Source organism: Gammaproteobacteria bacterium, assembly GCA_016716465.1.
Classification (GTDB): domain Bacteria; phylum Pseudomonadota; class Gammaproteobacteria; order SZUA-140; family SZUA-140; genus JADJWH01.
The window spans coordinates 170,146-399,259 of record JADJWH010000004.1 but is presented as its reverse complement, the minus strand read 5'-3'; the positions used below and the strand labels follow the sequence as shown (position 1 = coordinate 399,259).

Sequence of the window (229,114 nt, the reverse complement as noted above, 5' to 3'; positions counted from 1 at the left end):
CCGCCTCGGACAGCGTCGTCACCACGGCCTTGATGGAATCACGCACGAACACGGTCGGATCGTATACCACGTCCCACTTGACGTCCGCCGGGAAGCGCGTCGCGAGCTCGGCCATGCGCGCGCGCACGTTATTCGACAGCTCGATCGTGTTCGATCCGGGGGCCTGGAAGATCACCACCGCGACCGCCTGCCCGTTGTTGAGCAGCGAGCGCAGGGCGTAATCGGCGGCGCCAAGCTCAATCCGCGCGACGTCGCGCAGGCGGGTGAGTTCGCCGCCGGCGCCGGTCTTGACGACGATGTCGCCGAACTCCTCCTCGGTGACGAGACGGCCCTGGGCATTGATGGAGAGGGTGAAGTCGCTGGTCTGTGGCTGCGGCGGGGCGCCGATCTGGCCGGCCGATACCTGCACGTTCTGTTCGCGGATGGCGTTCACGACGTCCCCGGCGGTGAGACCGCGCGCCGAGACCTTGTCGGGGTCCAGCCAGACGCGCATGGAATAATCGCCACCGCCGAAGATCATCGCCATACCGACACCGGGGATGCGCGCGAGTTCGTCCTTGACGTGCAGGGTGGCGTAGTTGCGCAGGTAGAGGGCGTCGTAGGTCTGATCGGGCGAGAGCAGATGCACGACCATGGTCAGGTTGGGCGACTGCTTGTCGGTGGTGACGCCGAGACGGCGTACGTCCTCGGGCAGGCGCGCGCTGGCCTGGCTGACGCGGTTCTGCACCTGCACCTGGGCGAGGTCGACGTCGGTCCCGGGTTTGAAGGTGACGGTCAGGTACATGACGCCGTCGGAGCCGGCCACCGACTTCATGTACATCATGTTCTCGACGCCGTTGACCGCTTCCTCCAGCGGGGTGGCGACGGTTTCGGCGATCACCTTGGGATTGGCGCCCGGATAGACCGCGCGCACCTGCACGGTCGGCGGCACCACATCCGGGTATTCGGTGACCGGCAGCAGCGGCAGCGCGATCAGGCCGGCGGTCAGGATCAGGATCGAAATGACCGCGGCGAAGATCGGGCGGTCGACGAAGAATCGCGAAAAGTCTCTCACGGGGCTGTTCTCACGGGATCAGGGGGTCACTGTCCGCCCGGCGCGCCCGGACCGGACGGTGCCGGCGGCGGGTCACCCATGCGGATGGTCTGCGCCTGGACCGGCATGCCGGGGAAGAAGATCTTCTGCACGCCGTGCACGATGACCTGATCCTCCGGGCCGAGTCCGTCGGTCACGATGCGCAGTCCCTCCGCGCTGCGTCCGATCTTGATATCGCGGCGCAGCGCGCGGTTTTCCGGGCCGAGCACATAGACGTACTTGCGGTCCTGATCGGTCAGGATGGCCTTGTCGTCCACCAGCACGGCGGGGAATTCGCCGCTGCCGAGCAGCTTCACGCGCGCGAACAGGCCCGGCGTGAAGATGCGCTCCTTGTTGTCGAGCACGGCGCGCGCGCGGATGGTGCCGGTGGCCGGGTTGAGCTGGTTGTCGACGAAATCGACATAGCCCTGGTGCGGAAAGTCATCTTCATTGCTGAGGCCGACCATCACCGGGGTGCGTTTGTCGCGCGAGCTCGGGCGTTCGCCGCGGCGCGCCATCGCGCCATAACGGAGGTAGGTCTGTTCGTCGCCCTCGAACACCGCATACACCGGGTCCAGCGAGACCACCGTGGTGAGCGTGCTCGGGCTGGGATCGGACTGCACCAGATTACCCACCGTGACCAGCGCCTCGCCGGCGCGGCCGTTGATCGGCGAACGCACCTCGGTGAAGTCGAGGTTCAGGCGCGCGGTCTCGACCGCGGCGGCGGCGGCCTGCACGGCGGCATTGGCCTGCTGTTCGGCGGCCAGGCGCTGGTCGTGTGCCTCCTGCGAGATGACCTTGGTCTCGAGCAGCCGCTGTGCGCGCCCAGCCTCCGATTTGGCGAGCGCCGCCTGCGCGCGCGCCTGCGCCAGTTCCGCCTCGGTACGGTCGAGCGCCGCGCGATAGGGTCGCGGGTCGATGACGAACAGCACATCGCCCTTCTTCACCTCGCCGCCTTCCTTGAAGCGCACGCTTTCGATGAAGCCGCTGACGCGCGGGCGGATCTCCACCGTGTCGGTGGCCTCGATGCGGCCGGTGAACTCGTCCCATTGCGCGACCTTGCGCACCTCCACCGGGGCGATGCTCACCGCGGCCGGCGGCGGGCCGCCCGCATGCTCTTGCGCGGGCTGATCCCGTCCGCAGGCGGTGAGCAATACGGCGAGGGTGACGAGTGCGAGTGATGACCGCAATTCCTTGGACAGCGGGGAGGTGCTCATGAGCGGCTCCGGAAAATACTGTTCATGACCCGATCATTTCTGACCGTGATCGAACAAGGGATGGATATTCGCCTGATCGCGAAGCGACAGTATATCAGCCATGTTTCCCGTGCGCGCCAGTCGATCATGCCTGGATGCGCGCGGGAGATGACCTTGGAGAATGTGATGTCATTTATCGGTGCGGAGCCATCGTCATCGATGAAGTCGGGTCGCCGGATATTCACGCTACCGGACATGAATATCCGCAGAAATTGTCCTGTTTGGAATCGGACTAACTCTGGCCGGCGCGATATTCGTTTCATTCAGGTCGACCGGAGGATGACATGCACGGGGGTTGGTCGGTGGTTCGATATCCGGATGACTGCCTGCCCGTCAAGCAGGTGGCCCATGTCGATCCGTTTCGGCGTGGGCCGCATGAGCAGGCGCGCGACTGGGAACACCGTGTGGCGTAATCCTGTGTCACTGCCGTTGATGTGCTTTGAAACGATAGCGGTGAGTTTGTTGAATCCGCAGGGATTTGCGGATATCAGCGATTGCCGGTGATCGCCAGATCCGCCGGGATTGTCAACCCTCGTGCGCAGCGGATGGCATGCAATTTGCTAACATCAACAGCGATGAAAATTACGAGGCTCCTGCCATGTGGCGATCCTCTATGGGCTTGCGTGCCCGCCTTCTGTTACTTGTCCTTGCAGCGCTGATCCCGGCCTTCGGGCTGATCGGGCATGGCGCGATCGTTCAGCGCGGGCACGCGGTAGCGGAGGCAGGCAAGGATGCGATGAGTCTCGTGCGTCTGGCGGCGCGCGAACAAAGGCAATTGATAGCCTCCACGCACCAGTTGCTGATGAGTCTGGCGCAGTTGCCTGCGATCAGGGCCCGCGGCACCGCTGCCTGTGACCAGGTGCTGGTCGATCTGCTGAAGCCCTATCCCTATTATGCGAATTTCGGCGCGGCTTCCATCGACGGCCATGTGTATTGCAGCGCTGTCCCACTGCCACATCCGGTCAATGTCGGTGATCGCGGGTATTTTCAACGCGCGCTGAATACCGGGGGATTCGGCGTCGGAGACTATCAGGTCGGGCGCATAACGGGTATTCCCACGATCAACTTCGGTTATCCGGTCAGGGACGACGATGGCGATATCCGGGCGGTGGTCTATGCCGCGCTCGATCTTTCCTGGCTCAACCGGCTCGCCGGAGACATCAAGCTGCCCGCCGGTTCCACCGTCACCGTGGTGGACAGCCAGGGAACGATCCTGGCGCGTTACCCCGATGCGGGGAACTGGGTCGGAAAGGCCATGAGAGAGGCGCCGTTGATCCAGGCGATACTCGGTCGCCAGGCGGAAGGGAGCGTGGAGATCGGCGGGCTCGATGGCGAAACCCGGCTCTACGCCTTCGCTCCGCTGCACGACGACATCGGCGGCAAGGTATATGTCAGCGCCGGCATTCCCAAGGCGGTCGCGTTTGCCGCCGTGAATCAGGTGGTTGCCCGCAGCCTGACATTGCTGCTGCTGGTTACCCTGCTCACCCTTGCGGCCGCGTGGGTAGGGAGCGATATCTTCGTGTTGCGGCGGGTCAAGGCGCTTTGCATCGCGGCGCAACGTTTGGGCAAGGGCGATCTGGGCGCTCGCACGGGTCTGCCGCATAGCGAGGAAGAACTGGGCCGACTCGCCCGCAACATCGATGATATGGCCTCGGAACTGCAGAAGGTCCATCGGGCATTGCGGACCTTGAGCGCCGGAAACCGCGCGCTCGTCCGGGCGACCGACGAACAGATGCTGCTCGACCAGATGTGCAGGACCATCGTCGAGGCCGGTGGATATCCCCTTTGCCTGGGTGGGATACGCCGAGGCGGACAAGCCCGGGTCGCTGCGACCGGTGGCGCAGGCGGGCCATGGCGGCTGTGCGGAGGGCCTGGTCGAGATCGTCGGCTCCATGATGTGGACCGCAACGGGGGAGGACTGCGGCACGCTGGCCAGAGTGATCCGGCTCGATACGCAATCCGTAGCGCGCTGGCGCTCTACCGCTGCCGCTTCCGGATCCGGGGTGGCCCAGCACTGGCAGCCGTGCCATGCCAGTATCGCGGTGTTTCCCTTGCAGATCGACGGCCAGGTCATCGGAGTGCTGTCGATATGCTCATGGGAGAGTGATGCCTTCGACGCGGAAGAAATGAAGCTGCTGGAAGAGGCCGCCGGTGATCTGGCGTTCGGGATCCGTGGCCTGCGTATCCGGGCGGCGCACGTGGAGGCGAGCGACACCATCCGGCGCATGATGAGTTATGACAGCCTGACCGGTCTGCCCAACCACCTCCAGTTCGAGGAGTGGCTGCAGCGTTCGATGAACGAGGCCGTAGCCAGTGGACATTCGTTGGCCCTGCAACTGCTTGACCTCGATCGATTCCAGGAGATCAATGATGCGCTGGGTTTCCGACAGGGGGACCAGCTGCTCAAGGAAGTCAGTGCGCGTGTGCGCGCGGCCGTGGGAGAGAATGGGCTCGTGGCGCGTCTGCGCGGGGACGAGTTCGCGATCCTGCTGCTGGAAGGGGACGTCGGGCAGATTACCGCGATCACGCGCCGCGTATTGTCCGCCTTCGAATCACCATTCATGCTGAGCGGGATCGCGCTGGAAGTGAGCGCGGTGATCGGCATAGCGCTGTATCCCCAGCATGGGACGGAAGTGAACGGACTGATGCGGAAGATGGATGTCGCCATGCGTCAGGCGAAGACCTCGGGCGAGCGCTTCGCCTTCTATGCGGCGGAGCGGGACGAGGACACGGCCAGGCGTATGGTTCTGGCCCAGCAATTGAGGCGTGCGATCAAGGGCGATGAGCTGGTTCTGTACTACCAGCCCAAGATAGACCTGCGCACGGGCCGCGTCTGCGGAATGGAAGCCCTGGTCCGCTGGGTACATCCGGAGCAGGGCCTGATCCCGCCCGATGAATTCATATCGCTCGCCGAGCACACCGGCCTGATCAAGCCGCTGACGGACTGGGTGCTGAAGTCGGCGCTGCGTCAGTCGTCGGTCTGGCGCAAGGCCGGGTTGAGCCTGCCCGTCGCGGTGAACCTGTCCGCACGCAACCTGCGTGAACGGGATCTGCCGGACAAGCTGAGCCAGCTCCTGCGCGACTGTGGCGCCGGTCCCTCCTCACTGGAGCTCGAGATCACGGAGAGCGCCATCATGGATGATCCGGACAGCGCCTTGAAGGTGCTCACGAGACTGCATGAGTTTGGTATCGCGCTGTTCATCGATGATTTCGGCACGGGGTATTCCTCGCTCAGCTATCTCCAGCGCATGCCGGTGGATGCGATCAAGATCGACAAATCCTTCGTCAGGGACATGACGATGAACGCGAACTCGGCGGCGATCGTGCGTTCCACCATAACGCTGGCGCACGATCTCGGGCTCAAGGTCGTCGCCGAAGGGGTTGAAAGTCGCGAGGCGTACGACTTTCTCATGGCCCTGGGCTGTGGCGTCGCCCAGGGATATCAGATCGGAAGACCCATGCCGGTCCGGGAGTTCGAGACGTGGTTGTCCCAATCGCCATGGTCATCCTCCAGGGGTCGGGGCAGGGGATGACGCACCGGCCGTGGCTACGGACATCCTGATGTCCGTCCGTTGCTGTCGGGGTGCGAGGTACGAGAAGCCATGCGTTTGATCTTTATGTTGTCATCGTTCCTCTCCAGGGTGTTAAATTAATGTTCGCTCATGGGTGTCGCGCCGCCGCGTGTCATTGACCCGGGCATTTTCTTCGCCGGTGATCGTTTGCGCGGGGTCTGGCGGGCGCGCACGGCATGATCCCTGGTACGGATAGGGTCGACCGGTATGACAGACGCGGACGTTCAGGAGATGCGAAACCGGCGATCCGGGGCGCCAGACGATCCGGCGGCCAGGCTCCAGCGCGCGTTTGCCGAAGTCCGGGTCCTGCTGTTTCCGCGCTGGGATCGTGCCTATCGCTGGCGCATTGTATTGAGCGACTGTCGAGATGACTGCACCGTAAGCGGCGACGGCCGGCGCATAGCCGTCCGGCCGGAGATCGCCATCCGCGGGGGTGAAGCGCTGCAGTTCCACATTGCGCACGCGATTGCCGGCGCGATTGCGGGCGGTCGGCAAGGGAAGCGGTTCAGCGCGCGTTTATCCAAAGCCGCAACGGATGCGCGCTTACGCGGGATGGAGGCGCTGGCCGCATTGCTGGAGCGCGAAGCCGGCGGCGGCGGGATTGCGCATCGACTTGCCGATGACGACGTGCGCCTGGTGGTCGAGGAGCTCCTGATGGAAATTCCTGCGTCAAGTCGCACGGGCGCCGAGCGGATTCTGACGGCGGGCCTGGGTCTGGATCCGGGCGAGCTGGAGGGGCGTTATCGTCGTCTGCGCCGGATGGCGGTGCGCCGTGGCGCGAAAAGAAAGGATTAATATGCCCAGCGTATCGCCTGAGAATCGGTGAAGGCAGGATCTCCCAGCCGGGCGGAGGGCATGGAGGACCATGTTCCGAATCCGTAAGATCTACGACGATACCTCGCCTTCCAATCAGTCGGCCATCGAACAGGTGCGCGGCATCTTGCGCCGACAATTCCCGCGCGTCAGCGCCGGGGAGCTGGACAATCTCGCGCTGCGTCTGCGCGATCCGCTGAAGTACCGCTTCCGTACCATCCTGTTCGTGGCGGAGGACGCCGAGTTGCGCGTCAAGGGTTTCGCGCTGCTGCTGCACTTCCCGGATCTCGCCTTCTGTCTCCTGGAGTATATCTCCGCCGCGCCCGGCCGCACCGGGGGCGGGATCGGCGGGGTTCTGTACGAACAGGTCAGGGAGGAGGCGGCCTCGCTGAACGTCATCGGACTGTTCTTTGAGTGCCACCCCGATGAGGCGGACCTGTGCCGTGATGCCAGGGTCCTGAAACAGAATATCGCCCGTATGCGCTTCTATGAGCGGTTTGGCGCGCGGCCGATCATCGGTACCGCCTATGAACAGCAGCTCAAACCCGAGCACGACAACTCGCCGTACCTCATGTTCGATGATATTGGGCGAGGACACGCCCTGAAGCGCGATGAGACGCGCCGGATCGTGGCCGCCATCCTGGCGCGGAAATACGGGGATGAGAGCCCGCCCGAGGAGATCGCGCGAATCGTGCGATCCATTCGCGATGATCCGGTGCGGCTGCGTGAGCTGCGCTATGGTAAACGGGCCGCGCCGGCGATGGTCGCGGCCCCGCCCGCCGGAGACTTGCCCATAGTGCTCATCGTCAATCGCGGGCACGACATCCATCATGTGCGCGACCGCGGGTACGTCGAGGCCCCGGTGCGTGTCGCGGCCATCCTCAAGGAGCTGGAAAAAACGCGCATCTTCTCATCCAGGCTGGCAAGGAAACACGGCGAGCGCCACATCCGCGCGGTGCATGCGGATGACTACGTGGATTATCTGCGTCGCGCCTGCGCTTCGTTGCCGCCCGGACGATCCATCTATCCCGCGGTGTTTCCGATCCGGAACATATCGCGCCAGCCCCGGGATCTGCCGATGCGCGCCGGCTATTACTGCATCGACACCTTCACGCCACTCAATCAGAACGCCTATCTTGCCGCCCGGGGCGCCGTGGATTGCGCCATGACCGGGGCCGGCGCGCTGGTGGACGGGCACCGCATCGCCTACGCACTGGTGCGTCCGCCGGGCCATCACGCCGAGCGGCGGGCCTTCGGCGGCTTCTGTTACTTCAATTCCGCGGCGGTGGCCGCGCATTATCTCAGCCGGTTTGATCGCGTGGCGGTGCTGGACATCGATTTCCATCACGGCAACGGCACCCAGGACATCTTCTATCGGCGCGCCGACGTGCTGACCGTTTCGATCCACGGACACCCCAACTATGCCTACCCCTATTTCAGCGGATTCGAGGATGAGGACGGCGAAGGTGAAGGAAAGGGATTCAATGTCAACTATCCGCTTTCCGAGCGTAGCGATGTCGACCGCTATCGGAAGACATTGGGACACGCGCTGAAGCGGATCGCGAAGTTTGCCCCGGGCTTTCTGGTGCTGTCGCTCGGACTGGATACCGCCAAGGGTGATCCCACGGGCAGCTGGGAACTGAAAGCGGGGGACTTTCATCAAAACGGTCGCATGATCGGCGCGCTGAAGACGCCCACCCTGATCGTTCAGGAGGGCGGTTACCTGACCCGAACCCTGGGGGTGAACGCGCGCAACTTCCTCCAGGGCATTTGGGAGGGCGCCGGCGGTAAGATGCTTCCTTGAGAGGGTTTACGGGGAGATCAGCGCTCCGCGCCCTGTCCACCATGCTCGTTGTCGCTCGACCGGCGTCTCAGGCGCACGTCAAGCGGGGCTATCTTCTCGATACTCAAGGTCGCGGCCGCGATCTCGACGCGGTCCGCGTGGCGTGCCATATCGTCGAGGATTCGCGTGAACAACAAGTCCTTTGTCGATCTGCGGAGCTTGTAATCAACGACGTAACGCAGCGTTAACTCGATGCAGTTGATGGTCGGGTTCATGGTGACCCTCGGCTCTACGCTGGCCTGTTCGATCAGATATCGCCTCGTGACGGGGATCCAGGCCTGCTCGGCGGCGATGGTGTAGTCGCCGATGATATCGTGCGCCGCCTCGGCCAGAATTTTCCTGGCGAGGTGGTAATCGCTTCCGTACTTGAGCGGGACCATGATCTCATCCCAGAGGAACGGAAATTCCCCTGAATAGTTGAATACCGGCTCCTTGAACACGAAACTGTTGGCAACACGGACGATGCGGCCGTTGTAAAGGTCGGCGTTGACCCATTCGCCGCATTCCATCAGCGTGGTGCGCAGAATGCCGATGTCGATGACATCGCCCTTGATGCCGCCGAGCTGTATGCGATCGCCTGGCCGGTAAAAGCCGCCGAACGCGACCGCCATCCAGCCCGCCACGCTGGCGATCACCTCCTGTAGCGCGAACGCGATCCCCGCGCCAGCCACACCGAGTATCACGGCGAACTGCCCGATATGCACACTGAAAATGCTGGCGGCGAACACCGCGAAGATAAGGTAGCCGGAAAAGTTTATGACCTTGCGCAGCCGGTACCGTATCTCTGAATCCGCATGGCTGCGCGCCAGGGACCGATTGAGGAAATGCAGAACCATGATGATGGTCGCCCCGACGACGCAGAGCATGAACAGCTTGCTGACGAGAGGATTCTGCCACCAGGCGACCATCTGTTCTTGCATTGACTAGCCTCTCATCGTGTGACGTGCGGTTATACGGACAACAGTCAGGGCGAGGAATTTCCCCGCTGCCCATACGCGTCGGCCAGGGAAATCGGGGGCATTTCTCCCGCCAGCGCCGGCAGGAGAGCCGGGCGCTTGATGCCATGTTTGCGAAGCTCATTGATGCCGCGCAGGTAGACGTCGCTCTGAAACTCCTTTTCATAGCGCAGTTCCAGTACATAGGCCTTGACCTGCAGCCTGACGGCAAGACGTTCCGCGATCGCAACTTCGGACAGGACGATGGCCACCGGTTTCTTGAGGTAGACGTAGCGGCTCGTGACCACGACCTCGTGCAGGATATCGCGCGCGAGCTTGACGTCTGCGTCCAGGGCGATGTGGAAGTCCATGACCACCATCATATCCAGGGCGCCTGCGTTGGCGGAGGCCACGACATCGGTCATGAAGCGATTGTTGGGGATGGTGATCTCGTTGTCGTCCAGGGTGACCAGGCGCACGGCGCGCAGGCCGATGCTGCGGATCTCACCGTAGACCTCGCCGAATGTGACGCGATCGCCGACCTGGAACGGACGGTCGAACAGCAGAATGAATCCCGCGATGACGGAGCCGACGACATCCTTGAGCGACAGGCCCAGGGCGACCGCGGCGCTGCCGGTCGCGGCGAGCATCATTTCGCGCGGCGGCTGCAACACGGCATAAAAGAGAAACAGGCCTCCGAAGATGTAGATCAGGAAGTTGAGGCTGGTGCCGATCTGGGAGACGAGCAGCCGGCGCGATGGCAGGTGGCGGTACAGGGTCTGGGTGACATAAGTGATGCCCTTAACCAGCAGAACAAGACAGGCGATGCCGAATAAAAGCATCAGGATGCGGTCCGGCCGGAACAGCTGGGCGGTTTGTTCGATCAGGGTCAGATTGGCGTCATTCATAGAGATAATTCCTCGCGATCAGGAATTGCGTGATGGTGAACTGCGCGGTAGGGGCGACACGATAGCGCTCTTTGTCGTCCATGATCAGGCGCCCCTGCTCGACGCCATCGCGCAGCGTGTTCCGCACCAGGATCTCGGGCAGGTTCGTGACACCGACGGCCTCCTCGAAGGACAGGTTCTCGTGCCTGACCACCGCGCTGTAGACGAAGAGGCCGTTTTCACCCACACCTTCCATGGTCTTGGAATTGCGGTGGCTCGGTACGCTGACGTTCAACCGCCCGTCGCGGGACGGGGTCAGGGCGGAGAGCCACAATACCAGTGCCGCCCGGGGGTTCCCCTTGGCCAGCCCCCAGAGCAGGCGGAAGAATTGCGCCTCGACGTGGGTGGTGTTGTCGTCGTCTTCCGGACCCTGCGTGGCGCGGATGATGGCGTCGTAGGAGAGTTCGCGGTGCTGCTGGCGGTGTCGCCTCAGAATCAGGTTGCGCAGATCGTCTTCCGTCATCAGGGGCATTTCGCGCGTCTTGAGGAAGCCCGGCTCAAGATCGAATGCACCCGTCAGGTAGTTCCATGAGGAGTGATTGAAGACGGCGCACCAGAAATGTGTCCCCGCGGTCGCCCCGATGATGTTCAGCAGCTCCTTGTATCCTTCGAAGCCGCCAGGGCGTCCCAGGAAAACATTCTGGGCGTCATCCAGCAGCATCAGGGTCCGCGCCGCGGGCTCCTGCCGCCCGGAAACGTTCTCCTTCGAGAGCGTATCGCGCAGGAATTCACGTACCTCGCTCGCGGTGCACAGCTTGGGGGGGATGACCAGGGTGGTTACGTTCCAGTCCGGGAGGTCGCCACGGGTGATGAGTTCCAGCAGACAGGATTTGCCGCTGCCCTTGTGTCCGTAAATGACCACGGCATTGTTCCCGCCCCGGGCCGCCCAGTCGCGCGCCATCGCGCGGAGTTCGTCGGCAATGCCCGCGCTCGGTTCGATGAGCAGCGTTTTGTCCAAAGGCACACGGAGATCGAACAGGGCAAGATAATCCGCCGGCAGCCCGGCATCTTGAGGCGGTTGTGGTGTTTCGCCGCGTTGTTTATTGACGGCGCTTTCGACCTTGCGCCGGAACAGCTCGGCGGACAGTTGCTTGGTGATATCGAACCGTTCCAGCCAGCCGTGAACGCGCCGCAGGGCAAGGGTGCCGGAAATAACGACCAGGCTCGGAAGGCATGCCAGCCAGGACCATGGACCCACGCACAGCCGGCCCATGGGTTCCGCAATGTGCTCCGGCAACACCTGGGTGAGCCCGTCCCGGATTTCCGTTCGCCATTGGCGCGCCGAATAGGCCAGGACGAAGATCCCGATGTAGACCATGATCGCGTGGACGGCGCGATATACCAGTGCCTCGCCGACGACGTTTTCCGTGGCGTGCAATATGATAAAGGCCACCAGAAAAAAGAGCCCGATCTGACGCACACTGTGATGAATGCGCGAGCGCTGAGTGATGTCGCTGGGCATTCGCAGAGCAATGAGTCCGGTATTTATCAGGCCATATGCCAACTGGACCAGCAGGCGATACCAGACATAGTATTCGAGATACAATAGCAGCTCGAAGAATTCCGGCACATCCGTATGGGCGAGTAGGGCGCCCGCGAGACGGAGCGCGACCAGCATCAGGATCCAGGGCAGGTAGGCATTGATGCGACGCAGACCGATCGCGAGGAGCGTGGCGTATCCCCTTGATGATCCGCTGCCGATCTGGCGTTGCACCAGTCTCTGGCGCGCACGGCTGACCAGCTCGGTGCTGCGCCGCAGGCCTCGATAGAGCAGGAACGGCAGCGCGATCAGCAGCAGGAACAGGGCGATCTGCTGCAGGATATCGGCGATACCCGAGAAGCCGGAAGCGAGTTTGAAGCGAAAGCTCACCAGCTTTCCATAGGCGATAGCGATCCAGCGATAGGGGACTACGCGCAGTTCGCGCAGTACATCCTCGAAATATTGACCCGACCAGTTCAACAGGGAATCGTTTCCGGCGGCCAGATTCGCCTGCAGGAGTTGCGAGCGCAGCTGGCCAGCCTTGAGCAGGAGTGCATAGGCATTCTCGCGACCTTCTTTCTGGCGTGTTTCCCGCATGTCGATGAGTTCCTGACGCAGGCGTTCCACGGTCTGGTAGCTGATCCGGTAGGACTCGGCCGCAGGTTCGTTACCCAGACGCTTGAGCAGAGTTGCGGGATATTCGGGGAGAGCCGGCAGAGCTGCATAGCGCTGCTGGTCGGTGATGCGCGCGAAGATTCCGTCCGCTATCTGCCGCCAGATCGCCGCGACCTCGACATAGGCCTGGTCAAGCAGATCCGGCGACTCCTCGATCGAGTACTGCCCCGCGAGCGTGGTGAGGCGGGCGGCGAGTGAGTGAGATTCCTTTGTGCGCGCGGCGAGATCCGTGGTCAGTTCCACTTTCAGGCTGGCGAGTTCCTCGCGCGCACGTTCGAGCACCGTACGCCGCGCCGCGAGCTCCCGTAAATCGGCCGTCGGGGCTGTTTTCGCGACTTCCGCCGCGGCTTCCAGGGAGCTGGACGCCTTTTCTCTCTGGGACTCCGCCGCGACACGTTCCCGCTCCAGCTGATCGATTGTCTGCTGCTGTTTCGCCGCCGCCGCCTGAATGTTCACCAGGGGCTGGCGCCGTTCCAGCGGAAGCGACAGGAAATCCAGACGCTGATCGTTGACCCGGCGCTCTGCCTCGCGCAATTGCCGTACGTCTTCATCCACGCCCGGTTTCCCCGCGGCGCAGTCGAGCAGGGCGCGGGTCATGGGGCTGAATCCGGAGGCGGGGGCCTCTCTGTATCCTTCCAGCTCGATAACCCGGCGCTGAACGGCCGCTTCATCCTGGAGGTCGATGGTAAACAGGGCGGAAGGCGGTGAATCGCTCAGGCGCTCACCGGTGATGAAGGCATCCAGGCGCCTGCTTGTATCAAGCAACTGCGCCAGACGGGCCGACAACTGTTCTTCGAGAACATCATCGGCGGGGCAGACGACGGCAGCATCGGAGGCCTGATCGGCGGCGAATACAGGTCCCGGCAAGGCGGCCATGAGGAACATGGCCGCTGTGGTGAGACGGGAGAGGAATCCTGTATTCGAATACATTCGAAGTCGGGATCTATTCATTCGGACTGTATGACAAGTCATGATTATGCTGGAAATCACGGCGGCTTAATAATGTTTTTCATGACATCCAGGCCAAATCCGGGTACATGGCGCCCATCTGTTGCACGGGGCCGGCGGTGTTATCGGGATCTCCCAAGGGAGAATCTTGGATGGGAGGGTGCAAGGATAGTCATACGGCGCAATCGCGTGGTTTGCGATCCAGCGCCCTGTAGGCGATGGCCTCACCCAGATGCACGTGACCGATTTTATCCGAACCATCGAGGTCGGCGATGGTGCGCGCGACCTTCAGAATGCGATGGTAGGCGCGTGCCGACAGTCCGAGGCGGGTAGCTGCCTTTTCGAGCAGGGTCACCCCCTGTTCGTCGAGCGCGCAGCACTTCCCGATGTCCGTTGGCCCGAGCTGATGAGCAGGTATCCCGTCGCGCACGATCTGACGTTCGCGTGCATGCACGACGCGTTCTCGCACCTGAGCACTGGTCGGGGATAAATCAGTACCCGCTTGTATCAACGCAGAGTGTGGCAATTTCGGCACCTCAATGTGCATATCTATGCGATCGATCAGCGGACCGGAGACCCGCGCACGATAACGCTGAATTTGTTCCGCGGTGCAGCGACAGCGGCCCGAGGCATCGCCCAGATATCCGCACGGGCAGGGATTCATCGCCGCGACGAGCTGGAAGCGCGCCGGGAATTCACACTGGCGCGCCGCGCGCGAGATCATGATGCGCCCCGATTCCAGCGGTTCGCGCAGTACCTCGAGCACACGGCGGTCGAACTCGGGCAGCTCGTCCAGGAACAGCACGCCATTGTGCGCCAGCGAGATCTCTCCGGGCCGCGGCGAACTGCCGCCACCGACCAGCGCGATCCCGGAGGCAGTATGGTGCGGGGCGCGGAACGGCCGTTCCCGCCAGCGCCGGAGATCGAAGCCGCTGCCGCTGATGGAGGCGACGGCGGCGGTTTCCAGGGCCTCCTGATCCGTCATCGGCGGCAGGATGCCGGGCAGGCGGCTTGCGAGCAGGGTCTTGCCGGTGCCGGGCGGACCGATCAGCAGCAGGCTGTGGCCGCCCGCGGCCGCGATCTCGAGCGCGCGCTTGGCATGCGCTTGTCCGCGGACATCGGCGAGGTCTTCCATGACCTTGCGTGCCGGTATCGCCGGAATGTCCATCGACGGCAGTTCACGCGCGCTGTTAAGATGGGCGCAGACCTCCAGCAGGTGATTCGCGGCATACAGAGTCGCCGCCCCGGCCAGGGCGCCCTCCGCGGCATTCGCCGCCGGCACGATCAGGGCACGTCCCGCATTCGTCGCGGCGAGCGCGGCCGGCAGTACGCCGCGCACCCCACGCAATTCGCCGGTCAGGGCCAGTTCGCCGATGAACTCGTGGCGGTCGCACGCGGCGGGCGGCAACTGGCCCGAGGCGACGAGGATACCGAGCGCGATGGCGAGGTCGTAGCGGCCGCCTTCCTTGGGGAGGTCGGCCGGCGCCAGGTTGATCGTGATGCGACGGGCCGGGAATTCGAAATTGGCCTGGAGCAGGGCGGCACGCACACGCTCCTTGCTTTCCTTCACCGCGGCCTCGGGCAGGCCGACGATGGCAAGCGCGGGCAGCCCGTTGGCGAGGTGGACCTCAACGGTGACCGGCGGCGCGTCAATGCCGGTCTGGGCGCGGGTGTGGATAATGGCCAGCGACACCGAATCTCATCCTTGAAATCCTGTGGTCGGAAGACCCGGGGCAGACCCGGACCATTGCAGTTGCCGCGGGGCTCAGCCTGCCTTGTCCCGCAATCTCCTTTCGAGTTCTTCGACACGCAGCGCCAGCCCGTCGAGCATTTCCCGGGTACGCGCCAGCAGGTTTTCCTGGACCTCCAGCTCCTCGCGCGTGACCAGATCCAGTCGCGTGAAGGCGCTGTTCAGCACCGCGCGGAAATTCCGATCGAGATCCTGCTTGAGGACCCGCGCGCCCTCCGGTACGGCACTGCTCAGGCGCTGGCTGAGGTCTTCGATGAACTTCGGGTCCAGCATCGCGGCTCCCTGATGGTCTGGTGCGTGAATCTGGATTGTACGTGAATCGGGCAGGACGATTAAGCCTGAGTCAATGCACAAATATAGAGCATTCATCGATCCGAGGCGTATCAATATAGTGCATCCTGGGTGGGCGTGGCAGCGGGAAATTGGGGTCAATATATTGATAAATAATGTTTTTTATTCGGTGGCATGGTTGCTGCAATTTACTCTGTGTCCGTGAATCATCCCTGGGATTTCCATCCCGCGGCAGCAATCCTTATGTACCCATTAAAGAGGGAAATGTCATGAAGCTAGTCAGCGCGATAATCAAGCCGTTCAAGCTCGACGATGTTCGCGAAGCCCTGTCCGACATCGGCGTACAAGGCATCACCGTGACCGAGGTCAAGGGTTTCGGGCGCCAGAAGGGGCATACCGAGCTCTATCGAGGCGCCGAGTACGTGGTCGATTTTCTCCCCAAGGTGAAGATCGAGGTGGCCGTCGACGACAGTCTGTATGAACAAGTGATAGAGGCGATTACCAAATCGGCCCAGACCGGCAAGATCGGCGACGGCAAGATCTTTGTCTTTAACCTTGAGCAAGCGGTGCGCATCCGTACGGGCGAAACCGGCTCCGACGCACTGTGACACACTGGGAGGAATCGAAATGAAACAATATAAGAATCTAGTCCGCGGCCTGATGATGCTGTTGTTGCTGGCCGTCGCCTTCGGCGCGTGGGCCCAGGACGAGGAGATGTCTCCGGAAGCCTCCATGGAAACCATGGAGATGATCGAGACCCCCGCCGAGGAGGCCCCGCCGGCCGATGAAGGCCCGACCCTGAACTCCGGCGACACGGCGTGGATGCTGACCTCCACGGCGCTGGTGCTGTTCATGACCATTCCCGGTCTGGCCCTGTTCTACGCCGGCATGGTGCGCTCCAAGAACGTGCTGTCGGTCATGATGCAGTGCTTCGCCATCACCTGCCTGATCAGTGTGTTGTGGATGATGTTCGGTTACAGCATGGCCTTCGATACTACCGGCATGGAGAAGGGCGTAACCAACTTCAGCTCGTTCGTCGGCGGACTGAGCAAGGCCTTCCTGGCCGGCATGGAGAAGGACAGCCTGACAGCCGCCTTCCCCGAGAGCGTGTTCATGACCTTCCAGATGACCTTCGCCATCATCACCCCGGCGCTGATCGTCGGTGCCTTCGCGGAGCGCATGAAGTTCTCGGCCATGCTGTGGTTCATGGGCATCTGGTCACTGGTGGTGTATGCCCCCATCGCGCACATGGTGTGGAGCGGTGACGGCGGTTACTTCTGGGACATGGGGGTGCTGGACTTCGCGGGCGGCACCGTGGTGCACATCAACGCCGGTATCGCGGGTCTGGTCGCGGCACTGGTGCTGGGCAAGCGCAAGGGCTGGCCGACCACGCCGATGGCCCCGAACAATATGGTCCTCACCGTGATCGGTGCCTCCATGCTGTGGGTGGGCTGGTTCGGTTTCAACGCCGGTTCCGCGGTGGCGGCCGACGGCCGTGCGGGCATGGCGATGGCGGTGACCCAGATCGCGACGGCGGCGGCGGCGCTGGCCTGGATGTTCAGCGAGTGGCTGTCACACGGCAAGCCGAGCGTGCTCGGTATCGTGTCCGGCGCGGTCGCGGGCCTGGTGGCCATCACCCCGGCGTCCGGCTTCGTCGGTCCGGTGGGATCGCTCATCATCGGCATCGCGGCGGGCATCATCTGCTTCCTGGCCTCGACCAAGCTGAAGCGCGCGCTCAAGTACGACGACTCGCTCGACGTATTCGGCGTGCATGCGGTGGGCGGCATCGTGGGTGCGCTGCTGACCGGTTTCTTCGCCGTGGAGGCCATCGGCGGCGTACCGGGCAGCTTCAGCCAGTTCATGATCCAGGTGAAGGGTGTGGTGATCACCGTCATCTACTGCGCGGTCGCCACGTTCATCATCCTGAAGGTCCTGGATGTCATCATGGGCCTGCGTGTGAACGAGGAGCAGGAAACGGAAGGTCTGGATCTGTCGCTGCACGACGAGCGCGGATACAACCTCTGACAGCCGGGAACAGCGGCTGTGTTCGGAAGGGCGCCTCTGGCGCCCTTCTTTTTTGTGGAGTGTGGTGGTTCCGGAATGTGTCTAGAGCTTGCTGTGAGATCCGTCACAAAACGGCGGTTCCTGGGTGTGCTTGCAGCCGCACAGGGCCACCGGCGCGCGGGAGGTAACGGTGAACTGCACCGGCGAGAACGCCGTCCCCTTGTGGGATCCGTCGCAAAAGGGCTGGTTCGCCGATCTGCCGCAGGCGCACCAGTAGTAGGTTCCGGGCGCGAGGCTTTTCACATAGGGGAATTTTTGCGCGATTACGGGTTCATCGGACATCGGGCCCTCCTCAGCGGGGCTAATAGTGATTAAAATCCCGTTGATTATACCTTTCCCGGCGCCGGGCGGGCACGGCCCGCGGGGTAAGGAAAGGTGGCGGACGGCCGATATCCTCGGCATACCTCTCCAACCTTGCATGGGACCTCCAATGAAGAACTTCCTGGCCGTGACCGCGGTGCTGCTTGGGGCCGCTTCCTTCGCCTGTGTTGCCGCGGAGACCGTCTACAAATGGACGGACGAATCCGGCGTGATACATTTCAGCGACCGTCCGGTGCCGAATGCGGCGGCGGAGGAGATGCGGGTGACACCATCCAGCCCGTCCCTGGTCGGGGATGACGAGGAGGAGGCTGGCGCGGAAGATGACGCCGCGGCGACGGATCCCGCGGCATCCAAGGAGGAACAGCAGGCGGCGATGGAGGAGCAGCGGCGCAAGATTCGCGAGCAGAACTGCCAGATCGCGCGTCAGACCCTGCAGCACAACGAGAGCATCGAGCGCATGTACCGGGTGGACACCAACGGGGAACGCGTGTTCCTCTCGGACGAGGAGCGCGAGATGGTGCTCGGCAAGTCGCGCGAGGATGTGGAAAAGTGGTGTGACTGAGGTGCCCGCGGCCGTGCAGCCGACGCGCTACTGCTCGATCTCGCTGCGGAAAAACTCGGGTTGTGCCAGGCAGGCCTGGTGCATCGCCAGGTTGTAGTAGCGCGTCGCGAACGACTTGTCCACGATGTCCTGGTCCCGGATGTTCCTGAGCGAGGCGGCCTTGCCCGCCAGCGTCGCGCTCCACCAGCCCGAAGGGTAGACGCACTGGGGGAAGTTCAGGGTGAGCAGGTCGCCGAAGCCGGCGCTGCGCATCGCCCGCCGCATCGCGCTGATCAGTTTCATATGCAGCAGCGGCGATTCGCTCTGCTGGACGATGATTCCGCCCGGACGCAGGGCGCGGAAGCAGTCGCGATAGAACGGTTCGGAGAACAGGCCCGCCGCCGGTCCGATCGGATCGGTGCTGTCGACGATGATGACGTCATAGCTTTCCGGTTCGGATTCGGTCACCCACTTGATGCCGTCGCCGAAAACCAGGCGCGCGCGCGGATCGTCATTGGCGCTGCAGAGCTCGGGAAAGAAGCGCTCGGACAGCCGCGTCACGCGTTCGTCGATCTCCACCTGCACCGCGGACTTGACCGATTCATGCTTGAGCACCTCTCTCAGGGTGCCGCAGTCGCCCCCGCCGATGATCAGCACGCTTTTCGGATTCACGTGGGTATAGAGCACGGGATGGGAGAGCATCTCGTGGTACAGGAAGTTGTCGCGCTGGGAGAGCATGATATAGCCGTCGATCGTCATCAGACGGCCGAAATCCGTGGTCTCGTAGATCTCGATGCGCTGGTATTCGGTCTGCTCGTCGTGGAGCTTGCCGGTGATGCGGAGCGAGAAGGCGATGCCGGTGTTTTCGCCCACTTCGGTAAACCAGTTCTGATCCAGGCTCATGGCGCCGTCCCGTTGCTGTGTCCAGGGTTTCAAAAAGCGTAATGGGGGCCTATTATAAACAGGGTTTCGGCCTGATGAACAGGCGCGATTGAGGTGGGCGACAACGGCGGGGTTTCCCGCGAGTGGCGGCGTAACGATGAAAGACACGGATTGGGATCTGCAGCAGGCGCGGCTCGCCTACAACATCCCGCACTGGAGCAATGGCTACTTCGATATCGACGAACGCGGGCACCTGCTCGCCCGGCCGGGCCGCGATCGCGCCGGCGCCGGGATCGATCTCCATGAACTGACCGGCCGCATCCGTGAGCTGGGCCTGTCGACGCCCGTGCTGGTGCGTTTCACCGACATCCTGCACGACCGTATCGATGTCTTGTGCGGCGCCTTTTCCGCGGCGATGCGGCAGGACGGCTATGGCGGCGACTATACCCCGGTGTATCCGATCAAGGTGAACCAGCAGCACAGCGTGGTGGAAGAGATCCTCCGCCACGGCAATGGCCGCGTCGGCCTGGAGGCGGGCAGCAAGCCCGAACTCATGGCCGTGCTCGGGATGTCCGACGCGGCCAATCGGCTGGTGGTGTGCAACGGCTACAAGGACCGGGAATACATCCGGCTAGCGTTGATCGGCCGCCTGCTCGGCAACCGTGTCTACATCGTGGTGGAGAAGCTCTCCGAGCTGGAGCTGGTGATCGAGGAATCGCGCGCGCTCGGCATCGAGCCGCTGATCGGCATGCGCGTGCGGCTGGCCTCGATCGGCAAGGGCAAGTGGCAGAACACGGGCGGCGAGAAATCGAAGTTCGGCCTGCCCGCGCCGCACGTCCTGCACATGGTGCGACGCCTGGACGAGGCCGGGCTGCTGTCGGCCCTGCGCATGCTGCATTTCCACCTCGGCTCCCAGATCGCCAATATCCTCGACATCCAGCGCGGCATGCGCGAAGCTGCCCGTTATTACGCCGAGCTGCGCGCGATGGGCGCGCCGCTGGACTGCATGGACGTCGGCGGCGGGCTCGGGGTCGATTACGAGGGCACGCGCTCGCGCAGCGCCTGTTCGATGAACTACAGCGTGGAGGAATACGCCCACAACGTGGTGCACACGCTGTGGGAGATCTGCGCCGAGCACGGCCTGCCGCATCCCGCCATCATCACGGAATCCGGTCGCGGCATGACCGCGCATCATGCCGTTCTGATCACCAATGTGATCGATGTGGAGCGGGTGCCCAAGGACGAGATCCCCGCCGCCGACGCGGACGCCGACGAGGCACCGGTCCTGAAGAACCTCCGGGCCGCGTACGACGAGGCGGCGCTGAGGCCGCCGGTCGAGGTGTACCATGATGCCGTCCACTGGCTGGGTACGGCGCAGGACATGTACATCCACGGCCTGCTGACGCTGGCGCAGCGCGCGCGCGCGGAGCAGATCTACTATGCGACCTGCCGCCGCATCCATCCCTTGCTGCAGGGCGCCTCGCGCGCCCATCGCGAGGTGCTCGACGAGCTGAACGAGAAGCTGGCGGACAAGTTCTTCTGCAATTTCTCGGTGTTCCAGTCCATCCCGGACGTGTGGGCGATCGACCAGATCTTCCCGGTCATACCGCTGCACCGCCTCGACGAGCGGCCCGACTGTCGTGCGGTGATCCTGGACATCACCTGCGATTCGGACGGCCGGGTCGATTACTACGTGGACCGGGAGGGCGTAGAGACCACGCTGCCGCTGCACGCGCCGCGCCCGGAGGAACCGTATCTGCTGGGGATCTTCATGATCGGCGCCTACCAGGAGATCCTGGGCGACATGCACAACCTGTTCGGCGATACCAACGCGATCAACGTGGAGCTCGATGGGCGCGGCGGCTACCGCCTCAGCCAGCCGCAGCCGGGCGACACGGTCGACGCGGTGCTGCGCTACGTGCGCTTCAGCCCGGAGGCGCTGCTCGAGCGCCTGCGCCGCGCGGTGGCGGAAAGCCGGCTCGGCAAGCGACAGCAGGCCTTGTGCCACGAGACCTTGCAGGACGGCATTACGGGTTACACGTACCTGGAAGATTGAATAGCCGGAGGCGATGACCCAGTCCCTGGTTTTAACCCTCACGCCCCAATCCCAGCAGCATGTACTCGACATCGTTGCGCTGCAGGGCCGTGCGGGCCTGTTCCAGATCCTTCAGGTTCTTGTAGGGACCGACCCGGACGCGGTACCAGGTATTGTCGTCGCTGATGATGACGGTCTGGATCGAGGCCTGCACGCCGATCAGCGCCAGCCGCGCCTTGAGGTTGTCGGCCTCGCCATAGCTGCGGAACGAGCCTACCTGGAGGACGTACGGTCCGTTCGACTCCGGTTTGCGGCTGTTGCCGCCGCGCGCGGCGTCGAGTGTGTCCTTGCCGATCTTCACCTCCATCTCGGGAAGCAGCGTGTAGAAGTCGAAGCGGGCCTTTTCCCTGGCCTCCTTGTCGTCCGTCGCCGCCGTTTTCGGCGGCGCGGTCTTGGGCGCCGGCGCGGCGGGTTTCTGCGCCGCCTGTTCGGCTTTGTCCGCCACGTTCCGCGTGGCCGTGAGATAGACCGCGTAGCTGGCGAGAATGCCGGCGATCAGGCCGCCGAGCAGCCACGACCAGCGGGGCGACGATTTGGAACGGGCGCTGCGCCGGCGTCTGCGGGCGGCGGGTTTGTAGTCGCGCGGCATGCTACATGTGGTCCGGTGCGCCGACCCCGAGCAGTCGCAGGCCGTTGCTCAATACCTGACGCGCCGCCTTGATCAGCGCAAGGCGCGCGTTGCGCAGCTCGCCGTCCTCGACGAGGAACTGGTGCGCATTGTAGTAGGTGTGGAAGTCGTTCGCGAGCTCGCGCAGGTAGTAGGCGAGCTGATGCGGTTCGTGCGCGAGCGCGGCGTTCTCGATCGTCTCGGGATACTGGCTGAGCCGGCCGATCAGACGCTGTTCGTGCTCCTCGCCGAGGCGGTGGAGGCCGTTCAGTCCGAGCGCGGCGTCCTCGCTCAGCCCGGTTTCCGCCAGCTGGCGCAGCACGCTGCAGATGCGCGCATGGGCGTACTGGATGTAGTAGACGGGGTTGTCGCTCGATTCCGACTTGGCGAGGTCGAGATCGAAATCCATGTGCTGCTCGCACTTGCGCAGCACATAGAAGAAGCGCGCCGCGTCGTTGCCGACTTCCGCGCGCAACTCGCGCAGGGTGACGAACTGGCCGCTGCGGGTCGACATCTGCACGCGGGTTTCGCCGCGATAGAGGATGGCGAACTGGACCAGCAGCACGTCAAGGCGCGCGGCGTCGTATCCGAGGGCGCTGAGCGCCGCCTTCACCCGCGGTACGTAGCCGTGGTGGTCGGCGCCCCAGATGTTGATGATGCGCTCGAAGCCGCGCTCGAACTTGCCGGCATGGTAGGCGATGTCGTGGGCGAAATAGGTGGCCTGGCCGTTCTCGCGCACGAGCACGCGATCCTTTTCGTCGCCGTAGGCGGTGGAGCGGAACCACCAGGCACCGTCCTGCTGATAGAGATGGCCGCCGGCGCGCAGGCGGCCGATCACGCGATCGACCTCGCCGTTCTCGATCAGGGAGCGCTCGGAGAACCACTCCGCATAGACCACGCCGAATTCCTGCAGGTCATTGCGGATGTCGCCCAGGATGGAATGCAGCCCGGCGTCGAACACGAGCCGGTAACGGACGGCGCCGAGGATCTCCTTCGCGCGCGCGATGAGCCCGTCGATGTGGGCCTCCTTGTCGCCGCTGCCGTCGGCGGCGAGGTCGGGCGGCAGGTTCGCCATCACCACCGCGGCGGAGGCGTGCAGTTCGTCGCGATGGTGGCCGTGCAGGGCCTTGGCGATATCGTGCACGTACTCTCCGCGGTAGCCGTTGCTCGGGAAGGGCAGGCGTTCACCGCTCAACTCCAGGTAACGCAGCCAGACGCTCGCCGCGAGGATGTCCATCTGCCGTCCGGCGTCGTTGATGTAGTACTCGCGGTGCACCCTGAAGCCGGCGGCGGCGAGCAGATCGGCCACGGCCGCGCCGTAGGCGGCGCCGCGGCCGTGGCCGACGTGCAGCGGTCCGGTCGGGTTGGCCGAGACGAACTCCACCTGGACTGAGCGCCCCTGGCCGATGGTGCTGTGTCCGAAGGCGTCGCCGGCCTCGAGTATCCGCGCGATGACGCCGCGGAAGGCGTCCCCGGCCAGGAAAAAGTTGATGAATCCGGGGCCGGCGACCTCGACGCGCTCGACCTGGTCCGACGCGGGCACGGCGGCGGCGATCTGTTCGGCGAGCCGGCGCGGGTTCGCGCGCAGCCGCTTGGCCAGGGTCAGCGCGATGTTGCAGGCGAAGTCGCCGTGCTGCTTGTCGCGGGCGCGCTCGAGCTGGATATCGATCGGAGCATCGCTGGCGATGGTTCCCTCGTTCTGCAGGGCGAGCACGGCCCGGGTGAGTAGTTCACGCAGATGGTCTTTCATGGCATCGGATCGGGTTCACTGGAGGATCGGTGGGGTGCCGGCGTCGCTGCGTCCGTTATCCCGGTGCGGCAATTCTTGCATATTGTCTAATATTCGTCGATCGGATCTACGTCCAGCGCCCAGCGTACCTTGCCGGCTTGCGGCAGCTTCTGCAGCCGCTCCACCGCCGCGGCCAGCGCGCGGTGCAGCGGCGCGCGGCGCGCGGAGTGAAACAGCAATTGCGTGCGGTGACGGCCGGCGCGCCGTTCCATCGGCGGCGGTGCCGGACCGAGGATTTCCACTCCGGCGGGGACGGCTTGCGCCAGGTCCGCGCGCAGGGCCGCGAGAAAATCCGCGGCGGTGCGCGGATGAACCGATTCCGCCCGCAGCAGCGCCAGGCAACCATAGGGGGGCAGGTCGGCCTGGCGGCGTTCCTCCAGCAGGCCATGGGCGAAGCCGCGGTAGTCGTGCCGCAACAGGGCGGCGAACTGGGGGTGATCGGGATGATGGGTCTGGATCAGTACCTCGCCGGGTTTGTCGGCGCGTCCGGCCCGGCCCGCGACCTGGACGATGAGCTGTCCCATGCGCTCACCGGCGCGGAAATCGGCGCCGAACAGGCCCTGGTCGGCGTCGAGGATGCCGACCAGGGTGACATGCGGCAGATGATGCCCCTTGGTCAGCATCTGCGTCCCGAGCAGGATCTGGCGGCGGCCTTCCTGCACGCGGCGGAAGAGGGCGTCGAGGCTGCCCTTGCGGCGTGTGCTGTCGCGGTCGATGCGCACGATCTCGGCTGCGGGGAAGCGTTCGGCCAGCACTTCCTCCGCACGTTCCGTTCCCTGGCCGAGCGGCCGCAGATCCGGGCTCCCGCAGGCGGGACATCCGGCGGGAACGGGACGTTCGGCGCCGCAGTGATGGCAACGCAGCAGATGCCGCGCCCGGTGATAAATCAGATGCGCGTCGCAGCGCGAACAGTCGGCGACCCAGCCGCAGTCGTGGCATAACAGCGTCGGGGCGTAGCCACGCCGGTTCAGGAACAGCAGCACCTGGTGATCGCTTCCCAAATGGCGTTCGATCGCGCGGGCGAGCACGGGGGAGATGCCGTGATCCGCCGCCTGGTCGCGCAGGCTGACCAGGTGCATTGCGGGCGGTGTTGCCGCGCCCGCGCGTGTCGCCAGGATCAGATGCTGATAACGATTCTCCCGGCAGTTATGCAGGCTTTCCAGGGCGGGGGTCGCGGATCCGAGCACCACCGGGATCTTGAGATACTGCGCGCGCACGACGGCGAGGTCGCGCGCGTGGTAACGAAAACCGTCCTGCTGTTTGTACGACGCGTCGTGTTCCTCATCGACGATGATGATGCCGGGGCGCGCGAGCGGGACGAACACCGCGGAGCGTGTGCCGATGACGATCGGCGCGCGTCCTTCCGTCGCCGCGCGCCAGGCGGCGAGACGCTCGCCGTCGGACAGGCCGGAATGCAGCACCGCGAGTGGGATGCCGAAGCGGCGCCGCACGCGTTCCACCATCTGCGGCGTGAGGCCGATCTCCGGCACCAGCAGCAGCGCCTGGCGATCCGCGCGCAGCGCGCCCTCGATGGCGTGAAAATAGACCTCGGTCTTTCCGCTGCCGGTAACACCGTCGAGCAGAAAGGGCTGGAAGCGGCCGTGCGCGTCCTCGATCGCCGCCGCGGCGGCACGCTGGGAACCATTCAATGCGGGGCCGGTTTCGAGCGTCGCAGGCATGGACGCCGCCGGTGCGGTGTCTTCCACGGCAAGCTCGACGGATTCCACCCAGCCCTTCACGCACAGCGCGCGCAGGGCGTCGCGCGTGCCATGCTCGGTGAGCAGTTCCTGCGCGGAGATACCCTGCGGCGCCATGGCCAGTATTTGCATCAGCATCGCCTGCCGCGGCGCGCGGCGCAGCGATTCCGGTGCGTGGGCGCGACCCGCCGCGGTCAGACGCCAGTGCCGCCGGGTTCGCGCGGCAACGCCATCACCGCGACGCAAGGGAGCGGGCAGCGCGCCGAGCAGCACCTCGCCAGCCGGGTAGTGATAATAGTCCGCCGCCCACAGCAGCAGGCGGAACACGTCCGGGGAAAATATCGGCTGCGCATCGATGAGCGCATGCGCATGTTTCAGCCGCTTCGCATCGATACGGCTCGTCGCGGCGGTCGCCGTGATGATGCCGACCCGTGTGCCGCGGCCGAACGGCACCTGCACGCGCATTCCCGCCACGGCCGCGTCCGGCGCGACACCCTGCGGTGGCAGGTAGTCGAATCCCTGGTACAGCGGGGAATGCACCGCGATTTGCCAGAAGCGGGCCTCGGCGGTCATCGCGGGAGTTTCGAGGAGGTCTGAGCGGGCGAAAGAGGGCGATTTTGCGGGCCCGGACCCTCGCCGTGTGAGGTGGAGAGTGATGTATAAATCCTAACTCGTTGTCGAGCCGGATAATCAGGGGGTTGTCCACAAAACCTGTGGATAACTCTGTGGACGGAGTGGTGCATCATCATCTTAATGGCCACCGCCATTAGCATTTTTTTCGGATGGCGCGAAAATGGTCTGAGAAAATTCCATTTAAAAACATTAGCTTGACTATCCGCCTCCGCCGGGTGTGAAAAACCGCCCGCCGCGGGGGTGGCTTGTCGGCGACCCGCTCCGGATTGTGCATAAAGATGGTGCACGGCGCGCGAAAAAAGCAAGGGGGCGGGCGAAAAAATCGGATCACCGCCCTCAGAAGGGCTTCAGCGTCGCCAGCAGGACGATCACGATCAGGAAGAGTACCGGCACCTCGTTCAACCAGCGGTAGAACACGTGGCCGTGGCGGTTGCGGTCATGCTTGAAGTCGACGAGCAGCTTTCCACAATAGACATGGTAGGCGATCAGTCCCAGGATCAGCGCGAGCTTGATGTGCAGCCATGCCATGGAAGAGTACATTTCCCACGCGTAGGTGAACACCATCCACAGTCCGAACACCACCGTGAGCACCGCGCCCGGTGTCATGATGCCGTAGAAGAGCTTGCGCTCCATGATCTTGAAGCGCTCCCGTCCGGGGGTGTCCTCGCACTGGGCGTGATAGACGTACAGGCGCGGCAGATAGAACAGGCCGGCGAACCAGGTCACCATGAAGATGAGGTGCAGGGCCTTGAGCCACGGCATGGTCGTGTTCCGGTTCGCTCGTAGTGATGGACCGGCCCACTATACTGGTGCACGACGTGCGTTGACAATGTCCCGTCGCGCGCGTTTGCTTGACTTGCTCAGAGGGGTCAATTAGATTTAGGCCCACGTGGAGAGGGACGCATCCTTGGCTCCCGCAGAGATAACAACAAGTAGATGCGTTACTTCTAATTTGCGGCTGCCGGCCGCATTTTTTTTGGCGGTATGTCCGCCGCGAATTATTCCGAACGCAGCGCCTCGGGCGGCGCACTCTGCAGGCCGTTGTGCAGCACGCGCGCATTGATGCCGTAATTCTTCAGCACGAACACCGCTGCCGAGCTGCGGCTGCCGGTCTGGCAATAGCAGACGTACGTGAGCGAGCGGTCGAGGTCGCGCGCCTCCTTGTGCAGCGCGCGCATCGGGATGTTGCGTGCCTGTGGCAGGTGGGAGTGCGCGTATTCACTCGGCAGGCGGACGTCGATCCAGGCGGCGCTTCCGGCCGCGACTTCCGCGGCGGCGCGCGCATAGTCGACGGACTGCAGGGTGGGTTGCCGCAGCAGCGTGTTGAAATCCTCCTTGGAGAGCCGCAGCAGGATGCCATCGCTCCTCATCGAGACAGTGGCATTGCGCGGATTATCCGAGATCAGCGCCGCTTCGCCGAAGGAGGCGCCCGAGTCGAGTTCCGCCATCTCGATGCTGTCTTCGTCATTGTCGGGGTTGCGCATGACCAGCGCGATGCCCTGGTCGATCATGTAGAAATAATCGCCGCTGTCGCCCTGGCGGATGATCACGTCACCCGCGTGCACGATGATGGGTTCAAGCCGATGCAGCAGTAACTCGATGTTGGAAGGCGGGAGCCGGCGGAAGGTCGGTGACTTGATCATGGTCTTGAGCCAGTCCGCCTTGTTGATGGTGATGATGCCGTCCTCGCTCATCACGACGTCTTCCTCCGGGGCGGAGATCTGGCCCCAGGTCAGCAGGGTGTCGAGCAGTTCCTTGTCGATGCGCAAGATCTCGGCGCGCGTGACGGCGACCGCGGTCATGCGTCCCGGGCGATCGTTGGCGAGGGGATGGCGCGCCTCATCGCTGCCCGCGCTGATCGGATGCGTCCCGCCGGAATCGAGCGGGCGCAGTTCCACGCTGCCAGCGAGCAGATAGACCGCCTGGGTATCGGTGTCACCGGCCGCGAACAGGGTCTGTCCGGGCTCAAGGCATTCCAGGCGGGCGGTATCCAGCAATTCGCGCAACTGGTCGGCGGAAAGCGATGAAATCGGCTCCAGCCGCCTGATGCGCTCGATGTCCGTGATCTTTCGCACCGCGCTCATGATGTCGTTTCGTTCCACTCCGTTACGCGCTGGTCTCGAGGCGCGTCGTGATCCGGGCATTGCCCCGCGGACTCGCAGGGCCATTCTGGCCGGGTGCTGCAGCCGCCGCAGGGACCGTGGTAGACTGCGCTCTTGGTCCCCGGGCTTGGCATTATCATCGGCATTTATCCGGAATTCTTAACAAAGTCAGGGCTCAAGGCCCCCAGACATGTCGGCACGCCTACGCGAAATTCCCTATAACTACACCTCATTTTCGGACCAGGAGATCGTTGCGCGCTTCCTGGGGAGCGAGATGTGGGAGGTGATCAACAGTCTGCGCGCCTCCCGCCGCACGGGGCATTCCGCCCGCATGCTGTTCGAGGTGCTCGGCGACATGTGGGTGGTGACCCGCAATCCGTATATCCAGGACGACCTGCTGGAGAATCCCGGGCGGCGCGAGTCGCTGGTCCAGGCGCTGTATCACCGCCTGGACCAGGTCGACCAGCGCATCGAGGGGAACGATCTCGCCGCATCCTTGTGCACCTCCGCACGCGCCGCGGTGAACCGCTTCGCCGACGGTCTGTCGCGACAGCGCGAGCGGCGTAAAAAGGCGCTCAGGCGGCTGAGCCGGGTCACACGCCGCGACAACATCGATTTCAGCGGCTATGCCCGCATCGCCCATGTCACCGACGCCACCGACTGGCGCGTCGAGTTCCCCTTCGTCGTGATCAGTCCCGATACCGAGGCGGAGGTACAGGGCGTGGTCGAAGCCTGCATCGAGCTCGGCCTGACCCTGATCCCGCGCGGCGGTGGCACCGGCTATACCGGCAGCGCCGTGCCCCTGTATGAAGACACCGCGGTCATCAACACCGAGAAGCTCGAGGGACTGGGCGAGGTCGAATTCCGGACCCTGCCGGGGGTTTCCGCCCAGGTGCCGACGGTGCGCGCGGAGGCCGGCGTCGTCACCAAACGCGTGATGGAGCGGGCGGACGCCTGCGGGCTGGTATTCGCCGTGGATCCCACCTCGCAGGACGCCTCCACGATCGGCGGCAACATCGCCATGAACGCGGGCGGCAAGAAGGCGGTGCTGTGGGGGACGGCGGTCGACAACCTGGTGTCGTGGCGCATGGTGACCCCCGACGCGCGCTGGCTCGAGGTCGAGCGCATCAGCCACAATCTCGGCAAGATCCACGATCAGGAGACGGTGGAGTTCCGCCTGCGGCGTTTCGAGGCCGACGGCAAGACGCCGTACGGCGAGCCCGAGACCCTGCGCATGCCGGGCCGGCTGTTCCGCAAGCAGGGCCTGGGCAAGGACGTGACGAACAAGTTCCTGGGCGGTCTGCCGGGCGTGCAGAAGGAAGGCTGCGACGGCCTGATCACCTCGGCCGTATTCATCCTGCACCGCATGCCGAAGCACCTGCGCACCCTGTGTCTGGAGTTCTTCGGCAGCGACATCGGACCGGCGGTGCGCGCCATCGTCGATATCAAGGCCCACGTCGAGCGCATGCCGGGCGTGCTGTTGTCCGGCATCGAGCACCTCGACGAGCGCTATCTGCGCGCGGTCAAGTACAGCACCAAGGCGCCGCGGCGCGAGCTGCCCAAGATGATCCTGCTGATCGATCTCGCCGGCGACGAGGAACGCGCCGTCGCCGAGGCCGCCTCGGGCATCGTGCGGCTCGCCAATCAGCGCGACGGCGAGGGTTTCATCGCCGTCAGTCCCGAGGCGCGCCGGCGGTTCTGGGAGGACCGCGCGCGTACCGCCGCCATCGCCGCGCATACCAACGCCTTCAAGATCAACGAGGACGTGGTGATCCCGCTCGACCGCCTCGCCGAGTACACCGCCGGGGTGGAGCGCATCAACATCGAGCAGTCGGTCGGCAACAAGCTGCGTATCGTGCAGGCGCTCGCGCGCTTTCTCGCGGAGGATTTTCCCGCCCTACGCCTGGGCGAGGAGGCGGAACGCAGCCGCGAGGACGACGCCATCGTGGCCTCCAAGCGTGACGCCGCCCGCGCGCTGCTGGAACAGGTCGAGCGGCGCTGGTCCCAGCTGCTCGAGCGCCTCGACGCGGACGTCTCCGCCCACGCCGGGTTGCTCGACGAGGCGGCGCGCGCGGCCGCCCGCCCGGGCGATCGTGTCCTCGATCTCCTGCTGCGGCGCGATCTGCGCATTTCCTTCCGCTCCGAGGTCGAACGGCCGCTCAAGGAGATTTTCGGCGGGCGCGGGTTCGAGCCGGTGCACAAGCGCATCGATGAGATCCATGCGACGATCCGCTCGGGCCGTTTGTTCGTCGCCCTGCACATGCACGCCGGCGACGGCAATATACACACCAACATTCCGGTCAATTCCAACGATTACGCGATGCTGCAGGAGGCCGACCGCATCGTGGACCGGGTCATGGCGCTGGCTGGCGCGCTCGGCGGCGTGATCTCCGGTGAGCACGGGATCGGCATCACCAAGCTGCGCTATCTGGAGCCGGCCACGCTGGCGGAATTCGTCGATTACAAGCGGCGCGTCGATCCGCACGAGCATTTCAACCGCGGCAAACTGATGCCCGGGGCCGGTTTGGCCAACGCCTACACGCCGTCGTTGCGCCTGGTGCAGCAGGAGGCCCTGATCCTGGAGGACAGTGAGCTCGGCGCCCTCAACGATGACATCCGTCATTGCCTGCGCTGTGGCAAGTGCAAGCCGGTCTGCACGACGCATGTCCCGCGCGCGAACCTGCTCTATTCGCCGCGCAACAAGATCCTCGCCACCGGCCTGATCATCGAGGCCTTCCTCTATGAGGAGCAGACCCGGCGCGGTATATCGATCCGCCATTTCGACGAGATGAGCGACGTCGCGGACCACTGCACGGTCTGTCATCGCTGTCTGTCCCCCTGCCCGGTCGATATCGACTTCGGGGATGTCACCATCCGCATGCGCAACATCCTGCGCGAGCGCGCCGGCCGGCGCTCCAACTTCGGCACGCGATTGTCCATGGCCTTCCTGAATGTGACCGACCCGGCCACCGTCAAGCTGATGCGCAAGGGCATGATCGAGTGGGGTTACCGCGCCCAGCGGCTGGCGCACAGGCTGATGAAGACGTTCACGCCGCCGGGCCCGCCGGCGCGGCCGGCGGCGACCACCGGCGCGGTGAAGATCCCGGCCCAGATCGTCCATTTCGTCAAGAAACCGCTGCCGGGCGGCCTGCCCGCGAAGACCACGCGCGCGCTGCTCGGTCTGGAGGACGACAAGGTCATCCCCATCGTACGCGACCCGGCGCGGGTGAACGAGCAGTCCGATGCGGTGTTCTATTTCCCCGGTTGCGGTTCGGAGCGCCTGTTCAGCCAGATCGGGCTCGCGACGCTGGCCATGCTGTACGAGGTCGGGGCGCAGACGCTGTTGCCGCCGGGCTATCTGTGCTGCGGCTATCCCCAGCTTTCGAGCGGCGACGAGGCGCGCGGGCGCCGCATCACCACCGACAACCGGGTATTGTTCCACCGCATCGCCAATACGCTGAATTACCTCGACATCAAGACGGTGATCGTCTCCTGCGGGACCTGCATGGACCAGCTGCTCAAGTACGAGTTCGAGAAGATCTTTCCGGGGTGCCGTCTGCTCGACATCCACGAATACCTGATGGAGAAAGGCGTGCGACTGGAGGGGGTCAAGGGCGTGCAATACCTCTATCACGACCCCTGCCACAGCCCGATGAAGAGCTATGATCCGCTGCAGGTGACCGCTCGCCTGCTGGGTCAGCCCGCGGCCTTGTCGGATCGTTGCTGCGGTGAGGCGGGATCCTTCGCCGTCGCGCGCCCGGACATCGCCACCCAGGTGCGTTTCCGCAAGCAGGAGGAACTGCACAAAGGTATCGCCGCGTTGACCGGGGAAGACCGCGTCGCCGCCGGCGAGGTCAAGTTGCTGACTTCCTGCCCGGCCTGCCAGCAGGGACTGGCGCGTTATGCCGAGGATACCGGGCTCGATACCGATTACATCGTGGTGGAACTGGCCCGGCATCTGCTCGGTGAGGGTTGGCAGCAGGCCTTCATCGAAAAGGCGCGCAGCGGCGGTATCGAGCGCGTACTGCTCTAGTTCCCGATCCGGCTATTTCCCGCGCCACAGCCAGAACAGCAGGCTCAGCAGCAGACTGACGATGATCGAGGTCGTGAGCGGAAAGTAGAAGCGGAAGTTTTCGCGTTCGACGGCAAGATCGCCTGGCAGGCGGCCAAGACCGCTCTTCTGCAGCCACGGCCATGCCACGCCGAGCACGACCAGCACGATGCCCAGGGTGATCAGAAGACGCGCCATGCCGCGTCCCCGGGAGCGCCGCCGTTCAGTTGAGCGTGCGTACGCCGGCCGGAGTGCCGAGCAGCAGCACGTCGGCCGGCCGGCGCGCGAACAGCCCGTTGGTGACCACCCCGGTGAGGTTGTTGAGCTCGCCCTCGAGCTTGCCGGCGTCCAGGATCTGCAGGCCGTGCACGTCGAGGATGACGTTGCCATTGTCGGTGACGAATTTGTCGCGCAGCACCGGGCGACCACCCAGCTTGACGATTTCCCGTGCGACATAGCTGCGCGCCATCGGTATCACCTCGATCGGCAACGGAAATTTGCCCAGCACGTCGACCAGTTTGGAGTCGTCCGCCACGCACACAAACTTGCGGCTGGCGGCCGCAACGATCTTCTCGCGCGTCAGCGCGCCACCGCCGCCCTTGATGAGCTGGAGGTACTGGTTGCTCTCGTCGGCGCCGTCGACGTAGACCGGCAGGTCCCCGACCGAGTTCAGATCGAAGACCGGGATGCCATGTCCCTTGAGCCGCGTGGCCGATGCCTCGGAACTCGCCACCGTGCCCTCGATCCTGTGCTTGATGCGGGCGAGCGCGTCGATGAAGAAGTTCGCGGTGGACCCGGTTCCGACGCCGACCACGGCGCCCGCCTCGACGTAGTCGAGGGCGGCCTCGGCGGCCTGTTTCTTCTGTTCATCGCGCGTCATGACAGTTGCTCCCTGTGGGTGTGTTTTCCAGATCATACCGGTACGCACCGGCGATGTCATGGGCGGTGCGCGGCGTGGAGCTAGGCAGGAAGAGCCTTAATTGATACTTTATGCCGATGCCGAAAGACTACCTCACCCGGATTTTGAAGGCGCGGGTCTATGACGTTGCCCGCGAAACTCCCCTCGACCCGATGCCGTCGCTGTCCAAGCGGACGAACAATTCCGTGCTGCTGAAGCGCGAGGATCTGCAGCCGGTGTTCTCGTTCAAGTTGCGCGGCGCCTATAACAAGCTCAGCAAGCTCGCCGCTGGCGGACACGCCGGCGGGGTGATCGCCGCATCGGCGGGCAATCACGCGCAGGGCGTCGCCCTGGCCGCGAACCGCCTCGGCATGAAGGCCCTGATCGTGATGCCCGCCACGACACCCGGCATCAAGGTCGATGCCGTACGCGCGTTCGGCGCACGCATCGTGCTGCACGGTGACACCTATGACGAGGCCTGCGCCCACGCCTACGATCTCGCCGCCGCCCAGGGTCTGACCTTCATCCACCCCTATGATGATGTGGACGTGATCGCCGGACAGGGCACCGTCGCGCTGGAGATCCTGCGGCATGATCCCGAACGTATTCACGCCATCTTCGTTCCCGTCGGCGGCGGCGGCCTGATCGCTGGCGTCGCCGCCTGCGTGAAGACGCTCTATCCGCGCATCAGGGTGATCGGCGTGGAACCGGAGGACGCGCCGTCGATGCATCATGCGCTCGCGCAGGGGCGTCGCGTGCGGCTGCCCCAGGTGGGCATCTTCGCGGACGGGGTGGCGGTGCGCCAGGTCGGCAAGGAACCCTTCCGCATCGCCCGCAAATGCGTCGACGAGATTCTCCTGGTATCCACAGACGAGATCTGCGCGGCGATCAAGGACATCTTCGACGACACCCGTTCCATCGCCGAGCCAGCCGGGGCGCTGGCCGTCGCCGGATTGAAAAAATACGTTGAGCGTGAAGCACTAAGCAGTCAGTGCCTGGTCGCGATCGACAGCGGCGCCAACATCAATTTCGACCGTCTGCGGCATGTGTCCGAGCGTGCCGATGTGGGTGAGCGGCGCGAGGCGCTGCTCGCGGTGACGATTCCGGAGCAGCCGGGAAGCTTCCTGAATTTCTGTCGCGTGATCGGACGGCGCAACATCACCGAATTCAACTACCGCTACGCCGACGCCGGACAGGCCCATGTGTTCGCCGGCATCGAGGTGGCGCGCGGAGGCGAAGGTCGGGAGACGATCATCCGTTTGCTGCGCGATCGGGGCTATCCGGTAACGGACATGACTGACAACGAGATGGCCAAGCTCCACGTCCGCTACATGGTCGGCGGGCGCGCTCAGGGTTTGCGGGATGAGGTGCTTTACCGGTTCGAGTTCCCGGAGCGGCCGGGCGCCCTGCTGGAGTTCCTGAGCTGTATCGGTCGGCGCTGGAACATCAGCCTGTTCCATTATCGTAATCACGGCGCCGCCTACGGGCGCGTGCTGGTCGGCGTGCAGGTGCCGGCGCGCGACAAGTCCGAGTTGCAATCGTTCCTGGATAACCTCGGATATGAGTACTGGGAGGAGAGCGCCAACCCGGTGTACAAGCTGTTTCTGCAGGGGTACTGAACGGCGCGGGACGGATCGGAAAACACAAATCGAAATAAGCAAAAAGGCCCGTAAAAACGGGCCTTTTTGCCTTCTCAGGTGGCACGGGCCCCGTACTCGTGAGCCCGTGCCTGACCTGGTGTTACTTACTTCTTCTTGGCGGCCGCCTTTCTCTTCTTGGGGGCCGCTTTCTTCTTGGCCGCTGCCTTCTTCTTCGGGGCGGCCTTCTTCTTGGTCATTGATTTCTTCTTCGCTACTGCCTTCTTCTTCGTTACCGTTTTCTTCTTGGCTGCTGCTTTCTTAGTGGCCATTGACAATCCTCCAAGTGTTAAACGCAAGTGTAGTATAAACATCTTTGCACATAATGCTAGTGTCTTGTGCAAAATTTTGCTTTCGACTGTGTGTATCGACGATCGTGAATTATTCTTGAGCCCGCGCCGAATATTTTTTTCAGCGCCGCGCGGGCGCCACCGCATGCGATCGTTCGATGATGACCATCGCTGCATGAAACGCGGCGTCGAAGTCTACATGTCGCGCGCCGTGCATCGATGTGCGGCGGAACTCAAAACGTTTGATCGTCAGTCAAAAACGCCCTCTCCATCGTACCGCGGGAGCTTCTGCCGACGAATGCGGCGCACCCGCAGATATCCGTCGCGGTGATTATTCGAGAGCAAGGATCGCGGACCATTCCGCCGCCGTCACCGGCATGACCGAGAGGCGGTTGCCGCGCGCCAGCAGCCGCATCCCCGCCAGTGCCGGGCACGCCTTCAGTTTCTGCAGGCTGATGACATGTTTGAAGCTGCGTTGCAGGCGGACATCCACCATGTACCAGCGTGGTTTGTCGGGCGTTGACGCCGGATCGTGATGAGGATGGCCGGGATCGAGTGCGGTGAAGTCGGGATAGCCTGCGCGCACGATCTCGACGATGCCAGCGATGCCGGGAACGGCGCAGCTGGAATGGTAAAAGAAGGCAAGATCGCCACACCGCATGCCGTCCCGCAGGTAGTTGCGCGCCTGGAAGTTGCGCACGCCATCCCAATGCTCGGTGCGTCCGGGCCGCCGCGCCAGGTCGGCGATGGAGAATACGTCGGGTTCGGATTTGAGCAGCCAGTAGCTCATCGCGCAGAATCCAGTCCGGGGGGGGGATTCCGGAATATATGCGGGCGCGCGTCACTGAAGCAGCCGTCGAGGGCGACATCCCAGGCGGCGGCCGGCAAGTGTTCCACCCGCTGGAATTCGAAGGCGAGTCCGTAGAGTCGCGGCCGCCGCCAGTGATGGCGGCGGCGGAGGAACGCGAGACTGCGGTCGTAATAGCCGCCGCCCATGCCGAGACGGTGCCCGCGGTGATCGAAGGCGACCAGCGGCGCCAGGATCAGGTCCAGCGCGCCGGCACGCGCCCACGCGCGCGCCGCATGGACCGGCTCCGGGATGCCGTAACGGTTCATCCGGAGCGCGTCGCCGGCGTGATAGGGCACGAACCAGAGCCGGTTCGAGCCCAGGGCGTCCAGCACCGGCAGATAGCAAAGCTTGCCCATGGACCAGGCGCGCTGCAGCAGCGGACCCGGATCCATTTCGCCATCATTGGGCAGATAGAATGCGATGCGCCTGCTGTTGCGGAAGACGGGGCTGGCGGCGGCGACGCGCATCATGCGTCGCGCGGCGCTGCGGCGTTCAGCCGCGCTCAGACGGCGGCGTCTGTCGCGAAGGTCTCTGCGGGTACGTGCTCGCTCGGACACGATGGCGCTGAAACGGTGGGGCGGGCCGGCGGAAGGCGGCGGAAACGTGAGAAGCGGGTATCCTCCGCATCCGCCGTTGCGAACTTTCGCCCTTGAACCAACGGTTCAGGTGGGAACATCGGCGACATCACAGGCTTTCCGCCGCTGGCGGACATGCTCAAAGATATCGGCACTCAGTCCCCCGGGCTAGTGAATAGGCTCAAGAGTAGTACAGGTTCGCTAACGAACGTCGCAGGGGATACCCGCGTCCCATGATCCGCCACTCCGGACTAAAATTCAATCTGCCGGTTCTTGTCGAGGACGTGCTCGATGCGGTTCTGCAGGGCGAGCAGCCTGGGCGCCACCTGGCGGTCGTAATCGGCGAGGCTGGCGCGGTTTTGCAGCAGTTCATGCACGATGTTGAGACTGGCGACGACGGAGATACGGTCGATGCCGACCACCTTGCCGGACTCGCGCACCTCGCGCATCCTGGTGTTGAGATACTGGGCCGAGCGCAGCAGCGATTCCCGCTCCTCCTCGGGGCAGGCGATGCGGAATTCCTTGTCGAGGATGTTGATGGTGACCGCCACGGGATCGGCTTTCACAGCTCGACCTCCAATGTCTTGAGGCGGGCGATCATCGCCTCGAGCTTGGCGCGCGACAATTCATTCCTGTCGGTCAGCCGTGTCTGCGTCGCCTGCAACTGGGCCTGGGCGGCCTTGAGTCTGCCGTTCTCCTCCCGCAGGCGCTCGCACAGCTTGATCAGCTCTTCGATGCGCAACGTCAGCAGGTCGAGATCGAGTGTCTGCGGGGAATTTATCTGCTTCGAGGTCATACCGGGCACTATAGAGCGGAGACCGTTCACGGTCAATGGCCGCCCCGGGCCGGTGTGGGCCAGGGCATCGCCTGAGTGGAAGTTTTTCTTTATCATTGGCTCGGTGCGTCCCTGGCATGTCGTTGAGCTCGGCGGCGATTCTGTTCGGATTTCAAAATCATGCAGGCGAGTATGGCGGGGTATCATTGATGGAGTGGTCACTGGTCAATTCCGCGTTGCGGCGCCTGGGCATTGCCACCGACGCCGCCGAAAGCCACGGTACGCTCTGCGGCCTGTTGTGCGCGCGCGGCCCTGCTGCCGAGAGCGCATGGCTCGATCTGGTGCGCGCGGAGCAGACGGCCGGCGCGGAAGGTCATGCCGATGCGTCCGCATGGGAGGAGTTGTCCCGCCTGTACCGTGCGACCCTCGGTCAGCTGCGTGAGGAGGGATTCGCCTTCACCTTGCTCCTCCCCGAGGACACTCAACCCCTGCAAATGCGTGCCGAGGCGATGACGGAATGGTGCCAGGGATTTCTGTACGGTCTCGCGGCAGGCGGGGTGGAGGATACCGAGGTCCTGCCCGAGGAATTACGGGAGATCACCGAGGATATCGTCGAGATATCCCGTGCCTCCGCCGACAGCGATGAAGGGGAACCCGGCGAGGCGGCGTATGCCGAATTGATAGAATACCTGCGCGTCGGCGTCATTCTGGTATTCGAGACGCTCGAGGCGGAGCGCGCCGGCGCCGATTCCGACAGGGTGATCCACTAGCCGCCATGAACAGGCCGAAGAACGCAGACATGAAGGAATACTCCCGCCGCCGCCGCCGGCTCATGCAGATGATGGGGCGCGACAGCATCGCCATCCTGCCTACCGCCTCCGTGGCCATGCGCAACCGCGATGTCGAATATCCCTTCCGCCCGGAGAGCGATTTCTATTATCTGACCGGCTTCGTGGAGCCGGTGTCCGTCGCGGTGCTGGTGCCGGGACGCAGCGGGGGTGAGTTCATCCTGTTCTGCCGCGAGCGTGACCCCAAGACGGAACTGTGGACCGGCCCCCGCCAGGGCCCGCAGGGCGCGCGCGCGCATTTCGGCGCCGACGAGGCCCATCCCATCGATGCGATCGACGATGTTCTGCCCGATCTGCTCGAGAACCGGGCCAAGGTGTACTACACGATGGGGAGCAGCCAGGATTTCGACCAGCGCATCACCGATTGGCTGAAGACCATCCGGCGCAAGTCGCGTGCCGGCGTGCACCCGCCGGACGAGATTGTATCGCTGGAGCATCTCCTGCACGAGATGCGCCTGTTCAAGAGCCGCAGTGAGGTCGCGGCCATGCGGCGGGCGGCCGAGATCTCGGCTGCGGCGCATTGCCGCGCCATGCGGACGTGCCGGCCCGGCTTGCTGGAATATCAGCTCGAGGCGGAACTGTCCCACGAATTCATCCACCGGGGTGCGCGCAGCCACGCCTATCCGCCCATCATCGGCGGTGGTGGCAATGCCTGCATCCTCCACTATATCGACAACGACGCGGTACTCGCCGATGGCGATCTCGTACTGATCGACGCCGGCGCCGAATATCAGGGTTATGCGGCCGACATCACGCGCACCTTTCCGGTCAACGGCCGCTTCAGTCCGGCGCAGCGCGCCGTCTACGAAGTGGTGCTCGCGGCGCAATACGCGGCTATCGCCAAGGTGCGTCCGGGCAATCACTGGAATGATCCGCACGACGCCGCCGTGCGCGTCCTGACCCAGGGCCTGGTCCGGCTCGGCCTGCTGAAAGGCGATGTCCGCACGCTGATTAGGACGCGCGCCTATCAGCGCTTCTTCATGCACCGGACCGGTCACTGGCTCGGCATGGACGTCCACGACGTGGGCGATTACAAGATCGGTGACAGCTGGCGACTGCTCGAGCCCGGCATGGTTTTGACCGTGGAACCGGGCCTGTACATCCCCGCCGGCAGCAAGGGCGTGGCGAAGAAGTGGTGGGACATCGGCGTGCGTATCGAGGACGACGTGCTGGTGACGCGCACCGGCAACGAGGTGCTCACCCACGGGGTGCCCAAGACGGTGGACGCGATCGAGGCCCTGATGGCGGCCTGAACGGCATGGTTGCCATATCCGAACCGACAGCAAGCGATTTCGACGTCCTGATCGTGGGCGGCGGGATGGTCGGCGCGAGCCTGGCCTGCGCGCTTGCGCAATGTCCGCTGCGCATCGGCGTGGTCGAGTCGTTTTCCTTCGGCGCCGCCGCGCAGCCCAGTTACGACGATCGTTCCATCGCGCTCGCCTACGGCACGCGGCGCATCTTCGAGGGCATGGGCTTGTGGCGTGAGATCGCCGCGGCGGCGGCCCCGATCGAGCACATCCACGTCTCCGACCGTGGCCATTTCGGCGCCACCCGCCTGCGCGCGGAGGCCTACGGATTCGAGGCGCTCGGCTATGTGGTCGAGAGCCGCGCGCTGGGGCGGGTTTTCGCCGCTGCTCTGGACGCGCTGCCCCGGGTCGAGCTGATCAGTCCGGCGCGGGTCGCGGCGATCGAGTCGCGCTCCGGCCACATGCGCGTGCATATCGAGCAGGAGGCCGGGCCGAGAGCGGTGACGACGCGCCTGATCGTCGGAGCAGACGGCGCCGACTCCAGCGTCCGGCGCTGGAGCGGTATCGACGTGCAGCGCACGGAATACGGGCAGAGCGCGATCATCGCCAATCTGACACCGGAATATCCGCATCGCCATGTCGCCTACGAGCGCTTCACCGACAGCGGACCGCTTGCCCTCCTGCCTATGAGGGACGAGCGCTGCGCACTGGTCTGGACCGTGCGCACGGAGCAGTGCGCGGCCCTGCTGGCGCTCGATGACGGGGAATTCCTCGCGCGCCTGCAACTACGCTTCGGCACGCGCCTCGGGCGTCTGTGCCGCATCGGCGCGCGTGCCTCTTACCCGCTTGCGCTGGTGCGCGCCTGCCGCTATACCGCGCCGCGCCTCGCGCTCATCGGCAATGCGGCGCATACCCTGCATCCGATCGCGGGACAGGGATTCAACCTCGGCCTGCGCGATGTCGCCGCGCTGGCCGAGGTAATCTGTGACGCGGCGGCGGCAGGACGGGACATAGGCGCCCCGGACGCGCTGGCGCGCTATGAGGAATGGCGCCTGGGTGATCAGCGGCAGGCATTGCGGGCGACGGATGGTCTGGTGCGGTTATTCTCCAACGATCTGATGCCCCTGGTGCTGGCGCGCACGGCCGGTATGCTGCTGGTGGATCTGCTGCCGCCGGCGAAGCGGATACTGATGCGGCGCGCCATGGGCCTCGCCGGCCGCCAGCCGCGCCTCGCGCGCGGGCTGCCGCTGTGACGGGGGCCGCGATGGAGCAAGACTGCGACGTCGCGATCATCGGGGCCGGCATGGTCGGCGCGACGCTGGCCTGTTGTCTGGCCGAGAGCGGTCGGCGCGTCGCCCTGGTGGAGGCCGCGCCGCCGCCGCGGGATTGGCCCGCCGGATCGGTGGATGTGCGGGTCTCGGCCTTGACCGCGGCCTCACGCCAGATCTTTCTGCGCCTGGGTGTCTGGCCGACCATGGCCGGACTCGGCGTCAGCCCGTTCTCCCGCATGCAGGTGTGGGACGCGGGCGGTAGCGGCTCCATCCGCTTCGATGCCGCCGATATCGGCGAGCCACAGCTTGGGCACATCGTCGAAAACCGCATCATGCAGCGCGCCCTGCTGGCGCGGGCGCGCGAAATCGGCGGCATTGCCTTGCATTGTCCCGCCTCCCTCGCGTCACTGACGCCGAATCCGGCGTCGATCAGGATCGGTCTGTCGGACGGCACCGCCCTGGATGCACGGCTGGTGGTGGGCGCCGATGGCGCGACCTCGCGCGTGCGGCAGCTCGCCGGCATCGACACGCGCGGCTGGGGCTACGACCAGCAGGCGCTGGTTGCTACCGTCACCACCGGGCGCTCGCATGAGGAGACGGCATGGCAGCGCTTTCTGCCCCACGGGCCGCTCGCCTTTCTGCCCTTGCGCGACGGCCGCAGTTCGATCGTATGGTCGACGGATCCGGCGCGGGCGGAGGGGCTGCTGCGGCTGCCCGATACGGAGTTCATGGAGCAACTTGCCGAAGCCTTTGATTGGCGCCTCGGGGCGGTTACCGCGGTGGAGGGGCGAGCCGCCTTTCCGCTGCGTCTTCAGCACGCCGTCAGTTATATCGCCCCGCGCGTGGCGCTGATCGGCGATGCGGCCCACGTCATTCATCCCCTGGCCGGGCAGGGCGTCAATCTCGGCCTGCTCGACGCGGCCGCGCTCGCCGAGACGGTGCACGATGCGGCGGCGGCCGGCGGAGATATCGGCGCGCCGCGCGTGCTGCGACGCTACGAGCGCTGGCGCAAGGGAGACAATCTGCAGATGATGCTGGCGATGGACGGCTTCAAGCGCCTGTTCGGTTCAGGCATGCCGCCGCTGCGCCTCGCGCGCAACCTGGGGCTTGACCTCGCCGATGCCGCGACGCCGCTCAAGAACGCGATCATCCGTCGCGCCATGGGGCTGCGCGGCGATCTGCCGCGACTCGCACGGCAGGCGTACATCTAACCCATCGGGGACAATTAATCAGATGGGGACAGATTTCAAATCTGTCCCCCTTCCTTATCCACCCGCTGCCCTTAAGGGAACGGATTTAAATCCGTTCCCGACTCAACCGAATCCGTCCCCTCGTCCACTGAGCCGCCGATCCAGCTCCGCCAGCCGTTCCGGTGTGCCGATGTCCATCCAGCTGCCCGCGTAGAGTTCACCGCTCACCTCGCCGCTCGCGGCGGCGGTACGCAGCAGCGGCGCGAGCGGAAATGCGCCTGGGGCGCAGCCATTGAAGAGCTCCCGCCGGTAGACACCGATGCCACTGAAGGTGTGGCGCGGCCCGGCGTCGTCGTTGCCGACGCGGCCGTCGGCGAGGGTGAAGTCCCCTGCCGGGTGATGCCCGGGGTTGGGTACGAGCACCAGATGCGCCAGCGTCCATGGCGCGCGCGGCAGGCCTGCGAACGCATAATCGGTCCACACGTCGGCGTTCACCACGATGAACGGTTCCGCGCCGAGCAGGGGCAGCGCGCGCAGGATTCCGCCACCGGTTTCCAGCCCGCGCTCGCCTTCGGGCGAGTAGACGATACGGACGCCGTAGTGCCCGCCGTCACCCAGGCGGGCTTCGATCTGCGCGCCGAGATGGGCGTGATTGATGACGATATCGGTGACACCGGCCCGTGCCAGGGCAAGCAGATGGTACTCGATCAGGCTGCGACCGCCCGCCTCGAGCAGCGGTTTCGGCACCGCGTCGGTGAGCGGGCGCATGCGCTCGCCGCGCCCGGCTGCCAGGATCATCGCCTTCATGACGGCAACCTTCTGTGGCGAGGCATCACGTCAGGAGAAATCTTCCGCCTTCTGCTCGCGCCCGAACAGGGACTTTACGGCCGCGCGCGGATCCTTGCCTTCATGCAGCACGCGGTGCACTTCGGTGGCGATGGGCATATCGATGCCGTGCGCGCGCGCGAGCGTGGCGACCTCGCGCGCCGTTTGCACGCCCTCGATGACCTGCCCGATCTCGGCGCTGGCCTGCGCGAAACCCTGTCCACGTCCGAGCGCCAGGCCGAGGCGGCGGTTGCGCGACTGGTCGTCGGTGCAGGTCAGCACCAGGTCGCCGAGTCCGGCCAGGCCCATGAAGGTCTCCCGGCGTCCGCCGAGCGCGACGCCGAGCCGCATGATCTCGGTGAGGCCGCGCGTCACCAGTGCGGCGCGGGTGTTGGCGCCGAAGCCGAGCCCGTCGGCGATGCCGGCCGCGATCGCCAGCACGTTCTTGACCGCGCCGCCGATCTCGACGCCGACGATGTCGGTGGAGGTATAGACGCGGAAGTAGTCGTTATGAAGACGGCGGGTGAGCGCAGCGGCGAAGTCGGCGTCGTTCGTCGCCACGGTGACGGCCGTGGGCAGTCCGCGCGCGACCTCGGCGGCGAAGGTCGGGCCCGAGATCACCGCCAGCGGCGGCCGCGCGGGGCATTCGTCCTCGATCAGTTCATGCAAGGGACGGCCGCGGCCGGGCTCGAGACCCTTGGTCCCCCAGGCGATGCGGACATCGCCCGGCCGGTGCTGAATGACGGAACGAACCACGGCGCGGAATGCCGCGCTGGGGGCGGCGATGAGGACATCGCGGACGCGCGCCAGCGCGGGCGCGATGTCGGACGCGATTTCGAGCCGATCAGGAAAGGCGATGCCGGGAAGATACCGGACATTCTGGCGTCGGCGCGCGAGTTCCGCCATCTGCGCCGGCTCGTTGCCCCACAGCAGGACGCGACTGCCGTTGCCGGCCAGCAGGATGGCGAGCGCGGTGCCCCACGATCCGGCACCGATCACCAGGATAGGGGCGTCGTCTGCGCTCATGTCGGCGAACCGGGCCGCTGCCCTCAGTGCCCGGTCTGGGGCGCCGCCTTCTGCTGCTCCTTCATGGCCTTCATGTGCTGGGCATAGAGCAGTTCGAAATTCACGGGGGCGAGCAGTAGCTGGGGAAATCCGCCCTTGACGACCAGGCTGGCGACGGCCTCGCGGACGAAGGGGAACAGCAGGTTCGGACAGTAACTGCCGAGCAATTCGCGCAACTCTTCCTCCGGCATTCCCTTGATGAAGAACTGTCCGGCCTGGTGCACCTCGGCCAGATAGGCGACCTTGCCGTCGAGCTTGGCGGTGACCGTGATCGACAAGATGGTCTCGTAGACGTCCTGGCCGATCGCCCCGCTGCGGTTACTCAGACTGACGTCTACCTCGGGGGCCCATTTCTTCTCGTCATGAAAGATCTGGGGCGAATTCGGCGTCTCGAAGGAGATGTCCTTGGAGTAGATCTTTTTGATGGCGAACTGTCTGGGGTTTTCATCCGACATGAAGGGGTCCTCGGTAATGATTCCACGATATTCCAAGCCCGGCGCCGACGGTTTTCGAGCCCGGCTACCTTAGCATGTTGGCCGGCGCCGTTCTATTCTCAGGCCTTGTTCACGGGGAGGCCCGCGCTCTCCCAGGCCAGTATTCCGCCGGAGAGTTTGGTGACGGAGGCGAAGTCGTTTCGGCGCAGCAGCGCGCTGGCGCGCGCGGCGCGCGGGCCGGTGCGGCAGTACACGACGACCGGCCGTCCGCGCCAGGCAGCGAGCTCACCGAGGCGTTCTTCCAGCGCGCTCAGCGGGATGTTGACCGCGTTGAGGATATGTCCGCCGGAGTATTCGCCGGGTTCACGCACATCGAGCACGGCCGCGTCCTGGTGATTAATCATCTCGACGGCCTCGGCCGGCTTGATTTCCTTGAATCCGAGCAGGCGGTCCTTGGCGACGCTCGCCGCGAGCAGGGCCAGGATGAACACGAGCGAGAGAAACAACAGCCAGTGATTGAGGATGAACGCGCCAATCTGATCCATCGGGGAAATGATCCGTTATCGGGTGCGTCCCGGCCGGGACGGGGTGGCGGATAGCTTAGTCGATCTGGTTCGGCGCGGCCACCCGCCGCCCCGCCGGGGGCGTTTCCTTGCGCCCACGGTTGTATAATAATCCGCGTTTGTTTCAGGCAGATGGTTGTCTTTGCCACGTCCGCCTATATATAGTCGTGTAGATGAAAGATTAAACTCGGTCTAAACTGGAGCCATGAACGCAGATACGAAACGCCCCAGACCGCTGGCCCTGATCATCCTCGACGGCTGGGGATACAGTGAGAACCCGCGCGACAACGCCATCCTCGCGGCGCGCAAACCCAACTGGGATCACCTGTGGCGGGATTATCCGCACGGACTGATCCAGGGCTCCGGCAACTACGTGGGCCTGCCCGCGGATCAGATGGGTAATTCGGAGGTCGGCCACCTGAACATGGGCGCCGGCCGGGTGGTCTACCAGGAAATCACCCGCATCGACCGCGCGATCGCCAGCGGCGAGTTCCAGGCCAACCCGGTGATACGCGGCGCGCTCGCGAAGGCGGCGGAGTCCGGTCGCGCGGTTCACATTTTCGGATTGCTGTCTCCCGGCGGCGTCCACAGCCACCAGGAGCATATTCACGCGATGATCCGCGCGGCGGTCAGCCGGGTCGGGGAGCGGGTCTATCTGCACGCCTTTCTGGACGGGCGCGATACACCGCCCAAGAGCGCAGCGGCCTATCTCGAGGGCGTCGAACAGGTATTCCGGGACGCGGGCGCGGGGTGCGTGGCCTCCATCGTCGGGCGCTATTACGCCATGGACCGCGACCAGCGCTGGGAACGCACGCGGCTGGCCTACGACCTGATCGCCGCCGGACGCGCCGACTACCGCGCCGGATCGGCGCGCGAGGCACTGGACATGGCCTATGCGCGCGGCGAGACCGACGAGTTCGTCAAGCCGACGCTGGTGGCGGCGGCTGACCGGACGCCGGTGCGGGTCGAGGACGGCGATGTCATTCTGTTCATGAACTTCCGCGCCGACCGCGCGCGCCAGTTGACGCGGGCCTTTACCGATCCCGCCTTTGACGCCTTCGAGCGCACCGCGCGGCCGCGTCTGGGCGAGTTCGTCTGTCTCACCGAATACAGCAAGGATTTCACCGTCCCGGTCGCCTTCCCATCCTCGACGATCCGAAACGGCTTCGGTGAATACATCGCCGCGCGCGGGTTGCGGCAGCTGCGTATCGCGGAGACGGAGAAATATGCCCACGTCACCTTCTTCTTCAACGGCGGCGAGGAACGCGAGTTCGCCGGCGAGGAACGCATCATGGTGCCGTCGCCCAAGGTGGCCACCTACGACCTCAAGCCCGAGATGAGCGCCGTCGAAGTCACCGACAAGCTGGTGGCGGCGATCGACAGCCAGCGCTTCGACGTCATCATCTGCAACTACGCCAACGCCGACATGGTCGGCCATTCGGGCAAGCTCGCCGCCGCGGTGCGGGCGATCGAGACTATCGACGCGTGCCTGGGGCGCGTCTACGACGCCCTCCGCCGGGTCGGTGGCGAGATGATCGTGACCGCGGATCACGGCAATGCCGAGCAGATGAGCGACGACAGCACCGGACAGGCGCACACCGCGCATACCTCCAACCCGGTGCCGTTCGTCTACGTCGGCCGGCCGGCGCGCATCGCGCACGAAGGCGCGCTGTCCGACATCGCGCCCACCATGCTCTACCTGATGGGTCTCGACCCGCCCCCTGAGATGAGCGGCCGCTCCATGGTGGAACTCGCCGCGCCTTGAGATTATAGTGCCGGGGTGATGCCCACGCCTTCATCCGCCGCGACATCCCCCGCCGGCACCTTCCACTCCGCTTCCTTGCGCCGGCGACCGCTGGCATACACGCTGCTGATGCTGGCGCTGTTCTGGTGCTGCGGCGGTCCGCCCGCATCCGCCGCGTCCGGTTCCGCCGGTGGCGCCGCGTCGGGCGCGGAAGAGAAGGAGAAGGCCGCCAAGCTGGAAGCGTTGCGCCGGACGATCAAGGACCTGCGCACCTCGCTCGACCAGGCGCGCGGCAAGCAGTCCGAGCTGCGCGGGCAGCTGCGTGATTCCGAGGTATCCATCGGCAGCCTGAGCCAGTCGCTCAAGAAGCTGAAGAAGGAACTGGAGCAGAAGGGCGCGGAGCTGCGCGGCCTGCGCGCCCGGCGTGACGAGGCGAACGCCGCGCTCGACCATCAGCGCCGGATCCTGGCGCAGCAGATCCTCGCCGGTTACGCGATGGGCCGGGAGGGGCACCTGAAGATCATCCTCAGCCAGCAGGAACCCTCCTCGGTCGGCCGCATGCTGACCTATTACGACTATCTGAACCGCGCGCGCGCCGCCCGCATCGAGGAGATCGATCATCGGCTGGCCGAGATCGGCGTCCTCGAGCACGCCATCGCCCAGCAGGCGGAGACGCTGGAGCAGCTGCACGGCGAACAGACACGGCAGTTGCAGGCCCTGCGCGACTCGCGCACCTCGCGCCGGCAGGTCCTGGTCAAGCTGGACGGCGAGATCAAGACCAAGCAGCAGAAGCTGGAGACCTTGCTGCAGGACGAGCGCAACCTGTCGGAGTTGCTCATCAAGCTGCGCCGGGCACTGGCGGAGATACCGGCGGAACGCCCTGCCGGACCGGGCGACTCGGCGCCCTTCGCCACGCACAAGGGCAAGCTGTCCTGGCCGGCGCGCGGCAAGATCACCGCCCGCTACGGCTCCGCGCGCCAGGTGGGCTCGCTGACCTGGCGCGGCGTCATGATCGGCGCCGAGGAAGGCGTCGAGGTCAAGGCGATCTATCGCGGGCGGGTGGCATTCGCCGACTGGCTGCGCGGCTTCGGGCTCCTCATCATCGTCGATCACGGCGACGGTTACATGAGCCTGTATGGACACAATCAGAGCCTCGCCAAGAACGTCGGCGAGTGGGTCGAGCGCGGGGAGACGATCGCGACGGTGGGCAACAGTGGCGGCCAGGATTCGGCCGGGCTGTATTTCGAGATCCGCCACAACGGAGTGCCGGACAATCCGCTGCGCTGGTGCCGTGCCGATACGCGCTGATGACGGTATTATTTCCGGTCTGTGGCGATGATTTTCTGCTAAAGTATGCCTCGGGTTCGAATTGCCGTCGGTGCGGCCGATACCGTGATCATGGAGGTGGGTAATGAAAATTGAAGCGCGTTACGTGTTGATCCTGGCTACCGGATTGATACTGGGCGTCTCGCTCACCATCGGTCACGGCGTGTTCGCGGAGCGCGAGGCGGCGCCCGCGCCGCTCCCGCTCAAGGAATTGCGCACCTTCACTGACGTGTTCGCCAACATCAAGAACAACTATGTCGAGCCCGTGGACGACAAGGAACTGATCGACAATGCGGTGCGCGGCATGCTGGCCGGGCTGGACCCGCATTCCGCCTATCTCGATGCGGAATCCTACGAGGAGCTGCAGGTCGGGACCACCGGCGAGTTCGGCGGCCTGGGCATCGAGGTCGGCATGGAGAACGGCTTCGTCAAGGTCATCGCGCCGATCGACGACACCCCCGCCCAGCGCGCCGGCGTCGAGGCGGGCGATCTGATCATCCGTCTCGACGACACCCCCGTGAAGGGTATGAGCCTCAAGGAAGCGGTCGACATGATGCGCGGCAAGCCTGGCACGTCGATCACGCTGACGATCGTACGCGAAGGGCACGACAAGCCGATCAAGGCCGTCATCACGCGCGACGTCATCAAGGTGAAGAGCGTCAAGAGCCGCATGCTGCAGCCCGGTTTCGGCTATGTGCGCATCACCCAGTTCCAGGCGGCCACCGGCGAGAACCTGGTCGAGGCGGTTAATGCCCTTAAGAAGGAAGGTGGCGGTCAGCTCAAGGGTCTCGTGCTCGATCTGCGCAATAATCCCGGGGGCGTGCTCAATGCCGCCGTGGATGTTTCCGACGCCTTCCTGGACAAGGGGCTGGTGGTCTATACCGAAGGACGTAGCGAGGATTCGCGCGTGGAGTTTCCGGCCGCCCCGGGCGACCTGCTCAACGGCGCGCCGATGGTGGTATTGGTCAATGTGGGTTCCGCCTCGGCCAGCGAGATCGTCGCCGGTGCGCTGCAGGATCACAAGCGCGCACTCATCATGGGCAGCAAGACCTTCGGCAAGGGCTCGGTCCAGACCGTGCTGCCGATGAACGACGGCAGCGCCCTGAAGCTGACCACCGCGCGCTATTACACGCCGTCCGGCCGTTCGATCCAGGCCGAGGGCATCGTGCCGGATATCCCGCTGGAGAACGTCAGGCTGGCGGCGGTCGAGGAGCCCGACTTCGCGGCCATCAAGGAGGCCGACCTCAGCCGCCATTTGGTCAACGGGGAAGGTTCCAGACCGGGCGGCGCCGCGCCCGGGGCGCCGGAGATGCCGGCTACAGGCGCCGCCGGAGACGAAACGAAGGCGAGTCTGGCCAGCGAGGATTATCAGCTCTACGAGGCGCTCAACCTGCTCAAGGGGCTGACCATCCTGAAGGGCGCGCAGTAAGGCCGTCCGCCGATGGGCGACTGCATGATCGAGGTTTGTTGAAACCCGCCGCTCTCATCGCCGGTATCTTCCTGCTGCCGCTCGCCTGCCTGCTGGGCGGTGTCGCGGCGGGGGAGGATCTCCCCCGTTATCCACCCGCGGTGAGCATCATCATCGATGATCTTGGCAATCGTCTGGGTGCCGGCGCCCGCGTCGTGACGCTGCCGGGCGCGGTAACCTGCGCCTTTCTTCCCAATACGCCCCATGCCCGTCACCTCGCCACCTTGGCGCACGAGGCGGGCAAGGAGGTCATGCTGCACCTGCCGATGCAGGCGGTCGGCACCCCGCTGAACGACGACGGCGGCCTGCTGGCGACCATGACCCGGCGCGAATTCCTCCACACCGTGCGCCGTGACCTGCTTGCCGTGCCCTATGTCAGCGGCGTCAACAATCACATGGGCAGCCTGCTGACCCAGTCGCGCGGCCATATGGGATGGCTGATGGAGGAACTGCGCCAGTACAGCGGCCTGTATTTCGTCGACAGCTTCACGTCAGTCCTCAGCGTCGCGTACCGGGTGGCGGGCGAGAACCGGGTGCCGACGGTGCGGCGCGACATCTTTCTCGACGCGGTGTTGGACGATGACGCCATTGCCCGTGAGTTCGACGGCCTGATCGAAACGGCCCGGAGGCAGGGCACCGCCGTCGCGATCGGGCACCCGCATCCGCAGACGCTGGCATTTCTCGAGGCGAATCTCGGACGCCTGCGCGAGGCCGGCATCGAGCTCCTGCCCGTCTCCCAGTTGATCCGCTATCGGCGCCTGCTGGACGACGAGCGCCGCACCGTGGTCGCATCGAAGACCTGGTCGCCCGCCGCCGATGCCGAGTATCCGGCACGGCTGATCAGCAACGCCAATTAGGTCATAAGGGAAGGGGACGGACTTAAGTCCGTCCCCGGTACCGTTCGGATACCCAAGCGGGGGCTTCTCATGACGAGCGTACTGGTTCCCTTGGCGCAGGGCTGCGAGGAACTCGAGGCGGTGACGGTGATCGACCTGTTACGCCGGGCCGGCATCGAGGTCATCACGGCGGGGCTTGAGGATGGCCCGGTGCGCGCCAGCCGCGGCACCCGGTTACTTCCCGATACGACGCTGGACGCCGCGCTGCGGCGCGATTACGACATGATCGTGCTGCCCGGCGGCCTACCCGGCGCCGACCACCTGCGCGCTGATGCACGCATCATTGCCCTGCTGCAGCGCATGGCCGCCGCGGGGAAATATACCGCCGCCATCTGCGCCGCGCCCAAGGTGCTCGCGGCCGCGGGCCTGCTCGACGGCCGCCGCGCCACCGCCTACCCGGGCACGCTGGACGGACTTGCCGTCCCGCGCCTGCAGCCGGTGGCCGAGCCGGTGGTGTGTGACGACCGCGTCATCACCTCGCGCGGACCGGGCACGGCGATGGATTTCGCCCTGTGCCTGATCGAAACCCTGGCCGGGCACGAGACGCGTGATCGGGTGGAGGCGGGGCTGGTTCGGGAGCCCCGGGACTCAGGGCCGAGTACCCGCTAATACTTCGCGAAAGGGGACACGCGAGCAGGGGACAGAGTTGAATTCTGTCCCCTTACAGGCGGCTCAATCCCGACCTGACCGCAGCCAGACCCACAGCAGAATGGCGGCGCCAAGCGCGCCGCTCAGCAACCCGGCCATGCGATGCGCGCCGCTGTCTCCACCGAGCAGTACTGCGGCGCAGATCAGCAGTCCGCTGCCGGTGACCGCCGCCACGGTGCGCCGGTTGGCGCGCCGGACCGCGCCGCGCAGTTCATCGAGCTGGGGTGAATGCCATTCCAGTCGCAGTTTCTCGTCGTGCGCCCGCTGCAGGGTATCGAACGCCAGATCGGGCAGCTGCGCGAGCTTGTCCAGCCAGTGGGGAAAGCGGGTCTTCACGGCGTTTATCAGGGCGAACACGCCGACATGCTCGCTCATCCAGCGCTCCAGAAACGGCTTCGCCGTGTGCCACAGATCCAGATCGGGATACAGCTGACGGCCCAGCCCTTCGATATTGAGCAAGGTCTTCTGAAGCAACACCAGTTGCGGTTGAATCACCATGTTGAAACGCCGCGCGGTCTGGAACAGGTGCAGCAGCAGGCGCCCGAAGGAGATGTCCTTCAGCGGACGTTCGAAGATCGGTTCGCATACCGTGCGGATCGCGGCCTCGAATTCGTCGATGCGGGTGCCGGCTGGCACCCAGCCGGATTCCACGTGCAATTCCGCCACGCGGCGGTAGTCGCGATTGAAGAAAGCGAGGAAGTTTTCCGCCAGGTAACGCTGGTCCTCCGGGCTCAGCGCGCCCATGATCCCGAAGTCCACCGCGATGTAGCGCCCCTCGGGTGAGACGAAGATGTTGCCCGGGTGCATGTCGGCGTGAAAGAAATTGTGGCGGAACACCTGGGTGAAGAAGATCTCGACGCCGCGCTCGGACAGCGCCTTGAGATCGATACCCGCGCGCCGCAGGGCGGCGATGTCGCTGATCGGGATGCCGGAGATGCGCTCCATCACCATCACGTTCGCGCGGGTCTGCGGCCAGTACACCTCAGGCACGTACAGCAGGGGTGATTCCGCGAAGTTGCGCCGCAGTTGCGAGGCGTTGGCCGCCTCGCGCATCAGGTCGAGCTCGTCCAGGATGGTCTTCTCGTATTCGGCCACCACTTCCCGTGGGCGCAGGCGCCGTCCTTCCGGCCAGTAACGCTCGGCAAGTTCCGCCAGCGTGTGCAGCAGCCCGACGTCGCGCCGGATGACGGTGCGGATCCCGGGACGCACCACCTTGACGATCACGGTGCGGCCATCCGGCAGCTCCGCCGCGTGCACCTGCGCGATCGAGGCGGAGGCGAGCGGCGTCTCGTCGAAGGCGGCGAACACCGCGTCGAGCGGCTGGCCGTAGGCGTGCTCGACGATCGCGCGCGCGATCGTGCCGGGAAACGGCGCGACGTCGTCCTGCAGGCGGGCGAACTCGTCGGCGATGTCGTCGGGAAGCAGGTCGCGCCGGGTCGACAGGATCTGGCCGAATTTGACGAACAGCGGCCCGAGTTCCTCCAGCGCCAGGCGCAGGCGCACGGCGCGCGGGGCGCGCGCACGCCGGAACCAGTTCCACGGCAGCAGATAGAGTGCGAAGCGGACGGGCCGGAACAGATGGGTCGCGAACACGATCTCGTCCAGACCGTGTTTGATCAGGATGCGGTTGATGTGCAGCAGGCGCAGGATCTGACCCGGGCGGATCCGCATCATGGCGCCGCGTCCGAAGGGTTCGGTCGCCGGCTCATGGAGTGCCTCCGTTTCCATCCCGGTCCAGGCGGCGCTGCAGGCGCGCGATGCGCTGTTCCAGCCGGTCGGCGTCGGTGCGCAGGACATCCACCGCGGCGATGAATTCCTCCACCTCGCGGCGCTGCGGCGTCAGCCGGGCCTCTTCGTGCAGGTACTCCCCGAGGTTGTCCGCCATGCCGGCGCCGGCCTCGCGCGACCAGCGGCCGAGTCCGCGCGCGAGATTGCCGATCTGGTGCGCGGCGACGTCGCCGACCAGGCGGGAAAGCTGCTCCTCCCAGTCGATGTCGATACCGTCGAGGATGCCTTTCATGCGCCGTCCCAGCTCGGTATCGCCCTCGATGCGCAGATCGTCTCCGAACAGCTCCCGCCGCCCGCCGCGGTCCAGCGCACCGCGCAACAGGCCGAGCGGGGTGCCGGAAAAGACGGCGTCCGGCGCCCGTTCGAGTTCGGCGGCGAGATCGATGCCGCCCGCGCCGGGCAGCATGTAGAAGCGAAGGTCGAACGGCTGCAGACGCAGCTCGACCGCCTTGCCGGACAGGCCGGCGAGGCGGTCGAGCGTGGCCGGGTCGAGTTGCAGCGCGCGGTTGAGCGTCGACTGAAGCGCGCCGAGCGCCGTGGTCGTGAAGAGTGTCCGCAGGCTCACGGGGCGGTCTCGCGCCGCTTCAGAGTTTGTAACCGCGATGCAGGGCGACGATGCCGGCGGAGAGGTTGAGGTAATCGCAGCGCGCGAAACCGGCATTCTCCATCATCGTCTTGAGCTCGCCCTGCGGCGGATGCATGCGGATCGACTCGGCCAGATAACGGTAGCTGGCCTCGTCCCGCGCCACCAGCCGGCCGATCAGGGGGAGCACCTTGAACGAATACTGGTCATAGAGCTGCGCCACCGGCGCCAGCGTCGGTCGCGAGAACTCCAGCACCAGCAGGCGTCCGCCCGGCCTCAGCACGCGGTGGATCGAGGCCAGCGCGGCTACCTTGTCGGTGACATTGCGCAGGCCGAAGCCGATCGTGACCAGATCGAAGCTGTTGTCCGCGAAGGGCAGGCATTCGGCATTGGCCTGCACATATTCGATGTTGCCGGCCACGCCGTGGTCGAGCAGGCGGTCGCGTCCGGTACCGAGCATCGCCGCGTTGATGTCGGCGGAGACCACCATGCCGTCGGCGCCTGCGCGCGCGGCGAGCCGCCGGGACAGGTCGCCGGTGCCGGCGGCGAGATCAAGCACGCGCTGGCCGGACCGCACGCCGGCCAGATCGATCGTGAACCGTTTCCACAGCCGGTGCACGCCGAGGGACATCAGGTCGTTCATCAGGTCGTAGCGACCGGCGACGGAATCGAATACGCCGCGCACGCGGGCGACCTTCTCCGCCGCCGGGATCTGTTCAAAACCGAAGTGGGTGTGACCCGACTTGTCGACTGGAGGCTTCATGGCGGGTTCTCGCGCCGGCTCTCAGGGCTGGCGCACGTGTCCGGCATGCGCCAGCCGTTGCAGGTAGTCGTCCCACAATGCGTCCCGTTGCGCGCCGAGACGGTAGAGCAGATCCCAGGAGTAGAGTCCGCTGTCGTGACCGTCGTCGAACACCAGCTTGATCGCGTAGGTGCCGACCGGTTCGATGGCCTTGATGTTCACGTGTTCCTTGCCGACTTGCAGCACCTCCTGACCGGGCCCGTGACCGCGCACCTCGGCGGAGGGGGAATACACGCGCAACAGCTCGCAGGGCAGCTCGAATCGGGCGCCGTCGTCGAAGGCGACCTCGAGCACGCGCGATTTCTGGTGCAGGCGGATCTCGCTCGGTCTGGGCAGCTGGGTCATGTCGTTCGGCCGTGGTCCGTTTCCCTACAGGATGTAGCGGCTCAGGTCCTCGTTCTCCACCAGCTCGCCGAGGTGCCGATCGACATATTTCGCGTCGATGAGGATCTGCTGGCCGGGGTGGTCGGAGGCCTCGTAGGACAGCGTCTCCATCACCCGTTCCATGACGGTGTGCAGGCGGCGCGCGCCGATGTTTTCGGAGCGCTCGTTGACCTGCCAGGCGATCTCGGCGAGGCGCCGGATCCCGTCCGGAGCGAATTCGACGGCGACGTTCTCGGTCGCGAGCAGTGCCCGGTATTGATCGGTCAGGGAGGCGTCGGGCTCGGTCAGGATGCGCACGAAGTCCTCCGCCGTCAGGGCGTCGAGCTCGACGCGGATCGGCAGCCGGCCCTGCAGCTCCGGGATCAGGTCGGAGGGCTTGCTGAGGTGGAAGGCGCCCGAGGCGATAAACAGGATGTGGTCGCTCTTCACCATGCCGTGCTTGGTGTTGACGGTACAGCCCTCGACCAGCGGGAGCAGGTCGCGCTGCACGCCCTCGCGCGACACGTCCGGTCCCTGGGTGTCGGAGCGGCGCGTGATCTTGTCGATTTCGTCGAGGAACACGATGCCGTTCTGTTCCACGGCCTCCAGCGCGCGCGTCTTGATCTCTTCCTCGTTGATGAGTTTCGCGCTCTCCTCGTCGGTGAGCAGCTTGAAGGCCTCGCGGATCGGCAGGCGGCGCTTCCGGGTGCGCTGGCCGGCGAGATTCTGGAACAGCCCCTGCAGCTGGCTGCTCATCTCCTCCATGCCGGGCGGTGCCATGATTTCCACCCCGACGGAGGCCATGCTCAGCTCGACGTCGATTTCCTTGTCGTCGAGTTCGCCCTCGCGCAGCTTCTTGCGGAACTTCTGCCGCGTGGCGCTCTCGGTGCTCTCGGCCTCGCCGCCGCGCGCCGGCGGCAGCAGGATATCGAGGATGCGGTCTTCCGCCAGATCCTCGGCGCGGTGCCGTACACGCTTCATCTCCAGTTCGCGCGTCATCTTGATGGCGACATCGACCAGGTCGCGGACGATCGATTCGACGTCGCGCCCGACGTAGCCGACCTCGGTGAACTTGCTCGCCTCAACCTTGATGAACGGCGCATTGACCAGGCGCGCGACGCGGCGCGCGATCTCGGTCTTGCCGACCCCGGTCGGGCCGATCATCAGGATGTTCTTCGGCGTGATCTCATTGCGCAGCTCGCCGGCCACCTGCATGCGCCGCCAGCGGTTGCGCAGGGCGATGGCGACGGCGCGCTTGGCGGCGCCCTGGCCGATGATGTACTTGTCCAGTTCCTGGACGATTTCGCGCGGGGTCATCTCTGACATAGGCGTATTACCGGCGGACATCAGCCCGCGGCCAGTTCTTCGATGGTGACATTGGTATTCGTGTACACGCAGATCCCGGCGGCGATGGCGAGCGATTTTTCCACGATGGCGCGCGCGTCCAGCGCGGAGTTTTCCAGCAGCGCGCGCGCGGCGGCCAGGGCGTAGAAGCCGCCCGAGCCGATCGCCATCAGGCTGTGCTCCGGCTCGATGACGTCGCCGTTGCCGGAGATGATCAGCGAGTCCTTTGCATCCGCCACCGCCAGCAGGGCCTCCAGCCGGCGCAGCATGCGGTCGGTGCGCCAGTCCTTGGCCAGTTCCACCGCGGCACGGGCGAGGTTGCCCGAATGCTTCTCCAGCTTGCCCTCGAAGCGCTCGAACAGGGTGAAGGCGTCCGCCGTGCCGCCCGCGAATCCGGCCAGCACGCGCCCGTTGTACAGGCCGCGCACCTTGCGCGCGTTCCCCTTCATGATGGTGGCGCCGAGCGAGACCTGGCCGTCGCCGCCGATCACCACCCGGCCGTTGCGGCGCACCGAGAGGATGGTGGTGCCGTGGTATTGTTCCAAGATCCGTCCCCTGTGCTTGAATGGCGGTGGAACCGGCAATTGTACACCAAGGCGGCGGAGGCCAGAAAATACCCGCCGGCGGGCGGTCTCCGGTGTCGATCCGATATACTGAGTCTCACGGGCGTGTCGCCCGTTCCCATGTGCCGGAGGAATTCCATGTTCAAGCGTCCCGTCGTCATCGTCGCCGTCCTCGCGGCCGTGATCGCCGCCGTCATGGCGTATGACCGCCACAACCGGACCGGGCAAACGGCCGCGCCCGACTCCGGGGTCCTCGTGCGGCCGTATTCGCCGGTGCTCGGCCCCGCCGAGGCGCCGGTTACCATCGTCGAGTTCTTCGATCCCGCCTGCGAGGCCTGCCGGAGCTTCTACCCTGTCCTGAAGCAGATCCTCGCGATGTTTCCGGGAGACGTGCGCCTGGTCATGCGATATACCCCTTTCCATCAGGGTTCGGACGAGGCGGTGCGGATCCTCGAGGCGGCGCGGATGCAGGCGCTGTTCGAGCCGGTACTGGAGGCGCTGCTGGCGCGGCAGCCGGAATGGGCGATTCATGGCGCGCCCGACCTGGCCCTGGCCTGGGACATCGCCGGCGCGGCCGGTCTCGATCTCGTGCGCGCCCGCGCCGATGCGGCCATTCCGGCGATTGACGTCGTTCTGACGGAGGACCTCGCGGATACCCAGTCCGCCGGCGTCACCCAGACCCCGACCTTCTTCGTCAACGGCAAGCCGCTGTCGTCATTCGGGGCGCGGCAACTGCTGGATCTGGTGGAGAGTGAGGTGCGTGATCTGGGCGGGGGCCGATAGCGCATGGGTCCGGCGATCGGTGCCGAGCGATCCGCGCGCGCGAACCGCCTCAATCACAAGGGCTGCAGTTCCTCGATGATTTCTCCGATCACGCCGTCCCAATCTCCCGGTCGCTGCTGCCTGAACAGGCGCAGTGACGGATACCACGGGCTGTCCCTGCACTCCGTCATCCAGCGCCAGTCGGGACGGGTGGACAGCAGGACCCACGCGGTCTTGCCCAGGGCACCGGCGAGGTGGGCGACGGAGGTGTCCACGCTGATCACCAGGTCCAGTGCGGAGAGCAGGGCCGCGGTGTCCGAAAAGTCTCTGAGTTCATCCTGGTGCGAGCGGACTTGGGCGAATTCTGCCAGCGCGGCGAGATCGTCCGGCCGGACCTCGCGTTGCAGCGAGTGGAATTCGAAGTCCAGCCGCAGCAGCGGTTCCAGACGGCGCAGCGCGATGCTGCGATCGCGGTCATTCCGGTGTCCGGCATACCCGGACCACACCAGTCCGATCCGCGTGCGCGATCGGGCGCCGAGCCGCGCGCGGGCTTCCTCCACCTTGCGTGGATCGGCGGCGAGATAGGGTATCTCCGCCGGGACGGTCTCGACGCGGGTCCTGAAGGCCAGTGGCAGGCTCATCAGCGGACACTGCAGATCGAAGTCCGGCAGCGTTTCGCCCTTGATGATCCGCTTGGCCCGGGCCTGCAGCGTGGCCGCCAGCGCGGCGAGGGGCGCGGGGATCTCCAGCAGGACCGTGGCGCCCAGGGCCTCCATCCGCGGGACATAGCGCATGAACTGGATCGCATCACCCAGGCCCTGTTCCGCGTACAGCAGCACGGTCTTGCCGGCGATCGACTGTTCGCCCGTCCACTCGGGCCGCGTGAACTCCCGTCTCCACTCCGCGAACTGATTCGTTTTCCGCCGCCACTCATAGAGCGGCCAGCCGCCCGCGTAATCGCCCAGCAGCAGTTTCTGTATGCCGAGGTTCATGTGGGCCTCGGCGAAGTCCGGCTTGAGGCGGATCGCCTGTTCGTAACTGGCGATCGCGTCGGCCGGCCGGTTCAGGTCGCGCAGGACGTTGCCCCGGTTATTGTGGGCCTCGGCGGAGTCGGGTTTCAGCGCGAGCGCGCGAGCGAGGTTTTCCAGCGCCTCCGGGTGACGGTTGAGGTCGCGCAGGACGAGTGCGCGGTTGTTGTACGCCTCGGCGAGATCGGGCATGAGCGCGAGCGCACGGTCATACGCCGCCAGCGCCTCCTGCAGGCGGCCGAGGGCGCGCAGCGCGCCGCCGCGGTCGAGGTACGCCTCGACGAGACCGGGTTTCAGGGCGAGCGCGCGATCAAGGCTTTCCAGTGCCTCCGCGTGCCGGTTGAAGTCACGCAGGACGCGGCCGCGGTAACTGTGCGCCTCGGCGAAGTCCGCTTTCAAGGCGATGGCGCGGTCGAGACTCTCGAGCGCCTCGCGCGGGCGGCTGAGGTCACGCAGGACGATACCGCGGTTGGCGTGCGCCTCGGCGATGCCGGGCATGAGAGCGACCGCCCGGTCGAAGATCGCGAGGGCCTCCTGCGCGCGCCCGAGTGCGCGCAGGGTGACGCCGCGGTTGAGGTGGGCCAGGGCGAAGTCGGGTTTGCGCCGGATCGCCTCGTCGAAGCTCGCCAAGGCCTCCTGATGGCGCCCCAGGTCCTGCAGGGTATTCCCGCGATTATTGTGCGCCTCGGCGAAGTCCGGTTTGAGGGCGATCGCGCGCTCGAAGTCCGCCAAGGCCTCGCGATTGCGCCCCGACTTCCGGTGGAGCTGGCCGCGATTGAACAGCGCGACGGCAAAGCCGGGATCGAGTGCGATGGCGCGGTCGTAACAGCCCAGGGCGTCGTTCGGACGCGCCAGCGCCTCGAGCACGATGCCGCGGTTGTACTGGGCGAGCGCGTTACGCGGATCTTTTTCGCAGGCAAGCGCCAGAAATCCCAGGGCGTCATCCTTGTCGCCCGCCTGAAAGCGGAGGATGCCCAGGTGATGGAGGGCGTCGAAGCTGCCTGGCGCCAGCATCAGCGCCCGTCGCAATACCTGTTCCGCCTCGGGCAGCCGGCGCTGCTGACTGAGCACGAGCGCCTGGTGGATAAGGGCGGGGACGGAGGCACTTGCCTGTCCCTTGTCCGGCGTCGCCTCGTTCATGGCGATGTCTCAGGCACGTCCGCGCCGGCGCGCGCGCGGATGCGCCGCATCGTAGACCTCGGCGAGGTGCTGGAAGTCGAGATGGGTGTAGATCTGGGTGGTGGAGATGTCGGCATGTCCGAGCAGCTCCTGTACGGCGCGCAGGTCGCCGCTGGATTCGAGCAGATGGCTGGCGAACGAATGGCGCAGCATGTGGGGATGGAGCGCGCCCTCCAGTCCCTGGCGCCGTCCCCAGAAGCGGATGCGGGACTGTACCGCGCGCGCAGTCGTGCGCCGTCCGGCCAGCCCGATGAACAGCGCCCGCGGGTCTGGACCGGGGATGGTCAGGCGCTGATCGATCCAGGCCCTGAGCGCCGCGCACGCCTGGCGTCCGACCGGTACCACCCGGGTCTTGTTGCCTTTGCCGGTGACGCGCACGGTGCCGTCGTTCAGGTCGAGATCGGTGAGGTCCAGGGCGACCAGTTCGGACAGGCGCAGGCCTGAGGAGTAGAACAATTCCATGATGGCGCGATCGCGCAGCGCCAGCGGCCCGTCCGCGGGCAGTTCGAGCAGGCGACTCATCTGATCGACATCGAGGGCGTTCGGCAGGCGGCGCGGCGATTTCGGGGCGCGGATACCGGTCGCCGGGTTATGTCCCAATTCCTGTTGTCCGAGCAGATATTCGAAGAAGCTGCGCAGGGCGGACAACAGGCGCTGCAGGCTGCGGCCGTCGAGACCGCGCCGGTGCTGTGCCGCGACCAGGGCGCGGATGTGATGCGCAGTCAGCTGGTTCCAGTGCGCGATGCGCTCCGCGGCGCAGAATGTCTCGAGAACGGCGAGGTCGCGCCGGTAGGCGGACAGGGTATGCGGGGAGAGCCGGCGTTCGACGCGCAGGCTCTCCAGGAAGCGCGTGATCCAGCCGGAGCGCTCCATGACTCAGGCAGGCGCCGCGTCGCGCAGGCAGGCGGCGAGTTTGCGCCCGATCAGTTCGTTCATGTAGTTGAGGTACGTGGTGCCCATTTCCGGCGTGAAACGCTCAGCGTTGCGGCTGCCGATGGCGAGCAGGCCAACCACGGGCTCGCCGGCGCCTCCGGCGAGCGGCAGCAGCGCCGCCGAGCCGATTTCGCCCGCGGTCGTGGGGAAGAGTTGCACCAGCTGTTCGTTCGGCAGGTGCCCGCACGCCGGCCGGCCGGCGGTGAGGATCGGCTGCAGCGATGACGCCAGACGGTCCGGCTCGATTGCCTCGACGTTCAGGAAGCCGAGCGCATCGGCATCGAAGCGGGCCAGGCCGGAGGCCGGGAACAGGCGCAGTGTCGCCGCGTCGGCGTGAAAGTCCTGTCGCAGGCCTGTCTCGAGCAGGGCGAGGGCCTCGTCCAGCGTCGTGCAGTCCATCAGTTTTACGGTAAGTTGTTGCAGACGCGCGATGAGTTCGTCGTTGTAACGTGCGATCTGAACCAGTTCCTGTAGCTGGGCGCGGTAGCGCTGAGTCTCCTCGCGCAGCAGCGCGACCTGACGCTCCACCAGCGAGATGGCGCCGCCGGTGGGGTGGGGCAGGGTGAGCGCGCGGATCAGGTCGTCGCGTCCCTGGAAGAAATCGGGATGGCGGCGCAGATAGTCCTCGACGCTCTGTGCTGTCAGTATCGGCAGGTCGCCCGCGGCGCCGGTCTGCGATGTGTTCATAAGGCGATGTTTCCCTCGAATACCAGTGTGGCGGGTCCGGTCATGGCGACGCTGGCGTCGCCGCCTTCCCACTCGACGAACAGCTTGCCGCCCGGCAGTTCCACCGCGACACGCGGGTCGAGCAGGCCGCGCAGACGGCCGGCGACCACGGCGGCGCAGGCGCCGCTGCCGCAGGCGAGCGTCTCACCGGCGCCGCGCTCGAAGACGCGCAGGCGGATATGTGTGCGATCCTCGATCTCCATGAAGCCGACGTTTACGCCCTCCGGAAAGCGCCGGTCGTGTTCCAGCCGGGGGCCGAGCCGCTCCACCGGGGCGCGGGTGACATCGTCGACCCGCAGGACGGCGTGCGGATTACCCATGGAAACCGCGTTGATCTCCACCGGCTCGCCGTCGATGTCGAGGATATAGTCCGGTCCGGGCTGATCGGTGACAAAGGGCACGACGGCGGGATCGAGGCGCGGAGTCCCCATGTCCACCGTGACCAGGTTGCCGTCCAGCAGCTGCGTACGCAACAGTCCGCTGCGCGTTTCCAGCACCAGCCGGTCTTTCTCTGTCAGGCCGTGTTCACGCACGAAGCGGGCGAAACAGCGCGCGCCGTTGCCGCACTGTCCGGCCTCGCTGCCGTCGGCATTGAATATCCTGTAACGGAAGTCGGCGCGCGCATCGCCCGCGGGTTCGACCAGCAGCAGCTGATCGCAACCGATGCCGACGTGGCGGTCGGCGAGATAGCGGATCTGTTCGGGGCTGAGCGAAACGGGCTGGCTGACGGCGTCGATGATGACGAAGTCATTGCCCAGACCGTGCATCTTGCTGAACAGCAGGCTGGTGTTGGTGGTCGGCACGATACAGGCGGCGTTCTCAGGGAATGTGCCCGCAGTATAGCAAGCTTGTCCGGGTGTGTGCAGCGCCAGCCCGTGCATCGGACGACTGCGACGGAGGCGCGGTTACGAGCCCCATTCCGATGAGTTTTGTGCCGGATTCCACTGAAAACGATCCAGCGCTATATCACCGGACGACTTGAAAGCGACGCCTTCCTGCGCGAGCAGGCCGCGCTGGATCTGCTCGAAATACGATTCTGCGCGCCGGCTGATCCTTCCGCTGGCGTTGACGACGCGGTGCCACGGGACATCGCTCCCGGCCGGCAGGGCATGGAGCGCGTAGCCGACCTGCCGAGCCTGACGCGGGATACCGGCGAGCCGGGCGATCTGCCCGTACGTCGCAACGCGCCCGCAGGGGATCCGTCTGACCGCCGCGTAGATCCGTTCATAGGTATTGCCCTGCGGGCGGTGATAAGTCGTCATCGCTTACCGGCATCCTCGCGCGCCTGGCTCCGGACAGCCGACGTTGCCGGGGGGAGACCGGATCTAGTCCCCGCCGGGAATTCCAAGAGAATCCCAGATTTCGTCGACGCGCCGTTTGGTTCCGGCGTCCATGGAGATGGGTGTGCCCCATTGCCGTTCGGTTTCTCCCTTCCACTTGTTCGTCGCGTCGAAGCCGATCTTGGATCCGAGCCCGGAGACCGGCGAGGCGAAGTCGAGGTAGTCGATCGGGGTGTTCTCGATGATGACGGTGTCGCGCGCCGGATCCATGCGCGTGGTCATGGCCCACACTACGTCCTTCCAGTCGCGCACGTTCACATCGTCGTCGGTGACGATGACGAACTTGGTGTACATGAACTGGCGCAGGAACGACCACACGCCGAACATCACGCGCTTGGCGTGGCCGGGATACTGCTTGCGCAGGCTGACGCAGGCGACGCGGTAGGAGCAGCCCTCGGGCGGCAGGTAGAAGTCGGCGATCTCGGGAAACTGCTTCTGCAGGATCGGCACGAACACTTCGTTCAGCGCGACGCCGAGCACCGCCGGTTCGTCGGGCGGGCGGCCGGTGTAGGTGCTGTGATAGATGGGATCGTCGCGGTGGGTGATGCGGTCGATGGTGAACACCGGGAAGCGCTCGACCTCGTTGTAATAGCCGGTATGGTCGCCGAACGGGCCTTCGGGCGCCTCGTCTCCGGGATGAATGTTCCCCTCGAGCACGAACTCTGCGCTGGCCGGCACCGAGAGGTCGCTGCCGATGCACTTCACGACTTCGGTGCGGCCGCCGCGCAGCAGACCCGCGAAGGCGTATTCGGACAGCGTGTCGGGCACCGGTGTCACGGCGCCCAGGATGGTGGCGGGATCTGCGCCCAGCGCGACGGCGACCGGGAACGGCTCGCCCGGATGCGCCGCCTGCCAGTCGCGGTAATCGAGCGCGCCGCCGCGATGCGCGAGCCAGCGCATGATGACGCGGTTGCGCCCGAGCACCTGCTGGCGGTAGATGCCGAGGTTCTGCCGCGGCTTGTGGGGTCCGCGCGTGACCACCAGCGCCCAGGTGATCAGCGGCGCGACGTCGCCTGGCCAGCAGGTCTGGATCGGCAGGCGGGCGAGGTCGACCGCGTCGCCCTCGATGACGTTGCGCTGGCACGGTGCGTCGCCGACCGTCTTCGGGCTCATGTTGAGCACCTGCTTCAGCACCGGCCACTTGTCCCAGGCGTCGCGCAGGCCGGCCGGGGGTTCAGGTTCCTTCAGGTAGGCGAGCAGTTTACCGGTCTCGCGCAGGGCCGCGACCGAGTCCGCCCCCATGCCGAGCGCGACGCGTTCGGGGGTGCCGAACAGATTGGCGAGCACGGGAATGGTGTGGCCCCTGGGGCGTTCGAACAGCAGCGCCGGACCGCCTTTGCGCAGCGTGCGGTCGCAGATCTCGGTCATTTCGAGATGCGGGTCGACCTCGGTCCGTACGCGGACCAGGTCACCTTTCTGTTCCAGCGCGGCGATGAAGTCGCGCAGATCGCGGTATTTCATGCAAGGACTCGCCTGTGATGGTTGTGCCGGCGTATCGGGCCGGAGGGCAGCGCAAGCCGCTTCATTATACGTTCTCGCATGCGAGCGTGCGCCTTACCGCTCGAATTCGGCGATTACCGGCGCGTGATCCGAGGGGCGCTCCCAGGCGCGCGGTATCGCGTCGACGCGGCAGTCGAGGCAGCGTTCGCACAGGCGCGGGCTGGCGAGGATGTGATCGATGCGCAGCCCGAGGTTGCGCCGGAAGGCCGCCATGCGGTAATCCCACCAGCTGTACACCGTTGCATCGGGATGCTTCAGGCGCAGGGTATCGCACAGTCCGGTCGCGAGCATACGACCGAAGGCCGCGCGCTCCGGGAGGCTGAACAGTACCTGGCCTTCCCAGATCGCGGGATCGTGCACGTCGAGCGCTGCGGGCGCGATATTGAAATCGCCCAGCACGACCAGTTCGGGATGGCGCGCGAGTTCTCCGCGGATGAAGTCCGTCACCGCGGCGAGCCAGTCCAGCTTGTAGCGATACTTGTCGGACTCGACACTCTCCCCGTTGGGCACGTAGAGGTTGATCACGCGGACCCCGTCGCAACTGAGGGCGAGGATGCGCCGCTGCGGATCGTCCAGCCCGGGGATGTCCTGCAGGACATCGTCTACCGCTTGCCGTGTGAGGATGGCCACGCCGTTGTAGGTCTTCTGTCCGGAGTATGCCGCCTGATAGCCGGCGGCGAGGATCTCCTCGCGCGGAAACTGCTCGTCCTGCAGTTTGGTCTCCTGCAGGGCCAGGATGTCCGGCTGTGCCGCCGTGAGCCAGTCGAGCACCTGCGGTAAACGCACGCGCAGTGAATTGACGTTCCAGGAGGCGATCTTCATCAGACAGGTCTTCGTTCGAGCGGCGGCTCGTGTTTCCGCAGCCTAGCGCGGGCGAAGGGCAAATACAAATGCGTCGCCAGGGTATCAGGGGGGATCCGGGCAGGGCGCCGTGCAGATGGAGGATGACGACGGCCCGGATGCCGGTATCATATTCGGGGCCGGCGCCGTATCTACGGGGACGGAGGGGAACGCATTTCGGGTCAGTGGGCAAAGACACAGATGGGCGAGCACATGACGGTGGATAATCCGGACTTGATCCTGCCCGGCGAGGTGAATACCTTGTCCGAGCTGTTCCTTGAGCGCGTGCGGCGCAATCCGCAGTCCCCGGCCTACCGCTATTTCGACGCGGGCAGCGGGGACTGGCGGGAGCTTTCCTGGGCCCGGATGGCGGCGGAAGTGGAGCGCTGGCGTGCCGCTTTGCACGAGGAGGGCCTGGCTCCCGGCGAGCGCATCGCCGTCATGTTGCCGAACGGCATCGAATGGGTATGCGTGGACCAGGCGGCACTGAGCCTCGGGCTCGTGGTGGTGCCTCTGTTCGTGAACGACCGCCCGGACAACGTCGCCTATATCCTGCGTGAAACCGCGGCGCGGCTGCTGTTGCTTGATGAACCGGGGCTGTGGGAGGCGATACGCCCGCTACTTGCCGGGTCTGCTTCCTTGAGTCGGGTGATCGTGCGCGGGGATGCCGCGGCGGAAGATGCCCGTGTGAAGGCGCTGCGGGACTGGCTGGATGCGGCGGCCGTCGGCGCCCCCGCGCCGGCGGGCGGGGGCGGAGGCCGGGAGGATCTGGCCGCGATCGTGTTCACCTCCGGTACCGCGGGCCGTTCCAAGGGTGTGATGCTGACGCACGGCAATATCTTGTGGAATGCCCATGCCAGTTATAGCAGCAATCCGGTGAGTGCCGCCGACACCTTCCTGTCCTTCCTGCCGCTGTCGCACACCTTGGAGCGCACCGTGGGGTATTACCTGCCCATGATGGCGAACGCCTGCGTGGCCTTCGCGCGTTCGGTCACGCAGCTCGGTGAGGACCTGGCCACGGTGCGCCCCACGGCGCTGATCTCCGTTCCACGGATCTATGAGCGTGTCTACAGCCGGATTCAGACGCAGATGGACGGGCGCTCCGGGCTGGCGCGCTGGTTGTTCCGTCTGGCGGTCGATACTGGATGGGCGCGCTTCCAATATCTGCACGGGCAGGCGGGCTGGCGCCCCGCGCTATTGCTGTGGCCGCTGCTGCGGCGCCTCGTCGCCGGCAAGGTGCTTGCCCGTCTCGGTGGCCGGATCCGCATCGCGGTGTGCGGCGGCGCGCCGCTCCCGGCCGAGGTGGCGCGCACCTTCATCGGGCTGGGCCTGCCGCTGATCCAGGGCTATGGTTTGACCGAGGCGAGTCCGGTGTTGAGCGGAAACCGCCTGAGTGACAACGAGCCGGCGAGCGTGGGGCATCCCCTGCGCGATGTCGAGATCAGGGTCACCGCACAGGGGGAATTGCTTGCGCGCAGCCCTGGAGTCATGCGGGGCTACCTGAACGATCCCGTGGCGACTGTGGCCGCGGTCGATGCCGAGGGCTGGCTGCATACTGGCGACAAGGCGAAGATCGAGAACGGATATATCTACATCACGGGGCGGCTCAAGGACATCATCGTTCTGTCCAATGGCGAGAAGGTCTCGCCGGTGGACATGGAACTGGCGCTGACCGCCGATCCCTTGTTTGAACAGGTACTGGTCGTGGGCGAGGGCCGGCCGTATCTGACCGCGCTGCTGATACTGAATCAAGAGCGCTGGTCGGCACTGGCGCAGCAACTGGGTGTGCCACAGGACGATCCGCGCGTACTGCAGTCGCCGATCGTGGTCCGCGAGGCGGGGCGGCGGATCGAAGGACTGACGCGGGACTTTCCGGGGTACGCGCGCATACGGCGCTTCAGCCTGAGCCTCGAGTCATGGACGGTGGAGAACGGGTTGCAGACACCGACGCTCAAGCTGCGCCGCCAGCGCATCGCGGAACAGGCCGGCACCGTGATCGACCGCCTCTACGCGGGACATTGAAATGACTGAGGACGCGGTTTCGGATTGTTTTCCGGAGGGACGCCAGCCTACGGTGCGCGTGCTGGCCATGCCGACCGACACCAATGCGGCGGGTGACATCTTCGGCGGCTGGATCATGTCCCAGGTCGACATCGCCGGGAGCATCGCCGCCTATCGCCGCGCCAGCGGCCGCGTGGTGACGGTGGCCGTCAATTCCTTCCAGTTCCACAAGCCGGTCTTCGTCGGCGATCTGATCAGCTGTTACGCGGAGGTGGCGCGCGTGGGCCGTACCTCGCTGACGGTACGCGTCGAGGTGTATGCGGAACGCGGCCGCGGAATCGAGGAGGCCATCAAGGTCACCGAGGCGACATTGACCTACGTCGCCATCGATTCGGATCGGAAACCGCGCCCCGTCGACCGGGGCGCGGGCGATGTTAATTGACCGCCGCGGCGTGATCCGGTCCGGCCGTCCCGGTCTTGCGCAGATTGACGAGCACCCCGACGCCGCGTGATTTCACGGACAGGATCTCGTGCCCGTCCTTGCGCAGGCTTTCCGCGGCCTGTTGCGCCAGCTTCTCGCTGCCGAACAGGAACCCGGCCGTGGTCCCCGCCGGGATACGGCGCAGCTCGTTGCGCGCCTTGACGTAGTGCAGGGGGCAGCCGAAGGCCGTCAGATCGATGCCCTCAGAGTTTTTTTTTCCGCCGTGGCGACCACGACGGCCGGCATGGAGGCGCTCAGGTCGAGCTGACGGTCGATGTCCTGGCAGACCGCGGCGGATGCGGCGGTCCATTGATCCATCTCCTGATTCAACGCCTTGTAGGCGGCCTCGTCGAAATCTTCCTTCAGTGCGTCCAGTCGTGTCGCGAAATCGAGCAGGTGATGGCCGAGGTCCGCCTTGGCCGGCAGGGAGACCGACAGCTGGCGGCCGATCTCACCGAGTTCCGCGCCGGCGGGTTGCCCTGCCAGGAACAACAGCGACTGCCCGACCAGACGGCCGATGGCCTGAGCACACTCGATCGACTCCTCGTATTTGCGCTGCAAGAAGAAGCCGTTGCGATAGTTGCGTTCGTTCGCCGCCTCGGCGAAATTCGCCGCGACCGTTTCCTGGGCCGCGCCGGCGCATTCACCGCCACCGAACTGCTCGACCTTGAACGCGCCCTCGTCGCCATGGTCACGCAGCACGGTGGCGATCTCCTCCGGCGCCACGGTGCTGATATCGTTAAGCAAACCGGCGAAGTAGTTTCCCTCTTGCCGATGCGACCAGGCAAAGAAGGATTCACCGTTGCCGCGCTCCTTTGCATAGGTCTGCTGTACGCGCTCAATCGCCTGCTGGATACGCGCGGACGGGATCGACGGCCCCTTGATCGCGAGGCCACCACCGTGGCGGCCGTCACCGCCCAGATACATCTGGTAGTGCGGGACGAGCTTGCCATGGACGCGCCGGCCCTCGCCGTAGATGCCGATATCGCCGGTTTCCGGCTGGGCGCAACCATTGTGGCATCCGCTGGCGCGGATGCGCAGATCATGCTCGCCGCCGCTGATCTTGGCGCCGATCTTCTTCGAGGCGGTGATGCCGAGGCGGCAGGTCGAGGTGCCAGGGCAGGCCACGACGTCATCGCCCGTTATGGGTTCGGCCAGACCCAATGCTGCGAGGCCCTCACGCAGTACTGTGACCTGTCCGTCCGGTACGCCGACCAGAATCAGGTTCTGATCCTGGGTGGTACGGACATCGGACAGGTTCAGCTTGTTCATGAGCGCGGCGATGCCGTGCATCTGCGGTCCGGTCAGATCGCCGATTGGTACCCCGATCGGAAAGATGTTCAGCCCGGCTTGTTTCTGCGGCAGGACCTTGCGCGGCGCGCCGGGGCTGGTGCATCCCTCGACCGCCTCGCCGTCCCGCCAATTGCCCCTGAGGTGGGGTTTGCCGGCGAGCGCGACGCGGGTGCGCGCCAGCTCTTCCCGGTACTTCTCGATAAAGCCTTCCGGACCGAAGCGGTCAACCAGGAACTTGATGCGGGATTTGGCGCGCTGCTTGCGATTGGAATAACGGTTGTGCAGCGAGATCACCGCTTCCATGCACGGGATCAGGTCCGCCTCGGGAATGAATTCTTCCACTGTGACCGCATGGCGCGGTTTGTGGCCTAGGCCGCCGCCCGCCAGAAGCTTGAAACCGAAGCGGCCATCCTGTTTCACTGCGATGACGGCGAGGTCATGCAGCATGCCCTGGGCGCAGTCGGCCTCGCAGCCGGAGAAGCTGATCTTGAACTTGCGCGGCAGGTGCTGCGTGAGCGGGTGACGGAGGAAATAACGCATGGCGTCATCCTGAAACTCCGCGATATCCACCCGCTCGCGCGGGCATACGCTCGCGAGCGGGCAGCAGGTGACATTGCGTACGGTGTTGTTGCAGGCCTCGCGCGTGGTCAGGCCGGACTGGGCCAGGTCGCGCAGGGCACGCGGTGACCGCTCCAGCGGTACATAGTGGATCTGAATATCCTGGCGCGTGGTGATGTGCGCAACGCTGTGCTCCGAACAGGTCTCGAGCACGTCCGCAATCCGATCCAGCTGCGCCGGCGTCATACGCCCGCCGGGGATCTTGACGCGGACCATGTTGACGCCTTCCTGGCGTTGTCCGTACACCCCTTGCTGCAGTCGCATCGACTGGAATCGCTCGGCGTCGATCTCGTTGTTCAGAAAGGCGTGCACACTTTCTTCGAAACGATCGAGCTCTTCATGGTTGACCAATGTCTGCGACGTACTCATGCCTACTTCTCCTGCGCTGTAGCGTTACATTACCGTGTTTAACCAGGCCGTCCCGATCCCTCAGGCGGCGAACATGAATTTCGCCCCGATCAGGATCAGCATGCTTGCGAGCAGCGGCCGAATCACGTGTTCGGGGACTACTGATGCCAGACGGCTGCCCAGATAGATGCCCGGCAGGGAGCCGATCAGCAGGATGGACAGCATCGCGAAATCTACGGTTCCCATGTGCATATGCCCCAGCCCAGCCACCAGAGTCAGCGGCACGGCATGGGCGATGTCCGTTCCCACGATGGCGCGCGTCGGCAGGCTGGGATAAAGAAACAGCAGCATCGCGGCGCCCAGCGCCCCAGCACCGATCGAGGATATCGGCACCAGTATCCCCAGCACGACCCCGGCGCCGACCGTCGCGGCAGGCCGCAAGGATCTCCAGTTCGGGAGCCATCTCTGGATCCTGCGCCCCAGTCCCTGTACGCCCGTCTTGAACAACAGGGAAAGCGCGGTCAGGATCAGGGCCACGCCCAGTCCGACGTGTATGATCAGATTGAGCTCTGTTGTCGAGGGCGTAAACCGCTCCATATAGTACACCACCAGCATCGAGGTGGGCAGACTCCCCGCGAGCATCAACCCCGTGATATTCCAGCGGATATTTTTTGCGCGCCGGTGATGCCATACCCCGGTTGCCTTGGTGATGGAGGCAAACAGGAGGTCCGTGCCTACGGCCGTTACCGGCGCGATCCCGAAAACGAATATGAGCAGCGGCGTCATCAATGAGCCGCCCCCTACGCCGGTCAGTCCGACCAAGGTGCCGACTCCAAATCCGGTCAGGATGAAGGCCAGTGTGTCCATCGTGCCACCCGTCTGTTCCGGTCAGGCGCCAGACTCAAGCGCTTTATCTTAATAAACTCAGGTAGTTGCACGATAACCCAGGTTCAGCTTCAGAACGACATGATGAGGCGGCAAGGTTGATCGAGCGAAAAAACTATAACACTCAATCTATATTCAAAAAAATAATGATGTATTATATTTATATAACAAATTTGTATATATGGTGCCGGCATGAATATTCAGCAATTGCGTTATCTGCGCGAGGTGGCACGTTGTGGCCTGAATATTTCCGCCGCCGCGAATGCCCTGCATACCGCCCAGCCCGGGATCAGCAATCAGATCCGTCAGCTGGAGCAGGAGTTGAACGTCCAGATCTTTGAGCGTAACGGGAAGCGTCTGGTGGGCATAACGCAACCCGGACGCGCAGTGCTGGCGATGGCGGAGCGGGTACTGCGCGATCTCGAGCACATCAAGCAAGTCGGGTATGAATACACCAGTGACGCGACCGGCAGCCTCTCGATCGCGACCACCCATACCCAGGCGCGCTACGCCCTGCCGCGGGTGATCAAGATCTTTACCGAGCGTTACCCCGATGTGCGGCTGCATCTGCATCAGGGCAATCCGACTCAGATTGCCCAGCTGGCGGCCTCGGGCGTTGCCGATATCGCCGTCGCTACCGAGGCAATGGACCAGTTCGAGGATCTGGTGGTGATGCCGTGTTATGAATGGCACCATTGCGTGATCGCGCCACCGGGGTTGCCCATCCTGCGCGATACGCCTCTGACGCTGGAGAAGATCGCCGAATACCCGATCGTAACCTACGATTTTTCCTTCGCCGGGCGCGCCAAGATCAACGAGGCGTTCGAGCGCGCCGGCCTGCGGCCGAATGTGGTATTTTCGGCGATCGATTCCGACGTCATCAAGACCTATGTCGAGATCGGGCTGGGCATCGGGCTGATGGCGCAGATGGCATTCGATCCGGAGCGTGATATCCATCTGCGCATGCTTGAGGCGAGCCACCTGTTCGAGCCGTGTATCACGCGCCTTGGGGTCAGGCGCGGCAGCCACCTGCGAGGCTATATGTACGCGTTCATCGAGTTGTTCGCGCCGCAGCTTGATCGAAGCGCCGTGGACAGGGCGATGGCAGGTCAGCCGGCGCGTTCGCGCAAGACCGCTCAGCCCTGAGCGGCGCGGCGTGGCTGTTCCGTCTGTTCTTCGTAGGGTTCGCTATGGCCGCAGTCTTTCTGCGGGCACACGAGTTCAGCGCCGTTCTTCTTGGTGGTCTTGATCGTCAGGATGGGCCAGGCGCAATTCGGGCATGGAGTCGCGACTGGCTCGTTCCACACCGCGTAATCGCAGGCCGGGTAGCGGGAGCAGGAATAGAACGTCTTGCCGCGCCGTGAGCGGCGCTGCAGCATGTTGCCCTGGTGGCACTTGGGGCAACTGACCTGGGTATCGGATGGCTTGATCAGCGGTTCGATGTATTTGCACTTGGGATAATTGCTGCATCCGATGAACTTGCCGTAGGGGCCATTGCGCACGATCAGGGCGCCACTGCATGTGGGGCAGGTGCGTCCCTCGACCAGTTCCGGTCCGCTGTTCTCCTCGTTGTCGCCGAGGTTGCGCGTATAGTCGCAGTCGGGGAAGCCCGTGCAGCCGATGAAGCGGCCGCGTTTGCCGAGGCGGATGGAGAGCGGTTTGCCGCACTTGGGGCACTGTTCGTCGAGTGCTTCCTGGGTGACGTCCTTGCGCTGTACGGATTTCTCCTTGTCGTCGACCAGGTGCTTGAACGGTTGCCAGAAGGAGCGCATCAGCGGGATCCATTCCTCTTCCCCGCGCGACACGGCGTCCAGTTCGTCCTCGAGCTTGGCGGTAAACTCGTAATCGACGTAGCGCGAGAAATGATCGGTCAGGAACTTGTTGACGATCCGGCCGACATCGGTGGGTTGGAAGCGTTTCTTGTCTAGCACCACATATTCGCGCTGCTGCAGCGTCGCAATAATCGCCGCGTAGGTGGACGGCCGTCCTATGCCATATTCCTCCAGCGCCTTGATCAGGCTGGCCTCGGTATAGCGCGGCGGCGGTTCGGTGAAGTGCTGATCGGTATGGATGGCCTCGAGTTTAACCGTCTCGCCCATGGACAGGTCGGGCAAGAAATTCTGTTCCTCGCCGTCCTTTCCGTCGTCGGTGTCTTCCTGGTAAACGCTCATGAAGCCGGGGTCGACAATAGTCGAACCGGTGGCCCGGAATACGTTGCCCTTGCCGGCCTCGAGATCCACCCCGACGGTATTGATGGTCGCGTGGATCATCTGGCAGGCAACAGTGCGTTGCCAGATGAGCCGGTAGAGCTTGTACTGGTCAGCGCTCAAATGCTCCTTGATCGAATCCGGGTCGGTGTAGACCGAGGTCGGGCGGATGGCTTCATGGGCCTCCTGCGCGTTCTTGGCCTTGGTTTTGTAGACCTGCAGCTGGTTAGGCAGCTTGTCCTGGCCGAAGCGTTCGGCGATGAGCCGGCGTATCTCTTCCACCGCTTCGTTGGCCAGATTGACCGAATCAGTACGCATGTAACTGATCAGGCCTGTGGCGCCCTGGCCGGTGTCGATACCTTCGTAGAGCTGCTGCGCGGTGCGCATGGTGCGTTGAGCTGTGAAGCCGAGCTTGCGTGCCGCTTCCTGCTGCAGGGTAGAGGTTATGAACGGGGCGGCGGCATTGCGCTTGCGCTGTTTCCTCTCGACCTGGATGACCGTCAGCTGTCCATTGGCGGATTTTTGCAGCGTGGCCTCGGTTTCCCTCGCATCCTTTTCTTCGGTGATGCTGAATTGATTGAGCTTCTTGCCGCGGTAATGGGTGAGCTTCGCACGGAAGCGTTCCTTGCCCTTGGAATTCTCGGCCTCGATGGTCCAGTATTCACGCGGTTTGAAGCTTTCGATCTCCAGTTCGCGCTCGACGATCATGCGCAGGGCGGGGCTCTGCACGCGTCCGGCGGAGAGTCCGCGCCGGATCTTTTTCCATAGCAGGGGCGAAAGGTTGAAGCCGACCAGATAGTCCAGCGCGCGGCGCGCCTGTTGCGCGTTGACGAGGTTCATGGAGATGTCGCGCGGATGGCGGATCGCCTCCTGTACCGCGTTTTTGGTAATTTCATGAAAGACGATGCGGTGCACCGGTTTGTCGCGCAGCGCCGCATCCTGGCGCAGGATCTCATACAGATGCCAGGAGATCGCCTCGCCTTCGCGATCCGGGTCGGTGGCGAGATACAGCGTTTCCGCACCTTTCAGGTTTTTGCGGATGACATCGATGTGTTTCTGGTTTTTTTCGATGAGCTGGTACTTCATCGAAAAATCGTGTTCGGGATCGACCGCGCCTTCCTTGGGGAGCAGATCGCGCACGTGGCCGTACGAGGCGAAGACATTGAAGTCCTTGCCCAGATACTTTTTCAGCGTCTTCGCCTTGGCTGGCGATTCCACGATGACGAGATGCTTGCTCATCGACGCGTTCGAATCCTCGATTGTCCGTGATGCACCAGTAGCTGTTGAGCCGTCAATCCGCAGTATTTCACAGCGGAAACATCGCGTGCTGACCGTTGCGGCGAGAAAAACGCGCCTATATTAGAGGCGTGATCCACCGACTGTCAAAGCTGTTTCGGTCACCGCTTGAAAATCTTAAACCCCTGACGGAGTCGGGCATTGCGTTCCCGAACGTCCCGGATTCAGCTCATGAATTAGGACTGCGTGGATCGTCCAATGGTTCAGGCCGGCGCCGCTCCCGGGGCACGCGGAGACGGATTGTGCCTTGATTGGATTGGTGAATTGGTGAGCGCGAGGCCCGCTCCCGCAACGCCGGTAGGAAAATTGGTCGGGTCAGTGCATACGCGTGGAGTCAGTGCATGCAATCGCTGTTGCGGTCGAAGATCAGGGTCTCGAGCCAGAGATGTGCCTGTTCCTTTCCCGGCTGATTGGCCAGCACCATCATCACGATCCATTTGAAGCGTTCGAGGTTGAATTCGTCGAGCTCGAGCGCCATGGCGCGCTCGATAATGGTCTCGCGCGCTGTCGCGTCAATGATCTGGTGCGTCTCCAGGGCATGGAGGAAACCGCGGCAATCCCGGTCCAGTTTCGCCATTTCAGCGCTGGCATAGACGCGCAACGATCCATCGGCCGCGACGGCGTCGTGACTGTCGGCAACATCATGTGACTGTGAGAGATTTTCCAGCCAGAGGAACGCCTTGTTGATTTCCGTCTGGGCGAAACCGGCACTGCGCAGCATACCCTTGAGGGCGGATTCATCCTGTTCGACGGAGCGATCCTCATCGAGGCAATGCTCGAACAGATACATGAGGACATCGAACGTGTTTTCTTTCATATCATTTCCTTTCACTTCGTCGCAGATAAGCCCCTCCGGGCGCTGTATGGACATGACCGGTCATTTCCAGCTCCAGCAAGATTGGGCACAGCTGCTCGCTGGGGAGATGGGTGCGCGCGATAAGGGTATCAATCGCCGTCGGGGCATAATCTATTTGACTGAGAACGGCAGCCATTGTTTCATCCAGGCGCGAATTCGTCATTGCATCCGGTCCCGTGTCATCCTGAGGCAAGGGCCGTTCCGCCACGGTCGCGGAATGCAGCTCCTCCAGAATATCATGAATGCTCTCGACCAGCTTGGCCCCCTGCCGGATGAGCGCGTGGCAGCCGCGCGCGCAGGGGTTGTGGATCGAGCCGGGGATTGCGAATACCTCGCGTCCCTGTTCCAGCGCGGCCCGGGCGGTGATCAGAGATCCGCTGTGAAGCGCGGCCTCGACGACCAGGGTTCCGCGGCTGAGTCCGCTGATGATGCGATTTCTGCGCGGAAACGATTCCGGCAGCGGCGGACTGCCAAGCGGAAATTCCGAAACCACGGCGCCGGTGCGTTGAATCTCGGCGGCAAGTTTTTCATGGCGTGCCGGATATACCCGGTCCAGGCCGGTTCCGGCCACGGCAATAGTGATCCCCTCTGCCGCCAGTGCGCCACGGTGGGCGGCGGCATCGATGCCGGCGGCCAGCCCGCTGGTCACGGCAAAACCGTGACGGACGAGATCGACGGAGAAGTCATGCGCGAGCTCGAGTCCCGCCGGGGTCGGATTGCGGCTGCCCACCACGGCGATCTGGGGGTTTGACAGGCAGGAGGTGTCCCCCAGCACGTGAAGGATCGGGGGCGGGGTGTGAATCTCCCGCAGCCATGGCGGATACTCCGGCGAGTGCAGGGTCAGCGCATGATGTCCGGGCAGGGTGAGCCAGCGCAGGTCCCTTTCCACGTCGGGCCAGGCCGGGTTTTCGAGATAGCGGACCGTCTCGGGCGCGATTCGTCCGGTGGCGGCGAGTTCGCGCGGTGGTGTCTGAAAGATCGCGCGCGGCGAGGGAAAGTGGCGCAGCAGCTCGTGAAAACGCGCCGGGCCGACGCCCGGCGCGCGCAGCAAGGCGAGCCAGTAGGCAATCTCATCCATGTCGGCGGCGCCGGAGCGCCGGTGTCCATCCTTGTGCCCCGACGATCCTCGTCAGGGATTTTCTACGGTATCCAGTATACGCAGATCGCGCGTCGCCTCCATGACGAGCGCATAGCTGATATTATCGAACAGGCGCACGATCATCAATGTGCCGGCGCGTTCATTAGGCAGTTTCACGATGCGGTCCGCGCGCTTGACGTCGCCGACAGTATCCCGCACCTCGTCGCCGGTCCGGTAGACCGCCAGCACATGTCCCCGCTCCAGGCCGTCAGCCTTGCCGCGGTTGATGACCACGGTCTGCAGACGTCCAATGCGGGAGACACCGTCGAGCACTGATATGATCTGGCCTTCCACGCGGTCCTGCGGCGCGCGCGGGGTAAAGTGCTGATCCGGTTCCTCCTCCAGCGGCGGGAGCAGGCGATCGCCCTTCAGTACCTCACGATTAGCTTTGCGTATCACGAGGGTGCTGGGGTCGCCGGTCGCGGTGAGATCCGCATCCCCGACGTCGATCGCCTCGATGCCGAGGACGTGCTTGGGATTCTCCGGGTCACGGTAGACCTTGCCCTTGCGCACAATATTATAGGAGTGCTGATCGGTATCGGGATCCAGGCCGCGCACATAGACCTTGTCGCCGGATCCGCTGATCACATGGTCATCCGCCGTGGCAACGATATACGGACTCGCTTCCAGTTCCCCGTCACTGACGATGCGGGGGTGCAGCAGGAACTGTTTGATTGCATCGACCGGAATGGTGGGGATGGCGGTCTCGAGCGAGGAATAGCGCGCGCCCGGCGACAGCTTTACAGTCGGAAGCCCGGCATGCTCGTCGCCGCGCTGAACGGTAAGCACCGGTTTTCCATCGATATATTTCAGGCGTATGATGTCGCCCGGGTAAATCAGATGAGGATTCTGTATGGCGGGATTGATCTGCCAGATCTCGGGCCAAAGCCAGGGGTCCTGCAGGAAGCGTGAGGAAATGTCCCACAGGGTATCACCTTTGACGACCACGTATTCATCCGGATGATCGGGGGCCAGCTTCAGGGCATCAGCCGGCAGATTTGCGCTGAAGACCAGCGCAATCGGAAGTATCAATCGCAAAAACAGGCGTTTGTTTGACATCTGACTTGCCTTGTTAAATCATCACAGGTTGTGGAACAGCGGGCATATTACACCAAGTACCGTAGTTATCGGCGCGCGTGGGCGGATATTAAGACACCGGTCGCAGGAAACTATGGATTTCTCAGCGGTTCCGGGTGATATCACATGGCAATACTTCACATTTTGCATTATCCAGACCCCCGTCTGCGGGTTCAGGCCGAGCCGGTCACGCAGGTGGACGACGCGATTCGCCAGCTGGTCGACGATATGCTGGAGACCATGTACGACGCCCCCGGGATCGGCCTTGCCGCACCGCAGGTCAATGTAAGCAAGCGTTTGATCGTCATAGATATCAGTGAGGCGCGCGATGCGCCCGTGTGCCTGATCAATCCGGTCATTCTGGAACGCGAAGGGAACGAGGTCATGGAAGAGGGGTGTCTGTCGGTCCCCGGCATCTACGATACGGTGGAACGAGCGGCCGCCATCCGGGTCCAGACCCTCGGACGGGACGGACAGTCGTACGAGATGAGGGCGGATGGTCTGCTCGCCGTATGCATCCAGCATGAAATGGATCATCTGGAGGGCAAGCTGTTCGTGGATTATCTCACCGAGATGAAACGGCAGCGGATCAAGAAGAAACTGGAAAAATATCGGCGCCGCACCCTGTAGGCGCGGCGCCCGTTCACTTTACTCCCTCTTGCAGCCCTCATGAAGCACGGCATGAACATCGTCTTCGCCGGCACACCCGAGTTCGCGACCGTACCGCTGGCGGCGCTGCTGGATGCGGGCTTCGCCGTCTCCGCGGTGTTGACGCAGCCGGACCGTCCCGCCGGACGCGGCCGCAAGCCGCAGCCCAGTCCGGTCAAGCTGTTGGCGAACCGGCGCGGTCTGACCGTCCTTCAGCCGGAATCCCTGCGGGAGGCGGGGATACAACAGACCCTGCGTGCGCTGGCGCCCGACCTGATGGTCGTCGTGGCCTACGGCCTGATCCTGCCGGCGGCCGTGCTCGAAATCCCGCGCCACGGTTGCATCAACATCCATGCCTCGCTGCTTCCGCGCTGGCGCGGGGCCGCCCCGATCCAGCGCGCGCTGCTCGCGGGTGATGCCGGGACGGGTGTCACCATCATCCAAATGGACCGCGGCCTCGATACCGGGGTGATGCTGCAACGGGATGAGTGCCCCATCCGGCCGGAGGATACGGCGGGGAGCCTGCACGACAGGCTGGCGGTGCTTGGCGCGCGGGCGCTGATCGACGTGATCGGCCGCATCGCGGATGGAGGCCTCGCGGGTGTGCCGCAGGATGAGACCCTGGCCTGCTACGCCGCCAAGATCGACAAGACGGAGGCGGCGCTGGACTGGTCGCGACCGGCCGTGGAACTGGAGCGGCGGGTGCGCGCATTCAATCCCTGGCCGGTGGCCTATACCGTTTTACCGCCACATGGGCGGTTGCGTGTCTGGGGCGCCCATGCACTCACCGGAAAATCGACCGCGGGTGACGGTCCCGGCGTCCTGGTCCGCGCCGGCCGGGAAGGGCTCGACGTCGCGACGGGCGCGGGCATACTGCGCCTGACCGAGATCCAGCTCGCGGGCGGTCGCCCGATGCCGGCGGGTGATTTCATCAATGCCCATGCCGTCCCGGTCGGTACCGTTCTCGGTGGTGCGGACCGGGCGGACTGATGCGCGCCGCGATCCGGAAGCATGCCGGTGCGGCGGCAAGGCGGGCGTGAAGGATGGATGCCAGAAGCGCGGCGATCGCGGCGCTGGTGGAGGTATTCGCCGCCGGCCGTTCCCTCGGCGTCAGTCTGCCCCCGGCGCTGCTGGAGGTGGCGGATCCGCGTGATCGCGCCCTGGCGCAGGATCTCTGCTACGGGGTGTTGCGCTGGTGGCCGCGGCTCGAGGCCGTGGCTGCCGTGCTGGTGCGCAGGCCGCTGAAGGGGCGCGATACCGATCTGCACTGCGTCATCCTCGCCGCCTTGTATCAACTGATCCATACACGAATCCCCCCGCATGCGGCGGTGGACGAGGCGGTGAGCCTGGTGGTCGGCCTGGGTAAGCCGTGGGCGCGCGGCCTGGTCAACGCGGTGCTGCGCCGCTTTCAGCGCGAGCGGCAGGCGATACTCGCGCAGGTGGATCGCGACGAGGCGACCGCGCTGGCGCATCCGCGCTGGCTGTTCGATCGCATCCGTGCGGCATGGCCTGACGACTGGCGGCGCATAGCCCAGAGTAACAACGAGCGCCCGCCCATGTGTCTGCGCGTCAATCGGCTCCGTGGCGGGCGGGACGATTATCTGCATGAGCTCGCGGCCGCGGGCATCGCCGCCGCCGTTCATCCCCATGGCACGGAGGCGCTGGTGATCGAGCGGCCGGTCGATGTGGAACGCCTGCCCGGTTTTTCCACGGGCCGGGTCTCGGTGCAGGATGCCGCCGCACAGCTGGCGGCGGGACTCCTTGCGGCCCGGCCCGGGGAGCGTATCCTCGATGCCTGCGCAGCGCCGGGCGGCAAGACGGCCCACATCCTCGAACGGCAACCCGAACTCGAGGCCCTGGTCGCGCTGGACCGGGACGCGGCGCGCCTGCAGCGGGTGCGGGAAAACCTCGCGCGGCTCGATCTGGCCGCGACGCTGGTGAATGGCGACGCCGGTGCGCCCGAGGACTGGTGGGACCGGCATCCGTTCGACCGCATCCTGCTCGATGCCCCCTGCTCGGGGTCAGGCGTGATCCGCCGGCACCCGGACATCAAGCGCCTGCGCCGGGACACGGACATCGCGCCCCTGGTCGCGCAGCAGGAACGCCTGCTCGAGGCGGCGTGGACCATGCTGAAGGCGGGCGGTGTGCTCTTGTATTCGACTTGTTCTATCATTCCCGAGGAAAATGACGGACAGATTGCCCGTTTTCTGGCACGGCATTCCGATGCGGTCGCGCGGCGGCTGGAGGCGCGATGGGGGAGGGCGGTATCCGCGGGGAGACAGATCCTTCCCGGCGAGGACGGTATGGACGGTTTTTATTATGCGTGTATGGACAAGCTTCCCCATGCCTGACATTGCTGCGGCTTCATGAACATTTCTCGTCACTGGGGCGCGATCGTACTGTTGTCGCTGTGCATGGGCCTGGCGGCGGCGGATGACGCGACCACGGAGGACCTCGCGGTCGAGGACGCCGCGCCCGGTGTGATCGTGCGCGAGGCGCATACCGAGCTCAAGGACGACGTCTATTATCTCCAGGCGAATATCGAGTACCGCTTCAGCCAGCCGGCGCTGGAGGCGATGCAAAAGGGTGTGCCGCTTACCGTGGTGATGCGGATAGAAATCCTTCAGGAGCGCAACTACCTGTGGAGCCAGAAGGTCGCCGCCCTGGAGCAGCGCTATCAGCTCAGCTTCCATGCCCTCAGCCAGCAATACATGCTGCGCAATCTCAACAGCGGCTCCCAGTACATCTTCCCTTCCCTGGATGCCGCACGTACGGTGCTCGGCACCATCGTCGATCTGCCGGTCATCGACGGCAATCTGCTCGAAGACGGCGCGCGCTACACCGGACGCCTGATGGCGGAGCTCGACGTCGATCAGTTGCCGACACCGCTGCGGCTGCTCGCGCTGGTGTCGAAGGACTGGCAGCTGAACAGCGAGTGGTACTCATGGCCGCTCTGAGGCTGCGCCAGCTCAGTTCGGGAGTGGTGCCGATCCTGGCGCTGTTCGCCCTGCTGCTGGTGTCGCTGTATCTGATGAGCGCCGCGACGCAGAATTCCGAGGAGTTCGGCCGCCTCTACTTCAGTCTTCTGCTCATCAACATCCTCGGCCTGGTGACGCTGGTCGTCCTGATCGGGGCGAATCTGGCGCGACTGATCCGACAGTACCGCAAGGGGGCGGCAGGATCGCGGCTCACGGTGCGGCTGGTGGTGATGTTCGTGATCCTCGCCCTCGTTCCCGTCTCCCTGGTCTATTATTTCTCGCTCGGGTTCATCGAGCGCGGCATCGACAGCTGGTTCGACGTACAGATCGAGAAGGCCTTCGACGACGCGCTCGAGCTCAGCCGTCTCTCGCTCGACGAGCGGAAACGCGAATATCTGCGTCGCACCAAGCAGATCGAGGCCGACCTCACCCTGGTGCCGGACGAACAGATGCCGCTCGTGCTGAACGATCTGCGCACGCAGAACGACATCTACGAGCTGACCGTCATGACGGCGACAGGCAGTGTGATCGGATTCAGCAGCCTCAATCCGCTCGCGATCATGCCGAATCTCCCTTCCGACGCGGTGCTGCGCCAGGCCCGGCGCGGCGACACCTACATCAGCATCGATCCCGTCGGCGACGACAAGCTCTATGTGCGCATCCTGATCGAGCTTCCCGGCATGCGGCCGGTGCTGGACAAGCGTCTGCTGCAGGCGATGTATCCCGTCTCCGGCCGCGTCAACGAGCTTACCGCCAGCGTCGAGGACGCCTCCTCGCGCTACAAGCAACTTGCCTACCTGCGCAAGCCGCTCAAGTACAGTTTCATGCTGACACTGTCGCTGGTGCTGCTGTTGAGCCTGTTGTCGGCGGTCTGGGCGGCATTCTTCTCGGCGCGCCGCCTGGTGGCGCCGGTGCGGGTGCTCGCGATCGGCACGCGCGCGGTCGCCGCCGGCGACTATGACCGCCAGCTGCCGCAGCATTCGAGCGACGAGCTCGGATTCCTGGTCAGGTCCTTCAACGACATGACGCGCCGGCTGGCGCAGGCGCGCGATGAGGCGCGCCAGAGCCAGCAGCAGGCCGAGAGCGAGCGCGCCTATCTGCGCGCGGTGCTGGGGCGCCTCTCCTCCGGCGTGCTGACGCTGGACAAGCAGCGCATCATCCGCACGGCCAATGCGGCCGCCGGACATATCCTCGGCGTCGACCCCAAGGATTGCATCGCCAGTCCGCTGGTCGCCCTGGCGCGGGATCACGAGCATCTGAAGCCGTTCATCGATACGATCCGCCCGCATCTGGCCGCCGGCGAATCGGATTGGCGCAAGGAAGTGATCCTGTACGGTCCATCCGGAAAACAGGTATTGATGTGCGGCGGGGCGTCCCTGCCTGACCATGGCCACCGCTGGACCGGAAATGTGCTGGTGGTCGAGGATGTGACCGCCCTGGTGCAGGCGCAGCGTGACGCCGCCTGGGGCGAGGTGGCGCGCCGGCTCGCGCACGAGATCAAGAATCCGCTTACCCCGATCCGGTTGTCCGCGGAGCGCCTGCGCAGAAAATACCTGAAAGACATGAGTCCGCAGGACGCGGAGGTGCTCGACCGCTCCACGCATACCATCGTGCAGCAGGTCGAAGTGATGCAGGAACTGGTCAAGGCCTTCTCTGATTATGCGCGCAGCCCGCAGCTCAAGCTGCGGCCGCTCGATCTCAACACCATCATCGGCGAGGTGCTGGACCTGTACCGCGGCGATGCCGGGGGGGCGCGTTTCGAGGCGGAGCTCGATCCCGGTCTGCCGTTGCTGCGCCTCGATTCGGGCAGGATACGCCAGCTGCTGCACAATCTGATCAAGAACTCGATCGAGGCGGCGGAGAACGGACGCGAATGTCACGTCATCGTACGTACCGCCGTCGTTACGGACGGCGGCGTCGAAAGCGTCGAACTGCGCGTGCAGGACAACGGCCCGGGTTTGCCCGCCGAGATGATCGGCCGCTACTTCGAGCCGTATTTCACCACCAAGCACAAGGGCAGCGGCCTGGGGCTCGCGGTGGTGAAGAAGATCGTGGAGGAGCATGGCGGTATGGTCTGGGCGGAAAACGCCCGCGAAGGCGGCGCGCTCATCATCGTCCGGTTTCCCATGGACATGGCGCCTGCGGGAGACGCCGGCACGATGACTCAGGAAAGGACGGGCGGCGCGCCAGCGCCGTTTGTGCCCGGGGTGCGCGAACACAAGGCATAGCAAGGCAGAGCGAATCATGAACACCCATGTGCTGGTAATTGACGATGAACGGGATATCCGCGAGCTGGTGCGGGAGATCCTGGAGGACGAAGGTTACGAGGTGAGCGTGGCCGAGGACGCGGCGCAGGCGCGCCAGGCCCGGCGCCAGCGCCGCCCCGATCTCATCCTGATGGACGTCTGGCTGCCGGACACCGACGGCCTGACCCTGCTGCGCGAATGGTCGCAGCAAGGCGGCGTGGATTCGCCGGTCATCATGATCTCGGGGCACGGTACGGTGGAGACGGCGGTCGAGGCGACCAAGCTCGGCGCCTATGATTTCGTCGAAAAACCGCTTTCCCTGTCGAAGCTCCTGCTGGTGGTGCAGCGCGCGCTGGAAGCCGACCGTCTGCAGCGGGAGAACCTTGGGCTGCGCGAGCACGCCCTGGCTCTGATCGAGCCGATCGGCGGCAGCGCCGCGCTGAGGGAGTTGCGCACGCAGGTCCAGCGTATCGCCAGGCACAACGCCTGGGTGCTGATCAGCGGCGAGCCCGGCAGCGGCAAGGAGCTGTTCGCGCGATTCCTGCATCATTGCAGCGCGCGCGCCAGGGGCCCGTTTGTCGAGGCCGGCATCGCCGCGATCGCGGGAGACAACGCCGCGGTCGAATTGTTCGGCGCGGAGCAGGGCGCGGGCATCCGCTACGGATTCTTCGAGAAGGCGAACGGCGGCACCCTGCTGCTGGGCGAGATCGGCGAGATGAATCTTGCCGTGCAGGCCAAGCTCATCGGGGCGCTCGAGGACAAGCACTTCATCCGTGTCGGCGGCAAGGATCCGGTGCCTTTCGATGTGCGCGTGATCGCCGCGACCCATCGTGATCTGGAGGCCGACATCAAGGCGGGCAGTTTCAGGGAGGACCTCTATTACCAGCTCAACGTGGTCCCACTGCGGATACCGCCGTTGCGTGAGCACAGCGAGGATGTTCCGGCGCTGCTCGACTATTACGCCGATGTCTTCGTCAGGCAGGACAATCTGCCGCCGCATCGCTTCACCGAGGCGGCGCGCAAGCGCCTCTGCGGACACCACTGGCCAGGCAATGTGCGCGAACTGAAGAATCTGGTGCAGCGCCTGCTGATCCTGGCCACCGGGGAGGAGATCACGCTGGGAGACGTGGAGACGGCCCTGGGTGTGCGCACGCGCCATACGGCGGAGATCCCGGTCGCGTTCGATTCAGAATTGCGCACCGCGCGCCTGGAGTTCGAGCGGGCCTATTTCGAGTATCAGATCGGCGTCGTGGGCGGCAACATGGCCGAGGTGGCGCAGCGCGCCGGCATCGAGCGGACTCATCTGTACCGCAAGCTGCGCATGCTCGGAATCAAGGCGAAGCAGGATTAGAATCACGCGGGCACGATTAATTCACGGATCCGGATACGGGAAGTGATCACGACATGAAGATAATCATACTGGGGGCGGGGCAGGTCGGTGGGTCCGTGGCGGAGAATCTGGCGCGCGAGGCCAATGACATCACGGTGGTCGACCACGACGCCAAGCGTCTGCAGGAGCTGCAGGACCGGCTCGATCTGCGCACCGTCCTCGGCCAGGCGTCCCATCCCGAGGTGCTGCGCCGCGCCGGGGCGGAGGACGCCGACATGATCATCGCGGTCACCAGCAGCGACGAGACCAACATGGTCGCCTGTCAGGTCGCCTATACCCTGTTCCACACCCCGACCAAGATCGCGCGCGTGCGCGCGCGCGACTACCTCGCCTATTCGCAGCTGTTCACCCAGGAAGCGCTGCCGATCGACATGCTGATCAGCCCCGAACAGGTGGTGATCGACCAGGTACAGCGCCTGATCGAATACCCGGGCGCGCTGCAGGTGCTCGATTTCGCCGGCGGGCGCGTGCGCCTGGTCGCGGTCAAGGCCTACTATGGCGGGCCGCTGGTGGGACATGAGCTGCGCGAGCTGCGCGAGCACATGCCCGGCATCAAGACCCGCGTCGCCGCGATCTTCCGCCGCGGCGCCCCGATCACCCCCCAGGGCGATACCGTGATCGAGGTCGACGACGAGGTATTCTTCATCGCCGCGACCGAGGACATCCGGGCGGTGATGGGCGAGCTGCGCAAGCTCGACAAGCCGGTCAGGCGCGTCATCCTGGTCGGCGGCGGCAACATCGGCAAGGGCCTGGCGAGCGCGCTGGAGAACCGCTACCAGGTCAAGCTCATCGAGCACGATACGGCGCGGGTGCAGGAAGTGTCCGGCGAGCTCGAGCGTACCCTGGTTCTGCAGGGCGATGCCGCCGACGAGGATCTGCTCGTCGAGGAAAATATCGAGAATACCGATGTGTTCTGCTCCGTCACCAATGACGACGAGGCGAATATCCTGTCCTCCATGCTCGCCAAGCGACTCGGTGCGCGCAAGGTGATATCCCTGATCAACCGCTCGGCATACGTCGACCTGGTGGAGAGCGGCAATATCGACATCGCCATCTCACCCCATCTCGCGACCATCGGCGGTCTGCTCGCCCATGTGCGCCGCGGCGACGTCGTGGTCGTGCATTCGCTGCGCCGCGGGGCGGCCGAGGCGATCGAGGCGGTGGCGCACGGCGACACCAAGTCGTCCAGCGTAGTGGGCCGGGCCGTGGAGGACATCAAACTGCCACCCGGCACGACCATCGGGGCCATCGTGCGTGGTGACGAGGTGCTGATGGCGCACCACGATACGGTGATCGAGGCGGACGACCACGTCATTCTGTTCCTCGTGGACAAGAAGCGGGTCGCCGAGGTGGAGCGCCTGTTCCAGGTCGGCGTCACCTTCTTCTAGGTCTCTCAGTATGACCCATTCAACCGTTTCGTTGCGTACGCGACCACCGCGTGCGCGGATGCCCCGCCGATGCAGCTGCGCATCATCCAGCGCATAGTCGGGTTGTTGCTGACGCTGTTCGGCGCGAGCATGCTGCCGCCGCTATTGCTGGCGTGGCGCGACGCCGATGGCACCCTGGCCGGTTTCGCGCTTTCCTGCGCCGTGACAGTGGTTTGCGGCCTGATTCTGTGGCTGCCGGTACGCGGCGTGCGTCTTGATCTGCGCCTGCGTGACGGCTTCCTGGTAGTGGTATCGTCCTGGATGCTGCTCGCGCTGTTTGGTGCGTTGCCTTTTCTGTTCAGTCCCGGGTTGTCCTTCGGAGACGCCGTATTTGAATCGCTCTCCGGATTGACGACCACGGGCGCGACGGTGCTCAGCGGGCTGGACGGGTTGCCGGATTCGGTCCTGTATTACCGCCAGCAGCTGCAATGGCTGGGCGGCATGGGCATCATCGTGCTGGCAGTGGCGATATTGCCGATGCTCGGCATCGGCGGCATGCAGTTGTTCCGCGCCGAGACTCCCGGGCCGATGAAGGATAACCGGCTTACTCCGCGCGTCACCGAGACGGTGAAGGCCCTGGGATACATCTACCTCACCCTGACCCTGCTCTGCGCGGGCGCCTACTGGATTGCCGGGATGAGCCTGTTCGATGCGGTGGGGCACAGCTTTTCCACCGTCTCGCTCGGTGGGTTCTCCACCCACGATGCCAGCATCGGTTATTTCGACAATCCCCTGATCGAGAACGTGGCGATCGTGTTCATGATCATTTCGGGGGCGAATTTCGCGCTCCACTTCATCGCCTGGCGCGGCGCCGGCGTGCAGCCCTATGTGCATGACCCCGAGTTCCGCACGTATCTGTACGTGCTCGCCATCATGACAGCGGTCGCGACCGTGCTGCTGTACGTCAGCGGGACTATGTCCGGATTCGGCGAATCCCTCCAGCGCGGCCTCTTTCAGGCGGTTTCCATCGCGACCACGGCCGGCTTCACCACCTCCGAATATCACCAATGGCCCTCGTTCCTGCCCTTTCTGCTGCTGATGAGCAGTTTCATCGGCGGCTGCGCGGGATCCGCCGGTGGTGGCCTGAAGGTGATCCGCGTCCTGCTGCTGATGCGCCAGGGCACGCGCGAGATCAAGCGCCTGGTGCATCCCAATGCCTATTATCTGGTCAAGATCGGGAACAAGGCCCTGTCGAGCGAGGTCATAGACTCGATCTGGGGATATTTTTCACTGTATGTCGTATGTTTCTGCATTATGACGCTGTTGCTGGCGGCCACCGGCGTGGAGCTTGTCACCGCGTTCTCCGCCGTCGCGGCCTGCATCAACAATATGGGCGCCGGACTGGGGAACGTCGGCAACGATTTCTCCGGCCTGAATGCGGCCTCGAAGTGGGTGCTGTGCGCGGCGATGCTGCTCGGCCGCCTTGAAATGTTCACCCTGCTGGTGCTGTTCATGCCCGGCTTCTGGCGTAAATGATCCGGTCGCGGCCGCGGCGCGAATTCCTTGGGAGAGACGTGATGAACGACAGCCGTAAGAAGTGGGACGCAGTCTACAGCCAGAAGACGGGTTTTCCCGGCGCACCGACCCGGGTGCTGGCCGAAAACGTTCACCTGCTGCCGCACGGAGGGGACGCGCTCGAGATCGCCTGCGGTCTGGCCGGCAACGCCGTGCTGCTCGCGGAACGCGGTTTCAGCACCCGCGCATGGGATATCTCGCCGGTGGCGATCGAGCAGGTGAACCGCTACGCCCGCGAGCGCGGATTGCCGCTCGGCGGCGAGGCGCGCGATATCATGGAGCGGCCGCCGGAACCGGGCAGCTGTGATCTCATCGTCATCGCCCATTTCCTGGAGCGTGCCCTGGTGCCGCATCTCGTCGCCGCCCTGCGCAGCGGCGGCCTGCTGTTCTATCAGACGTTCACGCGCACGCGGGTGACGGATGCCGGCCCCGGCAATCCGGAGTTCCGTCTCGCGGACAACGAGCTGCTGGCGCTGTTCGCGCCGCTCAGGCTGCTCGTGTATCGCGAGGAGGGACGTGTCGGTGCGCTGGATCAGGGCCTGCGCGACGAGGCCATGATCGTCGCGCAGAAATCATGAGGTGCGGCGTGGATAGAAGCGCGCCGCTCCGGGGGGACGCGTCTTGAAGCGTTTGTAGCCCCACTGGTATTGCTGCGGGATACGCCGCACGCAGTCCTCGATGGCGGCGTTGACGGCCCCGGTGATCCCTTCGACCGAGGCGTCGCCCGACGGCAGCGCCAGGGGCTGGAAATGCAGGCGATAGCCCGAGCCGTGTGCGAGGCGCTCCGCGTAGGAGATGAAGACGGGGGCGCCGGTCTGCTGCGTCAGCCGGGCCAGCAGCGTCATGGTGTAGGCGGGGATGCCGAAGAACGGGCTGAAAATACCGTTGCCGTAGCGCGGTTCCTGATCCGGCAGGATGGCCAGCAGTTCGCCGCGGCGCGAGGCCTTGAGCAGCGCGCGCACGCCCGCCGTATCGGACGGGACGAGACGGGCGCCGAAGCGCTCGCGCGCCGCCGTCATCAGTGCGTCGAGGCTGCCCAGGCGGGGAGGACGATACAGGCTGGTCATGGGGTGGCGCATCGAGCAGTAGAGCCCGACCATCTCCCAGGCCCCCAGGTGAGGGATGGCGAGTATCGCCCCGCGGCCGGCGGCCAGCGCCTGTTCCAGCAGGTTCTCGCCTTCCGCGCCCAGGACCAGCTGCCGGATGCGTTCGCGATCCCAGTGCCACAGCGGACCGGTTTCCATTGCGGTCCTGACCGTCTCCATCAGGCATTGTTCCGTCAGACGGCGCCGGGCGGGGGCGTCGAGCTGCGGATAGCAGCGCGCGAGGTTGATGCGCGCGACATGGCGGGTATCGTTGGGGACGCGCGCCAGCAACCGGCCTGCGCCGGCGCCCAGCGCGTGGACGACACGCAGGGGCAGATATGCGCACAGGCGCAGGGAAAGTTTTATCAGGCGCGTCCGCATCGACTGCTTTCGTTCATGAGAATGCTAGAATAGCGCATGGTCCGCGCCGGGCGGGTCAGGATCTTGCTTCTTGCCATGGACTGCATCGGAGCGGGCATTCCCCCGGGCGCCGCCGCACCGGTACGAATCACGCATCACATGTAAGGAATACCCACGTCAACCAGCGAGTCTAAATCAGGACATCGACTTTGTCATGAGAGAAAAATTCATAGATCGGATACGCAGGCGCGTGCTGCTCTGCGACGGCGGCACCGGGACCCTGATCCAGGCGGAGCAATGGGACGTCGAACGCGATTTCCTCGGCCTGGAGAACTGTTCCGAGATCCTGTGCAAGACGCGGCCGGATTTCGTGCGCAAGCTCCATCGAACCTATTTCGAGGCCGGCGCCGACTGCGTCGAGACCAACACCTTCGGCGCCAACAAGATCGTGTTCGCCGAGTTCGACCTCGTCGAGCAGACCTATGAGCTGAACCGGCTGGCGGCGGCGCTGGCGCGCGAAGTGGCCGACGGCTTCAGCACCCCGGAGTGGCCGCGCTACGTGATCGGTTCGATGGGTCCGGGCACCAAGCTGCCCAGCCTCGGTCACATTGATTACGACACCCTGGAGGATTCCTATTATGAGCAGGCCCGCGGCCTGCTCGATGGCGGCATCGATGTCTTCCTGCTGGAGACCCATCAGGATCTGCTGACCATGAAAGCCGGCATCAACGCCTGCAAGCGCGCGCGCGCGGAGAAGGGCCGCGCCGACGTGCCGATCTTCGCGCAGGTCACCATCGAGACCACCGGCACCATGCTGGTCGGCTCCGACATCGGCTGCGCGGTCACCGCGCTGGCGGCCATGGATGTCGACGCCATCGGCCTCAACTGCGCCACCGGCCCCGCCGAGATGGCCGAGCATGTGCAGTATCTCGGCGAGAACTGGCCCGGCATGATCTCGATCATGCCGAACGCCGGTTTGCCGATGCTGGTGGAGGGGAAGACCGAGTATCCGCTGTCGCCGGAGGAACTGGCCGGCTGGCAGCAGCGCTTCGTCGACGAGGACGGCGTCAATCTGATCGGCGGCTGCTGCGGCACCACGCCGGCGCATATCTCGCGTCTGCGCGCGATGCTTGACGCGCGCACCGACGCCGCGCCGCGCGCGCGCGGGATCACCCTCACGCCCGCGGTCAGCTCGCTCTACACCAGCGTCCCGCTGCGGCAGGAGAATGCGGTATTCGCCGTCGGCGAGCGTTCCAACGCCAACGGCTCGAAGAAGTTCCGCGACCTGCTCGGCGCCGAGGACTGGGATGCCCTGGTCGGCATCGGCCGCGAGCAGGTGAAGGAAGGTTCGCACGCCCTCGACGTCTGCGTCGCCTACGTCGGCCGGCCCGAGGCCTCCGACATGACCGAGGTGATCACGCGCTACCGCGGCCAGATCACCGTGCCGCTGGTGATCGATTCGACCGAGACGCCGGTGCTGGAGACCGCGCTGAAACTGCTCGGCGGCAAGAGCATCATCAACTCGATCAATTTCGAGGACGGCGAGGAGAAGGCCGAGAAGGTCCTCGGCTACGCGAAGAAATTCGGCACCGGCGTGGTCGCCCTCACCATCGACGAGGAAGGCATGGCCAAGGAGGTCGACCGCAAGCTCGTCATTGCGCGCCGCCTGTACGAGTTCGCCGTCGGCCGCCATGGCCTGCCGCCGTCCGACCTGATGTTCGACCCGCTCACCTTCACCATCTGCACCGGCGTGGAAGAGGACCGCAACCACGGCAGGAACACACTCGATGCGATCGAACTCATCGCGCGCGAATTCCCCGAGTGCCAGATCCTGCTCGGGCTGTCCAATATCTCGTTCGGCCTGAACGCCGCGGCGCGCCATGTGCTGAACTCGGTGTTCCTGCACCATGCGCAGCAGCGCGGCATGACGGCGGCGATCATCCATGTCTCCAAGATCATGCCGCTGCACAAGATCGACGAGGCGCACCGCGAGGCAGCGGAAGATCTCATCTTCAACCGGAGCCGCGACGGCCGCGATCCGCTCATCCATTTCGTCGATCTGTTCAAGGACGTCAGGGAATCGGCCGCCGTCAAGACCAGGCCGGAGACGATCGAGGAGGCGCTCAAGCAGCGCATCATCGATGGCGACAAGAAGGGCCTGGAGGACGACCTGCGCGAGGCGCTTAAGATGTACAGCCCGCTCGACATCATCAACGAGCTGTTGCTCGATGGAATGAAGGTGGTCGGCGAGCTGTTCGGAACTGGCCAGATGCAGTTGCCCTTTGTGCTGCAATCGGCCGAGACCATGAAGGCCGCGGTGGCATTTCTCGAACCGCTGATGGAGCGGGTCGACGGCCAGCAGAAGGGCACGCTGGTGCTCGCCACGGTCAAGGGAGACGTGCACGATATCGGCAAGAACCTGGTCGATATCATCCTGACCAACAACGGCTACCGGGTGATCAATCTCGGCATCAAGCAGCCGCTGACCAGTATCCTGGAGGCCGCGCAGGAGCACCGCGCCGACGCGGTCGGCATGTCCGGCCTGCTGGTGAAGTCGACGGTGATCATGAAGGAGAATCTCGAGGAGATGAAACGGCAGGGCGTGAATATTCCGGTACTGCTCGGCGGCGCCGCGCTGACGCGCCGCTATGTCGAGTCAGACTGCCGCGCCGCCTACACGGTGCCTGACAATGTGCATTACGCCAAGGACGCCTTCGGCGGCCTCAAGCTGATGAACGGCATCATGGAAGCCAAGAACGGCGCACGCTGAGCGGCACGCGCCGGTTCAGGATTGAATCGAGGAGTCCCCGCCGATGGGCGACCGTGAAAGCTGGGCCGAGGAGAAGCGTTCCGCCGGGCTGTATCGCATCATGGCGGAAGTCGAGGGCGATCCTGCCAAGTCCGCGCTGTTCAATTCCCTGGCCCATGCCGCCGAGGCGCAGGCGGGACTGTGGGAGGACAAGCTGCGCTCCGCGGGCGCGGCGGTGCCGCCGCGCCCGCGCCCGACCTGGCGGACCCGCGTCATCGCCTGGTTGATCCGCCGCATCGGCCCGCGCGCGATACGGCCGGCGCTGGCCGCGATGAAGATCCGCGGTCTGTCCGTCTACACCCACCCGTCTCCCAGCCCAGGGCACGCAATGCCCGCCTCGGTCGAGGAGATCGGCTATCGTCATTCCAGCCTCGGTCGCGGCGGCAATCTGCGTGCCGCCGTATTCGGCGTCAATGACGGCCTCGTGTCCAATACTTGCCTTCTGCTGGGGGTGGTCGGCGCGGCCCAGGACGGCGGCGTGGTGCTGCTTACGGGTGCGGCGGGCCTGCTGGCCGGCGCCGCCTCGATGGCGGCCGGCGAATACATCTCGGTGCGCTCGCAGCGCGAGCTGTATGAGTACCAGATCGGCCTCGAGCGCGACGAACTGGCGGAATATCCAGAGGAGGAGGCGGAGGAACTCGCGCTGATCTACAACGCGCGTGGACTCGATCTGGCGCAGGCGCGCGAGTTTGCCACTGATCTGCTCAAGGATCACGAGAAGGCGCTCGACGCGCTCGCGCGTGAGGAGCTCGGCCTCGATCCCGGAACGCTCGGCTCGCCGCTCGGCGCGGCGGCCTCCTCCTTTGTTTCCTTCGCCGCCGGGGCGCTGATCCCGTTGATTCCGTTCCTGTTCGGGGCCGGTGGCCGGCCTGTCGCGGTCATGATCGCCTTGAGTCTCACCGCCCTGTTCAGCGTGGGCGCGCTGCTCAGCCTGTTCACCGGCAAGGGCGCGTTGTGGAGTGGATTGCGCATGATGCTCATCGGCGGGGGCGCCGGGCTGGCGACCTATCTGATCGGTCACTGGATCGGCGCCGCGCTGGTCTAGGCGCTGTCAGCAGAGGGGGGGGAGATGATCGGGCAGTATCCCGCAATCAAGCCATATGTCACGCACAGCCTGCAGGTCGATGCGCTGCATACACTCCATGTCGAGGAGTGCGGCAACCCCGACGGCCTGCCGGTGGTATTCGTGCATGGAGGTCCTGGCGCCGGCTGCGAGCCGTGGCACCGCCGCTTCTTCGATCCCGAGGTCTATCGCATCGTGCTGTTCGACCAGCGCGGCTGCGGACGTTCGACACCGCACGCCGAACTGCGCGACAACACCACACCGAATCTGGTGGCGGACATGGAACGCATCCGCGTGCACCTCGGCATCGAGCGCTGGGCCGTGTTCGGCGGTTCATGGGGTTCCACCCTCGGACTGGTCTACGCCGAGACCCACCCCGGGCGCGTGCTCGGCCTGATCCTGCGCGGCATCTTCCTGTGCCGGCCCGAAGAGATCCGCTGGTTCTACCAGGAGGGCGCGAGCTGGCTGTTCCCGGATTACTGGGAGGAGTATCTGCGTCCGATCCCGGAGGACGAACATGGTGATCTGGTCGGAGCCTATTACCGCCGGCTGACCGGCGAGGATGAGATCGCGCGCATGGCCGCCGCCAAGGCGTGGTCGCGCTGGGAGGGCAAGACCTCCAATCTGCTGCCGCGCAAGGAGGTGGTGGACCACTTCTCCGAGCCCTATACCGCGCTCAGCCTCGCCCGCATCGAGTGCCATTACTTCATGAATGACACCTTTCTCGAACCGGACCAGATCCTGCGCGACGCGCCGCGACTCGCGGATATCCCCGGCGTCATCGTGCATGGCCGCTACGACGCGGTATGTCCCCTGAAGAACGCCTGGGACCTGCACCAGGCCTGGCCGCGCGCGGAGTTGCGGGTCATCCCCGATGCCGGCCATTCCGCGCTCGAGCCCGGCATCGTCGACGCGCTGGTGCGTGCGACCGTCGATTTGTCCAAGCGGCTGACGTGATCGCGCTGCTGCAGCGCGTCACCTCGGCGCGCGTTCAGGTCGATGGGCGCACCGCGGGTGAGATCGGCCGCGGCGTGCTGGTGTTTCTCGCCGTCGAGCGCGGTGACACCGAGGCGCAGGCGGAGCGCCTGCTCGAGCGCGTGCTGAACTACCGCATTTTCCCCGACGCTACCGGGCGCATGAACCGCAGCGTGCTCGAGTCCGGCGGCGAAGCACTGCTGGTGTCTCAGTTCACGCTCGCGGCGGACACCCGTTCCGGTCCGCGGCCCAGCTTCACCCCGGCGGCGGAGCCCGCGGAGGCGCGGCGCCTGTTCGACCACGCCCTCGCGCGGGCGCGGACCTATCCTCTGCGCATCGCGGCGGGCGAGTTCGGCGCCGACATGCAGGTCGCCCTGGTCAACGACGGTCCGGTCACCTTCTCCCTGCGCGTCGCGCCAGATAACTGACGGTGGGGACAGATTTATTTTCCCTGTTTCAAAAAATAAATCTGTCCCCAATAAACAGCGAATCCATAAACAGGCAACACTAAAACTCAATCTGTCCCCAGGGAGGCTCCATGGCTGTCTATGCCATTGGCGATGTGCAGGGCTGCCAGCGCGAATTGACGACGCTGCTCTCGCTGCTCGATTTCAATCCGGATGCGGACCGTCTGTGGTTCGTGGGTGATCTGGTCAATCGCGGCCCCGCCTCACTCGAGGCGCTGCGTTTCGTGATGAGCCTGGGTACGAGCGCCGTCACGGTGCTCGGCAATCACGATCTGCACCTGCTCGCGATCGCGGCCGGTGTACGCGATGCCGGTCCGGGTGATACCTTCGAGGAAATACTGGCCGCGCCCGATCGCGACGCGCTGCTCGACTGGCTGCGGCAGCGTCCGCTGCTGCATCACGACGCCGCGCTCGGTTACACGATGATCCATGCAGGGCTGCCGCCGCAGTGGGACCTCGCGCAGGCCGCGGCGTGCGCGGCCGAGGTCGAGGCCGTGCTGCGCGCGCCGGATCACAGCGCGTTTCTGCGCGCCATGTACGGCAGCAAACCGGATCACTGGTCCGAGGAACTGCGCGGCATCGATCGCCTGCGTTTCATCCTGAACTGCCTGACGCGTCTGCGCCTCTGCGATGCGGAGGGGCGGATCCATCTGAAGGAAAAGGGTTCGCCGTTCGGACGCACCGACGATCTGAAGCCATGGTTCGATATACCCGATCGGGCCAGCGCAGGGCTCCGGCTGGTGTTCGGTCACTGGTCGGCGCTCGGGCGGTATCATGCCCGTAATGTCTTCGCCCTCGATTCCGGCTGCGTCTGGGGCGGCGCGCTGACCGCGCTGCGCCTCGACGGCGAGCCGCGCTGGTACAGTCTGCCCTGTGACGGGTACTGCCGGCCGGGGGAGGAATAGTTCGGGGGAGTTCGACATCTTTGTAGCGCGGATGGAGGCTCGCAGTGCCGCGATCCGGGAGACACGGTACCTTACCTCGATCCCCGGATTCCGCTACGCTCCATCCGGGCTACAATCGATGTATCGGGTGGGCACGTTTTCCGTGCCCACCCTGCAGGATTGGCCCGCATGTTGCGTTACGATTGATTACTCGCCCAGCCAGTCGCGCGGGCGCAGGAAATCGCTGTACAGCCGCGCCTCCTCGGTGCCGGGCTCCGGGCGCCAGTTGTAGCGCCACTTCACCAGCGGCGGCAATGACATCAGGATCGATTCGGTGCGCCCGCCCGACTGCAGGCCGAACAGCGTGCCGCGGTCGTAGATCAGGTTGAACTCCACATAGCGCCCGCGCCGGTAGAGCTGGAAGTCGCGTTCGCGCTCGCCGAAGGGCGTCGCCTTGCGGCGCGTGACGATCGGGCGGTAGGCCGCGAGGTAGTGGTCGCCGACGCTCTGCATATAGCCGAAGCAGCGCGCGAAACCCCATTCGTTCAGGTCGTCGAAGAACAGTCCACCGATGCCGCGCGGCTCGCCGCGGTGCTTCAGGAAGAAATATTCGTCGCACCATTGCTTGTAGCGCGGATAGACGTCCGCGCCGAAGGGAACGCAGGCGGCGCGCGCGATGTGGTGCCAGTGCACGGCATCCTCTTCGAAACCATAATAAGGAGTCAGGTCGAAGCCGCCGCCGAACCACCAGATCGGTGCCGCGCCCGCCTTCTCGGCGATGAAGAAGCGCACGTTAGCGTGCGAGGTCGGGACATAGGGATTGCGCGGATGGATGACCAGCGACACACCGAGCGCCTCGAAACGGCGCCCGGCGAGTTCGGGCCGGTGTGCCGTGGCGGAGGCCGGCATGCCAGGCCCCATGACGTGCGAGAAGTTCACCCCCGCCTGCTCGAATACCGCACCGTTCGCCAGCACCCGGCTGCGCCCGCCGCCGCCCTCCGGGCGTTCCCACGCCTCTTCGGCGAAGCGCACGGATCCGTCCTCGGTCTCGAGCTCGGAGCAGATGCGTGCCTGCAGGCCGAGCAAGTAGTTTTTTACGGCGGCGATGTCGGGCTGGTTCATAAGATACCGTCAGGTTCGTGAATATTATGTCCGGATTCTAGCGCAGATCACTGAGGGGACAGATTTGAAATCTGTCCCCCGGCTAGATCTTAACCTGGCCGGACGACGTGTCCAGTGAGCGCATCCCGGATCTCGCTCGGCCGTTTCCGCGCGCCGACCTTTCCGTTCAGGACATAGTCGAGTTCGGCGCCGAGGCGGCGTTCGACCTGCAGGGCCGTACGCGCCGCCGGCCGGCGATGGCGATTGGCGCTGGTGGAGACCAGGGCATGGCCGACGGCACGGCACAACGCGGCGGCGATCGGGTGCGCGGTCACGCGCACGGCGATGGTCGGATGCGCGCCGCGCAGCCAGTACGGCACGCCCGGTGACACCGGCAGCAGCCAGGTGACGGGGCCGGGCCAGGTGGCGCGGACGCGTTGCATGACGGACGCGGGCACGGGGCCGACGTAGGGCGCGAGCTGGGAGAAGTCCGCCCCGATCAGGATCAGGCCCTGCGCGAGCGGCCGCTGCTTGATGTCGAGCAGGCGGAATACCGTCTCGCCGGCGAGCGGATCGCAGCCGAGGCCATACACCGCCTCGGTGGGATAGGCGACGATGCCGCCGCCGCGAATGCAGCGCACGGCCGCGCGCAGTTGCCAGTCTCCGCTCATCGGCGTGTCCGGTTCCGCGGGATTATTTCGCCTGCAGCTGTTCCTGCAGGGCCGCGTTCTTCGCGAGTATCGACCTGGCGTTGTCGGCGCGCTCCTGCCGCAGGCGCGCGGCGAGCGCGGTATCGGACAGGGCGATCATCTGCGCGGCGAGATAGGCGGCGTTCCGCGCGCCGGCCGAGCCGATGGCCACGCAGGCGACCGGGATGCCGCCCGGCATCTGCACGGTGGAGAGCAGGGAGTCCATGCCCTTCAGCGGGCCGGCGTCCAGCGGCACGCCGACCACCGGCTTGACCGTGATCGCCGATACGGCGCCGGCGAGGTGCGCGGCCAGGCCGGCGGCACAGATAAACACCGCGCAGCCGCGTTGGTCGGCCTCGCTGACGTAGTCATGCGTCTCCTTCGGCGTGCGGTGGGCCGAGGTGACGCGCACCTCGAACGGGATCTGCAGCTTCCTGAGGGTGTCCAGCGTATTCTGCATGACGGGCAGGTCGCTGTCGGAACCCATCAGAATGGCGACGAAGGTCTTGCTCATGGAATGGTCCTCGTTGAATGGTTTTCGGAACTGGTATCGGGGCCGGATCCTTTTCGCGCCGAAACTCGCGCGCAATCAAGGCCTGTTTGCGCGCAGGCGGCGCATCTCCTGAAATCCCCGGTCACCGCCCGTGCGGGACGCGTCTGTTCGAGTCTCAGCGCCCGCCAGCCTCCCGCGCGATGGCGCGGTGGCCGATGTCGGTGCGGTAATAGACGCCGCGCCAGTCGATCCCGCGCGCGAGCTCGTAGGCGCGGGCCTGTGCCGCCGCGACGGTCTCGCCCAGCGCGCAGGCGCACAGCACGCGGCCGCCGTTGGTGACGATGTCGTCGCCCTGCCGGCGCGTGCCGGCGTGGAATACCTTGGCGTCGGCGGAATCCCGCGTCGGCAGCCCGCGGATCGCGTCGCCCTTCGCATATGCGTCGGGATAACCGCCGGCCGCGAGCACCACGCCGAGCGCCGGACGGTCGTCCCACTCGGCGGGTTCGGAATCGAGCCGGCCCTCCACCGCGGCCAGGCACAGCGCGACCAGGTCGGATCTCAGTCGCAGCATGATCGGCTGTGTCTCGGGATCGCCGAAGCGGCAGTTGAATTCGAGCACCTTTGGCGTGCCCGCGGGATCGATCATCAGGCCCGCGTAGAGAAATCCGGTGTACACGATGCCGTCCTGCGCCATGCCGCGCACGGTGGGCAGGATCACTTCGTTCATGACGCGGTCATGGATCGCGGGGGTCACCACCGGCGCCGGCGAGTAGGCGCCCATGCCGCCGGTGTTGGGCCCGGTGTCGCCGTTGTCGCGCGCCTTGTGGTCCTGTGAAGTGGCCATCGGCAGCACATGTTTGCCGTCGCACATGACGATGAAACTCGCCTCCTCGCCGCGCAGGAATTCCTCGATGACCACGCGGTGACCCGCATCGCCGAAGGCATTGCCCTGCAGCATGTCGGTGACCGCCGCGATCGCCTCCGGCACGGTGGCGGCGATGATCACGCCCTTGCCGGCGGCCAGCCCGTCCGCCTTGATCACGATCGGCGCGCCGACGCGGCGGACGTAGTCCGTCGCCGCGTTGATGTCGGTGAACACGCCGTAGGCCGCGGTCGGGATATGGTGGCGGGCGAGAAAATCCTTGCTGAAGGCCTTGGAGCCCTCCAGCTGCGCCGCCGCCTTGCTCGGCCCGAAACAGCGCAGGCCGGCGGCGCGGAAGGCATCGACGATGCCGGCGACCAGCGGCTGTTCCGGGCCGACGATGGTCAGGCCGACTTCGTTCGCGCGCGCGAATTCCACCAGGCGCGGGATGTCGGTGGCCTCGATGGCGACGTTTTCGATGTCGGGTTCGAGCGCGGTGCCCGCGTTGCCGGGCGCGACGTAGACGGTGTCCGCGAGCGGCGACTGGGCGGCCTTCCAGGCCAGGGCGTGTTCCCGGCCGCCGCCGCCTACGATCAGGATGTTCATCGGGTGTCTCGGCCTGCTGGTCGTTTGTAATGATTTCAGGGCGTACAGGATACCGTATCCGGCGCGGACGGGTCATCCCGGGGACGGATTTAGCGATCCGTCCCCATCGGGCAGGGACAGATGTCCAATCTGCCCCCGCCGCACATCAAGCGCGTCCTGGTCGCCCCTTAATTCGTTGAGCCAGCTATGAAATCGGCGTATGATGGGACTGTATTTTCCATTCCCGCATCCACCTCACGGCAATGATGTCGCATGCCGAAATCGTTCAGGAAACCCGTCACCCCGCGTCCCTTCACCGGTAAGGCGGTGCAGGTCTTCGCTGCACTGATCGGTGTGCTGCTGGCCACCACGGGCGCCGCCGTCGATCTGCGCGACGAGGTTTGGGTCGCCAATGGACCGGTGTACACCAGCGTGGCGAGCGGCAATCTGAACACGTGGTTTTTCGGTGCCACGGCCGGGGCGGGTGTCGCCACCGACGGTCTGCCGCGCGTGAACGGTCCGGTGCACGTCGTGATCTCGGATGGCGCGGGCGGTTGTTACCTTGGCGGGGAGTTCAGTGCGGTGGGTGGGTTGCCGCGGGACAATCTCGCGCACATCGACGCGCTCGGGAATGTGACGGGATGGGCGCCGGCCACCAACGGCGCGGTGCGCGCGCTCGCCCTGAGAGGGGACGCCCTGTTCGTGGGGGGGGAGTTCACGGCCATCGCCGGCACGCCGCGTTCGCGCCTCGCCGCGGTCAATGCCGCCACCGGGGCGGTGGACTCGACGTGGGCGCCGGATCCGGATGCCCCGGTGCAGGCCTTGCTGATCGATGGCAGCACCCTGTATGTCGGCGGCGAATTCACTGTCATCGCCGCTGCCGGTCGCGGTCGCCTGGCGGCGCTTGATGTGTCCACTGCCGTCGCGAACGCGTGGAATCCGGCCGCCGACGCCCCCGTGCGCGCGCTGTTACTGGGCGCCGGCGCGCTCTACGTCGGCGGAGATTTCACACAGATCGGCGGCGCCGTCCGCCACCGGCTGGCCTCGTTCAACCTCCCCGGTACCCTGGTCAGTGACTGGAATCCGGATGCCGACGCTCCGGTACGCGCCCTGGCGGCCGGCGCCGGCCTGCTGTACGTCGGCGGCGATTTCACCCAGGTTGGCGGCGCAGCGCGCCAACGCATCGCGGGGGTCAACGCCACCACCGGCGCGGTGACGGCCTGGAATCCTGGCGCGGATTCCGCCGTGCGGGCCCTGGCGCTGAGCGGGACCAGCCTCTATGCCGGTGGCGACTTCGGCACTATCGGTGGCCTTGCCCGCAACCGCATCGCCAAACTTGATACCGCCGTGACCAGCGGCATCGTCGATCCCGCCTGGGACTCGGGAGCCGGTGACGCGGGCGCTGCAGGCGTGCGTGCCCTGGCGCTGAGCGGTGAACGATTGTACGCGGGCGGCGAATTCGATGTCCTGAACGGCGAGATCCGGCGCAATGTAATCCTGTATCTGGGCGGGGCCTTCGATTACGTGGGGCCGGCGACCGGCGCCGGGATCGCGCTGGATGCCGGCGGCGCCGGAGTCGCAGACACGGATTTCCCGCGCGTCAACGGACCCGTGCACGCGGTGGTGGCCGATGGCGGCGGCTGGTTCATCGGCGGCGAGTTCAGCCGGGTCGGTGATCAGGCGCGGGCCAACCTCGCGCGGATCGACGCGTCCGGGGCGGTGACCGCATGGGCGCCGGAGACAGACGGCGCGGTGCGCGCGCTCGCACTGGCCGGTGGTGTGTTGTATGTCGGTGGCGAGTTCACGCAGGTCGGCGCCGCCGGACGCAACCGCATCGCCGCGCTCGACGCGGCGGGCGGGACGGTAAGCGCCTGGAATCCGGCCGCCGATGCTGCGGTGTCAACGCTGCTGGTCGATGGCGCCGTCGTGTACGCGGGCGGCGAGTTCACGCAGATCGGCGGCGCGGCGCGTGACCGCATCGCGGCGCTCGACGCGGCGGGCGGGACGGCGACGGCATGGAACCCGTCCGCCGATGGCGCGGTGCGCGCGCTGGCGCTCGCCGGCGCGACGGTGTACGCGGGCGGCGAGTTCACGCAGATCGGCGGCGCGGCGCGCGACCGCATCGCGGCGCTCGACGCGGCGGGCGGGACGGCGACGGCATGGAACCCGTCCGCCGATGGCGCGGTGCGCGCGCTGGCGCTCGCCGGCGCGACGGTGTACGCGGGCGGCGAGTTCACGCAGATCGGCGGCGCGGCGCGCGACCGCATCGCGGCGCTCGACGCGGCGGGCGGGACGGCGACGGCGTGGAACCCGTCCGCGAACGGCGCGGTGCGTGTCCTGCAGCTGAACGGCACAAGGCTGTACGCGGGCGGCGAGTTCACCGCGATGGGCGGGCTCGGGCGCAACCGCCTGGCCGCGCTCGATACTGCCGTTACCGGCGCGATCACGGATCCCGTCTGGGACCCGGGCGCGGGCGGGATGGTCGAGGCGCTCGCCCTCAACGGCGGCACGCTGTACGCGGGCGGCGCATTCTCTTCGGTCAATGGCGTGACGCGACGCAATCTCGCCGCGCTCGATCTCGCCACCGGCGCGGCCACCGACTGGGATCCGGACGCGAATGACGCGGTGCGCGCGCTGTTGCTGGGCGCCGGCGGCGCGCTCTACGCGGGCGGCGAGTTCAGCGCGATCGCGGGTCAGTCGCGCAATCGTCTGGCGGCATTGAGCAGCGCCACCGGCGCCGCCACGGCATGGAATCCGGGCGCCGACGGCACGGTGTACGCACTCGCGCCTTCGGGCGGTGGCGGCACCCTATACGTCGGCGGGACGTTTGCCACCGTGGGCGGCCTCGCGCGCAATTGGCTGGGTGAGGTATCCCTCGGCAACGGCATCGCGACCTCCTGGAACCCGTCGCCCGCCGACGGCGCGGGTGTCTACGCGCTGACGGCCGAGGGTTTCACCTTGTATGTCGCGGGCGACTTCACGGAGATCGACGGCGAGGCACGCGAGCGCGTCGCCGCATTCGACATGAGCGTGCCGGAGATCCTCGACTGGTCACCGCAGATCGACGACGGCGCGGTGCGCGCCCTGACCTATATCGCGGACAGCGGTGTGTTGTACGCGGGGGGGGATTTTACCTCGGTCGGGGGCGCCTCCCAGGTCGGGGTGGTGGCACTGGATCCGGCGACCGATGCGCCGCGGGTGTGGAACCCGCAACTCGACGGCGCCGTGAGCGCCATGGCGCTCTCGTTCGATCGCACCTTGCTCTACGTGGGCGGCGATTTCACCACGGCCGCCGGCGTGGCGCGCGGCCGGCTCGCCGCGCTCGCCATCGCGGATGCGGCGGCGGACGCCGGTTGGATCGTCACCGCCGATGCGGCGGTGAGTACGCTCAGCATGGTCAATGATACGGCCGGGGACGAATTTACCCTGTACGCGGGCGGGACCTTCGCCACCATCGACGGCGGCGCGCGCCGGGGGCTGGCTGCGCTCGCGGCCCTGCCGCCGGAGCAGGCCGTGCCGGTGACCACGGCGACGCCCGCCAGCGGCTTGTACAACAGCGTGACGGCGGTGCCCATCACACTGGTCTGCGACGACGGCGATGGCTCCGGCTGCGCGACGATCTATTACACGCTGGACGGCTCGGAACCGACCACCGCGTCGACGGTCTATGCCGACCGGATTCCCCTGAACGCCGATCTGGTACTCAAATTCTTCGCAGTCGACAACGCCGGAAATGCCGGCGTGGTGCAGACCGAGACCTATAGCGTGGAACTCGCACCTCCGCTGACGCGGGCCAGCCCGACCACGGGGGTGTTCGATTCCAGCACTCTCGAGGTCACCCTGAGCTGCGACGACGGCGCCGGCACCGGCTGCGCCGCGACGTATTACACGCTCGATGGCAGCCAGCCAACCGTCACGTCCACGCTTTACACAAGCCCCATCACGATCAGCGACACGGTGGTGCTGAAGTTTTTTTCCGTCGACGTTGCCGGCAACGCCGAGGGCATCAAGCGCGAGGAGTATGCCATCAACCGCGGCAAGGTTGGCGCGTTCGACGCGTACGCGCTGCTGGCGCTGATGACCGGGCTGCTGCTGCAAGCCGCGCGCGGGAGAACGCATGGCGCCGCGCGCTGAGCCCGGGGGGTGGCGCCGTGCGGCCGCGCTGCTGGCGGCGGTCTTGTGCGCGTCGCAGGCCGGTCGTGCCTCGGACATCCCCGACACCGACTTCGTGCAGGTGAACGATACGGTCCTGGCCGGGGCGATCAGCAACGGCTTCTTCTATCTCGGCGGTGCATTCACCACCGTCAACGGTTCTTCGTTCCCGCGTCTCGCGAAGATCACCCTCGCGCAGAACCAGCCGGTCGCGACCTGGGCGCCGCAGATGGATGCGACGGTGCGCGCGCTGGCGGTTTCCACCAACGGCGCCAGCCTGTATATCGGCGGCGACTTCACCCTGATCGGCGCGGTGGCGCGCGGACGTCTCGCGGCCCTGAGCATCGCGAGCGGCGCCGTGATCCCGACCTGGAATGCGAACGGCGAAGGCGACGTGAACGGCAGCATCCGCGCGCTGGCGCTCGCGCCCGACGGCCGTACGCTGTACATCGGCGGGGATTTCACCACGGTCGGCGGCGTTGCGCGCAATCACATCGCGAGCGTGAACACCACCACCGGCGCGGTGCTGCCGTGGGATCCCGGCGCCGACGGCAGCGTGCGCGCGCTGGCCCTGTCGAGCGATGGCGCCACACTCTATGCCGGCGGCGATTTCACCGTTATCGGCGCGCAGCCGCGCCCGGGACTTGCCGCCCTGCAGACCGTGAATGCCAAGGCGGCGGGCTGGAATCCCGCTCCGGTGGACGGAACGGTTCACGCCCTCGCCCTCGCGGGGGCCACGCTGTACGCGGGCGGGGATTTCGGCCAGATCGGCGGCGCGGCGCGCAACAATCTCGCCGCGCTCGATACCGGCATCGACAGCGATATGGCCCTGGCCTGGAATCCGGATGTCGACGGCCCGGTGCACGCGCTCTCGCTGTCCAGTGACGGTGCGCGCCTCTATGCCGGCGGCGCGTTCGCCGCCGTCAATGGCGTGACTCCCCGCAACCGCATCGCCGGCTTCCGTGCCGATATCGATAGCGCGGACACCATTGCCTGGGATCCGGGGTTCGACAGCGCGATCACCTCGGTGGATTTTCTGATCGCCTCCGTGGACGGATCCGCCTTGTACGCGGGCGGCGACTTCACCCGCATCGGCGCGACGGATCTTGTCGGACTCGCCGCCTTCGGCATCGCAGCGCCGCTCACGACGGTCGACACGGAGGGCGGTGGCTATACCTCCCTGTCCCAGGTCACGCTCACCTGCGTCGACCGCGCGGGCGCGGGCTGCGCCGAGATCTACTACACCACCGACGGCAGCGACCCGGTGACGCCGGTCAGCTATACCGCGCCGGTGGATGTCGCGATCACCGGTGACACCACGCTCAGATATTTCTCCGTTGACGCGGACGGAAACCGCGAGGTGGAGAACACCACGGTCTATGCGATCGACACCAGCTCCCCGGTCACCGTCAATTCCCTGCCCGGCGCGCTCTACGGCAGCGCCGACATCGGGGAGGTCGAGCTGAGCTGCGCCGACGACAATATCGCGCTCGGGTGCACTACCTATTACACCCTCGACGGTACCGAGCCGACCACGGCATCCACGGCCTACACCGAAGCGATCTCTCTCGCCGGACTGTTTCCGCCGGCGGACATCGATCCGGACGAGGTGGACCCGCTGCTGCATCTCGCCGGCACGGTCACGCTGAAATATTTCTCGCGGGACGACGCCGGCAACCAAGAGGCGACGCAGACCGTGCTGTATCAGGTCGACCTCTCGGGTCCGGCCGTCGGCGTCTCGCATGCGGCGGGTAATTACGCCGGGCCCATCGCCGTGACGCTGAGCTGCAACGACGGCACCGGTTCGGGCTGCGTGGACATGTATTACACCCTCGACAACAGCACGCCATCCGACGGCAACATCACGGACGAGGACGGCAATGTCATCCCGCGGACCACACGTTACACAGACCCTATCCCGATCTCCACCGGCTCGGTCCTGCGGGTACTCGCGCTCGACGTTGCCGGCAACCAGACCAGCGGGATCGTCGGCATCTATTCCTTCACTTCGGATACGGGCACGGACCGCAACAGCGTGGGCGGTATGGACGCGGCCATGCTGTTGTTGCTGGCGCTGGCTTGGTGGAGGCGGATCAGCGGGGACGGATTGTTGAAGCAAGGGGACAGATTTTAAATCTGTCCCCTTCATCGGGCAGTATTTAGTGCCGGAAGTGCCGCACGCCGGTGAACACCATGGCGATGTCGTGCTCGTCGGCGGCGGCAATGACTTCCGCGTCGCGCATGGAACCGCCGGGCTGGATCACCGCCTTGATCCCGGCCTCCGCTGCGGCGTCGATGCCGTCGCGGAACGGGAAGAAGGCGTCCGACGCCATCACCGAGCCTGCCACCGCCAGCCCGGCGTCGTGCGCCTTGATCCCGGCGATGCGCGCTGAGTAGACGCGGCTCATCTGGCCGGCGCCGACGCCGATCGTACGCCGGTCCTTCGCGTAGACGATCGCGTTCGACTTGACGAACTTCGCCACCTTCCACGCGAACAGCAGGTCGGCGAGCTGCGCCTCGGTCGGCGCCAGCTTCGTCACCACCTTCAACTCGTCGCGGGTCACCACGCGGTCGTCGGCGGTCTGCATCAGCAGGCCGGAGCCGACGCGCTTGGTGTCGATGAAACCTTTCGATATTGGTGCCGCCGGGATGCGCAGTACGCGCACGTTGGCCTTCTTCTTCGCGTAGGCTAGCGCGCCATCCTCATACTCCGGCGCGATCAGCACCTCGACGAACTGGCGGTCGAGGATAGTCTGCGCGGTCGCCGCGTCCAGCTTCGTGTTGAACGCGATGATGCCGCCGAAGGCGCTGGTCGGGTCGGTGGCGTAGGCCAGTTCGTAGGCGTCGCCCGGCGCCGTGCCGACGGCGACGCCACAGGGGTTGGCATGTTTGACGATAACGCAGGCCGGCGCGTCGAACTGGCGCACGCACTCCCACGCCGCGTCCGCGTCGGCGATGTTGTTGTAGCTCAGCTCCTTGCCCTGCAACTGGGCGAATGTCGCCAGCGAGCCCGGCGCCGGGTACAGGTCGCGGTAGAACGCGGCCTGCTGGTGCGGGTTCTCGCCGTAACGCAGATCCATGACCTTGACGAAGTTGCCGTTGGCCTGGGCCGGGAACCGCGCGCGGCGCTGTGCGCCTGCATCGCCCGGCGCGTCGATCGACGACAGCACGTCGCTGATGCGCGCGTCGTACTGGGCGACGCGGTTGAACGCGGCGACGGCCAGGGAATAGCGGGTCCGCGCCGACAGCCGGCCGTCGTTGGCGGCGAGTTCGGCGAGCACGCCGGCGTATTGCGCCGGGTCGGTGGCGACCGCGACATAGGCGAAGTTCTTGGCCGCCGCGCGCAGCATCGCCGGGCCGCCGATATCGATGTTCTCGATGATGTCGTCGAACTTCGCGTCGGGCCGGCTCGCCACGCGCTCGAACGGGTACAGGTTCAGCACCAGCAGGTCGATCGGTGCGATGCCGTGCCGTGCCATCACAGCGTCGTCCACGCCGCGCCGGCCGAGCAGGCCGCCATGGACCTTCGGGTGCAGGGTCTTGATCCTCCCGTCCATCATCTCCGGGAAGCCGGTGTACTGCGAGACCTCGGTCACCGGGATGCCGTTGTCCGCCAGCAGGCGGGCGGTGCCGCCGGTGGAGAGGATCTCGACGCCGAATTCGCACAGGCCGCGCGCGAATTCCACCAGGCCATCCTTGTCCGAGACGCTGATCAGGGCGCGCCTGACGGTGTGCAATCCTGCGTTCATCGGCCGAGCCCGTATTTTGCGAGTTTCTTGCGCAGCGTGCTGCGATTGATGCCGAGGATCTGCGCGGCGAGGCTCTGGTTGCCGCGCGTGAACTGCATGACGGTGCGCAACAGCGGCTGCTCCACCTCGCACAGCACCATCTCGTACAGGTCCGTCGGCAGATGCCCGTCGAGATCCTTCAGGTAACGCGTCAAGGCGGTATCCACCGCGCTGGCGAGCGGCTGTTTGCGCCGCTCGTCGCTGCCGCCGAGGCCCACCCGCTGGGGTGCCGCGCTCATGCGGCGAGTCCGGCGGTGGCCGCGAGGCCGTCGAAGAATTCACGCGCGAGCGCGAGCTGCTCGGCGGCGGACTCTTCCCGGTTGACGCTCTGGCGGAACACCGCGCCGCCGACCTGGCCCTTGCTGTACCAGCCGATGTGTTTGCGCGCGATGCGCGTGCCCACGTGTTCGCCGTAGAAGGCGTAGAGCTGTTCCAGGTGATCGAGCATTACGTCGCGGATCCACGCGACCGGCGGTTCCGGCAGGTGTTCGCCGGTGCGCAGGTAGTGGTCGATGGCGCGGAAGATCCAGGGCCGGCCCTGTGCCGCGCGCCCGATCATGACGGCGTCGGCGCGCGTGTACTCCAGCACATGACGCGCCTGCTCCGGGGTGCGGATGTCGCCGTTGGCGATGACCGGTATATTGATCGCGGCCTTGATCGCGGCGATGGTGTCGTACTCGGCCTCGCCGCTGTAGCCGCAGGCGCGGGTGCGGCCGTGCACGGCCAGCGCACGGATGCCGGCGGCCTCGGCGATGCGCGCGACGGCGATGCCGTTGCGGTGCTGGCGGTCCCAGCCGGTACGGATCTTGAGGGTGACCGGAACGTCCACCGCGCCGATCACGGCGTCCAGGATGCGGCCCACCAGTTCTTCATCGCGCAGCAGCGCCGAGCCGGCCATGACGTTGCACACCTTCTTGGCCGGACAACCCATGTTGATATCGATGATCTGGGCGCCGTTGTCGACGTTGTGGCGCGCGGCCTCCGCCATCATGCGCGGATCGGCGCCGGCGATCTGCACCGAGCGCGGCTCGGCCTCGCCGGCGTGATTGGCGCGGCGGAGTGTCTTGGCGCTGCCCCACAGGAGCGAGTTGCACGACACCATCTCGGAGACTGCCATGCCCGCGCCCAGACGCTTGCACAACTGGCGGAAGGGCCGGTCGGTTACCCCGGCCATGGGCGCGAGGATCAGCTTATTGCTCAGCCTGTAGGGACCGATTTGCATAACTAATTAATACTTATTGGAAAACCGCGGAACCGCGGTACGCGCCCGGCAGCCGGTGAAAACAAGACCGACTATGATACTTGCTCGCCGGGCGGGGATAAAGACGCGCGTGAAAAAATTGTTTAGCGCAGCTGGAATTCGAAATTCACCGCGTCCGGGCCGGGATCCACGATGTCGAGCATCGTTTGTACCGGCTGTTGCGCCGGCATGCCCAGGGCGGGATCCACGGTCAGGGACAGGTACTCCCGCGGGGTGAAGCGGCGCCGGGCGAGGAGACGGTCGCGGAAATCATAGAAACTGAGCTGTATGACAGGGTATGCCTGCAACTCTTGCGCCTGGTTTTCCAGCGTCAGCATCACCCGCAGCGCGCCTGCGGCCTCCGGATGGCGGCGAATGTCGCGCGCCACGATGCGCACCCGCGCCGGGTCGCGCAGCAGCGGGATCTGGCAGCGCGCGTAACCGCACAGCGTTTCCAGCCAGGGCCGGAGGGTGTCATGACGGGCGAGATCCTCGCGCATGAAGTAGGCGTACTGGACGAGGAGCGCGGCGAGCAGCACGAGGATGCCCAGCGTCCATGACAGGGTCGCCAGCGGATGATGACCGACAGGTGTCGCGATCATCCCTGCGGGGTGCCGGGGGCCGAGCGCGGCCCGCTCTTCCGGGCTGATCTGCAGGCGGTACCCGGGCCGGGGCGTGGGCTCGGATGGCGCGCGCGTGGATGGAGAGGGTGCGGGCGCAGCGGGTGCGGGTGGCGCGGGCTCGGCGGGTGCCGGCTCGGGCGCGGCGGCGATCACCGGCGTCGCCGCGGGATGAAATTCGCGGCCACAGTATTCGCACAGCATGACGGCGCTGCCGTCGCCGACATCGACCGCGTTGTGGCAATGGGGACAGGTTGCGAGCATCGGCAGGCTTTCGCTTGGTTTCGAACTGAACCGGGATTATAAGGTAAGGCGTGGCGAAAGCCGAAGTCGGGTCCGCGCCGCTGAGCCATCGGGGAATCAGCGCCGGCGCGCCGCCAGGCGCACCCAGTCGCCGCGTCGCGCCGGGCTTTCGACGAGGAAGTCCTCCGCGCAGGCGGCGGCGACCTCGGCGGCCTGTTCGTGCAGGATGCCGGACAGCACGAGATGGCCCCCCGTGCGCAGCAGGCCGGCGAAGCGCGGGGCCAGCGTGATCAGTGGTCCGGCCAGGATATTCGCCACGAGGCAGTCGACCGGGGTGTCGGACAGGGCGGCGGGATCTCCCGCATCGATGATCCCGGCAACCTGGTTTTTGCGCGCGTTCTCCGTCGTCGCGTACAGCGCCTGCGGATCGAGGTCGACGGCCTGGACATGGCCAGCCCCGAGTTTCGCCGCCGCCACCGCGAGGATGCCGGAGCCGCAACCGTAATCGATCATCTCCCAGCCCGGCCTGACGTGCCGGTCCAGCCATTCCAGGCAGAGCGCGGTGGTTTCATGGGTGCCGGTCCCAAAGGCGAGGCCAGGATCCAGGGTGACGATCACCGCTCCCGGTCCGGCTTCCGCCGTCGTCTGTCCGCTCGGGCAGATCCACAGGCGTTCGCCGAAGCGCATCGGGCGGAAGCGTTCCATCCATACCCGCACCCAGTCGCGTTCCTGCAGGCGCTTTACGCGGCAGGGAGGCGGTTCCGGCAGGTCGAGCGTTCGCTGCAGTCCGGTCAGTAGGGCAGGGACATCGGTGTCCGGGGCGAACAGGCCGACGACCACGGTCCGGGGCCACAAGGTCGTGGCGCCGGGGGCGGGTTCGAAGACCGGGTCGTCGGCCTCGTCTTCAAACGATACCGCCAGCGCCCCGGCGTCGCTCAGATGATCGGCGAGGGATTCCGCGTTTGCGGCCGTCGCGGTCAGTTCGATCTGGATCCAGTCGCTGGCGGTCATATTCGTTGGCGGTTCGTGGCCGGGCACGGCGTCGGGCGGAACCCGCGCGGCCTCTCGTTCGTGTCAGATCGTAATGCCGTGCCGTACGGCGCAAAATCGCTGTCGCTTGCTTCGCCCGCGTGCTCAGGCTAAGGTAGGCACGAATCGAAGCCAATTATAAAGGTAAAAGCGGAAAGCGCGACCGGCCTCACGCAATGCGCGGCGCGGATCCGGCTATGCTGGGGAGCGCATCCGCAGGAGGAGATGGAGCCATGCCCAATTCGCTATCCCGTACCGCGCCGCTGCTTGCCGCGGCGATGCTGTCCGGCGCCGGCGCGGCCGTTGCCGCCGGTAACGACATCTCACTCAGTCCTTCCATGTCGCAAAGCAGCTTCAACACGCTGGTGGACGAACTCGGCATGGTGACGGCCTACGCGCCGTTTTCACCCGCCGAGACCCTCGGCGTGACCGGTTTCGAGCTGGGCGCCTCGCTCACGATGGCCAAGATCGACGACTCGGTGTGGAACGAGGCGCTGAGCGATGCCGACGCCCCGTCGATGTTGCCGGTGCCGCGCCTGATGCTGCGCAAGGGCCTGCCGCTGGGTATCGACATCGGCGCGAGTTATACCAGCATCCCGGACAGCAATGTCAGCATCGTCGGCGGCGAACTGCGCAAGTCCCTGGTCGATGGCACCACGGCGGTGCCGGCCGTGTCCGTGCTGGGCCATTTCAGCAACCTCAGCGGGGTGGACGACCTGGACCTTTCCACCTACGGCGTCGACCTCGGCATCAGCAAGGGCTTCGCCATGTTCACCCCCTATGGCGGCATCGGGCAAGTGTGGTATGAGGGTACCGAGCATGCGGGGCTTTCGCTCGCTACGCGCGACAGCTCGGAGACGCGCGGTTACCTCGGCATGCGCATCGGTTTCCTGCCCTTCATGAATCTGACCGCGCAGGCGGATTTCACCGCGGCGGTCAACAGCTACACCCTGCGGCTTAACCTGGGTTTCTAAACGCATAGGGACGGATTTCAAATCCGTCCCTATTCCTTTCCATACCTTGTCTCGTACCGCCGGTACCGTGCCGCCTGTTCAGGGGTGGCCGGTTCATGACGATGTTTTCTGCCCGCGCGTTTACCGCATGCCTACTTCTCCATGGAATACTGTTACACTATTGGCCTTTGAAACGCATACACTATGCGCGGCGCCGCGATGCGGTCTTGCGGGCCGCCGCCCGGACTGGCCCTCATGACCAAGATTATCCCGATCGTTCCGGCACACAAGATCACGCCCGAGAACAAGTGCGGCTTCTGCACCAATTCCAAGTGCTGCACCTATCTCACCCAGCAGATACCCACCCCGCGTTCCAAGCATGATTTCGATCACCTGCTGTGGCAGATCTCGCACCAGAACGTCCAGGTCTACAAGGACGAGGACGGCTGGTATCTGCTGGTCAACAACAAATGCCTGCAATTGCAGCCGGACGGCCGCTGCGGCATTTACGAGACGCGCCCGCAGGTCTGCCGCGAATATTCCAATGATTACTGCGAGTTCGATTCCTCCGCCGAGGAGGGTTTCGAGCTGTTCTTCGACGGTTATACCGCGCTGCTGAAATATTGCCGCAAACGCTTCAAGAACTGGGACAGCACCAAGCGGAGCTGATGCCCCGACGGCGCGGTCTCGGGCCGCGGCTTCACCGCGCCGCCCCGTCCCGCGGCGGCAGGATGTCGCGGAAGCCGCGCAGGGCGGGGAAATCTCCCGTGGGTTTCGGCCCGGCGCGTGAATCCGGGCTGCGCACGGCGAGCAGGTGGGCGATGCCGTGCGCGCGCGCCGAGGACAGCACCGCGAGATTGTCGTCAATCAGCAGGGTGCGCGCCGGATCGAAGGGCTCGATGCGCTGCAGATGGCGCCAGAACACGGGGTTTTCCTTGGGTATGCCGAGGGTATGCGCGCTGATTATCGCATCCAGACGGGTGCCGAGACGGGTGCGCCGCATCTTCAGTTCGAGGCTCTTGTGATGGGCATTGGTGACCAGCGCCGCGCGCCGGCCGCTCGCCCGGACCGCGTCGAGAAAATCCGTCACATGGGGATGGATCGCGATCAGGTGCGCCACCTCGAGCTTCAGCAGCGTGATGTCCATGTCGAGTTCACGGCTCCAGTAGTCCACGCAGTACCAGTCGATGGTGCCCTGCACGGACTCGAAGCGCGCATAGAGCTGTGTTCTCGCCTCATCCAGGCCGAGTCCGTGCTTCTCGGCGTAACGCCGCGGCAGGTGTTCCTGCCAGAAATGATTGTCGAAATAGAGGTCGAGCAGCGTGCCGTCCATGTCGAGCAGCACGGTGCGGATATTTCCCCAGTCGATCATCGGTTTTCCGGTCATGGCTGAGCAGGGATGTTTTGGCGTGGGGTTTCGGGCCGCGGGCGGTATAATCGGCAGTCTACCATGCGCGAGAAGCCCAGTATCATAAGCAGCGCGACCGTCGCCGCCACGCGGATATTCCGCATCGAGCAGCTCGAGCTGAGGTTTTCCAACGGGGTATGCGTCAGCTACGAGCGTCTGCAGAGCGGATCGGACGGGGCTGTACTCGTGATCCCGATGGTCGATAAGGATACCGTGCTGCTGATCCGGGAATACGCCGCCGGCATGCACCGTTACGAACTCGCGCTGCCCAAGGGTCGTATCGAGCCCGGCGAAGACCTGCTCGCGGCGGCCAACCGCGAGCTGATGGAGGAGGTCGGGCGTGGGGCGTATCACCTGCGGCATATCTCCTCGGTGACGATCGCACCGGGGTATATCGGTCACGTCACCCACCTGGTGCTGGCACAGGATCTCTATGAGCAGCGCATCCAGGGCGACGAACCGGAGGAGATCGAGGTGGTGCCGTGGCGACTCAGCCGGCTCAATGAGCTGCTCGGCCGCGAGGACTGCACCGAGGCGCGCAGCATCGCGGCCCTGTTCATGGCGCGGGAACTATTAATTGAGGAAGCAAAAGGTTGAGAACGATGACTACGAACAAGATGACGGCGGCAGAACTGCACAAGCTGATCGGTCCGGTGATGGAGATCGCGCGGACCGCGGGCGCGAAGATCGTCGAGATCTACAATCGCGAATTCAGTGTCGAGCACAAGGAGGACAAGTCCCCGCTCACCGAAGCGGACCTGGCCGCGCATCATGCCATCATCGAGGGCCTGTCCGCGCTTGCGCCGGCGTTGCCCATCCTGTCCGAGGAGTCGGCCGCGCTGCCTTTCGCGGAGCGCGCGACGTGGCGCCGTTACTGGCTGGTCGACCCGCTCGACGGGACGCGCGAGTTCGTCAAGCGCAATGGCGAATTCACCGTCAATATCGCGCTCATCGAGGATCATGTCCCGGTGCTGGGCGTGATCCTGGTGCCGGTGACCGGGCTGTGCTATTACGCGAGCCGCGGCGGCGGCGCCTTCCGGGTCGAGCCGGGCAGCAGCCCGATTGCGATCCGCGTACGACCGCTCGACACATCCCATATCATCGTCGCGGGCAGCCGCTCGCATGCCGGCGGCTCGCTGACCGCTTTCCTGGAGAACATCGGCAGTCATGAACTCATCAGCATGGGCAGTTCGCTGAAGTCGTGCCTGGTCGCGGAGGGGCGGGCCGATGTCTACCCGCGTCTGGGGCCGACCTCGGAATGGGATACGGCGGCCGCGCACTGCATCGTCGAAGAGGCCGGCGGCAGCGTTACCGATACCGTCATGCGGCCGCTGCGCTATAACACCAAGGAGTCGCTGCTGAATCCGGATTTTTTCGTATCGGGCAATCCCGCCTACGACTGGTCGCGTTACCTGCCATCAGCCGAGTGATCCCTGGTTGGGGTTCCCGGATGCCCGCCCGGGAGCGCACGGGCCGCATCGACCCGTGGCCTTAACCGGTGCTGCCGCTCCAGGAGCCGGAGCCTATATCAGAAGTGCAGAACGGGCAGCGCGTCGCCTTGATCGGGATGGCGCTGAAGCAGCGCGGGCAGTCCTTGGTAGTCGGCGCGGCGGCCGGAGGCGCCTCCTTTTCCCGACGCAGGCGGTTGATGCCCCGAATCAGCAGGAACACGGCGAAGGCCACGATCAGGAAGCTGATCACGGAGTTGATGAACAGGCCAACGTTCATGGTCACGGCACCTGCGGCCTTGGCGGCGGCGGGAGTGGCGTACGGCCCCGCGACCGAAGCGCCTTCCTTGAGGGTCAGGAACAGGCTGGAGAAGTCCACGCCGCCGATCAGCAGGCCGACAGGTGGCATGATCACGTCATCGACCAGGCTCTTGACGATGGTGCCGAAGGCGCCACCGATGATGATACCCACCGCCATATCGACGACATTGCCGCGCACGGCAAATTCCTTGAACTCCTTGAGCATGGTGAGGGCTCCTTTGCTGTTATGTTTTCGGCCGTGGGTTGTTAACGAACCCGAATTACAGGCGCAGTGTATCGCCAATTAAACGGGAGCGGAAGCCGAACGGGACGGTGACGACGTGACCGTTGCATCATTCGCGCCGAGGGTTTAGCGTGTGTTGATGTCCGGCGGTGGGCCTTGGAAGCCCGATGGAAACAGGGCTGCGAATGTCCTTCGATAATATGACCGGCATGCTGGAGGGCGGCTGTCTCTGCGGTGCCGTGCGCTACCGGATCGACGGGCCTGGCATCGACGCCGGCTATTGCCACTGCCGGATCTGCCAGCGTTCCGCGGGCGCACCCGTGCTGGCCTGGGCGACCGTGCCAGCACAGTCCTTCAACTATACGCGGGGCGTGCCGGCGATATACCGCTCATCAGAAAACGCACAGCGCGAGTTCTGCGCGCGGTGTGGTACGCAACTCGTGTTTCGTCGTGTTCCCCTGGCGCGTACCGTGGACGTGACGCTCGCCAGCCTGGACGACCCGGCGGCGATCGCCCCGGAGTACCACATCTGGCGCGGGAGCCGGATTCCCTGGTTCGAGACCGGCGACGAACTGCCGCGTTTCGAGGATGCCGGTCCCGATCCGGATTAGAGGTCGGGAGGCAGGCCCGGAAGAGTCCGCTTCAGAAACAATCGAAATAGTTGCAGCGATAATCGACACGATTGCCTTCGGCGTCGATGGGATACCAGCCCTTTCCCTCCATGCACTGATAATAGGCGCGGAGCCATTCATCCTGATCCCGCTGCGGGCCGCGTTCGGTCAGCCCCGTGACGGGCGCTGTGGCATTGGCGTACAGCTTGCAATCGCTGCGGTCCTGCAGGAACTCGGGCGAGCCCAGGGTCTTGAAGTCGTGATGGAAGCGGATCGGCTCGCCGGCGCAGGCCGCGAGCCCCAGGGCGAGGAACGCGGCGGTGATCCTGAGTCGCATCGACATGGTGCGGGAATTATAACCGGTGTGGCCGCGCCCGCGGGTCAGGCCGGCGCGAGCGGCGGTTCGTCCATCAGCGCGATCTGCTCGCGCAGTTCGAGGATGCGGTCCTGCCAGTAACGCTGGGTATTGAACCACGGAAACGCGGCGGGAAAGGCCGGGTCGTGCCAGCGCCGCGCGATCCAGGCGGAGTAGTGCAGCAGGCGCAGCGTGCGCAGCGCCTCCACCAGATGCAGTTCGCGCGGGTCGAACGCGTGGAAATCCTCGTAACCGGACAGCACGTCGCCGAGCTGGCGTTCCATCGCCGCACGGTCGCCGGAGAGCAGCATCCACAGGTCCTGCACCGCCGGGCCCATGCGGCTGTCGTCGAAGTCGACGAAGTGCGGGCCGTCATCGGTCCACAGCACGTTGCCGGCGTAACAGTCTCCGTGCAGCCGCAGGTGGCGCACCCGTCCGGCACGTTCATAGCAGCGCGCCGCGCCGGCCAGCGCGTGTTCGGCCACGCTGCACCAGGCCGCGCGGATGTCGTCCGGGATCAGGCCGGCGCCGAGCAGGTAGTCGCGCGACTCGGTGCCGAAGCTGGCGAGGTCGAGCGTCGGCCGCGCACGGTACGGCGCCAGTGCGCCGACGGCGTGAATGCGCGCGATGAAGCGGCCCATCCACTGCAGCGTGTCGCGACCGTCGAATTCCGGCGCGTGCCCGCCCTGGCGCGGGTACACCGCGAAGCGGAACCCGCCGAAGGCATGAAGGGTCTGGCCGTTCAGCTCGAGCGGGGCGATCACCGGGATCTCGCGACCGGCGAGTTCCCGCACGAAGGCGTGTTCCTCGACGATGGCGGCATCGGACCAGCGTGCCGGGCGGTAGAACTTCACGACCACCGGCGCGGCATCCTCGAGCCCGATCTGGTAGACGCGGTTTTCATAGCTGTTGAGCGCCAGCAGGCGGCCGTCGCCGCGCAGGCCGGCCGCCTCGATCGCGTCGAGCATTGCGTCCGGCGTGAGGCCGGCATAGGGCGTGGCGGTGTCGGTGGTCATGGGGAGATTGTAACCGCTTTCTGCGGGGACGGATTTCAAATCCGTCCCTGTTGATTTGTAAGGAGACGGAGCTGCCTGGATGGGGACAGATTTGAAATCTGTCCCCGATTACGTCAGCCGTGCGCAGCAGGCAGTTCGGCCGCCAGCGCCGCGAGCAGCGCGTCGATGTCGGCGCGCGAGTTGTAGCCCTGCAGCGCAATGCGCAGGAACTGGCGGCCGTTCCATTCGATGCAGGGGATCTCGACCCGGTGCCGATCGAACAATCGGCGGTTGAACGCCGCGAGGTCGTCGATGCGCGGCAGGGCGTTGACCGCCATCTGGACATACTGGCCGTCCGAATGATAGAGCGGGGGAAAACCGGTCAGCGCCGAGACGCGTTGCAGGGATTCGCTCAGCAGCGCATGGCAGCGGGCGCGCACCCGCGGCCAGTCGTGCTCATGCTGGAAGGCGATCGCCGCCGGGACCGCGAGATAGGCGGCGAGGTCATTGGTGCCCAGCCATTGCAGCGCGTCGACGAAGTCCGGGTTCTGCGCCAGCTTGCGGTTGTCGCCATAGCCCCAGCCGATCACCGGCGGTTCGATCATGGGCTGCAGCGCGCGCCGAGTGTAGAGAAAGGCCGCGCCTTTCGGGCTGCACAGCCATTTGTGGCAGTTGCCGACATAGAAGTCGGCGTCGAGCGCGCGCAGGTCGAGCGGGATCTGGCCCGGCGCGTGCGCCCCGTCGATCGCGGTCAGGATGCCGGCCGCGCGGGCGCGGGCGCACACGGTCTCGACCGGCAGGCGCAGCGCGGTGGAGGAGGTGATCTGGCTCAGCATGAGGACCCGGGTGCGCGGCGTGACGCCGCTCCAGATCGCATCGGCGATCTCCGTATCGGAGCCCGCCGGAAACGGAACCGGCTGGCGCACGTAGCGTGCCCCGCTTTTACGGCAGGCATGTAACCACGCATTGTCGATCGCGCCATACTCATGGTCGGTGGTCAGCACCTCGTCGCCTGGCGCGAGTCGCAGGGCGCGCGCGACCACGTTCATGCCGAAGGTGGCGTTGGGGATGTAGACGAGATCATCGGGATCGGCGTTGAGGTATTCTCCCAGGATGCCGCGCGCGTGATGCAGCAGTCCGGGCAGTTCGTTATTGATGAATTGCACCGGCTCGCGTTCGAGGCGCAGGCGCCAGGCCTGGCAGGCCTCGAACACCGGCCGCGGCGTGGCGCCGTAGGAGCCGTGATTCAGGAAGACGACGTCGGGATCGAGCAGGAACAGCGATTTGAGCGGGATCATGGGTCGGACGCGCCTCGGGGTTGCCGCTGCTCATGATAGCCGACCGGGCGCCCGGTTCGCATGCGGAACCGCGCCCAACGCAACCGCGCCGCGAGTCAGCGGCCGTCGCGTACCAGGCGCAGGGCCCAGGTCTGGTTCTTGTTGCCCATGTAGCTGCCGCCGTACTTGAAATGGACCAGCATGGCGTGGTTCGGGCTCGCGTGCGGCGTGGCGGACCAGAAACCGGTGATCGGGCTGGAAGGGAACGGCCCGCGGTCGAGCGCGGGATCGTAACAATGCGGTTCCACCAGTGAGGCCAGTTCGTCCAGCGTCGGGACGCGCCAGTCGGCATGGCCGGCATGGCCGCCGCGGCGGTTGAGCCCGGTCGCGAGATCGAAGGTTCCCGCCCAGGGCGAACTGAGCGGTGTGCCCGTGCAGTCGGTATTGTTCCACTGCTGTCCCAGGGCGCAGCGCATCCAGTGGAGCCCGGTCTTGCGGTCGACGATCGTTCCGGGCGCGCCGATTTCGAAGCGGCCGGCCGGGACGGGACGGCCGGCGTCGCAAATCTGGCTCAGTGTCAGGAGTTCCTGGCCGGAGACCGGCGCCGCGGCGAGCACGGCGCCCATGGCGAGGATCAGGCGCCGCGGTCTCCACGACTGAGTCACAGGATGATGCATGACCGGATTGTAGCGCGGCCGGTGCCGCGCGGCCTTACTTTCCGTGACCCGTCTGGGCCGCCACGCAGCCGGATTTGACGCCGAGCGCGAGCAGGATCTTTTCCATCAGGCACCAGCGCGTGATTCCGGACTGCAGCAGGTTGGCGCCGACGAAGGCGGTGAACCACAGCCAGGTCGGTCCCGCGGTGAGGCTGGCGCCGTTGTAGAGATGGGCAAGCAGCAGCGAGATCAAAATGAAGCTGCCGGCGATGACGCGGATGAGTCGTTCGGTATTCATGGTGTTGCCTCCTTCGATGTTGCATTACTACGGGGGACGGAGATGGATTTGAAATCCGTCCCCGATCAGTCGGTGGTCAGGGTGACAGGTTTGAAATCTGTCCCCCGTCCTGCGGAATCTGTCCGTCTTCCCGGGATTTGTTGCGCTGCCACAGGAAATACACCAGCGGGATGACGAACAGTGTCAGCAGGGTCGAGGCCAGCGTGCCGAAGGCCATCGCGACGCCGAGTCCGCCGAACACCGGGTCGCTCATCATGATCGCGGTGCCGGCGATGACGGCCAGCGCGGTCAGCAGGATCGGCCGCGCGCGCACCGCGCCCGCCTCGATGACCGCCTCCTTCAGCCCCCGGCCGAGCGCGCGCTTGTCGAGAATGAAATCGATCAGCAGCAGCGAATTGCGCACCACGATGCCGGCCAGCGCGATCATGCCGATCATCGAGGTGGCGGTGAACGGCTGGCCCATGATCAGATGTCCGGGGAAGATGCCGATCATGGTGAGCGGGATCGCGCCCATCACGATCAGCGGCAGGATGAAATTGCCGTAATAGCCGGCGAGCAGCAGGTAGATCAGCACCAGCGCGACGATGAAGGCGGCGCCGAGGTCGCGGAATACGTCCAGTGTCAGGCGCATCTCGCCGTCCCACATCATGCGGTAATCGAAGGTTGCCTCGGGCAGCGGGCGCGTGAAGCCGAGGCCGCCGGTCGTGAGCCGGATGCCCGGCAGGGGTTCCGATCCGTCGAGACGACCGTCGATGTTCAGCAGTGGATAGACCTGAGAGCCGGTGGCGGGCTCCGCGCTGACGTAGACGACCGGAAAGCCGTCCTTGGTCTGGATGGTCTTGTCGGCCACGACCTCCTCTATCCCGGTGAAGGCGGCCACCGGTACCTGGCCGCCCGCGCTGCTCGCGACGAACAGGCGGTCGAGGTCGCGCGGTGCGATGCGGAAGCGCTCCGGCATGCGGATGTGGATCGGCACCGGGTTGCGCTCGCTCGCGGCGTGGATGGTGCCGATGTCGAAGCCGGCGACGAAATCGCGCATCAGCGCGGCGATTGCCTCGGTGTCGACACCCGCCGCCGCGGCCTTTTCCTTGTCCACGGTGACGCGGTATTCGATCTGGTCCGCGCCGACCGAATCATCGATGTCGGTCAGATCCCAGGTGTCGGCGAAGGCCCCCCGCACCCGTGCGGCGATCCGGCGCGCGGTGTCGTAGTCCGGCCCGTAGATCTCACCGAGCAGCGTGGCGCGCACCGGCGGTCCCGGCGGATCCTCGACCAGTTTGATGTTGGCGGCCGGCCAGGCGGCATGCACCGGGGCGAGCCGCTCGCGCAGATCGAGCACGATCTGCTCGGACTTCTCCGGACGGTCGAGCGAGTCGACCAGATTGACGCGGATCTCGCCCAGGTGCGTGCCCTGCTTGACGGTCGCGCCGCGCAGCATGCCGTTGAAATCGACCGGGCCGGCGCGGCCGACGAAGGTTTCGTAGTCCGTCACCAGCGGGTGGGCGCGCAGCACGTTGCCGATGTCCCGGGCGACGGCGTCGGTGACCTCGAGCGGCGTGCCTTCAGGCATGTCCACGGTGATGTTGAAGGTGTTCTTGTTGCCCTTGGGCAGCATCTTGAGTTCGACCGTGCCGGGCGTGGGCGGGCCGCTGATCCCGGACGGTCGCACGAACTGCCAGGCCGGCTGCCAGGCGGCGGCACCGAACAACAGCGCAATGACGACCCAGAATCCGATGCGTGTCGTCCGGCGCTCGATCAGCGGCGTGGCGAGGCGGGTGTAGAGGCGGTGGAGAAGATCGTTCCCGTGCGCCTCATCCTCGCGCGCGGCGCCTTCGCCGGCGGCGCCGGCCTTGAGCCAGCGTTGCGCGATCCACGGCGTGAACAGATAGGCGATGATGAGCGAGGCCAACATGGCGACCGGCGTGTTGAAGGGTATCGGTCCCATGTACGGGCCCATCATGCCGGTGACGAAGGCCATCGGAATGAAGGCGAGGATGACGGCGAAGGTCGCGATGATGGTCGGCCGGCCGGTTTCGTTGGTGGCGCGGATGATGATCTCCGCCTTTTCAGCCAGCGATTGCGCGCCGCGCCGCAGATGGCGATGGATGTTCTCGACCACCACGATGGCGTCGTCGACCAGCAGGCCCAGGGCGAGGATCAACGCGAACAGGGTGATGCGGTTGATGGTCTGTCCGGCGATCAAGCCGACCGCCAGCACCACGAACAGGATGAGCGGGATGTTGAGGGTGACGATGGCCGCCTCGCGCCAGCCGAGGAACAGCAGCAGGATCAGTACCACGGAGGCGATCGCGATGCCGAGATGCTCGACCAGCAGATTGACCGCCGCGTCGGCGCGTTCGCCGGAATCGCGCGTCACCGTCACATCGACGTCGTCGGGGATGAAGTCGCCCTTCAGCGTTTCGAGCTCGGCCAGCGCGCGTGCGGCCACCGTGACCGCGTTGGTGCCGCGCTTCTTCGCCAGCGCGAGTGTTACCGCGACGCGCTCGGGTTCACCCGCCGAGACGGGCGAGCGGGCGGCGGCGGGCCCGAATCCGATGCGGTGCACCTGTTCGATGGCGCCGGGTCCGTCCGCGATGTCGGCGACGTCGCGCAGATAGACCGGCCGGCCATCGTGCAGGCCCACGACGATGGCGCCCACGTCCCGTGCGTTGCGCAGCGCGGCGGAAAGCCGGATCAGCTTGACCCGGTTGTCATCCACCGCCTGTCCGATCGGGATCTCGTAGTTGGCGGACCGCAGCGCGGCATGCAGCGCGTCGAGGGCGATGCCGTGCGCGGCCAGGCGTTCCGGATCGAGGTGCACGCTGATCTCGCGGTTGCGTCCCCCGATCACCTCCGCCACCGAGATCCCGGGCAGCGGTATCAGCACCTCCTTGACGCGGTCCGCGATCTGCTTGAGCTCGAGATCGCCGTGATGATCGCTGGACAAGGTGATGGCCAGGATCGGGACGTCGTCGACGTCGACCGGCTTGACCAGGGGCTGGCCGGCGCCGGGCGGGATGCGGTCGAGGTTGTGCATCAGGCGGTCGTACAGCCGCACCAGGCTCGCCTCCTTGTCGGCGCCGACCTCGAACTGCACCGTCACCATGCCGAGCGAATCCGTCGCCATGCCGTAGGTGTGGTCAATGCCGGCCATCTCGCGCATCACGGCTTCCAGCGGTTTGACCACCAGGTTGAGCACCTCTTCGGGGCTGGCGCCCTCCATCGTGACGAAAACGTTGGCGGTGGGCACGTCGATTTGCGGGTTTTCCTCGCGCGGGGTGATCAGCAGCGCGACCAGCCCAACGAGGAAGATCAGTACGCCGGCAATCGGCGTGAGGGTCGAGCCCATCGCCGCCCGACCGAGCCGGCCCGCGATATTAAGGCGGGTGCTCATTGCGGCGCGATATCCCGGCTTTGCGCGGCGGGGGCGGGCCTGTCCTCCACGCGGTCACCCGTGCGCACCGGCGTATCGGCGTCGATCACGATACGCTCCCCGCCGGCGAGACCGGAGATGATCTCGGTGCGGCCATCGATATGCCGCCCGGTGCGCACCATGCGGAAGCGCGCGATACCGTCACGGTCGACGATATACACGCCGGGAAGATCGGCGCGATCCACCAACGCCGCGTCCGGCACCAGCACGGTCCATTTGGTCCCGGTGGCGAATTCGCTGCGCGCGAACATGCCGCTGCGCGCCCCGTTCAGTTCGTGCAGGCTGGCCTTCACCAGATAGCTGTGAGTGGCCGGATCGCCCGAGGGCACCACCTGCGTCACCACGCCGGTGGTGCGCAGCCCGACCGCATCGACCGATACCGTGAGTTCATCGCCGGGCTGCACATGGCGCAGTTGGTCTTCGCGGATATAGGTCTCGAGCACGATGTTGCTGGGATTCTCCACGGTCAGGATCGCGGCGCCCGGGTTCGCGAGGTCGCCGGTGCGGCGGAGCCGCTCGACCACGACGCCGTCGACCGGCGAACGCACCTCGGCATACTGCATCTGGACCTTGACGCGATCGAGCGTGGCGAGCGCGGCGCGCAGTTCTTCCTCGGCCACCTGATTATCGAGCTCGGCCTTGGTGTAAGTGTTCGCCGCCACCAGCTTCTGTTCGAACAGGGTCTTGTAGCGCTCGAAGTCGGCGCGCGCCTCCGCGCTGCGCGCCCGCGCCTGGGAGACGCGCGCCTCGGCCTCCGCGCGTTGCGCCTCGATTTCGGTCGGGTCGATGGTGAGCAGCAACTGGCCCTGCTTGACCGGGCTGCCCTCGCGCACCTTGATGTCACGGATATAGCCCATCAGGCGCGAGGCGATCTCGACGCGGTCGTCGGCGACCAGGGTGCCGGTGGTGGTATAGGTCTCGCTGATCTGTTCCGGCGCGATGGTGAGCGTCTCGGCCGGGATCGCGGCGACCGGCGGCGGTACCGCGGCTTCGTGATCCGCCGTGCACGCCATCAGCAGGAGCGGGGGCAAGGAAAGTAATGCCAGGAAGGGAAGCGCTCTCACGGTATCGAGTCCTCCTTGGACGGGCGAGTTCGCGTGCCGCAATAGACATCCTTCAAGGCTTCAATGATGCGCATGAAGACGGGATCGGCAAGCCTGTAGTAGATGTGCTGGCTGCGCCGCTCGTAATTGACCAGCCCGAGCAGGCGCAGCTTGGCAAGATGCTGGGAAAGGTTGGACTGGGTGGCGCCGGTGCCTTCCTGGAGTTCCCGCACGTTTTTGTCGCCGTCGGCCAGCTGGCACAGCACCGAGAGCCGCACCGGATGGGCGATCACGCGCAGTCCCTCGACCGCGGATTCCAGTTGTCGGGCCGAGAAGTCTTCCGTATCAGGCATATCAGGATACTCGAATATTAGAATATTCGAATATTATAGGTGCGATATTCCGCGGCGCAAGCCCCCGGTCCCGGTTTCCGGGGAATTCAAATAGAAGTTGATTGAATTTGAATAAAAATTAATTCTGGTTGAGGCGGCTGATCTGAGCGGTATTCCGGGTGTCATAGGGCCGACGCGCGACGAAATGGACAGCGCTCCCCTTGCCTTGGGGTACGCCGTCGAGCACCACTTCGGTTTCGATCTGAGTGGATCGCAGGATCTCGAATCCGGAGAAATCGTGTTCCACTTCCGCGAGGGTGTACAGCAGGTCCGGGTCCGACGGGCCGCCGCTCCCGCATTCGACCTGGTCCCGATGGAAGGCCTCGAGCACGATCAGACCGCCGGGTTTCAGTGCGCGCCGCATCGATTCATGCAAGCGTTGCCTCTGTCCGGACGGAAGGTGGACGAAGATCAGGGTGACGAGATCGAAGGCGCCGTCCGGCCACTCCCACGCCAGGATATCCGTCCGCAACGTGCGCAGCGTGACCCCGGCGTCCTGCGCACGCCGGCGCGCCCGGTCAAGGGCGACCGTTGACAGGTCGATGGACAGTACGTCGAATCCCTGCCGCGCCAGCCACACGCCGTTACGCCCTTCGCCGTCGCCGATGGCGAGGGCCTTCATGCCGGCCGGGAGGCGGGGACGGAATTCGCGCAGCAGCGGGCTAGGGTCGTCGCCGAACAGGTTGCGGGAAGCGGCGTAGCGTTCGTCCCAGGTCGTCATGGACGGGAGAGGAGTGAGGCGTCAGGCGGGAAGAATATCCTGCATTTTTTCGCCTCGCTCCTCACGCTTCACGGTTTCGCCTGAAGCGCAGGAATCCGGCCAGCAGCGCAACGCCGAGCGCGGCCGTCGGGACGGGATATTCCACGCCGTAGACCAGCGGGGTCAGCGTCCAGCGCGTGATCGCGCGCAGCGCCTCGTGCCGCCCGATGACATCGGCGATCGGCGGCGAGACCCGGTAGTAGAACTCGACGAAGGCGTGCCCCGGCGCGGTGGCGAGCAGGACGTCGTCCCGGAACCGGCGCAGGCTCATGACGTGCGGATCGAGATAGCTGCCGTAGGCGGCGGTCGCGATGAAGCAGCCGGAACCCTTGTGCAGGCCGCCATTATTGCCGTCGTCTGCGGCGCTTACCGTGGTGGTCTCGGTATCCGTATTGTTCGACGTATCGGGATCCTGTACGTTCCCGCCGAGCACGGTGACCGTCGAGCTGAGGGTGCCTGCCGCCGCCGGACGCACGACCACCCTGGCGCTGGCGTTGGTGTCGCCGGCAATGGTGCCGAGGTTGCACTGTACGACGCCGCCCGATTCGCTGCAGCCGTTCGTCGCGCTAACGTAACTTACGCCGGCCGGCAGCACCTGGGTAATTGTGACATTCTCGGCCGTGGCCGTTCCGTTGTTGGTCGCGCGCGAGATGTAGGTGAGATTGTCACCTGCTACCGCTGTTCTGGGTGGCGCAGGATCGGTGCTCAGTACGACGGACAGATCTGTTGATACCACGCCGACGGGGAGGCCGATCGTGGTGCTTTCCGCGGCTGTGTTATTGCTGGTATCAACGTCGGTATCGCTGCCGGAGACGGCAACGCTGGCATTCAGGGTGCCGGTGGCCGTTGGCGTGACGAACAACGTGAGCGTCGACAGGGTATCCGAAGGCAGTGTCGCCAGAGTGCAATTGACGGTAACGCCCGAGGGCGTGCAGCTCCAGCCGTCGGGCGAGGCGGTGGAGTTATAGGTGTAGCTGGCCGGCAGCGTGACCACCAGGGTGACGGCGGTGGCATCCGAGGGGCCGCCATTATTGACGGTGATGATCAGGCCGAGGTCGGCGTTCTGCGCGACCGGGTCGGCCGAGTCGACGATGTCCACCGCGAGATCGGCGCGCGTGTCGACGTTGAGGGAGAACTCGTCCAGTCCCGGGGCGGTCAGGAAGCCGCCATCGAAATTGGCCACGGCGCGGTTGACGATGACGCCTTTGTCGGTCGGATTCACGGTGATGTCGATCGTGGCGACGGCGCCGCCGACGGGGAGATCGCCGAGGGTGCAGGTAAAGATTCGCCCGGCGGCGGAGCAGGTGCCGGTGGAGGCGGTCAGGGAGACCGGGTCGACGCCACTCGGGAGGGTATCGATGATGCGGACATTGCGCGCGGTCGCCGTGGTGTTGCCGATGGTCAGGGTATAGGTGAAGGGCTCGCCGGCTAGGACGGTGTCGCATGAGTTATTAGGAATGCACTCATTTAGATTACCGCCGCTGACTTCAGCGCCGCTGGCCCGGATGATGGTCCCGGTCGTCGCGGCCGTGGTGGCGATCGTGATGTCCGTAGGCTGGTAGACCGAGGTGCTCGCCTGTATGCCCGTGTTGTTGGCCGGGTTGGGATCGGTCTCCGCCGCGCTCGCCGCCGCGCTCGCGGTGATCGTCCCGAGGGTGTTCGGCGTGACCGTGACGGTGCGGACCACGCCAGCGCCGGCGGCCAGCGCGCCGATGTTGCAGGTCACGGTCGCGCCGCCCAGGGCGCATCCGGCCGAGGCGGACTGGAAGCCGGCCGAGGCGGGCAGGGTCAGCGTCAGGCTGGCGCCGGTGGCAGGATCGGGGCCATGGTTGGTGGCGCTGAGCGTATAGGTCAGGGTGGCTCCGACCGCGATCGGGTCCGGCGCGTCACTCAGCCTTACCGCGAGATCGGCGTTGGTGCCCGGCGTGACCTCGGTCGCACCGATGTCGCAGATCGCATTGCTGTCGCCGTTGCCGTCGGCCGGACGCGGGAAGCTGCGCTGGTCCTCCGTCGGGCAGTTCGCGTTGTTGCCGCTGTCGATGGCCGCGCTGCCGGCCTGCGGCAGATGGGTCGGCGTCGGTCCGCCGTTGAGCGCGGACAGAGCCGCCAAGTTCGCGGCAGTCGAGTTGAGATCGCCGCTGCCGGTCAGTGCGCAGGTGGCGTCGCTGGCGAGGTTGTAGCCGTTCGAGGTGAGGTTACTGGTAACGGCGCTATTACAGTTCGGGCCGACGGCCTGGCTGGCGATGACCGTCTGCGTGAGCGTGGCGCTGCCCTGGTTGAGTGAGGACAGTCCTGTGGTGTCTATCCAAATGCCGGCGCCGTCGCCGGCCTCGTTATCCGTGATAGTGCTGCTCTGGATCACCGTCGGCTTGCTGATGAACAGACCGCCGCCGAGCGTGGAGAAACTCGGATGCGTGGTGACATTGCCGCTCACCGTGCTGTTGACCAGCGTCAGCAGGCGCGCGGCATTGCCGTCGGTGTACACCCCGCCGCCCTGGAAGGCCGTATTGCCGCTGATGGTACTGCCAGTGATGGTCAGGGCGCCGAAGTTGTAGATGCCGCCGGCGTTCCAGTCGGCCGTGTTGCCGCTGACGGTGCTGTCGGTGATGCTGACGTTGCCGTTGTTGACGTAGACGCCGCCGCCGCTGCCGACCGTGTTACCGGTATTCCCTACCGCGCCGGTGGTGGCCGTGTTGCCGTCGATGAGGCTCTCGTTGATGGTGACGGCGCCGCCGACGATGGCGATGCCGCCGCCGTTGATGCTGCCCGCGCCGCTCAGCGCGGAATTGTCCGCGCTGTTGTTGCTGACGGTGACGCGGTCGAGGCTCAGGCTGACCGCCGCCTCCCCGCTGGAGAAATGATAGATGCCGCCGCCGGCGATGCCGGTAGGAAGGGCGCTGGTGTTGCCGGTGACGATGCTGTCGGCGAGGGTGAGGGTACCCAGGTTGTAGATGCCGCCGCCGCTGCCGGTGGTGGCGCCGTTCCGGATCGTCACCCCGGTGATCCGGACGGCGACGCCGCCGGCGATATCCACCACGCGGTCGATGCCGCCGCCATCGATGATCGCCGCCGCCGCGCCCGCGCCGCCGAGGTTCAGGGTGTCGGTGATGTCGAGGTCGCCGCTGGCCGCGGCATTCTCACCCGCGCCGGCGATGCTCAGGGTGTAGGTGCCGGCCGGGAGCACGATCGAATCGGTCCCGGGCCAGGCGTTGGCCTGCTGGATCGCGGCGCGCAGGGTGCAGGTGCTGGATGAGGTCTGGCAGATACCGTCCCCGGTGTCCGCATCGGCGAGGTCAGCGCTGCTGTCGACAATGTAGACGAAGGCGTGCGCCGGCAGCGCGAGCGCCGACAACAGGAGGCCTGCGCAGGTGTGAGCCAGTATCCCTATGTTTTTCCAGGATCGCATCGATTCTGCCCGCTGGGATGGCGCGACGGGTGGGCATGTCTGCGCCATGATTCTGATTTTAAAGGCGAGTATAGCACAAAGTTTCATCAGCCCAGCGTGACGTGGGCCCGTGCGGAGCGGGGTAAATGGAGCAGATCCCGGTCACTGAACCGGATTGTTCTGCGGCGCGGGGTCTTCATCCGTGAAGCGGCGTGGACGTGGGATATTTTTCAGTGAAAGCCGTGGCCAGGGACGGTGTGAACCGCCGACACGGGATCGCTACGCGGCGCGGGCAACACTCACTGAAAGTGGTGGCCAGGGACGGAATTGAACCGCCGACACGGGGGTGAGTCGGCGCGGGGTGACGGCGTCAGCCGTCAGCGCCGGCGAACGCCCGCGCATGGCGCGGGCCGGGAATCCCCGTCCCGGATCGCGGCGCAGCGCGGGCAACACCCACTGAAAGTGGTGGCCAGGGACGGAATTGAACCGCCGACACGGGGATTTTCAGTCCCCTGCTCTACCAACTGAGCTACCTGGCCATCGGGAAAATGCGCGGAGGATGATCTGTCTGACTCCGGACGGGCTTGTCATGGGTGTCCGGGGCAGGCGTATTAGACCCGGACGACGGGGATCGAGTCAAGCCGGTGGGCGCTCCCGTTGACGGAATGCCGTGGTATTCTGCGCGAAAACCCTTGTCGAGCCGCCCGTTTTCATGAAACCCGGATATCGCGTGACGCATTGCCGCGGCGCTGGCCGCCGGGGCGGGCTGCTGCTCGCGGCCATGCTGTGCGCGTCCTGTGGCGGGCCGCCGCCGCAGGACGCCGCCCCGGCCGGAGAGCCGGGCATGGTGTTCATTCCGGGCGGGCCGTTCGTCATGGGCAGCGACAGGATCGATGAAGAGGGCCTGCAGGCGCGTTACGGCTTCACCGTGCCGCTGTTCGTGAACGAACATCCGCGGCATCGCGTCGAGCTTCCCGGCTTTTATCTCGATGCGACCGAGGTCAGCAACGCCGACTACAAGGCCTTCGTGCTGCAGACCGCCCGCGCGGAGCCCGCGGAGTGGGTGCAGAATGCCTACAACGTCCCGGACCGCAAGCTCGAGACCGCGCACGTGGACAACCTGCGCTGGATCGCGCGCGACTATTTCGGAATCGAGCGCGATCTTTCCGGGATGGGCAAGGAGGAACTGCTCGCGCTGCTGCTGGGCATCCAGCGCGACCGCAACCGCCTGCCGGTGACGGCGGTGAGCTGGTTCGATGCCGATGCCTATTGCCGTTGGAGCGGCAAACGTCTGCCGCGCGAGGCGGAATGGGAAAAGGCCGCGCGCGGAGTGGACGGGAGCGAATACCCCTGGGGTGACGAATGGCGTCACGGCGCGGCCAACTCGGGCGACCAGGGCGAGGGCGACGAGATCCTCGCGCCGGTCGGCTCCTATCCACAGGATGTGTCTGTGTACGGCGTGCGCGACCTCGGCGGCAACGTCTCGGAGTGGACGGCGGACTGGTATCAGCCTTATCCGGGCGGGGACGCGCAGGACGCGGACTTCGGCGAGAAACACCGCGTGGTCCGCGGCGGCGGGGCGGGGCTGGGGCACTACGCGCTGAGTGTGTTCTTTCGATCCGCGCGCCGGGCGCATGCTGAGCCCGGCATGGTCAGCACCGACGTGGGTTTTCGCTGCGCTAAAGACCTGGCGGGGAACGCAGCGGGCTGAGGTGGCTCAGTGTTTGCCGCGTTGTTCCGGCGGCACGAACTCGGCGGGGAGCTCGGAACCCTCGCCGAAGAAGAACTTTTCCATCTCCTTTTCCAGGAACTGGCGCGCGCGCGGCTCGATCGGGGACAGGCGGTTTTCGTTGATCAGGATGGTCTGGTGCTTCAGCCACATCTGCCACGCCTCCTTCGAGACATTGGCGTAGATGCGCTTGCCGAGGTCGCCCGGATAGACCTGGTAGGCCAGACCCTCCGCTTCTTTGTGCAGTTTTACGCAGTTGACCATGCGCGCCATCACCGTTCTCCTGTGCTGTCCGCCAGCGCCGCGAGCAGGCGCCGGATCGGCGCCGCGAGTCCGCCCGCGTGCGAGCGGCCATTGTACCAGACGTATCCCTGTCCCTCCATGACGCCCGCGTCGTGACGCAGCACGCGCGCGCGCAGCGGGCGGATCGTGAGCGTGAAGTGGCTGAAGGCGTGCCGCAGACCGGGCAGCTCGGTCAGTGCGTCGATGCGGCAGCGCAGGGTGTCCGCGCACCAGCGGCGGATGGCTGTGTCGTCGCGCGCCGCAGGCGGCGCCTCGGGCAGGCTCCACAATCCGCCCCAGATCCCGGCAGGCGGGCGTCGCTCGAGCAGGACCTCGCCGGCGTCGTTCATCAGCACGAGCATCAGGCTCTCGCGTTCGGGTTTTTCCTGCCGCGGCCTTGATGCGGGATAGTCCTTCACGCATCCCGTGGAGAGCGCCCGGCATTCCGCCGCGAGCGGGCAGCGCGCGCAGTCCGGCGCGCCGCGTGTGCAGAGTGTGGCGCCGAGATCCATGATCGCTTGGGTGTAGGCGCCGACGCGGTCCCGTGGCGTGTGGCCCTCGGCCAACATCCACAGGCGTTTCTCCACCGCGGGCTGTCCGGGCCAGCCTTCGACGGCGTGATAGCGCGCGAGCACGCGCTTGACGTTGCCGTCGAGGATCGGGTGGCGTTGGCCGTGTGCGAGCGCGAGGATCGCGCCGGCGGTGGAGCGTCCGATACCGGGCAGGGACTGCATCCGTTCCAGGTCGGCGGGAAATTCGCCGCCGTACTCGGCGCAGACGATGCCGGCGGCGCGGTGCAGGTTGCGCGCGCGTGCGTAATAGCCGAGCCCTGACCACAGGTGCAGCACCTCATCGAGCGGCGCGGCGGAGAGCGCGCGGGTGTCGGCGAAGCGCTGCATGAAGCGCTCATAATAGGGAATCACCGTTGCGACCTGGGTCTGCTGCAGCATGATCTCCGAAACCCAGATCCGATAGGGCGTGGGGTTCTGCTGCCAGGGCAGGTTCTTGCGTCCGTGCGCGTCGAACCAGGCCAGCAACGCGGCGCCGAAATGGTCCGCGTCCGGCCGGTGTTGCGTCCCGGCCGCTACGCGGCTCACTGAAGCAGTTCCTTCAGCTTGTTCTTGAGCTTCTGCTCGGTGTCCTTCTTGATCTCCTGTTTCTTCTGTTCCAGCTTCTGCTCTACCTTGTCCTTGTTGGCATCGACCGCCTGCTGGACGGCGGCCTTCGCCTTCTGTTTCAGCGCCTCGCTGATGACCGCGCCGTCGAGCGCGACGGATGGGGCGGCGAAGGCGCCGCTGATCCGAATCGGGATCTCGATCCCCTTGAGATCGCCGGCCGACTCCCCGCCCTGTCCGATCTCGCTGCCAACCAGCTTGACGCGCAGGCGGTAGTCGAGTTTCCGTTCGAGGAGATTGGCCTCTCCCTTGCCGCCGACGCGCAGATAGGGTGAGTTGGCCTGCAGGTCGTCGTTGCGCGCGATCCCACCGGCGAAGCGCAGCGTAGCCCCGAGATCGCTGAAGTCGGTCTGGTCGGAGGACGGGGGCGGCGCGGGGCGGCCTTCGAATTTGGCCTTGGCCTCGCGGATCAGCTGCGCGGCATTGAAACCCTTGACGGCGCCGTCGCGCAGCTTGAAGCGGGCCGTGCCGTTCAGGCTGCCCAGGAGCGCGGCCTCGGTGTCGCCGCTGGCCGTGGCCTCGAGGGCGAAATCGGCGGTTCCGCTGAAGGTCTCGTTGTCGAGCAGGTCCTTCAGCAGGGGCTGGGCCTGGATCCCGGTCAGCGACTCGTTGAAGGAGAAGGCCGGCGTTGCGCCGCGCGCGTCGAGCCGGATGTTGCCGGCATAGTGGCCGCCGTACAGGCTCGCGCCCAGCGGCGCGAGCGCGATCAGTCCGTCCCTGGCGCGCACCGTCGCGCGCAGGTCCGCCAGCGAGAGTCCGCTCACGCGCAACTGACCGGCACGCAGGCGGCCGTCGATGTTGAGGGCGCGCAGGGTATCGAGCGGGAGTTGCGCGGCCGCGGGTGCCGCGGCGGCCGGCGTCGCGGCGACCGGTTCGTCACGCGGCGGCGGCAGGTAACGGTCGAGGTCGATGCCGTCGAGGGCGAGATCGAAGGCCAGCGCCGGTGCGGCGAAGTCGCGCACCGAGGCCGTGCCGGTCAGCGTGCTGTCGTCGAGCTGGAGCTTCAGCGCCGTCACCGCGGCGCGTTCGCCATCGGCCTCGAGATCGAGGCCCAGGGCCGCGCGCGTCAGCACGGACGCGTCGGCGGTCTCCGGCGCGTCGATGGCGAGGGACTTCAGTAGTTCGCGCGGGTTGAAGGCCTCGGCCTCGAGGTGTCCCGCGATGGCCGGCACTTCCTGCAGTCGGGTGGCGCGCAGCGTCCCGCGCAGGGTCACGCCCTGGGCGGCGAGGACGAAGTCCGGCAGCTCGGCGGTCTGTTTGCCGATGTCGGCGGCGACACGACCCTGATAGTCCAAAGCAATGCGTTTCCCCGGCAGATTGGCGCCACTCAGGGCGGCAGTCAGGCGCAGCTTGTCCATCTGGTAAATCTGGCCGGCGAGATCAGCCGCCGCATCCCCCTGCAACTTGAATTCCAGTTTATCGAGTGGCAGGTCCGCGCCGGTGAGCGTGGCCTCAAGTTGCAGATTCCCGGCGCGCAGGCGTTGTTGTTTCAGGTCGGCCACGACGCGGGCGGCGAGTTCGAGACGGGTGTCTATGGCGGGTTGGGCGCCATTTACGTTGGTGATGAGGCGCAGCTTGTCCAGTTGGTATATCTGAGTGACAAGATCTGCCTCAGCGTCTCCCTGCAGTTTGAGATCAAGTTTGCCGAGCGGCAGGTCCGCGCCCGCGAGCCTGGCGTCGAGACGCAGGTTCTGCGCGCGCACGCGCTGCTGCGCGAGGTCCGCGTCGAGCCGGAGGGCGAGCTCCAGCCGTCCGTCGACGGCTGGCCGCGTGCCATGCAGGTCGAAGGCGAGTTCGAGATCGACCGGCTTACCGGTCTCGATGCGATCGCTGGTGAGGCGCAGGCCGGTGATATCCGCTTGCGTGTCGGCGGCCTCATCGCGCCAGTGCAGTGCGCCGTCACGCACGTCCAGGCCGCCGATGCTGAGCGCGGCGGGCAGGGCCAGGGCGGCCTCGTCGCCGCTCACGGGCGGCGCAGGCGGTTCGTTCGCGCCGTTCTGCGCCGCACCCCGCGCTGCCAGGTCGTCCCAGTTGGTGCGGCCGTCGGCGGCGGTTTCCAGCGCCAGCTCGAATCCATGCAGCGTCACGGTGTCGATCTCGATGCGGCGCTGAAACAGCGGCAGCAGCCTGACCTTGACCTTCGCCGCCGTGAAGCGCGCGAAGGGACGCGCATCGAAGCCCGCGGCGTTTGCGAGCTCGACGCGGCCGAACTCGACGCCGATCCACGGGAACAGCGACAGTCGCATATCGTCGATGATTCTGAGCTCGCGGCCGGTCGCGTCGCGTGCGAGATCCGCGATCTTGTCCTTATAGTCGTTGGGGTTGAACAGCAGAGGTATCAATACCAGTGCCGCAATCAGCAGGGCGATCAGGATACCGAAGACGATGGCGATGCGTTTGATCATATTGGGATACACGGCGGTGTCGGAAGATTGAACGCTACGCACGGCAGACTATCACTAAGCGGGCGCGCGCTCCATATCGCGGCGAGGTTTGCCAGCGGGCTCCGCCGCTGTGTATTATAGTCTGGCCTTGCCCGCCGGACCGGCCGCGGGCGTCAGTCAAAGGGGCATGATGGCGGAAGAGCGCCCGATACTGATCGAGAATGACGCGGGCGTGACGCGCGCCGGAACCCTGCGGCTGGTTCAGTTCAGTCGCCGGGAGCGCTGGATCCGCGCGCTGAAGATGCTCGGACTGATGTGGCTACTGGCCGCGGTCACGCTGTTCATCCCGATCGCGCATTTCGTGCTGGTGCCCGGGTTTCTGCTCGCCGGGCCGGTGATGGCGGTGATGCGCTTCCGGGCCGGCGAGAGTATGGAGTCGGCGAGCGGTGAATGCCCGACCTGCGGCAAGGCCATGACGGTTCCGCTGGATCCGGCGGCCCGCCTGCCGCTGTGGACCTACTGCGCCCCCACCAACGACCCGATCCGGCTGCGTTACCCCTGATCCCCCAGGGTATGAATTTTCATTCGTGAGGTAATTCGCCCGTGCGAGGCATGTTTGCCGTCCTGATGCTCCTGATTATGATCATTGCCGGCGCGGCGACGCTGGTGCTGATGCTGTATTTGTTGGGTGTGATCGGTTAGCCTGAATTCGTGGCCACGGACCGGAGCGTGGCGGCGGACATGAGGGGGCCGTATGAACCATTACTGTGTGATCGTCGCGGACCGTTCGCGGGCGCGATTCTTCTGTCTCGACCCGGCCGCGGTGCCGGAGCTCGAAAGCGGTCCCAACCTTGTCGAGATCAGGGACCTGGTCAATCCGGAGGCCAGTCTGTCCGGCCGCGAGACCTGGAGCGAGACCAAGAGCGGGCGCAACATGGCGCGCGGCGGCGGTTCGGCCCATGGCTACGACGACCATCGCGACAGCCATGAAGAGGAATTCAGCCGCCGTTTCGCCGGGCGCATCGCCGAGGGCGCGCACGACCTGCTGCGGCAATACCGGCCGCGCTGCCTGGTGCTGGCGGCGTCCAGCCACATGCTCGGACTGTTGCGCGGTGCGCTCACACTGCCGGCGGGATCGAACGTAGAGCTGCGCGAGACGGGCAAGGATCTGACCCATATGCCGCCGCTGGAGATCCACCGCCATCTCACCGGCGCCGGCCTGCTGCCCGCGCGAGGCCGGGTCATGGCGACCTAAGGCCGCCGCGATACCTGCGGTGGAGCGGGTGATGGGAATCGAACCCACGTCTAAAGCTTGGGAAGCTTTCGTTCTACCATTGAACTACACCCGCGCGTCGCGAGCCGCCCATTCTGAAGGCTGGGTCCGATCCGGGTCAAGTGCGCGGCCATCTGTGCTATCTTAAGGGCCGGTCATCGGTCCTTCGGCAGTCAGCGAACTACAGGCCTACCCCATGGAGATCTATGTCAACGGCAAGCCGCGCGCGCTCGACCGCGCGCTGACCGTCGCCCAGCTGGTGGAAGAGCTGGGCGTGGCCGGCCACCGCATCGCGGTGGAGGTCAATCAGCACATCGTGCCGCGCAGCAGTCATGCGAGCCGGCGCCTGGAGCCGGGCGACCGGGTCGAGATCGTCCATGCCATCGGGGGTGGCTGAATCATGAACGGACCCATGGCTCCGGAAACCGCCGCGGCGGATGACGTCTTCCTGCTCGCCGGCAAGGCCTACCGCTCGCGCCTGCTGGTCGGCAGCGGCAAGTACCGCGACCTCGAGGAGACGCGGCGCGCGACGGAGGCGAGCGGCGCCGAGATCGTCACCGTGGCGATTCGCCGCACCAACATCGGCCAGACGCCGGGCGAGCCGAACCTGCTCGACGTGGTGCCGCCGGGCCGCTACACCATCCTGCCCAACACCGCGATGTGCTACACGGCGGACGACGCCGTGCGCACCTGCCGCCTCGCGCGCGAGCTGCTCGACGGCCACGACCTGGTCAAGCTCGAGGTGCTGGCCGACCAGAAGACGCTCTATCCCGATCTGGTCGAGACCTACAAGGCGGCCGAGGTCCTGGTGCGCGAGGGCTTCAAGGTCATGGTCTACACCAACGACGACCCGATCGCGGCCAAGCGCCTGGAGGAGATGGGCTGCGTCGCGGTGATGCCGCTCGCCGCGCCGATCGGGTCCGGCCTCGGCATCCGCAATCCCTACAACATCCTGACCATCGTCGAGAACGCGAAGGTGCCGATCCTGGTCGACGCCGGCGTCGGCACCGCGTCCGATGCGTCGATCGCGATGGAGCTTGGCTGTGACGGTGTGCTGATGAATACCGCCATCGCCGGCGCGCGCGACCCGGTGCTGATGGCCTCGGCGATGAAGAAGGCCATCGAGGCCGGCCGCGAAGCCTTCCGCGCCGGCCGCATCCCGCGCAAGCGCTTCGCCAGCGCCTCCTCCCCGATCGACGGGACGTTTTTTTAAAACCAGGGACAGATTTAATTTTTCCCCGTGGGTATGGAAAAGAACTCTTCCATCTCAGAAAAATAAAATCTGTCCCTGGTTTTAAAAAATTAAATCTGTCCCCATTTATTTATGCCGCCATCACCATCTAAAAACCGTCACACCGACGAACCGGCCGCGGGCCGCGTCCGCCGCCCCATCCGCAGCTTCGTCCGCCGCGAAGGCCGCATGACCGAATCGCAGCGGCGCGCCATCGAGGCATTCGGCCCGCGCTATCTGCTCGAGTTCCGGGAGGCGCCGTGCGAGCTTGACGCTGTGTTCGGCCGCGCCGCGCCGCGCACGCTGGAGATCGGCTTCGGGATGGGCGATTCGGTCCTCGACAGGGCGCGCCGCCATCCGGAACGCGATCACCTCGGCGTCGAGGTCCACCGCCCCGGCGTCGGCCGCCTGCTGCGCGCGCTGGCGGAGGAGGACATCCGCAACGTGCGCATCGTCTGCGCCGATGCGGTGCAGGTGCTGACGCACATGATCCCCGATGCCGCGCTGGATGCCGTGTTCCTGTTCTTTCCTGACCCGTGGCCGAAGAAGCGCCACCACAAGCGCCGCATCGTACAGCCGGCGTTCGTCGAACTGGTCGCGTGCCGGCTGAAGCCGGGCGGAGTTTTCCACCTCGCCACCGACTGGGAGGAGTACGCGCAGCACATGCTGGCGGTGCTGGAGCAGTCGCCGTCGTTCAGCAACAGCGCCGGCGCGGGCAACTACGCGCCGCGGCCGGAAGAGCGCGTGCTGACCAAGTTCGAACGCCGCGGCGAGCGGCTGGGACACGGGGTGTGGGATCTGGTGTTTATCAGGACTAAGAACTAAGTGCTAAGGACTGAGTGAAGTAAAACAGATGGCCCCTTGCCGTATACACGCCTAATAAGGAGCGCGGCATGAAAACACATCATCTTCGTTTTATGCGAACCGTACGACTCGGACTGGCTCTAATCGTAGTGGTGAGCATGAATGCAGAGGCAGGGCTGTTCGGCAGCGACAGCGTGAGTTGGAAGGAGGAAGTGCTGCTGCATGATGGAAGCAAGATTATTGTGACTCGATCACAGACCCGTGGTGGATCTCATGAAATTGGACAGCCACCGCCTGTGAAGGAACATACCATCTCATTTGTGTTGCCAGGAACAAGCAAGCCCATCACATGGATCAGTGAGTATAGCAAGGATATTGGGCGATCAAATTTTGATTTACTTGCCGTACATATTTTGAATGGGGCACCCTATATAGTCGCGTCCCCAAATTTATGCTTGTCATACAACAAATGGGGGCGTCCAAATCCACCTTATATTCTTTTCAAGTACGACGGCAAAGATTGGAAACGTATTTCGCTATCGGAATTCCCCATTGAATTCAAAACGATCAATGTGGCGGCTGATACCTTGGGGGATGAATCCAAGCTTGTAACGCTCGGGTTCGTATCAGCGGAAAAAATCGAGGAACTGAACAGTGAGTTCAAACAACCCGAATACCGATCCATTGTGCGGGAGCCGGTGAAAGGAGCGGGGATAACGAAGTGTGAGCAGATGATTCCCTACGGGAAAGGCGGGTGGCTTGGCCTGGATTGGTTTAAGGATCAGCCAACCTATGAAGCCTGTATGAAATTCTGTGAAAGGAAAGGGGTGCGTAAAGAAGACTGCCCGTGCGAAACACTATTTAAAGGAGAAAAATAGTCATGACGACGGATTCGAATCCGCATTGACGATGGGCGATGTAGATATTTCGAATCGCGATCCTATTAGTCAATTTCCTGTGCCATAGGGCTGGGTAGCAATCTTGCATCTAAAAACGTTGGGCTTCATTTCATTCAGCCCAACCTACAGGGATTCTGGTTACTCAGTCCTCAGTCCTGCTCCAAGAACGCCAGTATCCCATCCAGCCCGCTGTGATTCAGCACCACATCCGCCTCCGCCTGTACCGCCGGTTTGGCGCAGTAGGCGACACCTAAGCCCGCGAGGCGCAGCATCTTGAGGTCGTTGGCGCCGTCGCCGACGGCGATGGCCTGCGCCGGTCTTATCTTCAGTTCTTCGCACAGGCGCTGCAGGAATTCCGCCTTGGCCTCGGCGCCGACGATGGCGCCGTGCACCGCGCCGGTGATATGCCCGCCGTCGATCTCCAGCGTGTTCGCCAGCGTGTAGTCGAGGTCGAGGCGCGCGCGCAGGCGCTCGGTGAAGAAGGTGAAGCCGCCGGATACCAGCGCGAACTTCGCGCCGCGCGCGTGCAGGCCTTCGACCAGTGCCTCGGCGCCGGGGTTCAGTCGCAGGCGTTCGTGGTAGACGTGCTCCAGCGCGGCGGCGTCGAGCCCCTTCAGCAGGGCGACGCGGCGGCGCAGCGAGGTTTCGAAGTCGAGCTCGCCGCGCATGGCGGCGGCGGTGATGGCGGCGACCTGAGGCTTGACCCCGATGAAGTCGGCGATCTCGTCCACGCACTCTATATTTATGAGCGTGGAGTCCATGTCGCTCAGCAGCAGGCGCACCGCGGCGGGGTCGAAGCCCGGCGGCAAGGCATTGATGTCGATCGGGTGGCGTCGGCGCAGCTCCGCGAGGGCCTCAGGGGAGGGCGCGCTGTTCGTGATGACGCGCCAGTGGCCGGGGCGCGGCTCGACAGTGCCGCGCAGCTCGGCGGCGATCGCCCCGGCGCCGTCAGTGTCGAGGCCCCGGCCCTGCAGGATCAGTGTCGTCGTCATATCGAGGGGTTACTCATGGTTAGGCGGGCGAAGGGTGCGCCCCCGGCCAAAAGGCGCATGATACCCTGCCGCGCGCCATCGGGGCTATTCGTCCTCGCGCCGCGCCGTCACGTCCATGATGTCGCCTTCGGCGTCGATTCCGATGTCGAACAGCACCGGGCGGCAGCAGACCGCGCAGTCCTCGATGTAGCGCTGGCTGCCGGCGCTGCGGTCGACGACGATAGTGAAGGTCTCGCCGCAGTAGGGGCAGGCGACGTCGCGCGGTTCCAGGTATTCGCTCATCTTTTCATCCCTCGTCCGGCACGAACAGCGTCAGCAGCTCGTTCAGGTAACGGCGGCCGCGTTCGCTGGGGCGGATCGTGTACGCGTCGCGCTCGATCAGGCCGAGTTGTTCCGCGCGCGCGAGCGGACCTTCGACGATCGCGAGCGGCAGGCCGGCATGGGCCTGGAACAATTCGACCGGAAAGCCCTCGTTGAGGCGCAATGCGTTCATCATGAATTCGAGTCCGGTCTGGGCGGGGTCGAGCTCCTGCCGGGTACCCACACGCGCCGCACCCATCGCGGCGTCGAGATAGGCGCGCGGGTGTTTCACCTTGGCGCTGCGCCGGATCGTCTGCGTCGGCGCATGGGTCAGCTTGCCGTGGGCCCCGGCGCCGATGCCGAGGTAGTCGCCGAAGCGCCAATAGTTCAGATTGTGCCGGCAGCGCCGGCCCTCGCGTGCGTAAGCGGAGGTTTCGTACTGCACGTAGCCCTGCGCGGCGAGCTCGGCCTGGCATTGCCGCTGCATTTCCCACGCGGTGTCGTCGTCGGGCAGGGTCGGCGGCGAGTGGTAGAAGGCGGTATTCGGTTCCAGCGTCAGCTGATAGTGCGAGAGATGTGTCGGGCCGAGCGCCATCGCCTGGCGCACGTCGGCCAGCGCCTGCGCCGGGGACTGGCCGGGCAGGCCGTACATCAGGTCGAGGTTCCAGTTGTCGAAGCCGGCCGCGGCGATGCCCTCGGCGGCGCTGAGGATCTCCGTTCGGCCGTGGATGCGGCCGATGCGCGCGAGCAGGGCGTTATCGAAGCTCTGCGCGCCGAGCGAGAGGCGGTTGACGCCGGCGGCGCGGAACTCGCGCAGGCGGCCGGGATCGACGGTGCCGGGATTGGCCTCCAGCGTGATCTCGGCGTCGGACAGCAGCGACAGCCGCGCGCGGACATCGGACAGCAGACGGTCGATGGACGCCGGCGCGAACAGGCTGGGCGTGCCGCCGCCGATGAAGATGCTCTCGACGCGGCGGCCCCAGATGTCGGGCAGCTCCTGCTCGAGGTCGGCCATCAGCGCTGTGAGATAGGCCTGTTCCGGCAGTGCCGCCGCGCTCTCGTGCGAATTGAAATCGCAATAGGGGCATTTGCGCGCGCACCAGGGGATGTGCACGTACAGGGTGAGCGGCGGCGTGGCCTCGAAGCGGAACGACGCCGGCGCCGCGATGCGGGTCAGCGGCACGCGGGTGACGTTCATCGCGCCGGTGCCGCGTGCAGGGCCGCGAGCAGGCGTGCCATCGCCTGGCCGCGATGGCTCAGACGGTTCTTGATCTCCGGCGGCAGCTCGGCCGAGGCGCAGTCGTGGCTCGGCACGTAGAACACCGGGTCGTAGCCGAAACCGTTCGTGCCGCGCGGCTCGAACAGGACACGGCCCTCCCAGGTACCCTGGCAGATCAGCGGCGTTGGATCGAGCGCATGGCGCAAGTAGACGATCAGACACTGGAAGCGCGCACCGCGGCGCTCCACGGGCACCTCGGCGAGCGCGCGCAGCAGCCTGGCCACGTTGTCGCCGTCGCTCGCGCCCGGTCCGGCGTAGCGCGAGGAATAGATGCCGGGGGCGCCGTTCAGGGCGTCGACCTCCAGGCCCGAATCGTCGGCGAGCGCGGGCAGGCCGGAGAGCTGCGCCGCGTTGCGCGCCTTCAGGATCGCGTTCTCGACGAAGCTCAGGCCGGTCTCCTCGGCCTCGGGGATGCCGAGTTCGCCCTGCGCGACCACGCTGAGGCCGGTGCCGGCGAGCAGGGCGGAGAATTCGCCCAGCTTGCCGCGGTTGCTGCTGGCCAGTACGACACGCGACATGGGTTCGCTCCGCTGCGGACGCGCGCCCGGAGAGGGCTCAGTGCGCGAGCGCCTCCTGCTGCCTGTCGATCAGGCGGCCGATGCCCTTGCGCGCCAGTTCGATCATCGCCAGCATCTCGTCCATGCGGAAGGCATGGCCCTCGGCGGTGCCCTGGACCTCGACGAAGGCCTCCGCCTCGTTCATGACCACGTTCATGTCGGTCTCGGCCTCGGAGTCCTCGGCGTAATCGAGATCGAGCACCGGGATGCCGCGATAGATCCCGACCGATACCGAGGCGATGAAGCCGTGCAGCGGATTGTTCTTGATGAGCCCCTGCTTTTTCAGATGGGTGATGGCATCGGCCATGGCGACGTAGCCGCCGGTGATGGACGCGGTGCGGGTGCCGCCGTCGGCCTGGATGACGTCGCAGTCCAGCGTGATGGTGCGCTCGCCCAGCGCCTTGAGATCGACCGCGGCGCGCAGCGAGCGGCCGATCAGGCGCTGGATCTCCTGGGTGCGCCCACCCTGGCGCCCGCGCGCGGCCTCGCGCTGCATGCGTTGTCCGGTGGAGCGGGGCAGCATGCCGTATTCCGCCGTGATCCAGCCCTGCCCGGTGCCCTTGAGGAAGGGCGGGACCTTGGTGTCGATGCTGGCGGTGCACAGCACGCGGGTGTCGCCGAACTCCACCAGGACGGAACCCTCGGCATGCTTGGTGTAGGCGCGGGTCAGCTTGATGGGGCGCAGTTGGTCGGGGGCTCTGCCGCTCGGGCGCATGACGGATCCTTTCTCTTGGGTGTGGGCGGGAAAAACCCTATTATACCCGGAAGCCGGCGGGCCGCGACCCGCCGTGAACGACATCGTCACGCAGGGGAAGCACGCGCCCATGATCCGCAGTATGACCGCTTTTGCCCGCCAGGAACGCAAGACCCCGTGGGGTGTGCTGTGCTGGGAGCTGCGTTCGCTCAATCACCGCTACCTCGAGGTCAGCCTGCGTTTTCCGGAGGAATTCCGCGCGCTGGAGACCCGCGTGCGCGAGGCGATCGGCGCCCGGCTCCGCCGCGGCAAGATCGAGGGCACGCTGCGCTACCAGCCGGTGGCGGCGACGCACACCGAGTTCTCGCTCAACGAGGAGCTGCTGCGGCGCCTGCTCGAGGTCAACAGCCGCATCGAGGGCATGATGGAAAACCCGGCGCGCACACGCTCCATCGATCTGCTCAAGTGGCCCAATGTGCTGCAGGTGGAGGAGCATGATATCGGCCAGCTGCAGGCCGAGGCGGTGAGCCTGCTCGACACGACACTGGGCGAGATGGTCGAGACGCGCCAGCGCGAGGGCGGCATGATCAAGGGACTGATCCTCCAGCGCTGCCAGGAGATCCGGCAGCAGGTTGAGCTGGTGCGCGGACAATTGCCGGTGATCCTCGACGCGCAGCGCAAGAAGCTCAGGGGACGGCTGGAAGAGCTGGAGATCAAGTTCGACACGGCCCGGCTGGAGCAGGAACTGGTCTATCTCGCGCAGAAGATGGATGTGCAGGAGGAGCTCGACCGGCTGCTCGTTCACCTCGAGGAGGTGGAGCGGGTGCTGGATCAGGACGAGGCGATCGGCCGGCGCCTGGATTTCCTGATGCAGGAGTTCAACCGCGAGGCGAACACGCTGGGCTCGAAATCCGTCGATGCCGCGACCACGCGCGCGTCGGTCGAGATGAAGGTCGTCATCGAGCAGATGCGCGAGCAGATCCAGAACATCGAATAATATTTGCTATTGTTATTCAGAGACCTATCTGTTCTGTTGCTGAAAAGATCGTATGGCTGTAATCGCTTGATGGAATAAATGCAGGCAAATCATACCGGGTCCGGCATTCTGTGCGTGCTAGAATTTTACAAAAGCGCAAAAACAGGAGGGGATGTGAAGCTGGCCGGAGTTGGTTTGCAGGGCTTTTTTCTCTGCTTGCTGATGTTTAACCAGTTATCTTACGGCGCCCCGCCACAGCCACCGTTAACTCCGGAGCTTACCCTTAGTTATATTTCCGTAACTGCTTCCAATCCCGTAATAAATGTTGGCAGTACTCAGACGTTTAGTGCTTTAGGCGCTTATAGCGACGCTAGCTCAACTGTGCTTGATGTATACGCGACTGCGATTGCAGGGGGCGGCGGGCATAGCTGTGCCTTGCTAGCCAATGGGCGGGTGCGCTGGGATATAATTTCGATGGTCAGCTAGGCGACGGTACAGGGATAACTACCGGTATCCCGGTGGCGGTAGATGGGGTGAGCACTGCCACGGCGATTGCGGTTGGCGCCGACGGAATATCGCTAGGAGGCGGACACAGTTGTGCATTGTTGGCCAGCGGCCAAATTCAATGTTGGGGAGATAATAGCAGCGGTCAGTTGGGTGATGGTACAAACGTTGATTCCTTGGTGCCTGTGACGGTGAGCGGAATTTCAACCGCCACTGATATTGCCTTGGGATATGGTCACAGTTGCGCATTACTTGCTGATCAGACCGTACAATGCTGGGGATCGCATTATGCCGGTGTAGCCTTTCCTGGCCCCGGCCCTATCCCAAGTACCAGCACGCCGGTGTCAGCAGGTGTCGCTGCCGCCACGGCAATCGCATCCGGAAGAAATCACAGCCGCCTCCGATCAAACTCCGGTGGGAATTAAGCCTGGTCAACTCGGGGATGGTACGGACACAAACTCGGATATTCCTGTGTCCGTGAGCGGCATAAATACAGCTACTGCAATAGTGACGGGGACGCATCATAGTTGCACTTCACTGAGCGACGGTACGATGAAATGCTGGGGGGCGTACCCATTTGAAAGCGCGGTCAAATCTGTTGTGCCGGTAACGGTGGTTGGGGTCGACTCGCTGTCAGCAATCGCTGCCGGAAGTTTTCAGAACCTGGCACTTCTTCAGGACGGTACATTGAAATTCTGGGGAGATACCCCGGTCCCAGTTGTGGGGAGCTTCACTTCACCTGTGTTGGCAATCGATACGATGGATCACAATCTTGCGCTGCTTGCTGATGGCACTGTGCACTACTGGTACGACACCAATAACGTAAATAACAACGGGATTGTGAAGGGGATAGGGGTTGTCTGGAGTAGCAGTGATGAAGCGGTTGCGACTGTGGATCTGGATGGAACGGTTCATGGGTTGAACAATGGCGTTACGACCATTACAGCAACGGTGGGGAATATAAGCGGTAGTATTGGGCTCTCCGTCGGCAATGTGGTTATTCCGAGTTACACCATAGGTGGTGACGTTTCCGGCTTGGTCGGTACTTTGGTGTTGCAGAACAACGGTGGCGATGACCTTTCGGTTTCCGCAAACGGGGGGGTTGTTTTTGACGCAGCCCTTACCAATGGCAGTACGTACGCTGTCACGGTGCAGGCGCAACCGGCCGGCCAGACTTGCGTGGTCGATGGGGGGTCTGGATCAGTCAATGGAGCCAACGTTGTCAACGTGCACGTGGTCTGCGCCAATGATACCCATACGATCGGAGGCGTGATTTCCGGGTTGAGTGGTACGCTTGTGCTGCAAAATAACGGCGCAGACGACCTGCCTCTTTCGGCGAACGGCGATTTTATCTTCTCCACGCCTCTGTCTGCCGGGGCAGGCTACAGTATCGCTATCTCGCAACAGCCTGATGGGTATGTCTGCGCGGTATCAGATGGTGTTGGTGCCATGGGAACTGCTGACATTGTTGATGTAACTGTCACATGCCTGCTCGCAGCCACCAATGCTGATAATGATGAAGGTGGCGGAGGGGCGGTGGATTTTCTGCTATTGAGTGGGCTGATTCTGAGTTTAATGATTCGATCACGTCAATTCCGAGTACAAGCAGTGAGGAAATGCCATTGAACGGTACGTCAATCCCTCCGCGCGAAGGTTTCGTCCCCGGCACGCTGTTCATCGTGTCGGCGCCCTCGGGCGCGGGCAAGACCAGCCTGGTGCGGGCGCTGCTGGCCGATGACACCGGAGTCTCGGTGTCGGTCTCGTTCACCACGCGTCCGCCGCGGGCCGGTGAGCGCGAGGGCATCGACTATCATTTCGTGGAGCGCGAGCGCTTCCTCGCCATGATCGAGGCGGGCGAGTTTCTGGAACACGCCGAGGTGTTCGGCAATTACTACGGTACCGGACGGATGGAGGTGGCGTCCCGGCTCGCGCAGGGCTCCGATGTCATCCTGGAGATCGACTGGCAGGGCGCCCAGCAGGTGCGCCAGGCCTTTCCGGAGGCGGTCGGGATCTTCATCCTGCCGCCCTCGGGCGAGGTGCTGCGCGAACGCCTGAATGGCCGCGGGAAGGATGCCCCGGCCGTCATAGAGCGCCGCCTGCAGGCCGCGGTCGAGGAGATATCCCATTATTCCGAGTACGATTTCATCGTCATCAACGATCATTTCGAGGCGGCGCTGGCCGATCTGCGCGCCATCCTGCGCGCCGAGCGCCTGCGCCTCTCGCTGCAGGCGGAGCGTCACCAGGCCCTGCTGCAGGGGCTGCTGAAATAACCCTCCCCGCATCCCGCCGGCGTGTGCCGGATCTGAAAACCGGTATAATGGGCCCCATGGCGCGGCTGAATAGCGCGCGCGAACAATGACTTGACGAAATGGAGAATGACACCGCATGGCACGCATCACCGTAGAAGACTGTCTCGATCACATCCCCAACCGCTTCGATCTCGTGCTGGTCGCCAGCAAGCGCGCGCGCCAGCTCAGCAAGGGCAGGGAGCCGACGCTGCCCTGGGACAACGACAAGCCGACCGTGCTCGCGCTGCGCGAGATCGCCGAGGGCAACGTGGATTTCTCGATCCTGCACGAGGCCAGCGCGCGCGCGGAGCTGGATGAGGCCGTGACGGAGCAGGACGATTTCCGCCAGCGCCTGGAGCAGGAGCTCCAGCAGGAACTGCAGCAGGAGTTCCGCCAGGAGGTGCCGGCCCAGCGGGACGATCAGGACCTGGAAGACTGAACGGCATGACGGGATAGCCCTTGAAGCGGACCGAACAGGCAACGCGTATCGATTCCAGCCTGCCGCAGCATGTGGACCCCGATTTTTTGCTCGACGATCTGTGCGCCGTCCTGGCGGCGTATCTCAGCGCGGACCAGATCGATGAGGTGAGGCGGGCGCACCAGTTCAGCGCCCGCGCCCATCTCGGCCAGCAGCGCCTCTCGGGCGAGCCCTACATCAGCCATCCGCTCGCGGTGGCGCGCATCCTCGCCGAGATGCGCCTCAACACCGAGTGCATCGTCGCCGCGATCCTGCACGACGTGCTCGAGGACACGCCCGTCACCAAGGAGCAGATCGCCGTGGAGTTCGGCGCCGAGGTGGCGGAGCTGGTCGACGGCGTCAGCAAGCTGACCCAGATCGAATTCGAGACCCGCCGCGAGGCGCAGGCGGAGAACTTCCGCAAGATGCTCCTCGCCATGGTGCAGGACATCCGCGTCATCATCATCAAGCTCGCCGACCGCCTGCACAACATGCGCACGCTGACCGCGTGCTCGCCCGAGACCCGCCGCCGCATCGCGCACGAGACGCTGGAGATCTACGCGCCGATCGCCAACCGTCTGGGCATGAACACCATCCGCACCGAACTGCAGGAACTCGGCTTCGCCGAATACTACCCGGCGCGTCATCGCGTGCTGGCCGAGTCGGTGCGCAAGGCGCGCGGCAACCGGCGCGAGATCGTCGGCAAGATCAAGGACGCGATCGAGCAGCGCCTGGCCCAGGAAGGGCTGGCGGGCCGGGTGGTCGGACGCGAGAAACACCTCTACAGCATCTACGAGAAGATGCGCGTCAAGCGCCTGAGCTTCTCCGAGGTGTTCGACGTCTACGCCTTCCGCGTCATCGTCGACAGCGTCGACAGTTGTTACCGCGCGCTCGGCATGGTGCACAATCTGTACAAGCCGGTGCCGGGCCGCTTCAAGGACTACATCGCGATCCCGAAGGCGAACGGCTATCAGTCCCTGCACACCGTGCTGTTCGGTCCCTACGGCGTGCACATCGAGGTGCAGATCCGTTCCGAGGACATGGAGATGGTGTCCGAGGCCGGCGTCGCCGCGCACTGGCTGTACAAGCTGGGCGACGGCGGTCCGGCCAGCAGCGGGGCGCAGAAGCGCGCGCGCGAGTGGATGAGCGGACTGCTCGAGATCCAGAAGAACGCCGGCAACTCGCTCGAATTCCTCGAGAACGTCAAGATCGACCTGTTCCCGGACGAGGTCTACGTGTTCACGCCGCGCGGTAAGATCATGGCGTTGCCGCGCGGCGCGACCCCGGTGGATTTTGCCTACGCCGTGCATACCGACATCGGCAACACCTGCGTGGCCGCCAAGATCGACCGCCGCCTGGCGCCGCTGTCCACCACCCTGTCGAGCGGACAGACCGTCGAGATCATCACCTCGCCCGGCGGGGCGCGGCCCAATCCGGCCTGGCTCAATTTCGTGGTGACGGGCAAGGCGCGCGCCACGATCCGCAATTATCTCAAGAACCTCAAGCGCGAGGAGTCGATCGAGGTCGGCCGTCGCCTGCTGGATCAGGCCCTGCTGAAGGCCTATTCCAGTTCCATCGCCGATCTCGATCCCGACAAGGTGCGCATCCTGCTGGCGGAGTTCAAGTCGCCCGGGCTGGATCACCTGTTCGAGGAGATCGGTCTCGGCAACCGCCTGGCGCCGCTGGTGGTCAAGCGCCTGATGGAGGTGTTGACCGCGGAGAAGGCGCGCAGCCGCGTGCGGCCCGGCGGCATCAAGAACGTGATCACGCGCTACATGCCGGCCTGGCTGGGCGGGTCGCGCACGCCGACGCGGCCGCTGTCCATCAAGGGCACCGAAGGCATGGTGGTGACCTTCGCGAAATGCTGTTATCCGATCCCGGGCGATGCCATCCAGGGTTTCGCCTCGGCCGGTCGCGGCGTGGTGATCCATACCGAGTCGTGCAAGAACATCAAGGAATTCCGCAACCAGCCCGAGAAGTGGATCGACGTCCAGTGGGAGCCGGGCATCCAGGGCGAGTTCCCGGTCGAGATCCGCGTCGAGGCGCTCAACCGCCGCGGCGTGCTCGCCACCGTCGCGGCCGCGATCGCGGGGATGGACGTCAACATCAACAATGTCTCGATCGACGAGCACGACGGCAGTCACAGCAGCATCGCCTTCAACATCGGGGTGCAGAACCGCGTGCATCTGGCGCGCGTGATGCGCCGCATCCGCACGCTGGATGGCGTGGTCAAGATCTATCGCAAAAAGGCCTGAGACCGGCGCACCCGGCAGTTCAGATTAACGAGGAGGGGTAATGGCAGTACGAGAGGCGATCCATACCGACGACGCGCCGGGCGCAATCGGCACTTATTCACAGGCGGTCAGGGTGGGCGACACGGTCTATCTGTCGGGCCAGATCCCGCTCGATCCGGCCACCATGGAAATGGTCTCCGGCGGTTTCGAGGCGCAGGCGGTCAGGGTGTTCGAGAACCTGCAGGCGGTGGCGGTGGCGTCCGGCGGCAGCTTCGCCGACATCGTCAAGCTGAACGTCTACCTCGCGGATCTCGCCAATTTTCCCCAGGTCAATGCGGTGATGGGACGCTATTTCACGCCGCCCTATCCCGCGCGCGCCGCGGTGCAGGTGGCGGCGCTCCCGCGCGGGGCGGCGATCGAGATCGACGCCGTGATGCACCTGTAGGATTCATGCGCCCGTCCTGTCCACTCCGTCGCCGGTGACGGATGCGCGCCGTGGTCTCCCGCGCGAACGCACAGCAGGAAGGGCTATCCCTGTCCTCACCCGTCGGCCGCCTGAAGCGGGTCAGCCCCCATCTGGAGGATCTGCTCGCACGGCTGGAGATCCGCACCGTGCAGGACCTGCTGTTTCATCTCCCGATCCGTTACCAGGATCGCACCCGGGTGGCGCCGATCGGAACCCTGCAGGCGGGCGATGAGGCGGTGATCGAGGGCGAGGTGCTGTTGACCGAGATCCGTTACGGCCGCCGCCGCATGCTGTTGTCCCGGCTCGGCGATGGCACCGGCACCATCACGCTGCGCTTTTTCCATTTCAGCGCCCGCCAGCAGGAGGGGCTCGCGCGCGGGGTGCGCCTGCGCTGCTACGGCGAGGTCCGGGGCGGCCCCGGCAGTCTGGAGATGGCGCATCCGGAATACCGGCGCGCCGATGCCGCGTCCGAGCGCGCGGAGGAGCCGGGCCTGACGCCGGTCTATCCCGTCACGGCGGGTCTGCGCCAGTCCTCGCTGCGCGGGCTCGTTGCCCAGGCGCTGGAGTGTTCCGCCGCCGCGGCCGGAGAGCATGACCCCCTGAGGGAATTGCTGCCCGCCGAGGTGATTGCGCGGCATGGATTCGGTGAGTTGCGCGCGGCCCTGTTCTATCTGCACCGGCCGCCGCCCGCGGCCGATCTGCAGGCCCTGCTCGACGGTTCGCATCCGCTGCGCAGGCGGCTCGCCTTCGAGGAACTGCTGGCGCACCAGCTCAGCCTGCGCATGCTGCGCGCCGGCATGCAGCATCATCGGGCGCCTGTCTGCGCTGTCCCGGGCGAATTGCGCGCGCGCTTTCTCGCGGCCCTGCCCTTCGTGCCGACCGCGGCCCAGCGCCGCGTGATCGCAGAGATCGAGGCGGATCTGCGGCGGTCGCAGCCGATGCAACGCCTGGTGCAGGGCGATGTCGGCTCCGGCAAGACGGTGGTCGCCGCCGCCGCCGTGCTGCAGGCCGTCGAAGCGGGCTGCCAGGCGGCCGTCATGGCGCCGACCGAGCTGCTGGCCGAACAGCATTACCGCAATATCGCCGCCTGGCTGCGGCCGCTCGGCATCGAGGTGATCCACCTCGCCGGCAAGTCTCGCGCCGGTGCGCGCGCCCAGGCGCTGGAGGCGATCCGTTCCGGGCGGGCGGCGGTGGCGGTCGGGACCCATGCCCTGTTTCAGCAGGACGTGGTCTTCGCCGCGCTCGGGCTGGTGGTGGTGGACGAGCAGCACCGCTTCGGGGTGCATCAACGGCTGGCGCTGCGCGAGAAGGGGCGCGATGGCGGACGCTACCCCCACCAGCTGATCATGACGGCGACGCCGATCCCGCGCACCCTGATGATGACCGCCTACGCCGATCTCGACTGTTCTATCATCGACGAGCTGCCGCCGGGCCGGCAGCCGGTGACGACGGTGATCGTGCCGGATGCGCGCCGCGCCGAGGTGATCGAGCGCGTGCGCGAGGTGTGCCGGCGCGGCCAGCAGGCCTACTGGGTCTGCACGCTGATTGAGGAATCGGAGGCGCTGCAGTGCCAGGCCGCGCAAGAGGCGTCGGAGCTGCTGCGCGAGGCGCTGCCGGACCTCGCCGTCGGACTGCTGCACGGGCGCATGAAGCCGGCGGAGAAGGAGGCGGTGATGGCGGCGTTCAAGGACGGCGCCATCCAGCTGCTGGTCGCGACCACCGTCATCGAGGTCGGCGTGGACGTGCCCAACGCGGGCCTGATGATCATCGAGAACGCCGAGCGGCTCGGCCTGGCCCAGTTGCACCAGTTGCGCGGGCGCGTCGGCCGCGGCAGCGAAAAAAGCGCCTGTGTGCTGATGTATCATAGCCCCTTGTCGGAGCGCGGCCGCCTGCGCCTCGCCGCGCTGCGCGATACCGGCGACGGCTTCGAGATCGCGCGGCGCGATCTGGAGCTGCGCGGACCGGGCGAGATCCTCGGTGTGCGCCAGGCGGGGATCGCGCAGCTGCGCACGGCCGATGTGGTGCGCGACCAGGAACTGATCCCCGCCGCGGGGCAGTGCGCCGCGCTGCTGCTGGAGCATTACCCGGAGCGGGTAAGTCCGCTGATCCGGCGCTGGCTGGGCGACCGGCCGCGCTACGGCGCGGTATGATCCCGGCCGCAGGGACAGGTGACCTTGAGGGATAGAGCAGACGGTGGCATACAAGGGATTCAACTGCCGCGGCGGGCCGTGCTGGCGCCCGCTCGACGTCCGTCTGCGCCGCCGGGTGCCGGTGGAACAGCTGCACTGGCTGGTCGACGCCACATCGCTGACCCGGCGCCTGCGCCAGCTCTGTCCGCGCGGTTTCAGGGTGCATCTGCTCGCGCAGCGCTGGCAGCGGCCCTTGCGCAACGAGCGGCGCGCGCTCGGCCTGCCGGATCATGAATTCGCCCTGGTGCGCGAGGTGCTCCTGGCCTGCGGCGACACCCCCTGGGTGTTCGCGCGCACGGTCATACCCGCCGGCACGCTGCGCGGCGATCTGCGGCGCTTCGCCCGGCTGGGCGATCGCCCGCTGGGCGAACTGCTGTTTTCCACCCGCGGCATGCGCCGCGGGGCGATCGAGGTCGCCGAGATCCGCCCGGGGCAGCCGCTGTACCGCGAACTGGCCGGCGGTCGCGACGCGGCCGTGATCTGGGGCCGGCGTTCCGTCTTTACGCTGGGCGGTCGTCCGCTGCTGGTGGGCGAGATCTTCCTGCCGGCGCTCACGGGCGCGCGCGGATGAGCGCGCCGCTCACGCCGGGCGCGCGCCTGTCCGCCTACGTCCGCCTGATGCGGCTGGACCGGCCGATCGGCAGCCTGCTGCTGCTGTGGCCGACGCTGTGGGCGCTGTGGATCGCGGGCGCAGGGCGGCCGGATGTCGGGGTAGTGCTCGTGTTCGTCCTCGGCGTTGTGTTGATGCGCTCGGCCGGGTGCACGATCAACGACTTCGCCGACCGCGACTTCGATCCGCACGTGGCGCGCACCCGCGAGCGTCCGCTGGCGCGCGGGCAGGTGGCGCCGAGCGAGGCGGTGGCGCTGTTCGTCGTACTCTCCCTCGCCGCCTTCGCGCTGGTGCTGACCATGAACCGGCTCACCGTACTGCTATCCCTGGTCGGCGCGGCACTCGCGGCGAGCTATCCGTTCATGAAACGCTACACCGACCTGCCGCAGGTCTATCTCGGCCTCGCCTTCGGCTGGGCGGTGCCGATGGCCTTCGCGGCGCAGACCGGCGCCGTGCCGGGCATCGGCTGGCTGCTGTATCTCGCCACCCTGTTGTGGACCGTGGCCTACGATACCGAATACGCCATGGTCGACCGGGCGGACGATCTGCGCATCGGGGTGCGCTCGACGGCCATCCTGTTCGGTTCCGCCGACCGCTTCGCGGTCGGCGCGCTGCACGCGGCCGCGCTGCTGGTGCTGGCCGTGATCGGCGCATACCTGCGGCTGGGACCGGCGTATTACGCCGGCCTCCTCGCGGCGGCGGCACTCGCCGTGTATCAGCAGTATCTGATCCGCGCGCGCGAACCCGCGCACTGCTTCCGTGCCTTCCTCAACAACAACTGGTTCGGCGCGGCGGTATTCGCCGGACTGGCCGCGCACTACCTCGGCTGAGCCTCGCGGGCGGCGGCGCGATTGCCATCGCCGGGACAATCGGGTCAAATATGGGCATTTTCCAGCTCCGCGCGCCGGCCCGGGCGGCGCGCGATGAGGGACAGGGAGACACGATGATGCAGCACGACCGGGTGACCGGCGGCCTGGGCAGCGGCGAGGCGCCGGCGCGCCTGTATGAACTGAACGAGACCGAGGTGCGCCAGATCCGGCAGCTGGGCGCCGCGGTGATCACGACCGAGGCGGCCGCGGTGCAGGCGCTGGTGGAGCGCATCGGCGACGGTTTCGTCACGGCCTGCCGCTACCTGCTGGCGTGCACGGGCCGCATCGTCGTGCTCGGCATGGGCAAGTCCGGCCACATCGGCGGCAAGATCGCGGCGACGCTGGCCAGCACCGGCAGTCCCGCGTTCTTCGTCCATCCCGGCGAGGCCAGCCACGGCGACCTCGGCATGATCACGCCGCGCGACGTGGTGCTCGCCATCTCCAACTCGGGCGAGACCGAGGAACTGCTGACCATCCTGCCGCTGATCAAGCGGCTCGGCGTGCCCCTGATCGCGCTGACCGGGCGCGCCGAATCGACGCTGGCGCGCGCCGCCGACGTCAATCTCGACGTCAGCGTCGCGCAGGAGGCCTGTCCGCTCGGGCTCGCGCCGACCTCGAGCACCACGGCGACGCTGGTCATGGGCGACGCGCTCGCGGTCTCCCTGCTCGAGGTGCGCGGGTTCACCGCGGAAGACTTCGCGCGCTCGCACCCCGGCGGCCGGCTGGGCCGGCGCCTGCTGCTGCTGATCCGCGACATCATGCACACGGGGGAGGCCATACCCGTCGTGGACGAGGGCGTGCTGCTGAGCCAGGCGCTGGTCGAGATGACGCGCAAGGGGCTCGGCATGACGGCCGTGGCCGGCGCGGACGGCCGGCTGGCGGGCATCTTCACCGACGGCGACCTGCGCCGCGTGCTCGACCGGCGGCTGGACGTGCATGTCACGCCGATCGCCGCCGTGATGACGCGCAACTGCAAGACCGCCGCCGCCGGCATGCTGGCGGCCGAGGCGCTGGAAATGATGGAGAAACACCGCATCAGCGCCCTGCTGGTGGTGGACGGCGAACGGCGCCTGCTCGGCGCGCTCAATATGCACGACCTGCTGCGCGCGGGCGTGGTCTAGGGATTTCGCATGGGTGAACTGCAGCAGCTCAGACAGGATGTGAAAGACAAGGCCAGAAGTATCCGCCTCGTCATCTTCGACGTCGACGGCGTGCTGACCGACGGCGGCCTGGTCATCGATACCGAAGGGCGCGAACACAAGGTGTTCCATTCGCGCGACGGCCACGGCATGAAGATGCTGCAGCAGTCCGGCGTCGAGATCGGCATCATCTCCGGGCGTGATACCCCCGCGGTCACGCACCGCATGGCCGGACTCGGCATCCGCCATGTCTATCAGGGGCAGCAGGACAAGCTGCCCGCCTTCCGCGAGCTGATCGGGCGCCTCGGGCTGGTGCCGGCGCAGGTGGCCTACGTCGGCGACGACGTGGTCGACCTCCCGCTGCTGCGCCGCGTCGGCCTGGCCGTCGCGGTGCAGGATGCCCACGAGCTGGTGCGGCGCCACGCGCACTGGGTGACGGCGTGCGGCGGCGGCCGCGGTGCGGCACGCGACGTGTGCGAGCTGATCATGGATGCCCAAGGTACCCTGGCGCCGCGCATGGAAGACTATCTGGCGCTCGACTGAGCCCGGTACGGAAGCATGCGCCTGTCCGTCGATATACGTCTGCTGACGGTCGCGCTGCTGGCCGCGGCGGCGGCCGCGAGCTGGTGGTGGTCGCGGCAGCAGGAGGGGCCGGAGCGCGTGCCGGAGGCGGCACAGGCCGATCGGGCGGATTATTATCTCATCGGGTTCGAGCTTGCCGAGATGGATGCGGCGGGCGCGGTGGTGCACCGGCTCGACGCCGATGATCTGTATCATTATCCGGACAGCGCAACATCGACGCTGACGCGTCCGCGCCTGATCGTGTATGAAGACGGCCGGGCGGCCTGGGACATCGCCGCGCTGCGCGGCACCGCCTCGGAACGGGAGCGCCTGATCAATCTGCAGGGCGACGTCCGCGTGAACTACAGCGGGGTCGGTCCGGGGGAGGACGTGCGGATGTATACGAATGAGCTGGACGTGTGGCCGGACAGCAAGCTGGCGGAGACGCGTGCGGCGGTGCGCATCGAGGAGCGTTCGGGGGTCACGCGCGGGGTGGGCCTGAGCGCCGATCTCGAGCGGCGGCGCACCGTGCTGCATGCCGATGTACGGGGTGATTATGCGCCCTAGCCTGCCCGCGCTCCTGCTGGCCGGCGCCGCGTTGCTGGGACCGGGGCCTTGTCTCGCACTGTCGAGCGATCGCGAACAGCCCATCCATATCGAGGCCGACCGCTTCGAGGCCGACGACGTCAAGCATGTCGGCACCTACCGTGGCAACGTGCGTTACAGCCAGGGCACCACGCGGCTCGAGGCGGACACGGTCGTGATCCATTACGACGCGGAACGGAACTTCACCCGCCTGCAGGCGGAAGGACAGCCGGCGCGGTTCAGCCAGCGGCTCGACGGCAAGTCCGAAGACATGCGCGGTGAGGCGCTGCGCATCGAGTACACCGTCGAGCCGGAGCGCCTGGTGCTGCGGCAGCAGGCCCATGTGTGGAACGGGGGCGACGAGTTCGCGGGCGAGCTCATCACCTACGATATCGCCGTGGACCGCATCGTCGCGCGGCGGGGCGAGGCGGAAGAGGGGCGCGTGCAGGTGGTGATCCAGCCGCGTCAGACCGCGCCTGCCGAGGCGGAGTCCCGCCCGCAGGCGGGGACGGATGGGCGCTGAAGCATCGCTCATGGATGTGCTCGGCATCAGCGATATCTCCAAGCGTTATCGCGCGCGCGCGGTCGTCAACGGCGTGTCGATGGACATCAGCAGCGGCGAAGTGGTCGGCCTGCTGGGCCCCAACGGCGCGGGCAAGACCACCTGTTTCTACATGATCGTCGGGCTAATCCCGTGCGACCGGGGGGCGATCCGCCTCAACGACCGAGATATCACCGCCTTTCCGATGCACGCGCGCGCGCGCCTGGGTATCGGCTACCTGCCACAGGAGCCGTCGGTGTTTCGCAAGCTCAGCGTGGCGGACAATGTGCGTGCGATCCTGCAGACGCGGCGCGATCTCGACCGCGCCGGGCAGGAACGGCGGGTGGATGAACTGCTCGACGAACTGCATATCGGCCATCTGCGCGACGCCATCGGCATGAGCCTGTCGGGGGGGGAGCGCCGGCGCGTGGAAATTGCGCGCACGCTGGCCATGGAGCCGCGTTTCGTGCTGCTGGATGAGCCCTTCGCCGGGGTCGATCCCATATCCGTACTGGATATTCAGCGCATAATCAAATACCTGAGCAACAAGGGGATCGGGATCCTGATTACCGATCACAATGTCAGGGAGACCCTGGGAATCTGCCAGCGCGCCTATATCATGAATGAGGGCGAGATCCTGATCGCGGGCCGGCCGGACGAGATCCTGCTGAGCGAGCGCGTGCGCGAGGTCTACCTCGGTCACGATTTCCGTCTTTAGGCGATAATCTACAGGTTGATCATGGACGTAAGTGGGGTACACTGTATTCCCTTTTGGGATCTACGTTAAAATTCGCGTTCTCACGGCAGCAGGAAGTATCCGCGGTTAATGAAGCAGACCCTCCAAATCCGTCTCGGCCAGTCGCTGACCATGACCCCGCAGCTGCAGCAGGCGATCCGCCTGCTGCAGCTTTCGACCCTCGATCTGCGTGAGGAGATTCAGCAGGCGCTGGATTCGAATCCGATGCTGGAGGCGGTGGAGGACGGCGCTTCCGACGACGGCGAGCCGATGGCGGCGGAAGGGACGGAGTTCGCGTCCGCGCCGACCGTTTCCAGCCCTGCATCGGCGGCCGAGCCCGAGGAGGTGCACGACTCCGCCATGGATCTGCGCGACGCGGTGGCCGGACTCGACATGGCCGCCGGCGATGACCTGCCGGTGGACAGCGTATGGGAGGATGTCTACGACAGCGCCGTCGTTCCGCGTGGCCAGGGCGCCGAGCTGGAAGGCGGCGACTTCGAATTTCAGTCCGGAGCGTCGGAAACACTGCGCGAACACCTGCTGTGGCAGATGAGCATGACGCCGTTCAGCCAGCGTGACCAGGCCATCGCCATCGCCATTATCGACGCGGTGAACGACCGTGGTTATCTGGCCGTGCCACTGGATGAGATCCACGAGGGACTCAACGCGGAACTGGGCGACGTGGATCTGGACGAGGTGCAGGCGGTGCTGCATCAGGTGCAGAATTTCGACCCCGTCGGGGTTGCCGCGCGCGACCTGCGCGAATGCATGCTGATCCAGCTGCAGCATCTGGACGGCGGCGTGCCGCTGCTGGACAAGGCGCGGGAACTGGTCGCCGATCAGCTCGACCTGCTCGCGAACCGCGAGTACGCCCAGCTCGCGCGCCGCCTCAAGTGCACGCAGCAGGAGTTGCAGCAGATCGTCGCCCTGGTGCAGTCGCTCAACCCCCGTCCGGGCAACCTGATCACGGACCGGAAGGTGGAGTACATCATCCCTGACGTGATCGTCACCAGGGACAAGAACAGCTGGAAGGTCGAGCTCAATCCGGAAGCGATGCCCCGGGTGCGCATCAATGCCAGCTATGCGAGCCTGGTCAAGCGGGCGGACAACAGCAACGACAATACGTACATGCGCAACCAGCTGCAGGAGGCGCGCTGGTTCGTCAAGAGCCTGCAGAGCCGGAACGAGACGCTGCTCAAGGTGGCGAGCTGCATCGTCGAACGCCAGCGCGGATTCCTCGAGCACGGCGAGGAGGCGATGAAGGCGCTGGTGCTGCACGACATCGCGGAGGCGGTCGAGATGCACGAGTCCACCATCTCGCGCGTCACCACCCAGAAATACATGTACACCCCGCGCGGCATCTTCGAGTTGAAATATTTCTTCTCGAGCCACGTCAGCACCGCCAGCGGCGGGGAATGCTCCGCCACCGCGATCCGCGCCCTGATCAAGAAGCTGGTCGCCGCCGAAGACGGCGGCAAACCGCTCAGCGACAGCAAGATCGCCCAGTTGCTCAAACAGCAGGGCATCAATGTCGCGCGCCGTACCATCGCCAAGTATCGTGAGGCTCTCGCGATCCCTTCGTCGAGCGAGCGGAAGCGCCTGATATGAAACCCGATCCCCTTTCCCGCGTACAATCCCGGTTGCCGGAGTCGTCATGAATCGAGTCGGAGAGCTGTTAACCCCCTCCAGGGTCGCGTGCCGCAACATCGTGGGCAGCAAGAAGCGCGCCTTCGAGATGCTCAGTGAACTGGTGTCGAAGGGCGAGCCCCGGCTGAACCAGTCCGAGGTGTTCGCCAGCCTGATCGAGCGCGAACGGCTGGGCTGCACCGGGCTCGGGCATGGCGTCGCCATCCCGCACGGGCGCCTGAAGGGGCTCAATCACGCCGTGTGCGCCTTCATGAAGCTGAATCGCGGGGTCGATTACGATGCCGCGGACGAGAAGGCGGTGGACATGATCTGCGCCCTGCTGGTCCCGGAGCAGTCCACGCAGGAGCACCTCGATATCCTGGCGACCCTGGCCGAGATGTTCAGCGATCCCGCGTTTTGCGCGCAGGTCCATGCCGCGAAGAGCGATGAGGAGGTGTATCGGCTGCTGGTGTCGTGGCAGCCGGCGGAGAATGAACGGGCGGCCGGCCCGGCGACATAGCCTGCCCGTATGGGAAAAGCGCTCACAGTCTCCACCCTGTACGACGAATATCGGGCGAGGCTGGGATTGACCTGGGCCGCGGGGCACGGCGGAGCCGCCCGTGAGCTGCGCGGAATGCAGGACGCCGCCGCGCTCGACCGTCCCTTCGATTCCGGCGCCGGCCATCTCAACCTGATCCACCCCAACCGCATCCAGGTGCTGGGCCCCGCCGAGGCGGGTTATCTGGAACAATTGCAAGGCGATACCCGCGCCGAGCACCTGCGGCGGATATTCGCCGCGGCGCCAGCCTGCGTGATCGTTTCGGACGGCCTGCCGATCGCGGACGATCTCCGCGCGCAGGCGGACGCGGGCGCCGTGGCGCTGTTTTCCGCGCCGCTGCCGGATTACAAGATCATCAGCCACCTGCAGTACTATCTGTCGAACGCCCTGGCCGATCGCCTGATCCTGCACGGGGTATTCATGGAAGTGCTCGGCATCGGGGTGCTGCTCACCGGCAAGAGCGGTGTCGGCAAGAGCGAACTCGCGCTCGAACTGATCAGCCGCAACCACCGCCTGATCGCGGACGATGCCCCCGAGTTCAGGCGCACCGCGCCGGACATACTCAACGGCTCCTGTCCGGCCGGGTTGAGCGGCTTTCTCGAGGTGCGCGGGCTGGGCGTGCTCGATATCCGCGCCATGTTCGGCGACAGCGTGATCAAGCCCGACAAGAACCTGCGCCTGATCATTCACCTGCAGCAGATGAGCGGGGACGAACTGGCGGCCATCGACCGCCTGCAGGGCAGCCGCCAGCGCCGCACCATTCTCGACGTCGAGGTGCCGCAGATCACGCTGCCGGTGGCGCCGGGGCATAACCTCGCCGTGCTGGTGGAGGGGGCGGTGCGCAACCACATCCTGCTGCTGAAAGGGTACAATGCGGCGCAGACATTCAGCGAACGTCAACAGCGCATGATCCTGGGGGAGGGTGCATGAGGTTGTTGGTCATCAGTGGCCTGTCCGGCTCCGGCAAGAGCATCGCGCTGCAGGCGCTGGAAGATCTTGACTACTATTGCGTGGACAACCTGCCGCTCAGCCTGCTGCCGCAGTTCGTCGACCAGATCGTGGCCACGGCGGAGAAGCGCAACATCGAGAACGTGGCGGTCGGCATCGACGCGCGCAACCTGTCGCGCGACCTCGGCCGCTTCGGCGACATTCTCGACGAGATCCGCAAGCCCGGCCTCGATTGCAGCGTGATCTTTCTCGGCGCCGCCGACAACGTGCTGATCAAGCGCTTCAGCGAGACCCGCCGCAAGCACCCGCTCACCCGTGTCGACGTCTCCCTGCTGGAGGCGATCGCGGTCGAACGCGAGCTGCTGGCGCCGATCGCCGCCAGCGCCGACCTCCATATCGATACCAGCAACTTCAACGTACACCAGCTGCGCGGCGTGATCCGCGAACGCGTCGCCCAGCACAAGTCCGCCTCGCTCTCGATCCTGTTCATGTCGTTCGGCTACAAGTACGGCATCCCCACCGACGCGGATTTTGTTTTCGACGTGCGCTGCCTGCCCAATCCGCACTGGGACCCGACGCTGCGCATGCGCAAGGGCAACGATCCGGAGGTGATCCGCTTCCTGGGCCAGCAGCCCGCGGTAGTGCGCATGTACGATGACATCCGTGCCTTTCTCGAGCGCTGGATCCCGAGCTTCGAGGCGGAGAACCGCAACTACATGTCGGTCGCGATCGGCTGCACCGGCGGCCAGCACCGCTCGGTGTATCTGGCGGAGAGCCTGGCGGCGCATTTCAGGCAGTCGCGCGCCGGCGTGATGACGCGGCACCGGGAGCTGCGATGAGCGTCGGCCTGTGCCTGATCTCGCACAATCGCATCGGCGAGGCGCTGCTCGAAACCGCGGTGTCGATGCTGGGCGGACAGCCACTGCCGGCGGCGGTGATCGCCGTGACGCCGGCGAGCGATCCGGCGCAGGTGCTCGAGCGCGCGCGCGCGGCGGTGCGTGAGCTGGATCAGGGCGACGGCGTCATCGTGCTGACGGACATGTTCGGCTCGACTCCCAGCAATATCGCCACCGCGCTCAAGCGCGACAACGAGCATGTGACCGTCATCGCCGGCGTCAACCTACCGATGCTGGTCCGCCTGATGAACTATCCCCGCCTCGGCATGGTGCAGCTGAAGGACAAGGCCCTGAGCGGCGGACGCGAGGGCATATTCAGCTGCGGTCCGGAGGGGGAGGTGTAATGGCGGCGCGCAGAACGGTCACCATCGTCAACCGTCTCGGCCTGCACGCGCGCGCCGCGGCCAAGCTGGTCACGCTGGCCTCCGAGTTCGAGTCCGACATCCACCTGGTGCGCGGCGCGCGCCAGGTGAACGGCAAGAGCATCATGGGCGTGATGATGCTGGCGGCCGCCCAGGGCACCGAGATCGAACTCGTCGCGGACGGCCGCGACGAGGCGGCCGCCCTGCAGAAGCTGGAGGATCTCATCAGGCAGCGTTTCGGCGAGGAAGTGTAACGGATCGGCGCGCGGCCGGGCGGCATCCGGTCGCGGGCGCATCGGCACCGGAGGGATGCGATCCCATGAGTCTGGTATTGAGCGGCATCAGCGTCACCCGGGGCGTCGCCATCGGCAAGGCCGTGATCCTCCATCACGAACAGCCCGAGATCGGCGAGCACACGATACCCAGGCCGCTGCTGCAGGAAGAGATCACGCGTTACCGCGCGGCGCACAGGAAGGCCAGGCAGCAACTGCGCGACATCCGCAAGCGCATCCCCGCCGATACCCCCGGCGACATCACCGCCTTCATGGACGCCCACCTGCTCATGCTCGATGACGGCGTACTGAGCGAGGCCCCGGTCAAGATCATGCGCGCCCGGCAATGCAACGCCGAGTGGGCGCTGAAGCTGCAGCGGGACACCCTGGTGCGCGTGTTCGAGGAGATGGACGATCCTTATCTGCGCACCCGCAGGGACGATGTCGATCACGTGGTCAACCGCATCCTGCGCAATCTCCAGGGGCGGTATGACCCGGGCCACGACGGCCGCGCCGGCCAGCTGCGCGGCGCCGTCCTGATCGCCGGCGATGTCTCGCCGGCGGAGACCCTGCTGATGCATCAGCAGGGTATCGCCGCCGTGGTGACGGAGTACGGCGGTCCCAATTCCCATACCGCCATCCTGGCGCGCAGCCTGGGATTGCCCGCGGTGGTCGGGGTGCATCACCTGCGCCGCTATCTGCGCAGCGGCGAGGCGCTGGTGGTTGACGCCGAGAACGGCATGGTGCTCGCCGGCGCGGACGCGGGCGAGCTGGCCTATTATCGCCTGCGCCAGCGCGAGGAGCGGCGGCATGTCGCCGAGCTGAACAAGCTGCGCGAACGCCCGGCGGTGACCCGCGACGGCCACGTCGTCGCGTTGATGGCCAACGTGGAACTGCCCGAGGAGGCCAGCGCCGCCCATAGGCTCGGCGCCGCCGGGGTAGGCCTGCTGCGCACCGAGATGCTGTTTCTCAACCGGGAGACGCTGCCGGAAGAGGACGAGCAATACGAGGCCTATCTGCGCGTGGTGCGGGCGATGAAGGGCGCGCCGGTCACGATACGCACCCTGGACCTCGGCGCGGACAAGTGTCTCGGCAAGGAACCGCGGACGCCGGCGGCGAGCAATCCGGCGCTGGGTCTGCGCGCGATCCGCTGGTGCCTGAAGGATCCGGGCATGTTCTCGCCGCAGGTGCGCGCCATCCTGCGGGTTTCCGCCCATGGTCCGGTGCGCATGCTGGTGCCGATGCTCTCGGGCGCGGGCGAGATGCTGCAGGTGCTGCGGCTGATCGCGGAGGAGAAGAAGGCGCTGGAGCGGGAAGGCGTCCGCTTCGATCCGAGCCTGCCGGTCGGCGGCATGATCGAGGTGCCGGCCGCCGCGCTGGCGGCGGATACCCTGGCGCGACACCTCGATTTCTTTTCCATCGGGACGAACGACCTGATTCAGTACACCCTCGCGGTGGACCGCCTCGACGAGGAGGTGAATTATCTGTACGACCCGCTGCACCCGGCCATACTCAGACTGATACAGCTGACCATCCGCGCCGGCCGGCGCGCCGGGATCCCGGTGGCGATGTGCGGCGAGATGGCGGGGGACCCCGATTATACGCGCCTGCTGCTCGGTCTCGGACTGCGCGAATTCAGCATGGTTCCCGCCACCCTGCTCGAGGTCAAGCGGGTGATCAATGAGAGTCGGCTCGATACGCTCGAGCGCGATGTGCGCCGGATGATGCGCAGCCGGTCATCCGCCCGGATCCCGGCCCTGATCGACGATCTCAATCGCCGGCGGTGAGCGGGACGGAGGTACCGCGCGTCAGCAGCAGATTGCCGGTGTCGTCGCGCTGGCAGCTCCAGCCGGGGGCGAGATAGGTGGTGGCGACCGTTTCGGTGATCAGCGCCGGTCCTTCCACGCGCTGCCCGCGGGCGAGCGCCGCGCGCGCATAGACCGCGACGCCGGCTGCGCCGCCGTAGAGGTCCGTGCGGGCATGGGGCGCGGCAGGCCGATCCGGGGCCGGTGGCGGCGCGAGATCCGGATCCGGGGCCGGCGCGCGCAGGCCGACGCGCAGATTGACCAGTTCGAGCGGCTGCTCGAGGGCGTGTCCGTAACGCTGCCGGTGCAGCTCATGGAAGGCGTCCGCGCAGCGCGCGGGATCCTCCCAGGCCACGTTCAGACTCTGGCTCTGGCCCTGATAGCGCAGATCGAGCGTGCGCGTGACGGTGATGTCCCGCTCCGCCACCCGCTCCTCCCTCAGTTCGGCGCGACCGCGCGCGATCAGTTCGCCGAGACCATGCTCGATGTCGGTGACGGAGCATTCCCGCAGCGGGCGCGCCATCGAGCGCGACAATTGCCGCCCGCGGGGCGCCACCAGCATGCCGAGCGCGGACAACACGCCGGCATGCACCGGCACCAGGGCGTGCGCGATGTCGAGCGCCTCCGCCAGCGCGCACACATGCAGACCGCCGGCGCCCCCGAACGAGGCCAGTGTGTAGCCGCGCGGGTCGATGCCGCGCTGTACCGAGATCACGCGCAGCGCCTGCGCCATGTGTTCATTGGCGATGCGCACGATGCCGACCGCGGCGTCCTCGATGCCGAGCCCGAGCGGTCCCGCAACCCCTGCCAGCGCCTGCGCCGCCGCGGCGCGGTCGAGCCGCATGCGGCCGCCGAGAAAACCGTCGACGGGCAGGCGGCCGAGCACCAGGTTGGCGTCGGTGACGGTTGGCGCCCGGCCGCCGCGCCCGTAACAGGCCGGTCCCGGGTCGGCCCCGGCCGAGGCGGGGCCGACGCGCAACAGGCCGCCATCATCGAGAAAGGCGATGGAACCGCCACCGGCGCCGATGGTGTGCATGTCCACCATCGGCACGGCGACCGGGTAGCCGCCGACACGCCCCTCGCCGCTCAGGCGCGGCTCGCCATCGATCAGCGCGACATCGGTGGAGGTTCCGCCCATGTCGAAGCTCAGCAGCCGGTGCCGGCCGGCACCGGCGCCGAGGCGGCGCACGGCGGCAAGACCGCCGGCCGGGCCGGACAAGAGCATACGCACGGCCTGGGAGCCCGCCTGCGCCGCGGCGATGGTGTCGCCGGAGCTCTGCATGACGGAGACGCGCGCGGCCGGCAGGGCGCGCGTGAGACCGGTCAGATAGTCTTCCACCAGCGGTCCCACACTGGCGTTGAGCCAGGTCGTCACGCCGCGTTCGTATTCTTTATATTCCGGCAGGACGGCAGAAGAGCGCGCGACGAACACGCCCGCGGGCATGGCGGCGGCGACCTCACGTTCGAAGCGATCATCGAGAAAGGAGAACAGCAGATTGATGGCGACCGCGCGCGGCGCCAGGCGATCCACCGCCGCGCGCAGTTCGGCCAGGTCCGCCGCCGTGAGCGGGGTGACGACCTCGCCGCGCGCGCCCAGCCGTCCGCCCGTTTCCAGGCACAGTTCGCGCGCCACCGGCGGCGGCTCCGGCGCGGGCTGCAGATCGTAGAGCGCGCGCCGGGCCTGGCGGCCGATGGTGAGCAGGTCACGCAGCCCGTGATTGGTGATGAACACCGTGCGCACGCCCTTGCCCTCGAGCACGGCATTGGTCGCTACGGTGCTGCCGTGCACGATGAAGAGCGCCGGGCCGTCCAGTCCGAGCTCGGCGATCCCCTGCAGGATGGCCCGTTCCGGCGCCTGCGGCGTCGACAGTACCTTGTGGATGCGCAGGATCCCGTCCGTCAGGCAGACGAAGTCGGTGAAGGTCCCCCCGGTATCGATGCCAAGGAAATTCATGGCGGGGGCGAACTGTTTCGGCGGCGTCCGGTCATATGCAGGTATTGTAGACGGGAGCTTGAATTTTTGTCGGCGGCTCCCATGATCCCGGGTAATAAATACACGTATAATCGCCCCCCATGGATGCGGACAATCTGATCAGGGTCGAGCACCTCTCGCGCCGGTACGGTCCCTTGCGCGCGGTCGACGATATCAGTTTCGAGGTCAGGCGCGGCGAGGTGCTCGGTTTCCTCGGGCCGAACGGCGCCGGAAAATCGACCACCATGCAGATCATCAGCGGCAACCTGGCGCCGAGCGCGGGGCGCGTGCTGATCACCGGCAAGGATATCCTCGACGAGCCCGAGGCCGCCAAGGCGGCGCTGGGATACCTGCCCGAGCAGCCTCCGCTCTATCGCGAGCTGACGGTCGATGAATACCTGGGGTATTGCGCGCGCCTGAACCGCATCCCGCGCGAGCAGCGGCGGGGCGCGGTGGAGCGCGCGAAGGAGCGCTGCGGCCTGACCGAGGTCGGCCGACGCCTGATCGGCAATCTCTCCAAGGGGTATCAGCAGCGCACCGGGATCGCCCAGGCCATCATCCACGCGCCGGCGGTGGTGATCCTGGACGAGCCGACCGTGGGACTGGACCCGATTCAGATCCGCGAAATCCGCGCCCTGATCCGCGAGCTGGGCGGCGAACACAGCGTCATTCTGTCCACCCACATCCTCCCCGAGGTACAGGCGGTGTGCGACCGGGTGCAGATCATCCACCGCGGTCGTCTCGTCTTCAGCGACAGCATCGACAGTCTCGCGCGGCAACAGCCGGTGTCGAGCCTGCGCGCGGGCTTCCGCAATCCGCCCCCGGCGGCGGAACTGGCGCGCCTGCCCGGGGTACTGGCAGTGGAGGAACTGGGGGCGGGACAGGCGCGCCTGCGTTTCGACCCCGGGCACGACATCACCGACGCGCTGCTTGCGCGCGCGCTGGAGGCGGGCTGGCGGCCGTACGAGCTGACCCCGGAGCGCAAGACGCTGGAGCAGATCTTCGTCGATATCACCAGCCGCGATGCCGGCGCGCCACACCCGACGGAGCCGCAGGCGCAGGGAGAGGCGGCATGATCCGGACGATCGCGGCGCGCGAGCTGCGCAGCCTGTTCTTTTCCCCGCTGGCATGGACCATGCTCGCGGTGGTGCAGGTCATCGTCGCCTATCTGTTCCTGGCGCAGGTGGACTTCTTCCTGCAGATCCAGCCGCGCCTGCCGCAGCTGCCGGGCGCGCCCGGGCTGACCGAGATCGTGGTTGCGCCGACCTTCGGCAACGCCGCGCTCATCCTGCTGCTGGTGGTGCCGATGCTGACCATGCGGCTGGTCAGCGATGAATTGCGCAACCAGACGCTCAGTCTGCTGTTTTCCGCCCCGGTCTCGATGAGCGAGATCATCCTCGGCAAGTATTGCGGCGTGCTCGGTTACCTGCTGATCCAGTTGCTGCTGATCGCGCTGCTGCCGTGCGCGCTGCTGCTCGGCGGTTCACTCGATTTCGGCATCTTCGCCTCCGGGCTGCTCGGTCTGTTCCTGCTGCTCGCCGGTTTCGCAGCCGTCGGCCTGTTCATGTCCACCCTGACCGCGCAGCCGGTGATCGCCGCGATCAGCACCTTCGGCGTGCTGCTGCTGTTGTGGATCATCGACTGGAGCGGCGCCGCCGGCGGCAAGGGCGCCAGCGTGTTCGGCTATCTGTCGATGCTGCGTCATTACGAATCCCTGCTGAAGGGGGTGTTCAACAGCGCCGACGTCGCCTATTACCTGCTGCTGATCGCCCTGTTCGTCATCCTGAGCATCCGGCGGCTGGATTCCTATCGCCTGCAACATTGAACGCAGGGACACCCGCATGCAAGTAACCCCGCACTCCCGTCGAATGCTGCGCTGGCAGAACCTGGCCTTCGTCCTGTTGCTGCTGGTGGTGACCGGGCTGCTCGGCTGGCTCAGCACGCGCTACGTCTACCAGGCCGACTGGACGGCGAGCGGCCGCAACAGCCTGTCGTCCGCCAGCATCGAGCTGCTCGGCAGGCTGTCGGGCAAAGTGGCCATCACCGCCTACGCGCGCGAGACCCCGCCGCTGGTGCGCAAGCACGTGACCGAACTGGTCGAGCGCTACCGGCGCCACAAGCCCGACATCACGCTCGCGTTCATCAATCCCGACCTCGAGCCGCAGCAGGTGCGCGAGCTCAATATCACCACCGACGGCGAGCTGGTCATCCAGTACCAGGGGCGCAGCGAGCAGTTGCGGGACGTGACCGAAAACGGGCTCACCAATGCCTTGCAGCGGCTGGCGCGTGGGGGCGCGCGACGTCTGGCGTTCCTGACCGGGCACGGCGAGCGCAGTTCCGTGGCCGCGCAAAGCTTCGACATCTCCGCCTGGGCGCGCCAGCTCGAGACCAAGGGATTCAGCACGGTCGAGGTCAATCCGGCCGCGGGCGCCGGGATCCCGGCAGACGCCACCGCGCTCGTGATCGCTTCGCCGCAGGTGGATCTGTTGCCGGGCGAGGCCGCGCCGATCCTGGATTTCATCCGGGGCGGCGGTAATCTGCTGTGGCTGACCGATCCGGATCACGGGGTGCGCGGGCTCGAACCGCTGGCGCGTGAACTGGGCGTCGAGTTCGAGCGGGGGGTGGTGGTCGATCCCAACGTCTCGCAGGTGGGGCAGCTGCTGTTCGGGACCGACGACCCGCGCGTTGCCCTGGTGGCGAGCTACCCCGCGCATGAGATCACGCGCAATTTCGAGATGAACACCCTGTTTCCGCTCGCGGGCGGCGTGCGCAGCGAAGGCGGCGGCGCGTGGCGCGCGGCGCCGCTGCTGCAGACGCTGTCCAACACCTGGCTCGAGAGCGGCGCGGTGACCGGCAAGATCGCCTACGACGAAGGCACCGATCAGCCCGGCCCGGTCACGATCGGTCTGGCGTTCACCCGTCCGTCGCCTTCCACGCAGGCGGCGGCGGGCGCGGAGACGAAGGACGCCGTGCCGGAGGACGGCAAGGTCCAGCGCGCGGTGGTCGTGGCGGACGGCGATTTCCTGTCCAATGGCTTCCTTGGCCTGGGCGGCAACCAGCAACTGGCGCTGAACATCGCCAACTGGCTGAGCAGCGACGATGTGTTGCTCGATATCCCGGCGCGGACCGCGCCCGATCTCTCGCTGCAGTTGTCCCGCACCGGGACGGCGGTGATCGGCTTCGGGTTCCTGCTGCTCCTGCCGGCCCTGCTGTTCGGCAGCGGCCTCTTCATCTGGCTGCGCCGGCGGCGGCGCTGAGGCCATGCGCATCAGCGCGCGCAGCCTGCTGAATCTGGGCCTGCTGGGGCTGGCAGCGGCGCTCGCGGCGCTGGTCTACTGGGAGCCCGGGGTCGATGCGCCGGCGGAACCGCCCAAACTCACCGCGCTGTCCCCCGCCGACGTCGAGCACGTGGTGATCCACCCGCAGCGCGGCGAGGAGATCCGTCTCGACAAGGAACAGGGCGTCTGGATGATGCGTGCGCCGGTTGCCACGTATGCCAACGAATTCCGCATCGAGGCCCTGCTCGGCATCACCCGGGCCGACAGTCATGCGCAGTTCGACGCCGGCGCGCTCGATCCGGCCAAGTTCCAGCTCGATCCCCCCGCGTCGGTGCTGCGCCTCAACGACGTCGAACTCGCGTTCGGGGGCAGCGAGCCGCTGGACAACCGCCGCTATGTGCGCAACGGCGCCACCGTGCATCTGATCGACGACGAGTACTTTTACCGCCTGCAGATGAAGTTCACGGCCTTCGTTTCGAACCGGCTGCTGCCGCCCTCCGGCACGCCGGTGCAGATCCGTCTGCCGGAGTTCGGCGTGTCCCGCTCCGGGGCGGACTGGACACTCACGCCCGCGCAGGAACAGCCGTCGGCGGATGCGTTCAATGAGTTCGTCGAGGCCTGGCGCCAGGCGCAGGCCGTGGAGGTCGACCGTTACGCGGGGGAAGCTTCGCGGGGGACGATCACCGTGTCCTTCGAAGATGCCGCGCCGCTCGAGTTTCTGCTGCTCGAAACCGAGCCGGAGCTGGTGCTGGCGCGTGCCGATCTCGGCTTGCGTTACCATCTGACGGCGGAACAGGCGCGGAATCTGCTGTCCGCGCCGCATCCCGCGGCCGCGGCAGATGCCGAGTGACGATCGCGCGCGGCGGGCCGCCGCCGGTTGATTGATGGCGCCGGACCCCCATGCCAGAGCTTCCCGAGGTCGAAACCACCCGCCGCGGCATCGAGCGCCATCTGCGCGGGCGAAGCGTGCTGGCGCTGCGCGTGCGCGACCGCCGTCTGCGCCAGCCGCTGCCGCGGCGCCTGGAGCGCGCCTTGCCCGGGCAGGTCATCCGGGAGGTGGCGCGGCGCGGCAAGTATCTGCTGCTGCGCACCGATACCGGTACGGTCCTGATCCATCTCGGCATGTCCGGCAGCCTGCGCATCGTGGCGCCGGGACTGCCGGCGCAGAAACATGATCACGTCGACATCCTGTGTTCGGATGAGGTGTGCCTGCGCTTTCGTGATCCGCGCCGATTCGGCCTGATGCTGTGGGTCGATGGAGACCCCGAGCGCCATCGACTGCTGCGCGGTATCGGCCCGGAACCGTTCGGCGCGGGATTCAGCGGGACCTATCTACACGCAACGGCGCGCGGGCGCCGCACCGCGGTGAAACCCTTCATCATGGATGCCGGCGTCGTGGCCGGCGTGGGCAACATCTATGCGAACGAGGCGCTGTTCCGCGCCGGTATCCATCCGCTGCGCCCGGCCGGCCGTATCTCCGCCGCGCGTTATGAGGATCTCGCGGCCGCCATCCGCGCGGTCCTGAAAGAGGCGATCGCCCAGGGCGGGACCACGCTGCGCGATTATTACCACGGCACGGGCGAGCCGGGCTATTTCCGGATCCGGCTTGCCGTTTACGGGCGCGAAGGGGAACCGTGCGTCCGTTGCGGAGAGCCCGTGCGCTGCATACGGCAGGGACAGCGCGCGACGTACTACTGCGCCCGCTGCCAGCATTGAGCCGCGGCGCCGGCCACCACCTGCACGAGTCGGGCCACGCTCCCCGATTTATTGTGCCGGGGCCGGCGGTGTCGTCGCGGCGGCAGTATCCTTTATCCTGAGGATCGCGCCGCCTTCCTGCAGGGCGAGCGTTTCCGTTGCCCCGCTGACGGCGGCGAGATTCTCGGCCAGGGATTTGTTGGCCGGGTCGCGGGGGTCGAAGATCAGGTGGGTGACGCCCCGGATGTTCTTCATCAGCGTGTCGCCGTCGGGGTATGGCGGCGGCAACGGCAGGGCGGGGCGCTTGATCGCGAGCGTGGTCTTGCCGGGCCACTGGCTCATCGCGACGACGGGCTGTTCCGCGGGTATGTCCTCGAGCGCGACCGCCAGCGTCAGAATCAACTGGTCGGTTGGAGACAGGAGGTTTTGTGCCGCGGCATATTGATGCGCCTTGTTGGCCTGCATGAACAGGGTCGCGACCAGGAACAGCACCACCATGACCAGCCCGCGCTGGCGTGCGAAGCTGTGACCGCCGAACGACTGATTGAAGGCGATCAGGCGCGGGATGCCGAGATAGAGCAGGGCGGCCAGGGTCATCATCGCCCAGGCGCCGTCCGCGGCGGGCAGCCCCAGCACGGCGCCGCCGAGCAACAGGCGCGGCATGAGTTCCGCTGACAGTTCACGGCGCCCGCTCCATAACAGATAGAGCAGGAAGCCGGCGCCCGCGATGCCGATGATCCAGGGCAGCGTCTCTCCCGTGGTGTCCTGGCCGAGCATGGCCTGCCCGAAGGCGTAGACCGGATTGTGCAGCCAGTCCAGCGCCCGCCACCCCATCCTCAGCAGCAGGATGAAGGTGACGCTGATGCCGATACCCAGGTACACGTGGCGTTGATGGCGGGCGTCGAGCGGATTCTTCCGCCATTCCCACAGCAATGCCAGTGGATAGGCGAGTCCGGCGGGGTGCAGGCTCACGACCCCCGCGATCAGCAGCAACTGCAGGAAGAACCAGCCCCCGAGCGCCTGCCGTGAGCGGCGGTAGGCCTGATCCAGCCAGTGCCCGAGCGCGAAGCCCAGCAACAGATAGGGGCCGGTGCCGAGGCTGTCCGCCTGGCTGAGGGTGGCGGGCGCGATCAGCAGCAGTCCGGTCCCGATCAGCGCGCTTTCCTGGCCGGCCTCTCGCACGCTCCAGCGGTAGAGCAGCGTCGCCGCCGCCGCGGTCATCAGCAGGGTGAATACCTTGGCGGCGAGGATACTGCCCGGCCAGTAGAGGCCGACCAGGGTGAAGAACAGGGCGCGCAGATCCGGCATCCCCATCACGAGCGCCGTGCTGATCACGCGCTCGCTGACCGACCATGCCAGCAGCAGGGCATGCGCGGCCGGTTCGCCGATGCCATAGGGGTCGTCGCGGAGCAGGCCGGAGACCAGGATGGCCGCCAGCCAGAGCGCGAACAGCGGGACCCCCCAGTACGCGTACAGTTTTTTCAGACGGGCAGCCATCCCTTGCACGTTGTCCTCGGGCAGTGTGCGGCACAATGAAAAGGTGCACGATTCTACCCCAGTCCCGGCGCCAAGGTCATCCCGGGCCGCGCGCGACATTTGATAATTCCCCCTGTCGCCAGCGCGCGGGTTTCTCCGCCATTTTCGAGCGCCACACTCGGATTTTTCCACGCACTGGCGCGGGGGCCGGGACTTGCAATGCACTACCCCGCGTGCTATACAACTGCCATTACAAAATCTATAGCGGTCGAACGACGGCCGCACCGAAAATACCATCATGTGGAGGGGGTAAGATGACGACCGGCGACATCCTGATCTTGTATGCCATTTGGTTTGTGCTGGCCCTGGGGTTGGCCGTTGTTTTATTCAAGAAAAACGCCTGATTTAAGTCCGCGTCAACGGCGGTAGCCGCTCTCATGACAAGAACCGCGCAGCGGCGGCGGGGATTTCCCGGTCTTCCGATGCGCGCGGTCGTGCAAGCGACCCGGTTTCGCGAGGGTGGGGAAACGGTTGACGGCGAACATTCACGTACGTAACATGTGCCATTCGGCGAGTTGGCAACAAGATAATAAAAAGTTTAGAGGGGGCATCAAATGCGACGCGTAACGGTCCTGGCTGCGGTATTCAGCGGTGTTGCTCTGGTCTTGGCGATACCCCAAGTCTTTGCCGCGGAGGTTGCGGCGAATCTGAAAAACGGCGAGAAGATCTTCAAGGAAGGCAAGGGTTCCGTGCCCGCCTGCACCAGCTGCCATGGCGAGGATGGCATGGGCAATGACATGATGGGAACGCCGCGCCTGGCCGGGCAGATCTCCCAGTTTCTGGTCAAGCAACTGGAAGATTTCGCGACCGACAAGCGTACGGATACCACCATGTTCATCATGAACGCCAACGCCAAGGGCCTGACCCCGGAGGACCGGCGTGATGTCGCGGCGTATGCGCATACGCTGAGCAAGCCAGACTCGGTCGGCGGCGGCTCCAACATCAAGGAGTTGCAGGCCAGCGGCATCGAGACGGGGCAGACGCATCTGGGTCTGGCGCTCGTCAATTATGGCGACATCGAACGCGGCATTTCCGGCTGCCGTTCCTGTCATGACTACAATGGCCGCGGTGTCGATCCGGTCTATCCGAAGATCGGTCAGCAGAAATTCGTCTACCTGGTCAATCAGCTCAAGAAGTGGCGCGACGGCAGCCGCGCGAACGATCCGCTGGGCCAGATGCGGAAGGTTGCGTCGCACCTCACCGATGAGGACATCCTCAACGTGGCGACCTACCTGACCAATGCCTCGCCGCTGTCCATGGGTAACACCCGCGTGCCGGAGCAACACCAGTTCATGACCTTTGATACGAAATAACGCAGCAATCACGGCTGCGGAAGTTCTCCGCGGCGGGGATAATGATCGAGGGAAAGGGCGGGGTATCCCGCCCTTTCTTTTTCCGTCGTTCGCCCGCGGAGTCGCGCCGGACCTCAATTGCAATCAAATCCGGGAATATCTGATAATACCCAGGCTATGGCGGGCGGGCAGTCACTCAAGCAAGGCGAGAAGATCCTGTTCGGGATCGCGATCGTGTTCATCGTGTTCGCGGTCGTCGGATATGTGATGCTCGAGACTTACCGCACGCGGGCGCAGAAGCCGATTTTCGAGGTGCGCACCCACTATGACCTGTCCGAACTCGGCCACAAGGGCTCGGAGCTGTTCCGCGTGTCGCGCTGCACGGCCTGCCACCGGGCCATGCGCAACGGCACCAATATGGGATTGTCCCTGGACGGCTTGGGTTCGAAGCGCAGCAAGGAGTGGATCTATGATTTCCTGCGCGATCCCGAGGCCACCTACGGCGCGCCCACGATCGATCATGGCTATCCGCCCAAGGAGGCGGCCTATGTCTCCTCGATCGATCAGGAAACGCTGATGGCGATCGCGACCTTCCTGTCCGAACTCAGGGCGGATCAGGGCGCGGCCTCGGCGCCGATGCCCCCCGAGGGGCGTTCCGATTTCATCGACAATATGGTGGGCATTTTCGCGCCCGAAGAGTGGAAGCAAAAATATCAGGATGTCCGCGAGCAGCCGACGCCCGGGCAGGAGGAGTCCCCGCAATGAGCAGTGCCGAACCCTGGGCCAGCGACACCGACTACACGCGCTACACCCTGCTTTTCATCTTTGCCTGCATCATCTACAGCATCATCGGCTTTTCCTGGGGCGCGCTGATGGGGGGCATTTCCGAGTTCCGTCATTTCGTGGACCACCGCCTGCACGGCGACCTGATCGTGCGCGCCCACACCCATGTCAATCTGCTCGGGTGGGTTGAAATGGCGATATTCGGCGCCATCTATTACCTGATACCGCGTCTGGTGCGGCGTCCGATTTACAGCATGAAGCTGGTCAAGGTGCATTTCTGGATGCATAACATCGGTCTGGTCGGAATGGTGGTACTGTTCACGCTCGCGGGCGTGACCGGCGGCATCGCCAGCATGGAGCTGCCCCCCGACCAGGTCGAGGTGCTGATCCATCCGTATCTGGCGACCATGGGCCTGTTCGGAACGCTGGTCCTGCTGGCGAACATGATCTGGGGATACAACATCTTTCGTACCTGCGTGGGATGGCGCAAGGGGTAGGTGGCCATGCGTGTCCTGTTGCCCCTGATCTTGCTCGGAATGCTGCTCGCGGGCTGTGACGTCAGCCCGTCGGTGAAGGTCGGCCAGGTGGCGCCGATACTGCAGACCAAGACGCTGGCCGATGTGGGCAACGATCTCAGCCAGATTACGACCTATCGCTATCCCGACGAGCGCATGTACCGGTATTCGCTGGACGAGGCGTTCCGCCAGGGCAAGCCGGTCGTGCTGGAATTCGCCACCCCGGGCCACTGCACGGTCTGCGACAAACAGCTGCAGATGCTCAAGGGGCTGCTCGCCAAATATGAGTCCGACGTCATCTTCCTGCACATGGATCAGTACAAGAATCCGGAGGCGTTCAAGGCGTTCCGGGTGATCGGCGACCCCTGGACCTTCGTCATCGACCGGCAGCGTGTCGTCCAGTTCAAGCAGGCGGGGCGCATGCTTTATGGTGAGCTCGATTCCGCGATTGCCCGCGTCCTGATGCAACCCGCGGGTTAGGCATGAAAAACGGCGAACGATTTATCCTGGTGCAGGACCGCCGGGGCATGATCTGGGATCTGCTGTTGTATGTACCCACGGTGCTCGCCCTTTTCGCGATCGGATTCAAGCTCTGGTACAGCCCGAATCAGACCTGGGCGTATGTGCTGTTTTTCATGTCGAGTTTCTTCCTGTTCGCCGGGGCGAATCGCATCCTGTCCGGCAGGCTCATGCTGCTGCCGAAATCCCCCTGCGCATTGAGCTTCAGTCGGGACCAGCTGACGCTGGAATTGAAGAACGGTGAGCGGGTCGACCTGGTGAAGAATCTGCGCTTTTTTCCCGATTACGCCGGGAAATCCTTCGGCCTGAGCGGCATGGACCTGGCGGGAAAACAGCGCCAGTTCGTGATGCATCGGGGCCAGTTCGCCGATACGGCCGCATATCAGAAGCTGCGCGACGCCCTGGGCATCTTCAAATAGGATTCCGTCTCCGGCCCGCGATTGCCCGGCGCTCAGCCGCGATGCCCGCTCCGGCGGCGCATCACGTCCCAGGCCATGAATCCGATCGCCACCACGCCCACGGCGCAGGCCCCGATGATCAACCAGCGCTCCGTTTCCGGACTGACCAGTCCGGTCACGAACATGTGCACGGAATAGCCCAGGATTGTCAGCGAAGAGACCGCGGCGATCAGATACAGGATGATTTCCTTCATGGCGGATTTTCGCGCGCAAAACCCTGTCGTAGAGTGGATAAAAGCCGCGTAATGGTAGCAGATTTTCCGCGTGTTAATGGTGCTTGCGGGCGGCGTGAGAGACTGCTATCCTTCCGGTGCTTCGAACATGCGCGCGAGCCTTTCTTTATAGCGCCGAGCAGCGCGGGAGAGAGGGCCCGGAAAGAGGCCCCGACCGGGAAGGAAAGACTTGACGGGGCATGGTCGCTATGCAAATATGGCAACCACATTACAAGTGTGGTTGTCGCGGGATCATAATAACAAGCCATAACCGCGAGCTGAATTCCGAGCCGCTGCCGGCATCAGGCGGCGGAATCGCAGGTTTAAAAAAACAATAATCCCAACAATACCGCGGCTCGCCACCCAGGGCGGCCCGGAGGGGTCAAAGCGGAGGGTGTAGATGAACAAGCTATCCTACGGTAAAACCTTTTGGAACAGCCTGGTCGCCGGCGTGCTCACGGGCATGGGCAACGGTAGCGTATTCGGCGCCGCCCTAATGTGCGCGCTCGGTCGTGGCCGCTTCGACGACTGGGGCGGCTGGGGCTCACTCTCCTATACTCCCAGCACCTTCAACGGCTTCATGACCTGGTGCATGATCATTTTCGGTTTCGCATTCATGGCCATCATGATGGTGGCGCTGAAGCGCCATGGGGAACTCGAGCGCTCTGCCGCCTGATTTCCCGACCGCAGCGTTCGATCAAGTACCGGTCAGATTTTAGAAACGTGGTATAGGGAGAGAGGGGAACGACAATGTCAACGTTTGCGACGATCTGCTGCATCCTGCTGGCCTTCTCCAGCATGTGGTTCGGTTGGTATCTGCTGATGCCGGGTAGTCACGATTAGGCGTCAGCCGCGTTTTGTTTTTGAAAGATAAATTTATCAAGTACCTACTGCAGATTCAGGGGGGAGGTTATTCCGATGTTTAAGTATCTCTTTGCGAAGAACGAGGAGATCCCGCCAGGCACAGCCGCTGTCTATTTCGGGTTTTCTTCCATCATCTGGTTCGTCATCGGTACCGGCCTCGGATCCTTCAACGCGGCCAAACTGGCGTTCCCGGATTTCGTGACCGGCTACGAGTATTTCTCGTTCGGCCACATGCGCCAGGTCCACGTGATGGCGGTCATCTTCGGGTGGATCTCGATGGCATTCGCCATGGCGATGATGTACATCACCCCGGCGCTGGGCAATACGCGCCTGTGGTCCGAGAAGCTCGGCGTATGGAACTGCTTCCTGTGGAACGGGGGCCTTTCCCTCGCCCTGACGCTGCTGTGGATGGGTATGACCTCGGGCCGTGAGTACTCCGACTTCCCGTGGTTCATTGATCTGGTCATCCTGTTCGGCGTGATCCTGCCGTTGGGCATCAACGTCTGGATGACCATCATGAAGCGGCGCACCCAGGGCATTTACACCACGAACTGGTTCTTCGGTTCCGCCGTGTTCATGGTGTGGATCGTGCTGCTGGTCGGTAACCTGCCCGAGTACTTCCAGCTCACCGGCCTCACCGAGGCGTACCTGACCTGGTGGTTCGCGCACAACGTGCTCGGTCTGTGGATCACGCCGGTCGCCGCGGCCATCGCGTACTACACGGTGCCCAAGGTCACCGGTAATCCGCTGTATTCACATCGTATCGGTCACCTGCACTTCTGGTCCGTGGTGGTGTTCTACTCGACCCCGGCCGCGCATCACCTGATGTCCTCGCCGCTGCCCGAATGGCTGAAGTCCTTCGCCTCGGTGGAAGGCGTGCTGATCCTGGTGCCCGCGATCGCCTTCGTGTCGAACCTGCTGCTGACCATGACCGGCAAATGGCGCTATTTCGTCGACAACGTCGAGATCAAGTTCACCATCACCGGCGTGCTGATGGCCATCCCGCTCAACATGCAGGGCGGCTTCCAGCAGACCCGCGCCATCAACTGGTACATCCATGGGACCGGCTGGATCGTGGCGCATGCCCACCTCGCGCTGCTCGGCTTCTCGACCTTCCTTGAAGCGGCCGCCGTGTACTATGGCCTGCAGACCATCATGCGTCGCAAGCTCTACTCGCTGACGCTGGCGAACTTCCACTTCTGGTTCCTGCTGATCGGCTTCACGATCTACTGGGTCTCGATGACGATCGCCGGCCTGATCCAGGGCGCCGCGAAGATCTACGAGGTGCCGTACATCGATACGGTGATCGCCGAGCACCCGTACATGATCGCGCGCTGGGTGGGCGGCACCATGGTGTTCACCGGCAATCTGGTCTGGCTCTACAACATGTGGATGACCGCCCGCGCAGGAACCATGATTCCGGCCGGTCGTCTGCCGCACGAGCTGGCGTACGAGCGCTAAGCCCGGACAATAAGAAAATCTAGAGGGAGGAGTCACCGTGGCATTCCGTGAATATAAAATAGGTGCACGTCTCTTCGGCGTGGCTCTCGGTCTGTCGATGATGATCACGCTGTACATGCCCAGCCTGAACATCGTCGAAGTGGGATCCACCGAGATGGGCCTGCGCAAGGGTTTGCAGTACGGCCGCATCGGCGGGTTTTCGGTCGAGGATCCGTTCCTCAAGGGCGAGGGCAAGCCCCTGACGGTGATCCTGAAGCAGGATCCGCAGACCGGTGAGCAGATCGAGCCCATCTATGCCTATGTCTACAAGTCGGGCATACCGTTCACCAGCGCCGTCCGTCATCCACGTATCATGGGCAAAGGAGTGGAAGACCTGAGCCTTGAGACCGGGCGCATCGGCGAGGCCAGTCAGGATGCCGGCGCGGTGTTCGTGGTTTCCGAGGGGCGCTGGAATGGAAAGAAGATCCATTACATCGAAAACGCCACCGCGACCCGCAACTGGACCCCGGATGTGGTCATGGGCTCGGTGACCGATGCGGACGTCCGCTACATCGGCGCTGGCAAGATCATGTTCGTGAAGGAAGGCTGCTGGTGGTGCCATACCCTGCTGCCCGAAGAGACCCAGGACTGGCAGGTCTTCGGTGCCCCGCCGCGTCTGGGCGACTTCAACAGTGAGTCCCCGACCGCGCTCGGTTCCGACCGCAAGGCCCCGGATCTGTTGCACGTCGGTTCGCGCAACTCCTCGCGCGAGTGGATGATGATGCACTTTTTCAATCCGCGTCTGGTGCAGCCGCACTCGATCATGCCCAGGTTCGATTACCTGTGGGGCGAGGTTGATGCGGAAGGCAACGCGATTGACTACGACAAGTGGCGGGCGGAGTACAACGAGTATACCGCCGGGAAACGTGTCTACCCGCCGGATGTTCCCATGCCTGCGGCAAACAGCGAAGCGCGTTACCTGATCGACTTCGTGTTGAACCTGAAGTAAAAATATTCTGAGAGTGGGGGGAGCATAACATGGCTTGGAAATGGGACAGTCCGCTCTACAGTCTGGCCGATGAGGAGCAGAATGAGCTGGCGAAGAAGGTTTGGGAAGGTGAAAGCCTCGGCGGTATCAAGGAGGACAACAATCGCCTTCCGCGTCCGGTGGTATGGTTACTCGGCCTGACGATTATCAGCGCCTTCCTGATGACCTTCCCTCTGTGGGGACAGCGTCCGACGGCAGCGATCTATGCGGAGTACGTTGCGCTGATGGACACCCCTGAGGTCAAGGAATTGGTGGATACCAAGGGTGACGAGGCCGCGATGCAGTACATCGTCACCAAGGTCAAGGCCTCGGGCAGCAAGTGGGAGGCGCTCCAGGATCGCCACCCGCTGAGCATGAATGATCTGCGTCTCATCAAGGATCAGGTCATCGAGCTGCAGAACGCCGGTGTCGATCTGGCGGAGTATTCGATCCTCGGTGACAAGGTCATCCTTGCCAACTTCGAAGGCAATTGCAAGGGAGCGACCAATGCGGCCGGTAATTGCGTCGAAGGCGTCGAGCGTGAGCGCAAGCAGCCCTGGTGGGACCGTGGATATACGATCGATATCTTCTATGTGATCTATTTCTGCGTAGCGGTCATAATCGCGGTCAAGCGCTTGCCCAATCACAAGTGGCAGCCTGATCACACCAAGCACCATTAATTCGAAGGGGTATAGGACCATGATCGATATCGATAATCCACCACTGGCTCTGCTGATACCTATCATCATCGTGTTCGTGGCGCCGTTCATTTACAGCTTCTTCGTCGACAAGTACGAGAAAGGCAAGCCGCAGATCCGCGATTAAGCCTCGACTGGCCGTCGGCTGCTGCCGGCGAGACAGAGCATAGCTATACCTCTGCAATGCCGCTCGCACGAGCGGCATTGCCTTTATTGGGCGCCGCAAACCGCACCACAGGCTTTCAGGGCAGGGCAACTGATGGATACATCCGCGCTTATCAATAATCTCGTCGTCTCCGCCACACAGCGCGTCGGAGAGACCCAGGCGTGGATGGTGGCCGGGGTCCAGTCCGGCGGCGCGGATGACAGCAGCTATTTCACCATTGAGGGGATGCGCGGGCAGGAGTTCAGTGTCGGCATATTCATCTTCATGCTGATCGGGGTGCTGGTATTCGCCGCCATCATCCTGCGGTTCGTCTGGATGGCCAGGAACGAATCCGGACTGAAGACCGGGGAGAAGATCATGTTTATATGGATAATTGTCGGGACGATTGGTGCGGTGATCTTCGGTGGATTACAATTGCTGCAAGGGCGCCTGTTCTAGGAGGAACCGCGTATGAATTTCTTTCAATCCCTGCCGGATGGCTGGACGATTTACGTCTGGATGGTGGCCGGCGGCCTGATCATCATCGCAGCGATTTTCGGGATCCGCTGGGCGCATCGGAACGAACAGTTCGACGAGGACATCAAGTACCTGGTTTTCGACGAGAACGACAAGGACAAGATGTCTCCGGAAGAATATGCGAAGAGCCAGGAGGTCATGAAGCGGCAGATGGAGCGCCGCAAGGAAATCCTGAAGGAAAAGGCCGAACAGCACGCGTCCAGGCATGAGAAGGGGTGAGAAGACCATACTCATCCTCACCCTGGTGGTTGTGGTCGGGTTGATGGCATGGAATTTCCACCGGCAGCGTGAAGGCACCGCAAACGACAGTAGCATTCCCTTCTACAGCGACGCCACCGCCGAGCTGAGCCAGGAGGCGGGGGAGCTCATCCGGCAACATGAGTGCCGCAGCTGTCATACCCTGTGGACGCTACGCGATATGCTGCGCGCGGTGCCGGCGCCGGCGCTCGACGGGATAGGATCCCTGCGTGATCAGGCATGGCTGTTCGCGTATCTGTCGGCGCCAAACCCCCAGGAGATCCTTCCTTCACGCCTGAAAAAGGAATTTCAGATGCCTTCCTACGCCAGCCTGCCCGAGGATGAGCGCAGGATCCTGGCGGAATATCTCGCCAGCCTGAAGGTCAAAGACTGGTATCTGCCGGAAACCCGGGCGGCGGAATGTCGCGCGCTGACGGGCGAGAACTGCCAATGAATGTACGAACCAGGCGTTATATCACGGGCTGTATCGCGCTGATTGCTGGGTGCGTGGTCAACTATGCGGGCGACCGCCTCCTCGGCGTGGATCTGGAACTGTGGTGGGGACTCAACACCTTCGGCATCGTCTGGATGCTGGATATGTTCATCGTGCCCCTGATCGCCGGCATCGTGGTCGCGGTCATATTCGGACTGGGCGGAAAGTGGCTGTGTTATTTCCCCCCGCTTATCGTCCGTACCATTAATTATTTCACGCTGTATTACGCTGATTCCCTGCCACAGGGGGCGCATATGCTGACCTTTCCCTTGTGGATTCTTATCGTCATCCTGGCGGTTGAGGCGGCAGCCTTCGGCGGAGTGATCGGCGAGATCGTCGTCAAGCGCACCTACGGCCGCCTGCCCCGGCACCTGGTCTACCGTGACAAGAACCAGCAGACCTCACGCGAATAACATGCCATGGCCACCTACTACCAGCCACGACAGGAGATCGGAGAAGAGGAGCGCGCGCGGCGCCGGCGCTATCTCGCCGCCACACTCGTGACCTGCGTGGCGCTGGCCATGCTGGGCGGCATCGTTCATGTGCTCATGCTGGGCGCCGATCGCCTGTCCTATATGAGGGGCAAGGCCACCTACGATGTGGCGGAAGTCGATCAGCGCATACGCGCCGCCGGGGAGGATCTCGCGCTGAATCGGAAGAACGAACACAGTGTCGACACTCACGCCAGCTACACGATCGACGAGGCCGAGGCCTTGCTGACCCCGGACCAGTGGCGGGAGCTTGGCGTGATGGTGGAGGTTCCCGCAGGGGAATTCCGCATGGGGACCGACCGCGAACGCAGCGATGCCCAGGACAGACCCGAGCATCGCGTGGAGGTCGCCGCCTACCGCATCGACAAATATCCGGTGACCAATGCCCAGTACGCGCGTTTCGTCGCGGCGACCGGGCATCGTCCGCCGCTGCATTGGGAGAACGGCCGGATACCCCCGGGGCTGGAACTGCACCCGGTGACGATGGTGTCCTGGTATGACGCGGCGGCATATGCGCGCTGGGCCGGCAAGCGCCTGCCCAGTGAGGCGGAATGGGAAAAGGCCGCGCGCGGACCGGAGGCCCGGCGCTGGCCGTGGGGCGATGCGATGGACGCGGGCCGACTCAATACCTATTATCAGGTGGGATCGACCACCGAGGTGACGCGCTATCCCGCCGGCGCCAGCTACTATGGCGCCATGGATATGGCCGGCAACGTCAGCGAATGGATCGCGGACGACTTCCAGCCCTACGCCGGATCGACCGCTCCGACGGAGTTGTTTCAGGGCAAGATCGGGGTGGCGAATTCCCCGGCCGACCGCGCCATGAAGGTGGTGGATCTGGTTCCGGTGCAAGGGTTCTACAAGGTGTTGCGCGGCGGCTCCTGGAAGAGCGATCCGTTTTCCACCAGCACCTATCACCGCAATTTTTCCTGGCCGCACTACGCATCGGATTTCTTCGGTTTCCGTTGCGTGCAAGGCGTCGCGCCCGGAGTGGAGGCTGAATGAAGAAACAAGTCGTAGCGATCCTCGCCGTCGCGGCCGCTGTACCGACGCCGGATCCGGCATGGGCGGTGGACAGCTATCGTTATCTTCACGTGACGCCGGAAACCCCGTGGTACATCTTTCTCTTCCTGCTGCCGATCGTCGTTTCCCCCTTCATCCTGATGGCGATACTGTACTGGTATTTCGCCTGGCACAAATCCGCCAAGCGGGATGATGAGGAAAAGGAATAGATTCCGCACGCATGAGAACCTGCCTGGGAACATCCCGCGTCCTGTGCGGACTGCTCTTTCCGCTCCTGCTGCTGCTGGCCGGTTCCATTCGAGCGGATGATCCCGCGCTTCCGGCAGCGGAGCCTCTCCCGGAAACGCAGGTGATGCACGCCTTCACCGAACAGTCCAGGGAGGAGGCCGGTGTCCTCGATGTTCCGGACCGGCAGAAGCACCTGATCCTGTTTATCATGGGGGCCGCGCTGCTGATATTCCTGATCGTGACCGTCGCCCTCGGCGTGGCGATGGCACTGTACGGGAAGCGCGTCTTCATTCCTCACATGATCTTTGCGGGTTTCAGCCTCACCCTTGCCATCGTCCATTCGGTTGTCGCGGTGGTCTGGTTCTTTCCATCATCGTCGCCCTGACCGGCGGCAGATCCCCATACCCATGGACCGGCAGCCAGCTCGAATGCCGTCGCGCGCCCGCCGCAGCCACATGACATGAGTACCAACGCCGCAGAACGGCACGGTCGGGTGCGGATCCTTCCGCTGGCGTTACTGTATGCCGGCTCGGGCGTGACCAGTCTTTCACTCGAGGTGTTGTGGGCACGCATGCTGTCCCTGCAGTTCGGCGTCAGCATCTTCGGCGTCGTCGTCACGGTAATGGCGTTCATGGGCGGGCTCGGGCTGGGCAGTCTGCTCGGCGCGCGTTGGCAGCGATACCGCCTGCGGCCGCTGCAAATATTCGCCCTGCTGGAGGGGGGGATCGCCCTGTATGCGCTGGCCCTGCCCTCGTTGCTGGCCTTTACGGGCGGGCGACTGGACGCGATCGCCTCGAGTGTCGGTCTGGGCGGCTGGTATCTCCTGCAGGGCGGTGCATTGTTTTTCCTGATACTGGTGCCGGCCACAGCCATGGGGCTTGGCTTCCCGCTGGTCTTGCGTGCCGTGGCGGGTGAGCCCCGAGCACTGGGGCGACTCTATGGCGCGAACGCCTGTGGCGCGGCCGTGGGCGCCGTGTTGCCCCTGTGGCTGTTACCTGCTTACGGTTGGGGAGACTCGGTATACATCGTGGCAGCGATCGGCCTCTTCGTCGCCCTGGGCGCCCTGGGGCTGAACCGGGTGCTGGTGGCGGAAGGCGCAGGGGGTGGCGCAAACGTCATTGCGCCCGGGCGGAGTATTCCGCGCATGACCTTGCTCCTCTACGGCGGCCTCGGCGCCGCCGCGATCATACTGGAGGTGGGCTGGACGCGCCTGTTCGGTATGGTGTTGATGCGTACCGAGTATGTCCTGGCCATCATTCTGGCGGTGTATCTGTGCGGCATCGGCCTCGGCAGCCTGCTCGCCCGCTACATGGCCGGTCGCCACTGGTTCACGGTCCTGCCCCTGGCCGCGGCGTCCTTTACCCTTGCGGGACTCGGCCTGTTACCCGGCGTCTCCGCCTGGCTGGAGACGCAAACCTTCGCAACTCTGGGAAGCGCCTTGCTGGGCGAAGCGGCGCTGCTGGCCGCGCTCACGTTTCCCGTGACACTGGCACTGGGCGCCTGGCTGCCGCTGTTGAATGCGCGCTTCGGCGCCGGTCCGTTGTACGGTGCGGTACTGTACGGGGTGAATTCGGTGGGCGCGGCGCTGGGGGCGTTGCTCGCCGGGTTCGTCCTGATCCCGGCGGTCGGGAGCACCATGACGGTGGCCCTGGCCGGGATCCTGCTGTTTGTATCAGGAATGACCTGGTCCATGCACCGTCGGGCCTGGCTGGCGCTGCTTCCCCTGCTGGCGCTCGCGGTACCGGCGGGAGAGTTTCCTCCGCTCCATCGAATGCTGCCCGGCGTCTACGCGGGCAGCCAGGATCTCTATCGCTACGAGGACGCGGTGACCATTACGCATGTGGTGGGGCAGGCGGACGGACAGCGTATATTGCTGACGGATCTGCAGCGCATGGACGCCTCGACCGAACCGGCCGCGGTCGAGCTGCAGAAGAATCAGGCGCGTCTCCCGCTCCTGCTGCATCCGGCTCCTGGGTCGGTGTTGTTCCTGGGGCTGGGTACGGGAATTTCCGCCGCCGGTTCACTGCCGTATCCGGCGCTTGAGCGCACGGCCGTGGAATTGTCCCTGGGCGCCATCACCGCGGCACGCGACTGGTTTGCGCCGGTCAACGGCGGGGTGAGCGAGCGGATGACCGTCGTGCGCGACGATGCGCGACGGTTCCTGCGCGTTTCCGCCCGGGGCTATGACGTTGTGATCGGAGACGTTTTCCATCCGGATCTGGCCGGGCGCAGCGCGCTGTTGTCGGTGCAGCAGTTCGAGCGCGCACGCGCGCGCCTGAATCCGGGCGGGGTCTTCGTGCAGTGGCTGGCGTTGAACCAGTTCGACCTGGAATCCCTGCGCATCGTATTGCGGACCTTTCGCCACGTGTTCCCCGGCGGCGTACTGTTCATGGACGGATTTCGCCTCGCCCTGGTTGGCTTCGAGGGAGATACCGTTCTCGCCATCCCGGCGTCCGCCGAGGACGACGGGTCGCTCGACGCCAACGATGCGACCGGCGGGGAAGGGGCCTGGACCTGGCTCGGACGTTATTGGGGGAGGATACCCCCGTCCGAAGGGGCTTTGCAGGATGAATGGCGTCCGGTGATTGAATATCGCCTTCCCCTCGAGCGCTATCGCACCGAACCGGTCCTGGTCGATGTCCTGCAATGGCTGCTGCAACGGCGTCCCTCGGTAGAGCAGGCCGCTGCGGAGCTGGGCGTGACGGCGGGGGATTTTTCCGCTCTGGAGCGACCCTATATCGCCGCCGATCTGGGCTTGCGCGGCTGGCTGGCCACCCTGCGCGGCCAGGATGCCGAAGCGATCCGGCTGATCCGCTACGCCTATCAGGCGAATCCGCGCGACCGCTGGATTTCCTACTCCCTGGCGGACGAGATGTACGCCGCGCTGTCGCGTTCATCCGCGTCGATGGAGGATCGGCGGCGGGCGCTGCAGGCGATCCTGGGTATTCGCCCCGACCATGCGGAGGCGCTGCGCGCGCTCTGGCGGATCGAGGCGCAGGCCGGCGATCAGTCCCTGGCCGGGGTCTATCGGGACCGTCTGCGCGCCGTGAGTCCGCTTGATCACGATCTTGCCGCGGAGCTTGCGGAGCAGGGGTCTGCGTGGCCTGCGCCGCGGCCCACCGAGTGAAAATCACCCCCCGGCGTGCTAGTCTAATGGCATGAATTATCAAAGGACATTGGCCGGAATTCCGATCGTGTCGGCGGATGCCCGGGCCGGGCGCCGCCTGCATGTCACGCGCCGCGCGGTGCAGTTCGCCACCCTGCTCATCGCGATCCTGGTCCCGGTCTCCGGACTGTTCCGCATCGACCCCGTGGAGGGCGCCTTCGTAGTGCTCGACCGCCAGGTATGGTTCGCCGATTTCTTCCTGGTGGTCGGTCTGTGGCTGGCGTTGTCGAGCCTCCTGGTGATGACCTACTCGCTGGTCGGTACCGCGTTCTGCGGCTGGTCGTGCCCGCAGAACACGCTGGCGGAGTGGGCGAATGCCATGACGCGCAGGTTGCTGGGAAAGCGCGCGGAGGTGAGCCTGGACGGAACGCGGATGCAGATTTCGAGCGGCAAGGACAAATGGGTCAATTGGGTGATCCTGGGGACACTGTTCCTGGCGGTCGCGGCGCTGGTCGCGCTGGTCCCGCTGCTGTATTTCTATTCCCCCGAGATGATCTGGAAATTCGTGACTTTCCGCAGCGACCCGCGCCTGGCGGGTTCACTGTACTGGATTTACACCATCTTCGTGCTGATCCTCTTCCTCGACATCGCGTTCATACGCCATTTCTGGTGCCGTTTCATGTGCGTCTACCGCGTTTGGCAGCATACCTTCAAGACGCGCGAGACGCTGCACGTGGTGCACGATAAATCCCATCCCGAAGAGTGCGCGCGCTGCAATTTTTGCGAGACTTCCTGTTTCATCGGGATCGATCCGCGCCGCACCGAGGTTTATGATGCCTGCATCAATTGCGGCGAATGCATCACCGCCTGCAGCAGCATCCGCAGCTCACGCAAGTCCGGCAACAGCCTGCTGCGCTTCGTCGTCGGGGAGGTGGGCGCAGTCCCGGCGCCGGACGGCGAACGTACCAATGTGGGCTCCATTCTGCTGCGGGTGCCATGGTCCCTGCTGCTGACGATTTTCGGTCTATCGCTCTTTAGCTGGGGGATCTGGTCTTACCAGCCGTACCATTTCTCGGTCTATCGGGCGGAGACCCTGCAGGGCGAACAGATCAACGATTACCGCATCAGCCTGGCCAACAAGCTCTACCGCCCTGTGACGCTGAGCATCCAGGTCGAGGGGCTCGCTCCCGAGGACTATACGCTGGATACCACGCAGGTCATGTTCGTCGGCGCGGGACGCAAGGACGTGAACCTGCATGTCGAGGCCGGGCTGTCGCCGGGCCTGCATCCCGTGCTGGTTCATGTATACGCGGAGGGCGGCCCACGGGAGAGTTTCCGCGTCCAGCATTTTGTCGCGGGCCCGGGAGACCGGCATGGCTGACAAGCCTCCGTCCTCCGGCGACAAGACCGAGCTCGGCAGCGTGGACACTGAATGGGGCCGGCAGCCGCAGGATCACTTCGGCTACGCGTCCGAGGAAGAACGGCTGGCCAAACGCGGCCTGGAGGACTGGGAGCTGGTCGACAAGATCCCCGAGTCCCAGAAAAACGTTCCGGCGTGGTTCATCGCCGTCATCCTGGTGGTATTGCTGGTCGCTGTCGGTCTGAGCTTCCCCTTCTGGGGCGACCGGCCCGGTTATGAGCGCAGCTGGTTCAACTGGGGATTCGTCATTGCCTTGGTGTACATCGCGGTGGCGGCTACCTTCGTGTATTTCATGGTGCGCCTGTACGGCAGTCATGCCGGTGGTCGCCTGGACAGCGACAGGAGCCAGGATCGTGGGACCGCGCAGGATCATGACGAGCCGCCGCATGACAAGGATCGCGGTCATTAGTCTGGCTGCCGCCGCGGTGATGCTCTCGGGAGCGTGCGCGCGCGAATCCCCATCCCTGCCGGGAGGCGACACTGTGGCGCAGGACGTGCGGGATCCCCTTGCCCTTGTCTCCCTGTATTGCAGCGGATGCCATGCGCCTCCGCGTCCTCAAGCGCGGGGACCGGGACAGTGGCAGGCCGTTGTAACGCGCATGCAGGAGCATCGCGTCCGGGCCGGGAGGGCGCCCATTCCCGCGGAGAAAATCGATTTGATCATCACCTATCTGCAGGGAGATCGGGGAAGCGAATGATGGTGTTACGCGGGTGGCTTGTGTTGATGTTCGTGATGATGGCAGCTTGTGGTCGCGGGCCGGAGGTGGCCGGGCCACCGCCACAGTCATGGGGCGGGGTCGTCGTCAGGATAGAAAGCCGTCCCATTCCTCCCCGGGTCGGCATGAATGAATTTCTTGTGATTGGTACCGAGGCCAGCGGAAAGCCGGCGTGGAACATGATGGTCACCCTGCGCACCGGTGCGAGCGACGACTGGCGTCAGGCCATCCAGGACGGTGAAAGCGGTGTCTACCGCAAGGCCTTGCCGCTGGGGGCGGGTGAGCAGACCTTGTACGTGCAGCTGCGGCGCGGTAGGGACGAGACCGTGCTGGAGTTTCCCTTCAAGGTCGATTAGGGACGTCGATCATGCGCGCGCCGCCCTCGCGGCGCGCCGTTTCCCGAGCAGTTCGCTTTTGACCCAGTGGCGCAGGAGCAGGATGCGCTCTCCTCCCCGTTCGTCGGCGCAGCGCGGACAGGTCAGGTAGCACAGATACAGCTCCTTCGGCATGCAACCCGCATCGAGCAATGAGGCCTGTATGTCGCGGACCGCCTGGCGAATGGTGCTGACATTCCCCTGATGGAGATGCGCCCGCACCTGGAAGGGACGGGGGAAATACCCGACGTGGCGGGACAGTGAAGGCGCATCCTCCAGCAGCCGTATGATGCTGCCGCGCAGGAAGCCGGTGCGTGTCAGCACGAGCCCGGGCCAGGTTTCCCTCAACTGCAATTGTTCCAGGGCCTGTCGCTGCCGTTGCACGTAGAGCTCATAGCTCAGCGGCATGTGCATCAGCGTGGGGATCGGCAGGGTATGCGTGCGATACCCGCCGAGGTCGATGTCCTGTCCGTGCCGCCAGTCGGGGTAGGAGTGCGGACAACTGCAGTCAGGTGTCATGCCGCTGGGAGAAGTAACGCTTGGCGGTCATGAAGATGTTGGCGAAGAAGATCCAGAACCCCATGCCCATCACGCTCGCCACGATGGCGATGGTGGGGCCGTAAACGCTGTGGACCCGTTCCATGGCCTCGGAATCGTGTGCGAGCAGGTAATGACCTTCCAGTATGCCGAAGAAGAGCAGGGAGGAATAAAAGCAGGAGATTCCGATCGTGGTCCACCAGAAAGAATGATTCACGAGTCGGTATGAATAGATCGGCCGGCCCGAGATCGTCACAAACATGTAATAGGTCACCGCCATGCACAGCAGCACCACGCCGCCGACGACATTGATGTGGGCGTGGGCGAGCGGATCGATCATGTGTCCGGGGCCGCCGTAGGGACTGCCGATGGAATCCAGCCATGCGCGCACGGAGGGGATGACCTGGAGCACCCCATGGACGGTGCCGATGAAGAAAAAGGTGGCCGAGGCGACCAGGTACTTGAGCAACCCTTTCAGGTCGGACGTTGTCGTGAAAGCGGGCTTCATCGTGCGAATACGTCTGGAGTGAGATGAATCAACAGAAAAAAGCCCGACTTAAAGCCGGGCTTCATCTGAAGCAACGCTGGCTTGAAGCCGAATTACTTCTTTTGGATCCCCTTGATGGCGCTTTCGCTGATGGCGCCGGCAACGAACACGCTCAAAGTGAAAAAGATGACGATCGGGACAATGATACTGGGCCACATGTTCAACTCCTCCCCTCTGGATCGATTATCATAATTTTTTCAATGATCAAACTGGCACCGAGTCTAGCGGATAGCGGCGGTGGATGCAAGCCGGGGGAGCGGCCCTCCTGTCGCCGGGGGCGGAGAAATTGTCAGCAGAAACAATAGTAAAGACGTGGCGGATCAGTCCAGGGGATCGGGCGATTCGCCGGCTTGGCGCTTCCCGGGTTCGGGCGGCGAGCTGAATTTGAGGTTCTCCGTCATTTTCTTCAGGGCGCTGGTCTGCTCGACCAGGATGGCCTTGGCGGTCGTCATTTCCTTCAACTGGGATTCGAGGTTGTTCTTCGATTCCCGGATCTTGCTCAGGGTCTTCATGTGCTGTTCGATGCTGTTGCGCTTTTCCTGGATCTGGTTGACCAGCGGATTGACCAGTTCCTTCAGCCAGGTGTCCGCCTCCTTGCCGGCCTGGATGAAGATGTTGCGCGCGTGGCTGACCAGCGAGATGAAGAATTTCTTCACCACGAAGCTTTGTTCTGACATGGTGGTGACCGGGCTGTTACGGAATTCCTCCGCCTTCAGGTAGAGCAGATCGAGTTCGTCGATGTATTTCTTGGTCGGAAACAGGCGCGGCGAACTCACCCGCAGCCCGTATTCGTCGTGGAACTTCTTGTAGATCGCCTGCACCAGCTTGAAGGTCTCCTCGGATTGGCGGCTCACGATCTGCATCGCGTCGCGCATGCTGTCGAAGAACACTGCCATGCCGTTTTTCATGCCCGCCGTGGTCCAGCTGCCGGCCATGTCCTTGCGGCTCTTGTCGATGATCTTGTCGATCGAATCGATGTCCAGCGTGTTGAACATGATCTTGGCCTGCAGCGCGAGTTTCTTGCGGCTCAATTGAAACGTCTTCACGCTTTCGTAATAGGCATCCTTCTTTTCCTTGGCCTTTTCCAGCAGCTGCTGCACGATGTCCTCGTTGTTGCCGCGCATCGCCTGCAACTCGTTGATGCGTCCGCTCAGATCGTCGAGCTGGGCGGTCAGCGGGGCATAGATATCGTCCATAGAGCGGCCGAGCCTGGCGACGATGTTGTCCCAGATGACCCGTTGCCGGTCCGGAAGGATCTCGTTGCCGAGCAATGATTCGAGCGCGGGGAGATTGCTCTTTTCGAGCAGCTCCGAATTGCCGCGAATCTTGGCCACCAGCGCCTTGTGCGCGGAGATCGGGAAGACGTTTCCGGTATCGATGCCGAGCAGTTCGGCGCTGCTCCGGCATTGTTCGCGGATCGTCGCCTCGACCTGTTCCGGCCGCTTCATTTCATCCCACAGGGTGTCGATCTTGTTGAGCACGGCGACCAGGCCCTTTTGACCCTTGTTCCGGTACGCCATGATGAAGTTCTGCCACACATCGAGGTCGCTCTTGGTGACGCCGGTGTCCGCGGACAGGACGAACAGCACCGCCTGCGCGCTCGGGAGCATGTTGATGGTCAGTTCGGGTTCACTGCCCAGGGCGTTCAGGCCGGGGGTGTCCAGGATCACCAGTCCCTGCTGCAGCAGCGGGTGCGGGAAGCTGATCAGGGCGTGACGCCAGACCGGGATCTCCACCGTCTGGGGCTTGACGCGGCGGTTGCCCTCCTGCTCCCCGTTGGTCAGTTCATCGATATAGAGGCCGAGTTTTTCGGCGTCATCCACCGGGACGCGTTTCGTTTTCACGACCTCGTGAAAGGTTTGCGCCATCTGGTCCGGCGAGTCGACATTGAGCGGGAAGGTGGTCCAGTAGCTGTCCTCGTTCTTGAGGTCGGACAGGCTGATGTCACTGAGGCGTGTCTCGATGGGCAGCAGCTTGAGATAGGAATCGCCGCTGTTCCGGTCATAGAACAGTTCGGTCGGGCACATGGTCGTGCGACCGGCCTCGGACGGCAGCAGACGCCGGCCGAAATCGGCAAAGAAGATCGCGTTGATCAGCTCGGTCTTGCCGCGCGAGAACTCGGCGACGAAGGCGATATTGAGCTGGTCGGATTCGAGCGCGCGCAGGGCGTCATAGATGCGCAGGTCGATTTCCGGGCTGTTGAGTTGATGCTGCCCCAGCCAGTCCTGGAAATCCCGGATCAGCTTCGTCAGATCCGCCTTCCAGTTGGCGAAGGCCTGCATCTGGTTTCTGAAGCCGTCCTGCTCCTGTCCCTGGTTTATCTCCATCGCGTTGATCGACATGGGTTCCTTAGTCCAAATGCTGCCAGAGCTTGTGTGGTGTCCACTAGTTATCGGAATAGGCGGGGTTTTTTTGAATATTTTCCTTCGGCCGTGTCATCAAGACCCGGCGGTGCCGTCTGCCATGAATACCCCGTATCGGCAGATAACTCACAACATATAGTTCCACATGGAATTTTTGCGGGGCGAGTCACGGCTGCCCGGATCCGGTTCCGTGAAGCACGTCACGCTGGCCGGGGAATCTGCGGCGGCAGACGGGCGGGAGCGGCGACCAGGAGGCGTTTTTCGCGCCCGCTCTCGCCGCTGAGCAGCGCGATGCGTGTCTTCGGGACAGCGAATACCCGGGCGAGGTACTGGATCAGGTATGCGTTCGCCCTTCCGTCCACCGGGGGCGCGGTGATCCGGATCTTGAGGTGATTTCCCTGAATCCCCACGATCTCGTCTTTGCTTGCCCGCGGCTGCACCCGCACGTTCAGCGTGAGCCGGTCGCCGTCCCAGGAATAGGGGGCGGGTGAGGTCATGCTGAATAGGTGATTCCTTCCACGCCCTCCGGTTCCGGAAGCAGGAAGGGGCGGCGAACCGGCGGACTCATCCGTAGGCCAGGGCCCGGCCCAGGTCGCTGAGCGGGCTTACGACCAGGATCTTCAGCAGCTGCACGGCGACCAGGACGAGCAGGGGCGAAAAATCGATGCCCGACATAGAGGGCAGCAGCCTGCGCGCCGGACCCAGCAGGGGTTCATTCAGGCTGTACAGGATGGAGAATACAGGGTTGTTGTACGAACCGGGGCCGAACCAGCTCAGGATGACCTGGATCAGGATCGCGACCAGAAAGGTGTTGAGCGTCAGCGCGAGCAGCGCGGCCGTGGACAACACGAACAGTCCCGCGATCGACGGGGAACGGCCGATCGCCAGGTCGAGCAGCCACAGGGCGCACATCTGCAGGGCGATCAGGAGCACGACCGAGGCCAGATCGATTTTCCATAGTCCCGGGATGATCCTCCGCAGGGGTTTGAGCGGCGGGTTCGTCGCCTTGACCAGGAACTGGCAGATCGGGTTGTAGAAATCGGCGCGGGCGAGTTGCAACAGGAAGCGCAGCAGGACCAGAAGTATATAGAGTCCGAACACGGTATCGATCAGGAAGGCCGATGCGGTCGACAGGTAGGGATTATCCATGGTGTTCTCCGAGCATTCGTGAGAGCTCGATCGAGCGGTCGCGGGCCGCCTTGAGGGCGCGCTCGAACAGATCCTCGATCCCGCCTTGCCGGAGCGCGCTGATGGCGCGTTCCGTGGTGCCGCCGGGAGAGGTCACCTGGGCACGCAGCGCGGAACTGTCCACCCCGCTTTCCAGCGCCATCTTGGCGGCGCCGAAGGCGGTTTGCAGCGTCAACAGGCGGGCCTCGCCGGCCGGCAGGCCGAGTTTGCAGCCGATCTGTTCCAGGATCTCCATGACCAGAAAGAAATAGGCCGGACCGCTCCCGGACAAGGCCGTCACGGCGTCCATCAGGTCCTCGTCGTCGATCCACAGCGTCAGGCCGACGGCGCGCAGGATCGATTCCGCGATATCACGCTGTTCTGCGCTGACCCGGGGATTGGCATATAGCGCCGTCGCCGCGCTCTGCACCAGGGCCGGCGTGTTGGGCATCGCCCGCACCAGGGCCGCTTCCCGGCCCAGCCAGCGCGCCAGGGATTCCACGCGGATGCCTGCGGCGATCGAAATGACCAGCGTATGCGGGCCGAGAGCCGCGCCGATTTCGGGGGCGATCTGCTCGACCACCTGCGGTTTCACCGCGATGACGATGATATCGGCCGCTTCCGCCGCCGCGGTGTTGCGGCTGTCCGTCCTGATCCCAAGGTCAGTCTCCAGGCTCCGCAGTTTTCCCTGGTCGGGATCGGTGGCGATGATACGCGCGGCGTTATAGCCGTCACTGATCAGCCCGCCGATCAGGCTCCGCGCCATGTTGCCTGCACCGATGAAGGCAATGGTCTGCTGTTTCATGAGCAATGGATGAGCATTTATCCGGCGGTTGTTTTCGATGGGTAAGTCTAACCGAATCCCGTGTCAAATGCGCCAGCCAGGCGTTGGATGAGGCGGGCGGAGGCCGGCCGGGCTTCGTTATATTCCACGTTCGCCGAAGATCCCGCTGCCGATCCTCACCAGAGTGGAGCCCTCGGCGATGGCGGCCTCGAGGTCGTCCGTCATCCCCATCGACAGGGTGTCGAGCGCGGAACCGGTCTGATTCAGGGCGTCGCGCAATTCCCTCAGGCGGCGGAAATAATCGCGCTGCGTCTCGAAGTCGCGGGACACCGGGGGGATGGTCATCAGGCCGCGCAACTGCAGCCGCGGCAACAGGGAGCACTCCCGCGCGAGTTCGGCGACCTCCGCCGGCGGTACGCCGGATTTGCTGGCCTCCCCGCTGATGTTGACCTCAATGCAGATGTTGAGCGGGGGCAGGTGCGCGGGTCGTTGCGTGCTCAGGCGCTGCGCGATCTTGAGCCGGTCCACGCTGTGCACCCAGGAAAAATGCTCGGCGATGCCGCGGGTCTTGTTCGACTGGATCGGTCCGATGAAGTGCCATTCGATGGCTTGCCCGGCGAGGGCCGTGATCTTGGCGAGGGCCTCCTGCAGGTAGCTTTCTCCGAACATGCGCTGTCCGGCGTCGAGCACGGCGCGGACGTCGGCGGCGGAATGCGCCTTGGAGACCGCCAGCAGGCTGACCGAACCGGGCGGCCGCTGGTACAGTCGCTCGGCAGCGGCGATGCGCGCCTGTATGGCGTGCAGTGACTGGACGGAATCCTTCATCGTCAAGTCCCGTTCCCGGTCGGCGGGGCGCTGTAGGGAAGGTCCGTTCGGCGTATAGTCAAACTCAAGATGTGGGTGTGGATGCCGTTAACCGTCAGGGTGATCATATCAAGGTCGGGCCTGGGGCAATCGCCCGCCAGTGTGCCATAAAAACGGGAGAGAACATAAATGGATATCGCCGAGCTGCTGGCGTTCAGCGCCAAGAATAATGCCTCGGACCTGCACCTTTCCGCCGAACTGCCGCCCATGATCCGCGTCGATGGCGACGTGCGCCGCATCAATGTACCTCCTCTGGACAACAAGACGGTACAGACGATGCTGTATGACATCATGAGCGACAAGCAGCGCAAGGATTTCGAGGAGTTCCTCGAGACGGACTTCTCGTTCGAAATCCCCGGTCTGGCCCGCTTCCGTGTCAACGTCTTCAACCACAACCGCGGCGTCGGCGGGGTGTTCCGCACCATTCCCTCCACGATCCTTTCCCTGGAAGAACTGGGCGCGCCGGCGGTATTCAAGGATATCTCGGATTATCCGCGCGGCATCGTGCTGGTGACCGGGCCGACCGGCTCGGGTAAGTCCACCACGCTGGCGGCGATGATCGATTACAAGAACAACAACGAGTTCGGCCACATCCTGACCATCGAGGATCCCATCGAGTTCGTGCACCAGAGCAAGAAGTGCCTGGTCAACCAGCGCGAGATCGGGCGCGATTCGCTTGGCTTCGCCGAGGCCCTGCGCTCCGCCCTGCGCGAGGACCCTGACGTGATTCTCGTAGGTGAAATGCGCGACCCGGAGACGATCTCGCTGGCGCTCACCGCCGCCGAGACCGGCCACATGGTGTTCGGCACCCTGCATACCAGCTCCGCCGCCAAGACCATCGACCGTATCATCGACGTCTTTCCCGCGGCGGAGAAGGAGATGGTGCGTTCGATGCTGTCGGAATCCCTGCGCGCGGTGATCTCGCAGACCCTGCTCAAGAAGGTCGGCGGCGGCCGCGTCGCGGCCCACGAGATCATGATCGGCACGCCGGCCATCCGCAACCTGATCCGCGAAAACAAGGTGCCGCAGATGTACTCCGCGATCCAGACCGGCCAGTCGCACGGGATGCAGACCCTCGATCAGTGCCTGCTGGAGCTGGTCCGCAAGGGCGTGGTCAATCGCCAGGAGGCGATGGCCAAGGCCGCCCATCGCGACGCCTTCCGCGAATAGTCCTCTACCCGAGCCGGACCCCTTCAGGCGTCCGGCTCAGTCGTCCCATACCGGCGAGAAGATCCCGCCCTGTTCGGTGTCGAGCCTGCGCATCGGATGGCCGTACAGCCTGGACAGGTTCTCCTCCGTCAGGACGTCTCCGATCGGGCCGTGCACCTGGGCCTCCGGCCCGAACAGCAACAGCGCGTGATCGCAGTACCGGGCGGCCAGGTTGATGTCATGCAGCACCATCACCAGCGCCTTCTCGCCGCCCCGGGTCGAATCGCGGAGAATGCGCAGGATATGGATCTGATGATACAGATCCAGATGGGTGCTCGGCTCATCGAGCAGGCAGAGCGCCGGATCCTGCGTCAGCAAGGTTGCGATGGCGAGGCGCTGGCGTTCGCCCCCGGACAGAGTCGACAGGACACGGGATTCCTTGCCGGCCAGCCCCACTTGCGCAAGTGCGGCGCGGGCGCGCTCGAAGTCTTCCCCGCTTTCCCGGCGCCAGGCGGCGAGATATGGATGGCGTCCAATCAGGGCGGCCTCGAGCACATTCCCCGGGAAGAGGCTGTCCTGTTCCTGAAACAGGATTCCCAGGATACGGGCCAGCTGCGCGCGCGGGACTTCCTCGAGACTCTTTCCCGCAAGGGTGATCGCGCCCGCGTCACGGGGGTGCAGTCCCGCCAGGGTCTTCAGCAATGTGGTCTTTCCGCAGCCATTGCGCCCGAGCACGGCCCAGCGGCTGCCGCGGTCGATCTGCAGGTCGAGGCCGCGGCAGACACCGGTCCCCGCGATCGAGACATCGAGACCGCGGGTCGTCAGCAGCGCGCTCAATGTGGGCTCCGTCGCAGCAGGTACAGAAACAGCGGGACACCGATCAGCGCCGTCATGACGCCGACCGGCAGTTGCAGCGGTGAGAACGCCGAACGGGCCAGGGTATCCGCGATCACCAGAAAGATCGCCCCGATCAGCGTTGAGGCCGGCAGCAGAATGCGATGATCGTGGCTCACGATCAGGCGCGTCAGATGCGGCACGATCAGGCCGATGAAGCCGATATTGCCGGCGATGGTGATGGCCACGGCGGTGAGCAGGGACGCCAGGATATACAGACGCAGGCGCAGGCGGTCGACGCCGATGCCGAGGGCGCGGGCCTTGAGTTCGCCGAATACCAGGACATTCAGCTCGCGCGCACTGACGAGCGCGAAGAGGAGTCCGAGCGCCAGCGTACCGATCCCAAGCCCCGGATAGGGCGCCTGACCCAGATCACCCAGCAGCCAGAAGATCATGCCGCGCAAGGTGGTGTCGGCGCTGAGCGAGAGGATCAGGCTGATGAGGGCGCCCCAGCCCGCGGCAACCACGACCCCCGTCAGCAACAGCCGGGTCGGCGTCCAGGCGCCGCGTCCGTGCGCCAGGGCAAACACCAGCAGCATCGACAGCATGGCGCCAATGAAGGCGCCGCCGGTGAGCCAGAGTCCGCCCAATCCGATGAGCAGGGTGGACAAGGCGCCGACGGCGGCCCCGCCGGACACGCCCAGGATATACGGGTCGGCGAGCGGATTGCGCAGCAGTACCTGCATCAGGGCGCCGGCCAGCGCGAGCATTCCGCCGCAGGCAAAGGCCGTTATGGCGCGCGGAAGTCTGAGTTCGGTCACGACGACGTAACTGGGCGCCGAATGGTCCCCCAGCAGTATCAACCACAGTTCATGCCAGCCTACGGAAACACTGCCCGTGGCCACGGCGAACAGCAGGCTTCCCGCTCCCGCGAGGACGAGGACACCCAGCCGCACCGCGCTGGAGTTCAGCGCAAATCGAGGATGGGCCATGCCCGGCTTGCCGCGTGGCGCGCCAGCGTGTCGTCGGGATTCACCGCAACCGGGTGGTCAACCAGCTCGAGCAGCGGCAGATCGTTATGTGAATCGGAATAAAACCAGCTGCCGCCCAGATCCATCCGGTTCTCGGCCATCCAGGCCGCTAGGCGCTCGACCTTGCCGCCCCGAAAGCAGGGGACGCCGGCTACGCCGCCGGTAAAGCGCCCGGCATTGATCTCGGGTTCGGTCGCGATTAGGTATTCCACGCCGAGGGAGGCGGCGATCGGGCGCGTAATGAAGGAATTGGTCGCGGTAATGATCACCGGGATGTCTCCCTGTGCGCGGTGGGTCTCGATCAGTTTTCGTCCTGCCGGGAGGATGATCGGACGGATCCTTTCCGCCATGAAGCGATCGCGCAGCTCACGCATGAACGCGGGTTCGTGCGCGGCGAGCGGGCTCAGCTGGAAGGCCAGCCAGGCACGGATGTCGAGCGTCCCGGCCTGGTATTCGCGGTAGAAACGCTCGTTCTCACGGGCGTAGTGCTCGCCATCCACGATCCCCCGCTCCACGAGGAATTCCCCCCACAGGTAGTCACTGTCACCGGCAAGCAGGGTGTTGTCGAGATCAAACAGGGCGAGTGGCAAATCCGCTAATCCATAGGTTCAACTTATTGATATTGCTTAACGTAGTGGATACCAGCATGGCTTGCAAGGCCTTGCCTGAAGTCCGCGCCCCGGGATCGGAGGGCGTGATGCGCGGAATTGCGGAGGTCACGCGAATTATGGGAGAATCGATTGCAAAAAGCGCTCGTGAAGGTCGTGCAAGTGATTGATTTAGATGGATACAGGGCCAATGTCGGGATTGTCCTGAGCAATGCTGAGGGTAAGGTCCTGTGGGCGCGCCGGATCGGCCAGGACGCATGGCAGTTCCCCCAGGGGGGCATCCGGGAGGACGAGGCGCCCGAGCAGGCGATGTACCGCGAATTGCGCGAGGAGATCGGCCTCGAGGCGGGGGACGTGGTGGTGTTGGGACGCACGCGCGACTGGCTGCGTTACCGCCTCCCCAAGCATCTGATCAGGCGACGCAGCCGCCCGTTGTGCATCGGCCAGAAGCAGGTCTGGTATCTGCTGTATCTGGTCGGTGACGAAGGCCGGGTTCGGCTGGACAGCACGGATCAACCCGAATTCGACCGCTGGCGCTGGGTGGATTTCTGGAGTCCGCTGAAGGAGGTTGTCTCCTTCAAGCGTAATGTGTACCGCAGCGCGCTCGAAGAGTTCTCCGAGGTGTTGTTCAGTGACGGAAAGGTCAGCCCGGTGTTGAGGGCGCACAAAAAAATCGGTCTCGGCCATGATGGATGACGCGGAGCCCGCGGCGCGGAAACCAGGATGCTCGCCACACTTCGGCGCATAGTTCAGGAAGTCAATGCGGCCCGCGATCTGCAGCAGGCCCTGTCGATTATCGTCACCCGTGTAAAGCAAGCCATCAAGGTTGATGTCTGCACCGTATATCTGTTCGATCCCGCCCGGGATGCCTTCATCCTCATGGCGACGGACGGCCTCAATCCCCAGGCGATCGGGCGGGTCTTCCTCGCGCGCGGCGAAGGCCTGGTCGGTGTGGTGGGGGAGACCGAGGAACCCCTCAACCTCGACGACGCGCCCGCCGATCCCCGTTATCGCTTTGTCGCGGAGACGGGCGAGGCCTACTATCACGGTTTTCTCGGCGTACCGATCATCCATCACCGCAAGGTGATGGGGGTTCTGGTCGCGCGCCAGCACGACAAGCGCCGCTTCGACGACGACGAGGTGGCGTTTCTGCTCACCATCGCCGCGCAACTGTCCGGAGCCATCGCGCTTGCCGCCGCGAACGGGGGTATCCGGGGATTCTCCGCCGACCAGGAAGGTGTCGAATCGCGCCCGATCGTAGGCCTGCCCGGGGCCCCTGGAATCGGCTTCGGGTCGGCCGTAGTGATCTTTCCGCCAGCGGATCTGAGCGCGATCCCCGATCGGCGAGTCAGTGATATCGAGGGAGAGGCGGCGCTCTTCCGCGCCGCCCTGGAAGCGGCGCGCGACGACATTCGGATGCTGGAGCACAGGATGGGCGATTCCCTCGCCGCCGAAGATCGCGCCTTGTTCAATGCCTATACCCTGATGTTGAGCAGCCCGAGTCTGGAGAATCAGACCCTGGAGCGGATCCGCGCCGGCAACTGGGCGGCGGGAGCGTTGCGCGATACGATCGCCGAGCACACGCGGGTCTTCGATCAGATGGAGGATCCCTACCTCCGCGAACGCGCGGAAGACGTGCGGGATGTCGGGCGGCGCATCCTGGCGCGGCTGGAGAACATGCCGCAGGATCAGCGGCAATATCCGGAGCGCGCGGTACTGGTCGGCGAGGAGATCACGGCCTCGATGCTGGCGGAGGTGCCGCTGGATCGCCTGGCGGGCGTGGTGACGGTGCGTGGTTCCGGATCCTCGCACGTGGCGATCCTGGCGCGGTCGCTCGGCATACCGGCGGTGGTCGGCCTGAGCGACCTGCCCGTGGGGCGCATAGACGGGCGCGAACTGATCGTCGACGGTGACAGCGGTACCCTGTTTGTCTCCCCCTCGGCCAAGGTGCGCGCGGAATATCTTGTGCTGGCCCAGGAAGAGGAGAGGCTCGCCGCCGAGTTGGCGGAGCTACGTGATCTGCCCGCGATTACACCGGACGGGATACGGATCCCGCTTTACGCCAATGCCGGGTTATTGTCCGACATCAACCCATCGCTGCACCACGGCGCGGAGGGCATCGGTCTGTACCGGACGGAGTTCCCTTTCATGATCCGCAACCGCTTCCCGAGCGAGGAGGAGCAGCGCCAGATCTACCGGCAGGTGCTGGAGGCCTACGCACCGCTGCCGGTGACGGTACGTACGCTGGACGTGGGCGGGGACAAGATGCTGCCCTATTTCCCGATTCACGAGGAGAATCCGTTCCTGGGCTGGCGCGGCATCAGGATCACGCTCGACCATCCGGAGATATTCTCGGTCCAGTTGCGCGCGATCTTGCGCGCCAGCATCGGCCTGAACAATTTGCGGCTGCTGCTCCCGATGATCAGCGACGTCAGCGAGGTCGACGAGGCCTTGCGTATCATCCGGCGGGTGCATCAGGAGCTGTGCGGTCAGGGCGAGGCGGTGACGATGCCGGAGACCGGCATCATGATCGAGGTGCCGTCGGCTATCTACCAGATCGACACGCTGGCGCCGCGCGTGGATTTTCTTTCCATCGGCACCAACGATCTGACCCAGTACATGCTGGCCGTGGACCGGAATAACACGCGCGTGGCCTCCTTGTACGATTCCCTGCATCCCGCGGTGCTGCGCGCGATGATGCAAGTGGTCGTTACGGCGCAGCGCTGCGGGCGTGCGGTGGGAGTCTGTGGTGAGATGGCGGGGGATCCCGCGTCTGCGCTGTTGCTGCTTGGAATGGGCGTGTCAAACCTTAGCGCGAGTGTCACCAGCCTGCCGCGCGTCAAATGGGTGATCCATAACTTCAGCATCGGTCGTGCGCGGGATATCCTCGACGAGGTGCTGGCGATGGAAGATACCCGCAGCATCCGCCGTCATCTCGACGGCCTGTTGCAGCAGGCCGGCCTGGGCAGCCTGGTCCGGGCGGGCAGATAGCCTCTCCGGTTCAGAACGGCAGCAGCAGACCGATCATGGCGGTGTATTGCGTGTAGTCGTAATCGTCGATGTTGGACCGGTTTTCGGTGCGCCGGTATTCAAAAGACAATTCGTTCCCGCCGGAAAGCCCGTGCGTGAGCCGGGCGATGGCCATGATCTGGTCATCGTTGCGGGTCAGGAAGCTGCCATCGGCCAGCTCATTCGGATTCAGGTAGTGCGAGCGCGAATAGCGCAGTTCGAGCGCGGCGTGGAACAGGGCGCCGACGGGGCCTTCCGCTTCGAGGCGCACGGAATTGCGCACGGGTGAATAGCTGGTGAACAGCGGAGTGGAGAGTTCCTCGCGATAATTGGTCTCGAGTTGGTACATCAGGTGCAGTTGGCGTTTGCCGCGCAACCAGCTCATGCGCGCATCGGTCCGGTGACGCCAGCCGGAGAGATAGGTATAGAGGGGGTCCAGGTCGTTTATCCGGCTGACTTCGTAGCGCAGACGCAGGCGGCTGCGCCCTGTTTCCAGCCACCGGCTGGTGCTCAGCTTGAAACGGGGTTCCAGGGTGAATTCATCGCCGTCCAGAAAGCTGTACACCAGCTGGGCACGACCCGCGGCCGACCATCCGGCGATATCCTTCTCCAGCAACCCGCCGAGAGACAGGGAGTCGATGTCATAGCCGTTCAGGTCCTGGTACTTGATGACATAGGCGCTTCCTTCCAGGCTCATGCCAATGGAGCCGCTCGTGCGCAGTCTCCGCTGGAGATAGCCGAAGGCATCGAAGAAATAATCATCCTGGTCGCTGGTGGTGAGGGTCTGGTTGTCGGCGAGCAGGATGACATTGCTGTCGTAACCCGTTTCGCCCACGATGAAGCCTGACCAGGGCGAGACCGCCGACAGGTCAACGGCTTCGCGAATCTCCTCCCGTTCGGTTGAGTATCGCTCCAGCAGCGTCAGGGCCAGCGACCGGAGTTTCGGGTTGTCCGTGCTCTCGATCGTGCGCTGCAGCCAGGCCGCCACCTGGTCGGCTCGGTTCAGCTGGGCGTCGACGAGCGCGAGGTTGTAGTATCCGAGGGGCGCGATGTCGGGATCGGCAATGACCTTCAGAAAGGCTTCCCTGGCCTCGGGGTAACGCGCGAGCTTGTAATAACTGGCTCCGAGGTTGTAATAGAGGGCTGCGTTGTCTTCGGTTTCGGGTCGGGAGGCGAGAAAGTGCGTAACCGCGGTCTCATAGTCACCGCGGTTGAAGGCGTCGATGCCCTGATCATAGGCCTCGTCAGCATAGGCGACGGGTAGGGTCAGATTGAAGAGGATTGCGGCGAGCAGCGACGGCCCGCTTCTCTTCGCGCGCTGCGGGTCACGGGCGCTGGGCGGCATGGCGGCACAGGATCAGAGAGGCCTTTCCATGCATCGGGGACCAAAGGGGGGATGCCGGACAGGCCGTGAATAAACGCCCCGCCACCCCATGGGCTGGCGAGAGTAGGTCGACCAGCCCTTAATTTATACTATTTCTCCCGATCCGGCCACGCGGAAGGCGGGTAGGACTCGCGGACCTTGTCCCAGTTTTCCCGGGAGTTCTGTCGGGCCGATTCCTGCTGCTCACGCGAGCTTTGCTGGAAATTATCGCGCCGTTCGCGCGATTCGTCCGCGCGATCGCGTAAACCGGGGGGGTCGCCTTGGTCGGCAGCGTTGGTCGAGTGGAGATCCGCCTGCGTGTCGGTGCGGTCGCGTTCGCCAGTGTCCCGGCCGGCATCGTTGTTTTTGACGCCGTCGCGGCGTTTACGTTTATCATCGGTTCCGCGCTGTGTGTCCTTGTTCGATGGCCCGCTGCTCGTGGCGGCGGGGACGGTGCCCTGGAATTCTTTGGGCAATTCGATGCGGTTGATGAATTCATCGGCGGTCTGTCTGGCATCCATCATGCGGATGGTGATATCGAGATCGCCGGCGCCTTCCGCCGCGAACGCGCGCCCCGCCAGCACGGCGGCAATGAACATGGATAGGCAGATGGAGTGGAAGGTGATCCGCATGGGGTTTGGCCCTGAAGGCTACATTACCGTTACCGGCGCCGCTGTCTGGTCCTGATGATTGTTTATCGGCGGTTCCCGCGACGGCAGTACGTTCATCCTCAGGACGAAGTTCTTTCTCTTTCCGCTGTAAGTCACCACGGCGACCAGGTCGCCGCCATGACTGCTGCGCGCTTCAACTGGAAGGACCAGCAGATTCTTGCCTTGTGCCAGACTGCCTTCCCAGCTGAGTTCACGCTGTCCCGGGTATCCGTCGACCTCGATGCCTTCGGGCAGCTGGATGGTAAAACGGGCATTTTGCATGGGCTGGTCGGACTCGAGTACAAGGCTCACGTCCTGGACCTGGTTCAGCGCGATAGCCAGCCCGGGGATGTCCTGTATCGGTGCGGGGCCGGGTCTGTACAGCACGCCAAGCGCGAAGACGAGCGTGACGCTCGCCGCCAGGGCGAGTCCCAGGCCGGACATGCGCCGGTGTTTGCGGGGATCGCGCACCACCGCCTCCGCGATGGCGCGATCGAAAAAATCCGCGGACGGTTCCGGTGCGGGCAGTGTCCGCAGCAGCTGGCGCACATTCTGCTCCCGGATCATGCGGGCGCGGCACAACGGACAGGCGGCGACATGCCGTTCCAGCGCGGCGGCATCCGAGGACGTCAGTACGCCGTCGAGATAGTCATCCACCAGATGATCGATTGCGGAGCAGTTCATGGGGCGGCCTTGGTTCCTGTCGCTAAAACACTACAGTAAGATACACGAGGCCCGATGAAAAAAGTTCCATGTGGGATTTCAGGTATATGATTACTATGTATTTATTTTTTTGATAGGGATGAGAATTCCATTTCGAGATGGGGCAGGAGTTCCCGCAGTCGCGCGCGGGCGCGATGCAGTCGCGATTTGAGCGTGCCGATCGGGCAGTCGAGTATCACTTGCATCTCTTCCAGGGTATATCCTTCGATATCGTGCAGGCTGAGCACATGCCGGTGATCCTCGCTCAACCGGTCGATCACCTGCAGCAAGTGCCGGGTCAGGACGCCCTGTTCGGTTTCAAACTCCGGGTTATCCCCTGTCCCGGCGAGATTCTCGATCGGATCGGTCCCCTCCGCATCGCCGCCGTAATCCACGGCCAGATGCACCGGGGAGCGGGTGTATCGCCGACGGTTATCGATGAAGATCCGGTACATGACCCGGGCCAGCCACGGGCGGAGGCGATCGACTTCCATGAGTTCCTGGCGACGCGGATAGAGTTTCAACAGAAGCTCCTGAATCAGGTCTTCCGCATCCTCGCGGGCGTGCGTCAGGCGGTAGGCAAGCCGGAACAGCGGTTTCAGGTGCGGACGGACCAGGGTTTCAAATGCGGATTGCTCCGAACCCTCTTTACTGCCCATGCTGGTTTTGCGGTGCAATGGCCAAGACCCCGGTATTTTGTCGTGTGTAACACCCCGCAGTAACCTCCAGGCGGGCGGTGTTTCACCCCCTGTCGCTTGGTCTGAATACCGGGTGATGTCTCGGGAAACGGTCGGTAACGGTTAGTACCTGAGACGTGCGAAAAGGTTCCGAATGTTCCAGCGCGGGGGAAACCCGGGGGGCGGTGCGGGTCACCCTGGGTGCGGTCGCCCGGGTATTCGGAGACCCCCGAAGATTTTTATAGATTGATTTTTAAAGATAATTTATCGAGAATCTGACCCGGCCGGCGACCGGTTCGTGCACCGCTCCGGGTTCCCGGACGGGAGGCTTTACACCGGGTTGCAGCGAAAGTTAAAATACGCGACTTTTCGGGTTTTTAAATCTTCACCATCGTCAAATTGCGGGGAATGTGAATGCCAAATGTGCGCGTGAGAGACAACGAGCCGTTCGAGGTGGCGCTGCGCCGCTTCAAGCGTATCTGCGAAAAGAGCGGGGTGTTGTCCGAGATACGTCGGCGGGAGTTTTATGAAAAGCCCACCTCGGTGCGCAAGCGCAAGGCCGCGGCTGCGGTAAAACGCCAGCAAAAGCGCACCTCGATGGAGCGTTCGCGCTTTTTCCGTCCCCACTCGTGAGTCATTGAGCGCAGGCGCGCGGCTCAGGGTCGCGCAGCCTGCCGCGGTTCGGCTTGCCGGCGATCATCTCTGCCAGGGCTTATGGAATCAACGCTTAAAAACCGCCTGCAGGAAGATATGAAGGCCGCGATGCGCGCCAAGGACAGCCAGCGTCTGGGCATCATCCGGCTGATCAACGCCGCGATCAAACAGCGCGAGGTGGACGAACGCATTGTCCTCGACGATGAGCAGGTCATCGTCGTGTTGAGCAAGATGATCAAGCAGCGCAACGACTCCATCGATCAATTCGGCAAGGCGGGACGCCAGGATCTGGTCGAGAAGGAGGCCTATGAGCTCAGGGTCATCGAGGAATATCTTCCTCCGGCGCTTTCCGACGAGGAACTGGCCGGCCTGATCGAACAAGCGGTGGTGCAGACCGGCGCCCAGTCGGTCAAGGATATGGGCAAGGTCATGGGTGTGCTGAAACCGCAGATCCAGGGGCGCGCCGATATGGCCGCGGTCGGCGCCCGGATCAAGGCCCGCCTCGGCTGATCCGTCCGTTCCGCAAGCGTCCCGAAGCATCCGGAGGGGCGGTTGCCCCGCCCCCGATTGATCGTACCGACAGGGACCGTCTCATCCCCTTGTCCACCGTGTCTTCACCCTTGTATCTTAGCTACCCATGGCCGGCAGGATCCCCCAGGATTTCATTGACGGATTGACCGCGCGCGTCGACATCGTGGAGGTGATCGACAGCTACGTGGCCCTGCGCAAGGCCGGGCGCGAGTATGTGGCGCGCTGTCCCTTCCACGAGGAAAAGACCCCCTCCTTCACCGTCAGCCCGGAAAAACAGTTCTATCACTGCTTCGGCTGCGGTGCCCACGGGACGGTGATCGGCTTCGTGATGGAGTACTGCCACCTCGATTTCGTCGATGCCGTGCATGAGCTTGCCCATCGGGTGGGTCTCGAGGTGCCCAAGACGGAGGGCGGCGGTGAGCGCGTTCGCAAGGGCGGCGAATCCCTCGACATCCTGCGCGAGGCGGCGGAGTATTTCCGCCGCCAACTGCGTGAGCACCCGCGCGGCCGCCTGGCGATCGACTACCTCAAGGGGCGCGGCGTCACCGGGGAGACGGCGTCCGAGTTCGGGATCGGGTACGCCCCGGCGGGCTGGGACAATCTGGCCGCGTTCATGGGGGGGAAATTCAGCGCCGGGGCGCTGGCTGAGGCCGGCCTGCTGATCAAGCGCGATCAGGGCGGATATTATGACCGCTTCCGCGACCGTGTCATGTTCCCGATCCGGGACGCCCGCGGGCGGGTCATCGGATTCGGGGGGCGGGTGATCGGGGACGACACCCCGAAATACCTCAATTCTCCCGAGACCGAGTTGTTCCACAAGGGGCGTGAACTCTACGGCTTGTACGAGGCGCGCACCCACGTGCGGCAACTTGAGCGTCTGCTTGTGGTCGAAGGTTACATGGATGTGGTGATGCTGGCGCAACACGGGGTCCGTTATGCCGTCGCTACACTCGGGACGGCGACCACGCCCCAGCATTTGGAGCGCATGTTCCGCCTGGTGCCGGAGGTGATCTTCTGCTTCGACGGTGACCGGGCCGGGCGCGAAGCGGCATGGCGCGCGCTGGAGCAGGCCTTGCCCGCGCTGCGTGACGGATGGCAGGCCCGTTTCATGTTTCTGCCCGAGGGCGACGACCCGGATTCGCTGGTACGCAAGGAGCACAAGGACATGTTTGAGCGGCGTGTTGAGAACGCAATCACGCTTTCGACTTTCTTCTATGACACGCTCGTGGGGCGTGCCGATATATCGAGCATAGACGGTCGGGCGCGCCTGGTGGAGCTGACCCGCCCCTATCTCGCAAGGCTGGCCCCGGGGGTGTTTCGGCAGTTGATGATCGACCGCCTGGCGGAACTTTCCAAGATGAACCCCGATACCCTCGCGCGAATGCTGGCGGGCGCGCAGAAGGCCGGTCGCCCTGGCGCGCCGTCGCCGAATACCCAGGGTGACCGGACGGTAGTCTCGCTGGTGCGCAAGGCGATCTCGCATCTGCTGAGAAAGCCCGCCCTGGCCCAGCACGCCGGGGATTATAAGCGGTTGATCCGGATGGAGACTCCGGGTGTCGGTTTGCTGGTGGAGATGCTTGATTTACTGCAGGACAACCCTCATTTCACTACAGCCATCGTGCTGGAGCATTGGCGCGGACGCGAGCATGCGAAGGCGCTGGCCAGGTTGGCCCGCGATGAGTCGCTGGTGCCATACGAGGAGCTGGATCGGGAATTTCTGGACTCCCTGTACCGCCTGCAGCTCGGCTTCGTCGAGCAGCAGATCGCGAATTTGAACAGCCGCCCGCGGGATGCCTGGAGTCCGCAGGACAAGCAGGAACTGGCCCGCCTGCTGCAGGAAAAAAGAGATATGAAACAGTTGATTATTGAGAAATCGACGGCCGTGTGAAGGTGCTGTGGCCCATGCCGGGGGATGTTCTCAATCCCCGATGGCATGTAGTAGAATCGGCCGTTTATCGTTAATCAGTCGACCAGAGGTCGGGACGCCATATGAAGCAGGATCAGCAATCGCAGCTCAAAACCTTGATTGCCAAGGGCAAGGAACAGGGGTACCTGACCTATCGCGAGGTGAACGACCACCTGCCCAACGACATCGTCGATCCCGAGCAGATCGAGGACATCATCGGCATGATCAACGATATGGGGATCACGGTGCACGAGTTCGCGCCGGATACCGAAAGTCTGCTGATGAACGATGCCGCGGTGGACGGCGATGATGATGCCGCCGAGGAAGCGGCCGCCGCTCTCGCCAGCGTGGACAGCGAATTTGGTCGCACGACCGATCCCGTGCGCATGTATATGCGTGAAATGGGCACCGTCGAGCTGCTGACCCGCGAGGGCGAGATCAAGATCGCCAAGCGTATCGAAAGCGGCCAGCGCCAGATGCTGCTCGCCCTGACGGAATATCCTGACACCATTGCCGAGCTGCTGCGCTCCTATCAGAAGGTTCAGGCCAACGAAGTGCGGCTGGGCGACCTGATTTCCGGTTATGTCGACCCCAATGAAGACGAGAACGACAGCGTGCCGATGGTTCAGGCGGCGGTGGTCGAGGAGGAGTTCGTCGAGGATGCCGGCGAGGCGGAGGCCGATGAGGAGGGCAGTGAAAGCGGTGAGGCCGCGGACACCGGCCCGGATCCGGAGGTGGCGCGCATCCGCTTCGAAGAGCTTGAGAAGCTCTACAAGAAGTCCTTGACGGCGGTCGACAAGCACGGCCGCGGCCACGACAAGACGGCCAAGCTGCTCCGCGAGCTGACCGATTGCTTCATGACCTTCAAGCTCACCCAGCGCATGACGGACCAGTTGATCAACAACCTGCGCGAGACGGTGGAGCGTATCCGCGCGCAGGAAAAGATCATCATGACGGTGTGTGTCGCCAACGCGCACATGCCGCGCAAGGAATTCATCACCTCCTTTCCGGACAATGAGACGGATCTCAACTGGCTGCCACGCCAGATCAAGGCTGGCAAGAAGTATTCCAAGGTGCTGGAGGCGCACCAGGACGAAATCCTGCGCGCACAGAAGAAACTGATCTCGATCCAGACCGAATCGAACATGGCGATCAACGAGATCAAGGACATCAACCGCAAGATGTCCATCGGCGAGGCCAAGGCGCGCCGCGCCAAGAAGGAGATGGTGGAGGCCAATCTGCGCCTGGTCATCTCGATTGCGAAGAAATACACCAATCGCGGCCTCCAGTTCCTTGACCTGATCCAGGAAGGCAACATCGGACTGATGAAGGCGGTGGACAAGTTCGAATATCGCCGCGGTTACAAGTTCTCGACCTATGCGACATGGTGGATCCGCCAGGCCATCACGCGCTCGATCGCCGACCAGGCCCGTACCATCCGAATCCCGGTTCATATGATCGAAACCATCAACAAGCTGAACCGCATCTCGCGCCAGATGCTGCAGGAGATGGGGCGCGAAGCCACCCCGGACGAGCTCGCCGCGCGCATGGACATGCCGGAAGACAAGATCCGCAAGGTGCTCAAGATCGCGAAGGAGCCGATCTCGATGGAGACTCCGATCGGTGACGACGAGGACTCCCATCTGGGCGATTTCATAGAGGACTCGAACATGCTGTCGCCGCCCGAGGCAGCGACCATCGCCGGCCTGCGCGAGGCCACTACCGCGGTACTCGAGAGCCTGACCGCGCGCGAGGCCAAGGTGCTGCGCATGCGCTTCGGTATCGACATGAATACCGATCACACGCTGGAAGAAGTCGGCAAGCAGTTCGACGTCACGCGTGAACGCATCCGCCAGATCGAGGCCAAGGCCCTGCGCAAGCTGCGCCATCCGAGCCGCTCGGAGGCATTGCGCAGTTTCGTGGATTGATGGCGGGAGACGCGGAAAACGCCTCGCTGTGATGCAGGGAGCCGGGCGGCTCCCTGCGCGTTTTGCAGCACCGTTCCGGATCGAAAACCGGAATACAACTGCCTTCTCTCTGTATCCGTATGCCTGCTCCCGCGGCAGTGTGGTGTGCATTTCACCACGCTGCGCTATACTTGCGCGCATTCCGGGCCTGTAGCTCAGTCGGTTAGAGCAGGGGACTCATAATCCCTTGGTCCTCGGTTCGAGTCCGAGCGGGCCCACCAAACTATTCATGGATTTATAGATTTCTCCTTCGGTTGCGCGTTTGGGTATGGCCGTTTTGTAGGCAATCAGATTCCGTCTCCGCGCCGCGCACGTACTGTGGCGTACCGGGGTAGTTGATATTCTGGTGGAGGCAATGCTTATTACCTAACTACTACGCCTCGCTAGACAGTGTTGAGTCTTTCAGCACGTTGGAGCCCTGGACGGCAAATCCATCCATTAATGTCAGCGGGATGAACTTCCGAATGAAGGAATCTTCTCCTATACGAGAGAGGGGTGTGGAGATCGGTCAGTAACGTAAATCTTCAAGCACCATACGCTCCCGAAGCGCGCGTGGGCGCCGCGCCCAGTTTTACAGCCGATTCAGAGGATTCAAATTGAAATCTGGTATATCCATGGATTCCGGTAACCCGCTATTCACAATGACGGTAAATGAATGATGAGTTCCCTTGCCAGATTCAGATCTTTTATTGCCGGGGTCGATGTATCTGCTGAGGTTGGCGCGCTGTCTTTTATTGCATGCAATATCCTCGGTTGGATTGTTCTTTACAACTACCCGCTGCTTTCCTTTATTTCAGACAACATTAATATTCTGTCGTGGCATGGGTTCTCTGCCCTGATGGTAGTTGTAATTCTGCTGGGGATGTTGTCGCTCTGGGCGTATTACCTGATCTTCATGCTGATGCCATTTCTGGCGAAGCCATTCAGCATGATTATCGCAGTGGCCAATTCGCTGGCATTTTATTTTATGACGAAGTATCACGTTGTTCTCGACAAGGCAATGATGGGGAATGTGTTCAACACGCGAACCGATGAGGCGGCTGACCTATTTCACCCCATGATACTGGCGTATATGGTGGTTCTAGGCATTGTTCCAGCATTCCTGGTATTTAGAACTCGCATCAAGTCTGTACGGCGATTAAGGCTGACCGGGCAAACGTTGGTGATTACCCTGGTCGGTGTGCTGTACATATATGTCAATTCATCCTCATGGTTGTGGATAGATAAGCATGCCAAGGTGCTGGGCGGATTGCTGATACCGTGGTCATATGTTGCAAATAGCGTGCGTTTCAAACAGGAACAAATAGCGCAGGAAAGACATCAAGAGCTGCTTCCTCCCGCGACGTTCAATAGTGACAATAAAACGGTTGTAGTGCTGGTCATTGGAGAAGCGGCCCGCGCACAAAACTTCTCTCTTTACGGATATGAAAGAAATACCAATCCATATCTCACCAAGTCTGACATCCTGGCGCTGGACGCGTCAGCGTGCTCGACCTACACCACGGCATCGGTATTGTGCATGTTGTCCTATACCGAGTCGGATGCCTCCGATTACGAGCCATTGCCAAGTTACCTGAAACGACATGGTATTGATGTGATATGGCGTTCAGCCAACTGGGGCGAGCCGCCGATTGATGTGACAACGTATGAGAAATCCAGCGATCTCAAAAAAGTGTGTGAAGGGGAGGATTGTTCGTTTGATAGCGCGCTGCTGACCAATCTCGTCGAACGCATAAGAAAATCAGAAATGAAAAAGATTTTTGTTGTGTTGCATACCAAGGGGAGCCACGGACCACTTTATAGCACTCGATATCCTAAAGTGTTCGAGAAATTTCAGCCCGTTTGTGAAACAGTCGAGTTGTTCAAATGCAGCCATGATTCTCTGATCAATGCCTACGACAACACCATTCTGTATACTGATTATTTTCTGAATCGTGTGATTCACACATTGCAGGAGCTGGACGATACCCCGGCTATAATGATCTATGTATCAGACCACGGAGAGTCGCTCGGGGAGCATGGCGCATATCTGCACGGGGCGCCCTATTCGATCGCGCCTGAGTATCAAATTAAAGTACCCTTCATTGTCTGGCGCTCGACATCCTTCAGGGCCCTGCAGCCGTTTCATATTGACGCGGCGGAGGTAAAGGCAAGGAGTTACTCACATAGGAACGTGTTTCATACCGTTATGGGTGCTTTCGATATGACCAGTCCCATTTACAATCCTGACCTGGATATCTTCAGTCGTCGCAGTAATCCAAACGGCATTGTTCAAAAGCAAGAACATGGGAGCGGCTCAATGAGTTCGGGCCAAGCGAACTAGTCCTGGCGTTGCGAATATTAACGCGGCGATTGCAATAGCGTATTGCATCGGATTCGCCTGTGGATAATGCGTGTCATATATGCCAAGCAGACTCATAGTGCAAATTAATAGGAATAGGGCGAGTATGCGTTGAGCTGTGAGACTAATGCCACCTTCCCAGCGCTCAGACAATATTCCACCGACAATGGCTGATGCCCAGCCTATTGCAGCGCCGGCAACTACATCAGTTGGCCAATGAGCGCCGACACCGAGGCGGGAAATTCCTACCAACACAGCGAGGGTGACCAGAAGCACTCTATATAATCTTTTCGAAGTGTAAAAGCATATGATCGCGACAAAGGTAAATATCGTTGTGGCATGACCAGACGGGAATGAGGATTTTCTTAGTGATGGTCCGATTATATGAATTGTTTCCAAGACGGCCACGGGGCGCATTTCAACTACAAGCCATTTCAGCCCGCGTACGGCTAATGCGGCAACTATTGCCGAGACAATCACTGCGCGAATGACCTCCGGACGTCGACCACAAAATGGCAGCGCTACGGCGAACAGAATCATGCTGTCGCCCAGAATGATCAGCGAACTCCACGCCAGATCTGGTATATGGCGTTGTTGATTGATGACTATGAACAAGGATTCGTTGCTATCGGTAAGCCAGAGAACGATTAGCAAAAGCATGCTGATGAGCGGGGGGGCCCACGTCCATGGACCGAGATTTGATGGCATCGAGGTTCTGGCCTATAGAACAGGATACGAACCTGTTATTTTTCCGCCTACGTCTTAAGAGAGCCTTAGGGGACAGGTGCTCCAGTGTTCTCCGGATCCCTGGAGGCTGATGCCGTGGCGGATTCATATCGTTACTCCAGTTCTCAGTAAAGTTAAGAGAAATATCCTTGATATCAGGATGCTCTGTGTAATATTAGGCCTTACCTGATCGTCTAATTGGGAGGCGTTGGTGTATGGCGGTTAAGAAGATTGTCTTCGTGGCATTTGCCGGCGAGGATGAGCAGCAGCTGGCTATCCTGCGAAACCATTCTCTTCATACCAGGAGCCCGTATGAATACGTCTATTTCTCGGTAAAAGAACCGTTTAGTGCGGAATGGAAGAGACGTGTGCAAAGACGTATCCGCCGTTCCGATGGCGTGATCGTCCTGGTGAGCAAGAACTCCTTGGTTTCACTGGGTCAGTATTGGGAGATCAATTGCGCAAAGGAGGCGAGAAAGAAAATCCGGGGTATCTGGGCATATCCCCACGATACGACCAGGCTGGAGGGTGTCGCCGCCAGCCCGTGGGATTGGGACAGAATCACCGCCTTCGTGGATGCCCTGGAGCATTACAGATAGGCGGTTCCGGTTCAGCATGGCCAGGCTCTGAGCCGCATGAAATTCTATTTTGAGACCTGATCTGACGCTGGCTGTTGCCCGGCGTGCGTAGTGTTCTGTCGCGTGAACTTTTTGCAACCCGCACGGTCTATCTGAATAAGTTCTGTCAAGGCCTGTCGATGACAGCTAAAGCCGATAAGGATGTCGGCGCCTTGGCAGGCTTCATGTTTCCGGGGGCCTCGCCACGAGCGGGGCCTTTGCGTTGATGGCCTCGCGGATTTTTCCGTTTTTTCAAGCATTCCGCTTAAGTGTATTTTAAGTTCGACACCCTATTCTTGGCGCTGTAGTAGGCCGAAACAGGTGTTGCACATGAGTATCCAAACTGATCTGACCACGGAAAATTCACACTGCGAGGTGTCCGCCTTGCCGCGTCTGGGGGAACCGCGCACTGCATTGACGCTGGGCAGGCACGACCGCCTCGATCCGCTGCGACCGCTCATGGAAGGTTTCGTGCGTGAACGTTTCCGTCGAACCTACGGAGCAGAAATCTCGAGCTTCTGCCCGGATCTGCTCAGTCTGGTAGGAGAAGATCAGGCCTTGTGCGCCGTCGCGGGCGTACGACCGGCGGAGCAGGAGCGGCTGTATTCGGAGCATTACCTGGACGTCGAGATCGAGACGTTTCTCGCCGCGCAGACCGGGCGGTCCCGGATCTCGCGCTCTTCCATCGTCGAAGTGGGAAATCTGGCGCCTGCCAGCGTCGGCCAGGCACGTTGGCTGATTGCGACCTTGACCGCCTATCTCTATTCCTCGGGCTACGAGTGGGTGGTTTTCACCGCCATTCCACCCGTCTACAACGCATTCATACGCCTCGGGCTGCCCCTGAAGATTCATGCGCGTGCGGATGTCACGCGACTCCCACCCGCGGAGCGAGTCCAGTGGGGGAGCTACTATGACGCCGGACCGGTGGTGTGCTACGGCGAGATCGCGCAGGGATTCCAGCAACTGGGTGCAGCCATCCGCCCGGACAGGCGCAAGCTGTGGAGCCTCTGGCTGGAGGCGCAGAGACTTGGGAATCAGGCCCGCGCGGTCTACGACGTGGCATCCGGGTCGGATTGTTGAATGAGCCGCATCATTACGCAAATCCGGGCGCATGCCCGGGTCAGGCCGGATATTCCCGCGGTCGCGGGTGAACACGCGACCCTGAGCTATCGCGCTCTCATCGACGAGATCGATTCCCTGCGGGACCGCTTGCGCGGCCGCACGGTGGGGCTGTTGCTGGACAACGGGCCGGCCTGGGTCGTCGCGGATCTGGCGGCGCTGGCGGGAAATATCGTTTGTGTTCCTCTGCCCGGGTTCTTCACCGATGAGCAACTTGCGCACAGCGTGCGCGATGCCGGTGTGGAATGCCTGATTACCGATCAGCCCGAGCGGCTTTCCCGCTTTGCGACAGGGGCGGTTCTGACCACGGTCGTCATCGCCGGGGAATCGCTGACCCTGGCCATGCTGTCCGGAACGGAGGCTGCGCGGGCATTGGTCGATACGGCCAAGATCACCTACACCTCGGGCAGCACCGGCGAGCCCCGCGGGGTCTCCCTCTCGCGCCGTGCGCTGGAGCACAAGGCCGAAGTACTGGTCCAGGTTACCGCGGCGACGGAAAACGATGCCAGTCTGTGTCTGACCCCGCTCGCTACCTTGCTGGAAAATCTGGGCGGTGTCTACGTACCCTTGCTCGCCGGCGCGCGTTGCCACGTGCCCCCCTTGCGCAAGGTAGGTCTGGCAGGTTCATCCGGACTCGATGTGGCGCAGATGATCGATTCGTTGAATCGCCATCGCCCCAGCGGCGTGATCGTTATTCCGCAACAGTTGCGCGCGATGCTGGTCGCGCGCGCACGCGGTGCGCGTTTGCCCGACAGCCTGCGCTCCATCGCCGTCGGGGGCGCGCCGGTGGCCCGTGAGCTGTTGCTCCGGGCGCAGCACGCGGCGCTGCCGGTGTATCAGGGCTACGGCCTGTCGGAGGCCGCCTCCGTCGTTGCCCTCAATACGCCCGCCGCGAACAGGATCGGCTCCGTGGGCCGGCCGCTGCCTGGTTTGACGGTCCGCATCGCTGAGGATGGCGAGATCCTGGTCCAGGGTGATTTGTACTCCGGGTATCTGGGTGGAGAGCCGTGTGCCGGAGAACTGGCCACCGGCGATCTCGGCTATCTCGATGCCGACGGGTTTCTGTATTTCACCGGACGCAAGAAGAACGCCTACGCGAGCGCGTTCGGACGCAACATCTCCCCCGAATGGATCGAAAGTGAATTGCTGACCCAGGAAACGGTAATGCAGGCGGTGGTGTTCGGAGAATCCAGCCCGATCAATGTGGCGTTGATCGTGGCGGCGAAGGGCGCGCGCGCGGAGGAGGTCGGGGCGGCGGTGGAGGCGGTGAACCGCAGATTGCCGGATTACGCCCGGGTGGGCGGCTATGTGCTGGCGGCGGAGCCGTTCTCGATCGTGAACGGGCAGCTTACCGGAACCGGGCGTCCGCGCCGCGACCTGATCGCCCGCCGTTATGCCGAGATACTCCGCCCGATGATGAAGGAGGCGGTATAGATGAGTTTCTATGATGAACTGCTCGGCGCGACCGAAGGCGCTCGCGCCGAGTTTCTTGCCATCCCCGCCGTCGCGCGCGGAATGCGCGGCGAGATCCCGCGTTCCGCCTATGTCGCCTTTCTCACCGAGGCCTATCATCACGTCAAGCACACCGTGCCCCTGCTGATGGCCTGCGGCGCCGCACTGCCGGAGCGGCTCGAATGGCTGCGCGAGGCGATGGGAAAGTACATCGAGGAAGAGATGGGGCATCAGGAGTGGATCCTGAACGATATACGTGCCTGCGGCGCTGATGCCGAGGCGGTGCGGAACGGCCGTCCCGGCGCGGCCACTGAGATCATGGTGGCGTACGCCTATGACACTGTGCGGCGCGGAAACCCCGCGGGATTCCTCGGCATGGTGTTCGTTCTGGAGGGCACGAGCATCCGGCTCGCGCATCAGGCGGCTCGCGCCATACAGTCGTCTTTACAATTGCCCGAACGGGCCTTCAGCTACCTGAACTCTCATGGTTCGCTCGATGTCGGTCATATGGAGTTTTACAGTTCCCTGGTCAATCGTCTCGATGACGAAGCGGATCGGCGGGCGATATTGCACAAAGCGAACATGTTCTATCGTTTGTACGGCGCAATATTCCGCGGCCTGCCCTTGGACATGGATTAATTCAGGAGGAAAAGCTCATGAAGGCAAGTGCGATGGTGTTCTCACTGATAACTGCCCTGATGATCGGGGCGGCGGCGCCGGCGCAGGAGGGCGATCCCCTCGCGCAGGATATCCTGCGGTTGCAGGATGGCTGGGCCGTGGCAAAGTACCGTACGCCGGAGAAGCAGCAGGATGAGGCCTTCAAGCGCCTTGTCTCGGAGGCGGATCAGGTCGTGGCGAGCCATGAAGGGAGGGCCGAGCCGCTGGTATGGAAGGCCATCATCCTGAGTTCTCATGCCGGGGCGGTCGGCGGGCTGGGTGCGCTGGGCAAGGTCAAGGAGGCGCGCCGCTTGCTGGAACAGGCGGAGGCCATCGATCCCGCTGCGCTCGACGGTTCGATCTACACCTCTCTCGGCAGCCTCTACTATCAGGTGCCGGGCTGGCCGGTGGGTTTCGGCAGTGACGAGCAGGCCGAGAAGTATCTGAAAAAGGCCCTGTCGATCAATCCAGACGGCATCGACCCGAATTATTTCTACGGGGACTATCTGCTGGATCAGAAGCGCTATGAGGAGGCGGCGCGTTATCTCGAAAAGGCGTTGCAAGCGCCTGACCGCCCGGATCGCGCACTTGCCGACGAGGGGCGGCGGGAAGAGGCGCGCACCCGGCTGGCCCTGGCCCGCAAGCATATCGGTTAGACGGGAGGTTGGGTCATGGAATTGGAATCTGCACGGGTATTGTTGACCGGCGCCTGCGGTGGGATCGGGCGCGCCCTGCTGGCTGAACTGCTGGCGCGAGGCGCATCCGTCGGTATGGTCGATCGCCGCGGCGTTGACCTGGAGGAGGTGGCCAGTCGGTACAGCGGGAACGGTGCCCGCATCCAGCCGATTTGCGCGGACATCACCGACGGGGCCGGGCGCGACCTGATCATCCGGAGCATGCACGAGCGCTTTGGCGGCGTGGATATACTCATCAACAATGCCGGCGTCCTGGCATTCACCGAGTTCGCGCGCCACGACCCCGCGGCGATCGAGCAGATGATGCGGGTCAATGTCACGGCCCCCCTGATCCTGTCCCGGTCGGTGCTGCCGGGAATGATCGAGCGCGGTCACGGCCGGATCGTCAATATTGGCTCGATCTTCGGTTCGATCGGTTTTGCCTGGCATGCGGCGTACTCCGCGAGCAAATACGCGCTACGAGGTTTCTCCGAGGCCTTGCGCCGCGAACTCGAGGGGAGTGGCGTCGGTGTCACGTATGTCGCCCCGCGCGCCGTCAGAACAGCCCTCAATCCGCCTGAAGTGCACCGCATGGCGGAACGGACCGGCATGAAAATGGATGAACCGGAACTGGTCGCGCACCGGATCGTGGAGGCGATCGAGCGGGATCGGAAGGAGCTCTATCTGGGTTTCCCTGAAGCCTTCTTCGTCCGCCTCAACGCCCTGTTTCCCCGTCTGATGGACCTGGCCTTGCGGCGGCAGAACAGGCTGGTACGCAGCTTCATGCCGGAAGGCGGATGATCTCCGAATACCGGTAAAACAAATCCGGAACTAATCCGCCCCCCCTCACGTCAAATGTGCAAGCCCCCTCGTGACTGTACGTACGCGGATCCTCCTACATAAATAAACAATCGTAGGGCTTTGGAGATGACCGTCTAAGGCCGCTAAGGTATAATCCGCGCTGATACACATATATATCGCGTCCATATCGATACTAGCGGCGCGGCGCGGAGTAGGAGCTTCTGATAGGGATATCATACAATCTTGCGTCACAGAGGATTCTGGTGCGCAAGTTGCTTAGATAATCCATATGAGCTTGCTGAAACCATCCCATACCCGTGCCGTCTTACTCATCCTTGCAGGCCTCCTGTTGTCGGCCTGCGAGGTCAATGAACCCTCCGAATCCTCCGTACCGAACCTCGTCGCCGGCGTGGTGAGCGCGCCGAGCGCGGACAGTGAGCAGTTTTCATCGGCCGCAGGCATCTTCACCGATCCCTTTTCTCAACTGGCCGGCTGGCTGACGGGCACCGCGAATGCCGCCGTCACGGGCCTCGTTCCGGTCAGCGGTGCAACGGTTGAACTGGTCCGTCTCGACAGCCAGGGCAACGTCACCTCGGTGATCGCGACGACGACCAGCGCCGGCAACGGCTCGTACAGCTTCAGCGACACCCCGGCGCCGGACAGCACCCTGGCCGTCCGAGTGACCGGCCAGTCCAACACCATGCGTGCCATCGTGACCGGCGTCGAGATCGATGTGTCGCCGGCGTCGGAGGCTGTCGTCGACAGCATCATCGACACCCTGAGCGGGAGTGTGACCCTGGCGAATTTCGCGGTGGAGGAGGTCTCGGTGCTGGCGGGGCTGGTCGCCGGCCTCGATGTCGACCTCGCCGGCCTGACCTTCGCCCAGGCCGTCACGGCGATCCGGAACGCTTCCTCGCCCGTGCTGGGGACCCTCATCACCGGATTCTCCGGCAGCGGCGTCGAAGGCGTGCTGCATAACGGACTGTACGGCGGACTGCAGTTCGAGACGGAACTGAAGGATCCGTTCACGCTGGGAAGCGGCGAGGGCGGGATCGAGAACCACGCCATGGGCGGCGGCTGGGGATATGGAGACGACGGCTTCGCCAGCGGAGGCCTGCTGTTCGGTACTCGTACCCGGCACGATCTCACCACTGTCAACGATCCTGAAAGCGACGTGGGCGGCGTCGAGGGATCGAGCCATGTCGTTACCTCGGATGGACAGGTGGTTGTGACCGACGCGGCCGGTAATGGCTCGGCGGGGGCCGTGACCTCCGACGGCTCCCTGCTTATATATCCGGTGGAGACCAATGCGTCCGGTGAACTGGGGCGGGGACTGATGCTCGCGATCAAGCGCTCGGTCGATACGCTGGCGCTGGATAATGAGGTGCTCGATCCCGCGGGTGGCAGTGAGACCACGTACAACCTGGTCCGGCTGAAGGAAACCCTGTCCGGTCCCTTGTCCGGCTCGGGAGAGAACCTCACGGCACTCACGACGGAAACCGGGTCAATATCCTTCGACAGCGATGACCAGTTCATTGCCGGGGAAAATGTCTATGCGGCCTTTTCCGCCGCCGTGACGTCGACCGACCGGCTCGCGCTCGATTTCGATACCGACACGGTCGTCCAGGACAGTCCGGCCGTCGCGAATTTCAACGGCCTCTATCAGGTGATCATGGACGGCAGCCTGATCATGCAGAATCCTGCCGGCAACTTCCTCGGCCAGGGGTTCGCCAGCTCCAACGGAAGGCTGCTCGTCCTGTCGACGGCGACCGATCTGATGCAGATCGAGCTCGACGTCCTCGCCAACGATAGCGACCCCGATCTGGGCGACAACCTTACGATTACCGGAACCTCGCTGACGCAGCTCGGCGGTACCGTTACTGTCAACGCGGCCGGCAACAAACTGTTGTACATCCCGCCGCGCAACACCCTCGGCACCGAAGTCTTCACCTACACGGTCAGTGACGGCACGACCACCCGGACGGGCAATGTCAGCTTCGTGCTGGACAACACCAACAGCTCTCCGGTCGCGGTCGACGACACCGGCCTCAACGTCGCGATGGGCAGTATCAACAACCTGCTCAGCGTGCTGGCCAATGACAGCGATCCCGATCTCGGCGATGCCTTGACGATCAGCGCGGTCGGTACCCCCGATGCCGGAGGGACGGTATCGATCAACGGCACCAACACGGTCCTGTTGTATACCCCGGCAAGCGGACATACCGGCGACGAGAGCTTCGGCTACACCGTCACCGACGCGCTGGGCCTGACCGCGACCGCGACCGTCACCGTGACGACGATCGATTCGGGCAATAACAGTGCCCCGACCGCCGTCGCCGATACCGGCATCAGCGTCGGCAAGGACAGCCTCAATAATCCGATCAACGTGCTCGCCAACGACAGCGATCCCGATCTCGGTGACACGCTGACCGTGGTCGCGGCCGGGACCGTGCAGGCACCCACGGCCGGTGGCGCGGTGACCGCCAACGGCGGGAACCTGCTCTATACGCCGGCACCGGGATACACCGGCAACGAGAGTTTCAGTTACACCATCAGCGACGGTGTCGATACCGCCACCGCCACGGTGACCGTGACCGTTGTGGCCGCGGGCAATACGCCACCCACGGCGGTCGATGACACCGGCTACAGTGTCGCCATGGACAGCAGCAATAACGCCCTCAACGTGCTCGCCAATGATACCGATCCCGACATCGGGACCGTGTTGACGATCACCGCGGTCGGCACGCCGGCGCCTTCCGGAACCGTCACGATCAACGGCGGCAACAGCCTGCGGTTTACCCCGGCGGCCGGGTTCAGCGGCACGGTCAACTTCAGCTACACGGTCAGCGACGGTCTGGCCACGGATACCGCCAACGTATCCGTCACCGTCATCGGCGTCGACAACACGGCGCCGAAGGCCGAGGATGATGGCGGCGCCGGCGCGGAGATCAATGTCGCGACCGGCAGCAGCAACAATCCACTCGACATGCTTGCGAACGATCACGACGACGATGTCGGCGATACCCTGACCATCACCGCGGTGAGCGCGGTCAGCGGTGCCGCTGGCGGTACCGTGACCGTCAACGGCGCGGGTCCGGGCAATAACCTGTTGTATACGCCCACCGCCGGCGGAGCGGCGAGCTTTACCTACACCGTCAGCGACGGCGTTTCCACCGATACCGCGACAGTGACGGTCACGGTGGGCGGGAATGTCGCCCCGGCGCCCCTGGCGGATGCCTTCAGTGTGGCCGAGAACAGCAGCGGAAACGCCCTCGCCGTTCTTGCCAACGATCACGACGCCGATATTCCCGCGCAGACGCTGACCATCACGGCGTTTGGGCCACCGACCCACGGGGGGGTGGTGAACAACGGTACCAGCCTGAGCTATACGCCGACTGCGAACTACAGTGGCGCCGACAGTTTCAGCTATACCGTCAGTGACGGTACGGCCAGCGCGAATGCCACGGTAACCATTACGGTGCGTCCGGCCAACACGGCGCCGGTGGCCAATAACGACGCCGTCAGCATCACCCTCGACAGCAGCAATAATCCGCTCGACGTGCTGGCCAACGACACGGATGCCGATGTCGTCGATATCCTGACCGTCACGCAGGCCACGATCACGACCCCGCTTGCCGGCGGCGGCACGGTTGCCATCAACGGCGGCAATGACGGTCTGATCTACACCCCCGCGGCCGGCGCGACCGGCACCGAAGTGATCACCTACACGGTCAGCGACGGTACGGCCACGGACACCGCGACCGTGACCCTGACCGTCGGCAACAGTGCCCCGGTCGCAACCGCCGACACTTACAATGTGCTGACGGACAGCAGCGGCAACACGCTGGACGTGCTCGCCAACGACAGTGACGCCGATGCACCGCTCCAGACGCTGACCATCAGCGCCGCCGACGCGGTCTCGGCGCAGGGCGGGACGATTACAAACAACGGCGGCAACCTGACGTACACCCCGGTGGCACTGTTCGCGGGCGGCGACAGCTTCAATTACACCGTCAGCGACGGTGTTACCACGGCCTCGACGACAGTGACAGTGACCGTGGGCGCCAATGTGGCGCCGGCACCGCTTGATGATGCCTTTACCGTGGCGGTGGACAGCAGTGGCAACGCGCTGGACGTGCTGACCAACGATGGCGATGCCGATGTGCCGGCGCAGTCGCTGACAGTCACCGCGGCCAGTATTTCCACGCCGCTGGGTGCGGGCGGGATCGTCGCGATCAATGGCACCAGTGACGGTCTGGTCTATACTCCACCGGCGGCAACCGCGGGCACGGAGGTGATCAGCTACACGCTCAGTGACGGGGCATTGACCACGGACGCGATCGTGACCGTCACCGTCGCGGCCAACACGGCGCCGACCGCCGTCAACGACAGCTACAGCGCCGGTCGTGACAGCGCGGGCAACACACTCAACGTATTGGGGAATGACAGCGACCCCGACGCGGGCGACGCCTTGACGATCACCGCGGTGGGGGCGGCCAGTAACGGTGGGTCAGTGACCAACAACGGCACCAGCCTGAGTTATGCCCCGGCGGCAGGCTATGCCGGTTCCGAGACCTTCAGCTACACGGTCAGTGACGGCACCGATACGGACACGGCGACCGTGACCATGACCGTCATCGCGCCCGTCAATACCGCGCCGGTTGCGAACGACGACGACAACTCGACCAACTTCACCGGTTTCAGCGTTGCCCTGGGGAGCAGCAATAACCCGCTCGATGTGCTCGCCAACGACAGCGACTCCGACGTGGGCCAGACGCTGACGATCACCGCCGTCGGCACACCCGCGCCCTCGGGTTCGGTCGCGATCAGCGGGGGAAGCAGCCTGCTCTTCACCCCGGCGCCGGGTTTCAGCGGCAATGCCAGTTTCACGTATACCCTCAGCGACGGCAACGGCGGGACGGACACCGCGACGGTGACAGTGACGGTGATCGGCGTCGGCAACACCACGCCGGACGCGGTCAGTGACGGCAATTTCAACGTGGCCACCAACAGCTCCGGCAATGTGCTGGACGTGCTCGCCAACGACAGTGACGCCGATCTCGGCGACACGCTGACGATCACGGCGGTGGGCGCCACCAGCAACGGCGGCACGGCGACCAACAACGGGACCAGTATTTCCTATTCGCCGGCGAATGCCTTCAGCGGTACCGAGACCTTCACCTACACCGTCAGCGACGGTGCCGGCGCGACGGATACCGCGACGGTGACGGTGACGGTCGGCGGCAACGTTCCCCCGGTGGCGGTGGACGACTCCGGCCTGAGCGTGGGTGAGAACAGCATCAATAATATTCTCGAGGTGCTCGCCAACGACAGCGATGCCGATATCCCCGCGCAGACGCTGACGATCACCACGACCGGCGCGACCAGCGCGGGCGGCCTGGTGACTCCAAATGGAGATACTCTGATCTACACGCCGGCGGTCGGGTACAGCGGCACGGAGACTTTCACCTATACCGTCAGCGACGGCGCCGGGGGCAGCGACACGGCGACGGTGACGGTGGCCATAGTCGGCGCCAATACGGCACCGAACGCGGTCAATGACTCCGGCTTGAATGTCCAGCAGAACAGCAGCGGCAACGTGTTGAACGTGCTGGCGAACGACAGCGACCCCGATGTGGGCGATACGCTGACGATCACGGCGGTGGGCGCCACCAGTAACGGCGGTTCGGTGATCAACAATGGCGCCAGTCTGAGCTATTCACCGGCGGCCTCCTATCTCGGCCCGGAAAGCTTCACCTATACGATCAGCGACGGCATGGCGACCGCCACCGCGACGGTCAATGTCACCGTGGGCGCGGGCAACTCGGCCCCGGTGGCGGTCAACGACAGCGGCATCAACGTCGGCATGGGCTCTACCGCCAATTCACTCGCCGTCCTGGCGAATGACAGCGACCCCGACGTGGGCGACACACTGACCATCACGGCGGTGGGTGCCACCAGCAACGGCGGGTCGGTGATCAACAACGGCACCAGTCTGAGCTATTCGCCTGCGCCGGGTTTCAGCGGCAGTGAAAGTTTCACCTACACCGTCAGCGATGGTGTGGCGACCGCATCCGCCACGGTGACGGTCAACGTGATCGCGGCCAACACCCCGCCGACCGCGACCGGCGACAGCCTCAGCGTCCGCGTGAACAGCAGCGGCAATGTCCTCAACGTGCTGGCGAACGACAGTGACCCGGATGTCAGCGATACGCTGACGATCACCGCGGTGAGTTCAGCCAGCAACGGGGGCACGGTGACGAACAACGGCACGAGTCTCGGTTACACGCCGGCCTCCGGCTATGCCGGTGTCGAGACCTTCAGTTACACGATCACTGACGGCAAGGTGAGCGCGACCGCCTCGGTCAACATCAATGTCACCGCCAGCAATACGGCGCCGTCGGTGGCAGACGACACGGGCTGGCACGTGATCATGCCCACGGGCGATGTCCTGCAGACGAATCTCGCCAACCGCGAGATCGGTGTCGCCATCCGCCGGGCGACCGGGGCCGGCAACGGCATCATTAGCGGCCGGTACAACGTGGTCCAGCACGCCGGCTACTTCACCGGCGGCGCGGGGGCGACCGCGGCGCTCGGCTATCAATTCGGCACCCTGACCTTCAATGGCACCGGCGGGATTTCCTCGGGGAGCCTCCTTGGAAAACGCGGGATTCTGGACGTCGATGCGGCCAGAACCGGCACTGTCGTGGCCCTGGGGGCGGTGCCCACCAGTGTGCAGAGCGTGGGCAGCGGCGCCTACAGCGTAGCCGCCAACGGGACCATGACGCTGAGCCTGAACTCCGGCGGATCGATCGTGACCGGCACGGGCGCGGTCAGTGCGGATGGTGAGGTCATCGCCCTGACGATCCGCGTCACCGAGGGCGGCAATGATACCGGGCGCGGGCTGCTGTTCCTGGTGCGACAGCCCTGATCCGGCGCATGCGAGCGATTGAGTAACGAACCGTAAGGCGTTTTTTGCAGAGCGGTGATGGCAGACTCGCTGCCATCACCCATCTCACTTGGTCTTATTCTTCGTCGTCCACGGGCTGCGGATCCGCGCTCAGCACCGCACGCGCGGCCGCCAGCGCGCGGCTGTGCCGGATCGGTGCCTTGACGTCGGTCAGCACATCTTCCAGCGCACCGAGACAGAACAGCACGTTGCGCGCGCTGCAGGCGTGACCCATCAGGCCGATACGCCAGATCTTGCCCGCCATGGCGCCGAGCCCGGCGCCGATCTCCAGGTTGTACTCGCCGAGCAATTGCGCGCGTACCACGGCGTCATCGACCCCTTCGGGTATCCGCACCGCGTTCAGCTGCGGCAGACGCTCATCTTCCGGTACGGCGAGTTCCAGTCCCATGGCCTCAAGGCCGGCACGCAGCGCGCGATGGTAATGCAGGTGGCGCGCCCAGGAGAGCCCGATGGTTTCCTCCTGCAGGATTACCAGCGCCTCGTGCAGGGCATACAGCGTATTGACCGGTGCGGTGTGGTGGTAGGTCCGTTTGCCGTCTCCGCCCCAGTACGACATGACCAGGTTCAGGTCCAGGAACCAGCTCTGCGCCGGCCGCTTGCGCTGCCTGATGACCTCCTGCGCGCGCGCGCTGAAAGTGACCGGCGACAGGCCTGGCACGCAGGACAGACATTTCTGCGTGCCGGAGAAGACCGCGTCGAGCTGCCAGTCGTCCACCAGCAGCGGGATACCGCCGAGCGCGGTGACCGCATCGACGATGGTCAGGCAGCCATGCTGGTGGGCAAGATCGGACAGCAGTTTGGCGTCGGAGCGCGCCCCGGTCGAGGTCTCCGCATGGACGAAGGCAAGGATCTTGGCGTCCGGGTTGGTCTTCAGGGCATGTTCCACCTTGGCGGGGTCCACGGCGCGGCCCCAGGGGTCCTCGACCATCACCGGGACGCCGCCGCAGCGCAGCACGTTCTCCTTCATGCGGCCGCCGAACACACCATTCTGGCACACGATCACCTTGTCGCCCGGCTCGACCAGGTTGACGAAGCAGGTTTCCATGCCCGCCGAACCGGGGGCTGATACCGGAAACGTCAGCGCGTTCTTCGTCTGGAAGGCGTACTGCAACAGCGCCTTGATCTCTTCCATCATCGTGACGAAGGCCGGATCGAGATGACCGATGGTCGGCCGCGCCATGGCGGCGAGGACGCGCGGGTTGACATCGGACGGACCGGGGCCCATCAGCGTGCGCTGCGGGGGATAGAATGATCTGAATTTCATCGTCAGCCTCGTATGTTCGTGGTAAAGGCCCTGCCGGCCACGGCGGCGGAGATTCTGGCGCGGGAGGGCAATCTGGAATCGGTCCGATATTCCCGGTGGATTCTGCCCAAAAGCATAAGTGAAACGGTACCGGTTTTCATCCGTGCTGATCGTGGGGAATCGCCCGTGAGACGGGGTGCGTCAGCGGTAGGCCTCTTCGATCAGTTCAATCCAGTGACGGACGGGTGTGCGGGTTCCACCCTGCAGGTGAATCAGGCAGCCGATGTTGGCGCTGGCGACGATCTCGGGGGTGGCGGCCTCCAGCGCCGCGAGCTTCCCGGCGAGCAGCCGTCCGGACAGTTCGGGCTGAAGTATGGTATAGGTCCCGGCCGCCCCGCAGCACAGGTGGGCGTCCACCACCGGCGTCAACTCGAAACCGGCAGCCCGCAACAGTTCCTCCACCGCGGTGTGGGCGCGCAGGCCGTGCTGCAGACTGCAGGGGGCATGGAAGGCGATGCGACGTGCTGTCCCAACGCACGGTTCGAGTCCCAGGCCGGCGATCACGTCGGTGATGTCTCCGGCCAATTGCGAGATGCGCCGGGCCTTGTCCGCGTATTCCGGATCCTCGCGCAGCAGGTGTGCGTAATCCTTCACCATGACGCTGCAGGCGCTCGAGGTCGTCACGATAGCCTCGGCGCCGCGCTCGACCTCGGGCCACCAGGCGTCGATGTTGCGACGCAGGAAACCGCGCGTCGGGGCATCCTGCGCCAGATGGTGGGTGACCGCGCCGCAGCAACCGCTGCCGGGCACGCGGATCAGCGATATGCCGCGGCGGTCGAGCAGGCGCGCGGCGGCCGCGTTGATATGCCCATGGGTCACGGACTGTACACATCCCTCCAGGATCAGCACCCGGCGCGAGTGACGGGCCGGGGGCCAGTCGATGGCGGTCTCGGGTGCGGAAACACGCCGCGCCGGTATCGCCCGGGTGAGGGCGGCCGGGAGCAGGGCGCTGATCCAGCGGGATGCGGCGAGCGCCGCCCTGACGCGGCCGGGGTAAGGCAGGACGGTACACAGCAGCCGGCGCAACAGCCGCGCGGGGCGCGGGCGTGCGACCGTCGCTTCGACGCGCGCACGTCCGATATCCAGCAGGCGCCCGTATTCGACGCCGGAGGGACAGGTCGTCTCGCAGGCGCGGCAGGTCAGGCAGCGGTCGAGATGGCGCTGGGTGTCTTCGCCCGCGGTGCCGTCTTCCAGCATGCGTTTGATCAGATAGATGCGGCCGCGCGGGCCGTCGAGTTCGTCGCCGAGCAACTGGTAGGTGGGGCAGGTCGCGTTGCAGAAGCCGCAGTGCACGCAGGTACGCAGGATGCGATCGGCCTCGGCGCCGGCCGGGGTGGCGGTGAATTCACTGGGGAGACGCGTCTGCATGGCTCAGATATCTGTGCAGCGTACCTAAAACTCCCGGTACATCCGCTGCGGATTCAGTATGCCGCGCGGATCGAAGGCCTGCTTCAGGTTTTTGTGCAGGTCGAGCAGTGGCGCCGGCAGGGGATGGAACACCGCGCCATCGCGTTCGCCGCCGCGGAACAACTGCGCATGTCCGCCATTGCGTGTCGCGGTCTCGCGGATCAGCTTCGGCGGCAACGCGGTCTTGAGCCAGCGCTGTGCCCCGCCCCAGTCGATCAGCCAGCGACCGACGATCGAGAGTGGCGGGGCCGCCGGCGGCAGGGACAGACGCCACAGGGGTTCATTGTCGGTGAAGAAGGGGTGGCGGTGTTCCCGCAGCGCATCCCAGAAGGTCGAGCCCTCGGGGAGGATTTCGCCGCCGAGCCTGTTCCGGGCGGACCGTACGCCCTCCGCGCTGCCTTCGAGACGCACATACAGGCGCGCATCATCGGCGGCGCCCGCGCTGATGGGCAGAGGCGCGCGGTGCCAGTCGTTGAATTTGTTCAGCGCCTCGCGGAGCCTGCATTCGAACACCAGCGTGACGGTATGTTCGGGGCGCGGCAGAACCTTGAAGGAGGCCTCGAGCAGGACGCCGAGCGTACCGAGCGCCCCGGCCATGAGCCGGAAGGCGTCGAATCCGGCCACGTTCTTCACCACCTCGCCACCGAAGCGCAACAGGCGGCCTTCGCCCGAGAGACAGCGGATTCCGAGCAGGTGATCGCGTACCGCACCGGCATAGGGGCGGCGTGGACCGGAAATTCCGCAGGCGAGGGTCCCGCCCAGGGTGGCGCCGGCGCCGAAGTGGGGAGGCTCGAAAGCAAGCATCTGGCCATGTGCCGCCAAAAGGTTTTCCACTTCATGGAGCGGCGTACCGCTGCGGGCGGTGATGACGAGTTCGGCGGGCTCATAGTTCACGATGCCACGGTGGGCCTCCAGGGAAACGGGTTCGCCGCGGGCAGGACGGCCGTAGAAACGTTTGCTGTTCCCGCCTTGGATCGACAGGGGCGTGCGCCGTTCATAGGCGTTACAAACGGTTTCCTGCAGTTCCCGGGTTATATCCCTGGAATCGGACACGTTACGGCCCCTTTCGCTTTGGAGGAGATCCATCGAGCATGCGGACGCGCGGGCCGGGAGTATCGATCTTCCGTACAAGGCGAGCCCCGCGGCGCGGGAAAGGGTGTATTGTTGCAGAAAACAGCGGCGCGCGGAACTCGGCTAGAAGCCGAGATTGTAGCCAAGATAGACGTAGTAACCCGAAGACTTTTCAGTGGTATCCGCGATGTCGCGATCCGACCACTGGAGGCCGATGTCCGCGTCCAGATCGATATTGCGACGATAGCGGTAATCGAACCGTATCGATGGTGTGGTTATCCATTGCTCACCGTTTCCCCGGTCGAACTGCCGGTAATCCAGTCGCAGTCGCGGATTGATGCGCAGCAGGCTGGTGACCGGGTAACGGGTGTTGAGGTTGAGTGTTGTGGTATTCGTCGTGCTGGCATCTGAGTACATCAGGCCGAGGATGGCCAGGTCACCCGACCGTATGATGCCGTTTCCGATCAGTTGGAGGGAATAGAGGTACTCATTGCCGGTGGCATCCGTGGCGGGTACCCCGCCCGAGGCGGGTGTGCCTGACAGGCTGGACACCGTGACGTCCGCGGTCAACTGGAGCTTGTCGGTAAATGTCCGGGAGATTCCGCCCGACACCGCGCGGCTGATGGCCGTCCGGTCGAGCGCCAGATCCTGAATTTCTTCCTCGCTATAGCTGCCCAGCAACTCGTCAATGTCCTGAGCCGTCTGTCCGATCAGGGCATTGCTGGCGCCCAGGAACGGGCTGCGGCTCTGGTTTAATGCGAAGTTATAGGTGGTCCAGTCATCGACGGCCCAGTTACCGAGCAGGGAGAATATGTTGATGGTCTGGAATTGCGTGTCATAGTCCAGCAAGGCGAACAGCGAGCGGGCATCATCGAGGTAGCGCGCCTCACCGCCGAGGGCGCGGCGGTCAGACACGTCCCCTGCTGTCTGGGTGATGGCGTAGACGCTGTAATCCCAGTGATCCCTCCAGGCGGGCAGGTCCGCGCTCATGCCGTAGAACACCTTGTCCCGGTTGATGCCGGTGTCAGTAGAGCGCTCGACCGGATAACCGCCGACGACATTGAACCGTCCCCAGCTGCTGGTCTGATAGCTCATCAGCATGCCATCGAAACGTCCGAAGACGCCGCCTGAACTGCGTGTCTGCCGGCCGACCCGGCCGGAAACTCCCGCGCGGCGATGGCTGACATCTATGTAGAGATTGCTTATGCGGGACAGGTCTTCGCCGTCGCTCAGAAAATCGTAGGTATAGCCCCCATTGAAACGCGCCCGAATGTCATAGTCATCATTGCGTCCCCGCGCGGAGAGATCGAGATCGGACATAAGCGCCGACTGCGTCACCGTCTCTCCGGCACCGTCAATCGTGGTGGCGTCACGGCGGTAATACTGGGAGAAGCTTCCGGATCCATTCCATTCCATGGGCTTGCCCGCCGCCGTTTTCTGCTCAGGGAGTTTCTCGCGTGGGGCTTCCCGGGCCGTCAGCAGCCCGGCGAGGCGTTGGCGGACACGATCCGCGCCGGGGTCCTTGGGGTACAGTTCGAGGTATCTTTCATATTCCGCCTTGGCGTGCGCCGCCTGGCCATTACGTTCCCGGGCAAGTCCCAGATATTCAAGGGCATCCCGGGCATATTCGCTGTCCGGCGATTCCAGTACCTTGGTGTAGATACGGATCGCGAGGGGATAATCACCCCTGGCAACCGCCTGGCGACCGCTCTCCATGAGCGCGGTCATCCTGTCCTCGGGCGCCGCGGTCGTTGCCACGACAGCCGCTGCGGCCGCTGGGGGCTGAGGCGCGGGAAGGGGCGCCTCGGGTGCTGCGGGTGCAGGTGTTGCCGGTTGTGGCAGAGGCGGGTTGTTTAACGACGAGGCGATCGATTCCCGCGCCTCCTGCGCCGAAACTTTCAGGATCCAGCTGCCGGGGAAGTGCGGTTCGATCCTGGCCTTCACCGTCGCGGCTTCATTCATGTCGGCAAAGAAACCGAGCCGAAGCCGGTAGCGAAACGGTTTTCCCGGCTCCGCCCGCAGGGCGTAGAGCCGGTATTGCCGTAGCTGGGGGATGTCCGGCAGGCCGTCCGCACCGGGAAGTTCATCCGCGGTCGTGAGCTGGATCGCGAAGATTTCCGACTGCCTGGCGGGATTCGATCCGATTGCGAGGACCGGTCCCGCGGCATTGGCGATGGCGGGAAGCCACAGCACGGCCAACACCAGGCAGACGAAGCCCGCACCGATGCTGGCCGAGAAAATGCCCGGTACCCTACCGGCGAAACCCTGCCCGTCTGTCAT

General features: G+C 64.8%; 209 protein-coding genes, 3 tRNA genes, 1 other RNA gene and 1 pseudogene (2 of these 214 running past the window's edge). 114 read left to right on the top strand and 100 right to left on the bottom strand.

Annotated elements, in window-relative coordinates; all coding sequences use genetic code 11:
* A protein-coding gene (locus tag IPM20_09600) for an efflux RND transporter permease subunit (protein MBK9131869.1) crosses the window boundary here: on the bottom strand, positions 1-1,054 show its beginning. It extends 2,099 nt beyond the left edge of the window; the window shows 1,054 of its 3,153 coding nt (coding positions 1-1,054); the start codon lies at positions 1,052-1,054; its stop codon lies beyond the left edge, outside the window.
* A 26-nt stretch (positions 1,055-1,080) separates the two neighbouring features.
* Positions 1,081-2,289, bottom strand: a complete 1,209-nt coding sequence (locus IPM20_09595; protein ID MBK9131868.1) for an efflux RND transporter periplasmic adaptor subunit — start codon at positions 2,287-2,289, stop codon at positions 1,081-1,083.
* Between the two features lie 24 nt (positions 2,290-2,313).
* Here IPM20_09595 and IPM20_09590 point away from each other — a divergent pair, with 24 nt between their 5' ends.
* The 4 genes from IPM20_09590 to IPM20_09575 all read left to right on the top strand — a co-directional run bounded on the left by IPM20_09590 (position 2,314) and on the right by IPM20_09575 (position 8,517).
* On the top strand, positions 2,314-2,832 hold the full coding sequence (locus IPM20_09590) for a hypothetical protein (GenBank protein ID MBK9131867.1): 519 nt from the start codon (positions 2,314-2,316) through the stop codon (positions 2,830-2,832).
* 109 nt (positions 2,833-2,941) lie between these two features.
* Positions 2,942-4,435: a HAMP domain-containing protein gene (locus IPM20_09585; GenBank protein ID MBK9131866.1), complete on the top strand. Its 1,494-nt coding sequence runs from the start codon at positions 2,942-2,944 to the stop codon at positions 4,433-4,435.
* 1,672 nt (positions 4,436-6,107) lie between these two features.
* Positions 6,108-6,695 (top strand): hypothetical protein, encoded by a 588-nt coding sequence (locus IPM20_09580; GenBank protein MBK9131865.1) that lies wholly within the window; start codon positions 6,108-6,110, stop codon positions 6,693-6,695.
* Positions 6,696-6,765: 70 nt separating this feature from the next.
* Positions 6,766-8,517, top strand: a complete 1,752-nt coding sequence (locus IPM20_09575) for a histone deacetylase family protein (protein MBK9131864.1) — start codon at positions 6,766-6,768, stop codon at positions 8,515-8,517.
* A 17-nt stretch (positions 8,518-8,534) separates the two neighbouring features.
* Here the strand turns inward: IPM20_09575 and IPM20_09570 are convergent, their stop codons facing one another.
* The 5 genes from IPM20_09570 to IPM20_09550 form a co-directional block, all read right to left on the bottom strand.
* Positions 8,535-9,476: a mechanosensitive ion channel gene (locus IPM20_09570; protein ID MBK9131863.1), complete on the bottom strand. Its 942-nt coding sequence runs from the start codon at positions 9,474-9,476 to the stop codon at positions 8,535-8,537.
* 44 nt (positions 9,477-9,520) lie between these two features.
* Positions 9,521-10,399: a mechanosensitive ion channel gene (locus IPM20_09565; protein MBK9131862.1), complete on the bottom strand. Its 879-nt coding sequence runs from the start codon at positions 10,397-10,399 to the stop codon at positions 9,521-9,523.
* Complete coding sequence (locus IPM20_09560) at positions 10,392-13,478, bottom strand: hypothetical protein (protein ID MBK9131861.1); 3,087 nt, start codon at positions 13,476-13,478, stop codon at positions 10,392-10,394. The genes IPM20_09565 and IPM20_09560 overlap by 8 nt, the downstream gene beginning before the upstream one ends.
* Before the next feature lie 235 nt (positions 13,479-13,713).
* Positions 13,714-15,234, bottom strand: a complete 1,521-nt coding sequence (locus IPM20_09555) for a YifB family Mg chelatase-like AAA ATPase (protein ID MBK9131860.1) — start codon at positions 15,232-15,234, stop codon at positions 13,714-13,716.
* Positions 15,235-15,306: 72 nt separating this feature from the next.
* Positions 15,307-15,564 (bottom strand): accessory factor UbiK family protein, encoded by a 258-nt coding sequence (locus tag IPM20_09550; protein ID MBK9131859.1) that lies wholly within the window; start codon positions 15,562-15,564, stop codon positions 15,307-15,309.
* A gap of 287 nt (positions 15,565-15,851) precedes the next feature.
* On the opposite strand from IPM20_09550, the gene glnK reads away from it, so the two are divergent.
* Positions 15,852-16,190 carry a P-II family nitrogen regulator gene (glnK, locus tag IPM20_09545; GenBank protein ID MBK9131858.1) on the top strand — a complete coding sequence of 113 codons (339 nt, stop codon included), beginning with the start codon at positions 15,852-15,854 and terminating at the stop codon, positions 16,188-16,190.
* Between the two features lie 124 nt (positions 16,191-16,314).
* Positions 16,315-17,607 (top strand): ammonium transporter, encoded by a 1,293-nt coding sequence (locus IPM20_09540; protein MBK9131857.1) that lies wholly within the window; start codon positions 16,315-16,317, stop codon positions 17,605-17,607.
* A gap of 81 nt (positions 17,608-17,688) precedes the next feature.
* Here the strand turns inward: IPM20_09540 and IPM20_09535 are convergent, their stop codons facing one another.
* Positions 17,689-17,928, bottom strand: a complete 240-nt coding sequence (locus IPM20_09535; GenBank protein ID MBK9131856.1) for a CDGSH iron-sulfur domain-containing protein — start codon at positions 17,926-17,928, stop codon at positions 17,689-17,691.
* A 148-nt stretch (positions 17,929-18,076) separates the two neighbouring features.
* On the opposite strand from IPM20_09535, the gene IPM20_09530 reads away from it, so the two are divergent.
* Positions 18,077-18,529, top strand: coding sequence for a DUF4124 domain-containing protein (locus tag IPM20_09530; protein ID MBK9131855.1), 453 nt, complete (start codon positions 18,077-18,079; stop codon positions 18,527-18,529).
* Positions 18,530-18,556: 27 nt separating this feature from the next.
* On the opposite strand, the gene speE is transcribed toward IPM20_09530, so the two are convergent.
* Entirely contained in the window at positions 18,557-19,411 is an 855-nt protein-coding gene (gene speE, locus IPM20_09525) for a polyamine aminopropyltransferase (GenBank protein MBK9131854.1), read from the bottom strand.
* A gap of 136 nt (positions 19,412-19,547) precedes the next feature.
* On the opposite strand from speE, the gene speA reads away from it, so the two are divergent.
* A complete protein-coding gene (speA, locus tag IPM20_09520; protein ID MBK9131853.1) occupies positions 19,548-21,446 on the top strand; it encodes a biosynthetic arginine decarboxylase in 1,899 nt (632 codons plus the stop codon).
* A gap of 31 nt (positions 21,447-21,477) precedes the next feature.
* Here speA and IPM20_09515 read toward each other — a convergent pair whose 3' ends face one another.
* From IPM20_09515 to IPM20_09495, 5 genes are all read right to left on the bottom strand, one after another.
* Positions 21,478-22,074 carry an SPOR domain-containing protein gene (locus IPM20_09515; GenBank protein ID MBK9131852.1) on the bottom strand — a complete coding sequence of 199 codons (597 nt, stop codon included), beginning with the start codon at positions 22,072-22,074 and terminating at the stop codon, positions 21,478-21,480.
* 1 nt (position 22,075) lies between these two features.
* A complete protein-coding gene (locus tag IPM20_09510; GenBank protein ID MBK9131851.1) occupies positions 22,076-23,842 on the bottom strand; it encodes an arginine--tRNA ligase in 1,767 nt (588 codons plus the stop codon).
* A gap of 86 nt (positions 23,843-23,928) precedes the next feature.
* A complete protein-coding gene (locus IPM20_09505) occupies positions 23,929-26,151 on the bottom strand; it encodes a primosomal protein N' (GenBank protein MBK9131850.1) in 2,223 nt (740 codons plus the stop codon).
* Positions 26,152-26,547: 396 nt separating this feature from the next.
* Positions 26,548-26,973 (bottom strand): protoporphyrinogen oxidase HemJ, encoded by a 426-nt coding sequence (hemJ, locus tag IPM20_09500; protein ID MBK9131849.1) that lies wholly within the window; start codon positions 26,971-26,973, stop codon positions 26,548-26,550.
* Between the two features lie 236 nt (positions 26,974-27,209).
* Positions 27,210-28,295: a cyclic nucleotide-binding domain-containing protein gene (locus tag IPM20_09495; protein MBK9131848.1), complete on the bottom strand. Its 1,086-nt coding sequence runs from the start codon at positions 28,293-28,295 to the stop codon at positions 27,210-27,212.
* 208 nt (positions 28,296-28,503) lie between these two features.
* Between IPM20_09495 and IPM20_09490 the strand changes: the two genes are divergently transcribed.
* Positions 28,504-32,346: a DUF3683 domain-containing protein gene (locus IPM20_09490; GenBank protein ID MBK9131847.1), complete on the top strand. Its 3,843-nt coding sequence runs from the start codon at positions 28,504-28,506 to the stop codon at positions 32,344-32,346.
* A 12-nt stretch (positions 32,347-32,358) separates the two neighbouring features.
* Here IPM20_09490 and IPM20_09485 read toward each other — a convergent pair whose 3' ends face one another.
* A complete protein-coding gene (locus IPM20_09485) occupies positions 32,359-32,562 on the bottom strand; it encodes a DUF2905 domain-containing protein (GenBank protein MBK9131846.1) in 204 nt (67 codons plus the stop codon).
* Between the two features lie 25 nt (positions 32,563-32,587).
* Complete coding sequence (gene rpiA / locus IPM20_09480; protein ID MBK9131845.1) at positions 32,588-33,244, bottom strand: ribose-5-phosphate isomerase RpiA; 657 nt, start codon at positions 33,242-33,244, stop codon at positions 32,588-32,590.
* A gap of 116 nt (positions 33,245-33,360) precedes the next feature.
* On the opposite strand from rpiA, the gene ilvA reads away from it, so the two are divergent.
* Entirely contained in the window at positions 33,361-34,881 is a 1,521-nt protein-coding gene (gene ilvA / locus IPM20_09475) for a threonine ammonia-lyase, biosynthetic (GenBank protein MBK9131844.1), read from the top strand.
* 125 nt (positions 34,882-35,006) lie between these two features.
* On the opposite strand, the gene IPM20_09470 is transcribed toward ilvA, so the two are convergent.
* The 6 genes from IPM20_09470 to IPM20_09445 form a co-directional block, all read right to left on the bottom strand.
* Positions 35,007-35,171, bottom strand: coding sequence for a hypothetical protein (locus IPM20_09470; protein ID MBK9131843.1), 165 nt, complete (start codon positions 35,169-35,171; stop codon positions 35,007-35,009).
* Positions 35,172-35,520: 349 nt separating this feature from the next.
* The gene (locus IPM20_09465) at positions 35,521-35,979 is read right to left on the bottom strand and encodes an EVE domain-containing protein (protein ID MBK9131842.1); all 459 of its coding nucleotides are present in this window, start codon (positions 35,977-35,979) and stop codon (positions 35,521-35,523) included.
* A complete protein-coding gene (locus IPM20_09460; GenBank protein ID MBK9131841.1) occupies positions 35,976-36,599 on the bottom strand; it encodes a 5-formyltetrahydrofolate cyclo-ligase in 624 nt (207 codons plus the stop codon). Before IPM20_09460 ends, IPM20_09465 begins: the two co-directional genes overlap by 4 nt.
* Before the next feature lie 54 nt (positions 36,600-36,653).
* Positions 36,654-36,837, bottom strand: a non-coding RNA gene (gene ssrS, locus IPM20_09455) — 6S RNA.
* Positions 36,838-36,865: 28 nt separating this feature from the next.
* On the bottom strand, positions 36,866-37,180 hold the full coding sequence (locus tag IPM20_09450) for a cell division protein ZapA (protein MBK9131840.1): 315 nt from the start codon (positions 37,178-37,180) through the stop codon (positions 36,866-36,868).
* Complete coding sequence (locus IPM20_09445) at positions 37,177-37,410, bottom strand: hypothetical protein (GenBank protein ID MBK9131839.1); 234 nt, start codon at positions 37,408-37,410, stop codon at positions 37,177-37,179. Before IPM20_09445 ends, IPM20_09450 begins: the two co-directional genes overlap by 4 nt.
* Positions 37,411-37,598: 188 nt before the next feature.
* Between IPM20_09445 and IPM20_09440 the strand changes: the two genes are divergently transcribed.
* Genes IPM20_09440 through IPM20_09425 form a run of 4 tightly spaced genes read left to right on the top strand, consistent with a single transcriptional unit; the run spans position 37,599 to position 41,966 of the window.
* Entirely contained in the window at positions 37,599-38,159 is a 561-nt protein-coding gene (locus IPM20_09440) for a UPF0149 family protein (protein ID MBK9131838.1), read from the top strand.
* 29 nt (positions 38,160-38,188) lie between these two features.
* On the top strand, positions 38,189-39,490 hold the full coding sequence (gene pepP, locus IPM20_09435) for a Xaa-Pro aminopeptidase (protein MBK9131837.1): 1,302 nt from the start codon (positions 38,189-38,191) through the stop codon (positions 39,488-39,490).
* 5 nt (positions 39,491-39,495) lie between these two features.
* Entirely contained in the window at positions 39,496-40,737 is a 1,242-nt protein-coding gene (ubiH, locus tag IPM20_09430; protein MBK9131836.1) for a 2-octaprenyl-6-methoxyphenyl hydroxylase, read from the top strand.
* An 11-nt stretch (positions 40,738-40,748) separates the two neighbouring features.
* The gene (locus IPM20_09425) at positions 40,749-41,966 is read left to right on the top strand and encodes a UbiH/UbiF/VisC/COQ6 family ubiquinone biosynthesis hydroxylase (protein ID MBK9131835.1); all 1,218 of its coding nucleotides are present in this window, start codon (positions 40,749-40,751) and stop codon (positions 41,964-41,966) included.
* 102 nt (positions 41,967-42,068) lie between these two features.
* Here the strand turns inward: IPM20_09425 and IPM20_09420 are convergent, their stop codons facing one another.
* From IPM20_09420 to IPM20_09405, 4 genes are all read right to left on the bottom strand, one after another.
* Positions 42,069-42,752, bottom strand: a complete 684-nt coding sequence (locus tag IPM20_09420; GenBank protein ID MBK9131834.1) for a nucleotidyltransferase family protein — start codon at positions 42,750-42,752, stop codon at positions 42,069-42,071.
* A gap of 30 nt (positions 42,753-42,782) precedes the next feature.
* Positions 42,783-43,796, bottom strand: a complete 1,014-nt coding sequence (locus tag IPM20_09415; GenBank protein MBK9131833.1) for an NAD(P)-dependent glycerol-3-phosphate dehydrogenase — start codon at positions 43,794-43,796, stop codon at positions 42,783-42,785.
* A 23-nt stretch (positions 43,797-43,819) separates the two neighbouring features.
* Positions 43,820-44,290: a protein-export chaperone SecB gene (secB, locus tag IPM20_09410; GenBank protein MBK9131832.1), complete on the bottom strand. Its 471-nt coding sequence runs from the start codon at positions 44,288-44,290 to the stop codon at positions 43,820-43,822.
* Between the two features lie 98 nt (positions 44,291-44,388).
* Complete coding sequence (locus IPM20_09405; protein ID MBK9131831.1) at positions 44,389-44,814, bottom strand: rhodanese-like domain-containing protein; 426 nt, start codon at positions 44,812-44,814, stop codon at positions 44,389-44,391.
* Positions 44,815-45,037: 223 nt separating this feature from the next.
* Between IPM20_09405 and IPM20_09400 the strand changes: the two genes are divergently transcribed.
* The 5 genes from IPM20_09400 (at position 45,038) to IPM20_09380 (ending at position 50,875) form a co-directional block, all read left to right on the top strand.
* Positions 45,038-46,597, top strand: coding sequence for a 2,3-bisphosphoglycerate-independent phosphoglycerate mutase (locus tag IPM20_09400; protein ID MBK9131830.1), 1,560 nt, complete (start codon positions 45,038-45,040; stop codon positions 46,595-46,597).
* A gap of 18 nt (positions 46,598-46,615) precedes the next feature.
* Positions 46,616-47,884, top strand: coding sequence for a peptidoglycan DD-metalloendopeptidase family protein (locus IPM20_09395; protein MBK9131829.1), 1,269 nt, complete (start codon positions 46,616-46,618; stop codon positions 47,882-47,884).
* A gap of 103 nt (positions 47,885-47,987) precedes the next feature.
* The gene (locus IPM20_09390) at positions 47,988-49,331 is read left to right on the top strand and encodes a S41 family peptidase (protein MBK9131828.1); all 1,344 of its coding nucleotides are present in this window, start codon (positions 47,988-47,990) and stop codon (positions 49,329-49,331) included.
* 38 nt (positions 49,332-49,369) lie between these two features.
* Positions 49,370-50,227 carry a divergent polysaccharide deacetylase family protein gene (locus tag IPM20_09385; GenBank protein ID MBK9131827.1) on the top strand — a complete coding sequence of 286 codons (858 nt, stop codon included), beginning with the start codon at positions 49,370-49,372 and terminating at the stop codon, positions 50,225-50,227.
* 69 nt (positions 50,228-50,296) lie between these two features.
* A complete protein-coding gene (locus IPM20_09380) occupies positions 50,297-50,875 on the top strand; it encodes a DJ-1/PfpI family protein (protein ID MBK9131826.1) in 579 nt (192 codons plus the stop codon).
* Positions 50,876-50,938: 63 nt separating this feature from the next.
* Here IPM20_09380 and ubiB read toward each other — a convergent pair whose 3' ends face one another.
* Genes ubiB through hslV form a run of 6 tightly spaced genes read right to left on the bottom strand, consistent with a single transcriptional unit; the run spans position 50,939 to position 56,339 of the window.
* Positions 50,939-52,585, bottom strand: coding sequence for a ubiquinone biosynthesis regulatory protein kinase UbiB (gene ubiB / locus IPM20_09375; GenBank protein MBK9131825.1), 1,647 nt, complete (start codon positions 52,583-52,585; stop codon positions 50,939-50,941).
* A gap of 34 nt (positions 52,586-52,619) precedes the next feature.
* Positions 52,620-53,267, bottom strand: coding sequence for an SCP2 sterol-binding domain-containing protein (locus IPM20_09370; GenBank protein ID MBK9131824.1), 648 nt, complete (start codon positions 53,265-53,267; stop codon positions 52,620-52,622).
* Between the two features lie 19 nt (positions 53,268-53,286).
* Positions 53,287-54,048, bottom strand: a complete 762-nt coding sequence (gene ubiE / locus IPM20_09365; protein ID MBK9131823.1) for a bifunctional demethylmenaquinone methyltransferase/2-methoxy-6-polyprenyl-1,4-benzoquinol methylase UbiE — start codon at positions 54,046-54,048, stop codon at positions 53,287-53,289.
* Between the two features lie 21 nt (positions 54,049-54,069).
* The gene (locus IPM20_09360; GenBank protein ID MBK9131822.1) at positions 54,070-54,432 is read right to left on the bottom strand and encodes a DUF971 domain-containing protein; all 363 of its coding nucleotides are present in this window, start codon (positions 54,430-54,432) and stop codon (positions 54,070-54,072) included.
* Positions 54,433-54,456: 24 nt separating this feature from the next.
* Positions 54,457-55,776 carry an ATP-dependent protease ATPase subunit HslU gene (gene hslU / locus IPM20_09355; protein ID MBK9131821.1) on the bottom strand — a complete coding sequence of 440 codons (1,320 nt, stop codon included), beginning with the start codon at positions 55,774-55,776 and terminating at the stop codon, positions 54,457-54,459.
* Positions 55,777-55,796: 20 nt separating this feature from the next.
* Positions 55,797-56,339, bottom strand: a complete 543-nt coding sequence (gene hslV / locus IPM20_09350; GenBank protein MBK9131820.1) for an ATP-dependent protease subunit HslV — start codon at positions 56,337-56,339, stop codon at positions 55,797-55,799.
* 156 nt (positions 56,340-56,495) lie between these two features.
* On the opposite strand from hslV, the gene IPM20_09345 reads away from it, so the two are divergent.
* Positions 56,496-57,140: a DsbA family protein gene (locus IPM20_09345; GenBank protein MBK9131819.1), complete on the top strand. Its 645-nt coding sequence runs from the start codon at positions 56,496-56,498 to the stop codon at positions 57,138-57,140.
* Between the two features lie 53 nt (positions 57,141-57,193).
* On the opposite strand, the gene IPM20_09340 is transcribed toward IPM20_09345, so the two are convergent.
* From IPM20_09340 to xth, 7 genes are all read right to left on the bottom strand, one after another.
* Entirely contained in the window at positions 57,194-59,287 is a 2,094-nt protein-coding gene (locus tag IPM20_09340; protein ID MBK9131818.1) for a tetratricopeptide repeat protein, read from the bottom strand.
* A gap of 9 nt (positions 59,288-59,296) precedes the next feature.
* Positions 59,297-60,199, bottom strand: a complete 903-nt coding sequence (xerC, locus tag IPM20_09335; GenBank protein MBK9131817.1) for a tyrosine recombinase XerC — start codon at positions 60,197-60,199, stop codon at positions 59,297-59,299.
* A 3-nt stretch (positions 60,200-60,202) separates the two neighbouring features.
* Positions 60,203-60,946 carry a DUF484 family protein gene (locus IPM20_09330; protein ID MBK9131816.1) on the bottom strand — a complete coding sequence of 248 codons (744 nt, stop codon included), beginning with the start codon at positions 60,944-60,946 and terminating at the stop codon, positions 60,203-60,205.
* Complete coding sequence (dapF, locus tag IPM20_09325; protein ID MBK9131815.1) at positions 60,943-61,866, bottom strand: diaminopimelate epimerase; 924 nt, start codon at positions 61,864-61,866, stop codon at positions 60,943-60,945. The genes IPM20_09330 and dapF overlap by 4 nt, the downstream gene beginning before the upstream one ends.
* A 24-nt stretch (positions 61,867-61,890) precedes the next feature.
* A complete protein-coding gene (locus IPM20_09320) occupies positions 61,891-62,247 on the bottom strand; it encodes an MGMT family protein (protein MBK9131814.1) in 357 nt (118 codons plus the stop codon).
* A 63-nt stretch (positions 62,248-62,310) separates the two neighbouring features.
* Positions 62,311-63,786, bottom strand: coding sequence for a 4-hydroxy-3-polyprenylbenzoate decarboxylase (ubiD, locus tag IPM20_09315; GenBank protein ID MBK9131813.1), 1,476 nt, complete (start codon positions 63,784-63,786; stop codon positions 62,311-62,313).
* Between the two features lie 93 nt (positions 63,787-63,879).
* Positions 63,880-64,647, bottom strand: coding sequence for an exodeoxyribonuclease III (gene xth, locus IPM20_09310; protein MBK9131812.1), 768 nt, complete (start codon positions 64,645-64,647; stop codon positions 63,880-63,882).
* 231 nt (positions 64,648-64,878) lie between these two features.
* Here xth and IPM20_09305 point away from each other — a divergent pair, with 231 nt between their 5' ends.
* Both IPM20_09305 and IPM20_09300 read left to right on the top strand, forming a co-directional pair.
* Positions 64,879-66,687 (top strand): long-chain fatty acid--CoA ligase, encoded by a 1,809-nt coding sequence (locus tag IPM20_09305; protein ID MBK9131811.1) that lies wholly within the window; start codon positions 64,879-64,881, stop codon positions 66,685-66,687.
* Position 66,688: 1 nt separating this feature from the next.
* Positions 66,689-67,108: an acyl-CoA thioesterase gene (locus tag IPM20_09300; protein ID MBK9131810.1), complete on the top strand. Its 420-nt coding sequence runs from the start codon at positions 66,689-66,691 to the stop codon at positions 67,106-67,108.
* Positions 67,109-67,336: 228 nt separating this feature from the next.
* Here the strand turns inward: IPM20_09300 and IPM20_09295 are convergent, their stop codons facing one another.
* Together IPM20_09295 and IPM20_09290 are read right to left on the bottom strand one after the other, a co-directional pair.
* On the bottom strand, positions 67,337-69,427 hold the full coding sequence (locus tag IPM20_09295; GenBank protein ID MBK9131809.1) for a nitrite/sulfite reductase: 2,091 nt from the start codon (positions 69,425-69,427) through the stop codon (positions 67,337-67,339).
* Between the two features lie 60 nt (positions 69,428-69,487).
* Complete coding sequence (locus tag IPM20_09290; protein ID MBK9131808.1) at positions 69,488-70,273, bottom strand: sulfite exporter TauE/SafE family protein; 786 nt, start codon at positions 70,271-70,273, stop codon at positions 69,488-69,490.
* A gap of 210 nt (positions 70,274-70,483) precedes the next feature.
* On the opposite strand from IPM20_09290, the gene IPM20_09285 reads away from it, so the two are divergent.
* Positions 70,484-71,437 carry a CysB family HTH-type transcriptional regulator gene (locus IPM20_09285; protein ID MBK9131807.1) on the top strand — a complete coding sequence of 318 codons (954 nt, stop codon included), beginning with the start codon at positions 70,484-70,486 and terminating at the stop codon, positions 71,435-71,437.
* Here IPM20_09285 and topA read toward each other — a convergent pair.
* From topA to IPM20_09265, 4 genes are all read right to left on the bottom strand, one after another.
* Positions 71,428-73,737, bottom strand: a complete 2,310-nt coding sequence (gene topA / locus IPM20_09280; protein MBK9131806.1) for a type I DNA topoisomerase — start codon at positions 73,735-73,737, stop codon at positions 71,428-71,430. The two genes, IPM20_09285 and topA, sit on opposite strands and share 10 nt — an antisense overlap.
* Positions 73,738-74,128: 391 nt before the next feature.
* Complete coding sequence (locus IPM20_09275; GenBank protein MBK9131805.1) at positions 74,129-74,611, bottom strand: DUF494 domain-containing protein; 483 nt, start codon at positions 74,609-74,611, stop codon at positions 74,129-74,131.
* Position 74,612: 1 nt separating this feature from the next.
* Positions 74,613-75,728 (bottom strand): DNA-protecting protein DprA, encoded by a 1,116-nt coding sequence (gene dprA / locus IPM20_09270; protein MBK9131804.1) that lies wholly within the window; start codon positions 75,726-75,728, stop codon positions 74,613-74,615.
* A 51-nt stretch (positions 75,729-75,779) separates the two neighbouring features.
* Positions 75,780-76,847 (bottom strand): LysM peptidoglycan-binding domain-containing protein, encoded by a 1,068-nt coding sequence (locus IPM20_09265; protein MBK9131803.1) that lies wholly within the window; start codon positions 76,845-76,847, stop codon positions 75,780-75,782.
* A gap of 144 nt (positions 76,848-76,991) precedes the next feature.
* On the opposite strand from IPM20_09265, the gene IPM20_09260 reads away from it, so the two are divergent.
* The 9 genes from IPM20_09260 to IPM20_09220 all read left to right on the top strand — a co-directional run bounded on the left by IPM20_09260 (position 76,992) and on the right by IPM20_09220 (position 87,647).
* Positions 76,992-77,495, top strand: coding sequence for a peptide deformylase (locus tag IPM20_09260; protein ID MBK9131802.1), 504 nt, complete (start codon positions 76,992-76,994; stop codon positions 77,493-77,495).
* Positions 77,496-77,534: 39 nt separating this feature from the next.
* Positions 77,535-78,503, top strand: a complete 969-nt coding sequence (locus tag IPM20_09255) for a methionyl-tRNA formyltransferase (protein MBK9131801.1) — start codon at positions 77,535-77,537, stop codon at positions 78,501-78,503.
* Between the two features lie 53 nt (positions 78,504-78,556).
* Positions 78,557-79,864 carry a 16S rRNA (cytosine(967)-C(5))-methyltransferase RsmB gene (rsmB, locus tag IPM20_09250; GenBank protein ID MBK9131800.1) on the top strand — a complete coding sequence of 436 codons (1,308 nt, stop codon included), beginning with the start codon at positions 78,557-78,559 and terminating at the stop codon, positions 79,862-79,864.
* 15 nt (positions 79,865-79,879) lie between these two features.
* Positions 79,880-80,470 carry a DUF4390 domain-containing protein gene (locus IPM20_09245; GenBank protein ID MBK9131799.1) on the top strand — a complete coding sequence of 197 codons (591 nt, stop codon included), beginning with the start codon at positions 79,880-79,882 and terminating at the stop codon, positions 80,468-80,470.
* The gene (locus tag IPM20_09240; protein ID MBK9131798.1) at positions 80,458-82,719 is read left to right on the top strand and encodes a HAMP domain-containing protein; all 2,262 of its coding nucleotides are present in this window, start codon (positions 80,458-80,460) and stop codon (positions 82,717-82,719) included. The genes IPM20_09245 and IPM20_09240 overlap by 13 nt, the downstream gene beginning before the upstream one ends.
* 13 nt (positions 82,720-82,732) lie before the next feature.
* On the top strand, positions 82,733-84,088 hold the full coding sequence (locus IPM20_09235) for a sigma-54-dependent Fis family transcriptional regulator (GenBank protein MBK9131797.1): 1,356 nt from the start codon (positions 82,733-82,735) through the stop codon (positions 84,086-84,088).
* Positions 84,089-84,141: 53 nt separating this feature from the next.
* The gene (trkA, locus tag IPM20_09230) at positions 84,142-85,515 is read left to right on the top strand and encodes a Trk system potassium transporter TrkA (GenBank protein MBK9131796.1); all 1,374 of its coding nucleotides are present in this window, start codon (positions 84,142-84,144) and stop codon (positions 85,513-85,515) included.
* 69 nt (positions 85,516-85,584) lie between these two features.
* The gene (locus tag IPM20_09225; GenBank protein ID MBK9131795.1) at positions 85,585-87,030 is read left to right on the top strand and encodes a potassium transporter; all 1,446 of its coding nucleotides are present in this window, start codon (positions 85,585-85,587) and stop codon (positions 87,028-87,030) included.
* A gap of 41 nt (positions 87,031-87,071) precedes the next feature.
* Entirely contained in the window at positions 87,072-87,647 is a 576-nt protein-coding gene (locus tag IPM20_09220) for a class I SAM-dependent methyltransferase (GenBank protein ID MBK9131794.1), read from the top strand.
* Here IPM20_09220 and IPM20_09215 read toward each other — a convergent pair.
* Positions 87,642-88,535, bottom strand: coding sequence for a lysophospholipid acyltransferase family protein (locus tag IPM20_09215; GenBank protein MBK9131793.1), 894 nt, complete (start codon positions 88,533-88,535; stop codon positions 87,642-87,644). The two genes, IPM20_09220 and IPM20_09215, sit on opposite strands and share 6 nt — an antisense overlap.
* A 193-nt stretch (positions 88,536-88,728) precedes the next feature.
* Between IPM20_09215 and metH the strand changes: the two genes are divergently transcribed.
* The 5 genes from metH (at position 88,729) to IPM20_09190 (ending at position 94,733) form a co-directional block, all read left to right on the top strand.
* Positions 88,729-91,284, top strand: coding sequence for a methionine synthase (metH, locus tag IPM20_09210; GenBank protein ID MBK9131792.1), 2,556 nt, complete (start codon positions 88,729-88,731; stop codon positions 91,282-91,284).
* Between the two features lie 43 nt (positions 91,285-91,327).
* Positions 91,328-92,368, top strand: coding sequence for a VIT1/CCC1 transporter family protein (locus IPM20_09205; GenBank protein ID MBK9131791.1), 1,041 nt, complete (start codon positions 91,328-91,330; stop codon positions 92,366-92,368).
* A 24-nt stretch (positions 92,369-92,392) separates the two neighbouring features.
* Positions 92,393-93,343 (top strand): prolyl aminopeptidase, encoded by a 951-nt coding sequence (gene pip, locus IPM20_09200; GenBank protein MBK9131790.1) that lies wholly within the window; start codon positions 92,393-92,395, stop codon positions 93,341-93,343.
* On the top strand, positions 93,340-93,789 hold the full coding sequence (locus IPM20_09195; GenBank protein MBK9131789.1) for a D-tyrosyl-tRNA(Tyr) deacylase: 450 nt from the start codon (positions 93,340-93,342) through the stop codon (positions 93,787-93,789). The genes pip and IPM20_09195 overlap by 4 nt, the downstream gene beginning before the upstream one ends.
* Positions 93,790-93,899: 110 nt before the next feature.
* Complete coding sequence (locus IPM20_09190; GenBank protein ID MBK9131788.1) at positions 93,900-94,733, top strand: symmetrical bis(5'-nucleosyl)-tetraphosphatase; 834 nt, start codon at positions 93,900-93,902, stop codon at positions 94,731-94,733.
* Positions 94,734-94,919: 186 nt separating this feature from the next.
* On the opposite strand, the gene hemF is transcribed toward IPM20_09190, so the two are convergent.
* From hemF to purD, 4 genes are all read right to left on the bottom strand, one after another.
* Positions 94,920-95,834: an oxygen-dependent coproporphyrinogen oxidase gene (gene hemF / locus IPM20_09185; protein ID MBK9131787.1), complete on the bottom strand. Its 915-nt coding sequence runs from the start codon at positions 95,832-95,834 to the stop codon at positions 94,920-94,922.
* 89 nt (positions 95,835-95,923) lie between these two features.
* On the bottom strand, positions 95,924-96,484 hold the full coding sequence (locus IPM20_09180; GenBank protein MBK9131786.1) for a Sua5/YciO/YrdC/YwlC family protein: 561 nt from the start codon (positions 96,482-96,484) through the stop codon (positions 95,924-95,926).
* Between the two features lie 22 nt (positions 96,485-96,506).
* Positions 96,507-97,016 carry a 5-(carboxyamino)imidazole ribonucleotide mutase gene (gene purE, locus IPM20_09175; protein MBK9131785.1) on the bottom strand — a complete coding sequence of 170 codons (510 nt, stop codon included), beginning with the start codon at positions 97,014-97,016 and terminating at the stop codon, positions 96,507-96,509.
* A 154-nt stretch (positions 97,017-97,170) separates the two neighbouring features.
* Positions 97,171-98,463, bottom strand: coding sequence for a phosphoribosylamine--glycine ligase (purD, locus tag IPM20_09170; GenBank protein MBK9131784.1), 1,293 nt, complete (start codon positions 98,461-98,463; stop codon positions 97,171-97,173).
* 252 nt (positions 98,464-98,715) lie between these two features.
* Between purD and IPM20_09165 the strand changes: the two genes are divergently transcribed.
* Both IPM20_09165 and IPM20_09160 read left to right on the top strand, forming a co-directional pair.
* Positions 98,716-102,576 (top strand): chitobiase/beta-hexosaminidase C-terminal domain-containing protein, encoded by a 3,861-nt coding sequence (locus IPM20_09165; GenBank protein MBK9131783.1) that lies wholly within the window; start codon positions 98,716-98,718, stop codon positions 102,574-102,576.
* Positions 102,560-104,728, top strand: a complete 2,169-nt coding sequence (locus IPM20_09160; protein ID MBK9131782.1) for a chitobiase/beta-hexosaminidase C-terminal domain-containing protein — start codon at positions 102,560-102,562, stop codon at positions 104,726-104,728. The genes IPM20_09165 and IPM20_09160 overlap by 17 nt, the downstream gene beginning before the upstream one ends.
* Before the next feature lie 25 nt (positions 104,729-104,753).
* Here the strand turns inward: IPM20_09160 and purH are convergent, their stop codons facing one another.
* The 5 genes from purH to prmA form a co-directional block, all read right to left on the bottom strand.
* Positions 104,754-106,343, bottom strand: a complete 1,590-nt coding sequence (gene purH, locus IPM20_09155; protein MBK9131781.1) for a bifunctional phosphoribosylaminoimidazolecarboxamide formyltransferase/IMP cyclohydrolase — start codon at positions 106,341-106,343, stop codon at positions 104,754-104,756.
* A complete protein-coding gene (fis, locus tag IPM20_09150) occupies positions 106,340-106,621 on the bottom strand; it encodes a DNA-binding transcriptional regulator Fis (GenBank protein ID MBK9131780.1) in 282 nt (93 codons plus the stop codon). Before fis ends, purH begins: the two co-directional genes overlap by 4 nt.
* Entirely contained in the window at positions 106,618-107,604 is a 987-nt protein-coding gene (gene dusB, locus IPM20_09145; protein MBK9131779.1) for a tRNA dihydrouridine synthase DusB, read from the bottom strand. The genes fis and dusB overlap by 4 nt, the downstream gene beginning before the upstream one ends.
* 122 nt (positions 107,605-107,726) lie before the next feature.
* Positions 107,727-108,506, bottom strand: coding sequence for a DUF3426 domain-containing protein (locus IPM20_09140; GenBank protein ID MBK9131778.1), 780 nt, complete (start codon positions 108,504-108,506; stop codon positions 107,727-107,729).
* A 96-nt stretch (positions 108,507-108,602) separates the two neighbouring features.
* The gene (gene prmA, locus IPM20_09135) at positions 108,603-109,496 is read right to left on the bottom strand and encodes a 50S ribosomal protein L11 methyltransferase (GenBank protein MBK9131777.1); all 894 of its coding nucleotides are present in this window, start codon (positions 109,494-109,496) and stop codon (positions 108,603-108,605) included.
* Between the two features lie 251 nt (positions 109,497-109,747).
* On the opposite strand from prmA, the gene IPM20_09130 reads away from it, so the two are divergent.
* Both IPM20_09130 and IPM20_09125 read left to right on the top strand, forming a co-directional pair.
* Positions 109,748-110,488, top strand: a complete 741-nt coding sequence (locus IPM20_09130; protein MBK9131776.1) for a hypothetical protein — start codon at positions 109,748-109,750, stop codon at positions 110,486-110,488.
* Positions 110,489-110,722: 234 nt separating this feature from the next.
* Positions 110,723-111,136, top strand: coding sequence for a YkgJ family cysteine cluster protein (locus tag IPM20_09125; GenBank protein MBK9131775.1), 414 nt, complete (start codon positions 110,723-110,725; stop codon positions 111,134-111,136).
* A gap of 31 nt (positions 111,137-111,167) precedes the next feature.
* Here IPM20_09125 and yrfG read toward each other — a convergent pair whose 3' ends face one another.
* Positions 111,168-111,839, bottom strand: a complete 672-nt coding sequence (gene yrfG, locus IPM20_09120) for a GMP/IMP nucleotidase (GenBank protein ID MBK9131774.1) — start codon at positions 111,837-111,839, stop codon at positions 111,168-111,170.
* Between the two features lie 78 nt (positions 111,840-111,917).
* On the opposite strand from yrfG, the gene nudE reads away from it, so the two are divergent.
* Both nudE and cysQ read left to right on the top strand, forming a co-directional pair.
* Entirely contained in the window at positions 111,918-112,472 is a 555-nt protein-coding gene (nudE, locus tag IPM20_09115) for an ADP compounds hydrolase NudE (protein MBK9131773.1), read from the top strand.
* A 5-nt stretch (positions 112,473-112,477) separates the two neighbouring features.
* Positions 112,478-113,305, top strand: coding sequence for a 3'(2'),5'-bisphosphate nucleotidase CysQ (gene cysQ, locus IPM20_09110; protein ID MBK9131772.1), 828 nt, complete (start codon positions 112,478-112,480; stop codon positions 113,303-113,305).
* A 61-nt stretch (positions 113,306-113,366) separates the two neighbouring features.
* Here cysQ and mscL read toward each other — a convergent pair whose 3' ends face one another.
* Positions 113,367-113,849: a large-conductance mechanosensitive channel protein MscL gene (gene mscL, locus IPM20_09105; protein ID MBK9131771.1), complete on the bottom strand. Its 483-nt coding sequence runs from the start codon at positions 113,847-113,849 to the stop codon at positions 113,367-113,369.
* 218 nt (positions 113,850-114,067) lie between these two features.
* Between mscL and IPM20_09100 the strand changes: the two genes are divergently transcribed.
* A complete protein-coding gene (locus tag IPM20_09100) occupies positions 114,068-114,478 on the top strand; it encodes a GFA family protein (GenBank protein ID MBK9131770.1) in 411 nt (136 codons plus the stop codon).
* A gap of 31 nt (positions 114,479-114,509) precedes the next feature.
* Here IPM20_09100 and IPM20_09095 read toward each other — a convergent pair whose 3' ends face one another.
* The 11 genes from IPM20_09095 to IPM20_09045 all read right to left on the bottom strand — a co-directional run bounded on the left by IPM20_09095 (position 114,510) and on the right by IPM20_09045 (position 127,611).
* Positions 114,510-114,821 (bottom strand): hypothetical protein, encoded by a 312-nt coding sequence (locus IPM20_09095; protein MBK9131769.1) that lies wholly within the window; start codon positions 114,819-114,821, stop codon positions 114,510-114,512.
* 38 nt (positions 114,822-114,859) lie between these two features.
* Entirely contained in the window at positions 114,860-115,849 is a 990-nt protein-coding gene (locus IPM20_09090; GenBank protein MBK9131768.1) for a serine/threonine protein kinase, read from the bottom strand.
* 113 nt (positions 115,850-115,962) lie between these two features.
* Entirely contained in the window at positions 115,963-117,126 is a 1,164-nt protein-coding gene (locus IPM20_09085) for an aminotransferase class V-fold PLP-dependent enzyme (GenBank protein ID MBK9131767.1), read from the bottom strand.
* 95 nt (positions 117,127-117,221) lie between these two features.
* Positions 117,222-117,782 (bottom strand): DUF1566 domain-containing protein, encoded by a 561-nt coding sequence (locus IPM20_09080; GenBank protein MBK9131766.1) that lies wholly within the window; start codon positions 117,780-117,782, stop codon positions 117,222-117,224.
* Between the two features lie 34 nt (positions 117,783-117,816).
* Entirely contained in the window at positions 117,817-118,059 is a 243-nt protein-coding gene (locus IPM20_09075) for a DUF2892 domain-containing protein (GenBank protein ID MBK9131765.1), read from the bottom strand.
* A gap of 76 nt (positions 118,060-118,135) precedes the next feature.
* Positions 118,136-121,453 (bottom strand): efflux RND transporter permease subunit, encoded by a 3,318-nt coding sequence (locus tag IPM20_09070; protein MBK9131764.1) that lies wholly within the window; start codon positions 121,451-121,453, stop codon positions 118,136-118,138.
* Positions 121,450-122,556 carry an efflux RND transporter periplasmic adaptor subunit gene (locus IPM20_09065; GenBank protein MBK9131763.1) on the bottom strand — a complete coding sequence of 369 codons (1,107 nt, stop codon included), beginning with the start codon at positions 122,554-122,556 and terminating at the stop codon, positions 121,450-121,452. The genes IPM20_09070 and IPM20_09065 overlap by 4 nt, the downstream gene beginning before the upstream one ends.
* Entirely contained in the window at positions 122,553-122,888 is a 336-nt protein-coding gene (locus IPM20_09060; GenBank protein ID MBK9131762.1) for a helix-turn-helix transcriptional regulator, read from the bottom strand. The genes IPM20_09065 and IPM20_09060 overlap by 4 nt, the downstream gene beginning before the upstream one ends.
* Before the next feature lie 118 nt (positions 122,889-123,006).
* Positions 123,007-123,648 (bottom strand): class I SAM-dependent methyltransferase, encoded by a 642-nt coding sequence (locus IPM20_09055; GenBank protein ID MBK9131761.1) that lies wholly within the window; start codon positions 123,646-123,648, stop codon positions 123,007-123,009.
* A 61-nt stretch (positions 123,649-123,709) separates the two neighbouring features.
* The gene (locus IPM20_09050) at positions 123,710-127,093 is read right to left on the bottom strand and encodes a DUF11 domain-containing protein (protein ID MBK9131760.1); all 3,384 of its coding nucleotides are present in this window, start codon (positions 127,091-127,093) and stop codon (positions 123,710-123,712) included.
* 442 nt (positions 127,094-127,535) lie between these two features.
* A tRNA-Phe gene (locus tag IPM20_09045) sits at positions 127,536-127,611 on the bottom strand.
* A gap of 173 nt (positions 127,612-127,784) precedes the next feature.
* On the opposite strand from IPM20_09045, the gene IPM20_09040 reads away from it, so the two are divergent.
* Positions 127,785-128,783 (top strand): SUMF1/EgtB/PvdO family nonheme iron enzyme, encoded by a 999-nt coding sequence (locus tag IPM20_09040; protein ID MBK9131759.1) that lies wholly within the window; start codon positions 127,785-127,787, stop codon positions 128,781-128,783.
* Positions 128,784-128,789: 6 nt separating this feature from the next.
* On the opposite strand, the gene IPM20_09035 is transcribed toward IPM20_09040, so the two are convergent.
* Genes IPM20_09035 through IPM20_09025 form a run of 3 tightly spaced genes read right to left on the bottom strand, consistent with a single transcriptional unit; the run spans position 128,790 to position 132,705 of the window.
* Complete coding sequence (locus IPM20_09035; GenBank protein ID MBK9131758.1) at positions 128,790-129,074, bottom strand: oxidative damage protection protein; 285 nt, start codon at positions 129,072-129,074, stop codon at positions 128,790-128,792.
* On the bottom strand, positions 129,074-130,180 hold the full coding sequence (mutY, locus tag IPM20_09030) for an A/G-specific adenine glycosylase (GenBank protein ID MBK9131757.1): 1,107 nt from the start codon (positions 130,178-130,180) through the stop codon (positions 129,074-129,076). Before mutY ends, IPM20_09035 begins: the two co-directional genes overlap by 1 nt.
* Positions 130,177-132,705, bottom strand: a complete 2,529-nt coding sequence (locus IPM20_09025; protein ID MBK9131756.1) for an AsmA family protein — start codon at positions 132,703-132,705, stop codon at positions 130,177-130,179. The genes mutY and IPM20_09025 overlap by 4 nt, the downstream gene beginning before the upstream one ends.
* Before the next feature lie 124 nt (positions 132,706-132,829).
* Between IPM20_09025 and IPM20_09020 the strand changes: the two genes are divergently transcribed.
* Both IPM20_09020 and IPM20_09015 read left to right on the top strand, forming a co-directional pair.
* A complete protein-coding gene (locus IPM20_09020) occupies positions 132,830-133,204 on the top strand; it encodes a hypothetical protein (GenBank protein ID MBK9131755.1) in 375 nt (124 codons plus the stop codon).
* A 192-nt stretch (positions 133,205-133,396) separates the two neighbouring features.
* On the top strand, positions 133,397-133,897 hold the full coding sequence (locus tag IPM20_09015; protein ID MBK9131754.1) for a host attachment protein: 501 nt from the start codon (positions 133,397-133,399) through the stop codon (positions 133,895-133,897).
* Positions 133,898-133,917: 20 nt separating this feature from the next.
* Here IPM20_09015 and IPM20_09010 read toward each other — a convergent pair.
* Positions 133,918-133,991 (bottom strand) — tRNA-Gly (locus IPM20_09010).
* Positions 133,992-134,111: 120 nt separating this feature from the next.
* Between IPM20_09010 and thiS the strand changes: the two are divergent.
* From thiS to IPM20_08995, 3 genes and pseudogenes are all read left to right on the top strand, one after another.
* A pseudogene (gene thiS / locus IPM20_09005) lies at positions 134,112-135,128 on the top strand (sulfur carrier protein ThiS).
* 111 nt (positions 135,129-135,239) lie between these two features.
* A complete protein-coding gene (trmB, locus tag IPM20_09000; protein MBK9131753.1) occupies positions 135,240-135,971 on the top strand; it encodes a tRNA (guanosine(46)-N7)-methyltransferase TrmB in 732 nt (243 codons plus the stop codon).
* Positions 135,972-136,108: 137 nt separating this feature from the next.
* Positions 136,109-136,828 carry a hypothetical protein gene (locus tag IPM20_08995; protein MBK9131752.1) on the top strand — a complete coding sequence of 240 codons (720 nt, stop codon included), beginning with the start codon at positions 136,109-136,111 and terminating at the stop codon, positions 136,826-136,828.
* Between the two features lie 170 nt (positions 136,829-136,998).
* On the opposite strand, the gene serB is transcribed toward IPM20_08995, so the two are convergent.
* The 5 genes from serB to rph all read right to left on the bottom strand — a co-directional run bounded on the left by serB (position 136,999) and on the right by rph (position 140,692).
* The gene (serB, locus tag IPM20_08990; protein MBK9131751.1) at positions 136,999-137,841 is read right to left on the bottom strand and encodes a phosphoserine phosphatase SerB; all 843 of its coding nucleotides are present in this window, start codon (positions 137,839-137,841) and stop codon (positions 136,999-137,001) included.
* Positions 137,842-137,925: 84 nt separating this feature from the next.
* Positions 137,926-138,123: a CPXCG motif-containing cysteine-rich protein gene (locus IPM20_08985; GenBank protein ID MBK9131750.1), complete on the bottom strand. Its 198-nt coding sequence runs from the start codon at positions 138,121-138,123 to the stop codon at positions 137,926-137,928.
* Between the two features lie 4 nt (positions 138,124-138,127).
* Positions 138,128-139,339 (bottom strand): oxygen-independent coproporphyrinogen III oxidase-like protein, encoded by a 1,212-nt coding sequence (locus tag IPM20_08980; GenBank protein MBK9131749.1) that lies wholly within the window; start codon positions 139,337-139,339, stop codon positions 138,128-138,130.
* Positions 139,336-139,938 carry an RdgB/HAM1 family non-canonical purine NTP pyrophosphatase gene (gene rdgB / locus IPM20_08975; protein ID MBK9131748.1) on the bottom strand — a complete coding sequence of 201 codons (603 nt, stop codon included), beginning with the start codon at positions 139,936-139,938 and terminating at the stop codon, positions 139,336-139,338. Before rdgB ends, IPM20_08980 begins: the two co-directional genes overlap by 4 nt.
* 37 nt (positions 139,939-139,975) lie before the next feature.
* On the bottom strand, positions 139,976-140,692 hold the full coding sequence (gene rph, locus IPM20_08970; GenBank protein ID MBK9131747.1) for a ribonuclease PH: 717 nt from the start codon (positions 140,690-140,692) through the stop codon (positions 139,976-139,978).
* A 109-nt stretch (positions 140,693-140,801) separates the two neighbouring features.
* Between rph and IPM20_08965 the strand changes: the two genes are divergently transcribed.
* From IPM20_08965 to ptsP (IPM20_08860), 22 genes are all read left to right on the top strand, one after another.
* Positions 140,802-141,668 carry a YicC family protein gene (locus IPM20_08965; GenBank protein MBK9131746.1) on the top strand — a complete coding sequence of 289 codons (867 nt, stop codon included), beginning with the start codon at positions 140,802-140,804 and terminating at the stop codon, positions 141,666-141,668.
* 512 nt (positions 141,669-142,180) lie between these two features.
* Complete coding sequence (locus IPM20_08960; GenBank protein ID MBK9131745.1) at positions 142,181-142,576, top strand: hypothetical protein; 396 nt, start codon at positions 142,181-142,183, stop codon at positions 142,574-142,576.
* A 52-nt stretch (positions 142,577-142,628) separates the two neighbouring features.
* On the top strand, positions 142,629-143,777 hold the full coding sequence (locus tag IPM20_08955) for an Ig-like domain-containing protein (GenBank protein ID MBK9131744.1): 1,149 nt from the start codon (positions 142,629-142,631) through the stop codon (positions 143,775-143,777).
* Positions 143,768-144,421 carry a guanylate kinase gene (gene gmk, locus IPM20_08950; protein ID MBK9131743.1) on the top strand — a complete coding sequence of 218 codons (654 nt, stop codon included), beginning with the start codon at positions 143,768-143,770 and terminating at the stop codon, positions 144,419-144,421. Before IPM20_08955 ends, gmk begins: the two co-directional genes overlap by 10 nt.
* Before the next feature lie 115 nt (positions 144,422-144,536).
* Positions 144,537-144,878 carry a DNA-directed RNA polymerase subunit omega gene (gene rpoZ, locus IPM20_08945; GenBank protein ID MBK9131742.1) on the top strand — a complete coding sequence of 114 codons (342 nt, stop codon included), beginning with the start codon at positions 144,537-144,539 and terminating at the stop codon, positions 144,876-144,878.
* Positions 144,879-144,964: 86 nt separating this feature from the next.
* The gene (spoT, locus tag IPM20_08940; GenBank protein ID MBK9131741.1) at positions 144,965-147,151 is read left to right on the top strand and encodes a bifunctional GTP diphosphokinase/guanosine-3',5'-bis pyrophosphate 3'-pyrophosphohydrolase; all 2,187 of its coding nucleotides are present in this window, start codon (positions 144,965-144,967) and stop codon (positions 147,149-147,151) included.
* Positions 147,152-147,191: 40 nt separating this feature from the next.
* Positions 147,192-147,575 (top strand): RidA family protein, encoded by a 384-nt coding sequence (locus IPM20_08935; GenBank protein MBK9131740.1) that lies wholly within the window; start codon positions 147,192-147,194, stop codon positions 147,573-147,575.
* A gap of 41 nt (positions 147,576-147,616) precedes the next feature.
* Positions 147,617-149,746, top strand: a complete 2,130-nt coding sequence (gene recG / locus IPM20_08930; GenBank protein ID MBK9131739.1) for an ATP-dependent DNA helicase RecG — start codon at positions 147,617-147,619, stop codon at positions 149,744-149,746.
* A 43-nt stretch (positions 149,747-149,789) separates the two neighbouring features.
* Complete coding sequence (locus tag IPM20_08925) at positions 149,790-150,356, top strand: chorismate lyase (GenBank protein ID MBK9131738.1); 567 nt, start codon at positions 149,790-149,792, stop codon at positions 150,354-150,356.
* Positions 150,353-151,225, top strand: a complete 873-nt coding sequence (gene ubiA, locus IPM20_08920; protein ID MBK9131737.1) for a 4-hydroxybenzoate octaprenyltransferase — start codon at positions 150,353-150,355, stop codon at positions 151,223-151,225. The genes IPM20_08925 and ubiA overlap by 4 nt, the downstream gene beginning before the upstream one ends.
* A gap of 116 nt (positions 151,226-151,341) precedes the next feature.
* Positions 151,342-152,385 (top strand): KpsF/GutQ family sugar-phosphate isomerase, encoded by a 1,044-nt coding sequence (locus IPM20_08915; protein MBK9131736.1) that lies wholly within the window; start codon positions 151,342-151,344, stop codon positions 152,383-152,385.
* 9 nt (positions 152,386-152,394) lie between these two features.
* Positions 152,395-152,946 carry a 3-deoxy-manno-octulosonate-8-phosphatase KdsC gene (kdsC, locus tag IPM20_08910; GenBank protein MBK9131735.1) on the top strand — a complete coding sequence of 184 codons (552 nt, stop codon included), beginning with the start codon at positions 152,395-152,397 and terminating at the stop codon, positions 152,944-152,946.
* Positions 152,947-152,961: 15 nt separating this feature from the next.
* On the top strand, positions 152,962-153,531 hold the full coding sequence (lptC, locus tag IPM20_08905; protein ID MBK9131734.1) for an LPS export ABC transporter periplasmic protein LptC: 570 nt from the start codon (positions 152,962-152,964) through the stop codon (positions 153,529-153,531).
* Positions 153,521-154,072 (top strand): lipopolysaccharide transport periplasmic protein LptA, encoded by a 552-nt coding sequence (gene lptA / locus IPM20_08900; GenBank protein MBK9131733.1) that lies wholly within the window; start codon positions 153,521-153,523, stop codon positions 154,070-154,072. The genes lptC and lptA overlap by 11 nt, the downstream gene beginning before the upstream one ends.
* A gap of 10 nt (positions 154,073-154,082) precedes the next feature.
* Positions 154,083-154,808, top strand: coding sequence for an LPS export ABC transporter ATP-binding protein (lptB, locus tag IPM20_08895; protein MBK9131732.1), 726 nt, complete (start codon positions 154,083-154,085; stop codon positions 154,806-154,808).
* Between the two features lie 108 nt (positions 154,809-154,916).
* Complete coding sequence (locus IPM20_08890; protein MBK9131731.1) at positions 154,917-156,434, top strand: RNA polymerase factor sigma-54; 1,518 nt, start codon at positions 154,917-154,919, stop codon at positions 156,432-156,434.
* A 46-nt stretch (positions 156,435-156,480) separates the two neighbouring features.
* On the top strand, positions 156,481-156,972 hold the full coding sequence (gene ptsN, locus IPM20_08885) for a PTS IIA-like nitrogen regulatory protein PtsN (protein MBK9131730.1): 492 nt from the start codon (positions 156,481-156,483) through the stop codon (positions 156,970-156,972).
* A gap of 9 nt (positions 156,973-156,981) precedes the next feature.
* A complete protein-coding gene (hprK, locus tag IPM20_08880) occupies positions 156,982-157,941 on the top strand; it encodes an HPr(Ser) kinase/phosphatase (GenBank protein ID MBK9131729.1) in 960 nt (319 codons plus the stop codon).
* Positions 157,938-158,798 carry an RNase adapter RapZ gene (rapZ, locus tag IPM20_08875; GenBank protein MBK9131728.1) on the top strand — a complete coding sequence of 287 codons (861 nt, stop codon included), beginning with the start codon at positions 157,938-157,940 and terminating at the stop codon, positions 158,796-158,798. Before hprK ends, rapZ begins: the two co-directional genes overlap by 4 nt.
* Positions 158,795-159,199 (top strand): PTS fructose transporter subunit IIA, encoded by a 405-nt coding sequence (locus tag IPM20_08870; protein MBK9131727.1) that lies wholly within the window; start codon positions 158,795-158,797, stop codon positions 159,197-159,199. The genes rapZ and IPM20_08870 overlap by 4 nt, the downstream gene beginning before the upstream one ends.
* Positions 159,199-159,471, top strand: coding sequence for an HPr family phosphocarrier protein (locus IPM20_08865; GenBank protein ID MBK9131726.1), 273 nt, complete (start codon positions 159,199-159,201; stop codon positions 159,469-159,471). Before IPM20_08870 ends, IPM20_08865 begins: the two co-directional genes overlap by 1 nt.
* 65 nt (positions 159,472-159,536) lie before the next feature.
* Positions 159,537-161,276 carry a phosphoenolpyruvate--protein phosphotransferase gene (gene ptsP / locus IPM20_08860; GenBank protein MBK9131725.1) on the top strand — a complete coding sequence of 580 codons (1,740 nt, stop codon included), beginning with the start codon at positions 159,537-159,539 and terminating at the stop codon, positions 161,274-161,276.
* Here the strand turns inward: ptsP (IPM20_08860) and IPM20_08855 are convergent.
* On the bottom strand, positions 161,260-163,248 hold the full coding sequence (locus IPM20_08855) for a hydantoinase/oxoprolinase family protein (protein MBK9131724.1): 1,989 nt from the start codon (positions 163,246-163,248) through the stop codon (positions 161,260-161,262). The two genes, ptsP (IPM20_08860) and IPM20_08855, sit on opposite strands and share 17 nt — an antisense overlap.
* Before the next feature lie 119 nt (positions 163,249-163,367).
* Between IPM20_08855 and IPM20_08850 the strand changes: the two genes are divergently transcribed.
* Genes IPM20_08850 through mutM form a run of 5 tightly spaced genes read left to right on the top strand, consistent with a single transcriptional unit; the run spans position 163,368 to position 168,260 of the window.
* Complete coding sequence (locus tag IPM20_08850) at positions 163,368-164,342, top strand: ATP-binding cassette domain-containing protein (protein ID MBK9131723.1); 975 nt, start codon at positions 163,368-163,370, stop codon at positions 164,340-164,342.
* Complete coding sequence (locus tag IPM20_08845; protein MBK9131722.1) at positions 164,339-165,091, top strand: ABC transporter permease subunit; 753 nt, start codon at positions 164,339-164,341, stop codon at positions 165,089-165,091. The genes IPM20_08850 and IPM20_08845 overlap by 4 nt, the downstream gene beginning before the upstream one ends.
* Before the next feature lie 16 nt (positions 165,092-165,107).
* Complete coding sequence (locus IPM20_08840) at positions 165,108-166,523, top strand: Gldg family protein (protein MBK9131721.1); 1,416 nt, start codon at positions 165,108-165,110, stop codon at positions 166,521-166,523.
* 4 nt (positions 166,524-166,527) lie between these two features.
* Positions 166,528-167,394: a DUF4340 domain-containing protein gene (locus tag IPM20_08835; GenBank protein ID MBK9131720.1), complete on the top strand. Its 867-nt coding sequence runs from the start codon at positions 166,528-166,530 to the stop codon at positions 167,392-167,394.
* Positions 167,395-167,444: 50 nt separating this feature from the next.
* Positions 167,445-168,260, top strand: a complete 816-nt coding sequence (mutM, locus tag IPM20_08830; protein ID MBK9131719.1) for a bifunctional DNA-formamidopyrimidine glycosylase/DNA-(apurinic or apyrimidinic site) lyase — start codon at positions 167,445-167,447, stop codon at positions 168,258-168,260.
* 48 nt (positions 168,261-168,308) lie between these two features.
* On the opposite strand, the gene IPM20_08825 is transcribed toward mutM, so the two are convergent.
* Entirely contained in the window at positions 168,309-169,736 is a 1,428-nt protein-coding gene (locus IPM20_08825; protein MBK9131718.1) for a hypothetical protein, read from the bottom strand.
* A gap of 593 nt (positions 169,737-170,329) precedes the next feature.
* Here IPM20_08825 and IPM20_08820 point away from each other — a divergent pair.
* The 5 genes from IPM20_08820 (at position 170,330) to IPM20_08800 (ending at position 173,303) form a co-directional block, all read left to right on the top strand.
* Complete coding sequence (locus tag IPM20_08820; protein MBK9131717.1) at positions 170,330-171,088, top strand: c-type cytochrome; 759 nt, start codon at positions 170,330-170,332, stop codon at positions 171,086-171,088.
* Positions 171,089-171,244: 156 nt separating this feature from the next.
* Complete coding sequence (locus IPM20_08815; protein ID MBK9131716.1) at positions 171,245-171,832, top strand: c-type cytochrome; 588 nt, start codon at positions 171,245-171,247, stop codon at positions 171,830-171,832.
* Positions 171,829-172,347 (top strand): cbb3-type cytochrome c oxidase subunit I, encoded by a 519-nt coding sequence (locus tag IPM20_08810; GenBank protein MBK9131715.1) that lies wholly within the window; start codon positions 171,829-171,831, stop codon positions 172,345-172,347. The genes IPM20_08815 and IPM20_08810 overlap by 4 nt, the downstream gene beginning before the upstream one ends.
* A gap of 6 nt (positions 172,348-172,353) precedes the next feature.
* Positions 172,354-172,845 (top strand): thioredoxin family protein, encoded by a 492-nt coding sequence (locus IPM20_08805; protein ID MBK9131714.1) that lies wholly within the window; start codon positions 172,354-172,356, stop codon positions 172,843-172,845.
* Between the two features lie 2 nt (positions 172,846-172,847).
* Positions 172,848-173,303 carry a hypothetical protein gene (locus tag IPM20_08800; GenBank protein MBK9131713.1) on the top strand — a complete coding sequence of 152 codons (456 nt, stop codon included), beginning with the start codon at positions 172,848-172,850 and terminating at the stop codon, positions 173,301-173,303.
* Positions 173,304-173,335: 32 nt separating this feature from the next.
* Here the strand turns inward: IPM20_08800 and IPM20_08795 are convergent, their stop codons facing one another.
* A complete protein-coding gene (locus IPM20_08795; protein ID MBK9131712.1) occupies positions 173,336-173,536 on the bottom strand; it encodes a hypothetical protein in 201 nt (66 codons plus the stop codon).
* Positions 173,537-173,954: 418 nt separating this feature from the next.
* Here IPM20_08795 and IPM20_08790 point away from each other — a divergent pair, with 418 nt between their 5' ends.
* The 15 genes from IPM20_08790 to IPM20_08720 all read left to right on the top strand — a co-directional run bounded on the left by IPM20_08790 (position 173,955) and on the right by IPM20_08720 (position 186,335).
* Complete coding sequence (locus IPM20_08790) at positions 173,955-174,230, top strand: hypothetical protein (protein MBK9131711.1); 276 nt, start codon at positions 173,955-173,957, stop codon at positions 174,228-174,230.
* Between the two features lie 242 nt (positions 174,231-174,472).
* Positions 174,473-175,879 carry a cbb3-type cytochrome c oxidase subunit I gene (locus tag IPM20_08785; GenBank protein ID MBK9131710.1) on the top strand — a complete coding sequence of 469 codons (1,407 nt, stop codon included), beginning with the start codon at positions 174,473-174,475 and terminating at the stop codon, positions 175,877-175,879.
* Between the two features lie 97 nt (positions 175,880-175,976).
* Positions 175,977-176,867, top strand: a complete 891-nt coding sequence (locus IPM20_08780) for a cbb3-type cytochrome c oxidase subunit II (protein ID MBK9131709.1) — start codon at positions 175,977-175,979, stop codon at positions 176,865-176,867.
* 29 nt (positions 176,868-176,896) lie between these two features.
* The gene (locus tag IPM20_08775) at positions 176,897-177,565 is read left to right on the top strand and encodes a hypothetical protein (GenBank protein MBK9131708.1); all 669 of its coding nucleotides are present in this window, start codon (positions 176,897-176,899) and stop codon (positions 177,563-177,565) included.
* A 277-nt stretch (positions 177,566-177,842) separates the two neighbouring features.
* Positions 177,843-178,187, top strand: coding sequence for a hypothetical protein (locus tag IPM20_08770; protein MBK9131707.1), 345 nt, complete (start codon positions 177,843-177,845; stop codon positions 178,185-178,187).
* Positions 178,188-178,199: 12 nt separating this feature from the next.
* A complete protein-coding gene (locus IPM20_08765; GenBank protein MBK9131706.1) occupies positions 178,200-178,484 on the top strand; it encodes a hypothetical protein in 285 nt (94 codons plus the stop codon).
* Positions 178,471-178,956, top strand: a complete 486-nt coding sequence (locus IPM20_08760; protein ID MBK9131705.1) for a cytochrome c — start codon at positions 178,471-178,473, stop codon at positions 178,954-178,956. The genes IPM20_08765 and IPM20_08760 overlap by 14 nt, the downstream gene beginning before the upstream one ends.
* Positions 178,953-179,408: a hypothetical protein gene (locus IPM20_08755; protein MBK9131704.1), complete on the top strand. Its 456-nt coding sequence runs from the start codon at positions 178,953-178,955 to the stop codon at positions 179,406-179,408. The genes IPM20_08760 and IPM20_08755 overlap by 4 nt, the downstream gene beginning before the upstream one ends.
* A 6-nt stretch (positions 179,409-179,414) precedes the next feature.
* Entirely contained in the window at positions 179,415-180,491 is a 1,077-nt protein-coding gene (locus IPM20_08750; protein ID MBK9131703.1) for a formylglycine-generating enzyme family protein, read from the top strand.
* Entirely contained in the window at positions 180,488-180,718 is a 231-nt protein-coding gene (locus tag IPM20_08745) for a hypothetical protein (GenBank protein ID MBK9131702.1), read from the top strand. The genes IPM20_08750 and IPM20_08745 overlap by 4 nt, the downstream gene beginning before the upstream one ends.
* An 11-nt stretch (positions 180,719-180,729) precedes the next feature.
* Complete coding sequence (locus tag IPM20_08740) at positions 180,730-181,122, top strand: hypothetical protein (GenBank protein ID MBK9131701.1); 393 nt, start codon at positions 180,730-180,732, stop codon at positions 181,120-181,122.
* Positions 181,123-181,197: 75 nt separating this feature from the next.
* Positions 181,198-183,864, top strand: a complete 2,667-nt coding sequence (locus IPM20_08735; GenBank protein MBK9131700.1) for a fused MFS/spermidine synthase — start codon at positions 181,198-181,200, stop codon at positions 183,862-183,864.
* Between the two features lie 67 nt (positions 183,865-183,931).
* Positions 183,932-185,224 carry a 4Fe-4S binding protein gene (locus IPM20_08730; GenBank protein ID MBK9131699.1) on the top strand — a complete coding sequence of 431 codons (1,293 nt, stop codon included), beginning with the start codon at positions 183,932-183,934 and terminating at the stop codon, positions 185,222-185,224.
* The gene (locus IPM20_08725) at positions 185,217-185,672 is read left to right on the top strand and encodes a hypothetical protein (GenBank protein MBK9131698.1); all 456 of its coding nucleotides are present in this window, start codon (positions 185,217-185,219) and stop codon (positions 185,670-185,672) included. Before IPM20_08730 ends, IPM20_08725 begins: the two co-directional genes overlap by 8 nt.
* Before the next feature lie 432 nt (positions 185,673-186,104).
* Positions 186,105-186,335, top strand: a complete 231-nt coding sequence (locus tag IPM20_08720) for a hypothetical protein (GenBank protein MBK9131697.1) — start codon at positions 186,105-186,107, stop codon at positions 186,333-186,335.
* Positions 186,336-186,344: 9 nt separating this feature from the next.
* Here IPM20_08720 and IPM20_08715 read toward each other — a convergent pair whose 3' ends face one another.
* On the bottom strand, positions 186,345-186,872 hold the full coding sequence (locus tag IPM20_08715) for a hypothetical protein (GenBank protein ID MBK9131696.1): 528 nt from the start codon (positions 186,870-186,872) through the stop codon (positions 186,345-186,347).
* Positions 186,862-187,398 (bottom strand): cbb3-type cytochrome c oxidase subunit I, encoded by a 537-nt coding sequence (locus IPM20_08710; protein ID MBK9131695.1) that lies wholly within the window; start codon positions 187,396-187,398, stop codon positions 186,862-186,864. The genes IPM20_08715 and IPM20_08710 overlap by 11 nt, the downstream gene beginning before the upstream one ends.
* Before the next feature lie 23 nt (positions 187,399-187,421).
* On the opposite strand from IPM20_08710, the gene IPM20_08705 reads away from it, so the two are divergent.
* Positions 187,422-187,742, top strand: a complete 321-nt coding sequence (locus IPM20_08705; GenBank protein MBK9131694.1) for a hypothetical protein — start codon at positions 187,422-187,424, stop codon at positions 187,740-187,742.
* A 15-nt stretch (positions 187,743-187,757) separates the two neighbouring features.
* On the opposite strand, the gene IPM20_08700 is transcribed toward IPM20_08705, so the two are convergent.
* The 5 genes from IPM20_08700 to IPM20_08680 all read right to left on the bottom strand — a co-directional run bounded on the left by IPM20_08700 (position 187,758) and on the right by IPM20_08680 (position 192,576).
* Positions 187,758-189,779 carry a dynamin family protein gene (locus IPM20_08700; GenBank protein ID MBK9131693.1) on the bottom strand — a complete coding sequence of 674 codons (2,022 nt, stop codon included), beginning with the start codon at positions 189,777-189,779 and terminating at the stop codon, positions 187,758-187,760.
* Positions 189,780-190,000: 221 nt separating this feature from the next.
* On the bottom strand, positions 190,001-190,297 hold the full coding sequence (locus tag IPM20_08695; GenBank protein MBK9131692.1) for a YggU family protein: 297 nt from the start codon (positions 190,295-190,297) through the stop codon (positions 190,001-190,003).
* Positions 190,298-190,364: 67 nt separating this feature from the next.
* On the bottom strand, positions 190,365-190,949 hold the full coding sequence (locus tag IPM20_08690) for a YggT family protein (protein MBK9131691.1): 585 nt from the start codon (positions 190,947-190,949) through the stop codon (positions 190,365-190,367).
* Positions 190,942-191,772, bottom strand: a complete 831-nt coding sequence (locus tag IPM20_08685; protein ID MBK9131690.1) for a pyrroline-5-carboxylate reductase — start codon at positions 191,770-191,772, stop codon at positions 190,942-190,944. Before IPM20_08685 ends, IPM20_08690 begins: the two co-directional genes overlap by 8 nt.
* Positions 191,773-191,889: 117 nt before the next feature.
* On the bottom strand, positions 191,890-192,576 hold the full coding sequence (locus IPM20_08680; GenBank protein MBK9131689.1) for a YggS family pyridoxal phosphate-dependent enzyme: 687 nt from the start codon (positions 192,574-192,576) through the stop codon (positions 191,890-191,892).
* Between the two features lie 168 nt (positions 192,577-192,744).
* On the opposite strand from IPM20_08680, the gene IPM20_08675 reads away from it, so the two are divergent.
* Positions 192,745-193,785: a type IV pilus twitching motility protein PilT gene (locus IPM20_08675; protein ID MBK9131688.1), complete on the top strand. Its 1,041-nt coding sequence runs from the start codon at positions 192,745-192,747 to the stop codon at positions 193,783-193,785.
* 36 nt (positions 193,786-193,821) lie between these two features.
* Here the strand turns inward: IPM20_08675 and IPM20_08670 are convergent, their stop codons facing one another.
* The 3 genes from IPM20_08670 to IPM20_08660 are packed head-to-tail and all read right to left on the bottom strand — an operon-like array spanning position 193,822 to position 196,219.
* Positions 193,822-194,592 (bottom strand): ABC transporter ATP-binding protein, encoded by a 771-nt coding sequence (locus IPM20_08670; protein ID MBK9131687.1) that lies wholly within the window; start codon positions 194,590-194,592, stop codon positions 193,822-193,824.
* Between the two features lie 5 nt (positions 194,593-194,597).
* The gene (locus IPM20_08665; GenBank protein ID MBK9131686.1) at positions 194,598-195,590 is read right to left on the bottom strand and encodes an iron ABC transporter permease; all 993 of its coding nucleotides are present in this window, start codon (positions 195,588-195,590) and stop codon (positions 194,598-194,600) included.
* Positions 195,566-196,219, bottom strand: a complete 654-nt coding sequence (locus IPM20_08660) for an HAD family hydrolase (GenBank protein MBK9131685.1) — start codon at positions 196,217-196,219, stop codon at positions 195,566-195,568. Before IPM20_08660 ends, IPM20_08665 begins: the two co-directional genes overlap by 25 nt.
* Positions 196,220-196,399: 180 nt before the next feature.
* On the opposite strand from IPM20_08660, the gene IPM20_08655 reads away from it, so the two are divergent.
* Together IPM20_08655 and ptsP (IPM20_08650) are read left to right on the top strand one after the other, a co-directional pair.
* Positions 196,400-196,933: an RNA pyrophosphohydrolase gene (locus IPM20_08655; GenBank protein ID MBK9131684.1), complete on the top strand. Its 534-nt coding sequence runs from the start codon at positions 196,400-196,402 to the stop codon at positions 196,931-196,933.
* Between the two features lie 27 nt (positions 196,934-196,960).
* Entirely contained in the window at positions 196,961-199,228 is a 2,268-nt protein-coding gene (ptsP, locus tag IPM20_08650; protein MBK9131683.1) for a phosphoenolpyruvate--protein phosphotransferase, read from the top strand.
* 10 nt (positions 199,229-199,238) lie between these two features.
* Here the strand turns inward: ptsP (IPM20_08650) and IPM20_08645 are convergent, their stop codons facing one another.
* The 4 genes from IPM20_08645 to IPM20_08630 all read right to left on the bottom strand — a co-directional run bounded on the left by IPM20_08645 (position 199,239) and on the right by IPM20_08630 (position 202,620).
* Positions 199,239-200,591, bottom strand: coding sequence for a tetratricopeptide repeat protein (locus tag IPM20_08645; protein ID MBK9131682.1), 1,353 nt, complete (start codon positions 200,589-200,591; stop codon positions 199,239-199,241).
* A 128-nt stretch (positions 200,592-200,719) separates the two neighbouring features.
* On the bottom strand, positions 200,720-201,241 hold the full coding sequence (locus IPM20_08640; protein ID MBK9131681.1) for a hypothetical protein: 522 nt from the start codon (positions 201,239-201,241) through the stop codon (positions 200,720-200,722).
* Positions 201,242-201,259: 18 nt separating this feature from the next.
* Positions 201,260-201,943 carry a zf-HC2 domain-containing protein gene (locus IPM20_08635; protein MBK9131680.1) on the bottom strand — a complete coding sequence of 228 codons (684 nt, stop codon included), beginning with the start codon at positions 201,941-201,943 and terminating at the stop codon, positions 201,260-201,262.
* A 101-nt stretch (positions 201,944-202,044) separates the two neighbouring features.
* Positions 202,045-202,620: an RNA polymerase sigma factor gene (locus IPM20_08630; protein ID MBK9131679.1), complete on the bottom strand. Its 576-nt coding sequence runs from the start codon at positions 202,618-202,620 to the stop codon at positions 202,045-202,047.
* A 432-nt stretch (positions 202,621-203,052) separates the two neighbouring features.
* On the opposite strand from IPM20_08630, the gene rpsU reads away from it, so the two are divergent.
* The 6 genes from rpsU to eptA all read left to right on the top strand — a co-directional run bounded on the left by rpsU (position 203,053) and on the right by eptA (position 210,019).
* Positions 203,053-203,271, top strand: coding sequence for a 30S ribosomal protein S21 (gene rpsU / locus IPM20_08625; protein MBK9131678.1), 219 nt, complete (start codon positions 203,053-203,055; stop codon positions 203,269-203,271).
* An 81-nt stretch (positions 203,272-203,352) separates the two neighbouring features.
* Complete coding sequence (locus tag IPM20_08620) at positions 203,353-203,802, top strand: GatB/YqeY domain-containing protein (GenBank protein MBK9131677.1); 450 nt, start codon at positions 203,353-203,355, stop codon at positions 203,800-203,802.
* Positions 203,803-203,929: 127 nt separating this feature from the next.
* A complete protein-coding gene (locus IPM20_08615; protein MBK9131676.1) occupies positions 203,930-205,711 on the top strand; it encodes a DNA primase in 1,782 nt (593 codons plus the stop codon).
* A 101-nt stretch (positions 205,712-205,812) separates the two neighbouring features.
* Positions 205,813-207,657 (top strand): RNA polymerase sigma factor RpoD, encoded by a 1,845-nt coding sequence (gene rpoD / locus IPM20_08610; protein MBK9131675.1) that lies wholly within the window; start codon positions 205,813-205,815, stop codon positions 207,655-207,657.
* 183 nt (positions 207,658-207,840) lie between these two features.
* Positions 207,841-207,917 (top strand) — tRNA-Ile (locus IPM20_08605).
* Positions 207,918-208,351: 434 nt separating this feature from the next.
* Positions 208,352-210,019, top strand: a complete 1,668-nt coding sequence (gene eptA / locus IPM20_08600) for a phosphoethanolamine--lipid A transferase EptA (protein ID MBK9131674.1) — start codon at positions 208,352-208,354, stop codon at positions 210,017-210,019.
* Here eptA and IPM20_08595 read toward each other — a convergent pair.
* Positions 209,993-210,697: a phosphatase PAP2 family protein gene (locus IPM20_08595; protein MBK9131673.1), complete on the bottom strand. Its 705-nt coding sequence runs from the start codon at positions 210,695-210,697 to the stop codon at positions 209,993-209,995. The genes eptA and IPM20_08595 overlap by 27 nt on opposite strands.
* Positions 210,698-210,978: 281 nt before the next feature.
* On the opposite strand from IPM20_08595, the gene IPM20_08590 reads away from it, so the two are divergent.
* From IPM20_08590 to IPM20_08560, 7 genes are all read left to right on the top strand, one after another.
* A complete protein-coding gene (locus IPM20_08590; GenBank protein MBK9131672.1) occupies positions 210,979-211,362 on the top strand; it encodes a hypothetical protein in 384 nt (127 codons plus the stop codon).
* A 348-nt stretch (positions 211,363-211,710) separates the two neighbouring features.
* A complete protein-coding gene (locus IPM20_08585; GenBank protein ID MBK9131671.1) occupies positions 211,711-212,460 on the top strand; it encodes a thermostable hemolysin in 750 nt (249 codons plus the stop codon).
* A complete protein-coding gene (locus tag IPM20_08580; GenBank protein MBK9131670.1) occupies positions 212,461-213,933 on the top strand; it encodes an AMP-binding protein in 1,473 nt (490 codons plus the stop codon).
* A complete protein-coding gene (locus IPM20_08575; GenBank protein ID MBK9131669.1) occupies positions 213,934-214,590 on the top strand; it encodes an iron-containing redox enzyme family protein in 657 nt (218 codons plus the stop codon).
* 17 nt (positions 214,591-214,607) lie between these two features.
* Positions 214,608-215,264, top strand: a complete 657-nt coding sequence (locus tag IPM20_08570; protein ID MBK9131668.1) for a hypothetical protein — start codon at positions 214,608-214,610, stop codon at positions 215,262-215,264.
* A gap of 15 nt (positions 215,265-215,279) precedes the next feature.
* Positions 215,280-216,083, top strand: a complete 804-nt coding sequence (locus tag IPM20_08565; protein MBK9131667.1) for an SDR family oxidoreductase — start codon at positions 215,280-215,282, stop codon at positions 216,081-216,083.
* Between the two features lie 289 nt (positions 216,084-216,372).
* Entirely contained in the window at positions 216,373-223,014 is a 6,642-nt protein-coding gene (locus tag IPM20_08560; protein MBK9131666.1) for a tandem-95 repeat protein, read from the top strand.
* Between the two features lie 94 nt (positions 223,015-223,108).
* On the opposite strand, the gene IPM20_08555 is transcribed toward IPM20_08560, so the two are convergent.
* Positions 223,109-224,317, bottom strand: a complete 1,209-nt coding sequence (locus tag IPM20_08555) for an alanine--glyoxylate aminotransferase family protein (protein ID MBK9131665.1) — start codon at positions 224,315-224,317, stop codon at positions 223,109-223,111.
* 180 nt (positions 224,318-224,497) lie between these two features.
* Positions 224,498-225,724, bottom strand: a complete 1,227-nt coding sequence (glcF, locus tag IPM20_08550; protein ID MBK9131664.1) for a glycolate oxidase subunit GlcF — start codon at positions 225,722-225,724, stop codon at positions 224,498-224,500.
* Between the two features lie 24 nt (positions 225,725-225,748).
* A complete protein-coding gene (gene glcE, locus IPM20_08545; GenBank protein ID MBK9131663.1) occupies positions 225,749-226,849 on the bottom strand; it encodes a glycolate oxidase subunit GlcE in 1,101 nt (366 codons plus the stop codon).
* A 108-nt stretch (positions 226,850-226,957) separates the two neighbouring features.
* The gene (locus tag IPM20_08540) at positions 226,958-229,114 is read right to left on the bottom strand and encodes a hypothetical protein (protein ID MBK9131662.1); all 2,157 of its coding nucleotides are present in this window, start codon (positions 229,112-229,114) and stop codon (positions 226,958-226,960) included.
* On the bottom strand, positions 229,111-229,114 hold the 3' end of the coding sequence (locus IPM20_08535; protein ID MBK9131661.1) for a hypothetical protein. It continues 503 nt past the right edge of the window; 4 of the gene's 507 nt are visible here — the last part of the coding sequence; its start codon lies off the right edge, out of view; its stop codon occupies positions 229,111-229,113. The genes IPM20_08540 and IPM20_08535 overlap by 4 nt, the downstream gene beginning before the upstream one ends.

What these genes read in the sequence shown, in the direction of transcription:
- rpiA (MBK9131845.1), bottom strand. Translation starts at nt 33,244, where the DNA reads ATGACGCGCGATGAACAGAAGAAACAGGCCGCCGAGGCCGCCCTCGAC.
- IPM20_09565 (MBK9131862.1), bottom strand. Translation starts at nt 10,399, where the DNA reads ATGAATGACGCCAATCTGACCCTGATCGAACAAACCGCCCAGCTGTTC.
- IPM20_09465 (MBK9131842.1), bottom strand. Translation starts at nt 35,979, where the DNA reads ATGAGCTACTGGCTGCTCAAATCCGAACCCGACGTATTCTCCATCGCC.
- IPM20_09535 (MBK9131856.1), bottom strand. Translation starts at nt 17,928, where the DNA reads ATGTCCGATGAACCCGTAATCGCGCAAAAATTCCCCTATGTGAAAAGC.
- lptB (MBK9131732.1), top strand. Translation starts at nt 154,083, where the DNA reads ATGGATGTGCTCGGCATCAGCGATATCTCCAAGCGTTATCGCGCGCGC.
- IPM20_08785 (MBK9131710.1), top strand. Translation starts at nt 174,473, where the DNA reads ATGTTTAAGTATCTCTTTGCGAAGAACGAGGAGATCCCGCCAGGCACA.
- lptA (MBK9131733.1), top strand. Translation starts at nt 153,521, where the DNA reads ATGCGCCCTAGCCTGCCCGCGCTCCTGCTGGCCGGCGCCGCGTTGCTG.
- speA (MBK9131853.1), top strand. Translation starts at nt 19,548, where the DNA reads ATGAAAGACACGGATTGGGATCTGCAGCAGGCGCGGCTCGCCTACAAC.
- xth (MBK9131812.1), bottom strand. Translation starts at nt 64,647, where the DNA reads ATGAAGATCGCCTCCTGGAACGTCAATTCACTGCGCGTGCGTTTACCG.
- speE (MBK9131854.1), bottom strand. Translation starts at nt 19,411, where the DNA reads ATGAGCCTGGATCAGAACTGGTTTACCGAAGTGGGCGAAAACACCGGC.
- IPM20_09320 (MBK9131814.1), bottom strand. Translation starts at nt 62,247, where the DNA reads ATGACGACTTATCACCGCCCGCAGGGCAATACCTATGAACGGATCTAC.
- IPM20_08985 (MBK9131750.1), bottom strand. Translation starts at nt 138,123, where the DNA reads ATGAGCGAATACCTGGAACCGCGCGACGTCGCCTGCCCCTACTGCGGC.
- IPM20_08740 (MBK9131701.1), top strand. Translation starts at nt 180,730, where the DNA reads ATGAGAACCTGCCTGGGAACATCCCGCGTCCTGTGCGGACTGCTCTTT.
- IPM20_09415 (MBK9131833.1), bottom strand. Translation starts at nt 43,796, where the DNA reads ATGAGCGCAGACGACGCCCCTATCCTGGTGATCGGTGCCGGATCGTGG.
- IPM20_09265 (MBK9131803.1), bottom strand. Translation starts at nt 76,847, where the DNA reads ATGTCAAACAAACGCCTGTTTTTGCGATTGATACTTCCGATTGCGCTG.
- ilvA (MBK9131844.1), top strand. Translation starts at nt 33,361, where the DNA reads ATGCCGAAAGACTACCTCACCCGGATTTTGAAGGCGCGGGTCTATGAC.
- ubiB (MBK9131825.1), bottom strand. Translation starts at nt 52,585, where the DNA reads ATGCGGATCCGCCCGGGTCAGATCCTGCGCCTGCTGCACATCAACCGC.
- dusB (MBK9131779.1), bottom strand. Translation starts at nt 107,604, where the DNA reads ATGCAAATCGGTCCCTACAGGCTGAGCAATAAGCTGATCCTCGCGCCC.
- IPM20_09300 (MBK9131810.1), top strand. Translation starts at nt 66,689, where the DNA reads ATGACTGAGGACGCGGTTTCGGATTGTTTTCCGGAGGGACGCCAGCCT.
- IPM20_09560 (MBK9131861.1), bottom strand. Translation starts at nt 13,478, where the DNA reads ATGTTCCTCATGGCCGCCTTGCCGGGACCTGTATTCGCCGCCGATCAG.
- IPM20_08820 (MBK9131717.1), top strand. Translation starts at nt 170,330, where the DNA reads ATGCGACGCGTAACGGTCCTGGCTGCGGTATTCAGCGGTGTTGCTCTG.
- IPM20_09575 (MBK9131864.1), top strand. Translation starts at nt 6,766, where the DNA reads ATGTTCCGAATCCGTAAGATCTACGACGATACCTCGCCTTCCAATCAG.
- IPM20_08770 (MBK9131707.1), top strand. Translation starts at nt 177,843, where the DNA reads ATGGATACATCCGCGCTTATCAATAATCTCGTCGTCTCCGCCACACAG.
- IPM20_08555 (MBK9131665.1), bottom strand. Translation starts at nt 224,317, where the DNA reads ATGAAATTCAGATCATTCTATCCCCCGCAGCGCACGCTGATGGGCCCC.
- IPM20_09205 (MBK9131791.1), top strand. Translation starts at nt 91,328, where the DNA reads ATGGGCGACCGTGAAAGCTGGGCCGAGGAGAAGCGTTCCGCCGGGCTG.
- serB (MBK9131751.1), bottom strand. Translation starts at nt 137,841, where the DNA reads ATGACGACGACACTGATCCTGCAGGGCCGGGGCCTCGACACTGACGGC.
- IPM20_09130 (MBK9131776.1), top strand. Translation starts at nt 109,748, where the DNA reads ATGCCCAATTCGCTATCCCGTACCGCGCCGCTGCTTGCCGCGGCGATG.
- metH (MBK9131792.1), top strand. Translation starts at nt 88,729, where the DNA reads ATGAGAGAAAAATTCATAGATCGGATACGCAGGCGCGTGCTGCTCTGC.
- IPM20_09570 (MBK9131863.1), bottom strand. Translation starts at nt 9,476, where the DNA reads ATGCAAGAACAGATGGTCGCCTGGTGGCAGAATCCTCTCGTCAGCAAG.
- pepP (MBK9131837.1), top strand. Translation starts at nt 38,189, where the DNA reads ATGAAGGAATACTCCCGCCGCCGCCGCCGGCTCATGCAGATGATGGGG.
- IPM20_08850 (MBK9131723.1), top strand. Translation starts at nt 163,368, where the DNA reads ATGGATGCGGACAATCTGATCAGGGTCGAGCACCTCTCGCGCCGGTAC.
- topA (MBK9131806.1), bottom strand. Translation starts at nt 73,737, where the DNA reads ATGAGCAAGCATCTCGTCATCGTGGAATCGCCAGCCAAGGCGAAGACG.
- IPM20_09540 (MBK9131857.1), top strand. Translation starts at nt 16,315, where the DNA reads ATGGAAACCATGGAGATGATCGAGACCCCCGCCGAGGAGGCCCCGCCG.
- IPM20_08815 (MBK9131716.1), top strand. Translation starts at nt 171,245, where the DNA reads ATGGCGGGCGGGCAGTCACTCAAGCAAGGCGAGAAGATCCTGTTCGGG.
- eptA (MBK9131674.1), top strand. Translation starts at nt 208,352, where the DNA reads ATGATGAGTTCCCTTGCCAGATTCAGATCTTTTATTGCCGGGGTCGAT.
- IPM20_09035 (MBK9131758.1), bottom strand. Translation starts at nt 129,074, where the DNA reads ATGGCGCGCATGGTCAACTGCGTAAAACTGCACAAAGAAGCGGAGGGT.
- IPM20_09075 (MBK9131765.1), bottom strand. Translation starts at nt 118,059, where the DNA reads ATGAATACCGAACGACTCATCCGCGTCATCGCCGGCAGCTTCATTTTG.
- hslU (MBK9131821.1), bottom strand. Translation starts at nt 55,776, where the DNA reads ATGTCAGAGATGACCCCGCGCGAAATCGTCCAGGAACTGGACAAGTAC.
- IPM20_08800 (MBK9131713.1), top strand. Translation starts at nt 172,848, where the DNA reads ATGAAAAACGGCGAACGATTTATCCTGGTGCAGGACCGCCGGGGCATG.
- IPM20_08745 (MBK9131702.1), top strand. Translation starts at nt 180,488, where the DNA reads ATGAAGAAACAAGTCGTAGCGATCCTCGCCGTCGCGGCCGCTGTACCG.
- IPM20_08790 (MBK9131711.1), top strand. Translation starts at nt 173,955, where the DNA reads ATGAACAAGCTATCCTACGGTAAAACCTTTTGGAACAGCCTGGTCGCC.
- IPM20_09595 (MBK9131868.1), bottom strand. Translation starts at nt 2,289, where the DNA reads ATGAGCACCTCCCCGCTGTCCAAGGAATTGCGGTCATCACTCGCACTC.
- IPM20_09160 (MBK9131782.1), top strand. Translation starts at nt 102,560, where the DNA reads ATGGCGCCGCGCGCTGAGCCCGGGGGGTGGCGCCGTGCGGCCGCGCTG.
- fis (MBK9131780.1), bottom strand. Translation starts at nt 106,621, where the DNA reads ATGAGCGCGGCACCCCAGCGGGTGGGCCTCGGCGGCAGCGACGAGCGG.
- IPM20_09380 (MBK9131826.1), top strand. Translation starts at nt 50,297, where the DNA reads ATGACGAGCGTACTGGTTCCCTTGGCGCAGGGCTGCGAGGAACTCGAG.
- IPM20_08915 (MBK9131736.1), top strand. Translation starts at nt 151,342, where the DNA reads ATGCAGCACGACCGGGTGACCGGCGGCCTGGGCAGCGGCGAGGCGCCG.
- IPM20_08570 (MBK9131668.1), top strand. Translation starts at nt 214,608, where the DNA reads ATGAAGGCAAGTGCGATGGTGTTCTCACTGATAACTGCCCTGATGATC.
- mscL (MBK9131771.1), bottom strand. Translation starts at nt 113,849, where the DNA reads ATGCTCAAGGAGTTCAAGGAATTTGCCGTGCGCGGCAATGTCGTCGAT.
- IPM20_09085 (MBK9131767.1), bottom strand. Translation starts at nt 117,126, where the DNA reads ATGATCCCGCTCAAATCGCTGTTCCTGCTCGATCCCGACGTCGTCTTC.
- IPM20_09305 (MBK9131811.1), top strand. Translation starts at nt 64,879, where the DNA reads ATGACGGTGGATAATCCGGACTTGATCCTGCCCGGCGAGGTGAATACC.
- IPM20_08565 (MBK9131667.1), top strand. Translation starts at nt 215,280, where the DNA reads ATGGAATTGGAATCTGCACGGGTATTGTTGACCGGCGCCTGCGGTGGG.
- rdgB (MBK9131748.1), bottom strand. Translation starts at nt 139,938, where the DNA reads ATGTCGCGTGTCGTACTGGCCAGCAGCAACCGCGGCAAGCTGGGCGAA.
- IPM20_08640 (MBK9131681.1), bottom strand. Translation starts at nt 201,241, where the DNA reads ATGCGGATCACCTTCCACTCCATCTGCCTATCCATGTTCATTGCCGCC.
- IPM20_08835 (MBK9131720.1), top strand. Translation starts at nt 166,528, where the DNA reads ATGCGCATCAGCGCGCGCAGCCTGCTGAATCTGGGCCTGCTGGGGCTG.
- IPM20_08840 (MBK9131721.1), top strand. Translation starts at nt 165,108, where the DNA reads ATGCAAGTAACCCCGCACTCCCGTCGAATGCTGCGCTGGCAGAACCTG.
- dapF (MBK9131815.1), bottom strand. Translation starts at nt 61,866, where the DNA reads ATGCACGGGCTGGCGCTGCACACACCCGGACAAGCTTGCTATACTGCG.
- IPM20_08865 (MBK9131726.1), top strand. Translation starts at nt 159,199, where the DNA reads ATGGCGGCGCGCAGAACGGTCACCATCGTCAACCGTCTCGGCCTGCAC.
- IPM20_09040 (MBK9131759.1), top strand. Translation starts at nt 127,785, where the DNA reads ATGAAACCCGGATATCGCGTGACGCATTGCCGCGGCGCTGGCCGCCGG.
- IPM20_08870 (MBK9131727.1), top strand. Translation starts at nt 158,795, where the DNA reads ATGAGCGTCGGCCTGTGCCTGATCTCGCACAATCGCATCGGCGAGGCG.
- IPM20_08540 (MBK9131662.1), bottom strand. Translation starts at nt 229,114, where the DNA reads ATGACAGACGGGCAGGGTTTCGCCGGTAGGGTACCGGGCATTTTCTCG.
- ptsP (MBK9131725.1), top strand. Translation starts at nt 159,537, where the DNA reads ATGAGTCTGGTATTGAGCGGCATCAGCGTCACCCGGGGCGTCGCCATC.
- rph (MBK9131747.1), bottom strand. Translation starts at nt 140,692, where the DNA reads ATGCGCCCGAGCGGCAGAGCCCCCGACCAACTGCGCCCCATCAAGCTG.
- hemF (MBK9131787.1), bottom strand. Translation starts at nt 95,834, where the DNA reads ATGAACCAGCCCGACATCGCCGCCGTAAAAAACTACTTGCTCGGCCTG.
- IPM20_09530 (MBK9131855.1), top strand. Translation starts at nt 18,077, where the DNA reads ATGAAGAACTTCCTGGCCGTGACCGCGGTGCTGCTTGGGGCCGCTTCC.
- lptC (MBK9131734.1), top strand. Translation starts at nt 152,962, where the DNA reads ATGCGCCTGTCCGTCGATATACGTCTGCTGACGGTCGCGCTGCTGGCC.
- ptsP (MBK9131683.1), top strand. Translation starts at nt 196,961, where the DNA reads ATGCTCGCCACACTTCGGCGCATAGTTCAGGAAGTCAATGCGGCCCGC.
- IPM20_09060 (MBK9131762.1), bottom strand. Translation starts at nt 122,888, where the DNA reads ATGCCTGATACGGAAGACTTCTCGGCCCGACAACTGGAATCCGCGGTC.
- IPM20_08935 (MBK9131740.1), top strand. Translation starts at nt 147,192, where the DNA reads ATGGCAGTACGAGAGGCGATCCATACCGACGACGCGCCGGGCGCAATC.
- IPM20_09425 (MBK9131835.1), top strand. Translation starts at nt 40,749, where the DNA reads ATGGAGCAAGACTGCGACGTCGCGATCATCGGGGCCGGCATGGTCGGC.
- IPM20_08700 (MBK9131693.1), bottom strand. Translation starts at nt 189,779, where the DNA reads ATGTCGATCAACGCGATGGAGATAAACCAGGGACAGGAGCAGGACGGC.
- IPM20_09330 (MBK9131816.1), bottom strand. Translation starts at nt 60,946, where the DNA reads ATGAACACATCGCAGACCGGCGCCGCGGGCGACCTGCCGATACTGACA.
- mutM (MBK9131719.1), top strand. Translation starts at nt 167,445, where the DNA reads ATGCCAGAGCTTCCCGAGGTCGAAACCACCCGCCGCGGCATCGAGCGC.
- IPM20_08805 (MBK9131714.1), top strand. Translation starts at nt 172,354, where the DNA reads ATGCGTGTCCTGTTGCCCCTGATCTTGCTCGGAATGCTGCTCGCGGGC.
- IPM20_09070 (MBK9131764.1), bottom strand. Translation starts at nt 121,453, where the DNA reads ATGAGCACCCGCCTTAATATCGCGGGCCGGCTCGGTCGGGCGGCGATG.
- ubiH (MBK9131836.1), top strand. Translation starts at nt 39,496, where the DNA reads ATGGTTGCCATATCCGAACCGACAGCAAGCGATTTCGACGTCCTGATC.
- IPM20_08965 (MBK9131746.1), top strand. Translation starts at nt 140,802, where the DNA reads ATGATCCGCAGTATGACCGCTTTTGCCCGCCAGGAACGCAAGACCCCG.
- IPM20_09445 (MBK9131839.1), bottom strand. Translation starts at nt 37,410, where the DNA reads ATGACCTCGAAGCAGATAAATTCCCCGCAGACACTCGATCTCGACCTG.
- glnK (MBK9131858.1), top strand. Translation starts at nt 15,852, where the DNA reads ATGAAGCTAGTCAGCGCGATAATCAAGCCGTTCAAGCTCGACGATGTT.
- IPM20_08780 (MBK9131709.1), top strand. Translation starts at nt 175,977, where the DNA reads ATGATGATCACGCTGTACATGCCCAGCCTGAACATCGTCGAAGTGGGA.
- IPM20_09485 (MBK9131846.1), bottom strand. Translation starts at nt 32,562, where the DNA reads ATGGCGCGTCTTCTGATCACCCTGGGCATCGTGCTGGTCGTGCTCGGC.
- IPM20_08635 (MBK9131680.1), bottom strand. Translation starts at nt 201,943, where the DNA reads ATGAACTGCTCCGCAATCGATCATCTGGTGGATGACTATCTCGACGGC.
- IPM20_09285 (MBK9131807.1), top strand. Translation starts at nt 70,484, where the DNA reads ATGAATATTCAGCAATTGCGTTATCTGCGCGAGGTGGCACGTTGTGGC.
- rpsU (MBK9131678.1), top strand. Translation starts at nt 203,053, where the DNA reads ATGCCAAATGTGCGCGTGAGAGACAACGAGCCGTTCGAGGTGGCGCTG.
- IPM20_08795 (MBK9131712.1), bottom strand. Translation starts at nt 173,536, where the DNA reads ATGAAGGAAATCATCCTGTATCTGATCGCCGCGGTCTCTTCGCTGACA.
- IPM20_08695 (MBK9131692.1), bottom strand. Translation starts at nt 190,297, where the DNA reads ATGACCTCACCCGCCCCCTATTCCTGGGACGGCGACCGGCTCACGCTG.
- trmB (MBK9131753.1), top strand. Translation starts at nt 135,240, where the DNA reads ATGCCGCCATCACCATCTAAAAACCGTCACACCGACGAACCGGCCGCG.
- IPM20_09290 (MBK9131808.1), bottom strand. Translation starts at nt 70,273, where the DNA reads ATGGACACACTGGCCTTCATCCTGACCGGATTTGGAGTCGGCACCTTG.
- IPM20_09165 (MBK9131783.1), top strand. Translation starts at nt 98,716, where the DNA reads ATGCCGAAATCGTTCAGGAAACCCGTCACCCCGCGTCCCTTCACCGGT.
- IPM20_08685 (MBK9131690.1), bottom strand. Translation starts at nt 191,772, where the DNA reads ATGAAACAGCAGACCATTGCCTTCATCGGTGCAGGCAACATGGCGCGG.
- IPM20_09225 (MBK9131795.1), top strand. Translation starts at nt 85,585, where the DNA reads ATGCAGCTGCGCATCATCCAGCGCATAGTCGGGTTGTTGCTGACGCTG.
- pip (MBK9131790.1), top strand. Translation starts at nt 92,393, where the DNA reads ATGATCGGGCAGTATCCCGCAATCAAGCCATATGTCACGCACAGCCTG.
- IPM20_09510 (MBK9131851.1), bottom strand. Translation starts at nt 23,842, where the DNA reads ATGAAAGACCATCTGCGTGAACTACTCACCCGGGCCGTGCTCGCCCTG.
- IPM20_09220 (MBK9131794.1), top strand. Translation starts at nt 87,072, where the DNA reads ATGAACGACAGCCGTAAGAAGTGGGACGCAGTCTACAGCCAGAAGACG.
- IPM20_09190 (MBK9131788.1), top strand. Translation starts at nt 93,900, where the DNA reads ATGGCTGTCTATGCCATTGGCGATGTGCAGGGCTGCCAGCGCGAATTG.
- IPM20_08715 (MBK9131696.1), bottom strand. Translation starts at nt 186,872, where the DNA reads ATGACACCTGACTGCAGTTGTCCGCACTCCTACCCCGACTGGCGGCAC.
- IPM20_08590 (MBK9131672.1), top strand. Translation starts at nt 210,979, where the DNA reads ATGGCGGTTAAGAAGATTGTCTTCGTGGCATTTGCCGGCGAGGATGAG.
- rapZ (MBK9131728.1), top strand. Translation starts at nt 157,938, where the DNA reads ATGAGGTTGTTGGTCATCAGTGGCCTGTCCGGCTCCGGCAAGAGCATC.
- IPM20_09275 (MBK9131805.1), bottom strand. Translation starts at nt 74,611, where the DNA reads ATGAAAGAAAACACGTTCGATGTCCTCATGTATCTGTTCGAGCATTGC.
- secB (MBK9131832.1), bottom strand. Translation starts at nt 44,290, where the DNA reads ATGTCGGATGAAAACCCCAGACAGTTCGCCATCAAAAAGATCTACTCC.
- hprK (MBK9131729.1), top strand. Translation starts at nt 156,982, where the DNA reads ATGGGAAAAGCGCTCACAGTCTCCACCCTGTACGACGAATATCGGGCG.
- IPM20_09470 (MBK9131843.1), bottom strand. Translation starts at nt 35,171, where the DNA reads ATGGCCACTAAGAAAGCAGCAGCCAAGAAGAAAACGGTAACGAAGAAG.
- IPM20_09395 (MBK9131829.1), top strand. Translation starts at nt 46,616, where the DNA reads ATGCCCACGCCTTCATCCGCCGCGACATCCCCCGCCGGCACCTTCCAC.
- IPM20_08810 (MBK9131715.1), top strand. Translation starts at nt 171,829, where the DNA reads ATGAGCAGTGCCGAACCCTGGGCCAGCGACACCGACTACACGCGCTAC.
- IPM20_08580 (MBK9131670.1), top strand. Translation starts at nt 212,461, where the DNA reads ATGAGCCGCATCATTACGCAAATCCGGGCGCATGCCCGGGTCAGGCCG.
- IPM20_09255 (MBK9131801.1), top strand. Translation starts at nt 77,535, where the DNA reads ATGAAGCACGGCATGAACATCGTCTTCGCCGGCACACCCGAGTTCGCG.
- IPM20_09140 (MBK9131778.1), bottom strand. Translation starts at nt 108,506, where the DNA reads ATGCTCGCAACCTGTCCCCATTGCCACAACGCGGTCGATGTCGGCGAC.
- IPM20_09295 (MBK9131809.1), bottom strand. Translation starts at nt 69,427, where the DNA reads ATGAGTACGTCGCAGACATTGGTCAACCATGAAGAGCTCGATCGTTTC.
- IPM20_08890 (MBK9131731.1), top strand. Translation starts at nt 154,917, where the DNA reads ATGAAGCAGACCCTCCAAATCCGTCTCGGCCAGTCGCTGACCATGACC.
- IPM20_08665 (MBK9131686.1), bottom strand. Translation starts at nt 195,590, where the DNA reads ATGGCCCATCCTCGATTTGCGCTGAACTCCAGCGCGGTGCGGCTGGGT.
- IPM20_08575 (MBK9131669.1), top strand. Translation starts at nt 213,934, where the DNA reads ATGAGTTTCTATGATGAACTGCTCGGCGCGACCGAAGGCGCTCGCGCC.
- IPM20_09125 (MBK9131775.1), top strand. Translation starts at nt 110,723, where the DNA reads ATGACCAAGATTATCCCGATCGTTCCGGCACACAAGATCACGCCCGAG.
- IPM20_09245 (MBK9131799.1), top strand. Translation starts at nt 79,880, where the DNA reads ATGAACATTTCTCGTCACTGGGGCGCGATCGTACTGTTGTCGCTGTGC.
- IPM20_09100 (MBK9131770.1), top strand. Translation starts at nt 114,068, where the DNA reads ATGACCGGCATGCTGGAGGGCGGCTGTCTCTGCGGTGCCGTGCGCTAC.
- purD (MBK9131784.1), bottom strand. Translation starts at nt 98,463, where the DNA reads ATGAACATCCTGATCGTAGGCGGCGGCGGCCGGGAACACGCCCTGGCC.
- IPM20_08645 (MBK9131682.1), bottom strand. Translation starts at nt 200,591, where the DNA reads ATGCCGCCCAGCGCCCGTGACCCGCAGCGCGCGAAGAGAAGCGGGCCG.
- gmk (MBK9131743.1), top strand. Translation starts at nt 143,768, where the DNA reads ATGCCATTGAACGGTACGTCAATCCCTCCGCGCGAAGGTTTCGTCCCC.
- recG (MBK9131739.1), top strand. Translation starts at nt 147,617, where the DNA reads ATGCGCGCCGTGGTCTCCCGCGCGAACGCACAGCAGGAAGGGCTATCC.
- IPM20_09490 (MBK9131847.1), top strand. Translation starts at nt 28,504, where the DNA reads ATGTCGGCACGCCTACGCGAAATTCCCTATAACTACACCTCATTTTCG.
- IPM20_08560 (MBK9131666.1), top strand. Translation starts at nt 216,373, where the DNA reads ATGAGCTTGCTGAAACCATCCCATACCCGTGCCGTCTTACTCATCCTT.
- rsmB (MBK9131800.1), top strand. Translation starts at nt 78,557, where the DNA reads ATGGATGCCAGAAGCGCGGCGATCGCGGCGCTGGTGGAGGTATTCGCC.
- IPM20_09515 (MBK9131852.1), bottom strand. Translation starts at nt 22,074, where the DNA reads ATGCCGCGCGACTACAAACCCGCCGCCCGCAGACGCCGGCGCAGCGCC.
- nudE (MBK9131773.1), top strand. Translation starts at nt 111,918, where the DNA reads ATGCGCGAGAAGCCCAGTATCATAAGCAGCGCGACCGTCGCCGCCACG.
- IPM20_09345 (MBK9131819.1), top strand. Translation starts at nt 56,496, where the DNA reads ATGTTCAAGCGTCCCGTCGTCATCGTCGCCGTCCTCGCGGCCGTGATC.
- IPM20_08615 (MBK9131676.1), top strand. Translation starts at nt 203,930, where the DNA reads ATGGCCGGCAGGATCCCCCAGGATTTCATTGACGGATTGACCGCGCGC.
- IPM20_08705 (MBK9131694.1), top strand. Translation starts at nt 187,422, where the DNA reads ATGAATCAACAGAAAAAAGCCCGACTTAAAGCCGGGCTTCATCTGAAG.
- ubiD (MBK9131813.1), bottom strand. Translation starts at nt 63,786, where the DNA reads ATGAAATACCGCGATCTGCGCGACTTCATCGCCGCGCTGGAACAGAAA.
- IPM20_09400 (MBK9131830.1), top strand. Translation starts at nt 45,038, where the DNA reads ATGAACGCAGATACGAAACGCCCCAGACCGCTGGCCCTGATCATCCTC.
- IPM20_09405 (MBK9131831.1), bottom strand. Translation starts at nt 44,814, where the DNA reads ATGGATCAGATTGGCGCGTTCATCCTCAATCACTGGCTGTTGTTTCTC.
- IPM20_09440 (MBK9131838.1), top strand. Translation starts at nt 37,599, where the DNA reads ATGGAGTGGTCACTGGTCAATTCCGCGTTGCGGCGCCTGGGCATTGCC.
- purE (MBK9131785.1), bottom strand. Translation starts at nt 97,016, where the DNA reads ATGAGCAAGACCTTCGTCGCCATTCTGATGGGTTCCGACAGCGACCTG.
- IPM20_08725 (MBK9131698.1), top strand. Translation starts at nt 185,217, where the DNA reads ATGGCTGACAAGCCTCCGTCCTCCGGCGACAAGACCGAGCTCGGCAGC.
- IPM20_08845 (MBK9131722.1), top strand. Translation starts at nt 164,339, where the DNA reads ATGATCCGGACGATCGCGGCGCGCGAGCTGCGCAGCCTGTTCTTTTCC.
- ptsN (MBK9131730.1), top strand. Translation starts at nt 156,481, where the DNA reads ATGAATCGAGTCGGAGAGCTGTTAACCCCCTCCAGGGTCGCGTGCCGC.
- IPM20_08620 (MBK9131677.1), top strand. Translation starts at nt 203,353, where the DNA reads ATGGAATCAACGCTTAAAAACCGCCTGCAGGAAGATATGAAGGCCGCG.
- IPM20_09550 (MBK9131859.1), bottom strand. Translation starts at nt 15,564, where the DNA reads ATGCTGGACCCGAAGTTCATCGAAGACCTCAGCCAGCGCCTGAGCAGT.
- IPM20_08775 (MBK9131708.1), top strand. Translation starts at nt 176,897, where the DNA reads ATGGCTTGGAAATGGGACAGTCCGCTCTACAGTCTGGCCGATGAGGAG.
- IPM20_08855 (MBK9131724.1), bottom strand. Translation starts at nt 163,248, where the DNA reads ATGAATTTCCTTGGCATCGATACCGGGGGGACCTTCACCGACTTCGTC.
- IPM20_09260 (MBK9131802.1), top strand. Translation starts at nt 76,992, where the DNA reads ATGGCAATACTTCACATTTTGCATTATCCAGACCCCCGTCTGCGGGTT.
- IPM20_09050 (MBK9131760.1), bottom strand. Translation starts at nt 127,093, where the DNA reads ATGCGATCCTGGAAAAACATAGGGATACTGGCTCACACCTGCGCAGGC.
- IPM20_08595 (MBK9131673.1), bottom strand. Translation starts at nt 210,697, where the DNA reads ATGCTTTTGCTAATCGTTCTCTGGCTTACCGATAGCAACGAATCCTTG.
- IPM20_08750 (MBK9131703.1), top strand. Translation starts at nt 179,415, where the DNA reads ATGGCCACCTACTACCAGCCACGACAGGAGATCGGAGAAGAGGAGCGC.
- rpoZ (MBK9131742.1), top strand. Translation starts at nt 144,537, where the DNA reads ATGGCACGCATCACCGTAGAAGACTGTCTCGATCACATCCCCAACCGC.
- IPM20_09585 (MBK9131866.1), top strand. Translation starts at nt 2,942, where the DNA reads ATGGGCTTGCGTGCCCGCCTTCTGTTACTTGTCCTTGCAGCGCTGATC.
- xerC (MBK9131817.1), bottom strand. Translation starts at nt 60,199, where the DNA reads ATGGAGCGCTCCGGCTGGATCACGCGCTTCCTGGAGAGCCTGCGCGTC.
- ubiE (MBK9131823.1), bottom strand. Translation starts at nt 54,048, where the DNA reads ATGAAGCCTCCAGTCGACAAGTCGGGTCACACCCACTTCGGTTTTGAA.
- purH (MBK9131781.1), bottom strand. Translation starts at nt 106,343, where the DNA reads ATGAACGCAGGATTGCACACCGTCAGGCGCGCCCTGATCAGCGTCTCG.
- IPM20_09090 (MBK9131768.1), bottom strand. Translation starts at nt 115,849, where the DNA reads ATGACCACCGACACCGCCACGCCCTATGCCGGCCTCACGCCGGACGCA.
- glcE (MBK9131663.1), bottom strand. Translation starts at nt 226,849, where the DNA reads ATGGATCTCCTCCAAAGCGAAAGGGGCCGTAACGTGTCCGATTCCAGG.
- IPM20_08755 (MBK9131704.1), top strand. Translation starts at nt 178,953, where the DNA reads ATGAATGTACGAACCAGGCGTTATATCACGGGCTGTATCGCGCTGATT.
- ubiA (MBK9131737.1), top strand. Translation starts at nt 150,353, where the DNA reads ATGAGCGCGCCGCTCACGCCGGGCGCGCGCCTGTCCGCCTACGTCCGC.
- IPM20_08710 (MBK9131695.1), bottom strand. Translation starts at nt 187,398, where the DNA reads ATGAAGCCCGCTTTCACGACAACGTCCGACCTGAAAGGGTTGCTCAAG.
- prmA (MBK9131777.1), bottom strand. Translation starts at nt 109,496, where the DNA reads ATGACCGCCAGCGACTGGATCCAGATCGAACTGACCGCGACGGCCGCA.
- trkA (MBK9131796.1), top strand. Translation starts at nt 84,142, where the DNA reads ATGAAGATAATCATACTGGGGGCGGGGCAGGTCGGTGGGTCCGTGGCG.
- IPM20_09420 (MBK9131834.1), bottom strand. Translation starts at nt 42,752, where the DNA reads ATGAAGGCGATGATCCTGGCAGCCGGGCGCGGCGAGCGCATGCGCCCG.
- IPM20_09390 (MBK9131828.1), top strand. Translation starts at nt 47,988, where the DNA reads ATGAAAATTGAAGCGCGTTACGTGTTGATCCTGGCTACCGGATTGATA.
- glcF (MBK9131664.1), bottom strand. Translation starts at nt 225,724, where the DNA reads ATGCAGACGCGTCTCCCCAGTGAATTCACCGCCACCCCGGCCGGCGCC.
- rpoD (MBK9131675.1), top strand. Translation starts at nt 205,813, where the DNA reads ATGAAGCAGGATCAGCAATCGCAGCTCAAAACCTTGATTGCCAAGGGC.
- IPM20_08760 (MBK9131705.1), top strand. Translation starts at nt 178,471, where the DNA reads ATGAGAAGGGGTGAGAAGACCATACTCATCCTCACCCTGGTGGTTGTG.
- cysQ (MBK9131772.1), top strand. Translation starts at nt 112,478, where the DNA reads ATGACTACGAACAAGATGACGGCGGCAGAACTGCACAAGCTGATCGGT.
- IPM20_09080 (MBK9131766.1), bottom strand. Translation starts at nt 117,782, where the DNA reads ATGCATCATCCTGTGACTCAGTCGTGGAGACCGCGGCGCCTGATCCTC.
- IPM20_08680 (MBK9131689.1), bottom strand. Translation starts at nt 192,576, where the DNA reads ATGAAGGATTCCGTCCAGTCACTGCACGCCATACAGGCGCGCATCGCC.
- IPM20_09505 (MBK9131850.1), bottom strand. Translation starts at nt 26,151, where the DNA reads ATGACCGCCGAGGCCCGCTTCTGGCAAATCGCGGTGCATTCCCCGCTG.
- IPM20_09055 (MBK9131761.1), bottom strand. Translation starts at nt 123,648, where the DNA reads ATGACGACCTGGGACGAACGCTACGCCGCTTCCCGCAACCTGTTCGGC.
- kdsC (MBK9131735.1), top strand. Translation starts at nt 152,395, where the DNA reads ATGGGTGAACTGCAGCAGCTCAGACAGGATGTGAAAGACAAGGCCAGA.
- IPM20_09580 (MBK9131865.1), top strand. Translation starts at nt 6,108, where the DNA reads ATGACAGACGCGGACGTTCAGGAGATGCGAAACCGGCGATCCGGGGCG.
- IPM20_08825 (MBK9131718.1), bottom strand. Translation starts at nt 169,736, where the DNA reads ATGGCTGCCCGTCTGAAAAAACTGTACGCGTACTGGGGGGTCCCGCTG.
- IPM20_08980 (MBK9131749.1), bottom strand. Translation starts at nt 139,339, where the DNA reads ATGAACGTCACCCGCGTGCCGCTGACCCGCATCGCGGCGCCGGCGTCG.
- IPM20_09590 (MBK9131867.1), top strand. Translation starts at nt 2,314, where the DNA reads ATGACCCGATCATTTCTGACCGTGATCGAACAAGGGATGGATATTCGC.
- IPM20_08735 (MBK9131700.1), top strand. Translation starts at nt 181,198, where the DNA reads ATGAGTACCAACGCCGCAGAACGGCACGGTCGGGTGCGGATCCTTCCG.
- dprA (MBK9131804.1), bottom strand. Translation starts at nt 75,728, where the DNA reads ATGGATGAGATTGCCTACTGGCTCGCCTTGCTGCGCGCGCCGGGCGTC.
- IPM20_09340 (MBK9131818.1), bottom strand. Translation starts at nt 59,287, where the DNA reads ATGAACGAGGCGACGCCGGACAAGGGACAGGCAAGTGCCTCCGTCCCC.
- IPM20_09020 (MBK9131755.1), top strand. Translation starts at nt 132,830, where the DNA reads ATGATGGCGGAAGAGCGCCCGATACTGATCGAGAATGACGCGGGCGTG.
- IPM20_08630 (MBK9131679.1), bottom strand. Translation starts at nt 202,620, where the DNA reads ATGGGCAGTAAAGAGGGTTCGGAGCAATCCGCATTTGAAACCCTGGTC.
- IPM20_09360 (MBK9131822.1), bottom strand. Translation starts at nt 54,432, where the DNA reads ATGACCCAGCTGCCCAGACCGAGCGAGATCCGCCTGCACCAGAAATCG.
- IPM20_08675 (MBK9131688.1), top strand. Translation starts at nt 192,745, where the DNA reads ATGGATATCGCCGAGCTGCTGGCGTTCAGCGCCAAGAATAATGCCTCG.
- IPM20_09015 (MBK9131754.1), top strand. Translation starts at nt 133,397, where the DNA reads ATGAACCATTACTGTGTGATCGTCGCGGACCGTTCGCGGGCGCGATTC.
- yrfG (MBK9131774.1), bottom strand. Translation starts at nt 111,839, where the DNA reads ATGATCGACTGGGGAAATATCCGCACCGTGCTGCTCGACATGGACGGC.
- IPM20_09180 (MBK9131786.1), bottom strand. Translation starts at nt 96,484, where the DNA reads ATGAGCGGAGACTGGCAACTGCGCGCGGCCGTGCGCTGCATTCGCGGC.
- IPM20_09095 (MBK9131769.1), bottom strand. Translation starts at nt 114,821, where the DNA reads ATGTCGATGCGACTCAGGATCACCGCCGCGTTCCTCGCCCTGGGGCTC.
- IPM20_08995 (MBK9131752.1), top strand. Translation starts at nt 136,109, where the DNA reads ATGAATGCAGAGGCAGGGCTGTTCGGCAGCGACAGCGTGAGTTGGAAG.
- IPM20_09240 (MBK9131798.1), top strand. Translation starts at nt 80,458, where the DNA reads ATGGCCGCTCTGAGGCTGCGCCAGCTCAGTTCGGGAGTGGTGCCGATC.
- IPM20_08690 (MBK9131691.1), bottom strand. Translation starts at nt 190,949, where the DNA reads ATGGATAATCCCTACCTGTCGACCGCATCGGCCTTCCTGATCGATACC.
- IPM20_08765 (MBK9131706.1), top strand. Translation starts at nt 178,200, where the DNA reads ATGAATTTCTTTCAATCCCTGCCGGATGGCTGGACGATTTACGTCTGG.
- IPM20_09495 (MBK9131848.1), bottom strand. Translation starts at nt 28,295, where the DNA reads ATGAGCGCGGTGCGAAAGATCACGGACATCGAGCGCATCAGGCGGCTG.
- IPM20_09215 (MBK9131793.1), bottom strand. Translation starts at nt 88,535, where the DNA reads ATGCGGACGCGCCTGATAAAACTTTCCCTGCGCCTGTGCGCATATCTG.
- hemJ (MBK9131849.1), bottom strand. Translation starts at nt 26,973, where the DNA reads ATGCCGTGGCTCAAGGCCCTGCACCTCATCTTCATGGTGACCTGGTTC.
- IPM20_08585 (MBK9131671.1), top strand. Translation starts at nt 211,711, where the DNA reads ATGAGTATCCAAACTGATCTGACCACGGAAAATTCACACTGCGAGGTG.
- IPM20_08720 (MBK9131697.1), top strand. Translation starts at nt 186,105, where the DNA reads ATGAATGAATTTCTTGTGATTGGTACCGAGGCCAGCGGAAAGCCGGCG.